The organism is Hydrogenophaga sp. GW101-3F08, assembly GCF_059424585.1.
The window spans coordinates 1-220,057 of sequence record NZ_JBWKZP010000002.1; the positions used below are offsets into that span (position 1 = coordinate 1).

Sequence of the window (220,057 nt, forward strand, 5' to 3'; positions counted from 1 at the left end):
CTGCGCGATGTGGCGACCCAGGCCGGGTTGAGCTGGGAGCAGATCGGCGCGGCGCTCAGGCGCGAGGGGCGGCTGCATCTGGAAACCTATTGAAAGACTGAGCGACGCGGCACCGGGCTTCGGGTTTTCCCTTGCAAAACACGCCCGGGGGTGGGGCGAACCCCGTTGGCCCTCTGGAGCGGCGGGGGATGGCTTACATTGCGGGCTACGTATGACAACTGAACATACCTTGTCCGCCGCTGCGCAGCGCCCCGCCATCGAGGTGGACGTGGTCATGCGCCGCGAACCGGTCAGTGGTCCCATGAGCCGCTGGCAAGCCTGGCGCTGGGTGCTGGCCGACGTGCTGCTGCACAGCAGCCCCGAAGAAGCCGCCGCGAGCACGCCCGCCGCGTCGCACGAGCCGCAGGCGGTGGAGCCGGTCGAGGGCGCGGCGGAGCACCCCGGCACGCACTGGCTGTTCCCGCGCTTTCGTGTGGAGCTGTTCCGCGACGATGCCGAAGGCTATTTCCTGAACCTGAACAGCCCCAGCCCCTGTTTCTGGGTGGTCTGGCGCCCCGACGACGAACGCCTGCTGGACGGCGAACCCATGGCCGTGCCGCAGACCGTCACGCTGAGCTACCACGACGCCGGGCGTTGGCTCGATGCGCAGGAGCGGGTGGAGCAGGTGGCGGCCCCGGACGCCGTGACCGACTGGCTGCGCGGCTTCGTGGACGCGACCTACCAACCCGAGCCCAAGCGCCGCCAGCGGCCGCAGAGCTTCCAGCCCCTGACGGACCGCTTCGGCCAGCCGGTGCGCATCAGCACCGAGAAGCTCCGTGGCGGTGGGCACTCCGGGCAGTGAGCATGGCAGCCGAAGACGACAGCAACTTCTTCTCGCGCTGGTCGCGCCGCAAGGTGCAGGTGCGCAGCGGCATTCCCTTGCCGCCCGAGCCACCGGCGCAGCCCGTGGCCCCGGTGGCGGTGGTGGCTGCGACGCCCGTGGCGGCTCCGGTGGTTCCGGCCGCGCCGGCACCCGAAGATGCGCCCGCCGAACCCCCGCCCACACCCACGCTGGAAGACGTGGCCCGCCTGTCGCTGGACGGTGACTTCAAGCCTTTCGTGGCGCGCGGCGTACCGGCCGAGGTGCGCAACGCCGCGGTGAAAAAGCTCTTCACCGATCCGCGTTACAACGTGATGGACGGGCTCGACATCTACATCGACGACTATTCGAAACCCAGCCCGCTGTCCGCCGCCGAAATGGCCAAGATGGTCGGCGCGCAGTTCCTGAAACTGGTCGACGACCCCAACGAAGTGAAAACCCCGGCGGCGTCTGCTCCCGTTGCCGCCGCCGAAGAACACGCCGCAGCGCCCGAAGAGGCCCAGGCTCCCCAGGCCGATGCGCCCGAACAGGTCGCCCAGCCGGACCAACCAGAACCCCACGATGACCACGCTGATCTGCAACTGCAACCAGACCATGCCGCTGAACCCCAAGGCCCTGGGCGAGGCGCTGGATGAAGACCTGACGCTGCACACCACGCTCTGCCGCCGCGACGCGCCCGCCTTCCAGAAGGCCTGCCGCAGCGGCGACGATCTGGTGGTGGCCTGCACGCAGGAAAGCCGGCTGTTCACCGAACTCTCGGAGCAGACCGAAGGCGCCGTGTCGCTCGACGTGCGGCCGATCCGGTTCGTGAACATCCGCGAAACCGGCGGCTGGGGCCGCGAGGCCGCGCAGTCCACACCGAAGATGGCGGCGCTGCTCACCGCGGCGCGCCTGCCCGACGCCGAGCCCGTGCCCACCGTGACCTACCGCAGCGAAGGGCGGCTGCTGGTGATCGGCGCGCTGGAAGACGCCGAACGCGCCGCGGACCTGGTGGCCGACGCGCTGGACGTGACCATCATGGCCACCGGCGGCGCCGGCATGCAGGCACGCCGCTACCCGGTGATCGCGGGCGAGCTGCCGCAGGTGCGCGGCTGGCTCGGCGCCTTTGAAGTGCAGTGGCGCACCAGCAACCCGATCGACCTGGACCTGTGCACGCGCTGCAACGCCTGCATCGCGGCCTGCCCGGAAGACGCGATCGGCCTGGACTACCAGATCGACATGGACCGCTGCCGCTCGCACCGCGCCTGCGTGAAGGCCTGTGAGGCCGCGGGCGCCATCAACTTCCAGCGCGAACCGCAGAGCCGCAGCGAAAACTTCGACCTGGTGCTGGACCTGCGCAAAGCGCCGGCCTTCACGCAGCACGCCCTGCCGCAGGGCTACACGCACCTGCCCGGTGGTCTGAACGATGCCGCGGCCCTGCAGGCGCTGATTCGCCTGCGCGACCTGGTGGGCGAGTTCGAGAAACCGAAGTTCTTCACCTACAAACAGAAGCTCTGCGCGCACGGCCGCAACGAGCAAGTGGGCTGCAACGCCTGCGTCGACATCTGCTCGGCCTCGGCCATCAGCAGCGACCTGAAAAGAAACCAGATCGTCGTCAACCCCAACCTCTGCGTGGGCTGCGGCACCTGCACCACCGTTTGCCCCACCGGCGCGCTGAGCTACGCCTACCCGCGCGCCAGCGAGCAGGGCGTGAAGCTGCGCACCCTGCTGGCCACCTACGCCAAAGCCGGCGGAAAGGACGCCGCCCTGCTGTTGCACAGCCAGGAAGCCGGCGCGGCGCTGATCGGCGACCTGGGCCGGGCCGCCGCGCTGGACAAGTCGGTGCGCGGCGTGCCCGCGCGCGTGATCCCGCTGCCGCTGTGGCACACCGCGTCCATCGGGCTGGACGTCTGGCTCACCGCCTTGGCCTACGGCGCCTCGCAGGTCTGGGTGCTGATGACGGGCGAAGAAGCGCCGCAGTACCGCGACGCCGTGCGCGAGCAGATGGCGGTGGCGCAGGCCATCGTCAGCGGCCTGGGCTACACGGGACAACACTTCAAGCTGATCGAGGCCCGCGACGCGCGCGACCTGATGGCGCTGGACGCCGAACTTGGCGCGGCACCGGCCCAGGGCGTGACGCGTCGCGCCAGCTTCGCGGTGCAGGCCGAGAAGCGCGCCACGGTGGAACTGGCGCTCGACCACCTGGTGCAGGACAGCAGCACGCGTGCGCGCACCGCCGACGTCATCGAACTGCCCGCGGCCTCGCTGCTGGGCAGCATCACCGTCAACAAGGACAGCTGCACGCTGTGCCTGAGCTGCGTGAGCGCCTGCCCGGCCAGCGCGCTGCAAGACAACGCCGAGCGCCCGCAGCTGCGCTTCATCGAAAAGAACTGCGTGCAGTGCGGCCTGTGCGAAAAGACCTGCCCGGAAAACGCCATCACCCTGCAGCCGCGCCTGCTGCTCACCGAGCAGCGCAAACAGCTGCGCGTGCTCAACGAGGCGCAGCCCTACCAGTGCATCCGCTGCGGCAAACCCTTCGGCACCTTGAAGGGCATCGAAGTCATGCTCACCAAGCTCTCGGGCCACGCCATGTTCCAGGGCCAGGCGCTGGAGCGCCTGAAAATGTGCGGCGACTGCCGCGTGGTGGACATCTATTCGAACCCGGGCGAGACCAAGATCACCGATCTTTGAAGCCCTTTAGCGATTGCCCGAAGCTGCCATGAACGATTCCATTCCCGTCTCCTCCGCCCTCGACGAAGAAACCGCCCGCGCCGAGGTGTACGGCCTGCTGGCCGCGCTGTTCTACGCGCCGCCCACGCCCGAGCTGCTGGCCCAGCTGCGTGTGGCCGTGACCGAAGCGCCCGCGCCCGGCGGCTTTCTGGAAGAACCCTGGCGCCAGTTCGTGGGCAGCGCGCGCGAACTGAGCGACCAGCAGGTGGCCGACGAATACGACGCGCTGTTCGGCGGCGTCGGCAAGCCCGAGGTCTATCTGTTTGGCTCGTACTACCTCAGCGGCTTCCTCAACGAAAAGCCCCTGGCCGCGCTGCGCGGCGACCTGGCCGCCCTGGGCTTGACGCGCGACGAGACCATGAACGAAACCGAGGACCACTTCGCCTGCGTCTGCGAAGTCATGCGCTACCTGATCGCCGGCGACGACATGGAAGTGGCCAACCTCACCCAGCAGCAGAAGTTCTTCGGCGCCCACGTGCAGAGCTGGGCTCCGGCCCTGTGCGACGCCATCGCTGCGCACCCCAAGGCGCGCTTTTACGCCGCGCTGGCGGGGTTTGCGGCGGCGTTCGTCAGTGTGGAGACGCAGGGGTTTGATTTGATGGGGTGATGGACATCGAGGTCGCGAGAGAACGCTAGGAAGTACCTCGCGCGGTAGCAAAGGTACCTTTTGCGATTCGCTTCTTTGCTGAAGGGGTGGTAGGCCGAGCGGTCGCGGCTGGAGAATTTCCCACTCCCGTTGCTCCTTGCCAGATCAGCTTGTTCTTCGCAGATTTCAAGCTCCAAGTTCCCGAGTGCATGCCAACGACGATATTGAGTCTGTATGAAGTCTCCATCGCGGCAATCATCTTGAGGTGTAGCGCCCGGGCTGTGCCACCAACGAACAAGGTGGGCGCGAGGTGCCCTTTGGACGCCGTAGCGACCTCGGTGCCGTTCGGATACCAACTGTGCGCCGTGACCAGCATGCCGACGAAGCTCACCATCAGTTCAGGAAAAGGATTCATCGACTTGCATTCGTGCGCAGCTACCACTCGGTCGCTTTTGACTGAAAAGAGTTTGCGTTTCCCCGCCGCAAAGTCTGCGTTGATGGCTGCGTCGATGGTGGAGTCCTTCAGCAGCACCAAGATGTCAGGGGTGAACCGGATGTCTGATGCCACGTGGGACTCAACGCGGACCTGCTGCCTTACTTCGAATTCACCGTCCTGGCCACTGAGGGATACGTACGAGAAGTTGGCGGGGTTCCCGGAGGGAGAGGTCAGGTATCGGTACTCGTTTTCCTTCAGGTTCTCGAGCGTCAGTGAGTAGCCTTGCCGCTTGTAGAAGCGCAGAAGCGAATGCAGGCACGCGATCTCGAAGGCCGCTGAGAGTTGCCGCTCAGTTTTGCCGAGCAAGAGTTGGTGATTGGCAGCGAACTTCGTCATGAGATTCTCGGCCGTCGCGAGCCAAGCGGGAGCTGCGGGGGATGACTTAGTCGCCAAGACTCAGCCTCGGTCCGTGCGCTCGAATGACGCGATGGCAAACACCACATCCCCACAAGTGTTCGAATGAAGCCAACTGCGTTGCAGCTTGAGCTCATCGACCATCAAGAAAAAGTCCTTCATCGCAACTCTCACGCTGCCAGCCGTCCTTTGACTAAACGACTCAGTGCCATGTCTGACAGGAACGGTGCTGCCGAGTCCCTCGGGACCTTCTTTGGCTGCTGCTTGGACCGGTCCCAAGACCTGCTGGTATACGCTGTTCAGGACGAAGAGGAACTGTAGGCGTTCGTCACTCCATCCATGCCTCCGTATGAAGCTGACGTTCTTGTCATCGCGCTTGTTCAGAAAGTCCAGTTCCCGTTCCATCGCTTCAATGCGGCGTAATACGCTGCGGCGCACTCGTCCATCAAGTGAATGGAGCACGGGGTTTGCAATACGTTGAACTGAAGGCATCATTTTTGTCACTCCTGGTCGTGAATTGGAGACGGAACAAACACAGTTCCGCACTCGTCACGACCGACTTCAAGCAGAAACGGGCTGTACGCCTAACCGAACCCCCAGCGCCCGAGCCACCTTGACCACGGTATCGAAGCGCGGCTTGGCTCCCGGCGTCAGCGCTTTGTAGAGACTCTCGCGACCCAGCCCGGCATCTTTGGCGACCTGGGCCATGCCCCGTGCGCGGGCCACGTCGCCGAGCGCGAGCAGCAGCAGGTCGGTGTCGCCGGTTTCGAGGACGGCGTTCATGTACTCGGCGATCGCCGCGTCATCGCTCAGGTACCGCGCTGCATCGAACGGGACCAGTTTGGATTTCATCTTGGTGGTGCTCATGGTTCCAACTCCAATTGCGTCAGGAGCTTCTTCGCTCTCTTGATGTCCCTGGCCTGTGTTGATTTGTCACCGCCTGCCAGCATGACGATGAGGATGTTCTGTCGTCGTGTGAAGTAGAGGCGGTAGCCTGGGCCAACATCCACACGCATCTCTGACAAGCCTTCACCCACCGATTTCCAGTCGCCCAGGCTGCCCGCTTCGGCCAAGCGCAGGCGGGCCGCGATCCGAACCTGTGCCTTCAGGTCCTTGAGGGCATCGAGCCAGTCGCGGAAGTCTTCGGTCTGGAGAACGGTGAACACGGTACGATCGTATCCAATTGGATACGAAAGTCAAGCTGTTCCGGTCTGCTTACTTGGAGCAAAGTCCCCAACCCCAGGCCGCCCATCCCGCGTGCTCACAGCCTCCGGCGCCTGCGGCTCCGTCAGCAGGCGCACGCTGAACACCGCGCCGCTCTGGCCGTCTTCGCGGTTGGCGGCGGTGATGCTGCCGCCGTAGCGCTCCACCAGCCCCAGGCTGATCCACAGGCCCAGGCCGTTGCCGTCGTTCCGGGTGGTGAAGAAGGGGCGGAACAGGCGTTCGGCCACGCCGGGCGCCAGGCCAGTGCCCGAGTCCTCCACGCGCAGCACGGCGCCGCCGGCGCCGTGTTCGTCGGTCCAGTCTTGTGTGCGCAGGCGCAGCACACCCCCCTCGGGCATGGCCTGGATGGCGTTGATCAGCAGGTTGATGATGACCTGCTGCAGCTCCTGGCGGTTGAAGCCCACGCGCTGCGTGGCCTGTGGTTCGCGCACCACCTCGATGCGGGTTTGCGCCAGCAGGTGCGCCACCAGCACCAGGCAGTCGTCCACCGTGCGGTTGAGGTCCAGGTTTTCCACGTAGCCCGCGTATTCGGTGGGGCGCGCGTATTGCAGCAACTGCGTGACGATGATGCGCATGCGCTCGACCTGTTCGTCGAGCAGCCTGAGCTCGCCGCGCACCGGCAGGCTGGCCTCGCCCAGGGTCTCGCGCATCAGGTCCAGGTTGCCCTGCATCACGGCGATGGGGTTGTTGATCTCGTGCGCGATGCTGGCCGTGAGCTGGCCGATGGCCGCCAGCTTTTCGCTCTTGACGAGTTGCTGCTGCGCCAGTTGCAGCGAGGCGTTGCTCGCTTCGAGCTCGCGCGTGCGCTCGGCCACCTTGCCGTCGAGCTCTTCACCCCAGCGCTGCAGCGCGCGCGTCTTGTCGTCGATCACGTCGAGCAACTGGTCCAGGTGGCCGGCGAGCGCGCCGAGCTCGTCGCGCGCGCGCAGCGGGCCCACGCGCGCGCTGGCCTGGCCGGCTTGCACCCGCTGCATGGTGCGGTTCATGCGCTGGACGGGCCGAAAAATGCTGCGCGCCCAGCGCACGGAGAACAGCGCCGAAAGCGCCATCACCAGCAGGAAGATCAGGCCGATGGCACCGAGCATGGCATAGCGCACCAGCCGGAACGGGGCCTCGAGGTAGCCCACGTAGAGCATGCCGATGCGCTGGCCGCGCACGTCTTGCAGCGGCTCGTAGGCCGAGACGTACCAGTCGTTGACCACGAAGGCGCGGTCCAGCCAGGTCAGGCCCTGGCCCAGCACGGCCTCGCGCACGGTCTGCGAGACCCGTGTGCCGATGGCGCGCTGGTCCTGGAACAGGCGCACGTTGGTGGTGATGCGTACGTCGTCGAGAAACAGCGTGGCCGTGCCCTGGCTGTCGAAGGGCAGCGAGCCGTCGGGGTAGACGATGCGGTTGATGTGGTCGATGAAGCCGAGGTTCTGGTTGAGCAGCAGGCCACCGGTCAGCAGTGCGATGGTGCGGCCCGCGCCGTCGCGCACCGGCAGGGTGGACAGCACCACCATGGCGCGGTCTTCGACCGTGCGTGTGCTCGGCGCGGCGTTGCGCGTGGGCACCACCGGCAGCCGCACGCGCGCCAACAGGTGGGGCGCCAGCGCGGCCAGCGCCTGCGGGTCGAGCAGCAGCAACCGGGCCTGGGCCCGTTGCCGGTTGTCTTGCAGCGAGTCGCGCAGGGCGGCGGGCATGGCCGCCAGGGGCGCGGCGGCATCGCTGGCGCTCAGGCCGGCGGGCAGGGCGCGCGCGAGCGGCTGGCCCTGAGGCTGGTAGAGCACCAGAAAGTCCAGGCCGAGGCGTGCGCGGGCCTGGTCCAGCTGGGCGGGGAGGGCGCTGCGGCCGTCGGGCGCGGGCGCCTGCAGGGCGGCGAAGAGAGCCTGCGAGCTGGCCACCCCTTGCGTGCCCGAGCCCACCTCGATCAGCACCTGATCGAAATAGCCGCGCGCCACGGCCAGGTCGCTGCGCACCTTGGTGATGAGCAGGCGGTCGTAGGCCACGTTGCCCCAGAGGGCGAGTGCCAGCACCAGCAGCGGGAACGCCACCAGCAGCGGCAGCAACGCCATGGCCAGCAGCTTGTTGCGCACCGAGGTGGCGAGCCAGCGGGGCGTGCGCCAGAGCGTCATGCTGCTGGGCGCGCACAGCGCGGCGGGGCTGGGCCATCTCCGGCGCGAAGTGCCCTAACCGGGAACCCGGCGGAACCGGCTTTGCCGGGCCGCACCGCGTTGCCCCCTTGAGGGGGTCGTGCGAAGCGCGGCGGGGGTGCCTTCACAAGTGATTCCATTCGGCCACGCGGCGTTCCAGCGTGCGGCGCGACACGCCCAGCAGCCGGGCCGCGCGCGTCTTGTCGCCTTGCACCGAGTCGAGCACCGAGAGAATGTGCTGCTTCTCCAGCGTGTGCAGGTCGGTGGGCCTGGGGTCGGTGGACGCGTTCTGCCGCGGGGCCTCGCCCGGGTAGAGCGCCGACACGTTGAGCGTGCCCAGGATCAGGGAGCGCTCGATCAGGTTGCGCAGCTCGCGCACGTTGCCGGGCCAGTCGTACTGCCGCAGGAAGTCCATTTCCGCATCGCTGATGCGCAGCGGCGCCACGCCCAGCGAGGGTGCGAGCTGGTCCATGAAGTGGGCGATCAGCGCGGCGATGTCTTCCTTGTGTTCGCGCAGCGGGGGCAGGGTGAGGTCCACCACCTGCAGGCGGAAATACAGGTCTTTGCGGAAGCGGCCGGCGGCCACTTCGTCGGCCAGGCGGCGGTTGGTGGCGGCCATGATGCGCAGGTTCACCGGCATCAACTGTTCGCTGCCCACCGGGCGGATCTTCAGGTCTTCGATGGCGCGCAGCAGCGTGGCCTGGATGGGCAGCGGCAGGTCGGCGATCTCGTCCAGAAACAGGGTGCCGCCCTGCGCGTAGTGGAACAGACCGTCGCGCGCGCGGGTGGCGCCGCTGAAGGCGCCGCGCGCGTGGCCGAACAGCTCGCTCTCGATCAGCTCGGGCGAGACGGCGGCGCAGTTCAGCGGCACGAAGGGGCCGCTGGCGCGTGGGCTGCGGGCGTGCAACTCGCGCGCCACCAGCTCCTTGCCGGTGCCCGACTCGCCCTGCAGCAGCACGGTGCTGTTGAACGGCGCGACCCGGCCGATGGATGCGCGCAGCCCCTGCATGGCGGGCGACTGGCCGATCAGGGCGTGGCCCAGCCCCGGCGCACTGGCGACGGCGCGCCGCAACACGAAGTTCTCGCGGCGCAGGCGCGAGCGCTCGACACAGTGTTTCACCGCGTTGAGAATCTGCGGCACACGAAACGGCTTGAGAATGAAGTCGGACGCGCCGGCGCGCAGCGCCTCGATGGCGGTGTCCAGATCGGCGAAGGCGGTGATCAGGATCACCTCGCCGTTGAAGCCCGATTCGCGCAGTTCCTTGAGCCAGGTCACACCGCTTTTGCCGGGCAGGGAGATGTCGAGAATGATCAGGTCCACGTGGTGGCCGCGCAGCCACTCGGCGCCTTCTTCGGCGCTGCCGGCGCTCATCACGAAGTGACAGCGTGGCGCCAGCGTCTTGACCAGGAAGTTGAGCATGCCCTGTTCGTCGTCGACGATCAGGATCGACCAGTCGGGCCAGCCCTCGAGGCTTTTCTCGGGCATTGACGGAAAGAAGTTGGGTTCCACCCGGCGGCATTCTACGGATGAAGCCTACAAGATCAGTTGGGTATTCACGCGATTCCGACGGTCCCGCGGGGTGACCGCAGAAGCTCCGCTCAACCCAGGTTGCGACAAGTTGTCGCGCCTGTGCATGACAGCCTGACGCAGGCGGCGATGCGGTGGCGTTCGGGGGCATCAGGGTTATCCCGTGCGGCTGTGGTGCCGAAGCCCGGGCACGCAGAAGGATGCGGCCCGCTGTCCCTGTGTTGGAAAATAAGTGAGTACTTATGGCACGCTTTTGGCTATCAAAACGGAAGCGGCACCTCGTGCTGCAACGTGGCAAGAGGGCGAGAGCCCCGGTCCGTTGCAAATCCATGTCGCCAATGGAAAGTCTTTCTTGCACACCCCTGTAACGGGGGGTAAATTCCACGTATGCAAAAAGTCCGCAAGTGATGCCGTGTGGCGTTTGAGGGGCTTTTGTTCAACCAGGAGACATGCATGAGCAAGCCCCTTTCCGACCCTCGCGAGGGCCGCCCCGGCCTGAACCGCCGCACCTTGTTTGCGGGTGCCTCCACCGTCGGGGCCCTGGCCGCCGCGGCCACCCTGATCCCGCGTGCCCAGCCCACCGCTGTGACCCCCGCCGAGCCCCGCCCGGCGCCCGAAAAGGGTGGCGGCTACAGCTTGTCGGACCACGTCAAGCAGTACTACAAGACCACCCAGATCTGAGCCAGCAGGAGAACCCCATGTTGCTGACCAAAAAAACATCCACCACCGGCGCCCAGGGCGGCCGTGCGCACAGCGCCTTCGTCCACAGCCTGCAGCGGGGCCTGTCGGCCGCGCTGCCCACCATGGACCGCCGCGGTTTCCTGCACCGCTCCGGCCTTGGGGTCGGTGTGGGCCTGGCCGCCACGCAGCTCACGCTGGTGAAGAAGGCCAAGGCCGCCGAAGGTGGCTCCACCGACGGCTCGGGCAAGATCGAGGTCAAGCGCACCGTCTGCACCCACTGCTCGGTGGGCTGCGCGACCGACGCCATCGTGGAAAACGGCGTCTGGGTGCGCCAGGAGCCGGTGTTCGACTCCCCCATCAACCTCGGCGCTCACTGCGCCAAGGGGGCCGCCCTGCGCGAACACGGCCACGGCGAGTACCGCCTGCGCTACCCGATGAAGCTGGTCAATGGCAAGTACCAGCGCATCAGCTGGGACACCGCGCTGGAGGAAATCACCGCCAAGATGAAAGAACTGCGCGAGGCCAGCGGCCCCGACTCGGTGTACTTCGTCGGCTCCTCCAAGCACAACAACGAGCAGGCCTACCTGCTGCGCAAGTTCGTGAGCTTCTGGGGCACCAACAACTGCGACCACCAGGCGCGCATCTGCCACTCCACCACGGTGGCCGGCGTCGCGAACACCTGGGGTTACGGTGCGATGACCAACTCGTACAACGACATGCAGAACAGCAAGTGCGCGTTGTACATCGGCTCAAACGCCGCCGAGGCGCACCCGGTGTCCATGTTGCACATGCTGCACGCCAAGGAAAACGGCTGCAAGATGATCGTGGTGGACCCGCGCTTCACCCGCACGGCGGCCAAGGCCGACGAGTACGTGCGCATCCGCTCGGGCACCGACATCCCCTTCCTGTTCGGTCTGCTGCACCACATCTTCAAGAACGGCTGGGAAGATAAAAAGTACATCAACGACCGTGTCTACGGCATGGACAAGGTGCGTGAAGACGTGCTGGCCAAGTGGACGCCGGACAAGGTCGAAGAGGCCTGCGGCGTGCCGGAAGCGCAGATGGCCAAGGTGGCGAAGATGCTGGCCGAGGCCAAGCCCGCCACCATCGTCTGGTGCATGGGCCAGACCCAGCACACCATCGGCAACGCCATGGTGCGTGCCTCGTGCATCCTGCAGCTGGCGCTGGGCAACGTGGGCAAGAGCGGTGGCGGCACCAACATCTTCCGCGGCCACGACAACGTGCAGGGCGCGACCGACGTCGGCCCCAACCCCGATTCGCTGCCGGGCTACTACGGCCTGGCGGCCGGCTCGTGGAAACACTTCGCCAAGGTCTGGGGCGTGGAGTACGACTGGATCAAGGCCAAGTACGCCGAAGGCATGATGGAAAAGCCCGGCATCACGGTCTCGCGCTGGATCGACGGCGTGATGGAAAACAACGAGCTGATCGACCAGGGCCCGAACCTGCGCGGCATCTTCTTCTGGGGCCATGCGCCCAACTCGCAGACGCGGGGCCTGGAGATGAAGCGCGCGATGGACAAGCTCGACCTGCTGGTGGTGGTGGACCCGTACCCCTCGGCCACGGCGTCGATGGCGGCCATGCCCGGCAAGCCCGAAGACCTCAACCCGAACCGCGCGGTGTACCTGCTGCCGGCGGCCACGCAGTTCGAAACCAGCGGCTCGTGCACCGCGTCGAACCGCTCGCTGCAGTGGCGCGAGAAGGTCATCGACCCGCTGTGGGAGAGCCGCAGCGATCACATGATCATGCACCAGTTCGCCGAAAAACTGGGCTTTGGCGCCGAGCTGTCCAAGAACTACAAGATGCAGAAGATCAAGGGCCTGGACGAGCCCGTGCCCGAAGACATCCTGCGTGAGATCAACGCTTCGGTCTGGACCATCGGCTACACCGGCCAGAGCCCGGAGCGCCTGAAGGCGCACATGCGCAACATGGGCGCCTTCGATGTGAAGTCGCTCAAGTGCAAGGGCAAGGTGGTGGACAAGGAAACCGGCTACGACATGAGCGGGGACTACTTCGGTCTGCCCTGGCCGTGTTATGGCAGCGCCGCCATCAAGCACCCGGGCTCGCCCAACCTGTACGACACCTCCAAACACGTGATGGAAGGCGGCGGCAACTTCCGCGCCAACTTCGGCGTGGAACGCGAGGGCGTGAGCCTGCTGGCCGAAGACGGTTCCCACTCGCTGGGCGCCGAGATCACCACCGGCTACCCCGAGTTCGACCACGTGCTGCTCAAGAAGCTGGGCTGGTGGGACGACCTCACCGAGGCCGAGAAGACCGCCGCCGAGGGCAAGAACTGGAAGACCGACCTGTCCGGCGGCATCCAGCGCGTGACCATGGCGCACGGCTGCCACCCGTTCGGCAACGCCAAGGCCCGTGCCGTGGTGTGGAACTTCCCCGACGGGATTCCCCAGCACCGCGAGCCCATCTACGGCACGCGCCCCGATCTGGTGGCCAAGTACCCCAGCCACGACGACCAGAAGAACCGCTGGCGCCTGCCGGTGCTCTACAAGTCGCTGCAGCAGAAGAACGTGGACGACAAGGTCTACGAGAAATTCCCGCTGATCATGACCAGCGGGCGCTTGGTCGAGTACGAGGGCGGTGGCGAGGAAACCCGCTCCAATCCCTGGCTGGCCGAGCTGCAGCAAGAGATGTTCGTGGAACTCAACCCGGCGGCTGCGGCGTCGCGCGGTATCCGCAATGGCGAGCGCGTGTGGGTGAGCACCCCCACCGGCGCACGCATCAACGTGCAGGCCCTGGTGACCGAACGGGTGGGGCCGGACACGGTGTTCCTGCCGTTCCACTTCTCCGGTCGCTGGCAGGGCGAGGACATGAAGCCCTACTACCCGGATGGCGCATTCCCCGTGGTGCGTGGTGAGGCGGTCAACACCGCCACCACCTACGGTTACGACATCGTCACCATGATGCAAGAGACCAAGACGACGGTCTGCAACATCGAGAAAGCATGACCCCCACGCTTTTCACTTCGTGTAATGCGCTGCCCCCCGAGGGGGCGCGTTTTCCCTTGGGGCGGCCCGGCGGGAAAACCACCGTTAAGGAGACACCATGGCAAGAATGAAATTCATCTGTGACGCCGAGCGTTGCATCGAGTGCAACGGCTGCGTCACGGCCTGCAAGAACGAGCACGAGGTGCCCTGGGGTGTGAACCGCCGCCGCGTGGTCACCCTCAACGACGGCGTGCCGGGCGAAAAGTCGATCTCGGTGGCCTGCATGCACTGCAGCGACGCGCCCTGTATGGCGGTCTGCCCGGTCAACTGCTTCTACCGCACCGACGAGGGCGTGGTGCTGCACGACAAGGACGTCTGCATCGGCTGCGGCTACTGCTCCTACGCCTGTCCGTTCGGCGCACCGCAGTTCCCCTCGCAGGGCACGTTTGGCGTGCGCGGCAAGATGGACAAATGCACCTTCTGCGCCGGTGGCCCGGAAGAGCACGGCAGCCAGGACGAGTTCGAGAAGTACGGCCGCAACCGCCTGGCCGAAGGCAAGCTGCCGGCCTGCGCCGAGATGTGCTCGACCAAGGCCCTGATCGCCGGCGACGGCGACGTGGTGGCCGACATCTTCCGCACCCGGGTGCTGCGCCGTGGCAAGGGCGCCGAAGTCTGGGGCTGGGGCACCGCCTACGGTACGGCTCAGGAGACCAAGTCATGATGAACACCACCACGATGATCCGTCTGCTGGCCCTGTCGGGTGTCTTGGCACTGGGTGCCTGCGGCGAAAAACCGCAGGACATGACCGCAAGCGGCGTCAAGCAGGACGACGCGCCCTACCAGGGCGTGGGCGACAGCCAGTACGCCCAGGCCGGCTGGAAGGCCGGCGACAAGGGCAGCTGGGAGCAGCAGCTCAAGGCCCGTGCCCAGTACGGCCAGAACGACTACACCCGCATGGGCGCCAAGCCTTGAAGGGACAGCCATGAACCGGCACCCGATCCTGAACCCCGCGACCTGGCGTGGCTGGGGCGTCGCCGCTCTGCTGGCGCTCGGCACCAGCTGGGCCGCGGCCCAAACCGCCCAGACCCCACCCGTGCCCGACGATCCGGCACCACCCGCTGCGCAGTCCGCGCCCGCGGCCGTGGGCGGCATCAAGAGCGCCAACATCTTCGAGATCGCGCCCGACGCGAGCAAGGACCCGGACTACGCGAACCAGACCAACGCGCAGCGCCGCCAGGTGCAGCCGGGCAACAACGCGCCGATGTGGCGCGATGTGGGCAAGGGCGTCACCGGCTACAGCAGCCTGCCGCTGAGCCAGGCGCCCGAGGCCGGCAACCTGATCCAGTCCTTCGTGCAGTACCCGGGTTCGCGCCTGACCACCGCCGGTGAAGCCTGGCGTCAGGTGCGCAACGACTGGCTGATCCCCTATGGCGGCTCGCTGCTGTTCATCGTGTTGCTGGCCCTGGCCATCTTCTACCTGACCAAGGGGCCGCTGGGCGGCCACCTGAAGGACACCGGGCGCAAGATCGAGCGCTTCACGCCTTTCGAGCGCGCCGCCCACTGGTCGAACGCGATCGCCTTCGTGGTGCTGGCCATCTCCGGCATCGTGATGGCCTTCGGCAAGTTCTTCATCCTGCCGGTGATCGGCAGCACGCTGTTTGGCTGGCTCACGTTCGCGCTGAAGAACGCGCACAACTTCATGGGCCCGCTGTTCGCCGTGTCGCTGCTGATCGTGGTGGTGACCTTCATCAAGGACAACATCGCCAACGCGGCTGACTTCGTCTGGCTGAGCAAGGCGGGGGGCATGCTGGGCGACAAGGAAGTGCCTTCGCACCGCTTCAACGCCGGCGAGAAGGGCCTGTTCTGGTGGGGCGTGACCATTCCCGGCATCGTGGTGGTGGGCTCCGGCCTGTTCCTCGACAAGCTGCTGCCGGGCATGCTGTACCTGCGCGGTGACATGCAGATCGCGCACATGCTGCACATCGTGGGCGCGCTGATCATGATGGCGCTGATCATGGGCCACATCTACATGGGCACGGTCGGCGTGAAGGGCGCGTACGGCGCCATGCGCACCGGCTATGTGGACGAAGCCTGGGCCAAGGAACACCACGAGCTCTGGTACGACGACGTCAAGGCCGGCAAGATACCGGCCCAGCGCAGCCAGCCAACGCCGCCGGCGCCCGCTGCCGACGCGGTGGCCAAGGCCTGAACCCCATCCGAGGACATTTGCCATGAAACGAATCCTGCTGATCTCCCTGCTGCTCGCCGGATCGGCCAGCGTGATGGCCAAGCTGCCCGCACCGGTGCTGGACGACGCGGCCAAAGCCAAGGCCGAGGAAGCCAAGGCCAAGACCGCGCACGCGGGCAAGGTCGACGCCTACAAGCTCTGCCTGTCCATGGACCGTGCCGCGGCCAACTATTTCAAGACCGCGTCCACCGCGGGCAAAACCGTCAAACCGGCCCAGACGGCACCGGCCTGTACCGATCCGGGGCCGTTCGTACCGGCCGCGGGTGCGGCGCCAGCGCCTGCCCCGGCCGCCGCCGCTCCCCAGAAATCCTGATGCCTCACGCCGCTGGGGCCACCGGTACAGAAGAGGCCCGTTGGGCCTTTTTTGTTGGTGCTGCGCGCCCGGGCGGCCCCGGCTGCGCCAGGGCCTTTGCCCGTGGCGTCATACTTTGAACCCCGCCCACCATGCCAACGAGCCTGCTCGAACCCATGTCCCCGCCTGAAGCCCTGCGCGCCGCGTCCACCGATGCGAAGCCGCGTCCCGCGCGCTTGCCGCAGCTCACCCACGCCCGGGCGCCGTTGACGCAGGAGGTGACCGTGCTCAACGAGTACGGGCAGCGCAGCCAGGTGTCGATCCCGGCAGAGCGCGATCTCACGGTGTACGTCGACAAGCGTGAGCTGGTCACGCTCATGACGCTGGGCGCCCACCCGGAGTGGCTGGTGCTCGGTTATCTGTTGAACCAGCGACTGGTCCGCTCGGTGGACGAAGTCGAGTCCATCACGGTGGACTGGGACGTGGGCAGCGCCGCGGTCAAGACACGGCACGGCATCGACCGCATCGAAGAGCGCACCGCCCGGCGCGTCGTCACCACGGGCTGCGGCCAGGGCAGCGTGTTTGGTCACCTGATGGACGAGATCGACAACATCCACCTGCCCGAGGCCGCGGTGCTGCGCCAGTCGCAGCTCTACGGCATCGTGAACGCGATCCGGCTCAAGGAGAGCACCTACAAGTCGGCCGGCTCGGTGCACGCCTGCGCGCTGTTCCGCGGCGAAGAACTGCAGCTGTTCGTGGAAGACGTGGGGCGCCACAACGCGGTGGACACCATCGCGGGCTGGATGTCCCTCGAAGACCCGTCCCTGGCCCGCAGCGCCGACAAGGTGTTCTACACCACCGGTCGTCTCACCAGCGAGATGGTCATCAAGTCGGCGCAGATGGGCGTCGCGGTGGTGGTTTCGCGCAGCGGCATCACGCAGATGGGGCTGGAAGTGGCGCAGCGCGTGGGCCTGTGTGCCATCGGGCGCGCCACCAACAAGCGTTTCCTCTGCTACGCCAACCCCCAGCGCCTGCTGCTCGACGCTGTGCCGCCACCCGCCCCTGTGGCGAGCCCCTCCACAGCGGCCTGACCTCCGCCGTCCCGCCCCCGGGGTGCCCGCGAACGGGCATAAACTTGGCCGGTTCACGGGTCCGCGCGCGCCTTGGCCGGCGGCCTCCCGCCATGTCCCCCTGTTTTCTGAAAGCCCGCAGATGAGCCGAGAAGTCCACGTCATTGACCACCCCCTGGTCCAGCACAAGCTCACGCTGATGCGCCGCAAGGACACCAGTACCAAGAGTTTTCGCGAACTGGTGCACGAGCTGTCGGCCCTGCTGGCGTACGAGATCACGCGCGAGATGCCCATGCAGGAGATCGAGATCGAGACCCCGCTGGAGAAAATGACCTCGCGCGTCATCGATGGCAAGAAGGTCGTGTTGGCCTCCATCCTGCGCGCGGGCAACGGTTTCCTCGACGGCATGCTGCAGGTCATCCCCGGCGCCCGCGTCGGTCACATCGGCCTGTACCGCGACCCGGCCACGCTGCAGGCGGTGGAGTACTACTTCAAGATGCCGCAGGGCATGGAAGAGCGCGACGTGATCGTGCTCGACCCCATGCTGGCCACCGGCAACTCGGCGGTGGCGGCGGTGGACCGGCTCAAGCAGACCCACCCGCGTTCCATCCGTTTTGTCTGCCTCGTGACCTGCCCCCAGGGCATCAAGACCTTCCACGACCACCACCCGGACGTGCCGATCTACACCCCGGCGGTGGACCGCGGCCTGAACGAGCATGGCTACATCGTGCCGGGCCTGGGCGACGCGGGCGACCGGATTTTCGGCACGAAGTAGGACCACCCCCATCGCTGGCTCACTGCGTGTAGCCAGCTCCGCCCCTCAAGGGGCAACGCGAGCGGCCTGGCAAAGCCAGATCCGCCGCGTTCTGGGCTCAGGCCCGCGCGCCGGACATGACTTGCTCTGCCTCGTTCCGGGTTTTGCGCATCGCGCTCCGGTGGCCTCACTCGGCGCGCCGTGGCTCTACTCCCTCTCCCCCGCCCCCTGGGAGAGGGCTGGGGTGAGGGCCGGGAGTGCGAAGCTCTTCGGTCGGCCATTCGTTGCGTTCCATCCCAAACCGCACGACGCTGCGCGGTTGATCGGCTTGCGTTAAGGTCGCGGCATGGCCGTCGCTCCTGCTTCCCTTTCTGTCTCCTTCTGGTCCCTCGGCTGGCGCTCGCTCTGGCGCGACTGGCGCGCGGGTGAGTTGCGGCTCTTGCTGCTGGCCGTGACGCTGGCGGTGGCCGCGCTCACGGCGGTGGGTTTTTTTGCCGACCGGCTGCAGGGCGGCCTGGCGCGCGACGCGCGGGCGTTGATCGGTGGCGACGCGGTGCTCAGCAGCGACAACGCCACGCCGCCGGCGTTTCAGCAGCAGGCGAAAGCGCAGGGGCTGCAGACCACGCAGACCCTGGGCTTCCCCACCATGGGCCGGGCCCGCGACGAAGAGGGCGGCGCGGCGCGCCTGGTGGCGCTCAAGGCCGTGGGTGAGGGTTATCCGCTGCGCGGCAGCCTGCGGGTGGCCGAGGCTCCGCTGGGCCCCGATGCCGCCACCCGCGAGATCCCCGCGCCCGGCACCGCCTGGGTGGACGCGGCGCTGCTGGTGGCGCTGGATCTTTCCGTGGGCCAGCCGCTGCTGCTGGGCGATGCCCAGCTGCGCGTCACCCGCGTGATCGTGGTGGAGCCTGACCGGGGCGCGGGCTTCATGAGCTTTGCACCGCGCGTCATGATCAACACCGCCGATCTGCCGGCCACCGGCCTGGTGCAGCCGGCGAGCCGGCTCACCTACCGCCTGGCCGTGGCCGGCAGCGACCCCGCCGTGAAACGGTTTGTCGATTGGGCGCAGGCCCAGATCGAGCAACCCGGGGTGCGGGGTCTGCGCCTGGAGTCGCTCGAAGGCGGGCGGCCCGAGATGCAGCGCACGCTGGAGCGGGCCGAAAAATTCCTCAACCTGGTGGCCTTGCTGGCCGCGCTGCTGTGCGCGGTGGCGGTGGCGATCGCCGCGCGCGGCTTCGCTCAGCGCCACCTGGACGACTGCGCCATGTTGCGCGTGCTGGGGCTGTCGCAGGGCAGCATGGCCCGCGCCTACACCTTCGAGTTCGCGCTGGTCGGCCTGTTCGCCAGCGCGCTGGGGGTGTTCTTGGGCTATGTCGTTCACCACGGCTTCGTGTTGCTCTTGGCGGGCCTGGTGGACGCCTCCTTGCCCGCGCCCGGTCCCGCCCCGGTGCTGCTGGGCCTGGGCATGGGCCTCACGCTCATGATGGCCTTTGGCCTGCCGCCGGTGCTGCAACTGGCCAAGGTGCCGCCGCTGCGCGTGATCAGGCGCGACGTGGGGCAGCTCAAGCCGGCTTCGTTGGCGGTGCTGGGTCTGGGCGTGGCGGGGTTTGCCGCCTTGCTGCTGGCCGCCAGTCGCGACCTGCTGCTCGGCGCGATCGCGGTGGGCGGCTTTGCCGGGGCCGTGCTGCTGTTCGCGCTGGCCAGCTACGCGGCGGTGCGCCTGCTGCGCGCCAGTGTCAACGAGGCCACCGCGCCGCGCGCCCTGGTCATGGCCACGCGCCAGCTCTCGGCGCGCCCGGCCTACGCGGTGGTGCAGATCAGCGCGCTGGCCGTGGGCCTGCTGGCGCTGGTGCTGCTGGTGCTGCTGCGCACCGACCTCATCGCCAGCTGGCGCAACGCCACGCCGCCCGACGCGCCGAACCGCTTTGTCATCAACGTGCAGCCCGACCAAGGCGAGGCCTTTCAGCAGGCGCTGCGCCAAGCGGGTGTGCGGCGCTTCGATTGGTACCCCATGATCCGGGGCCGGCTGGTCAGCATCAACGGCAAGGCGATCAGCCCCGACGACTTCACCAGCGACCGCGCGCAGCGCCTGGTGGACCGCGAGTTCAACCTGTCCCACTCCGCTACCTTGCCCGAACACAACCCGGTGGTGGCGGGCCGCTGGCAGGAGAACGAAGCCGACGCGCTGAGCGTGGAAGAAGGTCTGGCCGAGGAACTGGGGCTCAAGCTGGGTGATCGGCTGGGCTTCGACATCGCCGGGCAGGTCAGCGAGGGCCGCATCACCAGTCTGCGCAAGGTGGACTGGGGTTCGATGCGGGTCAACTTCTTCGTGGTGTTTCCGGTGGCCCAGGTGCCCGATGCGCCGGTGAGCTTCATCAGCGCCTTCCGCGCACCCGATGCCGATCTCCAGTTCGACAACGCGCTGGTGCGCCAGTTTCCCAACATCACCAACGTCGACATGAGCCAGACCATTGCCCAGGTGCAGCGTGTGCTGGGCCAGGTGATCGGTGCGGTGGAGTTCCTGTTTGCATTCACGCTCGCGGCCGGTCTGGTGGTGCTGCTCGCCGCCATCACCGCTACGCGCGGCGAGCGCGAGCGCGAGTTCGCCATCCTGCGCGCGGTGGGCGCCGGTTCGGCCTTGCTGCGCCAGGTGCAGCGCATCGAGTTGCTCGGCGTGGGCCTGCTCGCGGGCTTCCTGGCCTCGGTGGTGGCGGTGGTGGTGGGCTGGGCGCTGGCCCGGTTCGTGTTCGAGTTCACCTGGACCGCCTCGCTCTGGGTGCCGCTGGCCGGCAGCCTGGCCGGCGCCGTGCTGGCCCTGCTGGCTGGCTGGTGGGGGCTGCGCAGCGTGCTCAAGACGCCGGTGGTGGAGACCCTTCGCCGTGCTGCATCCGTTTGACCAGCCCCACGCTGGCACTTGATCAAACCACTTCCGTTCGCTTCCCATGACGTCATCCGAGACCGCTGTACCACCCTCCACCCCGTTCGAATGGATCGGCGGCGAAACCCGCGTGCGCGCACTGGTGGACCGCTTCTACGACCTGATGGACATCGAGCCCGGCTACCGCGAACTGCGCGCGAGCCATGGCAGCACGCTGGACGATGCGCGCCAGAAGCTGTTCTGGTTTCTCTGCGGCTGGCTGGGCGGCCCCTCGCACTACGAAGACCGCTTCGGCCACCCGCGCCTGCGCCAGCGCCACATGCCGTTTTCCATCGGCGTCGTCGAACGCGACCAGTGGCTGGCCTGCATGGATCAGGCCATGGCCGAGACGGGCGTGCCCGAAGACCTGCGCACCCGATTGAAGGACAGCTTCTTCAAGACCGCCGACTGGATGCGCAACCGCCCCGGGAGTGTTTGATCGGGGGGTGTCGGTTGAGGGCGCCGTTCAGGCGGGCCGCAGCAACACCACCAGCGCCCCGGCGCCACCCTCGGCCGGCCGCGCCTGCACGAAGGCCAGCACCTCGTTCTTCTGCACCAGCCAGCGTTGCACCCGGCCCTTGAGCACCGGCGTGCGGCCCGGCGAGCCCAGGCCCTTGCCGTGCACCACGCGCACGCAGCGCAGACCCTGCTGTTGCGCTTCGCGGATGAAGCGGCCCAGCGCTTCGCGGGCCTCGTCGACGCGCAGGCCGTGCAGGTCGATCTGGCGCTGGATGCTCCAGCGGCCCTCGCGCAGTTTGCGCGTCACGTCCGGCCCCAGGCCGGGGCGGCGAAAGCTCAGCTGGTCGTCGGTGTGCAGCAGGGTTTCGACGTCGAAGTCGTCCGACAGCGCCTCGCGCATCACGGAGGCTTCGTCCAGCTGGCGCTGGCGGGGCGCCGGTTCCACGGGCCTCGGCGGGTGGTGCACGCGCCGGGCGGAAATCAGGGGCCGCACCGGGCCCACCGCCAGTTCAAACAAACGCGTCTCCCGGTCCACCCGCTGCTGCCGCAGGCGCTCGGCCTCGCGCGCCGCGGCCTCGGCAGCCGCCCGCTGGGCGATCAGCTTCTGCAGCGTCTTGAGTTCGGCGAGCGAGCGCAGTTTCATGGTGGCGCGATTTTCGCGCACACCTCAAGTCCGCCGAGGGTCAAGGACATCCTTTCAGATGCCGCAGGCTGGGAGCTGACGCTGCATGGACCATCTTCGGCGACCGTACGCCGCGTTCCAATAGCTGCGCGCCTTCACGGCAGCTTGAGCGGAATTCATGGGCATCGACACCACGGGCATGTTCCAGTAGCTGCACGTTTTCACGGCAGCTTGATCGCTCTGCATCGTGGTGCACAAGTACTTGATGTTCCAGTAGCTGCCCGTTCTTACGGCGGCTTGAGTCACACATCCAGTCGTACTCGGCCCACGCCGGTTCCAGTAGCTGCAAATTCTCACGGCAGCTTGATCCGAGTACTTGCTGATCACCAAGCTCACCCAGTTCCAGTAGCTGCACGTTATCACGGCAGCTTGATCGCCCTTGGCCTTGCTGAAATGCTTGCAGTCGTTCCAGTAGCTGCACGTTTCCACGGCAGCTTGATCCGCGTCGTTTGGCCCGTCCGAGCTTGTGATGTTCCAGTAGCTGCGCGTTCTCACGGCAGCTTGATCCCTTGCGCGCCGAGGCAGTGGCTTCGTCGTGTTCCAGTAGCTGCACGTTCTCACGGCAGCTTGATCAGCGAAGATCGTCACCAGCACGTAGTTGATGTTCCAGTAGCTGCACGTTTTCACGGCAGCCTGATCCCAAATAGCGCAAGTCAACTCGGCTCAAAGCTTTTCCCAGCGTCGAGTGCTTCCAGCGCCTGCATGCGCAGCCGGTGGTGGGCGTCGGCGTGGTGGTTTTTGCACAGCACCACCACCTCGTCCAGCGTGGTGCGGCGTTCGCCTTCGGCCAGCGGGCGGGTGTGGTGCACGTCCAGCAGGTGCAGGGCCGTGACGCTGCAGCCTTCGGCAACGCAGCGGGCGCCGTGGTGCCGCAGCGCGGCGGCCCGCAGGCTCGCGTTGCGTTCGCGGTTGAAATGCGCTTGCAGCACCTGGGCACCTTCTTCGAAGCCATTCCAGTCCACCGTGAAGCGCGCCGGTATGGCGCTGCGGAGGTTGTCGCGACTGCTGCGCGGGTCCAGCAACAGCAGGCGGCAGTGCGCGTCGGGCGTGCGCAGGCCGCGGTGCAGGCCCTGGTTGGTGCGCCGGGTGGCGACGACCTGGCTGTCGATGTAACGGGTGATCTGCCGCCCGTCCACGCTGACCGGTGGGCCGTAGGGCGTTTTGGGAATGACCACGGTCTTCCAGCGCAGGCGCGGCGAGTCCAGCCCGGTCCAGGCGCCGGCGGCCAGCAGGATGCCGTCGTCCGGGCAGCGCGCCACCGCATCGGCCAGCGGTTCGCCTTCGGCCCGCACGGTGGCCATGGGCAGCAGTCGGCCCAGCTCGGCGGTTTGCTGGTGGCTGGTGGTCAGCACCAGCACCGGCCGTTCGGCCTGGGCGATGCGCAGGGCCACTTCGCTCGCGCTCAGTTCGTCGGCCGCGACGTCCACGCTGAGCTGGCCGTGCTGGCGTGGTTCGATGTGCCGGCTTTCTGGCGCGATGCTGGTCAGGCCCAGGGCGCGGCAGAAGTGGTCAAACCGCCCACCCACCTGCAGGGTGCCACTGGTGAAGATGCAGCGCGGCACGCCCTGCAACAAGGGTTTGAGCATGCGGCCCGGCATGCGGTGGCGCAGTACCAGGGCGCCATCGTCGTCATGGCCGACCACCTTCCAACCGGCAGGGTGTTCGCAGGCATAGACGATGGCTTGTGCGCTGGCTCTGACCTCGAGCTCGGTGGACGCTTGCAGCACGCGCTGGGCAGCGGCCTGCGGCGGCAGGCCTTTGGCCCCGCAAGTTGCGAGCGTGTCGGCGTCGATGCGGAAGCTGCTGCGCAGGTCGGCGGCGTCGGCCAGCAGGTCGGCTTCGTCGAACAGAACCACCTCGCGTTGCCGCAGGTCGGCATAGCCGGGGTGCAGGCTGTCGATGAGGGAGGCCGCGTGCGTGATCACCAGCACCTGGGCCGACAGAGCCTGTTGCCGGTGTTCGCGGTACTCGGCGTCGGTGGTGAAGCTGGCGCGGGTCTGCAGGGCGCTGACGGTGCAGGTTTGACCGTCCAGAGCGGAGCGCAGGGCGTCACTGTCCAGGTACTGGGCGATGAGTTGGCGCGTGCTCATGGCGATGGCCACGCGCAGGCCCGAACGCAGCAGCGGGATGCTGTAGCCGTGGGTCTTGCCCAGCCCGGCCGCGGCGCCGGCCAGCAAAGGCGGGCCGGGGCGCAGGGCGGTTTCGATCAGGCGGGCGTATTGCCGCTGTTCTTCGCTGCGAAAGCTCATGCGGCGGCGCTGGCGGCGCTGGCGGTGTTCAGGAAGTTGCGGCCCTCGTCGGTCCATTCCACTTGCGCTGGAGCCCGGCCACCAAAACCGACGACCACCAGCACGCTGCCTTGCGCGTCCTTGAAGGTGGCTCGGCCGCGCACCTCGCCGCAGCCCCGGGCGCGCTGGGCGCCCAGATACGGTTGACGGCTGAAGCTGTCCACGGCCTGCACCAGCATGTTCAGGTCGTGGGCCTGGGCGCCATTCACGGTGAGGCTGCCCAGCAGGGTGATGCCCAGCGGAATCACCTGCAGCTCCAGCAGGTGCTTGGTGTTGTCCGAGGTGTCCTCGCCTTTGCGGGTCTTTTTGAGCTCTTTGAGTTCTTCCAGTTTGGCAGTCAGCTCGGCGAGCCGGGCTTCGTCTTTGGCCTTGCGGGCGGCGCCGAGTTCGCGCATGGTCAGCTTGATCAGGGCTTCGGCCTTGGAGGCCAGACCCTGGCTGTTCTGGCGCTCGTAGAGCCGGTCCTGCTCCGTCTCGTCCAGCAGATCCATCATGTCTTCGTTGCTGTCGAGGTCGCGGCGGATGTGGCTGACGGTGTCGGGCAACACGTTCACCTCGGGCAACATATGCGACACGAACAGGCGGCTGGCCACTTTCCAGGTGCCGAACAGGTCGAGCAGCGGGTTCTGGGCCCGGAAGACCCGCTGTTCGCGCAGGCGGATGGCTTCGGGCTCGGCGTCTTCCTCGGGGCGCAGGTCCTGCCCGAGTGCGAGCAGGTAGGCGTCTTCGAGCTTGGCCTTGCCGGGGCGGGCGCGCAGTTCGGCCAGGGCTGCCTCGTGGCGCAGGCGGCCCCGCAGTTGCGCTGCCGGGATGAACACGGTGCGCTGGTGGCGGCCTTCGGCGTCCACGCCCCGCGTGAGCAGGGGCAGGCCTTCGGTTCCGTGGTGGGTGAATGTGAGGGGCTGGAGGGTGTGCAGTTGCAGTTCTGCGGTGATGAAAGAACGTTGCGTCATGGTGTGACTCCCTGGGGTTATTGGACGATGAGGAGGTTCAGGCCGAAAGCGCTGCCGATGCGGCCGATGCCTTTGACGAGGCAGTTGGCAAAGGCCTGGGGGTCAGTGACCTTGAGCAGGCCTGTGAACTCTGTGGCGTCGATGGAGAAGCGGCGCCCGTTGTGCGTTTCCACCTGCCGCATGCCGGACGACACATGCACGCCGACGATTTCAAAGCCGTGTTTGAGGGCGCGCTTTTCCAGCCATTCGCGCCGACCCCGCCAGTCGCCCAACGGCAGGTAGCGGTTTTTGTGGCCACTGGCGTAGGACACGCAGGCGGTGGTGGTGAAGGCCAGCAGCTTGCCGACCGGGTATTCGGGCGGCACCGCTTCCTCGGGACGGATACGGACCTGGGTGCCTTCGTCAGCCCAAAGGGCAGGTTTGCCATCGCGGAACTGTTCGACGATGCGGTGCAGGGCGTAGCCGCGCACGCGGGCGGGTTTATCGATCACGATGTCCATGTCTTCTCCTGAGTGGCATCAAAGGTCTTGACTTCGCCCTCGCTGCACAGCCGCGCCGCCCGAGGGTCGTGGGTGACGAACAGGTCGCGTGCGGTCATGGTGCGTTTGCCCAGGGCCAGCAGCATGCAGGGTTGACCCGTCTTCAGAGCGTCCTGAATAGCGGTCTTTCGCTCCATGTCGTGGCGAAAGCCGGCCTCTGGCATCGCCTTGAAGCTGGTGGCGGTCCAGTGGGGCGTGATCACCATCCAGCACGAAGACAGGCGTAGCGTCTTTCCCGTGTGCAGGGGCAGGGCGGTGGCAAAGAGCGCGTCGGCATCGTTCACCGGATCGCTGCTCTTGAGTTGCGCGGGCAGCAGACGGTAGCCCGCGTGCTGCATGAAGAATTCGGGGCCGTTCATGTCAGACCCCCACTGGGACGAAGCACCGGTCGCGGTTGCGAACCTCCCAGTACGGCGCCTTCCAGGCGGCCTCGACCGGCACCCAGTCGCCGCCTTCGGTCCAGCGGGCGGTTGGCACCGGGCGCAGGGGTTCGCCGGCATAGCCCACCAGTCCGTCCAGCTCGCCGCCCTCGACCTCCCAACGGGCGACTTCGCCATAGCCTGCGGACCGCTTCTTGCCGATGAAGCGCACGGGTTGCAGCCCCTCCAGCACCGCATCGGCGTGGCCGGTTGCGTACCACTCAATGGCGCGGGCAACCGTGGCCTGGTAGCCATTGATGATGTTGCCCGCTTCGCGCTGCCTGGACAGACCGACGCGCAGGTCGCCGTCCTTGGTGTTGGGGTTTAGAACGTCCAGCCAGTGAGGCGAATGCTCCGGTCGCATGCTGGCGACGAATGAGGCCCGCTGGCTGGCAACGGCATCGACGGCAAAACCAGAACTCGCGAAGTACAGGTCCTGTTCGCATCTGAGCAGGTCTGACACGTCGCCGCGCGACAGGATGGCCATGAGCAAGGCATCCAGCGTGACGAAGCCCCGTCGGATGATGGGGCTGCGCAGATGCGCTCGAAGAACGAATGGTTTCAAGACTCCCTCCTGTTCCTGATGGACGACGGTTGCACGCCCGGCTCCAGGCCTGGGCCTGAAGTCGTGTGCAGAGCTTATGCCAGGCTGTCGACGGGCGGTGTCCGGGAAAAGGCGGGGCCGATTCAGACCATGCCCATTTCGGCCATCGACGCCGCCTGCTCGCGCGTCACGATGAAATGGTCCAGCACGCGCACATCCACCAAAGACAGCGCGGCCTTGAGCGATTGCGTCAGCGTTTCGTCGGCGCGTGAGGGCTGGGCGGTGCCGCTGGGGTGGTTGTGTGCCAGCACCACGGCGGCGGCGTGGTGGTGCAAGGCGCGCAGCACCACTTCGCGCGGGTACACGCTGGTCTGCGTCAGCGTGCCGCGGAACAGCTCTTCGAGCGCGATCAGCCGGTTCTGGCTGTCCAGGAACAGCACGGCAAACACCTCGTGGTTGCGTGCGCCCAGTTGCAGCTGCAGGTATTCGCGCACCGCCTTCGGGCTGTCGAACAGGGCTTTCTGCTGCAGCTCCTGCGCCAGCGCACGGCGCGCGAGTTCGAGCACGGCCACCACCTCGGCGCGTTTGGCCGGCCCCAGGCCCTTGATGACCTTGAGCGCGTCGGCCCCGGTGTGCAGCAGGCCGCCGACACCGCCGAACGTGTTGAGCAGTTCCTGCGCGAGCTGCACCACGTGTTTGCCGGGAATGCCGGTGCGCAGCAGCAGGGCCAGCAGCTCGGCGTCGCTGAGCGCCGATGGCCCGCGCGCGAGCAGTTTTTCGCGCGGGCGCGCGTCGTTGGGCAGGCTTTTCAGCCCGGTACTGGCAAGGCCATTCATGTTTTTCCTCCCTGGATCAGCCTGCTTTTTACAATAGGCGGAGTTGTCGCTCACAAACCCGCTCCCACCCGTGCGTGGCGCGCCGTCGCGATTCACCGTATTCCAACCTCCCCCAAGACCCATGGCTCACGTTCAAGAAGGCTCTTTCCTCACCCTGCACTACCGCATGTCCGGGCCGCAGGGCCAGGTGATCATCGACACCTTCGAAGGCCAGCCCGCCACGCTGAGCCTCGGCTCCGGGCAGCTCTCGCCCGCGATCGAGCAGCGCCTGATCGGCCTGGAGGAGGGTATCCGTACCGTGATTGAGCTCGAAGCCGGCGAAGCTTTTGGCGAGCGCCAGCCGGACATGGTGCAGTGGGTGGCGCGCAAGCTGCTGAGCGAGCTGGGCGACCCGCACGAGCAGTACGCGGCCGGCGACGTGGTGCAGTTCCCCACACCCGACGGCCTGGGCAGCTACGCCGGTTCGGCGGTGGAGGTGCGCAAAGACGGCGCGGTGCTGTTCGACTTCAACCACCCGCTGGCGGGCCAGCCGGTGCGCTTTGAAGTACAGCTGATCGGGGTGCTGTGATGGACGAGCCGAAAGAAGTCATCCTGGCCGAACCGCGCGGCTTCTGCGCGGGCGTGGACCGCGCCATCGAGATCGTCGAGCGCGCGCTGGCCAAGTTCGGTCGGCCCATCTATGTGCGCCACGAGATCGTGCACAACACCTACGTCGTCAACGACCTCAAGGCCAAGGGCGCGATCTTCATCGAAGAGCTGTCCGACGTGCCACCCGGCGCCACGCTGGTGTTTTCCGCCCATGGCGTGAGCAAGGCGGTGCAAGAGGAAGCGCAGGCGCGTGGGTTCAACATTTTTGATGCCACCTGTCCGCTGGTGACCAAGGTGCACGTGGAGGTGGCCAAGCTGCACAAGGAAGGCTTCGAATTCATCATGATCGGCCACAAGGGCCATCCCGAGGTCGAGGGCACCATGGGCCAGCTCGACAGTGGCATCCACCTGGTCGAAGACGCGGACGACGTGGCCCGCGTGACGCCGGCCCAGACCGAGAAACTCGCGGTGGTGACGCAGACCACGCTGAGCGTGGACGACGCCGCCGGCATCCTGGCCGCTGTGAAAGCCCGCTTCCCCAGTGTGCGCGAACCCAAGCAGCAGGACATCTGCTACGCCACGCAAAACCGGCAGGACGCCGTCAAGCTGCTCAGCCCGCAGGTGGACGTGGTGATCGTGGTCGGCAGCCCGACCAGTTCCAACAGCAACCGCCTGCGCGAGGTCGCGCTCAAGCTCGGCACGCCGGCCCACATGGTGGACAGCGCCGAGGAACTGCAGGCCGACTGGTTCGAGGGCCGCTCCCGTGTGGGGCTGACCGCCGGCGCCTCGGCGCCCGAGATCCTGGTGCGCCAGGTGATCGACCGCATCAAGGCGCTGGGCGCGATCTCCGTGCGCACCATGGACGGCCTGACCGAGACGGTCAAGTTCCCGCTGCCCAAGGGCCTGAGGATCGAGGGCGATGGCCCCTCGCTGATCGGACACCTGCACTGAACCCCAAAACTACAATTTCCACATGCTTGACATCGTCCTACTGAGAAAAGACCTCGACGCCGTGATCGCCCGGCTCGAGACCCGCAAACAACCCCAGGCCTTCCTGAACGTGGACGCTTTCCGCGCACTGGAGGCGGAGCGCAAGACGCTGCAGACGCGCACCGAAGAGCTGCAGAGCCAGCGCAACAGCCTGTCCAAGCAGATCGGCATGCTCAAGGGCAAGGGCCAGCACGCCGAGGCCGACGCGGTGATGGCGCAGGTGGGCGCGATGAAGGCCGAGCTGGAAAGCTCCGCCGCGCGGCTGGAGGTCATTCAAGCCGAGCTGCAGAACCTGCTGCTGGCCGTGCCCAACCTGCCGCACGAGAGCGTGCCGGTGGGCACGGGCGAAGAGGGCAACGTGGAAGTGCGCCGATGGGGAACCCCCAGGGCCTTCGACTTCGAAGTCCGCGACCATGTGGACATCGGCGAAAAGCTGGGCCTGGACTTCGACACCGGCGTCAAGCTGGCGGGTTCGCGTTTCACCTTCATGCGCGGCCCCATCGCCCGCCTGCACCGCGCGCTCGCCCAGTTCATGCTCGACGTGCAGACCCAGGAGCACGGTTATACCGAGTGCTACACGCCCTACATCGTCAACGGCGAAACCCTGCGCGGCACGGGTCAGTTGCCCAAGTTCGAAGGCGATCTGTTCGCCGTGAAAAAGGGCGGGCAAGAGGGCGAAGAGATGCCCGACACGCAGGCGCTGTACCTGATCCCCACCAGCGAAGTGACGCTGACCAACGTGGTGCGCGACACCGTGCTGGCCGAGGCCGAGCTGCCGATCAAGATGACCGCGCACACGCCGTGCTTCCGCTCCGAAGCCGGCAGCGCCGGGCGCGACACGCGCGGCATGATCCGCCAACACCAGTTCGACAAGGTCGAGATGGTGCAGATCGTGCACCCCGAGAAGAGCTACGAGGCGCTGGAGGCCATGACCGGCCACGCCGAGGCCATCCTGCAGAAGCTGGGCCTGCCGTACCGCGTGATGAGCCTGTGCACCGGCGACATGGGCTTTGGCGCCAGCAAGACCTACGACCTCGAAGTCTGGGTGCCGGCGCAGGGCACCTACCGCGAGATCAGCTCGGTCTCCAATTGCGAAGCCTTCCAGGCGCGCCGCCTGCAGGCGCGCTTCAAGAACGCCCAGGGCAAGAACGAGCTGGTGCACACGCTCAACGGCTCGGGCCTGGCGGTCGGCCGTGCGCTGGTGGCGGTGTTGGAGAACAACCAGAACGCCGACGGCAGCGTGACCGTGCCCGAGACGCTGCGGCCCTACATGGGTGGCATGGAGCGCCTGGCCGCGGCGTGATGCGCCGACCCCTGCGGCGCGCCCAAGAAAAAGCCCCGCAGTGCGGGGCTTTTGCATTTGGCGGAGAGAGAGGGATTCGAACCCTCGGTACAGGAATACCTGTACGCCGGATTTCGAATCCGGTGCATTCGACCACTCTGCCATCTCTCCTGTGTCGAAGCCCATGATTCTAGCAGGACCTCGGACGGTGCCTTTCCGGTGGTTCACAGAAGGACACCGGGTGCGACAATGTCGCCACACGCACCCTCACCGCCCATGCTCGTCGACACCCAGCCTGCCACCTACCAGCACGTGCCCGCCACCGTCGAGGTGCGCGACCAATGGGTCAATTCCCAGCTGATCTCGGTCCTGATGGACAACATGGTGCCCTCGCTGCTGGCGGCCGGCATGGCGTTGCCCGTGCTGGTGTTCCTGATGGCGGGCGAGGTGGACCTGTGGGTCCTGCTCGCATGGATCGGTCTGCTGGTGGCGATGTTGGTCTACCGCTACCGTCTGATCGGTATCTACCACCTGCGCCACGACAGCAGCGAAGGCCCTCAGCGCCTGGACTTCGTTCGGCGCTACCAGTGGTCCTGGGCCGTTGTGGGGTTCTTGTGGGGCGGTGGCGTTTTGCTGACCTACCAGCAGGTCAGTTCGACGACGCAGTTTGTCTACGGGCTCATGGTGCTCGGTCAGGGGCTATTGGCGCTGACCTCCTACAGCGCGTACCTGCCCATTTTTCGGGCCTACGTGCATGCCCTGCTGCTGTCCGTGATGTTGGGACTGATGGTCAATACCATCCGCGTGCTGGGGGAGACTGGCGCGCTGGAGACCGGCCTGGCGTTGATGGCGCTGCTGATGGTGTTCTGGTGGCTGCTGTTGATTGCGGGCCGGCGGTTGCATCAGGTGTACCGCTCCAGCTTCGAGCTGCAGTTCTCGAATCAGGAACTCATTGATTCGCTGACGCTGCAGACCCGAGCCTCGTTGCGCGCCGTGGCCACCAAGAACCGGTTTCTGGCTTCCGCCGCGCACGACCTGCGCCAACCCGTGCATGCGCTGAGCCTGTATGCCGACTGGCTGGCCACCGAGCCCGAGATGGCGCGCGAGATTTCGCCGCGCATCCTGCAGTCCACCCGGGCCATCAACGAGCTGTTCGACTCGTTGTTCGACCTGACCCGCATCGACGCGGGGAACTACAAGGTGCGCTTGCAGCACGTGGACGTGCGCCAGCTGTTTGCCGATCTGGCCCTGCAGTTCGAGCCCGTCGCGGCGGGCAAGTCGCTCAAGCTCAAGACCCACACGCGTCCCACGACGATCTGGGCCGACCCGGTGGTGTTGCGCCGCATCCTGGGCAATCTGCTCTCCAACGCGTTGCGCCACACCCACCGGGGAGGTGTCCTGCTGGACCTGCGCCACCGAGAGGACATGCTGGTGTTCGAGGTGTGGGACACCGGGGTGGGCATCGCCCGCGAGCACCAGCAGGCGATCTTTCAGGAGTTCTTCCGGGTGTCGCAACACCAGGGCACCGAGGACAGCCTGGGCCTGGGATTGACCATCGTCTCCAAGCTGACCACCCTCATGGGCTACCAACTGGCGCTGACCTCGGTGGAGCACAAGGGCAGCGTGTTTCGCCTGATGCTGCCGGCCTATACCCAGAAGAGTCAGCCGGACGAACTGGTGCCGACGGTGGTGTTGAACTCGGAGTTCATGGACCTGCGCTGAACCGGCAGGGGGTCAGGCGCACGGCCCTCTTCAGGCCGCCGCCGTCTCAGAGGTCCAGCAGGCCTGCGGTACGCGCCAGATGGCTGGCTTGCGAGCGGCTCTTGACGTTGAGGCGCCTGAACAGGCGCCACAGGTGCACCTTGACGGTGTGTTCGCTGATCTGCAGCTGTTCGGCGATGTCGCGGTTGCTCAGGCCCCGGTCGAGCATAACCAGCAGCTGTTTCTGCCGCTTGGACAGTTTTTCGGGAATGGTGGGCGCGTTCTCGTCTTCGACCTCGTCGGCCAGGAACTCGCGCAGCACCTTGCCAATCTGGGCCGCGCCGGCGGATTTTTCCACATAGGCGTCGGCACCTGCTTCACGGGCCAGATCTTCGTAATCGGAGGCGGGGGAGGCCGACAGCACGATGAGCGAGGTGTCGGGCAGCATCTGCCGTATTTCACGCACGCCCGAAACCCCATTGGTGTCGGGCAGCTTGAGGTCCAGGCACACCAGTTCGGGCTCGCCGTGTTCGGTGATCGCCTTGCTCACCGAGGCGAGGCGTTCCAATTCGATCACCTGGGTGGATGCACGCAGGCGGCGCAATAGCATGACGACGGCTTCGCGCATCAGCGGGTGATCGTCAATGACAAAAATACTCATGGCGGGGTGTGCTGTAGATAATTGGTTTCAGTGTGACAGCATATCGGCATTGCAGGGGTTTGGCGATAGCGAATAGTGTCCGGATGCTGCCCTTGTTTTTGGCTTTTTGAGCCCGAGGCGGCGCTAGGCCGAGGCGCAACCGCCGCAGGGGGGCGCATTCGCCACCCACACCTCGCCAGCCTCAGTCCGCGGGGTGGGCGAAATGGTCAAGCGCCTCGCTCACGGCTTGGGTATCGGCGTGCAGGCTCAGGCACGCCTGCAGCTCGGGCAGCACCACGCTGCCACCCTGCTGCAGCCGGGCGATGGTCTGCGCGGCGTCTTTGGGCGAGGCAAATCCGGTGCTCTGCAGCAGCAACAGCCCTTTGGCGTCCAGCAGCTTGAAGTAGAACTGTCCGTCCGCTTCGCGGTATTGCTTGAAGCTGGGGGCAGCGACCTTGCCGGCCTTGGATGCCTTGCCGGTGGCTGGCACGGCGTCCAGCCGGCGCAGGCCCACGGCGTGGCGCAGCCGGGCCGTGAATGGGGTGGCCACGGTGCGGGCCTTCTCGGCACCCGCTTTGAGGGTCTTTTCAATCTGTGCCGGGTTCTGGATCAGTTCGTCGTACACCGCGCGCAAGGGGGCGATCTCCTGGTCCAGCCGTTCGAACAGCATCTGTTTGGCATCGCCCCAGGCAATGCCGTTGGCGTAGGCCTGGGCCAGCGCGGCGGTTTCTTCCGTCGAGGCAAAAGCCTGGTAGAGCTGGAACAGCGCCGAGCCTTCGATGTCCTTGGGTTCGCCGGGCGCGCGCGAGTCGGTCACGATGCCCATGATGAGTTTGCGCAGCTGGTCGCGCGGCACGAACAGCGGGATGGTGTTGTCGTAGCTCTTGCTCATCTTGCGGCCGTCCAGCCCGGGCAGGGTGGCCACATGGTCCTCGATGGCGGCTTCGGGCAGCGTGAAGTGTTCGCCGTACAGGTGGTTGAAGCTGGCCGCCATGTCGCGCGCCATCTCGATGTGTTGGATCTGGTCGCGGCCCACCGGCACCTGGTGGGCATTGAACATCAGGATGTCGGCCGCCATCAGCACCGGGTACATGAAGAGGCCGGCGGTCACACCCGCATCGGGGTCGACGCCGGCGGCGGTGTTCTTGTCCACCGAGGCCTTGTAGGCGTGGGCGCGGTTGAGCACACCTTTGCCGGTCACGCAGGTCAGCAGCCACGTGAGCTCGGGGATTTCGGGAATGTCGGACTGGCGGTAGAAAGTGACCTTCTCCGGGTCCAGGCCGCAGGCCAGCCAGGTGGCGGCGATTTCCAGCGTGGAGCGCTGCACGCGCGCCGGGTCGCCGACCTTGATGAGGGCGTGGTAGTCGGCCAGGAAATAGTAGCTGTGCACATCGGGTTGCAGGCTCATGCGCACGGAGGGACGCACGGAGCCCACGTAGTTGCCCAGGTGGGGCGTGCCCGAGGTGGTGATGCCGGTGAGGACGCGTTGGATGCTCATGGTGGGAGAAGCTCAATCAGGACAGCAAAAGGCTCAGCGGGGTGAGCAGCAGGCGGATGGCGCCATAAGTGAGGTTGATCAGCGGGTAGAGCCAATAGGTCGCCACCAGCCCCGTGATCACCAGGGCCATCACGATGAAGAAGCCCCAGGGCTCTATGCGCGAGACGGCGACGGCCTGCTTCCAGGGCAACAGACCCACCAGAATGCGCCCCCCATCAAGCGGTGGCAGTGGGAAAAGGTTGAAGGCGTACATCACCAGGTTCCACATCACGCCAGCCTGGCAAACGAGGTGGAAATAGGGTTCGACGACTCCCAGGGAGGCAAGCACCAGACCCAGGACAAACCAGGCGATGGCCTGGATCAGGTTGGCGCCCGGACCTGCCAGTGCAACCCAGACCATGTCCCGTTTCGGGTTGCGCAGTTGGCCGAAGTTGACGGGGACCGGTTTGGCATAACCGAACATGAAGGCGCCGGAGGTGGCGAAGTACAGGAGCACCGGCATGAGGATGGTGCCCACCGGATCGATGTGCTTGAGCGGATTGAGGGAGATGCGGCCCTGAACGTAGGCCGTGTTGTCGCCGAAATGGCGTGCCGCGTAGCCGTGCGCTGCTTCATGCAGGGTGATGGCAAACAGCAGAGGCAGCGCGTTGATGGCGATGGCTTGGACGATCTGGGCGAAATCCATGGCGGGTGGCGGGCAAAGCGCTATTGTCCCAGATGGACGTGGCCGGCCTGGGGCCGGGGTCGCTGGCGCGACCGGCTGGCGGCTTTCAGAGGCCCAGGGGGTCGAGGGCGCCCTGGCCGATGCGCACCACCTCGGGCTCGCCGCCGGTGCCCATGGGGGTGAGGTCGATCACGGTGGTCGGTTCAAGCGCGCAGGCGCCTGCGTCGATCACCCCCGCGATGTCGTGTTCGAAGCGTTCGCGGATCTCTTGTGCATCGTTCAGCGGCGCGGTTTCGCCCGGAGGGATCAGGGTCGTGGCGAGCAGCGCGCCGTTGTGCAGTTCGAGCAGCGCCAGCAGGCTGTGGTGCCGCGGCACGCGCAGGCCGATCGTCTTGCGCGACGGATGGCTCAGGCGCCGGGGTACTTCCTTGCTGGCCTCCAGGATGAAGGTGTAGGGACCGGGCGTGGCGAGCTTGAGCAGGCGGTATTGGCGGTTGTCCACCTTGGCATAGCTGGCGAGTTCGCTCAGGTCGCGGCACAGCAGGGTCAGGTGGTGCTTGTCGTCCACCTGGCGGATGCGGCGCAGCCGGTCGGCCGCGGCCTTGTCATCGAGGTGGCAGACCAGGGCGTAGCTCGAATCGGTGGGCACGGCGAGCACGCCGCCGCGCTCCAGCAGTTGCACCGCCTGCTTGAGCAGACGCGGCTGCGGGTTGTCGGGATGGACTTCGAAATACTGGGACATGCCCGTATTGTGACGAGGCTCACCGCGTCGTGCTTCGGTGTCGCCGGGCTGGTGAGGCGCGCTCAGGCCTCGGGCTGTTCCACCGGCAGGCGCTGGTCGCGCGCGGTCAGCCAGCTCGCGCTGGCGCCGCACAAGACGATCATGGCGATGCCGGCGAGTTCGAGCCGGCCAGGGACGTGGTCAAACACCAGCCAGCCGCAGAACATGGCAAAACCGATCTGCGCGTACAGGTAGGGCGTGAGTGTGGAGGCCCGGGTGCGCGCAAAGGCCAGGATCAGCAGGAAATGGCCCACCGTGCCCATCAGGCCGACCAGGCACAGCAGGGCGAAGGTCCGCGCGTCGGGCAGGGCCTGCCAGGCCAGGGGCAGCGCCACGCTGGCCAGCAGCGCGCCGACCCAGCCGGTGTAGAAGTGCATGGTCATGGGGTCTTCGGTGCGCGCCATCTGGCTGGTGAGGATCTGGAACCAGGCGTAGGTGAACACCATCAGCAGCGGCAGCAGGCTGGCCCAGCCGATCACGTCGCCGCCGGGCTGCACCACCAGCAGGGCGCCGACGAATCCACCGGTGACCAGCACCCAGCGCAGGGCGCTCACGCGCTCCTTCAGCAGCAGCGCCGCCAGCAGCGTGACCACCAGGGGGGTGATCATGACGATGGCCGTGAACTCGCCCACCGGCATGTATTGCACGCTGATGAACGACAGCACGCTGACCAGCAGCAACAAGGCCCCTCGCAGCAGCTGAAAGCGCGGGTGTGCCGTGCGCAGCAGCGAGCGCCCACGCATCGGCAGCATGACGGCCGTGACCGCGACCGCCTGGAAGGTGTAGCGGAACCAGACCGCGATCAGCACCGAGACGAAGGCCCCGACGTACTTGACGGCCGTGTCGAGCACGGCGAAGCAGGCCGTGGCGCTGACCAGAAACACGATGCCCAACATCGCGTGCGCGTTCCCGCGCGGGGACGATGGCGCGTCCATCAGTGGATGCGCGACTGCAGCAGCTCCCACACCGGCGTGACGCTGCCGGGCAGGTCGGGCAGCTTGCCCAGATCGGTGTGGCTCTCTTCGGGGCTGTGGAAATCGCTGCCGCGGGAGGCCGCCAGACCGAACTCGTGGCAATAACCGGCGTACTTCACGTAGTCGGCCTGGCCGTGGGCCCCGGTCACCACCTCCACGCCCTGGCCGCCGTGCGACTTGAATTCGGTGAAGAGGGCGAACTCTTCGTTGGCGGTGAGCTTGTAGCGCCCCGGGTGGGCAATCACCGCCATGCCGCCGGCCTGCGTGATCCAGCCCACCGCATCACCCAGCGAGGCCCAGCGGTGTGGCACGAAGCCGGGTTTGCCTTCGGTGATGAACTTGCGGAACACCTCGTTGGTGTCGCGGCACACACCCGCTTCCACCAGGTAGCGCGCGAAGTGGGTGCGTGAGATGAGCTCGGGGTTGTCCACGTATTTCAGGGCGCCTTCGTAGGCGCCGGCTATGCCCACGCGGGCCAGGTCGTCGCTCATGGCGCGGGCGCGCTGCTCGCGTCCCCCGCGCGTGGCGCGCAGACCGTTCACCAGTCCGGGGTGGTCCGGGTCCATGCCCAGCCCAACGATGTGAACCGTGGTGCCGGCGAAGGTGACCGACACCTCGGCACCCGTGATGTAGCGCAGCCCCAACGCCTGGGCGGCGGCCAGGGCGCGGGCCTGGCCGCCGATTTCGTCGTGGTCGGTCAGCGACCAGAGCTCGACCCCGTTGGCCTGGGCGCGCTGCGCGAGCGCCTCGGGCGTGAGGGTGCCATCAGAGACGATGGAATGGCAGTGGAGGTCGGCGTTGAGCATGTGGGTCACCGATCCATTTTAGGGTTGACCAGATCACCGTGCTGGCCTGAGAAGCAAAACCTGAAACGAATGAGGTGACTGCCACCCGGAACATCGCGGAACGGGTTTCGCCCGGCCGCGGGGGGGGGGGGGGGCCCTTGTTGGGGGGCTGGCGTGGGGGGGTTACCCCGTGTTCCGCAGCCCCGCGGCAATGCCGTTGATGGAGATGTGGATGCCGCGGCGCACCTTTTCGTCGCGATCGGCCTGGTTTTCCCCCGCGCGGTAGCGCCGCACCAGCTCCACCTGCAGGTGGTGCAGCGGGTCGATGTAGGGGAAGCGGTGGCGCATGGAGCGCTGCAGCGCCGCGTTGTTCACCAGCCGGTGTTTCTCGCCCGTGATCAGCGAAAGCGCGTCGGCGGTGCGGTGCCATTCGGCTTCGATGGCGGTGAAGACCTTGGTGCGCAGGCGTTTGTCGGGCACCAGTTCGGCATAGCGCGAGGCCAGGGCCAGGTCGCTCTTGGCCAGCACCATGTCCATGTTGGAGAGCAGGGTGCTGAAGAAAGGCCACTGTTTCACCATCTTCTGCAGCAGGGCCTTCTGTTTCGCCACGCCCTGGGGGCCGTCGCGGTGTAGAAAGGTCTGCACGGCCGAACCAAAGCCGTACCAGCCGGGCAGCGTCAGGCGACACTGGCCCCAGCTGAACCCCCAGGGAATGGCGCGCAGGTCTTCGATCTTCTGTGTGGCTTTGCGCGAGGCCGGGCGCGAGCCGATGTTGAGCTCGGCGATCTCTCGGATCGGCGTGGCGGCGAAGAAATACTCGGCGAAACGCGGGGTGTCGTACACCAGCGCGCGGTAGGCCGACATGCTGGCGGTCGAGAGTTCGGCCGCGGCGTCCAGAAAGGCCTTGGGGGCGTTGCGCGTGGGTTGCAGCAGCGTGGCTTCGAGGGTGGCGGCCACCAGGGTTTCCAGGTTGCGCCGGCCGATCTCCGGGTTGGCGTATTTGGAGCCGATCACCTCGCCCTGTTCGGTCAGCCGGATCTGGCCACGCACCGTGCCGGGGGGCTGGGCCAGGATGGCCTGGTAGCTCGGGCCACCGCCGCGCCCCACGGTGCCGCCACGCCCGTGGAACATGCGCAGGCCGATTTTCTGTGGTGCGTCCAGGTTCAGCGCATCGAACAGTTCGACCAGATCGGTCTCGGCGCGGTAGAGCTCCCAGTTGCTGGTGAAGATGCCGCCGTCCTTGTTGCTGTCGGAGTAGCCAAGCATGATGTCTTGCTCGCTGTATCCGTCGGTCGCGCCCCGCTGCACCATGGCGCGCACGCCCGGCAGGGCGTAGTAGTCGCGCATGATGGGCGCGGCGTTGCGCAGGTCTTCGATGGTCTCGAACAGCGGCACCACGATCAGGTCGCAGCGCGCGTCTTCCTGCAGCAGGCCGCGCATCAGGCCGGCTTCTTTCTGCAGCACCAGCACCTCCAGCAGATCGCTCACGGTTTCGGTGTGGCTGATGATGCAGTGGCGGATGGCCTGCGCGCCAAAGCGCTCGCGCCCGCTGCGGGCGTTCTCGAAGATCGCCAGCTCGCCCAGGGTGTGGGCCGAGTAGGCCGCGCCCGGCACGCGCAGCGGCCGCGCGTCGTTGAGCTGGCGCAGCAGCAGGGCGCGTTTGCCGACTTCGTCCAGCTGCCCATAGTGCGGCTCGATGCGCGCCGTGGCCAGCAGCTCGGCCACCACCGCCTCGTGCTGGTCCGAGCTCTGGCGCAGGTCGATGGTGGCCAGATGAAAGCCGAACACCTCGACGGTGCGGATCAGGGGGTGCAGGCGCGCGCGTGCCAGGGCCGCGCCGTGGTTCGCCTCCAGCGAGGCTTCGATGGTGCGCAGGTCGGCCAGGAACTCACCGGCGTTGCCGTAGGGCTGCTGCGGTGCCACGGCGTGGCGTGCGGCCTCGCCGCCGGTCAGCTGTTGCAGCGTGGCGGCCAGGCGGGCGTACATGCCGGTGAGGGCGCGGCGGTAGGGTTCGTCCTGGCGGTGCGCGTTGGTGTCGGGCGATCGTTCGGCCAGCGCCTGCATCTCAGGGCTGACCCGCGCCAGCATGGCCGACACGGACAGCTCGGCGCCCAGGAGGTGCACCTGGGTCAGGTGGTGGCGCAACACCAGTTCGGCCTGGCTGTGCAGGGCGAGCTCCAGCGTCTGGGCCGTGACGTTGGGGTTGCCGTCGCGGTCGCCGCCGATCCACTGGCCCATGCGCAGGAACGGCGCCACGCTGTCGCCCAGGCCCTCTTCCAGGTCGCGGTAGATGCGGGGGATCTGCGTCAGAAAGGTGGCCTGGTAATAGCTGAGGGCGTTTTCGATCTCGTCGGCCACGGTCAGCTTGGTGAAGCGCAGCAGACGGGTTTGCCAGAGCTGGGTCACGTGGGCGCGCAGCTGGGCGTCGAAATCGGCCTGGTCGCGCGGCAGCAGGTGTTCGCGTTCGGCCAGCAGATGGGCGATGGCGCGCTCGGCATCCAGGATGCTCTTGCGCTGCACTTCGGTGGGGTGGGCGGTGAGCACCGGCGAAATGTGGGCCTGCGCGAGCGTCTGCACGATCTGGTCCGGCGCGATGCCGGCTTTTTTCAACCGCTGCAGCGTCATGGCCAGGCTGCCTTCTTGCAGATCGCCGGCCCGCTCGTGCACGGCGCGGCGCCGGATGTGGTGCCGGTCCTCGGCCAGGTTGGCCAGGTGGCTGAAGTAGGTGAAGGCGCGGATTACGCTCACGGTCTGGTCGCCGCTGAGGCCTTTGAGCAGCTTCTTGAGCGACTTGTCGGCCGACTGGTCGGCGTGGCGCCGGAACGCCACCGAGAGCTGGCGGATCTGTTCAATCAGATCGAAGGCGGCCTGTCCTTCCTGTTCGCGGATCACGTCGCCCAGAATGCGCCCGAGCAGGCGGATGTCGTCGATCAGCGGCTGGTCCTTGTCGGCGCGCGATGCACTCCGTGTGGCGGTGGGACGGGTGACGGGGAGTGCGGCGACGGGACGGGCAGGCGATCGGCTCATGGCGGGCGTGTCGGGTGGGGGTTGCTGATATTTTTGGCAGCGGCCATGCTAGCATCCAAAGTTGCCCTTCCCGTTACCAAGCGGGTACGGAAACGCCCCCTACGGGCATGATCTTTTGTGATCCTTCGCCGTGTCGATTTCAAACACCCCCCCCGCGCTGTCCATCACCATCGCCACCCGGGAAAGCCGTCTCGCCTTGTGGCAGGCCGAGCACGTCAAGGCGCTGCTGGAGCAACGGGGGCACCGGGTGAACCTGCTGGGCATGACCACCAAGGGCGACCAGATCCTGGACCGCAGCCTGTCCAAGGTGGGTGGCAAGGGGCTCTTCGTGAAAGAGCTGGAGGTGGCTCTTGAAGAGGGGCGTGCCGACATGGCCGTGCATTCGCTCAAGGACGTCCCGATGGACCTGCCCGAGGGTTTCGTGCTGGCCTGCGTGATGGAGCGCGAGGACCCGCGCGACGCCTGGGTGTCTTCGGCGTGCGCTTCGCTGGCCGAGCTGCCCCAGGGCGCGGTGGTGGGCACCTCCAGCCTGCGCCGTCTGGTGCTGTTGCGTGAAGCGCTCGACGCGCTTGGCCGTGCCGACGTGCGCATCGAGCCGCTGCGCGGCAATCTGGACACCCGCCTGCGCAAGCTCGACGAAGGCCAATACCACGCCATCGTGCTGGCCGCCGCCGGCCTCAAGCGCCTGGGCTTGTCCGGGCGCATCCGCCACGTTTTTGAACCCGCCGATTCCTTGCCCGCCGCCGGGCAGGGCGCGCTGGGCATCGAGGTGCGGGCCGACCGGCCCGATCTCATCGAGGCACTGGCGCCGCTGGTGCACCTGCCCACCTGGTACCGCGTGGCGGCCGAGCGCACGGTGTCGCGTGCCATGGGCGGCAGTTGCTCCATGCCGCTGGCGGCCTATGCCCAGTGGGAAGCGGCCGAGTCGGGCCAGCTGCGGCTCGACGCCGCCTGGGGCGACCCCGACGGCCTGCAAGGTGTGGTGCGGGTGAGCGAGCAGGCTCCGGTGCACGGTCTGGCGCAGGCCGAGGCTCTGGGCCAGCGTGTGGCCGAGGCCCTGCGTGCGGCCGGTGCTCAGCCCCCCGCCGTGGAGGTTTGAAGCCTTGACCGCGGCACCCGTCCAGCGGCCCGAGGCGAGCCCGCTGGAGCGGCTCATCGTCACGCGGCCCGCGTCGGAGGCCGCTGTCTGGGTGGAGGCCCTGAGGGCCCAGGGCTGGCCGGCGCAGGCCCTGCCGCTGATCGAGATCACCGATCCCCACGACCCGGCGCAGCTGGCCACGCTGGCGCACTGGCGGGCCCATTGGTTTGAGGCCGACGCCATCATGTTCGTCAGCGCCGCCGCGGTCGGCCACTTCTGGTCGCCGGCCATGCCCGCGCGAGCGCCCGACGCAATGCACACCCGGTTCTGGGCCCCGGGGCCCGGTACCGCGCGCGTGCTCGCCCAGGCGCTGGCGCCGCTGGGCCTGGGGGCCGCGCAGATCGACGCCCCGCCGGCCGATGCGGCGCAGTTCGATTCCGAGGCCCTGTGGCCGGTGGTCGCGCCGCAGCTGCGTGGCGGCGCCCTGGTGTTGATCGTGCGTGGCGCGTCCCCGGATGCGCCAGCCGAGCCGGGCGCTGGTGCGCTGGCCGGCAACGGCCGTGACTGGCTGATCCGCCGCTGTGAAGCCGCGGGCGCCCGGGTGGACGCCTGCGTGGCTTACGAGCGCCATGCGCCGCTGTGGGACAGTGTCCAACGTGCACAGGTCGACGCCGCCAGCGCCGCCGGCAGCGTCTGGCTGTTCAGCAGTTCGGAGGCGCTGGAGCACCTGCACGCCGCCGCACCCGAACAGGACTGGTCAAGCGCGGCAGCGCTGGCCACGCACCCCCGCATCGCGGCCACCGCGCGCGCGATCGGCTTTGGCCGGGTGATGGAAACCCGCCCGGCCCTGCCCGACGTGCTGCGCACTCTAGAATCGAACTGGAGCCGCCCATGAGCCAGACCCAACCCGATACCCCTCTTTCCGCGCCTTCCGCCGCAGGCGGCGCGGCCCCGGTGATGCCCACCGCGGTACCGGTGGCTGCGGCACCGCGCTCCGGTCGCTGGGCGGCGGTGCTGGCCATGGTGCTGGCGACCCTGGCATTGATCATGAGTGGCCTGTTGTGGGAAAAGCTCGGGTCCACCCAGCAGGAACTTGCGCGGCGCAGCCAGGACAGCGCAACGCAGGCCGCGGACGCGCGCCGATTGGCCGCGCAGGCCGAGGCCCTGACGCAGGAGCTGCAGGCCCGGCTGGCGGTGGCCGAGGTGCGCCTGTCCGAGGTGAGCCTGCAGCGCAGCCAGCTCGAAGAGCTGATGCTCACGCTCTCGCGTTCGCGCGACGACAACCTGGTCCAGGACCTGGAGTCGGCGCTGCGCTTGGCGCAGCAGCAGGCCCAGCTCACCGGCACGGCCCAGCCGCTGATCTCCGCGCTGCAGGCGGCCGACCAGCGCATCGCTCGCGCGGCCCAACCCCGTCTGAACCCGGTGCAGCGCGCCATTGCGCGGGACATCGACCGCATCCAGAAGGCCCCGCTGGCCGACATTCCTGGCTTGGTCCTGCGGCTGGACGAACTGGCGCGCCAAGTGGATGAATGGCCGGTCCTCAACGAGGTGGGGCCTCGCGCCCGTGTGGCGGGGGCAGCCAAAAGCGCCGCGCCCAAGGCGGGCAAAGCGGCGCCAGAGAAGCCAGCGGCTCCCGCGGCAAGCGTGGCGGGCAGCGATGCCACCGCGACCGCATCGACCGAGGTCTTGCCGTCCTCCGATGGCGATGCGCCGAGCCAGGGCTGGGACCGGGTGTCGCTGGCCTGGCAGTCCCTCTGGGCCCGCATCTGGGCCGACGTCACGCGCAGTGGGCGCGAACTGGTGCGCGTCAGTCGCATCGACCGCCCGGAAGCCGCCCTGATGGCGCCCGAACAGGCGTTTTTCCTGCGCGAAAACCTCAAGCTCAAATTGCTCAACGCCCGCCTGGGCCTGCTGGCCCGACACCTCACGTCGAGTCAGGCCGATGTGAAGGCGGTGGAGGTGGCCCTGGCACGCTATTTCGAAACCACCTCGCCGCTGGTGGGGGACGCGCGGAGCGCGCTCGCGCAACTGCGCAAGGACCTCGTGGACAACGAGTTGCCGCGTCCCGACGAAACCCTGGCCGCGCTGGCCGCTGCCGCCGGAGGGCGCTGATGACCGGCAAACGACAGGGCGGGGCCATGCGCAGTGTGTTCTGGCTGCTCGGGTTGGCCACGCTGGCCGTGGCGCTGGCCCTGCTGGTCGGACACAACGCGGCCACGCTCACGCTCTTCTGGCCGCCCTACCGTTTCGACGTTTCCTTCAACTTCGTGTTGTTTGCCTTGGTCGCGGGCTTTGTGCTCTTGCACCTGGCCCTGCGGGCTTTCGGAGCCCTGCGCGACCTGCCCGCGCAGGCGCAGCGCTGGCGCAGCCAGCAGATCGAGCGGGCGGTGGTGGGCGCCGTGATGGACGCCTTGTCGCTCCAGCTGTCGGGCCGGTTCGTGCGGGCTCAGGCGGCGGCCCAGCAGGCGCTGGACCAGCTGAAATCCGCCACATCGGCCTCCTGGCCCCGGCGTGATCAGCTGCAATTGCTGGCGCATCTGTTGTTGGCCGAGAGTGCGCAGTCGCTGCAGAACCGCGAACGGCGCGATACCAACCTGCAGGCCGCACTGCACCCCAGACTGACTCGCAGTGCGCCCGAGGCCGTCGAAGGCGCGCTGTTGCGCGCCGTGCGCTGGGCGGTGGAAGACCGCGACTACGATGCCGCGCGCAGCCGCCTGGCCGAACTGCCGCAGGGCGCGGCGCGTCGCACCCAGGCGCTGCGCCTGAAGCTGCGTGTCGCGCGGCTCGGTGGGGCCACCGCCGAAGCGCTGGAAACAGCGCGCCTGTTGGCCAAGCACCGTGCGTTTTCGCCCGAGGCTTCGCGCAGCATCGTGCGAGGGCTGGTGCTCGATGCCTTGCACGAGGCGCACGACCTGCCGCAGTTGCAGGAGGTCTGGAACGGGCTGGACGCCAGCGAGCACGCTGTGCCCGAACTGGCGCTGGCGGCTGCGCAACGCGCCAACCAACTGGTGACCGATCCGTTGGTCGGCGAGTCCGACCGTGTGCAGGCCGCGGACCTGGCCCGGACCTGGCTGGATCCGGTGTGGCAGGGGTTCGAGGCCCTGGATGCAGGACAGCAGCGCCAGCTGGTGCTGGCACTGGAACCGGGCCTCCCCCAGCTCGACGCCACCTGGTTGGCACGCCTGGAGCAGGCCCAGCGCCAGTTGCCCAACAACGCCTACCTGCAATACCTCGCCGGGCAGGCCTGCATGCAGCGCCAGCTCTGGGGCAAGGCCGCCCAGTTGCTGGGTCAGGCGAGCCACAGCCTGCTTGAGCCCACCCTGCTGCGCCGCACCTGGTGTGCCTTGGCCCTGCTGGCCGAAGAACGGGGCGACGAGGCCACCGCGCAGGGGGCCTGGAAAAAGGCCGCTTTGCTGAACTGATCGATCGCACTGGGCGCACGCCCGGTGCTGAGCACGGTCCGGGCATCCGCGCCGGGTTTTCATGGGGCACAAAAAAACGCCGGTCGATTCGACCGGCGTTTTTTTGTTGAGAGCGGGGCGCCCTGCCGCAGCAGGGCGGGGACTCACTGGGTTTCGAACGGCAGTGGCATGTTGCGCAGGTCCTTGCGCGTCTCCACCAGCACCAGCGGACCGTCGTCGGGCAGCACCACCGGCTTGATCTCGCGCGGCACATGGATCGGCTTGGGTTCGGCGGCAATGGCCGCTTGCACCTGGGCCACCTTGTCGGCGTTGGAGTTGATCCACTCCAGACCGCTGGCATGAGCCACCTGATTCAGCTCGTCGATCGACACCGTGAACGGCTGCACCTTGGGCAGGCCACGGGCCACGGGAGCCGCCGCAGGAGCGGGAGCAGCGCTGCTGCGTGCCACGGGGGCGGGCACCGGGCGGGGCGCCGGCGCGGCGGCCAGCACGGGAACCGGTTCGACCACGGGTTCAACCACCTCCACCACCGGTGCCACGACGGCCTGGGCGGGGTTGGGCTCCACCGGCAGGCTGAAGTAGCTGCTGCGCACCGGAGCCTCGGACACGGCGTCCTCGCTCGGGTTCACCGGGGCGCTCGAAGCGGTGCCGTCGTCGCCTTCCGGCGCGGCGGCATCGCGCGGAGCACGTTCGCGGCGGTCACGGCCATAGCGGTCGCGGCTGCGGCGTTCACGGGGCACGCGCTGGCCACCGTTGTCGGCATCACCGCCTTCGGCAGTGGGTGCCGAAGCTTCGGCATTGGCCTGAGCGTCCTGTTCCACGCGCTGGGCGGCGGCTTCGTTCAGACCTTGCGGCGCCGCATCGGTGCCCTCCTGTGGGCGGCGGCGGTTGTCGTTGCGTGGGCGGCGTTCGCGCCGCTGGGCTTCGGCTGCTTCAGGCGTTTCGGTGCCCGCGGTCGGTGCGGCGTTCAGCAGCTGTTCAGCGCCTTGCACGGCGTCGACCGGCGCGGCCTCGCGGCGGTTGTCCCGGCGGCCACCGTTGCGGCCCTCGCCACGGGATTCACCGCGTGCTTCACCACGGCCTTCGCCGCGACCCTCTACCCGGCCCTCGCCACGGCGTTCGCCGTTGCGGCCACCTTCGCGACCCTCACGGCTTTCCGGGCGGCCTTCCACGCCGCGGCCTTCGCCACCGCGTCCACCGCGGCCACCTTCACGGCCTTCGCGCGGGGTGCGGCCCTCGGCACCGTTGCGACCTCCACGGCCGCGGCCGTCGCGGCCGCCATCACGGCGACCATCGGGGCGCTGTTCGCGGTCTCCGGCCTTGGCGGCCGGTGCCACGGCGGGCTTCTCGGTAACCGCTGGAGTCGGTTCCGAGGCGCCACCAAACAGGCTCTTGAGCCAGCCAAAGAAACCCTTTTCGGCCGGTGCCGGGGCCTTGGCCGCGGGTGCCACAGGCGCTGGGGCCACGGGGGCTGCAGCCACAGGCACTTCCGGCTTGGGGGCTGCCACGGGAGCGGGACCGTCGGGCAGCACGCCCTTGATCACCGGCTCCTGCTTGTTGGTGCGTTCCTGGCTGCGGCGCGTGAAGCTGGCCACGTCGTCCACCTCGTCGGCCAGCTTGTAACTGGCATCCAGGTTGTCCAGACGCGGGTCGTCGTGCTTGAGGCGTTCGAGCTTGTAGTTGGGGGTGTCCAGCGACTTGTTGGGCACCAGCAGCACGTTGATGCGCTGCTTGAGTTCGATCTTGGTGATCTCGGTGCGCTTCTCGTTGAGCAGGAAGCTGGCCACTTCAACCGGCACCTGCACCAGCACGGCGGCCGTGCTGTCCTTGAGCGATTCTTCCTGGATGATGCGCAGGATCTGCAGCGCCGAGCTCTCGGTGTCGCGGATGTGGCCCGAGCCACCGCAGCGCGGGCAGGGGATGGACGAGCCTTCGCTGAGCATGGGCTTCAGACGCTGGCGGCTCATTTCAAGCAGGCCGAACTTGCTGATGGCACCGAACTGCACACGGGCACGGTCCTGGCGCAGCGCGTCGCGCAGGCGGTTTTCCACTTCGCGGCGGTTCTTCGACTCTTCCATGTCGATGAAGTCGATCACGATCAGGCCGCCGAGGTCGCGCAGGCGGGCCTGGCGCGCCACTTCGTCGGCGGCTTCGAGGTTGGTGCGGGTGGCGGTCTCTTCGATGTCGCCGCCCTTGATGGCGCGCGCCGAGTTCACGTCCACCGCCACCAGCGCTTCGGTCTGGTCGATCACGATGGCACCACCCGAAGGCAGATTCACCGTGCGGCTGTAGGCGGTCTCGATCTGGTGTTCGATCTGGAAGCGCGAGAACAGCGGTGCGTCGTCGCGGTAGCGCTTCACACGGTGCCCATGCTCGGGCATCACGTGGCTCATGAACTGGTGCGCCTGCTCGAAGATGTCGTCGGTGTCGATCAGGATCTCACCGATGTCGCTGTTGAAGTAGTCGCGGATGGCACGGATCACCAGGCTGGATTCCTGGTAGATCAGGTAGGCGCCCTTGCCACCCTTGGCAGCGCCGTCGATGGCGTTCCACAGCTTGAGCAGGTAGTTCAGGTCCCACTGCAGCTCGGGCGCTTCACGGCCGATACCGGCGGTGCGCGCGATGATGCTCATGCCGTTGGGGTATTCCAGCTGGTCGAGCGCGGCCTTGAGATCCTGGCGGTCTTCGCCTTCGATGCGACGGCTCACACCGCCCCCGCGCGGGTTGTTGGGCATCAGCACCACATAGCGGCCGGCCAGGCTGACGAAGGTGGTCAGTGCCGCGCCCTTGTTGCCGCGCTCTTCCTTTTCCACCTGGACCAGCAGTTCCTGGCCTTCCTTGATCACGTCGTTGATGCGCGCCTGGTTGACGGGCACACCGGCGGCGAAATACTGGCGCGAAATTTCCTTGAATGGCAGGAAACCGTGGCGCTCTTCGCCGTAGTCGACGAAGCAGGCTTCCAGCGAGGGTTCGACGCGCGTCACCACCGCCTTGTAGATGTTGCCCTTGCGCTGTTCGCGCCCTTCGATTTCGATTTCGTAGTCGAGCAGTTTTTGCCCGTCCACGATCGCCAGGCGGCGCTCTTCGGCCTGCGTGGCGTTGATCAACATCCGTTTCATGATGCGTTTTCCTTTTCACTGACACTGACATGGCACCGGGACAGACCCAGGCACCGACCTGCCGTGAACCAGCGGAAAAGCGCAAACGGGGAGGAATTGCCGGAGAGCCAATGACCCGCTGCCACCTGGCTTCACCAGGGATGCAGGCAGAGCGTTCGAAAGGTCGGGCACGCCGGTGGCGCACCACGTCGAACGCCGGGTCAGGGCGTAGGCGCGTGGACTTGGGTGAACAGGGAGGGCTTGATGGCTGTCTGGGACATGAATCTTGCCGGTGATGTCTCTGGCTTCACTTCATCCTCACCCAGCCGGTTTTTGAAGCGCCTTTTGGCGTCTCTGAAGCGGGGCTGGGCAATTGGGGTATTCCGTATTCGGGTTCGCAGTTTTCTGACGGGTTCGCCCGCAGCTTCCACCTGACCGGCGCGGCACCCGGCCTCTTCAAAAAGTGCTTCGGGGGCGGCAGCCAAGTCCGGGTGCGGCGGGTGGCAACGATTGTCCAATCGGCTCCCAGGTATTCAAAGCGGGGAGGCCTGCTGGCGGTGACTGCCTTAAACTCAAGCAAATCAATCACTTACAGCACACGACTGGCGCAGCACATTATAGTGCGCTCCTTCGGTTCGTGGGGCCCGAATTTCTGGCGACACTTCCTTGAGTTTCAAGTCTTCCACTGTGGCCCCCGTGGCCGTCCAATACCTCACCGTCGACGAAGAGTCGGCAGGTCAGCGGCTCGACAATTTCCTCATCCGGGTTCTCAAAGGGGTGCCCAAGACCCACATCTACCGCATCATCCGATCGGGCGAAGTGCGGCGCAACAAGGGACGGGTGGGCGCGGACGACAGAGTGGTTGCGGGCGACGTGTTGCGCATTCCCCCCATTCGGTTGTCCGAACGCGCTGAAGAAAAGGCCGCCAATCCCGCTCCGGCGCGCGAATTCCCCGTGGTGTACGAAGACGATGCATTCATGGCCATCGACAAACCCGCCGGCGTGGCGGTGCATGGTGGCAGTGGTGTCAGCTTTGGTGTGATCGAACAAATGCGGCAGGCACGACCGCAGGCCCGTCTGCTCGAATTGGTGCACCGGTTGGACCGGGAAACCAGTGGCATCCTGTTGATCGCCAAAAAGAAAAGCGCGCTCAAGGCATTGCAGGATCAGTTTCGTGAACGCGAAACCGGCAAAACCTATCTGGCGCTCGTCAAAGGCAACTGGCCCGCCAACCTCAAGGTGCTGGACCAGCCCCTGCACAAATACCTGCTGGCCGATGGCGAGCGGCGCGTCAAAGTGGTGGGCAAGGACGATCCGGATGGCATGCGATCGCTCACCTTGGTCAAGGTGGCTCGGCATATCCCAGCACCTGCGGGTCTTGAAGCCGCATCGCCCGATGGGTTCAGTCTCCTGGAAGTCACCATCAAGACGGGACGCACGCACCAGATCCGGGTGCACCTGGCCACGGCGGGATATCCGATTGCAGGCGATGACAAGTACGGTGATTTCGAACTCAATCGACTATTGAGCAGATCGGGGCTCAAGCGCATGTTTCTCCACGCCTGGCGGCTCCGGCTGTCGCATCCGGTCTCCGGGGCGCCATTGGAGTTACAAATTGAATTGCCCCCGGAGCTTGAAAAATGGATGCAGGTTGAAAAATAGGCATTACAATGGTGCATAGCATCGTTGGGATGCTGAACTGCAAATAACGGTTAACACAAACAAGGAAACTCAATGGCAAGCTATTCCGAACTCATGGCGCAGGCTCAATCCCTGATGGCGCAAGCCGAACAGGCACGCAAGGATGAACTGTCCGCTGTCATTGCCGACATCAAGGCCAAAATGAAACAATTTGGCATCACGGTGGCCGACCTGGGCGGCGCCACGGGTGGCAAGAAGGCAGGCAAGTCCAAGTCCAGTGCCCCGGCCAAGTACCGCGGTCCCAATGGCGAACTGTGGGCCGGTGGCCCGGGGCGCAAACCCGAATGGGTGCGCGCCGTGCTGGCTTCGGGCAAGAGCATCGAAGATTTTCGTATCTGACGGAACCACCGCCGTCCCCGCCAAGGGCACCTTCGGGTGCCCTTTGTCTTGTGGCTGAGCCGTTGTCGCCCGAGGGGTTTGGGGGGTGGCGCTGATAATGCAGGGCATCCACCGTTCACCCCGAAACCATGCGCCCGCGCCAATTTGATCTCATTGCCTTTGACTGGGATGGCACCCTTTTTGACTCCACCGCCATCATCACGCGCTGCATTCAGGCGGCTGTGCGCGACGTCGGTGGAACCGTGCCCAGTGATCAGGCCGCCAGCTACGTTATCGGCATGGGGCTCATGCAGGCGCTGGCCCATGCGGCGCCCGATGTGCCACGCGAGAAATACGCGCAGCTTGGGGAGCGTTACCGCCACCACTACCTGGCGCGTCAACACGACATCAGTCTCTTTGAAGGTGTGTTGCCTCTGCTGTCCGAACTCAAGAGCCGGCACCACTGGTTGACGGTGGCCACGGGAAAGAGCCGAAGCGGACTCAACGAGGCCTTGCGAGCCGTGGAGCTGCAGGGGCTGTTTGATGGTTCGCGCACGGCCGATGAAACCGCAGGCAAGCCCAGTCCGGTCATGTTGCACGAACTCATGCGCGAGTTTGACGTCGCACCCGAACGCACTTTGATGATTGGCGACACCACCCACGATCTGCAGATGGCGCTCAATGCGGGGTGTGCGAGCATTGGTGTGAGCTATGGGGCTCACGGGTCCGAAGCGTTTGGCGCGCTGGCCCCGTTGCATGTCGCGCATTCGGTGCGCGAGCTGCACGACTGGCTCAGTGCCAACGCCTGAGTCTGGCGACGGCATGCCATCTTTGGACAGCGATCCGGTTTTCCCGCTCTGTGGCAGCGGCGATCTCGTCGACGGAGGCCGGGCGGTTTCCTTTGACGTCGTGTATGCGGGGCAGACCTGTCGCGCGTTTGCCATCCGCTTCAAGGGGCAGGTCCATGCCTACCTCAACCGCTGTGCCCACGTGGCCATGGAAATGGACTGGCAGCCAGAGCGCTTCTTCGATGACAGTGGTCGCTGGCTGCTTTGCGCGACGCATGGTGCCATCTACCAGCCCGATACCGGTGAGTGTCAAGGTGGGCCGTGTCGGGGTGGCCTGATCAAGATCGCGCTGGTCGAGCGCGATGGCGTCGTGCATTGGCGGTCACAATACAACCTCAAACCTGTTGAATTCTGAGAGCCTCTTGAACATGAACGACGACGACATGGGTCTGCCCACGGGCTCCAGTGTGGACCAGGGCAAGGGTGTGGCCTGGGAGCGTGCGACCCTCGAAAAGCTGGTTTTCGCCACCATCCGGGAGCAGCAGGCCGCGCGGCGCTGGAGGCTGTTCTCGCGCCTGCTGTGGCTGGCGTTCTTTGGCTTCATCGCCTGGATGGTTTACAGCGCGAACAGCGTTGGTGCGTCCGTGAGCACGCCCCACACGGCGGTGATCGAGATCCGGGGCGAGATTGCATCGGACGCCGAAGCCAGTGCGGAAAACGTGATCGCGTCCTTGCGCTCCGCCTTCGAAGACCAGGGCGCACAGGCGGTGGTCTTGCTGATCGATTCCCCCGGTGGCAGTCCGGTGCAGGCCGGCATCGTCAACGACGAAATCACACGTCTCAAGGCCTTGCACCAGAAAAAGGTCTATGCCGTTGTGGAAGAGACTTGTGCCTCGGCCGCGTACTACATCGCGGCCGCCGCCGACGGCATCTATGTGGACAAGGCCAGTCTGGTTGGCAGCATTGGCGTTCTCATGGACGGCTTTGGCTTCACTGGCTTGATGGAGAAGCTCGGCATCGAGCGCCGCCTGATGACGGCTGGCACCAACAAGGCCATGCTGGACCCGTTCAGCCCACAGGACGAAGCACAGCGTGCCTATATCCAGGGCATGCTGGCCGAGATTCACGCACAGTTCATTGCCGTGGTGAAAAGCGGCCGGGGGGATCGCCTCAAGGAGTCGCCCGACACCTTCAGTGGTCTGGTCTGGAGTGGTCAGCAGGCGGTGGCCCTGGGCCTGGCCGATGGGCTGGGCAGCCTGGATTCCGTGGCGCGCGAGATTGTCAAGGCGAAAGACATCGTGGACTACACGCAGCGCGAAAATGTCGGTCTGCGTCTGGCCAGGCAGCTCGGCGCCAGCATGGGCCAGGGCATCTTCATGGCGGCGCGTTCCGCCGGGGTGCAACTCAAGTAACCAAATCTCTCGCGCGGAACTGCGCACGGTTCGTGGAGTCCATTGCGCTGGTCAGGGCTTCGCAAGATCGGATGCCGACAGGAAGGCTCTTTGCCTGGATGGGTTGCCCCATTTTTCAAGGGACTGAGCCGGTTTCGCGTCCGCTACGGTGGGCATGGTTGAACACAACAAAGTCTGGAAACGTCAATGAAGATTCAAAAAGCTGTTTTTCCCGTTGGGGGCATGGGTACCCGTTTTTTGCCCGCCACCAAAGCCATTCCCAAAGAGATGCTGCCCGTGGTCGACAAACCGCTGATCCAGTACGCGGTGGAAGAAGCGTATGCGGCGGGTATCCGGGAAATGATCTTCGTGACGGGGCGCCACAAGCGAGCGATCGAAGACCACTTTGACACCGCCTACGAGCTGGAGGCCGAGCTCGAGGCGGGTAACAAGCGTGCGCTGCTGGAACTGGTGCATGCCATCAAACCCGACGACATGGACTGCGTGTACGTGCGTCAACCGCGCGCTTTGGGTCTGGGCCATGCGGTGTTGTGCGCGGAGCGGCTGGTTGGCGACGAGCCGTTTGCCGTGTTGCTGGCGGACGATTTGATGATGGGCAGGGACCAGGCCAGGGGCGGGCCGACCGTGTTGCAGCAGATGGTGCAGGCCTACGACCGCGACCCGGGCACGGTGCTGGCGGTGCAGGACGTGCCTCGCTCGGAGACCCGCCGCTACGGCGTGGTGGATGTGAGGGGCGCCAGCGGAAATGTGGCGGAAGTTTTTGGCATGGTTGAAAAGCCATTGCCAGAAGTCGCACCGTCGACACTGGCGGTGGCCGGACGCTACATCCTCACGCCGGCGGTGTTTGACAGCATTCGCCGCCAGCCACGGGGTGCGGGTGGCGAAATCCAGTTGACCGATGGCATTGCCGCCCTGATCGGAACCGAAAAGGTCTTTGCGTTCCGCTATGACGGTACGCGTTACGACTGCGGTAGCAAGGAAGGTTTCCTGGAGGCCACGATCGACCTGGCGCTGGCCAACAGTGAGTTGAGCACGGCGGTGCGCGCGCACATGCAGAAGGCCCTGGCCTGAACCGGTTCGCAGCCGGCATTCCTCACAGCCGCTGATTCAGCGACCGATCAGAAATACCGCAGGGGCCTCCAGCGGCAGTCCGTCGCCAAGGGCCCGTTTTTTCCAGTCACCCACCAGTGCGCTGCGGGTCACCTCCTGCGGCAGCGTGAGCCCGCAGCACACGGCCAATCGGGTGTGCGGGTGCAAAGTTTGCAAGACGGTTTGGAGCAGAGCGGTGTTGCGGTAGGGGGTCTCGATGAAGATCTGCGTTTGTCCGGTCTTGAGCGCCAAGGCCTCCAGTTCGCGCAAGCGCCTGGCGCGCTCGCTCGCTTCCTGCGGAACGTAACCCACAAACGCGAAACTCTGCCCGTTCAGGCCGCTGCTGGCCAGCGCAAGCACGAGAGAGACCGGGCCAGTCAGCGGTACCACCCTTATGCCCATGGCATGCGCCGCGCGCACGATGGAACTGCCCGGGTCGGCGATGGCTGGCATGCCGGCTTCGCTGACCAGACCGATGTCGTGGCCGCTCAGGGCCGGGGCCAGCAGCGCACGGGCCTGGGCCTCGCCGTCGGCCTGTGGCGCATGGTCCCCCTTTTTATGCGCCACGCGTGGCAGTTCGGTGATCTGCTGTGCCTGCAACGGTGCCCCGAGCCCAACGACGGTATCCACGCGTTTGAGAAAGGCGCGTGTGCTTTTGGCGTTTTCGGTGATCCAGTGGGTGAGTCGGCTGGCGACGGCCAGGGTCTGTGTTGGCAACCACTGGCTGGGCGAGGTCGTGGTTGCTGGTCCGGGGTCGGGGGGCGTCGTTCCAAAGTCCAGCGGCGTGGGCACGAGGTACAGCGTGCCCGGTGGGGTGGTGCCGGTTTTCACAGGACCTGCACCCCGGCAGCGCGGATCATGCGACAGGTGCGGATGAGCGGCAGACCCACCAGTGCGGTGGGGTCGTCGTTGTCGATGCGTTCCAGCAAGGCTATGCCCAGTCCTTCGCTCTTGGCGCTACCGGCGCAGTCGTAGGGCTGCTCCACACGCAGGTAGTGTTCGATCTCGTCGTCATCGAGCTGGCGGAAGACCACGCGCACGGCCGCGATGTCGCTCTGCTCAAAACCGGAGTCCTGGCAGACCACGGCCAACGCGGTCTGAAAAATGACCGTTTCGCCGCGCATGCGCTGCAATTGGGTCACGGCGCGCTCGTGGGTGCCGGGTTTGCCCAGCGGCTCGCCGTGCAGGTCGGCCACCTGATCGCAGCCAATGACCACCGCGTGGGGATGACGCCGCGCCACCTCGCGGGCCTTGGCCAGCGCCAGTCGCATCGCCAGATCGGCGGGCTTTTCGCCGGGCAGGGGCGTTTCGTCGACCAGGGGACTGGCGACATCGAAAGGCAACCCGAGGCGCGCGAGCAACTCGCGCCGGTAGCGGGATGTGGAGCCGAGGACGAGGGGGCGGGAGGCTTGGGCAGGAGGGATGGGGCGATGCGAGGACATGCCGGTATTCTCCCTGCATTCTTTTACACTGCCGGGATGAAAGCGAATCCCAAAATGGCATGGAATGCCGATCGGCTGGACGTGCGTGCCTTTGCCCAGGCGGGCGCCCATCTCCAGATCGATGATCCGCTGACCCGGTTCGAGCGCCTGAGTGACGAGCAACATGGAATGGCAGATCAGGTGCCGGCCCAGCGGGTTCGGTGGCGGGCGCAAGGTGAGCTTCGCCCCCATGCCACGGGTGGTGCGCCGGCTGTCTGGCTGCATCTGCAAGCCGATGCAGCGGTGTCGCTAACCTGTCAACGTTGCCTGGGACCCGTGGATGTGCCATTGACCGTTGACCGCTGGTTTCGTTTTGTGGTGGATGAAGCCACCGCCAGTGCCGAAGACGACGATTGCGATGAAGACGTGCTTGCCCTGGAGCCTCGCCCGAGTCTGTACGAGCTGCTGGAAGACGAATTGCTGATGGAGCTGCCCTTGGTGCCCATGCACGAAACCTGTCCGGTGCCTGTGGTCATGCAAGTGGCGGACCCGGCGGTTGCTGCGACCGATGAGGAGCCGGAGCGGAAAAATCCCTTTGCCGAGCTGGCTCGGCTGAAAAAGTGATGTGCACCCGGGGTGTCGCCGCCTCGACCGGAAGCCGCGCCAAGATCAAGGGCCTTTGACCCCTGGCCGCCTTCGGGCTATAATGCTTGGCTTTGCGCTCACATCCATTTGTACGTTTGTGTACTCGGGTCAGGCGCACGATAGCTGTCTCAGCTGGTTGATTGGGTGTTTTGGCATGTTGGCCACCCCATTTGCCACCCCGTTTGACCCCAACCGATTTCAGGAGCCCACCATGGCCGTTCAGCAAAACAAAAAATCCCCTTCCAAGCGTGGCATGCACCGTTCGCACAATGCGCTGAACGTGCCCGGCATTGCCGTGGAACCCACCACCGGTGAAGTTCATCTGCGCCACCACATCAGCCCCAACGGGTTTTACCGTGGCCGCCAGGTGCTGAAGAACAAGTCCGAAGCCTGATGTGACGGGCTGCTCCAGCCCTCGCCGCGGTGTCGCGATCGGGGGTTGGAAGCCTATCCAGGCGCAGGCCCGCATGCTCCATGCGGGCTTTTTTCATTGTTGTGGTGCCGTGAGTGCCACCACCAGGATGTTGTCATGATCACCGTTGCTGTGGATTGCATGGGTGGGGATGTTGGTCCGGCGGCCACCCTGCCAGCCTGTGCAGCTTTTTTGGCGAGTCATCCGCAGGCACGGTTGCTGTTGGTGGGAAAGCCCGACGACTTTGCACCGTGGCCGCAGGTGTTGGGTGATGCGCGCTGTCGCGTGATTGCCGCCAGCGAGGTGGTGGCCATGGACGATCCGGTGGAGGTGGCGCTGCGCCGCAAAAAAGACTCTTCCATGCGGGTGGCGATCCAGCAGGTGAAGGATGGTGCGGCTCAGGCGGTCGTGTCGGCCGGCAATACGGGGGCGCTCATGGCGATCGCCCGTTATGTGCTCAAGACATTGGATGGCATTGATCGCCCGGCCATTGCCTCCCAGTTGCCCAATGCCCGTGGCGGGGCCACCACCGTGCTCGATCTCGGCGCCAACGTTGACTGCACCCCTGAGCACCTGTTGCAGTTCGCGGTGATGGGCTCGGCCCTGGTGGTGGCGATTACCGGGCGGCCGGAGCCCACCGTGGGGCTGCTCAATGTGGGCGGAGAAATCATCAAAGGCAGTGAAATCATCAAAAAGACCGGCGTTCTGCTGCGTAATGCGGCCAGCATGGGTGATTTGAACTTCTTTGGAAATGTCGAGGGAAACGATATCTTCAAGGGCACGACCGATATCGTGGTGTGCGACGGTTTTGTTGGCAACGTGGCTCTCAAGGCCAGCGAAGGCGTGGCCACCATGCTCGCAGGCTTCATCAAAGACGAGTTCTCTCGCAGCTGGTTGACGAAATTGGCGGCTATCTGTGCTTATCCGGTGTTATCAGCCTTTAAAAAACGTGCTGACTATCGCCGCTACAACGGGGCTGCCCTGTTGGGGTTGCGGGGGTTGGTGTTCAAGAGCCATGGCTCGGCCGACGCCTTCGCGTTTGAGCAGGCTCTGTGCCGGGCTTATGATGCGGCCCACAACAATTTGCTCGACAACGTGCGCGAGCGCATCGCCCATGCTGCCCCTCTGATCGCGGCGGGGTCGGCGTCCGGCGAGTTCAAAAGCATTTCCACCCTCTAATACAGTCCTCACTTCTGCATGACACGCTTCGCCCGCATCACCGGCACCGGCAGCAGCCTGCCACCACAGCGCCTGAGCAATGCCGATATGGTTGAGTTGTTGGCACGGCGCGGGGTCGAGACCAGCGACCAATGGATCGTGGAGCGCACCGGCATCCGGGCGCGCCATTTTGCTGCCGAAGGTGTCTTTGCCAGCGATCTCGCAGCCGACGCGTGCCGTCGGGCCATGTCAGCGGCTGGTGTTGCCTCCGGGGATATTGACCTGATCATCGTGGCGACGTCCACGCCTGACATGGTGTTCCCGTCCACGGCGGCCATCTTGCAGCACAAGCTGGGCATTGCCGGTTGCCCGGTGTTTGACGTGCAGGCGGTGTGCAGCGGTTTCATCTATGCCCTGACGGTTGCGGATGCCTTGATCCGGACCGGGAGCGCCCACAAAGCGCTGGTTGTGGGCGCCGAGGTGTTCAGCCGCATTCTGGATTTCAACGACCGCACCACATGCGTGCTGTTTGGTGATGGTGCCGGGGCGGTGGTGCTGGAAGCCAGCGAGACGCCGGGCATCCTGTCCACCGACATCCATGCCGATGGCAAACACACCGGCATTCTGTGCGTCCCGGGTCATGTGTCGGGTGGCAGTGTGCTCGGCGACCCTTTGCTCAAGATGGATGGTCAGGCGGTTTTCAAGCTGGCTGTTGGCGTGCTTGAAGACACCGCTCGCGCGGTTCTAGACAAAGCCGGCAAGACCGCTGCCGATATCGACTGGCTGGTTCCCCACCAAGCCAACATCCGCATCATGCAGAGCACGGCGAGAAAACTGAAGTTGTCGATGGACAAGGTGGTGGTCACGGTTGACGAGCATGGCAACACCTCGGCGGCCTCCATTCCGCTGGCGTTGGACCACGCGGTGCGCGGCGGACAGGTGAAAAAGGGCGACACCCTCCTGCTCGAGGGCGTGGGCGGCGGGTTCACCTGGGGTGCGGTCTTGCTGGACCTTTGAGCCACGACCATTTTTGCCAACGAGTGATTCCATATTCCATGAAGAAGTTTGCTTTTGTTTTTCCGGGTCAGGGTTCGCAGTCCGTTGGCATGATGGACGCTTGGGGCGAACATCCGGCGGTGCTGGAGACGTTGCGGGAGGCGTCCGATGCCTTGGGTGAAGATGTCGCCCGTTTGATCAAGGAAGGGCCGAAGGACGCGCTGGCCCTGACCACCAATACCCAGCCGGTGATGCTGGTGGCGGGTGTGGCGGCATGGCGCGTCTGGCGTGCCGAGGGCGGGGCATTGCCTTCTGTGATGGCGGGGCATTCGCTGGGTGAGTACTCGGCGCTGGTGGCCTCCGGTGTGCTGACGCTGGCGCAGGCTGCGCCGCTGGTGCGGTTTCGCGCCGCAGCCATGCAGGAAGCCGTGCCGGTCGGCACGGGAGCCATGGCCGCCATCCTGGGGTTGGATTCCGCAAAAGTCATCACCGGTTGTGCCGAGGCTCAGGCGACGTTCGGTGCGGGCAGTGTCGAAGTGGTCGAGGCGGTCAATTTCAACGATCCGGCGCAAACCGTGATCGCAGGCAGTAAGGCAGCGGTCGACAAAGCCTGCGAGGTGCTCAAGGCCCACGGTGCCAAGCGTGCCTTGCTGTTGCCGGTTTCGGCTCCGTTCCATTCCAGTCTGATGAAGCCGGCGGCAGAGAAGTTGCGAGAAAAGCTCGCCGCCACGTCGATGGCTGCACCGCAGATACCGGTGATCAACAACATCGATGTGTCGGTGGTGACCGACGTCGAAGCGATTCGCGACGCCTTGTATCGCCAGGCCTTTGGCCCGGTGCGTTGGGTGGAGTGCGTGCGCGCCATCAAGGATCAAGGCATCACGACTCTGGTGGAGTGCGGGCCGGGCAAGGTGTTGGCCGGTATGGTCAAGCGCATCGACGCCGAGTTGAGCGGTGTCTCTCTCTACGATCCGGCCACGCTGGCCGATGTGCGAACCCTTTTGGCCTGAACCACGGAGCGAAACCATGTCTGAAGTGAACTTTGCGGGCCAGGTGGCCCTGGTGACAGGTGCTTCGCGCGGTATCGGTGCGGCGATTGCCCATGAGCTCGCTGCGCGTGGTCTGATCGTGATCGGGACCGCCACCAGCGACCAGGGGGCGGCCAAGATCACCGCGGCGCTGTCCGGCGTGGCCGGCTCGGCGGCGGGGTGCCGGGGTGCGACACTGGATGTGAACAATGCCGCCGCTGGCGAGGCGCTGGTCGATGAGATCGTCAAGGCCCATGGCGGCGTTCAGGTGCTGGTGAACAATGCCGGCATCACTCGTGACATGCTGGCCATGCGTCTGAAGGACGACGACTGGGATGCGGTGCTCGACACCAACCTCAAGGCCGTGTTTCGCATGAGCCGTACCGTGATCCGCCCGATGATGAAGCAGCGTTACGGCCGCATCATCAGCATCACCAGTGTCGTTGGTGCGTCGGGCAATCCAGGGCAGGCCAACTACGCCGCGGCCAAGGCCGGCGTTGCGGGCATGACGCGTGCTCTGGCGCGCGAGCTTGGCAGTCGCAACATCACGGTCAACTGTGTGGCGCCTGGTTTCATCGAAACCGACATGACCGCTGCGCTGCCCGAGGAGCAGCAAAAGGCGCTGCTGGGCCAGATACCGCTGGGTCATCTGGGCAAGCCCGCCGACATCGCGCACGCGGTGGCGTATCTGGCCAGCCCGCAGGCCGCGTATGTGACCGGGCAGGAATTGCACGTCAATGGCGGCATGTTCATGTCCTGATTCCGGTCTGGCCGCAGCCCCATAGATCTGAAACGCCGCGAAAGCCGTCCGGCGGGCCACCTAGGGATGCCTCCCTAGCCCGGCTAAAATGACGGTCTGTATTTCAACCACCCTCAGAGGGACTTATGAGCGATATCGAAGCACGTGTGAAGAAAATCATTGCCGAACAACTCGGTGTCGAAGAAGGTCAGGTCACCAACGAAAAAGCTTTCGTTGCGGATCTCGGTGCCGACTCGCTGGACACGGTGGAGTTGGTGATGGCACTTGAGGACGAATTCGGTATCGAGATTCCGGACGAAGACGCGGAAAAGATCACCACCGTGCAGAACGCCATCGATTACGCGATGGCCCACCAGAAGGCCTGAGCCATCCATGAGCCACCGCAAGGTCGCCCCAAGGGGTTTCAGCTCCCTGGGGGGGCAATGCATTGCACGCCGTGAAAGGCGTGGGGGTAGTCAATGATCCGACGTCGCGTTGTCGTGACCGGTCTGGGTTGCATCAGTCCTGTGGGTAACACAGTGGCTGACGCCTGGGCCAATCTTCTCGCCGGAAAATCCGGCATCGACCTCATCACAAAGTTTGATGCATCAAGCTTCGCCTGCAAGATCGCGGGCGAGGTCAAGAACTTCGATCTGGAGTCCTACATCAGCGCCAAGGATGCGCGCGCGATGGACACCTTCATCCATTTCGGCATCGCCGCGGCCCAGCAGGCGGTGGAAGATGCGGGTTTGCCCGTGGGCGATGCACTGGACGAGGAATTTGCCAACCGCATCGGTTGCATCATCGGCTCGGGCATTGGTGGTTTGCCAATGATCGAGGCGACCCATGCCGAGTATGCGAATCGCGGTGCGCGCCGGATTTCCCCGTTTTTCGTGCCGGCGTCCATCATCAACATGATCGCTGGACATGTGTCGATGCGGTTCGGTTTCAAGGGGCCGAATCTCGCTGTGGTGACGGCTTGCACCACCGGTCTGCATTGCATTGGCGAGGCGGCTCGCAAGATCGAGTACGGCGACGCCGACGTGATCGTGGCTGGTGGATCTGAGGCGACGGTTTCACCGCTTGGGGTGGGTGGTTTCGCTGCCATGCGTGCTTTGTCCACCCGCAACGACGATCCGAAAACGGCGTCTCGTCCCTGGGACAAGGACCGTGATGGGTTTGTGCTGGGTGAAGGCGCTGGTGTGATGGTGCTTGAAGAATATGAGCACGCCAAAGCCCGGGGCGCAAAGATCTATGCCGAAGTGATTGGTTACGGCATGAGTGCTGACGCGGGTCACATGACGGCGCCGAGCATGGACGGTCCGCGCCGCGCCATGGTCAATGCATTGCGCAACGCCGGGATCAACGCCGATCAGGTGGATTATCTGAATGCGCACGGTACCTCCACTCCGCTGGGCGACGTGAACGAGACGAAGGCGATCAAGGCCGCGCTTGGCGAGCATGCCAAAAAGACGGTGATCAACTCGACCAAGTCCATGACCGGTCACCTGTTGGGTGGGGCGGGGGGGATCGAGAGTGTGTTCAGCGTGCTCGCCGTGCACCACCAAAAGAGTCCTCCGACCATCAACATCTTCAACCAGGATCCCGAGTGCGACCTGGATTACTGCGCCAATACGGCGCGTGACATGAAGATTGATGTGGCCGTGAAGAACAACTTCGGATTTGGTGGCACCAACGGGACCCTGGTTTTCCGCCGCGTCTGATCCGTTCTGGCACATCTTTCTCCAAGCCATGCGCAACGCCCCATCGGTGGTCTATCCGGTGGGGCGTTGTCTTTTTCATGGCCTGTTGCTTGTGCTGCTGGGCATTCTGGGTCTGTTGGTATTGGTCGCGTGGTGGTACGGGGTCGAGGCGCCACCTGCGTCAGGGATGAGCGGTCGCCAGTGGACGGCGCTGACGGGGCTGGGGTTGTGGGTGGGTTGGGTGGGACTCGCCTGGCGCAGCTGGCAGCGCTCACCAGTCGGGCATCTGCATTGGGACGCGCAGGCCAGCCTGGACGAGGAGCCTCCATGCAAGGGGCTCTGGCGCTGGCGCAGCGACGCCTATCGCGAAGGAGCGCCTCTGCGGCGGCTGGAGCTGGCGCTGGACTTGCAGGACCGTGTGCTGCTGCGGCTTCGCAATCCCGATGCAGCCGGCAGTTGGGTGTGGGTGGAGCGTGCGAGCGATCCGCCTCGCTGGGGGGATTTTCGTCGGGCGCTGATGGCGGCTCAGTCGTGATGCGGCGTGTCGCAGGGTGGGGCTCTGCAGACGATTGGGTTATATTTCCGCGCGCATGACTCTCGAAGACCACACCGCTCCGCCGCCGCCCGACAGCGATGTCATGCTTGTGCAGCGCACCTTGGCCGGCGAGCAGCGAGCGTTCGACATGCTGGTCATCAAGTACCAGCGCCGGGTAGAGCGGCTGATCGGTCGCATGGTGCGCGACACCGATCTGGTGCAGGACATCGCTCAGGAGACCTTCATCCGGGCGTACCGTGCCCTGGCCCAGTTCCGGGGGGATGCTCAGTTCTACACCTGGCTTTACCGGATCGCGGTCAACACGGCCAAGAAGCAGCTCATGGAACTCAAGCGCGATCCGCTGGTTTTCCAGTCGCAGATGAAATCGGCCGAAGACGATGAAACTTCCTCGTCGGAACGCGAACTAAATTCCAGTGTGGCCGATACCGAGACGCCCGAAGCGGTGCTGGCCAGCAAGGAGATCGCGCAGGCGGTCAATGCCGCCATGGATGCGTTGCCCGAGGAATTGCGCATGGCGATCACCCTGCGGGAAATCGAGGGTCTGAGCTATGAAGAGATTGCCCAGGCGCTTGATTGCCCCATTGGCACGGTGCGCTCGCGGATTTTCCGGGCGCGAGAGGCGATTTCGAATCGCATCAAGCCGATGCTGGAGCGCCAGACGGGCAAACGCTGGTAGCGCCTTGGCCGATTGCATGGATGTCACGACCCGCAGTTCCAGAAGTCAGGAAGTCAACAATGAATGCCGCAAGAGAAGTCCCGAAGTCGCCCGCATCGTCGGTACGGGCTGTGGAGGCGCCGAGCCAGCCGCAGGCGCTGGATGTCGACGAGTGTGGCCTGTCGGCACTGGTTGACGGCGAGATCGGCGAGGCCGAGCTCGACCGGGTGCTGGCGGGATTCGCTGAGCAGAGCGATGTTCGCGCGAGCTGGCACGCCTACCAGGTGATTGGCGACGTGCTGCGATCTTCCGGGATGGCCGTCTCCAGTCAGGCCCCGCAGGCTTTTCTGGCGGGCATCCACGCGAAGCTGCAGACCGAAACCGGAGCGCAGAGAACGGAGTTATCCACGGTGTCCAAACACCTCGCCCGGATTTCGCCCACGGGCCATCCGCAGGTGTCGGCGGCCAACGATGCCGTCTTTCGCTGGAAGCTGGTGGCAGGGTTTGCTTCGTTGGCGGCGGTCATGGCCGTGAGCTGGACGGTCCTGGGAAACGCAGCCGCGGGTGCGGGAGGTGGCGGCAGCGACGGGGCCCAGCTGGCGTTGACAGCACCCGAGTCTTCCCGCGAGATCGCACCGTCCACCCAAGCCGTGGCAGCAACCACGCCTGCGAGCGGTGCGGCCGTGGTCGTGAACACGACACAGGGTCCGGTGATCCGCGATGCCCAATTGGAGGCACTGATGGCCGAGCACCGGCAGAACGGCGGCATGTCGGCCCTGCAAATGCCCGCAGGATTCCTGCGCAACGCCACTTACGACGAGCCGGGACGCTGAATCACCATGATCTTTGCCTCGAGCTCGTGCTCACCCATGGATTGGCGGCGCTGGAGTGCCGCGGCCCTCGTCGCATTGGCTTCGGGGTTCTTGACGCCCTTGCAGGCGCAGACCACGCCCCAGGCGGCCACGGCGACACGCAATATCAACGAATGGCTCACCCGCATGCATGAAGCGTCGCGCCAGCGTGCCTACATGGGCACGCTCGTGGTGTCGGCGGGATCGGTCATGTCGGTGTCCCGCATCTGGCATGTGTGCGACGGTGCTCAGCAGATGGAACGCGTTGAGACGCTGACCGGCGCTCCCCGTACCACCATTCGCCGCAACAACGACGTCATCACCTTTGTGCCCGAATCCAGGACCGCCTGGGTGGAAAAACGCGAATCGCTGGGCTTGTTTCCAGAACTGTTGCGCACGCCGAGCAACGCGATCCCTGAGCACTATGGTGTGCGTGAGACCGGTGTCGAGCGTGTGGCGGGGCATTTGGCGGATGTGGTGGAAATCGTGCCCAAGGACCATCTGCGGTTTGGCTACCGCATCTGGTCCGAGAAAAAGACGGGCCTGGTGGTGAGGCTGCAGACGCTGGGCGAGCAGGGTGCCGTGCTGGAACAGGTGGCGTTTTCCGAACTCCAGTTGGATGCGCCCGTGCGCATGGACAAACTCAACCGCCTGATGAACGACACCCGGGGCTACGATGTGCACGCGCCGGTGCTCAAGAAGACGACTCCCGAAGCCGAGGGGTGGCGCCTCAAGGAACCGGTGCCCGGTTTCCTTTCCATGAGTTGCTACATCCGGGACGGGGGCGAAGCGCAGGGTGAAAATGCTGCACCGATGCAGTGGGTGTTCTCCGACGGCTTGGCTTCGGTCTCGTTGTTTGTCGAGGCTTTCGACGCGCAGCGTCATGGCCAGGAGAAATCGTCCGTTTCCGGGGCCACGCATTCGGTCACACGCCGCATCGGCGACCACTGGCTCACGGCGCTGGGAGAGGTTCCGCCCGCGACACTTCGTCTTTTCGCCCGGTCTCTGGAGCGAACGCGGTAAAGCCGGACTCGCCCTAACCGGGTTCTGCCGCGATTCACTTCGACAGACTTTGTTGTCTATCCGCCTTTGTGTAGAGGATCACCATGACGCTTCCGATGTTGGCCCGCACGCCTGTGTTGGCCTTCCTGGCCACCGCCGCATTCGTTGCTGGAGGTTCGGCAACCCTGTTGTCGCCCCAGTCCGTCTCGGCGCAGACGCTCCCGTCGGTCGCACCCAGCGTGCGGGGCTTGCCCGACTTCACCGATCTGGTGGACCTGGTGGGGCCGTCGGTGGTCAACATCCGCACGCTGGAGCGCGCCAGCGCGGACACGGGTTCGAGCGCCGACGAGCAGATGCTGGAGTTTTTCAAGCGTTTTGGCATTCCCATCCCCCCAGGCATGACGCCACGCGGACCCCGTCAGGAGCGGGGGCCGTCCGACGAGGTGCAGCCGCGCGGCGTGGGCTCGGGCTTCATCCTGAGTTCGGACGGGCTGATCATGACCAATGCGCATGTGGTCGATGGTGCCGACGAGCTGATCGTCACCTTGACAGACAAGCGTGAGTTCAAGGCCAAGCTGGTCGGAGCCGACAAACGCACCGACGTGGCGGTGGTCAAGATCGAAGCCACGGGGCTGAACGCGGTGAAGATCGGCGACATCAACCGCCTGCGCGTGGGTGAGTGGGTGATGGCCATTGGATCGCCGTTTGGTCTTGAAAACACAGTCACCGCGGGCATCGTCAGTGCGAAGAAGCGCGACACCGGTGATTTCCTTCCTTTCATTCAGACCGACGTGGCAATCAACCCCGGCAATTCCGGGGGGCCATTGATCAACATGCGTGGCGAGGTGGTCGGCATCAACAGCCAGATCTATTCACGCTCGGGTGGTTTTCAGGGCATTTCGTTTGCCATTCCCATCGACGAGGCGGTGCGGGTGTCTGACCAGCTTCGCACCAGCGGCCGGGTGACGCGAGGGCGCATTGGCGTGCAGATCGACCAAGTGAGCAAAGAGGTGGCCGAGTCCATCGGCCTGGGACAGCCCCGTGGCGCGCTGGTGCGCGGCGTGGAGCCCAATTCGCCCGCGGCCAAGGCCGGCGTTGAGCCGGGTGACATCGTGCTGAAATTCGACGGCAAGGAGATCGACAAGTCGGTCGACCTGCCGCGCCTGGTGGGCAACACCAAGCCCGGCAACAAGAGCAGCATGACCGTGTTCCGCCGGGGCGCCCAGCGCGAACTCGCCATCACGGTGGCCGAGCTTGAACCCGACCAGCCACAGCGCCGTGCCGCTGCGCCTGACGCACCCAAGCCTCCTGTTCTGGGGGCCGCGCAATCGCTGGGCCTGACCTTGGCCGAACTCACCCCTGCGCAAAAGAAGGAGCTGAACGTCAAGGGCGGGGTGCGCGTCGAGGCTGCGGAGGGGCCCGCTGCGAAGGCGGGCCTGCGTGAGGGGGACGTGATTGTGGCCATCGCCAACACCGAAGTCGCCAGTGCAAAAGAGCTTGAAGCGGCGGTGGCTCGGCTCGACAAATCCCGTCCGGTCAATGTGCTGTTCCGGCGCGGTGAGTGGGCGCAGTACGCTGTGATCCGCCCGCAGCGCTGAACCCCGCACATCCTCGAAACCACCCCAGCAGTGTCAAATAACCCCCTGTCCCTACTGGGATTTGGGGGCTTGAGGCTCCGGTGGTCGATTCGCCACACACGATCTTTCGGCCCGCCAGACGGTGGAACGTGTTGAAATGTTAGTGATTACTGACAAATATCGTGTTTCTGTTGACCGAATTCGATAAAATCGGACCTGTTCGGGATGGATTCCCGTGCCGTCGAACCCCATCGCTTCACGATGTGGGAACCGCACAGGATGTCCCTAGGTCGTCCACAGCTGCCTCACACGTTGTGCAATTTTCCTGTGACAAAGCTGTGGATAAGTTTGACGTTGCTGCGTTGCAACAATCGGTTTCGCGGCGTTTGGCGGTTTGCTTTCCAGGCTTTTTGCCTACAATGAAACCCCAACTATCGCAGTTGCCATTGATTGTTGGTTACGGGCGCGTCAACAGCTGACGCGCCCTTTTTTATGGTCGCCCGCTGCCGTGTGCACGGGCGGCTTTCTCCGTGTTTGAGCTGTCTTCTTGATGAATCACATCCGCAATTTTTCGATCATCGCGCACATCGATCATGGCAAGTCCACGCTGGCCGACCGCATCATTTCCCTCTGCGGTGGCCTGTCCGACCGCGAGATGAGTGAGCAGGTGCTGGACTCCATGGACATCGAGAAGGAGCGGGGCATCACCATCAAGGCGCAGACCGCGGCGCTCAAGTACAAGGCGCGCGACGGACAGGTTTACAACCTGAACCTGATCGACACGCCCGGGCACGTGGACTTCTCGTATGAAGTGAGCCGCTCGCTCTCGGCCTGCGAAGGTGCGCTCCTGGTGGTGGATGCCAGCCAGGGCGTGGAAGCGCAGACCGTGGCCAACTGCTACACCGCGCTCGACCTTGGTGTGGAAGTGGTGCCGGTGCTCAACAAAATGGACCTGCCCAACGCGGACCCGGACAATGCGAAAGCGGAGATCGAGGACGTGATCGGCATCGATGCCACCGATGCCATTCCGTGCTCGGCCAAGACCGGCATGGGCGTGGAAGACATCCTGGAAGCGGTGGTGGCGCGCATCCCCCCGCCCAAGGGCAAGCCGGATGCCCCGTTGCGCGCCATGATCGTGGACAGCTGGTACGACGCCTATGTGGGCGTGGTGATGCTGGTGCGCGTGGTCGATGGCCACCTGCTCAAGGGCGAGCGCTTCAAGATGATGGCGACCAACACGGTCTACAACGCCGACAGCCTGGGTGTGTTCACGCCGGCCAACGAGCCGCGCGAATCGCTGGAAGCGGGCGAGGTGGGCTACATCATCGCGGGCATCAAGGAACTGCAGGCGGCCAAGGTGGGCGACACCATCACGCTGGAGAAAAAGCTGCCCAACAACGCGGGGCCTGCCACCGAGGCCCTGCCAGGCTTCAAGGAAGTGCAGCCCCAGGTGTTTGCGGGTTTGTACCCGACCGAGGCCAATCAGTACGACGCGCTGCGCGACGCGCTCGAAAAGCTCAAGCTCAACGATGCCTCGCTCCAGTACGAACCCGAGGTCTCGCAGGCACTGGGTTTTGGGTTTCGTTGCGGCTTTCTGGGTCTGCTGCACATGGAGATCGTGCAGGAGCGGCTGGAGCGGGAGTTTGATCAGGACCTGATCACCACCGCGCCCAGCGTGGTCTACCAGGTGGTCAAGCCCGATGGCGAGGTCATCATGGTCGAGAACCCGTCGAAGATGCCCGACCAGGGGCGCATCGAGGAAATCCGCGAACCCATCGTGACGGTGCACCTCTACATGCCGCAGGAATACGTGGGCGCGGTGATGACCTTGGCCAACCAGAAACGCGGGATGCAGCTCAACATGGCTTACCACGGTAAGCAGGTCATGCTGACCTACGATATGCCGCTGGGCGAGATCGTGCTGGATTTCTTCGACAAGCTCAAATCGGTGAGCCGTGGGTACGCGTCCATGGACTACGAATTCAAGGAGTACCGGGCTTCGGACGTGGTGAAAGTCGACATCCTGCTCAACGGCGAGAAGGTGGACGCCTTGTCCATCATCGTGCACCGGAGTCAGTCGCAGTACCGCGGTCGCGCGGTGGCGGCCAAGATGCGCGAGATCATCAGCCGGCAGATGTTTGATGTGGCGATCCAGGCGGCCATCGGTGGCAACGTGATCGCGCGCGAGACCATCAAGGCGCTGCGCAAGAACGTGCTGGCAAAATGCTACGGTGGTGACATCACCCGCAAACGCAAACTCCTCGAAAAACAGAAAGCAGGCAAGAAGCGCATGAAACAGATCGGCTCGGTCGAGGTGCCCCAGGAGGCTTTTCTCGCTATTTTGCAGGTGCAGGACTGATGCAGGCCGCCATGAGTGCGATCACCGCGGTGATCCTGACGGCTTTCGCGGCCTACACAGGGGCCTGGTACACGGGCATGGTCGAAGGCAATTTTGCGCTGTTGTTGATGCTGGCCACGCTGGTCACCGGCGTCTACTGGGTTGCCGAGAAGCTGGTGTTTCTGCCCCAGCGCAAGCGCACCGCGCAGCGGGTGCTCGACGAACACAATGCACGCACGGCGGCTTTGCATCAGCAGGGCTTCCATCAGGGCGAGGCCGCCGACATCGAACCGACACGCCAGAAACTGCTGATGCAGCCCTGGTGGCTGGACTGGACGGCGGGTCTGTTTCCCGTGATCCTGGCCGTGTTCGTGTTGCGATCGTTTCTGTTCGAACCGTTCAAGATTCCATCCGGTTCCATGATCCCCACGCTGCGGGTGGGTGACCTGATCCTGGTCAACAAGTTTCACTACGGTGTGCGCCTGCCGGTCTTCAACACCAAGCTGTTTTCCAACAACGATCCGCAGCGCGGCGACGTGATGGTGTTCCGCTATCCGCCCCAGCCGAGTCTGGACTACATCAAGCGTGTGATCGGGGTGCCCGGTGACGAGGTGGCCTATGTCAACAAGCAGCTGACCGTCAACGGCAAGCCGGTTCCGCGCAGTGTTGAACCCGAGTTCTTCGATTCCGACGCCATGCGCTACGCGCACCAGTTTCGTGAAACCCTGGGGGAGCGCCAGTACAACACCCTCAACGACGATGATCGTCCGGCCTTTGTGCAGGGCACCACGGACTTCCCCTTCAGGGAAAACTGCAACTACACCGTGGAAGGTGTGGTGTGCAAGGTGCCCAAGGGCCACTATTTCATGATGGGTGACAATCGGGACAATTCGCAGGACTCTCGGTACTGGGGGTTCGTGCCGGAAGCGAACATCGTGGGCAAAGCCTTTTTTGTCTGGATGAACTTCGGTGATCTGGGACGCATCGGTTCGTTCGAGTGACCCGTTTATCAAGCTCTGCTGGAGGATGACACACGTGAAACTGAAACAACAACAACGCGGTTTGACCTTTTTCGGTCTGATTGTGGTCGGTATTTTGCTGGCCTTCGCCGGCGTGGTCCTGGCCCAGGTGGTGCCGACCTACATCGAATTCCTCGCCGTGCAGAAGGCGGTGCAGAAGTCTGTTGAGGGCGAGACCGTGGCCGAAGTGCGTACCATTTTCGACAAGGCGGCCCAGATCGACGACATCACGTCGATCACCGGCAAGGACCTTGTGGTGAGCAAAGAGGGTAGCCAGGTCGTGGTTTCTTTCGCCTACAACCGCGACATTCATCTGACAGGGCCGGCCTATTTGGTCATGAAGTACGAAGGCCGTTCGAAGTGATTGTCGTGCAGCAAGCGGGGCGACCAACAGGCTGCCAGTGGCCTTGAATCCGGAGCTTCAGGCGCTGCAGCAACGCCTGAACCACCATTTTTCCAACCCGCGCCTGCTGGAGCGCGCGCTGACCCACCGCAGCTTCACGTCCGACCACAACGAACGGTTGGAGTTTCTGGGGGACTCGGTGCTCAATCTGGCCATCTCGGGCCTGCTGTTCGAGAAGCTCAGCCAGCTGCCCGAAGGCGATCTTTCCCGCGTGCGGGCGAATCTGGTCAAACAAGACACCCTGTTCCAGATCGCCGTCGGTTTGGGATTGGCGACCGGTTTGCGGCTGGGGGATGGCGAAAAGCGTTCGGGGGGGCACAAGCGCCCGTCGATCCTGGCCGACGCGCTCGAAGCCATCATTGGCGCGGTGTACCTCGACGCTGGCTTTGAAGTGGCCGCCGCGCTGGTGCACCGGCTCTACAGCGGCATTGAGCTCAATGCCCAGATGAGCGCCATGGGCAAGGACCCGAAAACCGAATTGCAGGAGTGGCTGCAGGCGCGCAAAATGAAGTTGCCGCTTTACCGTGTGGTGGCCACGCTGGGCGAGGCGCACAAACAGACTTTTGATGTGGAGTGCACCGTGACCGAAACCGGGCGCAGCGAGCGTGGCATTGGCGCTTCGCGCCGTGCCGGTGAGCAGGCTGCCGCTGCGGCCATGTTGCAACACCTCATGGCCGGTTCGCAGAGCAACCGTTCCTGACGCCGTTGCGCGTCCGTTTCTTTCCCTCACCTTTGCGTTGATCCGTCCGCACGAATCCATGTCCCGAAAACCCGCCCCCTCGCCCGTCCCTTCCCAGCCCGTCGCGCCCGCTGCCAATCCCGAGCTCGACGCCATGCTGGCGCGGGCTCTGGGCAAGTCGGGGGCCGATGCACCTGGGTTGGCGCAAACCGATCCCGACGCGTCTGCGGCCCCCGAGGCCAGCGAACCCGAGCCCATCGATCCCGCCACCCAGCGCTGTGGCTTTGTCGCCATCGTGGGCAAGCCCAACGTGGGCAAATCAACCCTGCTCAACGCACTGGTGGGCCAGAAAGTCAGCATCACCTCTCGCAAGGCGCAGACCACGCGCCACCGCATCACCGGCATGCGGACCCTGGGGCTCACCCAGTTCGTGTTCGTGGACACGCCGGGGTTCCAGACCCGGCACGGCAATGCGCTCAATCGGGCGCTGAACAAGACGGTGCTGGGCGCGGTCAGCGATGTGGATCTGATCCTGTTCGTGGTCGAAGCGGGTCACTTCAACCTGGCCGACGCCAAGGTGCTGGATCTGTTGCCGGCCAATGTGCCCGTGATGCTGGTGGCCAACAAGTTCGACCTGGTGCATCGCCGCGGTGATCTCGCGCCCTGGCTGCGTTCCATGCAGGAACGCCACCCGTTTGCCGAGTTTGTGCCGATGTCGGCCAAGCACCCGAAGGACATCCAGCGCCTGTTCGCGATCTGCGAAAAATACCTGCCCCTGCAGCCCTGGATGCACGATCCGGACGATCTGACCGACCGCAGCGAGCGTTTCATGGCCAGCGAGATGGTGCGCGAGAAGCTCTTCCGCCTCACCGGGGACGAGTTGCCCTACACCTCCACCGTGGTGATCGACAAGTTCGAGGAAGAGGGCGCACTCAAGCGCATCGCCGCGACCATCGTGGTCGAGCGCGAGGGCCACAAGGGCATGGTCATTGGCGACAAGGGCGAGAAGCTCAAACGCATTGGCACCGAAGCGCGCCAGGAGCTGGAAAAGCTCTGGGACTGCAAGGTGTATCTGGAGCTGTGGGTCAAGGTGCGCTCGGGCTGGGCGGACGACGACGCGCGGGTCCGATCTTTCGGCTACGAATGATGCGGCTCCCACCGCGGCATCGCTGCGCTGGTCGCTGTCTCCCAAGGAGGCTGGCCGTGTTGCGGGGTGGACCGTTGCGGGCGTGCCGGGCCGCCGGTCCTGTGTTCGACGTGTGATGGCGACGCGCCGGTTTTCCGAAGAACCCGCTTTCATCCTGCACCGCTACGACTGGAGCGAATCCAGTCTGGTGCTGGAGGCCTTCACCCGCCACCATGGCCGCATCGCGCTGGTGGCCAAGGGCGTCAAACGCCCCACCTCCCAGTTCCGTCCGGTGCTGCTGCCGCTGCAGCCGCTGCACCTGAGTTGGGGCGGCGAGGCCGAGGTGCGCACGCTCAAGGCCGCGCAATGGCAGGGCGGGCACGTCATGCCCACGGGCGAGGCGCTGCTCTCGGGGTGTTACCTCAACGAATTGCTCATGCGCCTGCTGGCGCGCGATGACCCGCATCCGGGGCTGTTTGACCACTACGCCTTTGCGGTGCAGTTGCTGGCCGAACGCGCCGACGCCCAGCAGCTCATCCTGCGCGCGTTCGAGTTGCTGCTGCTGCGCGACATCGGTCTGTTGCCCGGTCTGGCGCATGAGGGCAATACCCTGGCCGGGTTGAATGTGGCAGACCCCTATGTGCTGGTGCCGGAAAGTGGCTTGCGTGCAGCGCACGACGACGATGCCCATGCGCTCTCGGGTGAACAATGGCTGGCGCTGCAGACGGCCATGGACGAGGCGGGGCCTTTCGTGGCCACCTTGCGTGCCTGCGCCGGCTGCCAGCAGGCCTTGCAGCCGCAACTGCGGAGTCTGCTGCACTACCATAGCGGCGTGCGGGTGTTCAAGACGCGCCAACTGATGCTGGACGTGCAGGCCATGAGCCGGCCACGCGGTTCTCCGAACGCGGCGGGGCTGGCGGCCGACCCGCTGGCTTGAGTTCCCTTCACTTCATTCCACATTGCCGCCCCATTCGCCATGTCCATGGACCCGCACCTCCATTCCAGCCGCACAGCGCTTTCGGTCAACCTCAACAAGGTGGCCCTGGTGCGCAACACCCGGCACCTGGGCATCCCGTCCGTCACGCGGGCGGCCACGCTGTGCCTGCAGGCCGGAGCGGGTGGGATCACCGTGCATCCGCGACCCGACGAACGGCACATCCGGCTGCACGATGTGTTCGATCTGGCGCAGGTGCTGCAAGCGTGGCCCGGGCGCGAGTACAACATCGAGGGAAATCCGTTTCACAACCTGATGGACGTGGCACGCGAAGTGTGTGCTCGCGGACTGCCGCTGGACCAGTTGACCTTCGTGCCGGACAGCGAGGGCCAGTTCACAAGCGACCACGGCTGGAGCTTTCCGCAAGATGCCGAGCGCCTGCGGCCGCTCATTGCCGAAGCGCAGGCACTGGGCGCGCGCGTGAGCCTGTTCATGGACCCGGAGCCTGCCGCGATGGCCGCGGCCAGGGCCGTGGGCGCCGACCGGGTGGAGCTGTACACCGAGCCCTATGCCGCAGCCTGGCACACGCCGCAGCGGGCCAGCCAGCTGGAGCGCTACCGCGCGGCCGCCCAGGCGGCGCTGGACGCCGGCCTGGGGGTCAACGCGGGCCACGACCTCAACCGCGACAACCTCACGGCTTTCCTGCGCGGTGTGCCGGGTGTGAGCGAAGTCTCGATCGGTCATGCCCTGATCGCCGACGCGCTGGAGTTGGGCTACAGCGCCACCGTGGCCGACTACCGGCGCTGCATCGACGAGGCATTCGGCGGCGCGGATTCATCCGCGGGACTGGGCAACCGCCAGCCCCAGGGCCATGACGAACGTGTCGGCCCATGATCTTCGGCATCGGCACCGACATCTGCGACATCCGGCGCGTGGAAGCCACCTGGCAGCGCCAGGGAGAGCGCTTTGCGCGCAAGGTGCTGAGCGACGCCGAGTTCCTGGTGTGGCAAAAGCGCAGCGCGCGCTGGCCACAGCGGGGCCTGCGCTACCTGGCCACGCGTTTTTCCGCCAAGGAAGCGTTTTCCAAGGCCATCGGCCTGGGCATGCGCATGCCCATGACCTGGCGGCACTGCGAGATCACCAACCTGGCGAGCGGACAGCCCGTGATCGTGTTGCATGGTGAACTCAGAACCTGGTTTGAAGCCCGGGGGCTGCGTGCCCACGTGACCGTCACCGACGAGAGCGACTATGCGGCCAGCTTTGTGGTGGTCGAAACCGATGCACCCGATACCGCGCCAACCGAGAACCTGCCATGCACCAGCACGCCCCCCTGATCATCGACGTCGCCGGCCACAGCCTGACCACCGCCGAGCGCCGGCGCCTGGCACACCCCCTGGTGGGCGGCGTGATCCTGTTCTCCCGCAACTGGCAAGACCGCGCCCAGCTGACGAAACTGTGCCGCCAGATCAAGACCGTGCGGCCCGATCTGCTGATCGCCGTGGACCACGAGGGCGGTCGCGTGCAGCGTTTTCGCAGCGACGGCTTCACCCACCTGCCGCCGATGGCGGCCTTTGGCGCGCTGTGGGGGCAACCCGGGCGCCTGGGCGACATGGAGGGCTCTTCGGCACTGCGGGCCTGCAACGCCGCCACAGCGACGGGCTATGTGCTGGGGGCCGAGTTGCGCGCCTGCGGCGTGGACCTGAGCTTCACGCCGGTGCTGGATCTGGACTACGGCGAGAGCTCGGTCATCGGCGACCGCGCCTTTGCGCGCGATCCGCGCGTGGTGACCCTGTTGGCCCAGGCCCTGATGCTGGGCCTGCAGCAAAGTGGCATGGGCAACTGCGGCAAGCACTTTCCCGGTCACGGTTTCGTGAAGGCGGATTCGCACCTGGCGATCCCGGTGGACCGGCGCAGCCTCAAAGCCATTCTGGCGGAAGACGCCGCGCCCTACGGCTGGCTCTCCAGCGGTCTGCAGGCGGTGATGCCGGCGCATGTGATCTACCCCAAGGTGGACAGCCGGCCTGCCGGTTTTTCGCCGCGCTGGCTGCAGGAGGTGCTGCGCCGTCAGCTCCATTTCACCGGTGCGATCTTCAGCGATGACCTGAGCATGGCCGCAGCGCGCCAGATCGATGGCCGCGAGGTCAGCTTCGCCGAGGCCGCGCTGGCCGCTTTGTCCGCGGGTGGCGATATGGTGGTGTTGTGCAACCAGAGCGTGGTGGAGGCCGGTGCGCCGATCGACGCCGCCATCGACGCCTTGTCCCGGGCCGTGATCGAAGGCCGCTGGCAACCCAACCCAGCGAGCGAGGAGCGGCGCCTGGCCTTGCTGCCCCGTGCGGCCGCACTGGAGTGGGACGCCTTGATGGTGAGCGAGCGCTACATGCAGGCGCTTTCGTTGTTGCCGTAAGTCGGAGCGTGGGGGCTCAGCAATCCGGCGCCGGACCGCCCCCAGCCGGATCAGCCCCCCTGGGGGGCAGCGACCCGCGCAGCGGCGGAGCGTGGGGGTTCACCGCTCAACGCCGATCTTGTCCAGCAGGTCGGAGATCAGTTCCAGGCGCAGCAGCGGGTTGTCCAGCGACATCAGGCGGTGCTTGAGTTCGGCCGGTGCCGGCAGCAGTTCGGCCCAGCGGTTGGCCACCCAGCCGCAGTCGTTCCAATGGTAGGGCGGCTGCAGGGGCACTTCGTTCATGCCCTGGGGGTCGCGCTCCTGCAGGTTGTGCAGCAAACGCTGCAAGGCGTCGCGCGTGGGCACCAGGTGTTCCGGCACCGGAATCACCGGTTCGGCCGGGTCGAGCCGCACGTCGGCCACCCACAGGCCATGCGGCAATTGGTGGCTGTGGGTCACATGGAAGCGTTGCAGGCCGCGGCAGTGGATCATCAGCAGGCCGGGCTGGGGCCGCTCCAGCTGTTCGATCTGGGCCAGCGTGCCCACCGGGTAAAACACTTCCCGGGCGAACGCCGCGCCACCGGGTGCCGCATTCGGGTCGATGCGGCGCACCTCGTCACCTTCGGACAGACACACCACACCAAACGGTGCCCCCGCCTTGTGACAGCGGCTGATCATGTCGAGATAGCGCACCTCGAAAATGCGCAGTGGCATCCAACCGCCCGGAAACAGGACGGTCTGCAGGGGAAACAGGGGCAGCAGCGAGAGGGTGAGCGCTGCGGGTTCGGCATTCAATCGCTGACCACCGCGTCCGCGCTCTGACGCTGCAGCATGGCCAGCGTGTTGGCGACGGTGGTGCGCAATTCCCGGCGGTCGCAGATGAAGTCCACGGCGCCCTTGGTCTGCAGGAATTCGGCGCGCTGGAAGCCTTCGGGCAACTTCACGCGCACGGTGTTTTCAATCACCCGCGGGCCGGCAAAGCCGATCAGGGCCTTGGGTTCTGCGATCACCACGTCGCCCAGGAAGGCGAAGCCGGCGGACACGCCCCCCATGGTGGGGTCGGTGAGCACGCTGATGTAGGGCAGCCCCTTTTTCGCCAGGCGGGTGAGCGAGGCGTTGGTTTTGGCCATCTGCATGAGCGAGAGCAGGCCCTCCTGCATGCGCGCGCCACCGGTCGCGGTGAAGCAGACGAAGGGCACCTTCTGCGCGATGGCTTCTTCCACGCCACGCACAAAGCGCTCGCCCACCACGGAGCCCATGGAACCGCCCATGAAATCGAACTCAAAACAGGCCACCACCAGGCTGACACCCTGCACCGCACCGCCCACCACGATCAGCGCATCGGTTTCGCCGGTGGATTCGAGCGCCTCTTTCAGGCGTTCGGGGTACTTGCGGCTGTCCTTGAATTTCAGCGCATCGACCGGCAGCACCTCCTGCCCGATCTCGTAACGGCCTTCGGCGTCCAGGAAGGCATTGAGCCGTGCCCGGGCCCCGATGCGGTGGTGGTGGCTGCAATGCGGGCAGACGTTCTGGTTTTTCTCCAGATCGTTTTTGTAGAGCACGGCTTCGCAGCTCGGGCACTTGATCCACAAGCCTTCGGGCACGCTGCGGCGCTCGGTCGGGTCGGTGTGGGTGATCTTGGGGGGCAGCAGTTTTTCGAGCCAGGACATCGGGTTCTCCTACGCAGGGGGCCGGGCCGCTCGGGCCCGGCAAGGTCAGCGGATTATGCGTCCAGCGCTTTTCGTATGGTGCGCAGGAAATGGGCCGCCACCGCCACCACTTTTTCGTGTGGTTCGTCCTCGATCAACTGGATGATCTTGCTGCCGATCACCACCGCGTCGGCGCTCTTTCCGATGGCCTTGGCGGTTTCGGCATCGCGGATGCCAAAACCGACCCCCACCGGGATGCTGACGTGCGCCCGGATGCGCGGCAGCATGGCTTCGACCTGCCCCACGTCCAGCGTGCCGGCGCCGGTCACGCCCTTGAGCGAGACGTAGTACACATACCCGCTGGCCACACGCGCCACCTGCGCCATGCGCTCGTCGGTGGAGGTCGGAGCCAGCAGGAAGATCAGGTCCATGTCGGCGGCGCGCAGCGCGGCGGCAAAGTCCTCGCACTCCTCGGGCGGGTAGTCGACCACCAGCACGCCGTCCACCCCAGCCGACCCGGCGTCGCGCACGAAGCTGCCGGCACCGTGTTTCTGGTCGTAGCGTTCAATCGGGTTGGCGTATCCCATCAGCACCACCGGGGTGGCGGTGTTGCGCTCGCGGAAGGTTTTCACCATTGCGATGACCTGGGTCAGGCCAATGCCCAGCGCCAGCGCACGGTCGCCAGCCCGCTGGATCACCGGGCCGTCGGCGGAAGGGTCGGAAAACGGCACGCCGAGTTCGATGACGTCGGCGCCGGCCTCGACCATGCCGTGCATCAGATCGGGCGTGATGTCGGCATAGGGGAAACCGGCGGTGACGAAGGGGATCAAGGCTTTGCGGCCTTGGGCCTTGAGATCGGCGAAGGTTTTTTCGATGCGGCTCATTTGGACACCTTCACGACGGCGGTTTCAGCACCGCCTTTGACGGACTGGCCCCGGCAGCTGGGGCGGCAATAGAAGTCGGCACTGGACAGATCGGCCACGGTGCCGATGTCTTTGTCGCCACGCCCTGAGAGGTTGACCAGGATGGACTGGTCCGGGCGCATGGTCCTGGCGAGCTTCATGGCATGGGCCACGGCGTGGCTCGACTCCAGCGCCGGAATGATGCCCTCGGTGCGGCAGAGGTAGTGAAAGGCCTCCAGTGCCTCGGCGTCGGTGATGCCGACGTATTCGGCGCGGCCGATGTCTTTCAGGAACGCATGCTCCGGACCGACGCCGGGATAGTCCAGCCCGGCGCTCACGCTGTGGGTCTCGGTGACCTGGCCGTTGTCGTCCTGCAATACATAGGTGCGGTTGCCGTGCAGCACGCCGGGGCTGCCTTTCTGCAGCGAGGCCGAGTGCTTGCCACTCTCCAGGCCTTCGCCGGCGGCCTCCACGCCGATCAGGCGCGTTTGCTCGTGATTGATGTAGGGGTAGAAGATGCCCATGGCGTTGCTGCCACCGCCCACACAGGCCACCACCGCGTCGGGTTGTTCGCTGGTGCAGCCCGCGGCTTTGAGCATCTCGGGCATCTGCACCAGGCACTCCTCACCGATCACACTCTGGAAGTCGCGCACCATCATGGGGTAGGGGTGTGGTCCGGCCACGGTGCCGATGATGTAGAAGGTGTTGTCCACGTTGGCGACCCAGTCGCGCATGGCCTCGTTGAGCGCGTCCTTGAGCGTTTTGCTGCCACTCTCCACCGGCACCACAGTGGCGCCCAGCAGCTTCATGCGGTAGACGTTGGGGCTCTGGCGCTTCACGTCTTCGCTGCCCATGTAGACCACGCACTCTAGGCCGTAGCGCGCGCAGATGGTGGCCGTGGCCACGCCGTGTTGTCCGGCGCCGGTCTCGGCGATGATGCGCGGCTTGCCCATGCGCCTGGCAAGCATGGCCTGACCGATGACGTTGTTGATCTTGTGCGCGCCGGTGTGGTTGAGGTCTTCGCGCTTCAGGAAGATCTGGGCGCCGCCCTGCTCACGGCTCATGCGCGCGGCGTGGTAGACCGGGGAAGGACGGCCCACGAAGTGGGCGAGCTCGCTCCTGAATTCGGCGAGGAACTCGGGGTCGTGTTGGTACTGCGCGTAGGCGGCCTTCAGTTCGTTGATGGCGTGCGTGAGGGTTTCGCTCACGAAACTGCCGCCGTAGATGCCGAAGTGGCCGCGGGCGTCGGGTTGCTGGTAGGTGTCCATGGGGTGTTCTCGGTTCGATGGCCCGAGCAGCCCCGTCGGGTGGGGCTCAGCTGGGGCGGGATGACAGCAGGTCGGCCGCGCGCACGGCGGCCACGAAGGCGAGCATCTTGTCGGGGTCTTTGATGCCTTTGGCGACTTCGACCCCGGAGCTCACGTCAACGGCCCAAGGCCGTACGCGGCGAATGCCATCGGTCACGTTTGCAGGCGTGAGTCCACCAGACAAAACGAGGCGAGAGCTGGCGTTTAGAAGCGGATGTGACCAATTGAATGCTGTCCAGTCGAAGGAAAGACCTCCGCCGCCAAAACCCTCGACGTGGGCGTCGAGCAGGATGGCCTGGGCGGCGGCGAAGTCCTGCGTGTATTTTAGAAGATCAAAGCCCGCGCCGTCAGGACCGGCGGGAATGCGCGCCGCGCGCAGAAAAGGCCTGGCGGCGGCGCCACAGTCGGCGGGTGTCTCGTCGCCATGGAACTGCAGCAGGGCGTTGGGCACGGCCGAAAGTCCCTGAGCGATGTATTCGGGGCTGGCGTTGACGAACAGCAGCACCGGGGTGACGAAGGGGGGCAGGTGGCTTGCGAGTTCAGCCGCACGCTCGGGCGGGACGAATCGCGGACTCTGGGGGTACAGCACGAACCCGATTGCATCGGCACCGGCCCGCACGGCGGCGTCCACGTCGGCCTCGCGGGTCAATCCACAGATTTTGATGCGGGTGCGGTGCAGGGGCATGGCGCGTGGCTTTCGCCCTCGCTAGGGCAGCCAGTCGAAAGCGGGTGTGCGGGTCGGCAGGTTCAGCGATTCATCGTACACCGGCCCGAGGAAATACAGGCCATCAGGGGAAAAAGTGGGCGCTGCGGCCTCCCGGCTCTTCGCCGCCAGCACCTCGGCCATCCAGCCCGGGGGGCGTCGGCCGCTGCCGATCATGATCAGGCAACCCATGATGTTGCGAATCATGTGGTGCAGGAAGGCCGAGGCCTCGAATTCGAAGCGCCAATAGGCACCACGCCGGCTGATGTCCACGCGCAGCATCTGCTTGACGGGGCTGTGGGCCTGGCAGGCCGAGGCCCGAAACGAGGTGAAGTCGTGCTCACCGAGCAATGCCTGGGCGGCCTGTTGCATCGCCTCGAGTTGCAGGGGGCGGAACACCCACCCCACCCGGCCGGCATCCACGCTGGGGCGCACCGGAGACTCCAGCAGCACATACGCGTACCGGCGCGAGCGCGCACTCGCGCGGGCATGGAAGCTGTGTGGTACCTGCCGCGCCCACTGCACCGCAATGTCGGGTGGCAGAAAACGGTTGGTTCCGCGGACCCATGCGGTTTCCGGCCGATCCAGCGCACAGTCGAAATGCACCACTTGCATCAGGCCGTGCACACCGGCGTCGGTGCGGCCGGCGCACAAAGTGGAGATGCCGTCCAGGGCGGTGAACTGGGTCAGCGCCAGCTCCAGACGGTCCTGCACGGTGCGACCGCTGGGCTGGCTCTGCCAGCCATCGTAGGCCTCTCCGTGGTAACTGACGCCCAACGCGATCCGCGCAGTACCAGGCACCGTTCCAGACGGTGGGTCCGACGGCGGATGAACGCTGGGCAAACCGGTTGTCAATCGATGGAGGGCTGCGCGCGTCAGGTGAGATCGGCGAGGAAGGTGCTGGCCTTGTTCTTGAGGGTCCCCGATGCTTCGGCCAGCACTTCTTCGGCCAACGACCGGGCCCCCTCCAGATCACCGATGGCACGAAACTCTTCGGCCAGCGAGAGTTTGGTCACCAGGGGGCTTTCTTCGGTCAGGGCGCCCAGTTCGGAAGGCGCCGTGTTGGGCGAATCGTCCAGATCGAGGGTGATTTCGTTGAGATCGAACGACAGCATCTCGGGCACCGCCGAGGCGGTCGCGCCCACGGTGCTCGGTGCCGGTGCAACGGGCTTGTCCGAAGCGAAATCGGGCAGGATTTCGTTGTCGCCGAAGGCGGATACCTCGTTCTTCGACGGCATCAGCGCACTGTTGTTGGCAGAGGGTGCTGGCGCACGGGTGAGCGCGGCAGGTTCCGATGGAAAGTCCAGGTCAAAGTCCATGGACATGGACGAGGGACCGGCCTTTTCTTCCACCGATCGGGTGAGTGCATCGGTTTCGTTGAGATCGTCCAGGGCGGACATGGCAGCGCCGGCCCGGGGTGCCGGTGATTCGGCTTGCAGCATGGCCAGCGCCGAAGGGACGCCTTGAGAAGCGTCCAGATCGAGATCGAGGTCCAGATCGAGGTCGGCATTCAAGTCGGCTCCGGGGCCGTCTTGTTGTGTCAGCGTGCTGCTGGCGAAAGGAATGGTGTTGTTGGACGCACCACCAGCAGAGCCACCACCCTTCACCGCCGGGCTTCCGCCGGGTTGGTACAGCGGGTTGTTGGGGTCCAGTTCCTTGCCCAGTTCGCAGGCATGCTCCCATTCGGAACCCAGGCCCTGGGTGAGGCCATAGGCTTCCGTGGCGACCACTTCAAAAGCCTTGGCGTCGCGCCGTTTGGCGTAGATCTCGAGCAACTTGTTGTGGATCGCCACGCGGGTGGGCGCGCTGCGCATGGCTTCTTTGAGGATTTCCTCGGCCTGCAGGTCGCGGCCATAGGCCAGATAGACATCGGCTTCCGCGACCGGATCCACGTCCCCGGCCGCATCGAGCTGGCTGGGCGAATACACCATGGATGAACCCGACGCCGTGGCTTCGGCGGTGTCAATGCGCTGGCCGCCGCTGGAGCCGAAGAACGAGTCGGGCTGAAGGCGGCTTTCTAGAAACGAGCTGTCGACGCCAACACTTTTTTTGCGTTGCCGAATGCGGTAGAAGCCCAGACCGGCCAGCAGGGCCAGCAGCGCACCAGCACCCGGCAGAACGAAGGGGTTGTCAAGCAACTGATCGACGAACGAGGGTTCTTCAACCGCGGGAGCGGGCGGAGGAGGCGGCTTGCTCACGGCGGGCGCGGGTGCAGGCGCCGGGGCCGGAGGAGCCGGTTCGGTCGTGGCTTCAGGCGCCGGCGGCGGCGAAGGTTCGGCCGCCACGGGGCTGGGGGCCTTGATGGCGGCGGCATCCGGCGTCGCCTGGGCGGGCGCTGCGGGCGGGCTGGCCGCAGCGGCAGGTGTCGCTGGGACAGTGGGTGCAGCGGGGTTCAGTTTCCCCAACTCTTCGATGTTGCGGGAGAGCTCGGCCACGCGGGTCGAGGCCTCCTTGGCTTGACGATCCTGCGCGATCGCATCTTCTTTGGCGGTTTGCGCAGGCGTGGCACCTTTGGACAGGGTCAACTTGTCCTGGGCCGGTGCAACGGGCTTCTTGTCTTCCACCTCGGCCTGTACGCGACCGGTGTCCTGTCGATCCGCGGTGCCCACATCGGCCTCGGGCGCGGCACCCGCCAGGCGACGGCGGAACTCGTTGAAGTCGCGACTTTGAGCCGCGATGATCTGGCGCGCTTCGTTGGCAGGCACTGCACTGGCGGCCGTTTCGGCGGGCATGTCCAGCACGGCGCCGGCCTTGATCCGGTTGATGTTGTTCCCGATGAAGGCCTTGGGGTTGGCGCGCAGCATGGCCACCAGCATCTGATCCAGCGACACATTGGCTGGGCGATGGTCGGCGGCCAGCCGCCCGGCCGTGTCGCCCGCCTGGACGCGAACCTGAGCTTCGCCACTGGCTTCAGGTGCCGGTGTCGAACCCGGTTCCGGGCTTGGGGTGGCGGCCGCAGGCGCCGGGCGCGCGGCCTGAACGGGTGGGGTCGGGGCGGCCGGGGGCTGCACCGCCGGTGAAGCGCCGACGGCTGCGGGCGGCACCACGGGCCGTGCGGATGGGGGAGGCACCGGCGATGGCCGCGGTTGGGCAGAAACGCCCGGAGCGAGCGGCGCCGCAGCAGCCGGGCGCAGGTTGGGCGGGTCAAACAGCAGGGTGTAGTCGCGAACGACGCGACCGGAAGCCCAGTTGGCCTCCAGAATCATGTCCATGAACGGTTCGTTCACCGGCCGGCCGCTGGACAGCCGCAAGAAGGCGCGACCGTCTGGCCGCCGTTCCAGGCTGACCCGCAGATCGCTCAAGGCGGGATTGAACTCCATGCCCGCGGCACGAAAAGCATCGCCCGGGGCCAGGCCGACACGCAGGCTGGACGCCTCTTCGGCGGAGATTTCAGGGACGTCGATTTCGGCCCGCAGAGGTTCCCCGAGGGCCGACTGCACCACGATGCGACCCAGAGCCAAGGCCTGGGCGTCGCCATGTTGCGTCAGGCCGATGCACAACACCGCCGCCGCTGCAACCGCATGTAACCGCGCAAGGCCGCGCTCGCTGGTGTGTCGGGGGTGGGCGGGCGTGGGTTGTAGGGGAGTGTGGCGGGTGTGAATAGGCACATGAACCTCGACGTAAAAAACCGAGAATTGACCATAACATCAACGCATTACGGTGACAAGCTGAGAATTCGCTTGAGTTTCTGAGGCACCGTTCGACGAACCGTGAGATCGTACACGCGTTGCAACCACACAACGGGATTGCGCCGATCCGCGGTCCCGTCGGGGTTGTCTCTTGTCACAGTTTCATGCACTCAACAGGATGCGCAGCATACGGCGCAGCGGTTCGGCTGCGCCCCACAGCAACTGGTCACCAATGGTGAACGCGCCCACGTATTCCGGTCCCATGGCCAGCTTGCGGATGCGGCCGACGGGGATGGTCATGGTGCCCGTCACGGCCACTGGCGTCAGATCCCTGACGGTCGCTTCACGGTTGTTGGGCACGACTTTGACCCAGTCGTTGTCGGCGGCAATCATGGCTTCCAGATCAGCGACTGGGACGTCCTTGCGCAGTTTGAAGGTCAATGCCTGGCTGTGGCAGCGCATGGCGCCCACGCGCACGCAGAAGCCGTCCACGGGAATGGCGGCGGAGCCGAAGCCTTCACCCAGCCCCAGGATCTTGTTGGTCTCGGCCATGCCCTTCCACTCTTCCTTGGACATGCCGTTGCCCAGGTCCTTGTCGATCCAGGGGATCAGCGAGCCGCCCAGCGGCACACCGAAGTTGGCCGTTTCGGCGCCGCTCAGCGCACGTTGCTTGGCGATCACCTTGCGGTCGATTTCCAGGATGGCGCTCTTGGGGTCGTCCAGCAGGGACTTCACTTCGGCGTTGAGCGTGCCGTACTGCGTCAGCAGTTCGCGCATGTGCTGGGCGCCGCCGCCCGACGCCGCCTGGTAGGTCTGGGTGCTCATCCACTCCACCAGTCCGGCCTTGTACAGCGCGCCCACGCCCATGAGCATGCAGCTCACGGTGCAGTTGCCGCCGATCCAGTTCTTGCCGCCATTGGCCAGCGCGTCCTTGATCACCGGCATGTTCACCGGGTCCAGGATGATGACGGCGTCTTTTTCCATGCGCAGCGTGGAGGCGGCGTCGATCCAGTGGCCGTTCCAGCCCGCGGCACGCAGTTTGGGGAACACTTCGCTGGTGTAGTCGCCACCCTGGGCGGTGATGACGATGTCGCAGCGCTTGAGGGCGGCGATGTCGTGCGCATCCTGCAAGGTGGTCTCGTTCTTCGCCATGGCCGGGGCCTTGCCGCCAGCGTTGGAGGTGGAGAAGAACAGGGGCTCGATCAGGTCGAAGTCTTTTTCCTCGACCATGCGATCCATCAACACCGAGCCGACCATGCCGCGCCAGCCGACCAAACCAACCAACTTGCTCATTTCAAACGCCCTTTCAGATTAAAGAAACAGGTCCAGACCAGACTGTTTGCCCCGGCTCGTCTGGCCGGGGAGGGCGCACGACGAACCAGAGCTGTTCAGCCCTTAATGGTCGTGGTTTTGGTGGTGTTTGCGCGCACTGCGACCCCGGCCATGGCGGCGGAGGCGTTGTTCAGCTTGAACGGGCGGTGGGCAAACATGGGCGAGATTGTAGCGGATGCGAGCTTGGGCGCTGCTTACGGCCGCTTGCTGCTCGGATCAAGGCTTCACCGCGGGCTTGTTGCAAGGCCCGAGCCCGGTGGAGAATGGGGCGCAGCTTTGCAATGGTGGTCATTTTTCAGGAGGCATTGAACATGCTCAAGTACGCGTCGTGGGTGCACGGCAATGCACTGGTGGAAGAATTGCCCCAGGGCATCCTCAAGCGGCATTGGGCCTGGGGCACCGAGCTTCAATTTATTTTTGGCCCGGGCGAGTCACCCGTAGGCACCTGGTGCCACCTACCGATTCCGACACCCGTCATCCTCAACGACAGCCGGCTGAAAGTGCAGACGCTGTTTCTGCTGTTCAAGACCGGGCAGCACGCCGCGATCGACAACCTGCATGTCTTTGACGGACCCAACAAGGTCCATGGCTGGGATATCGTTCCGGGCAGCAACATGTCCGCGCGCCGCAGCGGGGACCACTCCCGCTCCATCGATGCGCAAAACACCTTCACCTTGCCCACGCCCCACGAGCTCGCGTTTGGCCTGTCGATCGCCTTCACGTTCCGGCCGGTCGCGGTGAACACCTCTTTGCCTCAGGTCGACCCCGAAGGCACCTTGCTGATCACCACGGCCGGGGCGGATTTCTTCTGATCCGGATCCAGGCCGTCGGCACAAAAAAATCAGCCCGCGGGCTGCTTTTTTTTGTGCCGACGCCGCGCCGCTCAGGCCAGGGCCTTGACCACCGCGTCGCCCATCTGCGAAGTGCCCACCTTGGTCGTGCCCTCGCTCCAGATGTCGGGCGTGCGCAGCCCCTGCGCCAGCACCTTCTGCACGGCGGCCTCAATGCGTTGCGCGGCGGCTTCCTGGTTCAGGCTGAAGCGCAGCATCATGGCCGCGCTCAGGATGGTGGCCAGCGGGTTGGCCACACCCTTGCCAGCGATGTCGGGTGCGCTGCCGTGGCTGGGTTCGTACAGGCCCTGGTTCTTCGCGTTCAGCGAGGCCGAGGGCAGCATGCCGATGGAGCCCGTCAGCATGGACGCCTCGTCGGACAGGATGTCGCCGAACATGTTGCCGGTGACGACCACGTCAAACGCCTTGGGCGCCTTGACCAGCTGCATCGCGGCGTTGTCCACGTACATGTGCTGCAGTTCCACGTCGGGGTACTGGGCGTGCACTTCGGTGACCACGTCTTTCCAGAACTGGAAGGTTTCCAGCACGTTGGCCTTGTCCACGCTGGTGACCTTATTGTTGCGCTTGCGCGCGGCCTGGAAGGCGACGTGGGCGATGCGCTCGATCTCGGGCTTGCTGTAGCGCATGGTGTCGAACGCTTCTTCGGCGCCGGGGAAGTGGCCGTCGGTGGCCACGCGGCGGCCGCGCGGCTGGCCGAAGTAGATGTCGCCGGTGAGCTCGCGGATGATGAGAATGTCCAGACCCGCGATTAGCTCGGGTTTGAGGCTGGATGCCCCCACCAGCTGTTCGTAGCAGATGGCCGGGCGGAAGTTGGCGAACAGGCCCAGGTTCTTGCGCAGGCCCAGGATGGCCTGCTCGGGGCGCAGCGGACGGTCCAGCTTGTCGTATTTCCAGTCACCGACGGCGCCGAACAGCACGGCGTCGGCCGACTTGGCCAGATTCAGCGTGGACTCGGGCAACGGGTGGCCGTGCGCCTCGTAGGCGGCGCCGCCCACCAGGGCGGATTCCATTTCGAAGCTGAGGTCGAGGGCGTTGAGGACCTTGACCGCCTCGGCCACGATTTCGGTGCCGATGCCGTCACCCGGGAGAACTGCGATTTTCATGATTTGGGAGAAGTTAAAGGATAAGGTTTCGGCGCGAAGTGTCTGTGGTCAGGTTGCCGTGGAACCGGCTCTGCCGGGCCACTGGCAACGCCCCCTTGAGGGGGTGACGCCGCAGGCGGCGCGGAGGTGGTCGCTTACATCGTGTGCGCGAGCCACGGTTTGGTGGCCAGACGCTCTTTCTCAAACGCCTCGATCTTGTCCTTGTGGCGCAGGGTCAGGCCGATGTCATCGAGGCCATTGAGCAGGCAGTACTTGCGGAAAGCCTGCACCTCGAATGGGATTTCTTCACCTTGCGGTTTCACGATCACCTGGCGTTCCAGGTCGATCGTCAGCGGGTAGCCCGGGAAGGCGTATACCTCGTCGAACAGCTGGGCCACCGTGGCCTCGGGCAGCACGATGGGCAGCAGACCGTTCTTGAAGCAGTTGTTGAAGAAGATGTCGGCGTAGCTGGGCGCGATGATGGCGCGAAAGCCGTACTGGTCGATGGCCCAGGGCGCGTGTTCACGGCTGGAGCCGCAGCCGAAATTCTTGCGTGTCAGCAGCACCGAGGCGCCCGCGTAGCGCGCCTGGTTGAGAACGAAGTCCGGGTTGGGTTTGCGCGTGGCGGGGTCCTGGCCGGGCTCGCCCTTGTCCAGGTAGCGCCACTCGTCGAACAGGTTGGGGCCAAAGCCGGTCTTGCGAATTGACTTGAGGAACTGCTTGGGGATGATGGCGTCGGTGTCGACGTTCTCACGGTCCATGGGGGCCACGAGGCCCTGGTGAATGGTGAATTTCTGCATGATGGTGTGAGGGGTATGGCGGAGCTGGCCTCAGTGGGCCGCGTCCTTGACGGCGTCGCCAGCCTTCTCCAGCCCGGAACCGACCGACTGGCCGACGGCCTTGCCGCCTTCGACGGTCTTGTCCTTGACTTCGATGGCCTTGTCCACGACCGCGTCCTTGACTTCGATGGCCTTGTCTTTGACCACGGACGCGTCCTGTTTGACGCCTTGCACGGTGTTGCAGGCGGCCAGAGGCATCAGGGCTGCGGCGGCCAGCAGGATGAACAGGGGTTTGATAGAGGACATGATGGGACTCCTTGAAGAGGGTTCGGGACGGCAGGTCAGGCGATGGTGCGCACGTCAATGAAATGGCCGTGGATCGCGGCGGCGGCGGCCATGGCGGGGGACACCAGGTGGGTGCGGCCCCCGGCGCCCTGGCGGCCTTCGAAGTTGCGGTTGCTGGTGGACGCGCAGCGTTCGCCGGGTTCCAGGCGGTCGGCGTTCATGGCCAGACACATCGAGCAGCCCGGTTCGCGCCACTCGAAGCCAGCGGCCTTGAAGATCTCGTGCAGGCCTTCGCGCTCGGCCTGTTCCTTGACCAGGCCCGAGCCGGGAACGACCATCGCCAGCTTGATGTTTCTGGCCACCTTCTGGCCCAGCTTCTTCACCACCGCAGCGGCTTCTCGCATGTCTTCGATGCGGCTGTTGGTGCAGGAGCCGATGAACACCTTGTCCACGAAGATGTCGTTCAGGGCCTTGCCCGGCTCCAGCGCCATGTAGGTGAGCGCACGCTCAATGGCGCCGCGCTTGTTCGGGTCCTTTTCCTTCTCGGGGTCGGGCACGCGGGCGTCCACGCCCAGCACCATCTCGGGCGAAGTGCCCCAGGTGACCTGCGGCACGATGGTGCTGGCGTCCAGCGTCACCACGGTGTCGAACACCGCGTCGGCATCCGAGTGCAGGGTCTTCCAGTAGGCCACGGCCTGCTCCCATTCCACGCCGGTGGGGGAGAGCGGACGACCCTTGACGTATTCGATGGTTTTTTCATCCACCGCCACCAGGCCGGCGCGCGCGCCGCCTTCGATGGCCATGTTGCAGACCGTCATGCGGCCTTCCATGGACAGCGCGCGGATCGCGCTGCCACCGAACTCGATGGTGTAGCCGGTGCCGCCCGCGGTGCCGATCTTGCCGATGATGGCCAGCACGATGTCCTTGGCGGTCACGCCCTTGGGGCACTGCCCGTCCACGCGCACCAGCATGTTCTTGGCCTTCTTGGCCAGCAGGGTCTGCGTGGCCATGACGTGCTCGACCTCGCTGGTGCCGATGCCGTGCGCGAGTGCGCCAAACGCGCCGTGGGTGCTGGTGTGGCTGTCGCCACAGACCACCGTCATGCCGGGCAGGGTGGCGCCGTTTTCCGGACCGATCACGTGCACGATGCCCTGGCGCTGGGACATGAAGGGGAAGAAGGCCGCCGCGCCGAATTCGGCGATGTTGTCGTTCAGCGTGGTGATCTGTTCCTTGCTGATCGGGTCGGTGATGCCGTCGTAACCCTGTTCCCAGCCGGTGGTGGGGGTGTTGTGGTCGGCGGTGGCCACGATCGAGCTCACACGCCAGACCTTGCGGCCCGCCTGACGCAGCCCTTCAAACGCCTGTGGGCTGGTCACTTCGTGCACGAGGTGGCGGTCGATGTAGAGGACGGAGGTGCCATCCTCCTCGGTATGGACGACGTGTTCGTCCCAGATCTTGTCGTAGAGCGTGCGTGCCATGGGGTGGGGTTCCTTTGCTGTTGGAATTTTATGCTTCGGGGTCTGTAACGGTGTGTTGTCCGGACTGCTCGCCCAGGTGCGCGACCAGCAGCCGGGCCGTGACCGGCAGGGTCGAAAAATCGCGGGCCACCAGGTCGATCTGCCGGGTGGCCCAGTCATCGGTGAGCGCCACACAGGTGAGCTCGCCCACGCCGTGCATCAGCTCGAAGGCTCGCCTGGGCATCAGGCCGACGCCCAGGCCGTTGTGGATCATGCGGCACATGGCGTCCAGCCCGGTCACGCGGATGCGCAGCCGGATGCCGCGGCCGGCGCTGGTGGCGGCCTGGTGCATGGCGAGATAGATGGAGCTGTTGGCGTGCAGCCCCACGTGGTCCCAGTCGAGGCTGTCGGCAAAAGCCAGCTGTTCGCGGTCCGCCAAGGGGTGGTCACGCGGAACGATCAGCACCAGCTGGTCTTGCCGGTAGGGGCGGGTCTGCAGGTCGGGCGGGGGGCCGCTCACCCCCGTGTGGCAGATGCCCAGATCGGCCGCACCTTCCTGCACGGCCCGCACCACCTCGGTGGACAGGTGCTCTTCCAGATCGATCTTGACCTGATCGTGCAGGCGGATGAAGCTGCCCAGGTCCTCGGGCAGGAATTGAACGATGGCCGAGATGTTGGCATGCACCCGCACGTGGCCACGCACACCGTCGGCGTATTCGGACAACTCGCCCTGCATCTTGTCCAGACTGAACAGCACCGAGCGCGCATGGTGGAGCAGGCTCTGGCCGGCGGGCGTGGGGCTGGCACCTCGGGCATGGCGGTAGAGCAGCGTGGTGCCCACGGCGCTTTCAAGATCGGAGAGGCGCTTGCTCACGGCCGAGGGGGCTATGAATTCCTGCTCGGCCGCCTTGCCGATGCTGCCGCGCTCACACACCGCCACAAAGAGCTGGAGCGAGGTGAGGTCGAGGCGGCGGGTGAAGCTGCGGTCCGGGGTGTTCATGGGTGACTCGTCGTGAATGACGATGAGTCGTTTATTTTCTCACCTTGGGTGGTATTTTGTCGTCGCATTTGACGATGGGTGTCCCCGCCAAAACAAAACCCGCCGAGGGCGGGTTTTGTGGGCGTGGGGAAGCCGGCTCGGGTCTTTTGAGGGGGCAGTCCACGCAGGGCACCGCGGAACCGGCTCCGCCGGGCCGCCAGTGCCGCCCCCTTGAGGGGTGACGCCGCAGGCGGCGCGGGGGGTGATCCTTTTACCTCGATGCCAGGGGCTTGACGTCGCGGCGGTCGGCACCGGTGAACAACTGGCGCGGGCGGCCGATCTTGTACTCGGGATCGCTGATCATTTCGTTCAGCTGAGCGATCCAGCCGACCGTGCGGGCCAGCGCGAAGATGCCGGTGAACAGGTTGACCGGAATGCCGATGGCGCGCTGCACGATGCCGGAGTAGAAGTCCACGTTCGGGTACAGCTTGCGCGACACGAAGTACTCGTCTTCCAGGGCGATCTTTTCCAGTTCCTTGGCGAGCTTGAACAGCGGATCGTTTTCCAGGCCAAGTTCCTGCAGGACTTCGTTGCAGGTTTCCTGCATCAGCTTGGCGCGCGGGTCGTAGTTCTTGTAGACCCGGTGGCCGAAGCCCATGAGTTTGACGCCGGAGTTCTTGTCCTTGACCTTCTCCATGAACTCGCCGACCTTGGACACGCCGCCCTGGCGCTGGATGTCTTCCAGCATGTTCAGGCAGGCCTCGTTGGCGCCGCCGTGGGCCGGACCCCAGAGGCAGGCCACGCCGGCCGCGATGGCGGCGAACGGGTTGGTGCCCGACGAACCGCACAGGCGCACGGTGGAGGTGGAGGCGTTCTGCTCGTGGTCGGCGTGCAGGATGAAGATGCGATCGAGCGCCTTCTCCAGCACGGGGTTGACTTTGTACTCTTCGCAAGGGGTGCCGAACATCATGCGCAGGAAGTTGCCCGAATAGCTCAGGTCGTTGCGCGGATACATGTAGGGCTGGCCGATGCCGTACTTGTAGGCCATGGCGACCAGTGTGGGCATCTTGGCGATCAGGCGGATGGCCGCGACCTTGCGGTGCTCCGGATTGTTGATGTCGGTGCTGTCGTGATAGAAGGCCGACAGCGCGCCCACCAGACCGGTCAGCACGGCCATGGGGTGGGCGTCACGACGGAAGCCACGCAGGAAGAACTGCATCTGCTCGTTGACCATGGTGTGGTTGATCACGAGCTTGTGGAAGTCGCCGCGCTCTTTCTCATCGGGCAGCTCGCCATTGAGAAGCAGGTAACAGGTGTCGAGGTAGTCGCAGTTGGTGGCGAGCTGCTCGATGGGGTAGCCGCGGTACAGCAACTCACCCTTGTCGCCATCGATGTAGGTGATGGCCGACTGGCAGGAGGCGGTGGACAGGAAGCCGGGGTCGTAGGTGAACATACCGGTCTGCGCGTACAGCTTGCGGATGTCGATCACGTCCGGGCCGATGCTGCCGGCGTACACCGGCAGGTCGACGCTGGGGCTGCCGTTGGAGAACGACAGGGTGGCTTTGTTGTCTACGAGTTTCATGCGGGTTCCTTTTAAGGGGGCTTAAATGGGTTGCCGGGCTGCACGCAGCAGGCCCAGTACGTGCGCGACGTCATCACGGGCCAGCTCGCCCTGGGGAGGTTTTCTGCCAAGCAACAGATCGAGCAGATCGTTGTCGGACAGTTCCATTAGAACCCCCAGGGCTTGAGCCTGGCTGACGGTCAGGCCAGACGCGTGTCTGGCAAAAAAACTGTCGATGAACAGGTCGTTCTCGAGCAGTCCACGGCGGCAGCGCCAGCGCAGCTTGCTCAAGGCGCGTGGATCGAGCAGGGCGTCGGTGGTGCTGGCTTCCATGATGGGTCGGATGGCGTGCTCAGATCGAGCGCATCACCATCATTTCCTTGATCTTGCCGATCGCTTTGGTCGGGTTCAGGTTCTTCGGGCACACGTCCACGCAGTTCATGATGGTGTGGCAGCGGAACAGGCGGTACGGGTCTTCCAGGTTGTCCAGGCGCTCGCTGGTGGCTTCGTCGCGGCTGTCGGCGATGAAGCGGTAGGCTTGCAGCAGCCCGGCCGGGCCGACGAACTTGTCCGGGTTCCACCAGAAGCTGGGGCAACTGGTCGAGCAACTCGCGCACAGGATGCATTCGTACAGGCCGTTGAGCTCTTCGCGCTCTTCCGGGCTTTGCAGGCGCTCGGTCTGGGGCGGCGGCGTGTCGTTGATCAGGTAGGGCTTGATGCTGTTGTACTGCTTGAAGAACAGCGTCATGTCCACGATCAGGTCGCGCACCACCGGAAGGCCGGGCAGGGGCTTCAAGGTGATCACGCCGGGCAGGGTGTTCATGTTGGTCAGGCAGGCCAGACCGTTCTTCCCGTTGATGTTCATCGCGTCCGAACCGCAGACGCCTTCGCGGCAGGAGCGGCGGAAGGAAATCGAGGGGTCCACCGCCTTGAGCTTCATCAGGGCGTCGAGCAGCATGCGCTCGTGGCCGTCGAGTTCGACCTCGATGGTCTGCATGTAAGGCTTGGCGTCCTTTTCCGGGTCGTAGCGGTAGATCTTGAATGTGCGAAGTGCCATGGTGTTTTTCTCCGTGCGACGTGGGTACTCAGAACGTTCTGACTTTGGGCGGAACGGATTCCACGGTCAGCGGCTTCAAGTTGACGGGCTTGTACGACAGGGTGTTGGTGGCGCTGTCCCACAGCGTGTGCTTCATCCACTCGGCGTCGTTGCGGCCCAGCGGGAACTGGGCGTCGTCGGCCGGGCGCTCGTAGTCGTTGACCGTATGGGCGCCGCGGCATTCGTGGCGCGCGGCGGCCGAGGTCATGGTGGCCTGGGCGACTTCCATCAGGTTGTCGACCTCCAGCGCTTCGATGCGCGCGGTGTTGAACACCTTGGACTTGTCTTTCAGCGTGATGTTGGCCACGCGCTCGCGCAGTGCGTTGATCTTGGTGACGCCTTCGTCCATGCTGGCCTGGGTGCGGAACACGCCAGCGTGCTGCTGCATGATGGCGCGCATGTCGCCGGCCACGTCCTGCGCGTATTCGCCGCTGGTGGAGTTGTCCAGGCGGGCCAGGCGGGCCAGGGTCTTGTCGGCGGCGTCGGCCGGCAGGGGTTTGTGGTTCTGGTTCTTGTCGTTGGTCTCGACGATGTGGTTGCCGGCCGCGCGGCCGAACACCAGCAGGTCGAGCAGCGAGTTGGTGCCCAGGCGGTTGGCGCCGTGCACACTGACGCAGGCGCATTCGCCCACCGCGTACAGGCCATTGACGACCTTCTGCGCGCCGTTGCCGTCGGGCGTGACGACCTGGCCGTTGATGTTGGTCGGGATGCCGCCCATCTGGTAGTGGATGGTGGGCACCACCGGAATCGGCTCGCGCGTGATGTCCACGTTGGCGAAGTTCACGCCGATCTCGTACACCGAGGGCAGGCGCTTGTGGATGGTCTCGGCGCCCAGGTGGTCGAGCTTGAGCAGCACGTAGTCCTTGTTGGGACCGCATCCTCGGCCTTCCTTGATCTCCTGGTCCATGCAGCGGGAGACGAAGTCGCGCGGCGCCAGGTCCTTCAGCGTGGGCGCGTAGCGCTCCATGAAGCGCTCGCCGTTGCTGTTGAGCAGGATCGCGCCTTCACCGCGGCAGCCTTCGGTCAGCAGCACGCCCGCGCCGGCCACGCCGGTGGGGTGGAACTGCCAGAACTCCATGTCCTGCAGCGGGATGCCAGCGCGCGCCGCCATGCCCAGGCCGTCGCCGGTGTTGATGAAGGCGTTGGTGGAGGCGGCAAAGATGCGGCCCGCGCCACCCGTGGCCAGCAGGGTCTGCTTGGCTTCGAGGATGTAGGTTTCGCCGGTTTCCATTTCCAGCGCGGTCACACCCACCACGTCGCCGTCGGCGTCGCGGATCAGGTCCAGCGCCATCCATTCGACGAAGAACGTGGTGCGGGCCTGCACGTTCTGCTGGTACAGCGTGTGCAGCATGGCGTGGCCGGTGCGGTCGGCCGCGGCGCAGGCGCGCTGCACCGGCTTCTCGCCGTAGTTGGCGGTGTGGCCGCCAAACGGGCGCTGGTAGATCGTGCCGTCGGGGTTGCGGTCGAACGGCATGCCGAAGTGTTCGAGCTCGTAGACGACCTTGGGTGCTTCACGGCACATGAACTCAATGGCGTCCTGGTCACCCAGCCAGTCGGAGCCCTTGATGGTGTCGTAGAAGTGGTAGTGCCAGTTGTCTTCGCTCATGTTGCCGAGCGAGGCGGACACGCCGCCTTGAGCGGCCACGGTGTGCGAGCGGGTCGGGAACACCTTGGAGAGCACGGCCACCTTCAGGCCGGCGCGGGCGAGTTGCAGCGAGGCACGCATGCCGGAGCCGCCAGCGCCGACGATCACGACGTCAAATTGGCGCTTGGGGAGATTTGCAGTTGCGGTCATGGCTTCAGAGACTCCAGAGAACTTGAACAGCCCAGCCCAGGCAGGCCACGAGCCAGACGATGGTGACGATGTGCAGCACGAGGCGGATGCCGGCGGGCTTGACGTAGTCCATCCAGATGTCGCGCATGCCGATCCATGCGTGGTAGGCCAGGGCCACGAACACGACGAAGGTCAGCGCCTTCATCCACTGGGCAGCGAAGATGCCGGCCCAGGACTCGTAGCCGATGGGGCCGCTGGTGAACAGCACCTGCAGCAACACGATCAGGGTGAACAGCGCCATGAGGGCGGCGGAGACGCGCTGGGCGAGCCAGTCGCGCAGGCCATAGTGGGCGCCGGTGACGACGCGCTTGGAACCGTAGTTGACAGACATGTTGTATTCCTCTCGATGGCGCTCAGTACAGGCCGAACAGTTTGGCGCCGAGCACCAGCGTCAGGCCGATGCTCAGGGCCAGGGTGACGATGGCCGACGATTTGCCGAACTCTTTGCTGACCGCATGGGCCACGTCCATGTACAGGTGGCGCACACCCGCGATCAGGTGGTGCAGGTAGGCCCAGATGAGGGCCAGCACCACCAGCTTGAAGAACCAGCCCGGCACAAAGCCCAGGCCGGCCGAGAAGGCCGAGCTGAAACGATCGAAGGAAATTTCGGACGACACCGAGGTGTCGAACAGCCAGACGATCAGCGGCAGCAGCACAAACATCAGGCCACCGCTGGCGCGGTGCAGGATCGAGACCCAGCCGGCCAGGGGCAGGCGGTAGGTGGTCAGATCCTTGAAGGCGTTGATGTTGCGGAACTCGGGCCGCTTCTTGGTCAACTCGGTCATGGTGGGGCTTTCTTCCGGGGGGCGGACAGGGGATTGGAAGGGGGATGTAACTCGTTGGTAACTCGGACCACGGGCCCGTAAATTCTATTGCAACGCAGCATACGGGTCGCTGACGCGGCACGGATCGCTCGGACTTTCATGGCGGCATGGGGTCCCGCTTTCAACTCAGTTCGTTGCGGTAGTGGCGCGACTCGGTGCGGTACAGGCCGCGGCGCAACTCCATGGGCACGTCGTTGTACGTGTAGGCCAGACGCTCCACGCTGAGCAGCGGGTGGCCTTCGGGCACGCCGAGCAGCCGGGCCGCGTCGGCATCGGCCGCGACCGCCTTGATCTTCTCCACCGCCCGCACCATGCGCACCCCGAACTGGGTTTCAAACAGGGCGTACATCGGTCCCTTGTCGTCGGACAGGGTTTCCACCGTCAGGCCTTTGAACGGGCCGCCGGGCAGCCACAGGTCTTCCAGGATGGCGGGGCTGCCCGCGAAGGCCAGCACGCGCTTGACCTGCAGGATGGGGTCGCCGGTGCGCAGCGCGAGCTGGCGCGCGACATCGGCGCTGGCCCGCAGGCGGCGGCATTCGATGATGCGGCGCTCGGCCGGACCCTGTTGCGCCAGATCACCGGTGTCGGGCAGCAGCCGCAGGAAGCGGTACTGGATGTGCTGCTCGGCATGGGTGGCGACGAAAGTGCCCTTGCCCTGGCGGCGCACCAGCAGGTTGTCGGTGGCGAGTTCGTCAATGGCCTTGCGCACCGTTCCCTGGCTCACGCGAAAGCGCGCGGCCAGATCGAACTCGCTGGGGATCATGTCGCCCGGCTTCCATTCGCCCGCCTGCAGGCTGCGCAGGATCAGTGTCTTGATCTGCTGGTAGAGCGGGCTGAACGCCGGGGCGGTTGGCGCCAGGCCACTCCCACTCGCGTCGCCAGAGCCCTGGGCAGCGGTGTCCGGCCCGTCGGCGGGCGACGGTTCGGGCGGGAATGCGGGATTGATGGCCATGGTTTCTCGGGACCCGGCGGTGCCGCCCGGTTGGTCCAATCATATCTTATATAAGACATAAGACAAATTGACTTCACAGGGTTTGCACGGGTACACTCACCGGCTGCGTCTGAACCATCTCTCACGGGTTTGCCCGCGTCTCTGTGGCTTGTGCCCCGGGGTTCTCCCCGCCGATTTCTTTCACCTATCCACCGTCCTTTTCTGGAGTTTTCACCATGAGCAAGAAGCCCGTTCGTGTTGCCGTCACCGGCGCCGCTGGTCAAATCGGTTACGCCCTGCTGTTCCGCATCGCTTCGGGCGAAATGCTGGGCAAGGACCAGCCCGTGATCCTGCAACTGCTGGAAATCCCCGACGAGAAGGCCCAGAAGGCGCTCAAAGGCGTGATGATGGAACTGGAAGACTGCGCCTTCCCGCTGCTGGCCGGCATGGAAGCCCACAGCGACCCGATGACCGCCTTCAAGGACACCGACTACGCGCTGCTGGTGGGCTCGCGTCCGCGCGGCCCCGGTATGGAGCGCGCCGAGCTGCTGAGCATCAACGGCGCCATCTTCACCGCCCAGGGCAAGGCCCTGAACGCCGTGGCCAGCCGCGACGTCAAGGTGCTGGTGGTCGGCAACCCGGCCAACACCAATGCCTACATCGCGATGAAGGCAGCCCCCGATCTGAAGCCGGGCAACTTCACCGCCATGCTGCGCCTGGACCACAACCGCGCCGCCAGCCAGCTGGCCGCCAAGACCGGCAAGGCTGTGTCCAGCATCAAGAAGCTGGCCGTGTGGGGCAACCACTCGCCCACCATGTACGCCGACTACCGCTTCGCCACCATCGACGGCGCTTCGGTCAAGGACATGATCAACGACCAGGCCTGGAACAAGGACGTGTTCCTGCCCACCGTGGGCAAGCGCGGCGCCGCCATCATTGAAGCGCGTGGCCTGTCTTCCGCCGCTTCGGCCGCCAATGCCGCCATCGACCACATGCGCGACTGGGCCCTGGGCACCAACGGCGAATGGGTCACGATGGGCATCCCGTCGCAAGGCTGGTACGGCATTCCCAAGGACGTGATGTTCGGCTTCCCCGTCACCTGCGCCAACGGCGAATACAAGGTGGTTGAAGGCCTGGAGATCGACGCCTTCTCGCAGGAATGCATCAACAAGACCCTGGCCGAACTGCAGGGCGAGCAGGACGGCGTCAAGCACCTGCTGTAACCCGTTGGTAACCACGGCGTGATCCATCCGCGCGACATTCTTCTGGGTGCACAGGCCGGCGCGTTCGCGCTGCCGGTCTGCGACCACTACAGCGGGGTGGAAGCGCGGATGAAGAAGAGCCTGCAGCTGCAGGCCGAGATGACCGAGGAGTTCGGCACCTGCGTGTTTGACGTCACGCTCGACTGCGAAGACGGCGCCCCCGTGGGCGGCGAAGCGGATCACGCGGCGCTGGTCACCGCGCTCGCGCTGGGCGCGGCGCCCGAAGCCCGGGTGGCCGTTCGCGTCCACCCGGTGGACCACCCGGCTTTCGACGCCGACGTGGCCACCATCGCGGGTCAGGCCGCTTCGAAGCTGGTGCACCTGATGGTGCCCAAGGTCGAGTCGGTGGCCGATGTGCAGCGCGCCGTGGCCGCCATGGACGCCGCCGGCGCGACCGCGCTGCCGCTGCACGTGTTGATCGAGTCGCCCGCCGCGGTGCACCGGGCCTTTGACATCGCGGCTCACCCGCGCGTGCAGAGCCTGAGTTTTGGGCTGATGGACTTCGTGTCGGCGCACGGCGGCGCGATTCCGGCCGCGGGCATGAGCATGGCCGGGCAGTTCAGCCACCCGTTGGTGCTGCGCGCCAAGCTCGAGATCGCCAGCGCCTGCCATGCCCACGGCAAGGTGCCGTCGCATTGCGTGGTCACCGAGTTCAAGGACACCCAGGCATTGGGCCAGGCCGCGCGCACGGCCGCGCGCGAGCTCGGCTACACCCGCATGTGGAGCATCCACCCCGACCAGATACGACCGGTGCTCGAAGCCTTCGCGCCCCGGGCCGACGAGATCGGGGAGGCCGCTGCCATCCTGTTGGCGGCGCAGCGCGCCGACTGGGCGCCGGTGCAGCACGGCGGCCGTCTGCACGACCGCGCGAGCTACCGATTCTTCTGGCAGGTGCTGGTGCGCGCGCACGCGACCGGGCGTCCGATGCCCGAAGAGGTGACCCCCTTTTTTTGCCACAATGAATGTTTTGGCTGATCGACCATGAAGGGGACACTGGCAATGGCACAGACGCAAACCTCCACCACCGCTTGGACCGCACTCGTCCTGGTCTCCGTTCTGGCGCTGTCGAGCGGGCCGGGCATGGCCCAGTCGAAGCCGAAAGCGCTTCTGCGCAAGCCCGCACCCATGGCCATGCCCGCGCCGGTCGACCCGGTGCTGACCGAGCGCGATCTGGATGTGGCCGCCCGGGTGCATGTCGGTACCTTCCCCTGCGATCTGGGCAGCACGGTCCGGCTGGAGTCCGACACGCAGGCCAACGGCTTTTTCCACCTGCACCTGAACAAAGACCGCTACCGCATGCACCCGGTCGAGAGCCGCACCGGCGCGATACGGCTGGAAGACCCGGTTCAGGGCGTGGTGTGGATTCAGCTGGGCAACAAGTCCATGTTGATGAGCCAGAAACTCGGCCGCCGCCTGGCCGACGAATGCATGGGTGAGCAGCAGCGCCAGGTGGCCGAAGCCCTGAAAACCAACCCGGCACCGAGCTTGTTCGAGCCCTTGCCAACCCCTCCCGCCGCGGCAGCCACCACCACCGGCTGCAACCGCAACCCCGAATCCCAACCTTTGACCTCTGGAGTTGAAACATGTTGAAAGCCTACCGAGAACACGTGGCCGAGCGCGCAGCGCTGGGCATCCCGCCCTTGCCGCTGACCGCGCAGCAGGTCGCTGACCTGATCGAGCTCATCAAGGCACCGCCGGCTGGCGAAGACGCCTTCCTGCTCGACCTGCTCACGCACCGCGTGCCACCCGGTGTGGACGATGCCGCCAAGGTCAAGGCCTCGTTCCTGGCCGCCGTGGCCCACGGCGACGTGAAGGTCGGCCTGATTTCCAAGGCCAAGGCCACCGAGCTGCTCGGCACCATGGTGGGCGGCTACAACGTGCACCCGCTGATCGAACTGCTGGACGACGCCGAAGTCGCCGGCGTGGCCGCCGAAGGCCTGAAGAAGACGCTGCTGATGTTCGACTTTTTCAACGACGTGGCCGAAAAGGCCAAGGCCGGCAACGCCAAGGCCAAGGAGGTCGTGCAGTCCTGGGCCGACGCCGAGTGGTTCACCAGCCGCCCCGAAGTGCCCAAGTCCATCACCGTGACCGTGTTCAAGGTGCCGGGCGAAACCAACACCGACGATCTTTCGCCCGCGCCCGACGCCTGGAGCCGCCCGGACATCCCGCTGCACTACCTGGCGATGCTGAAGAACACGCGCGAAGGCGCGGCCTTCAAGCCCGAAGAAGACGGCAAGCGCGGTCCGATGCAGTTCATCGAAGACCTGAAGAAAAAGGGCAACCTCGTGGCCTACGTGGGCGACGTGGTGGGCACCGGTTCCTCGCGCAAGTCCGCCACCAACAGCGTGATCTGGGCCACCGGCCAGGACATCCCCTTTGTGCCGAACAAGCGCTTCGGTGGCGTCACGCTGGGTGGCAAGATCGCTCCCATCTTCTTCAACACGCAGGAAGACTCGGGCTCGCTGCCGATCGAAGTGGACGTGAGCAAGCTGGAAATGGGCGACGTGGTTGACGTCATGCCCTACGACGGCAAGATCGTGCGCAACGGCGAAACCGTGGTCGAGTTCAAGCTCAAGAGCGACGTGCTGTTCGACGAAGTGCGCGCCGGCGGCCGCATCAATCTGATCATCGGCCGTTCGCTCACCGCCAAGGCGCGCGAGTTCCTGGGCCTGCCAGCGAGCACCCTGTTCCGCCTGCCCAGCACCCCCACCGCCACCAAGGCCGGCTTCACGCTGGCGCAGAAGATGGTCGGCCGCGCGGTCGGCCTGCCCGAAGGTCAGGGCGTGCGCCCCGGCACCTACTGCGAGCCCAAGATGACCACCGTGGGTTCGCAGGACACCACCGGCCCGATGACCCGCGACGAGCTGAAAGACCTGGCCTGCCTGGGCTTCAGCGCCGACCTGGTGATGCAGTCCTTCTGCCACACCGCCGCTTACCCGAAGCCGGTGGACGTGAAGACGCACCGCGAACTGCCCAAGTTCATCAGCAGCCGCGGCGGCGTGGCGCTGCGCCCGGGCGACGGCGTGATCCACAGCTGGCTCAACCGCCTGCTGCTGCCCGACACCGTGGGCACCGGCGGCGACTCGCACACCCGCTTCCCGATCGGCATTTCCTTCCCCGCGGGCTCCGGTCTCGTGGCCTTCGGTGCCGCCACCGGCGTGATGCCGCTGGACATGCCCGAGTCCGTGCTGGTGCGCTTCAAAGGCCAGATGCAGCCCGGCATCACGCTGCGCGATCTGGTGCACGCGATCCCGTTGTACGCCATCAAGGCCGGTTTGCTGACCGTGGCCAAGGCCGGCAAGAAGAACGTGTTCTCCGGCCGCATCCTGGAAATCGAAGGCCTGCCCGATCTGAAGGTCGAACAGGCGTTTGAACTGTCCGACGCCTCGGCCGAACGCAGCGCCGCCGGTTGCACCGTGAAGCTCAACCCCGAGCCGATCAAGGAATACCTCACCAGCAACGTCGTGCTGATGAAGAACATGATCGCCGACGGTTACGCCGACGCCCGCACGCTGGCGCGCCGCATTGAAAAGGTCGAAGCCTGGCTGGCCAACCCGAACCTGCTCGAAGCCGACAAGGACGCCGAATACGCGGCCGTGATCGAGATCGACCTGAACGAACTGACCGAGCCCGTGCTGTGCTGCCCGAACGACCCGGACGACGCCAAGCTGCTCTCCGAAGTGGCCGGCGCCAAGATCGACGAAGTGTTCATCGGCTCTTGCATGACCAACATCGGCCACTTCCGCGCCGCCTCCAAGCTGCTCGAAGGCAAGCGCGACATCCCGGTCAAGCTGTGGATCGCCCCGCCGACCAAGATGGACGCTTCGGAGCTGACCAAGGAAGGCCACTACGGCGTGTTCGGCGCGGCCGGTGCCCGCACCGAAATGCCCGGCTGCTCGCTGTGCATGGGCAACCAGGCGCAGGTGCGCGAAGGCGCGACCGTGGTGTCCACCTCGACCCGCAACTTCCCGAACCGCCTGGGCAAGAACACCTTTGTGTACCTGGCCTCGGCCGAACTCGCCGCCATCGCGTCCAAGCTGGGCCGCATCCCGACCGTGGCCGAATACCAGGCCGACATGGGTGTGATCAACAAGGACGGCAGCCAGATCTACAAGTACATGAACTTCGACCAGATCGAAGAGTACGCGGAGGCCGCCAAGGCGGTTGCCTGAGCACCGAGCCGCTGGACGGCTGAATGACAAAGGCCCGGGGAGTGATCCCCGGGCCTTTTTGTATTCGCTGACGCATCGCCATTCCGGTGGACGCAGGCGCCTTGTTATGCTGGGCGCATGCGCACACCACAGGCTGCTTTGGGCATCGCCGCACGGCTGGGCACCCTGCTGTTCAGCGCGGTGTTTGCCCTGGCGTTTGGCGGTGGCGGGCTGTATTTCGGCGTGTTGCCGCTGGCCCGGACGATGAGCGCGGCCTGGGAGGTCCGGTCCTGGCAGGTGGTGGCGGCCGAGGTGCTGTCGAGCCAGCTCACGTCGAACCACGATGGCGACGGCACCACCTATGCGGTCCGGGCCCGCTACCGGTACACCGCCGGTGGCCGCACCCACGAGTCCACCCGCATCGGGCTGGACCCAGAGGCCGGTTCGGACAACATCGGGGACTGGCACCAGCGATGGCACACGCGGCTGAGTTCGGCCCGGGACCGGGGTCAGACGGTCACGGTCTGGGTGGACCCCGAGGACCCGACGCGGTCGGTGCTGGACCCGCACATCCGCTGGGCCAAGGCCATCTTCCACCTGCCGTTTGCGTTGGTGTTCACGGGCGTTGGTTTGGGGGCACTGTGGGTGTTCTGGCGCGCATTGACGGGGCGCGATGCCGGTGCGTTCGATGCCGCCCGTCCGCGCCGGTCCAGGACCACCGCCGATGCGGCGGCGCAACGGGCCGGCGGCGCGCCCCCCCGGAGCTCGGCCAGCCGAGGCCAGGGGTTTCTCTGGTTTTTTGCGCTGTTCTGGTGTGGCATCTCGTTTCCGATGGCGGCGCTGTTCTGGATGAGCGGGTCCCCGTGGTGGGGCAAGGCTTTTGTGTCGGTCTGCGTGGTGATCGGTATCGGCGTGCTCACGCTGGCCTGGCGCCAGTCGGTGCGGGCCTGGCGCTTTGCCGGGACCTCGGTCCGGTTCGAGCCGGCCGGGCCACGGGCCGGGGAGGCCTTCGAGGTGGAACTGGCGCTGTCGTCCCGCGCGCTGCGGAACGCAACGCCTGCGGGCCGGCGGTTGCGGCTTGCACAGTACCGGGTGGACGACGCCGGCTCCGGTACCCAGGAGCGGCGGGTGGAAGCCTTTGAGCGGGCCGCGACGGTGATGCCGGACATGGCCGGCGGCGAGCGGTGGCATGCGCGTTTTGAGCTGCCCGCCGATGCGCCCACCCATGGCGGCCGACGCTCGGGCGAGCGGGTCGACTGGCGGCTGGAGATCCTGGCCGCGGAGGGGGCCGTCGAGGTGTCGTACGACGTGCCGGTTCACGAGACGCCGGTCCGGTCTGCGGGCCACCCGAGGGCCGCGCCCGACCGTTTTGACCACCGGGCGGCCTGGGGGCGCGAGGAAGCGATTCCGCCGCGCCACGAGGGGTGGTCGGTCGGCGACGCTTCCTTGCCGCTGCCGGACTCGGTCCAGGTGGTCGAGCGCCCCGACGTCTGGGAAATGCGGTTCCGTCAGGTCGGGTGGCGCTGGGTGGCCGCGCTGGCGATGGTGCCGGCGGGGATTCTCTCGGTGCTGTGGTGGCGGTCGGCGCCGCGCGCTTCCTGGCTCGATGCGCTGGGCTCCGGCCCCTGGTGGGGCGTGGCGCTCCTGCTGCTGTTGGCCTTGCACGCGGGCACGCGGCAATGGCGCCTGCGGGTGCGCGACGACGGTGTGGAGCGGGAGGTGGTCTCCTGGATGTGGCGCCGCACGCGGGTGGTTTCGCTGGCCTCGCTCGATCACCTGTTCCACAAGCTGCTCTACACGCAGAGCAGCGGACAGGCCATGACGGCGTTTCACGCGCTGCACGCCCGCGAGGCGGCCACCGGGCCCTCGGTCCGGCTGACCCCGGGCCTGCCCGGGGCGGCATCGGTCATCGCGGTGGCTCGGGCGCTGCAGGCGGCCCGGGAGCACCGGGTCGGGCGCTTCACCCCCGGCGCCCTGCGCGCGCGGTCCGGTGCATCGTGGCGGCCTGCCGCGGGCTGGCTGGTCTGGGCTCTGTGGTTGCTGTTGCTGGCCGCAGGGCCTCGCTGGCTGTAAAGGGCCGGTGTCGGGGGCAGGGCAGCCGTCTGGCGGCGGGCTCTGCCCAAGCCGTCCGAGACGCCTGGGGCGGCGAGTCCGTGGGGTCAGGCCAGGCCGGTCAGCGTGCGCCAGCCCGGCCAGCCCTCGCGCGCGATGGCGAACTTGCGCGTGGCTTCGCTCCACGAGGCGCCCTCGGCCATGGCTTCGCTGAAGGCCCAGGGGTCGGTCACCCGCGTGCCACCGAGCAGCGTCACGCCGCGCTCGAACAGGGCGTCCGGCCACAGCCCGGCCGAGGGGCCGATCACCGCGAAGCGCTTCGCGTTTGGCGCTGCGGCGAGCATCGCGTCCAGCGTGTCGTTGAGCAGCATGGTCGAGGTGCCCACGACCACGTTGCAGGGGGCGAGGTCGGCGCGGTCCAGCGTGATGTGCACGTTCGGGAAACGCTCGCGCTGACGCGCCACCATCTCGGCGTTCATCTCCACCACCGAGAGCCGCCCGCCGGTCTCGGCCACGCGCTTCACCAGCGGCGGGAAGAAGCCGATCATGCCCAGGTGGTCCTGCGCACCCAGTTGCACGTCGCCGAGCGAATTGCCCGCGGGCGGTGGCTCGTAGCCCACCCGGCGCCAGACCGAGTCGGTCAGGGCGTTGACGGCGGCCAGCGCGATGGCGCGCTCCACCGCGCTGCCACCGGCCAGGCGCTGCGCAAGGGCCAGCGGGTCCGCGCCCTGCAAGGGCACGTTGCCGCCACCGTGCGTGCGCAGCAGCGCGGCCAGCGTGTCACCGAGCAGCACATAGGACAGGCCAAATCCGCCGTCTTCCAGCTCGATGGCACAGAACTCGGCATCGTGCTCACCGGCGGCGCCGGACCGGCGCGGCACGTGCAGACGGTGCACCCGGGGCGCGGGATGCCGCTGCGCGATGGCCGCGAGCTGCGAGAGGATGGCCGAGGCGATGGAAGGTGTCGGGTTCATGGCGGCTGGAGGATGGCGGGACGGTGGTGCCGGCCCAGTAAGGGGCACCGGTGGCCCGATTCTGGCACCCGGCGGGTGCCGGAGCATGACCCGCAACGCATGAAACGATCCAGCCACAGGGCGCCGCCGGACTGTCATCGGCGGCGAATGAAGTGGTCCAACCGAGGGCACCGCCGGGCCGGCTCTGCCGGACGGCCAGTGCCGCCCCCCTTGGGGGGTAGCGCGAAGCGCTGCGGGGGGCTACTCAGCTTTTGGGGCTACTCCGTCCACGGCCGCACCAGCCGCACCAGCAGTTTGCTGCGCTTGAGCACGTCGCCTTGCGCCTCGGCCGTGGCGGTGTTCACGGCCCAGCCGTGCAGGAACTTCATCTGGTTGATGTTCTGCCCGTTCAGGCCGCGCTGGATGTTGTTGTAGTTGTAGTTGTTGAGGGGCTGGATGTTGATGGTGGTTGTGGCGGTCCAGCACCAGCCATGAGTGGCCGGCGGCAACAGCGGCTGTCCCGTCGCGGTCGGCCGGGCGTTCTGGTAGGCCAGTTGCTGCAGTTCTTTCATATGGGGCAGGCGCCAGGCCACGCCGTCGGCCTTCTGGTGGTCCTTGACCCGCGCCAGCGCTTCGGCGTGGTCGAGCAACAAGGCCTTGCCGGTGCAGCGCTGGCCGTTCCATTGCATGCCTTCCACACAGCGGGGCCAGGCCACGCGGGCGCTGCGGTGGATGATCAGGCTGCCGTCCTTCGAGAAGTCCCAGTCGGGCGGTGCCACCTCGTCGCTGGTGCCGGCGAAGGCTGCGGGCCACACGACACACAGAGCCCCCAGGAGCAGACGGCGGATGGTGCAGGGGGTGTGGGTTTTCATGTGATCACCGAATGTGGTTCGGTTGGGGGTGGGTTCAGTTTCGGGCGTGGGCCACACCCAGCAGCTCGACTTCGGACCGTTCGCCCAACTGCTGGGCCAGCCGGGGCAAGGACCAGCAGCGGCGCCGGTCCACGGCCACGGCCACGAAGTGCCACTGGGCCAGCGCGTTTTCCACATGGATGGCGATGGACCCGGGCGCAAGCTCGTAGCCGCAGTCTTTGAGCCAGCCGGCGAGCTCGGCCTCGGTCGGCGCGCGCGTGGCTCCAAAGCGCAGGGTGATGCCGATGGCGTGGCGCGAGGGCAGGTGCGATTCCAGGCGCGAGCCCCACACCATCAGCACGGTGGACAGAGCGGTCAGCAGGATGGCTGCGCCGTACAGGCCGACACCGACCAGCACGCCGATGGCCGACGAGGCCCAGATGGAGGCCGCCGTGGTCAGGCCGCTGATGCTCAGGCCCTCTTTCATGATGACGCCGGCGCCGAGAAAACCGACGCCGGTGACGATGCCCTGCACCACCCGCGTGGGGTCCAGCGCCACGCCGGTCATGCCGCCATGGCCGCCGTACCAGAAGCCTGGGTAGCCGACGAACACCGTGAGCGCGGCCGAGGCCATGCACACGATGCCGTAGGTGCGCATGCCGGCGGCGCGGCCATGGTAGGAGCGCTCGTAGCCCACCACCAGTCCCAGCAGCAGCGCCCCCGACAGGTTCAGGAACACGACCAGGTTCGCCTCGACGATGGGCGCCGACCAGAACGAAGCCATCCATTGCCACGAAAGCATGATCCAACCCTTCCCATGATTCCTTGACCACCGCCGCGCTGTGCGGGGTGGTCTTGAACCTTTGTATCGACCGGGTCGGGGAAAAGCTGAGCGCCGCTCAGAGGGCAGGGCGGCCGGAGGGCGCTCCCGGGTCTACAGCAACCGGGCTAGCAGCGCGCCTTCGGCCGGTGCGCCCAGCGGCACCCAGACGCGGATCGGGCTGCCCTGCGCGACCTCGATGGGATGGCCCTCCTGGTTGCGCATGGCGCTCAGCTGCACCAGGCGGTTGCCGCCGGGGTGGATCACCTCCAGCCGGTCGCCCACGGCGAAGCGGTTTTTGGTCTCCACCTCGGCCCAGCCGTCTTCGCGCACGCGCAGCACCTCGCCCACGAACTGGCTGCGCTGGCTCTCGGAGCTGCCGCTCTGGTAATTCTGGTAGTCCTGGCTGGGCCGGCGCTCCAGCAGGCCGCCGGTGTAGCCGCGGTTGGACAGGCCTTCGAGCTCGCGCAGCAGATCGGGGTTGAACGGCCGTCCGGCCACCGCGTCGTCGATGGCGCGGCGGTACACCTGGGCGGTGCGCGCCACGTAGTAATGGCTCTTGGTGCGGCCCTCGATCTTGAGCGAGTCCACGCCGATCCGCACCAGCCGGGCCACGTGTTCCACCGCGCGCAGGTCCTTGCTGTTCATGATGTAGGTGCCGTGCTCGTCTTCCATGATGGGCATGAGCTCGCCGGGGCGTTCTTTCTCTTCGAGCAGCCACACGCGGTCGGCCAGCGGGTGGCGCGTGCCGCCGCCGCAGGTGGCGGCGAACTGGCGGGCGGCGTCTTCGTCTTCCTGGGCGAAATTGAAGTCGCTGCCCAGACGCTCGGCGGGCACGGCTTCGCCGGTGTCGCTGTCGGTGTGGGCGCCATGGGTCTTGTATTCCCAGCGGCAGGCGTTGGTGCAGGTGCCCTGGTTGGGGTCGCGGCGGTTGAAGTAGCCGCTGAGCAGGCATCGGCCCGAGTAGGCGATGCACAGCGCGCCGTGCACGAACACCTCGATTTCGACATCGGGGCAGGCGTCGCGGATGGCGGCCACCTCGTCCAGGCTGAGTTCGCGCGAGAGGATCACGCGGGCCACGCCCTGCCGGTGCCAGAACTTCACCGCCGCGCTGTTGGTGGTGTTGGCCTGCACCGAGAGGTGGATCGGCACCTCGGGCCAGCGGCCGCGCTCCATCTCTTCGCGCACCAGCATGATGAGCCCGGCGTCGGCCATGATGAGGGCGTCGGGCTTCAGGGCCACCACCGGCGCCAGATCGCGGATGTAGGTGCGCAGCTTGTCGTTGTGGGCGATCAGGTTGCTGGTGACGAAGAATTTCTTGCCGCGCGCGTGCGCTTCGTCGACGCCTTGCGCGATCTGTTCCATGCGGAACTCGTTGTTGCGCGCGCGCAGGCTGTAGCGCGGCTGGCCAGCGTAGACGGCGTCGGCGCCAAAGTCGTAGGCGGCGCGCATGCGTTGCAGCGTGCCGGCGGGGAGCAGGAGTTCGGGGGCTTTGAGGTTCACCCCCCGGATTGTCCGGCAATCGGAGGTGGGCCAGGCGCATGCCGGCCGCGCAGGCGGCGCGGGCCGCCCCGGAGCCCAAGACAGCTTGTTACGTGTCCGGCGGGCCTGGCTGGGATAATTGCCGGCCCGATACAACCGTGCGCCCGCGGTGCCCGCCACCGGCCACCACCCGCGCAAGAACCCCATGGCATTTTCTTTTGCACCGGTGCTGCTGGCGCTGCGCCAGCACCGCCGCTGGCTGCTTCTGGCCCCGCTGGGCGCGCTGGCCGCCGGCCTGCTGACCCTGGTGGTGAGCGTCGCGGTGCTGTACCCGCAGTTGCCAGACACCAGCGGCCTGGCCAACTACCAGCCCAAACAACCCCTGCGCGTGTACACCGCCGACGGCGTGGAGATCGGCGGCTTCGGCAGCGAGCGGCGGCAGTACCTGCGCATCGGGCAGATCCCCCAGCTCATGCGCGAGAGCCTGCTGGCGGTGGAAGACACACGCTTCTACGAACACGGCGGCATCGACCCCAAGGGCGTGGCGCGCGCGGTGGTGGCCAACCTCAGCGGTGGCCGTTCCCAGGGCGCTTCCACCATCACCCAGCAGGTCGCGCGCACCTTCTTCCTCACCAACGAACGCACCCTCTCGCGCAAGCTCAAGGAGGCCATGCTCTCGCTGAAGATCGAAGGCGAGCTGAGCAAGGACCAGATCCTGGAGCTCTACATGAACCAGATCTACCTGGGCTCGCGCGCCTACGGTTTTGCCGAGGCGGCCCAGACCTACTTCGGCAAACCGCTGGACGCGCTGTCCGCCGCCGAGTGCGCCATGCTGGCCGGCCTGCCGCAAAGCCCGGCCACCGTGAACCCGATCAAGAGTCCCGCGCGGGCGCGGGCGCGCCAGCTGGTGGCGCTCTCGCGCATGCACACCGTGGGCGTGATCGACCAGGCCACCTACGAGGCCGCCAAAAGCGAAGAGCTGGTGGTGCGCAACCCGGACGACACCGAGCTGCACGCCGAGCACGTGGCCGAGGCGGCGCGCCAACAGGTGTTCGCCCAGTACGGGGAAGCCGCCTACACCTCGGGCATGAAGGTCGTGACCACGCTGGACTCGCGCGAGCAGAAAGCGGCCTGGAAGGCGGTGCGCAAGACCCTGATCGACCGCGAGCTCGGCCTGGCCTGGCGCGGCCCCGAGGCGCACGAAGCGCTGGACGCCGACACCCCGCTGGACGACCCGGCCGTGAGCCAGAAGCTGGCTGAGCACAGCGACGACGAGACGCTGCGCGTGGCCCTGGTGGGCAGCGCCAGCCCCAAGGAAGTCACCGCCGTGCTGTCGTCGGGCGAGGTCGTGAGCATCCGCGGCAAGGGGTTGCGCCAGGCGCGCCCCGGGCTGGCCCAGGGTGCGGCCAAGGCGCTGCGCATCGAGCGCGGTTCGGTGGTACGCCTGGTGCTCAAGAGCGACGACTGGGTCATCACCCAGTGGCCGCAGGCCGAGGGCGCGCTGGTGGCGCTGGACCCGCACGACGGCCGGGTGCGCGCCCTGGTGGGGGGCTTTGATTTCCAGCGCAACCAGTTCAACCACGTGACGCAGGGCTGGCGCCAGCCGGGCTCCGCCTACAAGCCCTTTCTGTATTCGGCCGCGCTGGAAAACGGCGTGATGCCGCAGACCCTGGTCAACGATGCGCCGTTGACCGACACCGGCACGTGGGTGCCGGCCAATTCCGATGGCAGCGCCGACGGCCCGATCCCGCTGGACGTGGCGCTGGCCCGTTCCAAGAACCTGGTCAGCATCCGCCTGGTGCAGTTGCTCGGCCCCCAGGCCGCGCGCGAATGGACCGGCCGCTTCGGCTTCGACGTGAACCGCCAGCCCGACAACCTCACCCTGGCCCTGGGCTCGGGCGCCACCACGCCGCTGCAGCTCGCCAGCGCCTACGCGGTGATCGCCAATGGGGGGCTGAAGGTCGAGCCGTTGCTGATCCAGCGCATCACCAACGGCGCCGACGAGGTGGTGTTCGAGGCCCCGGCACCGGTGGTCAACGAGGCCCAGCGCACGCTGCCCGCGCGCAACGCCTTCCTCACCGCCACCCTGCTCAACGGCGTGACGCGCAGCGGCACCGCGGCCCGGGCGCAGGCGCAGCTGCGCCGCAGCGACCTGTACGGCAAGACCGGCACCACCGACAACGTGGTCGACGCCTGGTTCGCGGGCTTCCAGCCCGACCTGGTGGCCGTGGTCTGGCTGGGTTACGACACCCCGCGCAGCCTGGGCAGCCACGCCTCCGGCGCCTCGCTGGCCCTGCCGGCGTGGATCCAGTTCATGGCCACCGCGCTGCGCGGCAAGCCCGAAAAAGCGCTGCTGGCTCCCGAAGGGGTGGTGCAGGTGGCGGACGGCGGCTGGCGCTACACCGAGTGGGCCGACGGGGGCTACATTGAGGAACTGGGCATGGACGATGACCCGATCGACCGCGGCCTGATCCCGGCCCCGCCCGACCCCAACGCACCGCCGCCCGACAGCCTGGAGGACCGGCTCAAGTCCTTCATCGACCGGATGTTCTGAGCGGTTCGACCGGTGGCCGCGGTCACGCGGCCCGCAACTGGCGCGTCACCACCGGCGCGGACTGGCGGTTGTCGCGGCACAGGTGCAGGTGCGGCGCGGCGGGCGCGCTCGACAGGTGGTCGTAGGCGTGCCGGACCACGGCATAACACTCGCAGCTGCGGGCCTCCAGGCCATCGCGGTCCAGGATGGCGATGTGGCCGCGGCTGTAGTGGATCAGCCCCGCCTTCTGCAGTTTCAGAGCGCAGTGGGTCACGCCCTCGCGGCGCACGCCCAGCAGGCCGGCAATGCGCTCCTGCGTCACCAGCATGTCCGGGCTGCTCTGGCGGTCCAGGTGGTGCAGCAGCCAGCGGCACAGCTGCTGGTCCAGCGAATGGTGGCGGTTGCAGGCCGAGGACTGCGCCATGTGGGTGAAGAGCGCCTGCGTGTAGCCCAGCAACTGGTGCATGACGGCTTGCGAGCGCTGGGTGTGCCGCACGATGGCCTGAGTGCTCATGCGGTAGCCGTGGCCGGGGTGTTGCACCACGGCGTCGCTCAGCGCGTGCGGGTGCCCCATGAAGGCGCACACACCGACCATGCCCTCACTGCCGACCACGGCCACCTCGGCCGAGGCGCCGTCCTCCATCGAGGACACCAGCGAGACCGTCGCGGTGGTCGGGAAAAGCACGTGGCGCAGGGCCGCGCCGGTCTGGTGCAGCACGGTCCCCTGCGCCAGCTCAATCCACTCCAGGTCGGGTTGCAGCTGTTGCCACTCGGCCGATGGCAGTGCGGCGAGGAGTTGGTTTTTGTCGCGAATCGACGTGACTGCGGTCATGGATGGGCCCTCCTGTGGTTTGTGACCCGGGCGTTGCGAAAAGTGGGTGGCCTGCACGGAGCAGGCTCGCCGCCACGGCCCGGGCCTGGGTTGAATGCCGATCCTGACCGGCGGTTCCAGCGCCAATGTGTTCAAAGACAGGGATTGGTATCTGAGGGCCACGAGGGCAACACCTGGTTACCACTGCAACACCACGGAAAGGTCCTGGCGCCCTGGATGCACCGGTCGCGCAGCGTGTTCGCCAGCGCACAGAGGCTTTGCGCGCATCGGGCTACGCTGGGCCATGCCGGTTGGACACCTCTGTCGAGCCGGCTGGTCGGTGTGACCCGTGCAACCGCCGAAACCACACCCGTTCACCCCTGAAGGACTCCCCATGAACCGCTCACTCGTGCTGCTGGCACTGATTTCCACCTTCGGCCTTGTGGCCTGCGATCGCGAACCGGTGGTCGTGAACACGCCTCCCGCCACTGTGGTGGTGCCCGGCCCCGCCGGTCCTGCCGGCGAAACCGGCGCCACCGGGTCCAGTGGCGCCACCGGCAGTACCGGCAGCACCGGCGACACGGGTGCCACCGGCAACACAGGCGATACCGGGGCCACCGGCAACACGGGCAACACCGGAGCCACGGGCAGTACCGGTGACACCGGCGAAACGGGCAAGACCGGCGGTACCACCCGCGTGATCGTGGTGCCCCCGCCCCCCGCGCCCACGAACTGATCACCCCTTCGCACGCACCCATCCAAAGGAGAGCACCATGGGACTTGGAACCATCTTGTTGATCGTGTTGATCCTGATGCTGGTCGGCGTCATCCCGACCTGGTCACACAGCAGGAGCTGGGGCTACGGCCCCAGCGGCGTGCTGGGGTTGATCGTCGTCATCCTGCTCGTGATGGTGCTGACGGGGCGCATGTGATGGCCATCGTCAACCACCCCCGGGTGCGCTCGCTGGGCCTGGCCCTGTTGCTGGCGCTGGCTCCGGCCGCGGCGGTGCAGGCCCAGGTCAGCGTGGGCATCCACATCGGGGTGAACCTGCCTGCGTACCCGACGCTGGTCGCCGTGCCCGGGTACCCGGTCTACTACGCCCCCCAGGCCAGCGCCAACTACTTTTTCTATGACGGCCTGTACTGGGTCTATGTCGACGACAACTGGTACGCCAGCAGCTGGTACAACGGCCCCTGGGCGCTGACCAGCCGGGACTACGTGCCCCTGTTCGTGCTGCGCATCCCCGTGCGCTACTACCGGCACCCGCCACCTTATTTCAGCGGCTGGCGCGTGGACGCACCGCCCCGCTGGGACGAACACTGGGGCCCTGACTGGGCGCAGCGCCGACCCGGATGGGACCGCTGGGACCGCAGCAAGACACCCGCGGCCGCCCCGTTGCCGCGCTACCAGCAGAAGTACCCCGGCGATCGCTACCCCACCGCGGTGGAACAGCAACGCGAGATCCTCCAGCAAAACTACCGCCATGCGCCGCGAGAAGCGGTGACGCGCGAGCACTTCAGGACGGGCCCCCCGGAGGCGCCGCGCCGGGTCGAACCGGTGGCGCCGCAGCGCGGCCCGGCACGCGATGACAGGATCGCTCCGGCCCCGCAACGGCCCACGCCGCCGGCACAGGTCGGCCCAAGGCCGCAAAAGCCGGTGCAGCCCAGGCCGCAGGTGGGACCCGCCTGCGAGCCGGGCGAACCGGGTTGTCGGCCCGGAAAACCGGCCCGGGTCGCGCCCTCGCGCCAACAGCGCGACGAAGAGAAGAACAACGGCCCCCGACGCTGAAAGCAGCCAGGGGTAGATGCCAGGGGTGCCCGGGGCACCAGGCCACGCCGGCCCCTCGGAACCTGTTTCCGCGGGGCTTTTTGGGATGTGCCGCAAACCATTACTGCCAGCACGGTAAAGCGCGCTGCTGACAGAATGGCTCGCAACCCACCGATACCGACAGGAGTTTTCCATGGCACAAGGCGCCGCCTTTTCCCACCCTTTTGCGTCCACGGTCAAAACCTTCAAGACGGCATCGGGGAAAACCGGTCGCTTCTACTCCTTGCCCGCGCTGGCCCGCCAGTTTCCCGGCGTGCAGCGCCTGCCGGTGTCGCTGCGCATCGTGCTGGAGAGCGTGCTGCGGCACTGCGACGGCGAGCGCGTGACACCGGAACACGTGGCCCAGCTCGCGCAGTGGCAGCCGAGCGCGGCGCGCACGCAGGAGATCCCGTTCACCGTGGCGCGCGTGGTGCTGCAGGACTTCACCGGCGTGCCGCTGCTGGCCGATCTGGCGGCCATGCGCAGCGTGGCCCAGCGCCTGGGCAAGGACCCCAAGCGCATCGAGCCGCTGGTGCCGGTGGACCTGGTGGTGGACCACTCGGTGATGGTCGACTACTACGGCACGAAGAACGCGCTGGACCTCAACATGAAGCTCGAATTCCAGCGCAACCGCGAGCGCTACGAGTTCATGAAGTGGGGCATGCAGGCCTTTGACACCTTTGGCGTGGTGCCCCCGGGCTTCGGCATCGTGCACCAGGTGAACCTGGAGTACCTGGCGCGCGGCGTGCACCTGAAAGGCGGCCTGTACTACCCCGACACCCTGGTGGGCACCGACAGCCACACCACCATGATCAACGGCATCGGCGTGGTGGGCTGGGGCGTGGGCGGCATCGAGGCCGAGGCCGCCATGCTGGGCCAGCCGGTGTACTTCCTCACGCCCGACGTGGTGGGCTTCGAGCTCACCGGGCGCCTGCGCGAAGGCTGCACCGCCACCGACCTGGTGCTCACCGTGACGGAAATCCTGCGCCAGCACAAGGTGGTGGGCAAGTTCGTCGAGTTCTTCGGTGAGGGTACGGCCTCGCTCTCGCTGCCCGACCGCGCGACGATTGCCAACATGGCGCCCGAATACGGCGCCACCATGGGCTTCTTCCCGGTGGACGACAAGACGCTCGACTACTTCCGCGGCACCGGCCGCAGCAAGGCCGAGATCGAGGCCTTCGAGGCCTACTTCCGCGCCCAGGGCCTGTTCGGCGTGCCCGGCGCCGCGGGGGCCTCGCAGGCCTCGGGCGACATCGACTACTCGCAGGTGGTCCGGCTCGATCTGGGCCAGGTCACCCCCAGCCTGGCCGGCCCCAAGCGCCCGCAGGACCGCATCGAGCTGGGCCAGGTGGCGCAGCAGTTCGCCGATCTGTTCAGCAAACCCAACGCGCAAAACGGCTTCAACCGCCCGGCCGAGTTGCTGCACACGCGCTACCAGCCCGAGCTGGGCCAGCCGGCCGACCCCCCGGCACCCGAGAAGGCCACGCCCACCCCGGCCGGCGCGCCGCGTTTCGAGGCCGAGATGGAGGGCAACAAGCCGGCGCGCGCCACGGCCCATGCCGAGGCCGGGCCGCTGTCGCACGCCGTGCAGAAAACGCTGTCCATCGGCAACGGCGACGTGCTGATCGCCGCCATCACCAGTTGCACCAACACCAGCAACCCCGGTGTGCTGCTGGCCGCCGGCCTGCTGGCGAAGAAGGCGGTGGAGGCGGGTCTGAAGGTGCAGCCGCACATCAAGACCTCGCTGGCCCCGGGCTCGCGCATCGTCACCGAATACCTCACGGCCACCGGTCTGCTGCCCTACCTGGAGAAGCTGGGTTTTTCGCTCGCGGGTTATGGCTGCACCACCTGCATCGGCAACGCGGGCGACCTCACGCCCGAGCTCAACGCCGTGATCACGCAGAACGACCTGGTGTGCGCGGCCGTGCTCTCGGGCAACCGCAACTTCGAGGCCCGCATCCACCCCAACCTCAAGGCCAACTTCCTGGCCAGTCCGCCGCTGGTGGTGGCCTACGCCATCGCGGGCAACGTCATGAAAGACCTCATGACCGAGCCGCTGGGGCTGGGAAAGGGTGGCAAGCCGGTGTACCTGGGCGACGTCTGGCCGAGCAGCGACGAGATCCACAAGCTGATGCGGTTCGCGATGAACGGCAAGGCCTACCGCGAGAACTACGCGCGGGTCGCCAGCGAGCCCGGCAAGCTCTGGGAGCGCATCCACGGCGTGAGCGGCAACGCCTACACCTGGCCGGCCAGCTCCTACATCGCCGAGCCGCCGTTCTTCGAACACTTCGAACTGGCCCCACCGGCCGAGCAGGCCCCGGCCGTGCGCGGCGCGCGCGTCATGGCCCTGTTCGGCGACTCCATCACCACCGACCACATCTCGCCCGCGGGCTCGATCCAGGAGCGTTCGCCCGCCGGCCAGTGGCTGCTGGCGCGCGGCGTGTTGAAGGCCGACTTCAACAGCTACGGCGCGCGCCGCGGCCACCACGAGGTGATGATGCGCGGCACCTTCGCCAACGTGCGCATCAAGAACCTGATGCTCGCGCCCGGCGCGGACGGCTCGCGCGAGGAGGGCGGCTGGACGATCTACCAGAGCGATGGCGTGGGCCAGGGCCAGAAGATGAGCATCTTCGACGCCGCCATGCGCTACCAGGCCGCGGGCGTGCCCACCGTGGTGTTCGCGGGCGAGGAATACGGCACCGGCTCCAGCCGCGACTGGGCGGCCAAGGGCACCCAGCTGCTGGGCATCCGGGCCGTGGTGGCGCGCAGCTTCGAGCGCATCCACCGCAGCAATCTGGTGGGCATGGGCGTGCTGCCGCTGCAGTTCAAGGCCGGCGACAGCTGGGAGCGCCTGGGGCTCACCGGCGAGGAGCAGATCGACGTGTTGCCCCACCCGCAACTGCTGCCGCAGAGCGAGGCCACGATGGTGATCACCCGCCCCGATGGCCAGCGCCGCGAGGTCGCGCTCACGCTGCGCATCGACACGCCGGTGGAGGTGAACTATTACCGGGCTGGCGGAATCCTCCCCTACGTGCTGCGCCAACTGCTCGACGCTTGAGCCCGGCGCCGCAACGCGGCATGATGTGACACACCGCCCCGCCAGGCGTTTCAGGAGTCGTTATGCGAAAGCCCGCCCTGTACAGCCGATCGGTTCGCGCCGCCCCTGCGGCGCCGCGCGCGCCCGGCGTGCGCCCCGACCCGGCCCTGGCGAGCGAAGCGGCGGCGCCAGCGCCCCGTGCGCCGGGCCGCTGGCGCGCCGGGCTGGCCCGCGCGGCGGTGAGCCCCCGTGTGATGTGGGCCGCGCTGGCGCTGCTGGGCGCGCTGCTGCTGGCCAGCCTCTGGGCGCCTGGGCCGATGGGCGCCAAGGCGCTCACCCAGAAAGACGTCGACGCGGCGGTGCTGCGCACCCTGAGCACGCAGAACCTGCCCTCGCCCGCGGCGCGCGCGGCCGAGAAGATCCGGCCCGCCGTGGTGCGGGTGGTGTCCTACATGAAGAACAAGCAGGGCGAAGCGGTCGAACACGGCGTGGGCACCGGGGTGGTGATCGTGGACAAGGGCATCATCCTGACCAATCTGCACGTGGTGCAGGGCGCGGACAAGGTGGCGCTGGTGTTCGCCGACGGCTCGGAGTCCGGCGCCAGCGTCACCGGTGTGCAGGCCGAAAACGACCTGGCCGTGCTGCAGGCCCACACCATCCCCGACGACCTGCACGCGGCCACTATGCGCAGCACCGGCGACCTGTTGCCGGGGGACCAGGTGGTGGCCGTGGGCTTCCCGTTCGGCATCGGCCCGTCCACCTCGGCCGGGGTGATCTCCGGTTTCGGGCGGTCCTTCAAGGCGCCCGAAGGCGAGCAGGAAATCAGCGACCTGATCCAGTTCGACGCGGCGGCCAACCCCGGCAATTCGGGCGGGCCGCTGGTCACCATGGAAGGCGAGGTGATCGGTATCGTCACCGGCATCCTCAACCCCAGCAACCACCGCACCTTCGTCGGCATCGGTTTTGCCGTGCCGATCGAAAGCGCGGCGTCTGCGGCCGGCCTTCCCCCTTTCTGAATCCCAGGAGCGTTTCATGAGCGAGAACAGCAGCCCCGACACCGCCCAGCTCATGGAGCAGATCCTCTACGAAGTGAAGCGCGTGGTGGTCGGGCAGGACCGCTTCCTGGAGCGGGTCATGGTGGCTCTGCTGGCCCAGGGCCACCTGCTGGTCGAGGGCGTGCCCGGGCTGGCCAAGACGCTCACCGTGAAGACGCTGGCCAACGTGGTGCAGGGGCAGTTCAAGCGCATCCAGTTCACGCCCGACCTGGTGCCCGCCGACCTCATGGGCACGCGCATCTACAACCAGAAGACCGGCGAGTTCAGCACCTCGCTCGGGCCCGTGTTCGCCAACCTGCTGCTGGCCGACGAGATCAACCGCGCGCCGGCCAAGGTGCAGAGCGCGCTGCTGGAGGTGATGCAGGAGCGGCAGGTCACCATCGCCGGTGTGTCGCACCCGGTGCCCAGCCCTTTTCTGGTGATGGCGACGCAGAACCCGATCGAGACCGAAGGCACCTACCCGCTGCCCGAGGCGCAGGTGGACCGCTTCATGATGAAGGTGTTGGTGGACTACCCGAGCGACGAAGAAGAGTTCGTGATCGTCGAACGCGTCACCGGACCGGCGGTGCAGGTGCAGGCCGTGGCCACCACCGATCAGCTCGCCGTGCTGCAGGCCTTGTGCCGCGAGGTCTATGTGGACCCGTCGCTGGTGCAGTACGCGGTGCGCCTGGTGTCGGCCACGCGCACGCCCGAGAAACACGGTCTGAAAGACTTCGCGCGCCTCCTCACCTACGGCGCCAGCCCGCGCGCCACCATCGGCCTGGTGGAGGGCGCGCGCGCGCTGGCCATGCTGCGCGGACGCAACTACGCGCTGCCCGAAGACATGAGCGACCTCGTGCCCGACGTGCTGCGGCACCGGCTGGTGTTGTCCTACGAGGGCCTGTCGGAGGGGCTTGATGCCGACGACCTGGTGGCGCGCATCATGGACACCGTGACGCCACCAGCGAAGCCGCTGGAACACGAAAAGCGCGCGGCTTGAACGGGAGCGTCGCATGCTGTTCGGCCTCTTCAAATCCCGCCCGGCGCAGCCGCCGCCTTCGGTCGTGGCGCCGGTCGAAAAGGCGGACGCCCTGCTGCGCCGCCTGGAGTGGACCGTGATCCGCCGGCTCGACGGCCTGCTGCAGGGCGACTACCGCACCCTCATGCGGGGCAGCGGGCTGGATCTGGCCGACTTGCGCGAATACCAGCACCACGACAACGTGCGCCACATCGACTGGAACGTCACCGCCCGCCTGCAGACACCGCATGTGCGTGTGTTCACCGAAGACCGCGAGATGGCCGCTTGGTTTCTGCTGGACCTCAGCCCCTCGGTCGATTTCGGTTCGGGCGATCAGCGCAAGAGCGAGGTGCTGCGCGACGTGGTGGCGGTGCTGGCCCGGCTCATCACGCGCCACGGCAACCGGGTCGGGGCGCTGCTGTACGGATCGCGCGGCCAGCCCGGTGTGGACGAGGTCTTGCCCGCGCGCGGCGGGCGCGTGCACCTGCTGCGCCTGATGCATTTGCTGAACACCCCGGCCGCGCTGCGCACGCCCCCCTCAAGGGGGCGACACCAGCCGTCCGGCAAAGCCGGCCCGGCGGTGTCCCTGGCAAAGTCGGGATCCCGCGCATCGGCATTTGGTGGCCCCACGCGGCTGGCCGATCTGCTGAGCGCGGCGGTGCACACCGTGCGCCAGCGCTCCACGGTGTTCGTGGTGTCCGACTTCATCAGCGAGCCCGGCTGGGAGCAGCCGCTGGGTGAGCTGGCGCGCCGGCACGATGTGGTGGCGGTGCGCCTGCTCGACCCGTTGGAGCTGGAACTGCCCGACCTCGGGCTGATCCCCATCCGCGACGCCGAGACCGGCGAGCAGTTGCTGGTGGACACCCACGACAAGGGCTTTCGCCAGCGCTTCGCGCGCATCGCGGCCCAGCGCGAGGCGCAGCTGCGCGAGAGCCTGGCGCGCGCCGGCGTGGACACGCTGGAGCTCGCCACCGACGACGACCTGGCCGACGCGGTGCTGCGCTTCGTGGAGCTGCGCCGACGCCGCAGCAGCCTGCGCGCCGGCCTGGGCGGACACCTGGGCGCGCGTGCCATGAGCCCCCGCCCGGCCGCTCCGAAGGGGGCTCGCACCGCAGTGCGCAGCACGGAGGTCACCCCATGACCCACCCACCCGTCACCTTCCTCTGGCCCGAACTGCTGTGGCTGTTGCTGGTGCTGCCGCTGCTGGTGATCACCTATGTGTGGCTGCTGCGCCGGCGCAAGCGCGCCGCCCTGCGGTTTGCCAGCCTGTCCATCGTGCGCGAGGCCATGGACCGGGGGCCGGGCTGGCGCCGCCACGTGCCGCCGCTGCTGCTGCTGCTGGCCTTCGCGGCCATGCTGCTGGCGTCCGCGCGCCCCATGGCCGTCGTGCTGCTGCCCTCGCAGCAGCAGACCATCATCCTGGCGATGGACGTCTCGGGCAGCATGCGCGCCACCGACGTGGAGCCCAACCGGCTGGTGGCCTCGCAGAACGCGGCCAAGGCCTTCCTGGCCGAGCTGCCGCGCCATGTGCGCGTGGGCATCGTGGCGTTCGCCGGCTCGGCCCAGGTGGTGCAGCCCATCACGCTCAGCCGCGAAGACCTGGTGGCCGCCATCGACAAGTTCCAGCTGCAACGGGCCACGGCCATCGGCAGTGCGATCGTGGTGGCGCTGTCCGAGCTGTTTCCGGGGCAGGGGATCGACCTGGCGAACATGACCTACGGGCGCCAGAGCGACCCGTTCGCCCCCCAGGGCCGGGCCATCGACCAGCCGCAGACGGAGCAGAAGGCTTTTGAACCGGTGGCGCCGGGCTCCTACACCTCGGCCGCCATCATCCTGCTCACCGACGGCCAGCGCACCACCGGCGTGGACACCGCCGAGGCCGCCAAGCTGGCCGCCGACCGCGGCGTGCGCGTCTACACGGTGGGCGTGGGCACGGTGGACGGCGAGGTGATCGGCTTCGAGGGCTGGTCGATGCGGGTGCGGCTGGACGAAGACACGCTCAAGGACGTGGCGCGCATGACCCAGGCCGAGTACTACTACGCCGGCACCGCGGACAACCTGAAGAAGGTGTACGAAACCCTCAGCACCCGCCTGACGGTGGAGAAGAAGGAAACCGAGATCTCCGCGTTGCTCGCGCTGGCGGCTTCGCTGCTGGTGCTGCTCTCGGCTGGGCTGTCCCTGCTCTGGTTCCAGCGCGTGCTCTGAAAGCCCGGGCGGCTCGCCACGGTGCTGATATGGGTCAAAGCACGGGCCACCGGCCGGAGCACAATCCCGGGCCATGAAACAACAAGTGGTGATAGCCGGTGGTGGCATCGGTGGGTTGGCCTGTGCGCTGGCCCTTTCGCGTGCCGGGGTTTCGGTGCATCTGCTGGAGCAGGCCGGGGCGTTTTCCGAGGTGGGGGCCGGGCTGCAGCTGGGGCCCAACGCGGTGCGCGTGCTGCACGAGTGGGACTTGCTGGACGAGCTCAACGCCTGCGCGGCGTTTCCCGACGCGCTGCAGGTGCGCGACGCCCACAGCGCCCGCACGCTGGGGCGGTTGCGGCTCGGGCCACTGGCGCGCGCGCGCTACGGCGAGCCCTACGCCACGGTGCACCGAGCCGACCTGCACGAGCTGCTGCTGCGCGCCGCCCGGCGCGAGAGCGGTGTGAGTCTGCGGCTGGACACCCGCCTGGTGGCCTACGAGCAGGCGGGGGAGCGGGTGCGCGTGACCTGCGAAGACGACAGCGTGGTCGAGGGCGACGCGCTCATCGGCTGCGACGGCCTGTGGAGCCGTGTGCGGGCGCAGATGCTGGGCGCGCAGCCGGCGCGGGTGAGCGGCCATCTGGCCTACCGCGGCATGGTGCGCGCCACCGATCTGCCCGAGCGCCTGCGCCAGAACCTGGTGACGGCCTGGCTCGGCCCGCGGCTGCACGTGGTGCACTACCCGGTGCGCTGCGGCAACTGGTTCAACGTGGTGGCGGTGGTGGAAGGCATGCTGGGGCTGGGGCATGGGGGGCCGCCCGGCTGCGACCCCCAGAGCTGGAGCCACGAGGCCCAGACCGCCGACCTCAAGTGGGCCCTGGGCCCGGCCTGCGGTGAGCTCATGCGCATGATCGACGCCGTGTCGGCCTGGAAACTCTGGGCCCTGAACGACCGCGCACCCATGGCCGGCCCGAACGAACACGCCCAGGGCCGGGTGGCCTTGCTGGGAGACGCGGCCCACCCCTTGCGCCCCTACCTCGCGCAAGGCGCCGCCATGGCGATCGAAGACGCCTGGACGCTGGGCCGGCTGCTGCAGTCCCAACCCGGCGGCTCCACACCCGACTGGCCAGCGCTGCTGCAGCGCTTTGCGCAGACCCGCTGGCAGCGCAACGCCCGCGTGCAGAGCCGCTCGCAGCGCAACGGCACCATCTTCCATGCCGACGGTCTGCTGCGCTGGGGGCGCAACACCGCCATGGGCCTGCTGGGTGAAAATCTGCTGGACAATCCCTGGCTCTACAGCGGGCCACCGGTGCCTGCATAACTCCCCCCTGCGCCGCTTCGCGTCTTCCCCCCTCAGGGGGGACCACACCAGTGGCCGGGCGAAGCCCGTTCCACGGTGTGTCTTGGTGGAATGCCGGCGTGCGGGCTGCTAACCTGCGGGCCTGTTTGCAACTTCTAGGAATCGCCGCATGCGCCACGCCCAACGCCGTCATGTCATCGCTGCCGCCATCGCCATGGCCTGCGGTGGGTCCTCCGTGTTCGCCCAGACCCCCTGGCCGAGCAAACTGTTGAAGATGCTGGTCGGCTTCCCCGCCGGCTCCTCGCCCGACCTGATGGCGCGCCTGATCGCCGAGCCGCTGTCGCAGGCGCTGGGCCAGCCGGTGGTGGTGGAAAACAAGGTCGGCGCCGGGGGCAACATCGCGGCCAACCAGGTGGCGCGCGCCACCGACGACCACACCATCGGTCTCATGATCAACGGCAATCTGACGATCGCCAAGATCCTCAACCCGGCCACCCCCTACGACCCGCTCACCGACCTGGCGCCGGTCTCGCTGCTCGCCGTGGCGCCCCTGGTGCTCAGCGTGCCGGGCGACACCGCCACCAGCGGCGCCGATTTTTTCGCCGCCGCGCGCGCCTCGGGCGACCGCTGGAACTACGGCACGCCGGGCGTGGGCACGGTGGCGCACCTGGGCATGGAGCTCATCAAATCGCGCGCGGGCATGGCGCCGGTGCACGTGCCATACCCGGGCAACCCGCAGGTCATCACTGCGCTGCTCGGCGGGCAGATCCAGATGTCGCTGCTGCCGCCGGGCCTGGCCATGGCCCAGGTGCGCGCGGGCAAGCTCAAGGCCATTGGGGTCACGTCGAGCGGGCGCAGCAGCGTGGTGCCCGAGGTGCCGAGCCTGGCCGAGGCCGGTGTGAAGGGATTGCAGCTGGAAATCTGGAACGCCGTGGCCGCGCCCAACAGCCTGCCCAAGGCCCATGTGAACCGGCTGGCCGTGCTGCTGGCCGAGATCGTGCGCCGCCCCGAGATACGTCAGAAGATCCTGGCCCAGGGCTGGCAGGTGGCGGGCACCTCGCCCGAGGGCCTGGCCCGGCGCATTGCTTCCGACACCGCCGCCATGGCGGACGTGATTCAGAAGAACAACATCAAAGCGAATTGACCCACCCCCGCGCCGCGCTGCGCGCGTCACCCCCTCAAGGGGGCAACGCGAGCGGCCTGGCAAAGCCAGTTCCGCCGCGTTCCCGGTTCGGACATTTCACGCCGGAGAAGGATCACCCCCGCTCAGCGTTCAAACAAACGGCCATATCCGCAAGTTCTGCTGCCAGCGCTGAGCGATAGCTTGTATCGCTCGGGGCTTGGCCACCGACGTAGCCGATGTCCGCCTGCAGCTGCCCGCCCACCACCGACAGGTTGCCCCAGCCGATGACCTGGTCGTGCCACAGTAGCGGCATGGCGTAGTAGCCGCGCACGCGTTTCGCGGGTGGTGTGTAGGCCTCGAAGCGGTAGGCCCAGGCCCACAGGCGCTCGAAGCGGTCGCGGTCCCAGACCACCGGGTCGAACGGCGCGAGCAGGCGCACACCCTCGGGCGCCCTCCAGCGGCGTGAGTGGGGGTCTTCGCCCTGCGGCCAGTACCACGTGACCCCGTCCACCTCGGCGTGGGGCAGGCGCTGGACGGCGCGCTGCAGCGCAGCGCGCAGCTGGTCCTGCCACTGCGGCACGGCGTGTTTGAGCATGGCCACCAGCTGCCGCAGGCCGGGTAGCGGCAAGGGCGCGTATTTGTTCACCAGCACATCCACCAGCTGGTCCAGGACCTCTGTCACGCTCTCGGGCGCTTCCCGCGGTGTGTGCGCCGCGTAGAGGCGGATGCCGTTGTCCCGCCGCGCCACGCGCAGCAGTCCGCGGTAGTGCATGGCGTCCAGCAACTGGGTGCTGGCCTTGGACCGGCCGCCAAAGCCGTTGGTGGTGTGGCCGTGGGCGAAGTGCGCATCGACCTCGCGTGGGTGGGCTTCGCCCCGCGCCTGCACGTAGTGCCAGACCGCCTGGGCCTGCGCCCATCGCTCGGCCGGCCACTCGCTGCGCGCGGTGCGCGGGTGCATGCGCGCGTGCAGCTCGGGCGTGACGAAACCGTAGTTGACGAAGAAGTCCTCTTCCACCGCCAGCTGCGGGTAGCGCCGCTCCAGATCGCCGGCCCGGTAACCCTTCACGCGCTGGCGCAGCGTCAGGTCCTGCGCGCGGGCGGGCGAACGGATCGGGTCGGCCTGCACAAAGCCCAGCCGTTCGATGGCCTTGGGCAGGGTGGTGGGCGTGAACAGGCTGCGGGCGATGGCGTAGCGGCGCAGATCGGGCAGGGTGATGGTGGCCATGCGCTCATCATGCCGCAGTCGACTTGCGTCTGCACCCATGGGCCGGCAGGGTCCAAGTGGGCACGTCGCGAGGCCGCAGCCTGTCGGCGCCGATCCCGCTGGAATCGCACTTGGCACAGGACAACTTTTGTCTTTGTGGCGATGCGCATGGGCCATGCGTGCGCTGGGTCTCCAGCGCATAAACTCGATCGCATCACTCTCTTGAAGGAAACGAAATGAAAGCGCTCATTGCCCTGTGTGTTGTCGCCGCCGCGGTCGCTGGCTGCGCCGTCTACACCCCGTCTGGTTCGGTGGTCGTCGACCCCGCCGGCCATCCCGGCAAGTTCTGCCCCCCGGGCCAAGCCAAGAAGGGCAACTGCTGAGTCGGGTCCGCCCACCCGCCGCTGACGGCAGCGGTGGACACGGTTTTCAGGGGATCGAGCAGCGGTCCTCGGTCGGGGCCAGCCCGCAGGTGGCCGAGCGCGTCAAAGATCCGTGCGCAAGCGCCAGATCTCGGGAAACAGCACCACGTCCAGCATCTTGCGCAGGTAGCTCACGCCGCCGGTGCCGCCGGTGCCGCGCTTGAAACCGATCACGCGTTCCACCGTGGTCACGTGGCGGAAGCGCCAGAGGCGGAAGGCGTCTTCCAGGTCGGTGAGTTCTTCGCCGAGCTGGTACAGGTCCCAGTGTTCCTTGGGGTTGCGGTAGACCTGCAGCCAGGCCTGTTCCACCGCGTCGCTGGCCTCGTAGGGCTTCGTCCAGTCGCGCTCGGTGTGGCTCGCCGGCACGGCGATGCCGCGGCGCGCCAGCAGGCGCAGCGATTCGTCGTAGAGCGATGGGGCCTCGTACGCGGTCTGCACCATCGCCAGCCGCTCGGGGCTGTGCGCATGGGGCTTGAGCATGGCGGCGTTCTTGTTGCCCATCGCGAACTCGATGCAGCGGTACTGGAAGCTCTGGAAACCGCTGGAATGGCCGAGGTAGGGCCGGATCGCGCTGTATTCGGGCGGTGTCATGGTGGCCAGCACGTCCCAGGCGTGCACCAGCTGTTCCATGATCCTGGAGACGCGGGCCATCTGCTTGAACGCAGGGTTCAGGTCGTCGGCCGCGATGTGGCGGATGGCGGCGTTGAGCTCGTGCAGCATGAGCTTCATCCAGAGTTCGCTGGTCTGGTGCTGCACGATGAACAGCAGCTCGTCGTGCGCGGGCGAGAGCGGTTTCTGCGCGCCCAGGATGGCGTCGAGCTGCAGGTAGTCGCCATAGCTCATGTCGTTGCTGAAGTCGAGCTGGGCCTTTTCTTCGGCGACGATGGCTTCGGTGGCCGAGGTGGGGGCGCTGTCGTGGTGGGGGCAGGTCATGGCGCGTCTCCTTCAGGTCACGGCGTGTTTGCGGTTGAACTCGGGGCGCTTCCATTCCGCCGTTTCGAGCACCTGTCTCAACTGCTCGACGGCGTTCCACACATCGGCGAAGCCGATGTAGAGAGGGGTGAAGCCGAAGCGCAGGATGTCCTTGTGCCGTCCACCGTCGCCGGCGCGGTAGTCGCCGATCACGCCGCGCGCGATCAGGGCCTGCACGATGGCGTAGGCACCTTCGTCTCTTGTCAAACACACTTGCGAACCGCGCTGCGAGTGGCCGCGTGGAGTGGCCAATCCAAGGCCGTGGCCCGCGCAGCGTTCTTCCACCAGTGCGATGAACAGGTCGGTCAGCGCCAGCGACTTGGCGCGCAGCGCCGCCATGCCGCCCAGCGCCTCGGCCGCCAGCACGGTGTCCACCCCGCATTCGAGCGCGGCCAGGCTGATCATGGGCTGGGTGCCGCACTGGTAGCGCGTGATGCCCAGTGCGGGCTTGTAGTCCGGCGTGAATTCGAACGGCGTGGCGTGGCCCCACCAGCCGGCCAGCGGTTGCCAGAAACGGTCGGCGTGCAGCGGGTTGACCCAGACGAAGGCGGGCGCACCCGGGCCGCCATTGAGGTACTTGTAGCCGCAGCCCACGGCGAAGTCGGCCCGGGCCTGTTTCAGGTCCACCGGTACGGCGCCCGCGCTGTGCGCCAGGTCCCACACGGTCAGGATGCCCTCGGCGTGCGCGGCCGCGGTCACGGCCGCCATGTCGTGCATCGCGCCGGTGCGGTAGTTCACGTGCGTGAGCATGAGGATGGCGACCTCGGCGCTGAGCGACGCGGCGATCTCTTCGGGCTCGACCAGCGCCAGCTCCATGCCGTGCTGCCGGCACAGCGCTTCGGCGATGTAGAGGTCGGTCGGGAAGTTGCTGCGTTCGCTCACGATGCGCTTGGCGCTCGGGCGATCAGCGGCCGCAATGTTCATGGCCGCGCTCAGCACCTTGAACAGGTTGACCGAGGTGCTGTCGGTGGCGACCACCTCGCCGGGGCCGGCGCCGATCAGGCGCGCGATCTTGTCGCCCACTTTCTGCGGCATGGCGAACCAGCCGTTCTTGTTCCAGCTCTGGATCAGGTCGGTGCCCCACTCACGGGTCACGACGTCGGCCACGCGGGCCGGGGCTGCGGCGGGCATCACGCCGAGCGAGTTGCCGTCGAGGTAGATGGTGCCGGCGGGGATGTTGAAGAGATCGCGCAACTGGCGCAGCGGGTCTTGCGCGTCGAGGGCGAGGCAGTCTTGTTGGATCGTCATGGGGTTTGTCTCCATCAAACAGTGTGGGTATGCGGTGCGGGGCTTTTCATTCCAGGTCCACCGCGGCACAGCCCTTCGTCAAGCTCAGGACGGGCCGCTGGTGTCGCCCCTGGGGGGGGTGACGCCGCAGGCGGCGCGGGGGTTATTCGAGACTTCGGAGGATGGCGCGCACCGGGCTGGCGTCGGCGGTGGTGAGCTTCAGGGGCAGGGCGATCAGCTCGTAGTCGCCCTCGGGCACGTCGTCGAGCAGCAGGTTTTCCAGCACACGCAGGCCGCGCCGGCGGATCACCTGGTGGCTGTCGAGCGTCTTGCTATCGGCGGGGTCGATGCTGGCGCTGTCGATGCCGATGAGCTTCACGCCGAGGTCGGCGAGTTGTTCCACGGTGTCCGGCGCAAAGGCGGGCAGGGCGTCGTCAAACCGGTCCTGGGGCTGATGCTGGTAGACGCGCACCAGCACGCGAGGGGGCAGAGCGTCCAGGCTCCATGCCCCGCCGCTGGGCGGCTTGCCCAGCGCATGCGCGATGTGTTCGGGCCGCACCAGCGGGCCGCAGCCGATGGCGTGTACCACGCGGCAGGGGCCGAGAAAGGCGTCGAGGTCCACCGCGCCAATGGCCGCGCCCGCTGCGTCGTAGTGCAGCGGCGCGTCGGCGTGCGCGCCCACGTGGGGCGAGAGCGTGATGGCGCTCACGTTGACCGGGCAACCCGGCTCGATGCTCGCCACCCACTGCTGCGTGTAGGCCGTGTCGCCCGGAAAAACCGGTGCACCCGCATGGATCGGAGGGGAAATGTCCCAGAGCTTTTTCATGGTGCGATGAAGGTAGCACCGGAGAAAAAGCCATGGTGTCGGTAATTTCCAACGCTACCGAAATTATTTTAGGTCTAAACCATATGGCCCGGAGCGCGGCAGGGGGTGTTCCTTTTCAGGGGAGGTCCGGCGCGCGGTACACCAGCACCTTGAGCGCGCGTTCGGGCGACGCGTCGGCGAAGCTCGTCGGGTTGGGCAGGCGTTGCTCGAACACGAGTTCGGGTGCGGCCTCGCGCATCTGGTCCTGCAAAAAACCGGTGTCCAGCTCGGGCGCGTTGAGGCACAGCAACACCCGGCCGCCCGGGCGCAGCAGGTCCGGCAGGCGGCGCATGAGGCGCAGGTAGTCTTTGGTCGCGACGAAGCTGCCTTTCTGATAGCTGGGCGGATCGACGATGACCAGGTGGTAGGGCCCTGAGCGTGTGAGCTTGCCCCAGGTCTTGAAGATGTCGTGGGCCAGGAAGCTGGCACCGGCCTGCAGCCCGTTGAGCGCGTGGTTCTGTTGTCCGAGCGCGATGGCGCCCGCGCTCATGTCCACGTTCACCACCTGCTTCGCGCCACCCTGCAGCGCTGCCACCGAGAAGGCGCAGGTGTAGGCAAAGAGGTTGAGCACCTTGGCGCCCGCCGCGTGTTCGCGCACCCACTGGCGGCCATCGGCCATGTCGAGGAACAGGCCGTGGTTCTGGCCTTTGAGCACGTGCACCAGGTAGCGCGCACCGTGCTCGGTCACCACGTGCGGCTCGGGCACGCTGCCGGTCATCAGCCGGGTGTCGCTGCGACCCTCGTGCCGGCTCTGGAACACCCAGTTCAGTGGCTGGTCGGGTGCGAGCTGCTCGTGGCGCGCGGCGAGTGCGGCCGACATCGTGGCCAGTTCGTCGTCGCTGGCTTTGCCAAATCGGGTCAACACCCACACCGGCGGGTAGGCGTCCAGCGTCCAGGCTTCACAGCCCGGGTGCAGGCCACCCCGGCCGTGGAAGAGGCGTTGGGCATCGGAGGGCATGGCCATCGTGGCGATGGTGTCGAGCAGGGCTTGCATATTCAGTGTTCCGGCCGTTCATCCAGCGGCGGCAGGCCATGGCGCTGGCGTGCCTTGTTGCAGGCGTAGGAACCTTCCTGCAGTTCGGTGCAGGGTCGGGGGCGCAGTGCGTAGATGGTGCAGCCCACCGCGGTGCCCACGCTGCCCGACAGCGCCACGCAGCGGATCGGCACCTCGCCGGTACCCCGCATGCGGCAGGTGCTGCCGTTGACGGTTTCGGTCAGGGTCACAGGCACCGCGCCGCCCATGTCGTCCAGCTCGTACACCGAAAACTGGACGCGATAGGCGGCGCAACACGCGCCGCAGGTCTGGCACTGGGACATGGGTTCAGCGCGCGGGCAAGGGGGGCAGGCCGTGGCGGCGGCGCGCCTGGCCGCAGGCATCGCTGCCTTCTTCGAACTCACGGCAGGGGTTGGGCCGCCACTCGTAGATGCCGCAGGTGGCTCTTTCGCCGACCTTGCCGGAAAGCGCCGCACAGCGTGGGCGGCCATGGTCGGTGCCGCGCAGGCGGGCGATGCTGTCGGTCACCGGCACCCACAGCCCGTCGGGCACGCTGCCGCCTTCGGACTGGGTTTCATGCACCGAGAAGTCCACGCGGAAGCTGGCGCAGCAGGCGCCACAGCTGGTGCAGGCGCTCACAGGCCGATTCAGCCCAGGCGGCCCAGCAGCAGGTACTCCATCAGCGCCTTCTGCACATGCATGCGGTTCTCGGCCTCGTCCCACACCACCGATTGCGGGCCATCGATCACCTCGGCGCTCACCTCTTCACCGCGGTGCGCGGGCAGGCAGTGCATGAAGAGCGCGTCGGGTTTGGCCACGGCCATCATGGCCTCGTCCACGCACCATTGTGCGAACGCGGCGCGGCGCACCTCGTTTTCGGCCTCGTAGCCCATGCTGGTCCACACGTCGGTGGTCACCAGATCGGCGCCCTTGCAGGCTTCCTTCGGATCCTTGAACACCTTGTAGCAGGCCGGGTTGGAGACGCCGGCGAGCTTCGGGTCGACCTCGTAGCCGCTGGGCGTGCTCACGTGCACCGTGAAGCCCAGCAGCTCGGCCGCCTGCAGCCAGGTGTTGGCCATGTTGTTGCCATCGCCCACCCAGGTGACGACCTTGCCCTTGAGCGCATCCAGCGGGTTGCCGCTGGCGGCCGGGCGGTACTCGACCATCGTGAACAGGTCGGCCAGGATCTGGCAGGGGTGGAACTCGTTGGTCAGGCCGTTGATGACCGGTACGCGCGAGTGCGCCGCGAAGCGCTCCAGCTTGCTCTGCTCAAAGGTGCGGATCATCACCAGGTCCACCATGCGGCTGATCACCTTGGCGCTGTCCTCGATCGGCTCGGCGCGGCCGAGCTGGCTGTCGCCCGTGGTCAGGTGCACCACCGAGCCGCCGAGCTGGTACATGCCGGCCTCGAAGCTCACACGCGTGCGGGTGCTGGCCTTCTCGAAGATCATGGCCAGGGTGCGGTCCGGGTCGGCGAACGGCTGGTGCTTTTCGACGGCCTTGAACTTGGCCTTGATGAACGCGGCGCGCGTGAGCAGGTAGGCGTACTCGTCGGCGCTCAGGTCCTTGAACTGGAGGTAGTGGCGGATGTTCATGTGTTTTCTGCCAGGAATGCAGCAATGATCGGCAACAGGATGGCGGCGACTTCGTCGGCCTCGGCGGTGGTCATGATCAGCGGCGGCACCAGGCGGATCACGCTGTCGGCCGTGACCGACAGCAGCAGGCCGGCGTCGGCCGCGCGCTGGGTGATCACGCCGCAGGGCTTGTTCAGCTCCACGCCGATCATCAGGCCCTGGCCCCGGATCTCTTTCAGCCCCGGGTTGCCGGCCAGGCCTTTTTCCAGCGCGCTGCGCAGGTGCGCGCCCACGGTGGCCGCGTTCTCCAGCAGGCCGTCTTCTTCCATGATGCGGATGGTCTCGACCCCGGCGCGCATGGCCAGCGGGTTGCCGCCGAAGGTGGTGCCGTGGTTGCCCGGTTGGAAAATGTTCGCGGCCTTGGGGCCGGCCACCACCGCGCCGATCGGCACGCCCGAGCCCAGGCCCTTGGCCAGCGGCATCACGTCGGGTTTGATGCCGGCCCACTGGTGGGCGAACCACTTGCCGGTGCGGCCCATGCCGCACTGCACCTCGTCGATCATCAGCAGCCAGTCCTGCGCGTCGCACAGCGCGCGCACCTCCTGGAGGTACTGCGCGCGCATCGGGTTCACGCCGCCTTCGCCCTGGATGGTTTCAAAAAACACCGCCACCACGTTGGGGTTGCCCACGGTGGCCTTTTTCAGGGCGTCGATGTCGTTGAGCGGCACGCGGATGAAGCCTTCGACCAGCGGGCCGAAGCCGGCCTGCACCTTGGGGTTGCCGGTGGCGCTCAGCGTGGCGATGCTGCGGCCGTGGAAGGCTTTTTCATAGACCACGATCTCCGGGCGTTCGATGCCCTTGTCGTGGCCGTACTTGCGTGCCAGCTTCAGCGCGGCCTCGTTGGCCTCCAGGCCGGTGCTGCAGAAGAACACGTTGGTCATGCCCGAACGTTCCACCAGCATCTGGGCCAGGACCTCCTGGTTGGGCACGTGGTAGTAGTTGCTGGAGTGGATCAGCTTGGCCACCTGGTCCTGCAGCGCGGGCACCAGTTTGGGGTGGGCGTGGCCCAGGGTGTTGACGGCGATGCCGGCCAGCGCGTCCAGGTACTCCTTGCCGTTCACGTCCCAGACGCGGCAGCCTCGTCCGTGTGACATGGCGATCGGCAGGCGGCCGTAGGTGTTCATCACATGGGGCGAGGTGGCGGCGGGCGCAGCGGCATTCATGCGGGGGACTCCGGTTGGGGGACAGACCAAAAGAAAGCGGCTCAACGAAGGTTGAGCCGTTGAAAAGCGATTTTAGGGGCAGCAGCGGGCATCATCATTGCTTGTTGGGCATCGCTGTCATGCCGCCGGGCCGGTGCCCCACCCACTGGCCCGGGGCCGGGTAATCCCTGACTTCAAGTCTTATATAAGATAGAATACCTGCCAGCCATCCCGGCCAGCGATCCTCGGCCTGGCGGTGGCCATGCCTCCCTTCCAGGGCCCTCCATCCGAAGGCTTCCCCGATGGTTTCTCCGACTGCCAAACAAGTGTTCATCCAGGGCGTCACCCAGAGTGGCCGCACCTTTCGCCCCAGCGACTGGGCCGAACGGCTGGCCGGCGTGATGAGCCAGTTCCGCCCGGGTGGCGGCGTGGTCCGGCAGGGCAGCCACATCGCCTATTCGCCCTGGTGCGTGCCCACGGTGATGAACGGGGTGAAAGTCGTCATCGTCCACACCGACCTGCGCGAAGCCGAGCCCATGGCCTGGGACTTCGTCATGCACTTCGCGCGCGACAACGACCTGCAGGTGGTGGAAGGCTGTCTGCTGCCAGACCGGCCCGCCAAGCCCTGAAACCCTGGAAAAACGGCCGATCTCAGCCGCTCAGGCCTGACCGCTGGCCGACGTGGCCACCCGCTCCGGCCCCTTGTGACCCGCCACCGGATGCGCTCGCGCATCGGCCCGTGCCCAGGCAAACACGCCCAGCCCGGCCAGCGCCAGCAGCGCACCCACCCAGCCGGTCGAGGTCCAGCCCAGGCCCGCACTGATGGCCACCCCGCCCAGCCAGGCGCCCAGCGCGTTGGCGACGTTGAAGGCCGAGTGGTTGAGCGCGGCGGCCAGCACCTGGGCCTCGCCCGCCACGTCCATCAGCCGGATCTGCAGGGCCGGGCCGACGGCCACCACGGTGCCGATCAGGAAGATGTTGATCGAACCCGCCACCACGTGCTGGGCGGTGAAGGTGAACGCCACCAGCACCACGACGGACCAGGCCAGCATGCCCCCCACCGTGGGCATGAGCGCGCGGTCGGCCAGGCGCGAACCCAGCACGTTGCCCACCACCATGCCCAGGCCAAAGAGCGCCAGCACCACCGGCACACCGGACAGCGGCAGGCCGGCCATTTCGATCATGGTGGGCTTGACGTAGCTGAACACCGCGAACAGGCCGCCAAAACCGATGGCGCCAATGCCCAGCGTCAGCCAGACCTGCTTGTTGCGCAGCGCGCCCAGCTCGCCCAGCGGGCTGGACCCCGGCGGCGCGGCCATGGCGGGCACCTCGCGGTGGATCATGCCGGCGGCCAGCAGCGCGATGGCGCCCACCAGCACGAATGCCGCGCGCCAGCCGAAGTGCTGCCCCAGCCAGGCCGCCAGCGGCACGCCCAGCAGGGTGGCCAGCGTGAGCCCGGTCATCACCAGGCCCACCGCGCGCGCCCGCTGGCCCGCCGGCGCCAGCGCGGCCGCCACCAGCGCCGCCACGCCGAAATAGGTGCCGTGCGGCATGCCCGCCAGGAAACGCAGCAGGTTGAGCGAGAGGTAGCCCGGCGCCAGTGCGCTGGCGAAGTTGCCCAGGGCGAACACCGCCATCAGCGCCACCAGCAGGGCCCGGCGCCCCCAGCTGGCGGCCAGCACGGCCAGCACCGGCGCGCCGATCACCACGCCCAGCGCGTAGGCGCTGATGACGTGGCCCGCCTGCGGAATGGTGACGCCGATGTCCCGGGCCACCTCGGGCAGCAGGCCCATGATGACGAACTCCCCCGTGCCGATGGCAAAACTGCCGATGCCCAGGGCCAGCATGGCCCGGCCCGGGTGGGCCGCGGTGGGGGTTGTGAGGGACGTTGGCGCGAAACCTGGGGTGGGGGCGTGGGACACGTGAGCGGAGGAGTGAATGGGTGCGGCCCGCTGGGTGGAAATCGGTGGGAATCGGGCCGCGAACCGGCGATCGTGGCATGGCCGGCGTTTGGGCGTGCGAGAGCTTGGTAGAAACCCTGCATCGTGGGGCGGCGCCTGGGGGCTTTGGATATAGTGACGCGGCGTTTTTGTAACAACCGCTTTCCCCAACCCCATTTGAATCTGGAGCTGAACCCCATGGCCATGGACCAAGTTGACTATTTCCTGCACGGCGACGACATGCAGTTCGTCGAAATCGAGCTGGACCCCGGCGAGGCGGCCATCGGCGAGGCGGGCAGCATGATGTACATGGAAGACGGCATCCGGATGGACACCGTCTTCGGCGACGGCTCGGCCGGCTCGGGTGCCGGGGGCCTGTTCGGCAAGCTGCTGGGTGCCGGCAAACGCCTGATCACGGGCGAATCGCTGTTCACCACGGTCTACACCAACGACGGCCAGGGCAAGAAGAAGGTGGCGTTTGCCGCGCCCTACACCGGCAAGATCATTCCGTTTGACCTGAGCCAGCATGGCGGCACCATGATCTGCCAGCGCGACGCCTTCCTGTGCGCGGCCAAGGGCGTGTCGCTGGGCATTGCGTTCCAGCGCAAGCTGGGCACCGGCTTTTTCGGCGGCGAGGGCTTCATCATGCAGAAGCTTGAAGGCGACGGCCTGGCCTTTGTCCACTCCGGGGGCACGGTGCTGGAGCGGCGGTTGCAGCCGGGCGAGGTGCTGCGCGTGGACACCGGCTGCGTGGTGGCCTACACGCCGGGGGTGGACTTCGACATCCAGTTCGTGGGCGGCGTGAAGACGGCGCTGTTTGGTGGCGAGGGCCTGTTCTTCGCCACCTTGCGCGGCCCGGGCACGGTGTGGATACAGTCGCTGCCGTTCGCCCGCCTGGCCTCGCGCATCTTTGCCGCCGCGCCCATGACCAAGGGCGGTGGCGGTTCCGGCGGCGAGCAGGGGGGCTTTTTCACCGGCGGTCTGCTGGGCAGTCTCACCGGCGGCGATGACTGACCGAGGCATCCGGCGCGATCTGTCCGTGTTCCGCCTGGGGCGCGACGACGTCGGCACCCTGCACGCGCTGCTGGACCTGTTCAGCCAGGCCTTTGACGACCTCGACAGCTACAGCGCCGCACGCCCCGAGCGGGACTATCTGGAGCGGCTGCTGGGCAAGACCACCTTCGTGGCCCTGGTGGCCGAGGACGACGAAGGCCAGGTGGTGGGTGGGCTGGTGGCCTACGAGCTGGAAAAGTTCGAGCAGGCCCGCAGCGAGATCTACATCTACGACCTGGCGGTGGACGCCGTGCACCGGCGCCAGGGCATCGCCACGCGGCTGATCGAACACCTCCAGGGCATCGCGGCGGCCTGTGGGGCCTGGGTGATCTTTGTGCAGGCCGACCCGCCCGACGAACCGGCCGTGGCGCTCTACGCCAAGCTGGGGCGGCGCGAGGACGTGCTGCACTTTGACGTGCCGGTACCGCCCCGTCCATGAAAAAACCGCCGGATCTTGCGACACGGCGGTTTTTTGCTTTTTTTTGCTGGCAGCGCACCGGTTTCAAACGGCAGACCCCGAGGGGTCCGGGCTGGTGGCCTGACGGGTCAGGCCGGGTGGGTGTCAGGCGGCGGCGAGAGCCAGGGCCTTGACTTTGCTGGACAGGCGGCTCTTGTCGCGAGCGGCCTTGTTCTTGTGGAAGATGCCCTTGTCGGCAACGATGTCCACCACTTGTTGCATCTTGGCGAACAGTTCGGTCGCCTTGGTCTTGTCGCCGGCCAGAACGGCTTTTTCAACGTTCTTGACGGCGGTGCGGTATTTGGAGCGCAGCGAGGTGTTCGCGGCGTTGATCTTGACGTCCTGGCGGACGCGTTTGCGGCCAGAGGCCAGACGGGGGTTCTTTTTCTTCGGCTTGGTTGCCATGGTGAATTTCCTTCAGATGTTTGGGGATGATGCCAGCAAAGCCTGCAATTTTAGCACGCCGGCCCGCGCTGTGAAGCCTCCCGGGATGGCCGGCCCCGGGGCGTGGTTACACTGAGCGCCGTGTCCCTCTTCAAGTCCGCCTCCCTCGTTTCGCTGCTGACCCTGCTGTCCCGCATCACCGGTCTGGTGCGCGAACTGCTCATGGCGGCCACCTTCGGCGCCAGCGCGCTCACCGACGCGTTCAACGTCGCCTTTCGCATCCCCAATCTGCTGCGCCGCCTGTTTGCCGAAGGCGCGTTCAGCCAGGCGTTTGTGCCGGTGCTCGCCGGCGCGCGCGAAGCGGAGGGCGAAGACGCCACCCGCCAGCTGGTGAACCAGATCGCCACCGTGCTGGCCTGGGCGCTCACGCTCACCTGCGTGTTGGGCGTGGCCGGTGCGCCGGTGCTGGTCTGGGCCATGGCCAGTGGCCTCAAGCAGAGCCCCGACGGTTTCGAGGCCGCCGTCTTCATGACGCGCTGGATGTTCCCCTACATCGCCTTCATGTCGTTCGTGGCGCTCTCGGCCGGCATCCTGAACACCTGGAGGCGGTTTGCCGTGCCCGCGGCCACGCCGGTGCTGCTCAACGTGGCCATGATCGCCGCCGCCTACTGGGGGGCGCCCTGGTTCGGCCGCCTCGGCCTGCCGCCGATCTACGCGATGGCCGGCGGGGTGCTGCTGGGCGGGGCCTTGCAACTGGGGGTCCAGATCCCCGCGCTGCGCCGCCTGGGCATGCTGCCGCACGTTCGCCTGCGCTGGTCGTCCCTGCGCGCCGCCTGGAACCACCCCGGCACGCGGCGCGTCACCACGCTGATGCTGCCAGCCCTGCTGGGGGTCAGCGTGGCGCAGATCTCGCTGCTGATCAACACCCAGATCGCCTCGCACCTGGTCACCGGCAGCGTGAGCTGGCTCACCTACGCCGACCGTCTGATGGAGTTCCCCACCGCCATGCTGGGTGTGGCGCTGGGGGTGGTGTTGCTGCCGCAGCTGGCCGCGGCCCGGGCCGCCAACGACACCCAGCGCTACAGCAACCTGCTCGACTGGGGCCTGCGCCTGGTGGTGCTGCTGGCCGTGCCCTGCGCGGTTGCGCTGCTCACCTTTTCCCGGCCGCTGGTGGCGGTGCTCTACCACTACGGCGCCTTCACCGACGCGGACGTGCGGCAGACCTCGCTGGCCCTGATGGGCTACGGCGCCGGCCTGCTCGGGTTGATCGCCATCAAGGTGCTGGCGCCCGGGTTTTATGCCCGCCAGGACATCCGCACGCCGGTGAAGATCGCCATCGTCGTGCTGCTGCTCACGCAGGGCATGAACCTGCTGTTCGTGCCTTATCTGAAGCATGCCGGGCTGGCGTTGGCGATCGGCCTGGGCGCCATGGTCAATGCCCTGTGGCTGCTGATCGGGCTGATGCGCCGCGGTGCCTACACGCCCACGCCCGGCTGGGCGCGTTTCGGGCTGCAGGTGGTGGCGGCCAGCGCCCTGCTGGCGGTGTTCCTGATGTGGAGCGCCGAACAGGTCAAGTGGCTGGCTTTTGATGGCCATGCCTTGCAAAGGGTGGGCCTGCTGGCGCTGTGCATTGGGGGGGCGGTGGTGGTGTATTTTCTGACCCTGATGCTGGCCGGTTTGCAGTTGCGCCAATTCGTCAGAAAATAGCTTTCATTGCGGCACCTTGGCGCTTTCAGGCGGTGACTTTCATGCCCTTCGTCTTCGACTTCTCCACACCCACTCCGCTGGGTTATTTCGCCGCTCTGGTGGGGGACGACGACAACCTGCCGCTGCTGGAGGCCGCCACCTCCCTGGCCCAGGACGAATACCCCGACCTGGACGTGCAGGAGGTGCTGGGCGATGTTGACCAGCTGCTCGCCCGCCTGCGCCGGCGCTGCGGCAACGACACCGATCCCCTGCAGCGGCTGCGCGCGCTCAACCAGTTCTTCTTTCGCGACATGGGGTTTGGCGGCAACGTCAACAACTACTACGACCCCGACAACAGCTACCTCAACGCGGTGCTGCGCACGCGCCGCGGCATCCCCATCTCGCTGGCGGTGCTGTGGCTCGAACTGGCCCAGGGCCTGGGGCTCAAGGCGCGTGGCGTCAACTTCCCCGGGCACTTCATGGTCAAGGTCAACCTGCCCAACGGGCAGGTGGTGATCGACCCGTTCACCGGCCAATCGCTCAGCCGCGAGGACCTCTCCGAACGGCTCGAACCGTACAAGCGCCGCAATGGCTTGGTGGACGATTTCGACGTGCCGGTGGGCCTGTACCTGCAGGCGTCGCCGTCGCGCGAGATCCTGGCGCGCATGCTGCGCAACCTCAAGGAAATCCACCGCACGCAGGAAGACTGGCTGCGCCTGATCGCGGTGCAGGACCGCCTGCTGGTGCTGCTGCCCGAGGCCTGGGTCGAGTACCGCGACCGCGGGCTGGCCTGGGCCGAAATGGGCGACGCGCGGCTCGCGGTGAGCGATCTGGAAATCTACATCTTGCACACCGAAGACGCGCTCGACCGCGACGCCATGGACCAGCGGCTGCAGGAACTCAAACGCGCGTTGAACTGAGCCTCCTTGCGCTGTCGCGGGTCAGCCCTGCCCGCGCGTGAGCGAGTGTGAGCAGATGCCCTGGCGTGTTTCGCGGTGTAAGTCATGTTGACTACAGCCGGTGCGTTGAACACCATGCGGATTCCCGCAATACCTGAGCCGTTTTCTGGCCGGGTGCCGTTCACGGAGGTGTTCACATGTTCAAAAAAACCTTTCACCGCATGCTGGTCGCCGTCCTGATGCCCTGCATCGCCCTGGGCGGCATGCCCCTGTCGGCCCAGGCCGCCATCGTCACCACCGAGCAGGCCATGGTGACGCCCGCCGGTGATGCCAGCCGCGAACGCGTCACCGCCTTTCTCGCGCGCGACGAAGTGCGCGCCGCGCTGCAGGCCCAGGGGGCCAGCGCCGACGACGCCATCGCCCGCGTGAAGGCCATGTCGGATGCCGAAGTGGCCCAGCTGGCCGACCGGGTGGACCAGGCGCCGGCCGGCGGCGACGTGCTGGGCGTGCTGTTCGCCGTCTTCGTGATTCTGCTGGTGACCGACATCCTGGGCTTCACCCAGGTGTTCCCGTTCACCCGCCCGATCCAGTGAGCGGTCCGTCGAGTCGCCGCAGAACCCCCGCCCTGGCGGGGGTTCTGCTTTGCGCGGTGTTGCTGTTCACCGGCTGCGCCGCGCCACCCCAGCTCGCGGCCCTGCAGGGCGGGTGGCCCACAGCCTGGCCCGATCGGGTGCGGCTGACCACGGTGCCTTTTTTCGCGCAGGACGATCACCTGTGTGGGCCCGCCTCGCTCGCCATGGTGGCGCAGGCGGCCGGTCGCCCGGTGACGCCCGACGAGCTGACCCCGCAGGTCTACCTGCCCGGGCGCCAGGGCGCGCTGCAGGTGGAAATGCTGGCGGCGGCGCGTCGCCAGGGCCTGGTGGCCTATGTGCTGGCGCCCGAGCTGTCGGCGCTGATCGAGGAGGTGGCCGCAGGCCATCCCGTGCTGGTGCTGCAGAACCTCTCGTTGCCGATGGCCCCGCTGTGGCATTACGCCGTGGTGGTGGGTTTCGACCTGCAACAGCAGACGCTGATCCTGCACTCGGGCACCACGGCGAACACGGTCGTGCCCCTGGCCACGTTCGAGCGCACCTGGGCCCGCTCGGACCACTGGGCCGTGCGCGTGACGCCGCCGGCACAACTCCCAGCCACCGCGCGGGCCGACGCCTGGGCCACGGCCGTCGCAGCGCTCGAACGCGTCGACGCCGCAGCCGCCTACACCGGGTGGCACACCGCGCTGCAGCAGTGGCCCGAGCATCGCATCAGCATGCTCGGCCTGGGCAATGCGGCCTACGCCACCGGCCAGCGCGAACGCGCCGAACAGGCCTACGACGCTGCCACGCGCACGCACCCGGACTTCGCCGACGCCTGGAACAACCTGGCCCAGGTCCGGCTGGAGCTGGGCCGGCCGCAGGCCGCGCACGAGGCGGTCTCCCGCGCGGTGGCGCTGGGCGGCCCGCGTCGGGCCGACTACCTGGCCCTGCAACACACCATCGAACAGAGATTGAAGTGAAGTATTTTGTGCGGGGCATTGCAGCTCCGAATCGGCTCGACAATGGGCGTTTCGAGATCGCAGGAACACCCATGACAACCGTGATGCTGGTCGGGGCCACCGGCCTGGTGGGGCAGGCCGTGTTGCAGCAGGCCCTGGCCGACCCTGCCGTGGCCCGGGTGGTCGCACCGACCCGCAAGTCGCTGGTGCCGCACCCCAAGCTGCTCAATCCGCTGGTGGACTTCGAGCGCCTGCCCGAAGACGCCGCATGGTGGGCGGTCGACGCCGTGGTCTGCACCCTGGGCACCACCATCGCCAAGGCCGGTTCGCAGGCCGCGTTCTACAAGGTGGACCACGACCACCCGCTGGAGGTGGCCTACCTCGCGCGGCGTCACGGCGCGCGGGCCTTTGCCTTCAACTCGGCCCTGGGCGCGGACGCGGCCTCGCGCGTGTTCTATGCCCGCACCAAGGGCGAGACCGAGCGCGATCTGCAGGCCGTGGGCTACCCCTCGCTCACGCTGGTGCGTCCGGGCCTGATCGGGGGCGTGCGGCTGGAGAGCCGGCCGGCCGAACAGCTCGCGGTGCGCCTCTCGCAGTGGGTGCAACCCTTGCTGCCGCGGCGTTACCGCGTGGTCCCCGCGCAGCGCATCGCGCACCACCTGCTGCAGGCCGCGCTGGCCGCCACGCCGGGGGTGCATGTGCTGCCGTCGGAGGTGCTGCTGTAGTCGTCAGTGCCCGCGGTGCGCCGGTGAGCCCGCCTTGCCGAGCTGGTGCCAGGTGCGGCGCAGCTGGGTGTCGGAGCTGAAGCCGGCGAGTTCGGCCGCCAGCGTGACGCTGTGGCCCGATCGCAGCGCGGCGTCGGCCAGATCAAGCCGGATGCTGCGAAGGTAGGCCAGCGGGGCGATGCCCGCGTGGGTGATGAACAGGCGCGCGAGGTGGCGCGGCGAGGTGCAGGCCACGTCCGCCATGCGCTGCAGCGACCAGTCGGCCTGCGGCCGCTGGCCGATGGCGTCCTGCACCCGGTGGATGGCCGGATGCAGGTGGGCGCGAAATCGCAGGAAGGGCGAGAGTTCGGGGTCGTTGGGCCCGCGCCGCAGCGCCACCACCATGGTCTGCGCGACCTGGGCCGCCAGGGCCGGCCCGCACAGGTCGGCGATGCGGTGCAGGAACAGGTCGATGCCGGTGGTCACGCCCGCGCTGCTGCACACCGCTCCATCGACCACGAACACCCGGTTCGACACCGTCTCGCAGCGGGGCGCCACGGCGTGCAATTCGTCCAGGTGCTCGTGGTGGGTGGTGGCCCGATGCCCGTCCAGCAGCCCGGCGTGCGCGGCCAGCAGGGCGCCCGCGCACACGGTGAGCAGCTCCAGCCGGTCCGGCGCCAGCTCGAGGTCGCGCAGCCAGCGGATGAGCTGGCGTGCGCTGTCGCTGTCCACATCGACGGTTCGCCCCGGTTGTCCCACCAGCACCACCCAGGCCGGCTCGGGCAGGCCGGGCGGCAAGGGTTCGATCTGGCTGATCGTGGCGCCCACCGAGCTGCTCGTCTGGCTCTCGGGCCCGATGAACCGCAGCTCGAACGCATCGGGCTTGCCGGCCGCGCGCAGGCACTGGTTGGCGATGCGCAGCGCCTCGGCGGGGCCGGCCCAGTCGAGGATGAGGCTGTCCGGCATGAGCACGAACGCCACCTGAATGGGCTCTGGGCCTTGGGTCATGCGCGGGTCCACCGGGGCGCCATCTGCCGGGCCGTGCGCCCGGCGAGCGCCATGCCGGCCAGGTCTGGCGCTGCGAACCTGTCGAGGGCGGGGGCGTTCATGCCGGTTCCAGCGCTTGCGCGGGCGTGCACAGGCGCGCAAAGCGGTCTTTCAGCACCGTGGCCGTGCGGGCCGTGATGTCGGCTGCACTCAGTGGCGTGCCGTCGGGTTGCACCATGTCAAAGGTCAGCGTGGCGTCGGTCACGAAGTCCACCGTGTAACCCAGATCGGAGGCGTGCCGGGTGGTGGTTTCGCAGCACTGTTCGGTGCGGATGCCGCTGACGATCAGGCGCTGGATGGCATTGCGGTTCAGCCACACCTCCAGCCCGGTGCCCACCAGCGCGCTGTGGCGCGACTTGTGGAAGGTCGCCGCGGCCTCGAACGGGGCCAAGCCATCCAGCGGGCGCACGGCGCCGGATTCCAGCGAAAAGGGGTTCTGCGGAACTTGCGGGCCTTCCACGTGGAAGATGCGCACGATGGGCATGCCCGCGGCTTGTGCGCCGGTGATCAGCGCGTTCTGCGCGGCCAGGTAGGCGGGCAGATCCCGTTCGGTGAAGGAGGGGCGGTGGCGGAAGGACTCTTGCACGTCGATGACCAGCAGGGCGGTTTTCATGGGGGGCTCCATCGGGGTTGTTGAAGCCTTGATCATGCCGATGGCCGGCGCTGGCGTCTGCTCGCGGCCAGACAAGAACCGATCATTTCAGGACATGGCCATTGTCCATCAGTTGGCCATGATGATCGCCATACGGCGGGATTTTCCGGACACGTCAGGCCATGGCCCTGGAAGCGCTGGGGGAGACGACCGGATGCGATGCGAGCTGCAGCGAGGACGGCGCCACATCCCCCGCATGGACCTGCGCACGGCTCTGCACCGCCTCGCTGAAATGCGCCCGGGCGCTCTGGCGCAGGGCCGGCGCAACCGCCATCTCGCTGAGCTGCTGGCTCTGGTGCATCACCGCCAGACGCTGGCCGTCCCGGCTCAGGTAAAACTGCTCGGGCGCCCCCATGTGGCCGTGGCGGGTGCAGTGCGTCACCGCCGCGGCACAGACCTGGCCCACCTGCGTGGTGCTCAGGCCCGAGCGCTGCAGGGCGTCCCCGGTCTGGCGATACGCCATCAGGAATTGCGCTTGTTGCTCGGGTCGAAGGCTTTGCGCCGCACCGGTGCCTTGCGCCTCGTCGGCCCGGGCGACGCGCGTCGTGCCGGTGGTTTCTGGCTCGGGAGCCTGTTCGCGCATGGCCACCGTCTCGGTCTTGATGGGCTTGCCCTCGGCGTCGAACTCGGTGACCCGGGCCGGCTGGGCACGGCGACCGTTCATCTCGATCAGCGAACGTTGGCCGTTCCTGTCGTGGTGGTGGATCTCGATGTCACCCGAACGCGGATTCACCGCGATGTGCTCCTGACTGCCATCTTCGTGCCGGACGTGAAACCGGTCGAACGGCGACACGTCGTCGCTGACGGCCACGCAACTGGCTTTGACCACCGGGGATTCGCCGAGCCTGGCAAACAGCTTGCGCGCTTCGGGCGGCACACGGGCGAAGTCGGCATGGCCTTCGGGAATGCGGTAGCGGCCCTGGGCATCGACCGACAGGCCTTGCTGGGCATCAAACAGCGCCTGGTTGGCGTGGTCCTGGCCCATGACCGCACCCGCCACCAGCGTGCCCGAGCCACTGAGCATGAGCGCGGTCTTGAGCACGGTCGGCAGAGACGAGCCCGGCAGTTGCGTCGGGCCCGGGCCGACGTGGCCGCTGAGGTACCGGTTGTTCATCACGCCATCGAAGGTGTAGGTCGCGATGTCGTTGGGTGTGCGCACGTCGTGCACCTGCCGGCCGGCGGCCTTGTAGCGCTCCAGCGCCGCGTCAAAGCCGCCCCCATCCTTGAAGTAGTCGCCGCGCACGGTGTCGCGCGCGATGGGCAGGCTGTTGTAGACGTAGGCGTCGAGCTTGTTCTTCAGTGCAAAGCTCTGCGCCATGCCACCGCCCAGGCTGTGGCCGGTGGCGGCGAAACGGTAGTCTTTGAACCGTTCGTCGTTCTTGAGGGCTTCGTAGGCGGTCTGCGCCTTGGCCTGAACCTTGGCGAACTCGCTGGCGCCGGCGTTGCCCAGGTCGGATTTCCAGTTGCTCCAGGCGTCCGAGCCTTTGAAATCGAAGGTGATTTCGTGGGTCTTGCGGTTAATGGAGACCTTGAACTGGTTCTCCAGTTTGCCCTCGGCGTTGTGCTGGGTGTTCCAGCCTTCCTGGGTCAGTTTGCCGCTGGCGTCGTATTGGGCGGTGGGCCAGTCAGGAGGCAGATCTCTGCCGGGAGTCGCATAGGACCAGGGTTCCGGGTATTCAGCAACTTTTCTGGCCTCTTCCACGTTCTGGTGCGGGTACGCCCAGAACGACAAGGCCATGGCCACTCGCGCGTCCAGGCGGTTGAGAGGCTTGTGGCTTGGACCGGTGGGTTGTGCGCTGGTGTCCATCGCTCACCCTCTTTGGTAGAGGGTGTCCAGCCACTCGTTTTGTGGTCGGTCGCATTTGTCGTCGATGTCTTCCCAGAGTTTCTGGCGTTCGGCGTCCTTGAGCAGCGTTCGCGTTCCGTCGGAGTTGTAGCGGTAGTAGCCGTCCCGAAACTCAGGCCAAACATAGTAGGCGATGGAGTAATAACGAACCCGGGGACGTGCCTCGCCGAGCACTGGCCCGCCAATCACCAGTCGGCGGGCGTAACACTGTTTCTGCAACAGGGGCAGCAACTCTGCCAACCCGGCTTCCCAGGCGAGCAGGTTCCCGCTTGGCCCGTGGGAGGTATCCAATGCTCCGGGTTTGGGATCGCCGCCGGCCCTCTGCAGCGCCAGCAGAATCTTCGCGTCCATCGAACCCCTGGCCGCGGCCTTCTCGAACAGCGCGGTGATCGCCTGGGGATCGCTCACGTCCTGGATCCAGCCGTCCGAGTTGCCCAGCGCGTAGAAATAGTCGCCCAACGGGTCGCCCTTGTCTTGCAGCGTCTGAATGTGTTGCCTCAGGACCGCCATGCCGCCCTTGAGGGCCTTGTCGTTGCCGGACTTCTCCAGTTCCGTGGCGATGTGGGCCGGCGCCATGCAGCCGCCGAGCAGCAGGCTGGCGCAGAGCGACAAGGCCACCGCGGCTGCGCGCGGCCGGGATGCGCGCTCTCGCGGTGTGGCCTGGCCCTGGCCGTTCTTTCGGTGCATATCGTTCATCGTCAATCTCCTCGTTGGCATGCGATGCCCTGTTCATCGCGTAAAAAAACCAGCGCTCAAGGCGCCAAAACCCGTACCTGAAACGTCTGCCCCGTCGGGTGCTGCGCGCTGGGGGTGGACGCCAGCCCATACACGGTCAGTCGCTGGCCGTTGGCACAGAGGGGCTCGGTGATGCCAGGACGGAGCTGCCCCGACATGCGGTGCAAGCTCCTTTCGCCGTGCTCACGCTGAACGGCCAGCCACCATTCGCCCGAGGCGGGGCGGGCGGTCAGCCCCACCCAGAAATCCAGATCGCTCTTCATTTCCGGCGTCAGATAGGCGGCGATCGCGTCGGGGCGGGTCCCGGCCGGGAGCAGGCAGAACACCTGGTGTTGGTTGCCCAGGGTTGCAGAGCCATTTCCCTTCTGGATCACGTGGGCCAACTGCAGCGGCATCAGGCTGTCCGGCCACCAGTGCCACAGCTGCAAGGTGCTGAAAACCCAGGCCAGCGCCGCGAACCCCAAGCAGCAACGTATCCACCACGTTCGCACCGCTTTCCAGGAAGGCCAGCGCCGCCATGCCGTCCCCAGCCACCGCTGCAATGTTTCAGCCAGCATCGCCGTTCAACTGGGCTTGTAGAGCACCGAGGGTGGCGGGAAAAACGGCAGAGGCTTGCTCACGATCGCCTTGCCGGACTTGTCGAACCTAGCGCCCCGGCTGAGCATGCCGCGCTGGGCCTCGGCCTGTTGCACCTCGTACAGCTTCTCGCGGTAGCGGTAGCCTTCCATCACCAGGCGAATCTGGTCGGTGTCGGCCTGCATCAGCGCTTGCAGGCTTTGCAGCTCGAAGTGGTAGCGCTGCATGACGCCGGAGGCGATTTCGTCGCCCGTGACGGTGCGTGATTTCTCGACCAAGTTCCCGATTTGTTTGCGCTTGTCGTAGAGGTTGCGCAGTGCTTGCTGGGTTGATTTGAGGGTTTGAATCCGCAAATTGCGCAGGCCCACGCAGGCTTTGTACATGTTGGGGTTGGTCTGCTCTTCTCCGCAGTCTTCCGCGCTGCCAATGTATTTGGCTTTCTCTTCGGGCGTCAGGTCAGTCAGGTCTTCAAACTTGGTGTCCAGGCCCTTGATCACCGCCTTGTTGGCTCCTTCGCCCAAGGTCAGGTCCTGAGGCTTGTCGGTGGCGGTGCTTAATTCGCTTTTGTAGGTTTTGTCGAGTTTGGTGTGATCGGTTTCAATTTTTCTAACGTTGTTGATTTTATTAAGCTCTTCGTAGACCTTGTGATCATAGACGGCCCACTGGGCCTGCGACGTTACGCAGAAAAGGGAAATTAGAATGCCAAGAAATTGCTTCATGATTTATTGCCCAAGAGCAAGCTCTCTTACAAGAACGGTGTTGCCGGACCACCACTGCACCGCAACAGCGACTGATGAACTGGTGGTTACCAGGAGGTTCTCATTGCCTTCGGTCCAGGAAAAATTGCTTTCGTCGTCCTCATGTCTTCCAACAATTGCCCTAACCTCATCCTTGGTCATCCGGTACTGAATCTTGTCAAAAGCCGCTCGCAGATTGACGGTGGATGTTTCGTTGCCATCACCACCGCCTCCACCGCAGGCAGCCAGTGAAAGGGCGGTGAATCCACCCAGAGCGGTCAATGCAAAGTGTCGACGGTTGAGGTTGATGGTTTTGAATGTCATGGAAAACTCCCTTGCGTGAAAAATTGATGGATAACAGAGTGGCGGGTTTCGCGCCCCGGGCCCGAATTCGCTCCCCTCACGCACGAACCAGTGCGGAGGGTTCTTGCTGCATTGAAGAATCGGCCATTCGGGTGGGCGGATCGACCTCATTCCGGGACAAGGCGTTTGCCTCGCGCCAGTGCGCTTGTTCGCTTTGGCCCAGGGCCTGCGCGACGCTGAACTCGCGCAGCGGTGCCAAGTCCTGGCGCATGGCGATGGTGCTGCCGTCCTTGCTGAGGTAGAAGTCCTGCGCCTCGCCCTGAGCGGCGTACCGGGTTTGCTCCTTGGCCGCCGCGGCCGACAGGGTGTCGATCTGCTGTTCGCTCATGCCCAGTTGCGCCAGCCGGGGGCCAAGCTGGTCTTTGAAGTGCTGGGCCTGGCTGTGTTGTTCGGCGCTGGGGCCCTGGCGCGCTGGCGCCGCCTGCACCTCGATGGGGTCCAGGCGCTGGTCCAGCGAGTCGCGCAGTGCCGTGCCGCTGCCCGCTGGCAGGCGTTTGTCCATCAGCAGCTGGCCTGGGCCGTCGCGGCGCATCAGCACCATGTCCACCCGGTCGTTCTGCGTGCCGGGTGGGTCGCGTTCGACCACCACGGCGCGCAGCGGCACACCCTTGTCTGATGTGTAGTCCTTGCGCCAGACCGCGCCCTGCGCGCCGTGGAAGCGGCTCCAGCCGTCGGCCCTCTGGCGCTCCGGATGGGCCGAAGGGTCCAGCTGGCGCGGGGCATCGAGCCCTTTGCGCGGGTCGTGGGTGACGGGGTAGTCGGCGTTTCGCGCCGCCGCCTCGGCGATCACGCTGGCTTTGGGGAGCAGCGTGCGCATCGCCGGGTGGCGGCTGATCTGGATGGCTTCGTCGGTTTTGGGGATGTCGCGCTCGTGGTAGACGGTGGCGCTGCCATCGTGGCGTTTGGCGGCGGGCACCTCGCTGATGGGCACCCTGGTTTTCCTGAACCACTCGGTGGAGGCTTCGAGCACGTGGGCGCCGATGCCCCGGTCGTAGCCACCACCGATGTTGCAGTGGTTGCCGGTGACGTCAACCGTGTTCACGCCGGGGTGGTGGCTGTGATCCACGCCCTTGAACCAGGTGCGGTATTCGTTCTGGGCGCGCACGACGGTGACGTTTTTCGAGGCTGGCGAGAACGCCGTGTTGCCCTCGTAACCTGTGGTCACCGGGTCGAGGACCATGGCCCCGGCGAGACCCAGTTGCCCGGGCGGAACCAGCATCTTGCCGGTGTTTGGATCGCTCAGGCCACGTTCATAGAGCAACTGGCTGAACACCGCCGCTGTGCCCCCGCCCCGGCTGAAGCCTGTGGCCATGACTTGCAGGGATTCGGTGGGGTTGACATGGGGGTGGCCGTGCAGCCAGGTAAATGCCTCCTGACTGAACTCTCGATACGCCTTTTCCGCTGTGTCCTGCATGTCGGCGGTGGGCCTCAGGACGTCGTGGTAGCCCTTGGCGCCTGGATCGGTGCCCACGCCGGCGTAATAGGCTGTACGGAAGCTCGGATTTCCCTTTTCGTTCGGCTTCATCTGCTCGTACAACTCCGCCACATTGGTGGGTTGCGGGTTGCCCGAGAGCGCCAGGTTGTCCTTGTCGTTGTTGGTGCCGTCAAAGTGCGCCACGAACACGAATTGTTCGCCGCTGCCGAGGGCCAGCTTGGGCGCCGCGCTCTCGGCGATGCCTTGTGCCTGGGCCGACATCCGGGCGCGCTCGGCCTCGTTGAGCTGCTTGACGACCTCGGTCATGGCTTGCTCCGCTCAGCCGCCTCGCGCGCCGCTCTCGCGCTGGGCCAGCCTCCCCGGACCTTGGGTGGGGCGTTGTCCGGGTAGAGGGTCTTGACGTCCAGATACTCTCGTCCATCCGGGCCGTTGGCGGGTTTGTCGGCCGGTCTGTGGTTGCGTTTGGTATCCCAATCAGAGTCAGGAATCAAATACACATACAACTGGTTGTTGTCGATCAGGAAGTAGATATCCTGCTTGTGCATTTCCTTGGGCGAGGGCAATCGGCTCCGGAGGTCCACCCGGTCTTCGTAGACCTTCTGCGTGTTTTTGTCGCGCCATTTGACATACAGGGAATCTCCCAGGAGGATTTTTCCGGCGCCGTTGAAACACTCGCCCCGGCGGGCCTGACCCGTCTGCACTTCGTGGGCCGTGTGCGTTCCCAGGGTTTCTCCATACAGGCAATCGAGCAATTCGATGTCCGGGCTGTCGACCGCCGGGTTGTATGAGAAGCCGTGAAAAACAATGCGGTCTTCGCTGCAGGCGTTTTGTGTGCTCATGAGCACTCCCAGAAAACAGGCGACAAGCCAGGGCCGAAAAAAGGGCTTTTTGAAACCGGGCATCTTGGGATGCATGGAAACCATCCTTTCAATCGTTGAGTGGGTTCTGTAGACCGTGGGCCGTTCAGCGGCCGGAGGGCCGGTTGCCGAAGGGCAATGCAACGTGCTCTCGCAATCCTTGCGTGCGGGGCGGGTTGTGGGTTCGTGAGTGATTCAACACAGCCTGTGCGACCGTTTGCCCGCTGCTGTGGCCATGCTCTTTGATCACCCTGGCGTCGGAAACCATGTCCCGGGCATGGGCGGGTTCTCCCGCGCCGGGGGTGCCGTTCGATGTGTTTTCTGCGCGGCTACCGGAAAGCCTGGGGGCATCCAGGTTGGCCGCCGTGGCCTGGCCTGTGTTGCCGACTTCATTCGCCAACGGGTTTGAGTGGCGGCCCATCGCTCCAGCGGGAATGCTTGCCATGCCCGGGTTGCCGCTGACGTTTTCAGCGGACAAATGGCCTCGTGTGCCATGAGTCGACAGGGTGGGCAATGTGGCCGCCTCGGTGCCACCGTTTCGGTTCGACCCGTTCGCGTGGTTGAGGAGTTGGCGGGTCATGGTGCCCGAGAAACTGTGGTCGGACTCGCTGGCGTGGTTCTGGTTGCCGGAGGTCGCTGCCGCCCCCTGGTGGCCCAGTGCGGCGGGGCTGTAGCCGGGCTGCTGGCCCGCGCTGGCGCCCGCTCCCGCTCCCGCGTAGCCACCGCCCAGGCCCGCGCGTGGCATGCCCATAGCCCCGGTGAGGTTGGCGGCGTAGCCCATGGACGCATTGAAGAGCTGCATGATCAGCGGGGGGGTGGCCACGATGAGCAGGGCGAAGAGGGCACCCATGCCGGCGAGGTTGGTGGCCGCGCCGCCCAGGTCCACCCGGGCGGCGGTGCCCAGTGTGAGGTTGCCCGTGAGGAAGCGGATGGCGACTTCCGCGATGGTCCCCAGTGTTCCCCCCGCATCGGCCGCGCTGTTGAGCACCGACGACAAGGCGATCATGAGCCCGTAGCTGACGGTCGATGACATGGCGATCGTGGACACGATGGACAGGAAGGCCAGCGCGAGAAACGTCGAGAACAGAAACTTGAGCCAACCCCAGAACAGCGATGTGGTGCCTTTGAACAGCAGGAAAAACAGGAACAGGGGCGCGAGCATCAGGGCAAAGCAGATCGCGATCTGCGAGAGCATCACCAGCATGGACGTCAGGATGGCCGGACCCGTCTGCCCCAGCGCGCCGGCGAACACCGTGAACGAACCGCGCCGGCTGCTCTGGTCGGCCACCGAATTGGTCACGTCTTCCACCACCATGTTCATGAACTGCCCGATGGCCAGGTTCATGTCGATGAGGCGGTCCACCGTGAGGCTCGAACCCGTGACGATCTGGGTGATTGACCGTTCCAGCCCCAGAACCGTGTGGATCACGGTGTCGGTGTTTTTGGTCAGGGCCGAAATGAGCGACATCACCAGGACGATCTTGGCCCCGCGCAACAGCAGCTGGACGATGGGTTCGCGCTGGCTTCCGGTCATGATCCGCAGGCCGGCCAGCAGCACCCAGACGGTGACGAAGGCGACGGACGCGGCCATGATCACCTTGGCCAGGTTGTTCACCACGAAGAACATCCACTTGTCCAGGATGGCGTCGTAGAGGATGAACTTCTTCAGATTGCAGAAGAAGGTGGCGTCCTGCAGGGCGTTCACATAGCGCTCGGGCAGGATGGCCGTGAGAGCGTCCGACACCACCGAATTGATGGCGAAGTTGGTGAAGTAGTCGTCGCCCAGATTGAATGGGCTGCAGGTCGGGGGCGATGACAGGAACCCCAGATCGGACGATGGCATGTATGTTTCCCTGAGCGTTTTTTGTTGGATTGACCGAATCGCCTTGGTTGGCATTTTTGTTTTAAACCAAGGCCAATTAAGTCCCAATTCTGATTCTAATAATAAATCTTTAGATGTATTTTTCTTGTTCTGTTGACATGCCCTCGCACGCTGTCAGCCGTGGGGTGCGCGCGCCGAATGTAGATCGAAAGCGTGCATGCGGCCGAGCCGGCCCCTGTCAGACCTGACAGCGCTGGAAACAGAGGCGGGGATTGGGGCCCGGAAACGGCGAAGGCCCGTTGCCGGGCCTTCCTGAATGCGAAGCGGCGGGGCTTCAGTTGACCGTGACGGCCGCGCCCTCGCCCTTGGCGGCGATCACGCCGATCTGATACACCGTCTCACCCAGCTCGCGCAGCGTGGCCGCGCAGGCGGCGGCTTCCTCGGCGGCGATCACCACCACCATGCCGATGCCGTTGTTGAAGGTGCGGTTCATCTCGATGTCGTCGATGCCGGCGGTTTTCTGCAGCCAGGCGAACAGCTCGGTCTGCGGCCAGCTGCCCTTCTTCAGGTGGGCGGCCGTGCCTTCGGGCAGCACGCGGGGGATGTTCTCCAGCAGGCCGCCGCCAGTGATGTGGGCCAGCGCCTTCACCGGGTGTTTGGCCAGCGTGGCCAGCACGTTTTTCACGTACAGACGGGTGGGGGCCATGATGGCCTGTTTGAAGGGCTGGCCGTCCAGCGTGGCGGGCAGCTCGCTGCCGGCGCGTTCGATGCACTTGCGCACCAGCGAGAAACCGTTGGAATGCACGCCGTGCGAGGCCAGGCCCAGCACCACGTCGCCGGGCTTCACGTTCTGGCCGGTGAGGATCTTGCTTTTCTCGACTGCGCCGACGCAGAAGCCGGCCAGGTCGTATTCGCCGGCCGGGTACATGCCGGGCATTTCCGCGGTTTCGCCGCCGATCAGCGCGCAGCCCGAGAGTTCGCAGCCCTTGGCGATGCCGCCGACCACGGCCGCGGCGGTGTCCACGTCGAGCTTGCCGCAGGCGAAGTAGTCCAGGAAGAACAGCGGCTCGGCGCCCTGCACCAGCACGTCGTTCACGCTCATGCCCACCAGGTCGATGCCCACCGTGTCGTGCATGTTCCATTCGAAGGCCAGCTTGAGCTTGGTGCCCACGCCATCGGTGCCGGAGACCAGCACCGGCTCCTGATAGCGCTTGGGCACTTCGAACAGCGCGCCAAAGCCGCCGATGCCGGCGAGCACGCCTTCGCGCATGGTCTTCTTCGCGAGGGGTTTGATGCGTTCAACGAGCGCGTCGCCCGCGTCGATGTCAACGCCGGCGTCTTTGTAGGAGAGGGGGGTGGTGCTGGAGGTCATGGGGTGCGGGTGCCGGCGGTGAGGCCGGTAGTGTCGTGTGAGCGGTCGGATCGGGCGGTGGGCGCCCCGCCAGATGGAATGGGCGGCGGTGTCTGGCGGGCGGTTGCGGTGCCGCAAGAGGCGGCGGACTAGAATTTGCCCCAGATTTTAAGGGTTTGCCTCCGCGGCCCGGTCGTTCACCCCGACGTTGCTGTCCATGACCTTCACACCGAACCAGATCCGCGCCGCCACTTGGGGCCTTATTGCGCTCGTGATCTGGCTGCTGCTGTCGCTGCTGGCGCCGGTGCTCATGCCATTTCTGCTGGCCGCCGTGCTGGCCTATGCGCTGCACCCGCTGGTGGAGCGGCTGAAAGCGCGGCGCATTCCGCGCTGGCTGGGTGCGGGCCTGGCGATCTCGCTGCTCTCGCTGGTGCTGGTGGCGGTGCTGCTGCTGATCGTGCCGGTGATCACCAAGCAGGTGCCGCTGCTGCGCGAGCAGGTGCCCGCCTTGTTCGATAGCGTCAACACCCGGCTGGTGCCGCTGCTGGCGCGCTTCGGCATCGAGCTGCAGGTGGACGTGACGCTGGTGCGCGGGTGGATGCAAAAGCTCATCAGCGGCCACGAGGGCGAACTCATCGACGGCTTGCTGTCGTCGCTGCGCATCGGCGGCAGCGCGCTGGCGGCGGTGTTCGGCAACCTGATCCTGGCGCCCATCGTGGCCTACTACCTGCTGCTGGACTGGACGAATCTGGTGGAGCGCAGCAAAGGGCTGATCCCGCCGCGCTGGCGCGCCAGCGTGCAGAGCTTTCTGGACGAGACCGACGGCGTGCTGGGTCAGTACCTGCGTGGCCAGTTGCTGGTCATGGGCGTGCTCGCGGTGTTCTACACCGTGGGGCTGGCGCTGGTGGGCCTGAAACTCGCGCTGCCGATCGGTGTGTTCACCGGGCTGGCGGTGTTCGTGCCCTACCTGGGCTTTGGTCTGGGCTTGGTGCTGGGGCTGCTGGCCGCGGTGCTGCAGTTCCAGACGCTCACGGGCGTGGCCCTGGTGGCTCTGGTCTACACGGTGGGGCAGGTGGTCGAGAGCATGTACGTCACGCCCCGACTGCTGGGCGAGCGCATCGGCCTGCACCCCATCGCCGTGATCTTCGCGCTGATGGCCTTTGGCCACCTGTTCGGCTTCGTGGGCATTCTGGTGGCGCTGCCGGTCAGCGCGGTGCTGCTGGTGGCCATGCGGCGCGCCAAAGGCGGCTACATGAGCAGTGGTCTGTATCTGGAAGGCTCGCGCCCGGCGTCGCCCGCGCAAGCCGCCCCCGCGCAGGACGACCCGGCATGAGCACAGGCAAGCAGCCGCCCATGAAACAGATGGCGCTGGACATCGGCCTGGCGCCGGTGTCCACGCTGAGCAATTTCGTGGCCGCGGGCAACGAGGCTGCGCTGGAGCATTTGCGGCTGTGGGCCGGCAACCCCATGCGCTCGCCCGTGCCCACCTTCCTGTGGGGCGAGGGCGGCAGCGGCAAGTCGCACTTGCTGCGCGCGGTGCGCGAGGCCTTGCGCGACCACGGCAGCCGGGTGGGCTGGATCGACGCGACGACGCTGCACCCCGTCGAATACGACGAACACTGGGACGCCGTGCTGTTCGACGATTGCCAGCTCTACACCGCCGAGCAGCAGGCCGCGGCGTTCAACTGGTTCGTCAATGCGCAGAGCCCGGCCCATGGCCCCGCGCGCTGGGTGCTGGCGGCGGCGGACCGGCCCCCGGCCGATCTGCAGTTGCGCGAGGACCTGCGCACCCGCCTGGGCTGGGGCCACGTGTTCCAGCTGCACGCGCTGGGCGAAACCGAGCGCCGCGCCGTGTTGCGCCGCGCCGCCGACGAACGCGGCGTGTTCCTGGGTGACGAGGTGATGGACTTCATGCTCACCCGTTTCTCGCGCGATCTCTCCAGCCTGATGATGCTGCTCGACCAGCTCGACGCTTATGCCTTGCGCACCCAGCGCGCCATCACCATTCCGCTGATCAAGTCCATGCTGGAAAACGAATGACCGACACGACGACCGCCGGGCGGACGCCCGGCGAGCCATCCTCCGCAGGGCTGCGGCTCGCGCTGTTTGACCTGGACCACACGTTGCTTCCGCTCGACTCCGACCACGCCTGGGGCCAGTTCACGGTTTCCCTGGGCTGGCGCGACGCCGAAAGCCACACCCGCGCCAACGACGCTTTCTACGAGCAGTACAAGGCCGGCACGCTGGACATTGCCGAATACATCCGCTTTGCCACCGGGGCCCTGCGTGAGCACGGCATGGCGCGTGCCCATGCCGCGCACCAGCGTTTCATGCAGGAGGTGATCCGGCCAGCGATGAGCGAGCCGGCGCTGGCCCTGCTGCGCGCGCACCAGGCGGCGGGCGACGCGGTTGTGATCGTCACCGCGACCAACGAATTCGTCACCCGCCCCATCGCCCAGGCCTTTGGCGTGGACGAACTGATCGCGATCGACCTGGAGCGCGACCCCCAGGGCGAGCCCACCGGTGAGATCCGGGGTGTGCCCTCGTTTCGCGAGGGCAAGGTGGCGCGTGTGGAACAATGGCTGTCCGCGCGAGGCTTTTCCTGGGCCAGCGTGGCGCACAGCACTTTCTACAGCGACTCCATCAACGACCTGCCGCTGCTGGAAAAAGTGCACGAGCCCGTGGCCACCAACCCGGACGCCCGGCTCCAGGCCATCGCCCTTGAACGGGGTTGGCGCATATTGAACCTATTCGAATGATCAAGAAATTCATCAACAGGCTGCTGGGCAAGACCGACAGCACCTCCGCGCGCCGCGCCAACCCCTTTGGCAAACGCGAAGACGTGCCGGTGGCGGTGCACGGCATCGACCGAAGCCTGGTCGACCAGCGCGCGCTGGACGTGGTGCACACCCTCAAGCAGGCCGGTTTCGAGGCCTACCTCGTGGGGGGCGCCGTGCGCGACCTGCTGCTGGGCCTGCGCCCGAAAGACTTCGACGTGGCCACCAGCGCCACGCCCGAGCAGGTCAAGGGCCTGTTCCGCCGCGCCTTCATCATCGGCCGGCGCTTTCGCATCGTGCACGTGATCTACGGCCGCGGTCGTGAACACGAAATGATCGAGGTCTCGACCTTTCGCGCCTACCTCGACAGCGCGGATGCCGAGCAGGTCAAGGGCAACGAGCGCACCAGCAAGGGTGAACTCGCCGGCATGAAGCACGCGGTGGACGCCAGCGGGCGCGTGCTGCGCGACAACGTCTGGGGCCCGATCGAGCACGACGCGGCCCGGCGCGACTTCAGCATCAACGCCATGTACTACGATCCGGAAACGCAGACCGTGGTCGATTTTCACCATGGCATCCGCGATGCGAAGAAGAAGACCCTGCGCATGATCGGCGACGCCGCCACGCGCTACCGCGAAGACCCGGTGCGCATCATCCGCGCCGTGCGTTTCGCGGCCAAGCTCAGCGGTCTGGGTTTCAAGTTCGACGCCAAGACCCTGGAGCCGCTGGCCTCGTCGCGCAATCTGCTGGCCGATGTGCCGCAAAGCCGTTTGTTCGACGAAATGCTCAAGCTGCTGCAGACCGGCCACTCGCTGGCCAGCGTGGAGCAGCTCAAGGCCACTGGCCTGGGCACCGGCATCTACCCGCTGCTTGACGTGGTGGTGCAGCGCGCCGACGAACCGTTCGTCAAGCTGGCGCTGCAGGACACCGACCGCCGCGTGGGCGAGGGCAAACCGGTGGCGCCCAGTTTCCTGCTGGCCTGCGTGTTGTGGGCCGACGTGCGCAAAGGCTGGAGCCAGCGCCTGCAGACCCGCCCGGGCCAGCGCCCCATGGCGCCGGTGGCGGCCTTGCAGGACGCGGTGGACGACGCCTTCGAGGCGCGCATCGGCGACGTCTCCGGCCGCGGCAAGCTCGGCGCGGACATGCGCGAGATCTGGATGATGCAGCCGCGTTTTGACAAGCGCGTGGGCACCTCGCCGTTCAGCCTGGTGGACCAGCCGCGTTTTCGCGCCGGTTTCGATTTTCTGCGCCTGCGCGCGCAGGTGGGCGAGGTGGAGGAAGAGCTGGCCCACTGGTGGGAAACTTTCAGCATGGCCAGCGACGAGGTGCGCGAAGACATGGTGGACGCACAGCGCCGCGAGAACCTGGCCAAACCCGGTCCGGGCAAGGCCCGGCGCGTGAAGCGCAGCGACGGGGACCACCCGGCCAACGCCCCGGCACCCGACCCCCGTTTTCGCGCCGCCGATGGTGGCGAGGACGGGGACGGCGTTGAAGAAGACGGCTCGGCCTCCGATGCTACCGACGGCGCGGCGCCTGCCGATGGCACGGCCCCGGCCAAGAAGCGGCGCCGGCGGCGTCGCAAGCCCGGTGGCGCAGGCCGTGCCGATGGTGGGCAAGGCGGCGAAGGCCCGGACGGTGGCGGCGCCATCATCGACTGAAGCCGGGCCGCACCGGCCCGCCCACAGCCATGCCGCGCGACACCCCGCTCCGTGAACCCGTCACGGCCTACGTGGCCCTGGGTGCCAATCTGGGGGACGCCGCGCGGACGGTGCGCGACGCGCTGAACGCGCTGGCGCACACCCCGGCCGTGCGTCTCGTCCAGGCCTCCAGCCTCTACCGCACCGCGCCCATCGAATCGAGCGGGCCCGATTACATCAACGCGGTGGCCGAAGTGAGCACCCCGCTTACCGCGCCCGCGCTGCTGGCGGCACTGCAAGCCATCGAAGACGCTGCGGGCCGCGAACGCCCCTACCGCAACGCGCCGCGCACGCTGGACCTGGACCTGCTGCTGTACGGCAGCGCACACATCGACTCGCCGGCGCTGACCGTGCCACACCCGCGCATGATGCAGCGCGCGTTTGTGCTGGTGCCGCTGCACGAGATCGCGCCGGGCCGGGTGACGCCAGAGGCGCTGGCGGGCGTGTCGGGGCAGGCGATCCAGCGCTTCTGAGGGCGCCACGCCGACACGCTGGCCTCAAGGCGCCAGCCGCTCCCTCAGCCAGCTTCCATCGGACTGCGCCGTGTAGCGCAGCCGGTCGTGCAGCCGGCTTTTGCGGCCTTGCCAGAACTGCCAGTTGTCGGGCTTGAGCCGGTAGCCGCCCCAGTGCGGCGGGCGCGGCGGATTCAGCAGGAACTGCGCGCCGTATTTCGCCGCATTCGCCACCAGCACCGTGCGGCTTTCGATCACCTCGCTTTGTGGACTGGCCCAGGCGCCGATGCGGCTGTCCAGCGGGCGGCTGCGGAAGTATTCGTCGCTCTCTTCGGCGCTGACCTTTTCCACCACGCCCTCGATGCGCACCACCCGCTCCAGCTCGACCCAGTGGAACTGCAGCGCGGCGAACGGGTTGCCCGCCAGCTCCTGGCCTTTGCGGCTGGCGTAGTTGGTGTACCAGACGATGCCCTGTGCGTCGTAGCCCTTGATCAGCACCACGCGCGTGCTCGGCCGCAGGTCCGAACCCACGGTGGCCAGCGTCATGGCGTTGGGTTCGGGCACTTCGCTGTGGATGGCCTCGGTGAGCCATTGGTCGAACTGCTCGAGCGGGTCGGCGTGCGAGGCCGACTCGCTGAGTTCGGCCTTTTCATAGCTTTTGCGGAGATCGGCGATGTTCATGCGGCCAGTATAGGAGTTGGGTCAGGGTACAGCGACCCGCGCAGCGGTGGAGCGTGGGGGTGAAGAATCATCGTCCACCAGCCGCAGCAGTTTTTCCAGTGCGCGGTCTTCGATGCCGTGCGCGCGCAGGCCGTGCCATGTCTGGCGCGCGTAGTCCAGCGTGCTGCCGTAGCGACCCACCGAGTGGGTGAAGATCTCGCGGTAGCGCTCGGCGCCGAGCGCGCCGGTGTAGTTGGGGCTGTGGCGCGAGAGGGTGAACGCCAGCGCGTGCACCGGGCCCTGCGCGGTCTGGCACCGCAGCCACTTCGGGTCGTACACCGGGTTGGGCATTTCACGGGCCCAGAGCGTGGGCATGAGCGCCTCCACCCGCTCGTGGGGCACGCGCAGCGCCAGCCCGCTGCAACTGCCGCCGGCCATCAGCGCGAACACCAGCCCCGGGCGCTCGGGTGTGCCGCGGTTCACGCGACTCCACATCTGCAGGCTGCGGTGGTAGCCGTGCACCCGGGCCAGGCGCTGTTCGGCGGCGTCGAACTCGGGCCGCCACACCAGCGAGGCATAGCCAAACACCCACAGATCGGGCCGCGGTCCCTGGGCGCGCCACTGCGCCAGCGTGTCGCGCATCATCTGCGCGCCATCGCGCTGGGCAGGGTCCCAGGTGGGTGGGCGGGCGTGGCGGGGACGAAAGGTGGCGGGGTGGGTTTCGAGGGCAGCCATCTACAATCCGGGGTTGTTTGCGTCGGTCGTTTTCAGTCACTTTTCGGACCGGTCGCCTGCGGGTTGTCCGTTGTTCGTCGCCCATTATTCTTCACGGAGTGTTGCCCATGTCTTCCCAGGATAACGATCAGGACGCCCTCGTGGTGGCCGCGGTGCTGATTGTCGCCATGGTGATGGCGCTGGGGGTGGCGGTTGGCGTGGCCATCCACCAGGTGCGCGGTGCCAGCGCGGCGACCGTGGCCGCCGCCGCTGCGCCGGTGGCATCCCCTGGGGCCGGTACCACCGCAGTGGCGGCCGCCCCCGTGGCCACGGCGCCCGTCGCGGCTACCGCCCCCGCGCCCGTCATGAGCCGCAACGATGACGCCAGCGTGGTGGTGGAAAACGGCGTGGTCAGTTTCTACTTTGCCTCCGGTCAGGCCGATCTGGCCCCGGGCGCACTGGACGCGCTGGAAGACGCGATCGCTGCGGCCAAGTCCGGCAAGCGCCTGGTGCTGTCGGGCTTCCACGATGCCACCGGCAACCCCGTCACGAACGCCGCCCTGGCCAAGCGCCGCGCGCTGGCGGTGCGCGACGCGCTGGTCGGTGCGGGCGTGTCCTCGATGGCGCTGGAACTCAGGAAGCCCGAAGAAAGCACCGGTTCGGGCAACGACGCGGAAGCGCGCCGGGTGGACGTGACGATCGCCGACTGAACGTCGGGCGCTCGGCCCCCCATCAAAGGCCCGGCATTGCCGGGTTTTTGACTTTCTGGGTTTTTCAGTTCAGCGCAAGCCCTGGCCGCTGGCGTGCTCCGCCCGCTGGATCAGTTCAATCTTGTAGCCATCGGGGTCCGTCACGAAGGCAATGACGGTGCTGCCGCCCTTGACCGGGCCGGCCTCGCGCGTCACGTTGCCGCCCGCGGCCTTGATCTTTTCGCAGGCCGCGTAGGCATCGGGCACACCCAGAGCGATGTGGCCATACGCCGTGCCGAGTTCGTAACTCTCGGTGCCCCAGTTGTAGGTGAGTTCGATCTCGGCCTGCGCCGGGTTGCCCTCGTAGCCCACGAAGGCCAGCGAGTATTGGTACTCGGGGTTTTCCGACGTGCGCAGCAGCTGCATGCCGAGCACCTGGGTGTAGAAGTCGATCGAGCGCTGGAGGTTGCCCACGCGCAGCATGGTGTGGAGTAGTCGCATGAGGGCTATTTTGACGGCATGTCGAAGACCAGGCAGGTCGTCGTGGCATGGGCGTAGAGCGTGCCGTCCGGGCCGATCAGTTGCGCGTCGGCGGTGGCGAGCTGGCGCCCGCAGTGGATCACGCGGCCGATGGCGCGCACACGGGGCACTTTGGGCGTGAGCGCGCGCACGATGTTCACGCTGAGCTCGGCCGTGGTGTAGCCGCGCCCGGCGGGCATGCGGGTGTGCACCGAGCAGCCCAGCGCCGAGTCGAGCAGGGTGGCGAACCAGCCACCGTGCACCGTGCCCATGGGGTTGAGATGCTGCGGGCCGGGCGTCCCCTGAAAGATGGCGCTGCCGTCGCCGACGTCGATCACCAGGAAGTCCAGCGTTTTCGCGATGGCGGCATAGGGGAGGTCGCCGCGCAGCATGGCGTGCATCAGGTCCATGCCGCTCATGCCGGCCACCTGGTCCGGGCGTGCCACGCCAGGGCCGGGCCCGGCGTCCAGGCGCCGCAGCACCTCCTGTTCTTCGGCCAGCCAGGTTTCCAGCATGTCGGGCTTGTTCATGGGGATTTCCTCAAGAAAGTTGTATATGCAACGATTGTAGATACAATCAGAACCATGTCACCTGTCGCCACCGCGTCATACCCTGTTGCTTCCGAGGTCAAGCCCCTGGGTTGCACCAACCTCAAGCTGCGCCAGCTCACGCGCCGTGTCACGCAGCACTACGACCAGCACCTGGCGCGGGCCGGCCTCAAGATCACACAGTATTCGCTGCTGGCCCATGTGGACAAGCTCGGGCCACTGGCGCCGGGCGAACTGGCGCGCCGCATGGAGATGGGCGCCTCTACGCTCACGCGCAACCTGCGGCCTCTGGTGGCCGCGGGCTGGGTGGAAATGGGCGAGGGCGCCGACGCGCGCGGCCGCCTCATCCACATCACCGACGCCGGGCGTGAGGTCCGCCGTCTGGCGCAGCGCCAGTGGAAGGCCGCTCAGCTGGCGCTGAATCAGAAACTCGGCCTGGCCACCGTGGTCGCGCTGCACGCCTTGCTGGACCAGGGGCTGGCCGCGTTCCACGCCCAGCCGGGCGAAGAGGACTGAAGGCGCCGACCGCTCTGAAATGGCACTTTGGTGCGAAACCGCACGGTTCGCGCCAAGGGCTCGTTTTTTTCGTGAATATCTCACCAAAAACAGCACCGCGCTTGATGCACAGTGCGGGCCATGGCCCCGGTGCGATGAAGCCTTTCCGGTTATCGAAGCCCCTGGACGGATATTCTTCCCTTCGATGCCCAAGCACCCCGTCATCACCGTCAACGCCCCTGCCGATGAATGGTCCCGCCTGCAGGCCCTGCGCTCGCTGGCCGAACTGGACACCGCGTCGGACACCACACTCGACGACCTCGTGCGCATGGCCGCGCGTGCCTTCCGTTGTCCGATCTCGGCCATCAGCCTGGTGAGCGAAGACCGCCAGTGGCTCAAGGCCGCGTTTGGTCTGGAACTGCGCCAGACCACCGACTTCCTGGTCTTTTGCGGCCAGACCCTCCGGCACAACGGCGTGTTCGTGGTGTCCGATGCGGCCCTGGACCCGGACTGCGCCGAACACCCCCTGGTGACCGGGCACCACCGGGTGCGTTTCTACGCCGGCGTGCCGATCCGGGTCGACGCGCACGTGGTGGGTACCCTGTTCGTGGTTGATCGCCAGCCGCGGACCCTGAACGAGGACGAGCGCGCGCTGCTGGTGGATCTGGCGCTGGCGGTCGAGCACCGTCTGGCCACCCTGCGTCAGCGCATGTACGCGCGCGAGCGCGAGAACGACTTCCGCGAACTGGCCGAGCAGATGCCCGGCATCGTCTACCGCGCCGCGCTCGACGAAGCCAGTTCCACGCTGTACGTCAGCTCGCGCATCCGGGAGCTGGGCTACACCGCCGAAGAGTGGATCGCCCGGCCCGACGCCTGGCTGCAGGCCCTGCACCCGGACGACCGCGAGCGTGTGCTCGGCGAACACGCCCGAGGTGTGGCGCGGGGCCAGCCGTTTGAACTGCGGTACCGCCTGCGCGACGCCGCGGGCCGCTGGCGGCACATCGAAGACGCGATCCGCATCGTGCGGCTCTCGGGCGACGCAGGCGTTCCGCTGATCCAGGGCGTGATGCTCGACGTCACCGACCGTGCGCAGACACAGGGCCTGGACGATCTGCTGTTCCGGCACCTGCCCGACGGTGTGCTGCTGGTCGATGCCGGGCACCGGGTGCTGGAGGCCAACCCGCGGGCCGAACAGCTGCTGGGCCTGTCGCGCAGCGCCTTGGTCCACCGGCCCATGGCCGAGCTGTTCAACCTCGCCGTGTCGGAAGAGACCGCGCGCCACCTGCTGGCCGGCGACGCCCAGGGCCTTGAATGGGATTACCTGCACCCGGACGGGAGCCTGCGCTATTTGGAAGACACCGCCCGCACGCTGGCCGATGGCCGGCAGATCCGCGTGTTGCGTGACGCGGGCCGCCGGCGCGAAGAATCGGCCCGGCTGCGGCGCCTCTCGCTGGCCGCCGAACAGGCGTCCGAGGCCATCGTCATCACCGATCTGGCGGCCAACATCGAATACGTCAACCAGGCCGCGATCACGTCCTCGGGCTACTCGCGCGAGGAGCTGATCGGGCGCAACTCACGCATGTTGCAGTCGGGCCTCACACCCATGACGCGCCACCGCAAGCTGTGGGCCCACCTCATCGCCGGCCGCTCCTGGCGGGGGTTTCTGAACAACCGGCGCAAGGACGGCAGCCTCTACATCGAGTTCGCCACCATCTCGCCGGTGCGCGCGCCCGACGGCCGGGTCACCCACTACCTGGCGGTGAAGGAAGACATCACCGAGAAGCGGCGCATGGGCGAAGACCTCAACCGCTACCGACACCACCTGGAGGATCTGGTGGCGCAGCGCACCGACGAGCTGGAGCGGGCCCGGCGCGCGGCGGAAGCGGCGAGCACCGCCAAGAGCGATTTCCTGGCCACCATGAGCCACGAGATCCGCACCCCCATGAACGGGGTGATCGGCGTGGCCGACGTGTTGATGCGCTCCAGCCTGAACCCGCACCAGATGGAGCTCACCGGCACCATCCGCGAGTCGGCCTTCGCGCTGCTGTCCATCATCGACGACATCCTCAACTACTCCAAGATCGAGGCGGGCCGCATGGTGCTGGAGCAGGCCCCGATGAACCTGCTGCGCCTGGCCGAGGGGGCCTGCGACGTGGTGCACCCGATGGCGCTGGTGCAGGGTGTGCGGCTGCATGTGTTCGCCGACCCGGCCCTGCCCGCGGCACTGATCGGGGACGCGGCCCGGGTGCGCCAGGTCATCATCAACCTGGTGGGCAACGCCATCAAGTTCTCCGCCGGACAGGACCGCCCAGGCCGCGTGGCGCTGCGCCTGCTGCCGCTGGCCGGTGGCGGCCTGCGGCTGGACGTGTCGGACAACGGCATCGGCATGTCGCCCGAGGTGCAGGCGCGCATCTTCCAGCCTTTCGAGCAAGGGGAAAGCTCCACCTCGCGCACCTACGGTGGCACCGGCCTGGGGCTGGTGATCTGCCAGCGGCTGGTGGACGCTATGGGTGGACGCATCCGGGTGGCGAGCACCCCCGGTGTGGGCAGCAGCTTCAGTGTGGAGCTGCCCCTGCCTGCCCACGGGGTCGAACGCCCGGCGCCCGTGCCGCACGATCTGGACGGGCTGGAATGCGTGCTGGTGCTTGACGACGAGGCGCTGGTGCAGGACTGGGCCACCTACCTGAGCGCGGCCGGTGCGGTGGTCAGTCGGGGCGAGGCGCTGCCGGTGACGAACGCACCGGTGGAGCCCAGCGCTGGCACCACGGTGCTGATCCTGTCGGTGGAGCGCCAGCGCCTGCTGCAGAGCCAGGGGCAGAGTCTGCCGCAGGGGCTGCGCACGGTGCTCGTGCGCCACGCCGAGCGGGGCGCGCCGCGTTTCGTGCAGCCCACCGTGGTGGAACTCGAAGTCGGCGGCGTGCACCGCGACGAACTGCTGCTGGCCGTGGCCATGGCCGCCGGACGGGCCAGCGCCCTGCCCATGGACGCCGAACCCCCACAGAACGCCCAGGCGCCCGCGGTGCCCGACCCGGCGCAGGCGGCCGCGCAGGGGTGCCTGATTCTGGTGGCCGAAGACAATGCGATCAACCGCAAAGTGATCCGGCACCAGCTCGAATTGCTCGGGCTCGCTTCGGAGCTGGTGGCCAGTGGCCAGGAAGCGCTGGACTGCTGGCGCGCCGCTCCCGGGCGCTACGGGCTGCTGCTGACCGACCTGCACATGCCAGGCCTGGACGGGTTTGCGCTCGCTGCGGCGATCCGGCGCGAAGAGCCCACCGGCCAGCGCCTGCCGATCATCGCCTCCACGGCCAACGTGCTGGGGATGGACGCGGCGCGCTGCCGCGAGGTGGGCATGGACGCCTGCATGAGCAAGCCGGTTGCGCTGGACGTCTTGAACGACACCCTGCGGCATTGGCTGGGGCGTGGGAAAACCGGGGCCGGGCCGGTCGCCATGACCACACCGCCTCCGCCCGAAGCGGCTGCGGTGCCGGCCCCCCGGGGCGATGCGGCGCTGCACGAGTTCGACGACAGCGCGTTGACGCGCCTGGTGGGGCCGGACGATGCCTTCCAGCTGGACCTGTGCCAGCGCTACCTCGACAGCCTGGACCAGGCCCTGGAGGACATCGGCCGCGCCATCGCCTCCGAAGACTGGCGCGCCGCCGGTCTGGTGGCCCACCGGCTCAGGACCTCCACGCTCGCCCTGGGCGCCGTCGGACTGGGGCGGGTCTTCGAGGCCATGGAGATCGCCGGTCGCGAGAACGACGCGGATGCCCTGCGCCAGCAGGCGCGGTGGCTGGAGCCGGCCGCGGACACGGTTCGCCGCCACCTGCGGCGCCAATAGCTCGCGACCCCGGTCACGGCCGTGGCGGGTGGGCCGCGGCCTTTCGCCCGGTCACACCGGAACCGTGTAGTTCAGCGTCATGCGCCCTCCGTCCACCGTCACGATTTCGCCGGTGACGTAGCTGGCCGCGTCGCTGGCGAGCCAGGCCACCACGTCGGCAACCTCCGACGGTTCGCCCAGGCGTTTCATGGGCGTGCGGCTCATGATCTTGTGCTTGGCCTCGTCGCTGGTGAGCACGGCGCGCGCCGCCAGTTCGGTGGCAATGGTGCCCGGGGCCACGGCGTTCACGCGGATGCCCCGCTCGGCCAGCGCCAGCGCCATCACACGGGTGAGCTGGTTGATGCCGCCCTTGCTGACGTTGTAGCTGGCGATGTTGGGGATGGCGAGCACGCCGTTGACCGAGCTCATGTTGACGATGCAGCCGCCGCCGGTGGCCACCATCTCGCGCGCCACCGCCTGACCCATGAGGAAGGCACCCTTGAGGTTGACGCGCAGCACGGCGTCGAAGTCCTCCTCGGTCACGTCCAGGAAGTCGGCCGCCTTGAAGATGCCGGCGTTGTTGACCAGCACGTCGATGCGGCCGTGCCGGGCCAGGGTCTGCGCCACGCACGCCTTCACGTCGGCGGCGCTGCCCACGTCGCAGTGCACATAGAGCGCGCCGAGCTGGTCCGCCAGGGCCTGGCCGCGCGGGCCGTCCACGTCGGCGATGACCACGTTGGCGCCCTCGCTGGCGAAGCGCCGGGCGCAGGCCTCGCCAATGCCCTGCGCGCCACCGGTGACGATGGCGACGCGGCCCTGGTGGCCAAAGTGAACGGGATGAAGGGCGGTGGGCAGTGGCTGGGTGTTCATGCCCTGCATGGTAGCCAATCGGAGGCTGCGGCCGGATGCGCGGCGGTGGCGGGACGGGAGGCGGCTCAACCGACCTTCACGCCCTTCCAGAAGGCCACGCGCCCGCGGATGTGTTCGGCCTCGGGCTTGGGGTCCGGGTAGTACCAGGCCGCATCGGTGTTGAGCTCACCGTTGACCAGCAGCGAGTAGTAGTGCGCCTGGCCCTTCCAGGGGCAACTGGTGCGGTGGTTGCTGAAGGTGACGTGGTCGCGGTTGAGCGCGCTTTCGGGGAAGTAGTGGTTGCCTTCCACCAGCACCGTGTCGTCGCTTTCGGCGATCACGGCGCCGTTCCAGGTGGCTTTCATGCGCGGTTCGCCGGGGTCACTTGTTCTTGTCTTTGCCGCGCGGCAGCACCGCCGTGACCGGCGGGGTGGGGCGGTCGGACGTGGCCGGGCCCTTGGGGACCGAGCTGTCCTTTTTCGGTTTCTTCGACATCTTTTCGTTGCGCTGTTCTTTGCCCATGTTGCTCTCCGATGGCGGCCGCGGGGTGCGGCCATTGGTGCGTCAATGGTAAGCCACAAGTGGCGCGGTTCAGGGCGCGGCAAGGCCCAGGAGTTCGGCCAGGGCCCGGGTGTCAAGGGCACCGGCCTTCGTCACCGACTGGCCGCTGCGCGCGTGTTTGGCCACGATGAAGGGCACGGAGTCCGCGCCCAGGTTGTCGAGCAACTGGGTGTTGGCCTTGATGCTGGCGAGCACCTCATCGGGCACGCTGGCCGAGGCCGACATGCCCCCCTGGCCCGCGAGCACCGAGGCCTCGTGCGCCGTCATGGCTTCCAGCGGGTTGGCCGCCTGCATCAGCGCGGCACCCTGCGGCGCGCTCTTGGGCCCCAGGATGGCTACCGGCAGCCAGACGAATTTCACCTTGCCCTGCAGGGGCAGGGAGGCGTTCCACAGGTGGCCGCAGTGCGGGCACTGCGGGTCGAACAGCACATACACCGGGTTCGCGCTCATGAGCGCGCCCACGGTGAACCCCTTGCCTTGTGCGGCAACGGCCTCGTAAGCCTGCGCCGGGGCGATCGCGGTGGCCGGGGTGGCCGTCTGGGTGGCGGCGTCTTCTTTGGAGCAGGCCGACAGCAGCAGGGCCATCGATGCGATCAGCGGGAGGGTCAGATGCCGGATGTTCATGGGTGTGGCGGGCAGAAGGCCGGAGGTGTTTGAAAGCACCGGATCATCGCAGACTGCGCCGCGTCACGCCCCGTGGGAGTCCGGGAGGCCCCCCACGGGGAGGGGCGTCAATGGTTCAGGATGATGTGCGCGATCAGCCCGGTGGCGACGGCGATCAGCACGTAGTCCGTGCCCACCTGCACCCACTGGTGGCCGCGCGGGGGCGCGTACAGGTGGTGCACGCGGTGGTTGACCACCACGTATTGGCGGTGGCGGTATTCGCGCGGAATGTAGTGGCCGCGGCGGAACTCGGGCCCACGCGCGCTGTAGTAGTAGCGGTGGCCGTCGCGGTAGTGGTAGTAGTGGTTGCGCGCATCGCGGCGGTCGTCACGGCGGTCGAAGCGGTCGTCGCGCCGATCGAAGCGGTCATCCCGGCGGTCGTCCCGTCGGTCCCAGCGATCATCGCGGCGGTCTTCGCGCCGATCGGCCTGGCGCTCGTGTTTCTGGATGAGTTCTTCGCGGTTGTTGTCACGGCGGTCGTTGTGCTGCGCGAAAGACGGGAGGGCGCTGAGGGCCAGCGTGGCGGCCAGGGCGGCCGCGATGACGGAACGGGTCTTCATGGAAACACTCCTGTGGTTGTGGGGTGTCTGCATGGTGCGCGCCGCTTGTGTCGTGGCGGTAAACCTGTGTGTCTGCGGGCGCAAAGCCACGTAGCCAGGTGTACGCGCCCTTTTTGCGATCTCAGCCCGGCTGGGCGGCTTCCTTGGCGCGCATCTTGGCCGCGATGTACTCGCCGTGGGTCACGTGCAGCAGCCCGGCCACCTTGCTGATGACGTGGTTCTCGTGCGCGTCCAGGTGGGCATCGGCGTAGGCCACCTGCCACATCGCTTCCACCACGCGCACCTTCTGTTCCTGCGTGAAGTGTTCGTTCATCTGGCCGGTGAAGCGCTGGTAGTCGTAGGCGGTGCGTGCGGTGTCGTGGGCCAACTCCAGCAGCCGTTGCAGCTCGTCCTCGGCCAATGCGAATTTGACGCGCAGCGCGCGCAGCACCGCGTCGCGCTCGCTGTCGGCCATCTTGGGTTCGGCGCGCATCACCTCCACCAGCAGCACCGCCGTGGCCAGTTGCAGCGTGTGTTCCTGCTCGGGGCGCGTCTGTCCACCGGCCGGGGTGGCGAGGCTGGCGCTGAGGTTGTCAAACAGGTCTTTGAGGGTTCTGAGCATGTGGTGTGTCCGTTGAGCGGGAGGGTGGCGTTGCGGGATGGAGCCGCGCAGCGGCCAGGGGTTCCCGTGCCCACACCAGCAGCAGGTTGTTGGCCGGCATGCCGTGCCGCGTGCGCAGCACCAGGCCGGCGGCTTGCGCCTCTTGCGCCACGTCGGCCAGCCGGCGCAGGCCCCAGCCGGGGTCGCGGGCGCGCAGGCTGGCGTCGAAATCGAGGTTGCCCGGCGAGGTGGGCACGCCGTCTTCCAGATAGGGGCCGTAGGTGATCAGCACACCGCCCGGCGCCAGGTGCCGCGCAGCGCCCCGCATGAGGGCCGCGCAGGTGGCCCAGGGCGCGATGTGCAGCATGTTCGCGCAGTACACCGCGTCGAAGACCCGGGCCGGCGCGTCGTCAAACGCCGTGCCGTCGGCGGGCCAGCGCGGCGCCAGCACGTCCAGCCGCAAGGGCGGCTGGACCCGGGCGAGGCCCGCCGCGGCGGCCCGCGCCGCGATGGCCGGCAGGGCGAGCGCATCGAAGTCGGTGGGTTGCCAGGTCCAGCCCGGCAGCCCGGCGGTGAACCAGACCGCGTGTTGCCCGGTGCCCGAGGCGATCTCCAGCGCGGCGCCCCGCGCTGGCAACACCTGGCGCAACACCTCCAGGATGGGCTGCTGGTTGCGCTCGGCGGCGGGGCTGAAGGGCAGGGTGTTCATGGCGTGGCGGGTCCGGTGGCCGTCAGGCCTTGGCCCGCCACCCTTGCACCAGCGCGCCCAGCGCGATGCCGGCCAGCGCCCACAGCAGGGCCCAGTTGCCCGTACCCAGGCCGGCGATGGCCGGCCCCGGGCACACGCCGCACAGGCCCCAGCCCACGCCGAACAGCGCTGAGCCCTGCAGGGTGTCGCGGTTCCAGTGGGCCACGTGCTGGTGGAAATAACCCCCCAGCAAGGGCTGGCCCAGCAGGCGGGGCAGCAGCAGGTAGGCCAGCAGCGTCACCGCCACCGCGCCACCCATCACCAGCATCAGCCCAAAGTCCTGGAAGCGCAGAAAACTCAGCACCACCTCGGGCCGCACCATGGTGGACAGCGCCAGGCCAAAGCCGAACAGCGCACCGCCCGCGAGCACGGCGAGGAATTTCATGGGGCTCATGTCAGCCCCCAGGCAACGAGGTTGGCGGTGATGAAGGCCGTGGCCATGAAGGTCAGCACCGCCAGCAGCGAGGGCCACTGCAGCGAACCCAGGCCGCAGATGCCGTGGCCCGAGGTGCAGCCGTTGCCCAGCCGCGCGCCGTAGCCCACGAAAAAGCCGCCCAGCAGCAGCATCCACACCGGCACGCCGGTGGTCAGCGGTGCGCCGTCCGAAAAGACCAGCCACCAGACCAGCGCCCCCAGCACCAGACCGGCCGCGTAGACCAGGCGCCAGCCGCGCGAATCGGTGAAGCGCGCCTGTTGGAAAAACGGCCGCTGCACCACGAACGACCAGGTGCTGGAGAACACCGTGCTCATGCCACCCACCAGGCCGGTGAACAGGTACAGCAGCGCCACGCCGGCGCCAATGAAAAGGCCGCCCAGCAGGTAGTGCTGCCAGCCCAGCGGGAAGAGGGAAAGTGTGGCATCCATGGGCGCCGATTATCCGTGGCGCCCTGCGGCGTGTCGGACGCTGGCGGCAAGACCCTGGCGGCGTTGCGCGTGGCCCGGTTCAGGCCGTCGCGGTGCGTGTTGCGGGATGCTCGCTGGGGCTCAGCGCTGTTGCGCCGCCTGACGCAGGTGCTCCGGCGTGCCGGACCAGACCTCGAAAAAGCCCTCGCTCTGGCGCACCTGCAGCCAGGTGTCCCAGCGCGTGCGGGACAGCGCGGGGTCGGTGACGGCCAGGTCTTTCTGTTCCACGCCCAGCGCCAGCGTGCCGCCGCGCTGGTAGCCCGGTTGCGCCTGGGCCTGTTTCACCATCGCCTGAACCTTCCGCAGTTCGGCCTGCGTGGTCGGCGGCAGGCTGTAGACCAGCCAGCGGCGGCCCGGCCCGGGGGCGTCCAGCCCCAGCGTGGCGCTGGTGGCGGTGGTCATCGCCAGTGGCAGTTTGCGGTCGACCGGCGCGAAGGCCCCTTCCACCTTGGGCTTGAGCTGGATGTGCAACAGCGGCACCGCGCCCGGCGGTGGCACCACGTGCGCGTCCACCTGCAGCGCGACCGTGAACTGTGCGGGATCGGCCTCCAGCAGTTGCCCCGACAGCTGCACCAGGCGGGGCAGGGAGCGCAGGGGAATGCCGCCGCAGCCGACCAGCGCCGCAGACAAGACCAGGCAGGTGAAAAATCGCTTCATGGGGCTTGACAGAGTTTGTTAAACGAGAATAAATTATCTTAAAACAATAATTAAATGTCAAACACACGCTCCATGGCACGGTCAGCCATCTGCACAATCGACCGTGTTTTGAGCGCCCATTGATCCACCTGCACAGCCGCGAGGACCCACCATGACCAGACCCATCACCGCCCATCGCCCGACCGATCCGTTGCGGCACGTCCGCCGCACCAGCCGCCTCATGGTCTGGGCCTGCTGGGGTCTGATCGTGTTGCTGCCGGCGGCGCTGGTGGCGTACTGGGCCGTGGCGGGCGGCGAGCAACTGGCCGGCCACGCCAACCTGCCGGCTTCGGCCATCGGTGCGCCGCTGTTGCCCTGGCAGCGGCTGGCGGGTGCGCTGGTCATGGGGCTGCCGCTGGCCCTGCTGCTGGTGGGCCTGTGGCAGGCCAAGCGCTGCTTTGAGCAGTTTGCGCAGGGCCGGGTGTTCACCGAGCAGGCCACCGATCTGCTGCGCCGCTTCGCGGGCTGGGTGGCCGCGGCCGCGCTGGCCGCCATCGTCGCGTCCGCCGCCACCTCGGTGCTGCTCACCTTGCACAACCCGCCGGGCATGCGCCACCTGGCGCTGGGCATCGGTTCCAACCACCTGTTCACCTTCTTCTTCGCTGGCCTGGTGTGGCTCATGGCGGCGGTCATCGGCCAGGGGCAGGCGCTGGCGGAAGAAAACGAGCGTTTCGTCTGATGGCCATCGTCGTTCAACTCGACGTCATGCTCGCGCGGCGCAAGGTCAAGTCCAAAGACCTGGCCGAATTCGTCGGCATCACCGAAGCCAACATGTCCCTGCTCAAGCAGGGCAAGGTCAAGGGCGTGCGCTTCGAGACGCTGGAGAAGATCTGCGAGTACTTGCAGTGCCAGCCCGGTGAGCTGCTGGTCTACCAGCCCGACGGCGATGCGCCGTGAGCCCCGCCCGGCTCCGATAATCGGGCGACTGGCCCGGCCCACCCGGGCGGCCCACTACCTTCTACCTGCATGCACACCCTGGAACAACTGCGCAGCGGCGCGCTCGCCGGCACGCGCCGGCTCGACCTGAGCTGCGGCCTGACCGAACTGCCGCCCGAGGTGTTCGACCTCGTCGACACGCTGGAGGTGCTCAACCTCACCGGCAACCGCCTGCGCGAGCTGCCGCCCGACCTGGGCCGGCTGCACCGGCTGAAAATCGTTTTCTGTTCCAGCAATGACTTCACCCACCTGCCCGAAGTGCTGGGCGACTGCCCGGCGCTGGAGATGGTGGGCTTCAAGGCCAACCGCATTCAGCACGTGCCCGCAGCGGCGCTGCCGCCGAAGCTGCGCTGGCTCATCCTGACCGACAACGCCATCGAACAGCTGCCCGCCGAACTGGGCCAGCGCCCGGCGCTGCAAAAACTCATGCTCGCGGGCAACCGGCTGGATGCGCTGCCGCCCGGTCTGGCGAACGCGCAGCGGCTGGAGCTGCTGCGACTGTCGGCCAACCGCTTCACCACGCTGCCCGGCTGGCTCACCGAGCTGCCGCGCCTGGCTTGGCTGGCGCTGGCGGGCAACCCGCTGGGCTGGCACCGCACAGCGCCCGTGCCGCTGCCCCGCGTGGCCTGGGACCGGCTGCACCTGGCCGAGCGGCTGGGCGAGGGCGCTTCCGGCCACATCCACCGCGTGCATCTCGAAGACGCGGCGGGCGACGCGCTGGCGCTCAAGCTGTTCAAGGGCGCGGTCACCAGCGACGGCCTGCCCGAACACGAACTCGCTGCTTGTCAGGCCGCCGGGCAACACCCGGCGCTGTGCACCCCCAGCGCCGAGCTGGGCGGGCACCCCGAAGGCGCGCGCGGCATGCTGCTGCCGCTGCTGCCGCCCGAGCTGGTGAACCTCGCCGGCCCGCCCAGTTTCGACAGCTGCACGCGCGACGTCTACGCGCCCGGCTTCGCCCTGTCCGCCAGCGCCGCGCTGCGCGTGGCCCGCACCATGGCCGGCGCGCTGGCCCACCTGCACCAGCGCGGCGTGATGCACGGCGACTTCTACGCCCACAACATCCTCTGGAACCCGGCCAGCGGCGACGCCATGCTCAGCGACTTGGGCGGCGCCACCCTGCTGCCCGACGACCAGCCCGCGCTGCGCTGCGCCCTGCTGGCGCTGGACGTGCGCGCCTTCGGCTGTCTGTTGGAGGAGCTGGTGGCCCACGCGCAGGGCGCCGGCACCATGGTATTGCCCGAGCTGGACAGCCTGGCCGGTCTCGCCGCAGCGTGTCTGGACACGAACCCCGCGGCCCGCCCCGACATGGGCGATGTCAGCGCCGGGCTCGGTTGACCGTTTGAGGTGCCGCCCTAGGCGCTTTTTTCACCGCCTTTTTCAGAGCCCGGTCCAATGTGCGTTGATGCACAGACGCGGTGTGGTGCGACCGCTACTTTGGGGGAGCCGTGGTGGCCTGCCGCCGCGTTGTTGTTCCCTTTCGAAGGAGTTCTCATGCCCATCCTGTCCCTTCCCTTTGCCCGCGGCCTGCTCGCCGCCGCCGCGCTGATCGCGCTGGCGCCCGCCGTGCTGGCCCAGGGGAAACCTTCCCGGGCCTCCATCGACGAGACCTACCGGCAGGACCGCGCGGCCTGTCTGGACAGCGCTTCGCAGCACGAACGCAGCGCCTGCCTGCGCGAGGCCGGTGCGGCGCGGGCCGAGGCGCTGCGCGGTCGCCCGCTGACCGGGGCGTCGCCGGAAGAGCTGACGCGCAACGCCTTGCAGCGCTGCCAGCGCCTGCCCCCCGAGAACAAGATGCTGTGCGAACGCATGGCGCGTGGTGAAGGCACCGCGTCGGGCTCGGTGGCCGCGGGCGGTCTGATCAAGGAGCTGGAGATTCAGGTGCCCGCGCCCGCACCCATGGCCGCTCCGCCGCCGATGATGGCCCCGCCATCCCCTGCCGCCCCGACACCGATGGAGCCGCCGCCGCTGCCCAAATGAAGGCCCGCGGCGCGCAGGAAGGCGTCGTTTTCCTGCACGCTGCCCACGGTGACGCGCAGGCAGCCCTGCAGGCCATGCAGGCTGTCCTGCCGGCGCACCAGCACGCCCTGCGCCAGCAGGTCGGCGTGCGCGCGCGCCGCGTCCGGGGTGCGCACCAGCAGGAAGTTGGCGTGTGAGGGCGCGACCTGCCAGGTCGGGTGCTGCCGCAGCGCGTTGAACAGGCGCTCGCGCTCGCTGCGGGTGTGGGCCACGCGCTCGCGCAGGTAGTCCGGGTGTTCCAGCGCCACCAGGGCGCTCACCGTCTGCAGCACCGACACGCCAAACGGCGGCACCAGCTTGCGCAGCTGGCGCGCCACCTCGTCCGAGGCCAGCGCATAGCCCAGGCGCAGGCCCGCGAGCCCCCAGGCCTTGGAGAAGGTGCGCAGCAGCACCACGTGCGGGTGCCGGCGCGCCAGGGCACGCGCGTCGGTGTCGGTGAAGTGGTGGTAGGCCTCGTCGATCACCAGCAGCCAGCCCGGGCAGGCCCGGGCCAGGCGGTCGAGTTCGTCCAGATCGCAGAGCGAGCCGGTGGGCGCATGCGGGCGCGGGAGGTAGATCACGCCGCGCGGCTGCGCCGGTGTGCCGGCGTCCGCGTCCGTTTCGAGCGCCGCGATGAGCGCGTCCATGTCCAGCGAGTGGTCCGGCCGCAGCGGCACCTCGGTGAGCGCGGCGCCGAGCAGGCTGGCGTCGAGCGCGTAGAGCGCGAAGTTGGGTTTGACCGTGAGCACGCGCCCGCCCAGCGCGGCGAGCTGGACCAGCAGGGCGATCAGCACATTGCTGCCGGTGGTGGCCACGGTGCCCGAGGCGCTCCAGCCGTCGTGGCGGGCGATCGCCGCGGTCAGTTCCTCGGCGTGCAGGTCGGTGTAGCGGTGCCAGGGCAACTGCTGCATGCGCTCCAGCGCCAGGGCCTTCAGATGGGCCGGAAAATCGGCGAAAGACTCGTTCTGGTCGAGCTTGACCGGGGCGTTGATGGGGGAGAAGGGGTAGTCCGGGCTGGCGAGCACCGCGGCGCGGACCGGTGGGGGCAGGGGCTGGTTCATGCCCTGCAGTTTATGGGCTCAGCCCGGGCTGGCCGCTTCGGCAGGCTCGGTCAGGGTGAGCAGGATGTCGGCGTACCAGGCGCAGTTCAGGCCCAGCGATTCGTCGAGCACCAGGTCGCGGTTGCCCATGTCCATGCGCGAGGAATGCACGCCCAGCAGCCGCCAGGGCAGCAGGGCGGTCTCCACGGTGGGTGCCGTGTCGCGCATCACCACGGCCGCGCCGCTGGTGCCGCGGTGGGTGCGCGCGTCGGTCAGGAAATAGCCCTGGCCCTGGAAGCGGATGCCGTAGGGCGATGCGATCGCGGCGTGGCGCACCACCGGCAGGTGGTGCAGGGCGTCGTGAAAGCCCAGCGGGAAGCCCACCACCATCAGCGGCGCGTCCACCGGCACCGAGGTGAACGAGGTCTGCAGGTGCGCCGGGGAGAAGGCGCGGATGATGGCCGTGGCGGGCAACTGGCTGCGGTCGAGCTCCAGCACCGCCACATCGATCTCGCCGCCGCTGTCGCGCCCCTGGCGCCACGTCGCCACGCCCTCGTGGTACAGCAGCACGGACAAGCCGGTGGAGCGGGTGAGGTCGGTGGCGTCCAGGTGCAGTTCGATCTCCAGCCGGTCGGGCAGGTGCTGCGTGGCCTCGTCGATCACCACGTGGCGGCTGGTCACCAGGTACAGGCGCCCGTCGCGTTCGAAGAAGAAACCGCTGGCGTTCGTCAGTCCCTGGGTGCCGAGAAAGGTGGACACGTGGGGCGCGGCCAGGAACAGCGGGTCCACGGTGGCCGGGGGCACGCGGGGCGGGGTGGGGTTCGGGGTGTTCGGTGTCACGCGGCAAGTGTCGCAGCTTTCCCCAGGGCGAGGGACCCTTCCCCCGGGTGCGGGACGCGGGGGCTCAGCCCGGTTTGCCGAGCGTCTGCACCATCTGCGCGAACAGGGCGTCCACCGCGGGCAGGTGCCTGGACGCTTGGCTGCGGTAGGCCGCCACGGCCATCGAGCCGAGCGCGGGCAGGCCCTGCCGCTCGCCCAGCACCGTCAGGTGCGGCGGCGCGCTGCAGCGCGTGAGCACGGCCACGGCCAGCCCGCTCTCCACCGCGGCGAGCTGCCCCGCCAGGCTGGAGCTGTTGTAGACCACGCGGTAGGCCCGGCGCTGGGCGTTGAGGGCCGCGATGGTGGAGCGGCGCGCCTGGCTGGTCTGCTCGTAGACGGCGATCGGCAGGGGTGAGCGCCGCCACACCTCGAACTGCGCCGCGCCCACCCACACCAGCGGCTCGTGGAACAGCAGGCTGCCCCGCGTGGGGCGGTCCTGCGAGACCAGGGCCAGGTCGAGCTCGCCGCGCTGCACCTTGGGGATCAGGGCGGTGGACTGCTCGCAGTCGAGTTCGATCTCCACCCCGGCGTGGCGCGCGGCGTAGCTGCGCAGCACCGGCGTGAGGTAGCTCACCGCGTAGTCGTCGGGCACCCCCAGGCGCACGCGCCCAGACAGCACCGGCCCGTTCAGCGCCGTCAGCGCCTCGCCGTGCAGGGTCAGCAGGCGCCGCGCGTAGCCCAGCAGTTCGGCGCCCAGCGGGGTGAGCTCCAGGTGGCGCGGGCCGCGCAGCAACACGGTGCCGCCCACCGCGTCTTCCAGCTTGCGCAGCTGCATGCTGATGGCGGACTGCGAGCGGTGCACCAACGGCGCGGCGGCGGAGAGCGAGCCGGCGTCCACCACCGCCACGAAGGCACGCAGCCAGTCGATCTGCAGGTCGGTTCGGGCCATGGTTGTCTTTGAATTCGTTTATCGAATGAATGCCATTCAAATTATGCGCTTTACGGGATGTTTGATGCCGCCGAACATCGGCGCATGAACACTTCCACTACCCTCCACCCAACCCCCGGAACCCCCGATGCCAGCCGCTCGGCGCGCGAGCGCGGCGGCCAGTGGCTCATGGTGGGTGGCGGCCTGCTGCTCGGCACGCTGGGCGTGTTTCTGGAAGAGGCGGGCCAGTCGCCGCTGACGGCGGTGTGGTTCCGCTGCGCCTTCGGTGGCCTGGCCCTGAGCGCCTGGTTCAGCGCGTCGCGCCGCTGGGGCGAGGTGCGCCTGGCGCGCCGCGACGGGCTGCTCGCCGTGGCCGCGGGTTTGTCGATGGTGACGAGCTGGGTGCTGTTCTTCGAGGCGATCACCCGCACCTCGATGGCGGTGGCCACGCTGGTGGTGCACGTGCAGCCTTTTCTGGTGATGGCGTTCGGCGCCTGGTGGCTGCGCGAGCGCGTCAGCCGCCGCCAGGGCTGGGCCGCCGTGGCCGCGCTGCTCGGCCTGGGCCTGGCCACCGGCTGGCTGGACGGCGCCCTGGGTGCGGTCTCGCACAGCCCGCAGTACTTCGCTGGCATCGCGTTGGCACTGGGCGCGGCGCTGGCCTACGCTGCGGCGCCGCTCATGGTGCGCAGCGCGCGCGGCGCCACGCCGCTGGCCCTGGCCTGGTGGCAGTGTGTGGCGGGCAGCGTGGTGTTGCTGTGGTGGCCGTTGATCCAGGGCTGGCCGGCGCCGGGGCCGGCGTGGGGCTGGCTGGCGGGCATGGGCGTGGTGCACACCGGCCTGGCCTATGTGCTGCTGTACGCGGGCGTGGCCCGCCTGCCGGCGGCCCGCATGGCGGTGCTGCAATTCGTCTACCCGGCCAGCGCGATCGCGGTGGACGCGCTGGTGTACGGCCGCGTGCTCAGCGCCAGCCAGATGGTGGGCGTGGTGGTGATGCTGGCCGCGTTGATGGTGGTGGGGCTGGAGCGGGCGCGCAGCAGCGGCTGAGCGTTCAGGGCACAGAGGCCGCAAGCTCGCGCAGGATGCGGGCCGTGGCCTCGTCGGCCGGCAGGAAGGTTTCCAGCGCCAGTTCTTGCAGCGTGATGTCCACCGGCGAGCCGAACACCGTGGTGGTGCTCACGAGGTTGAGCACGCCCTGGGGCGTGTGGAACAGGAAGGGCATGAGCACGCCCGGGTGCTCGCCGTCGAGCCGCAGCGCCGCGCTGGCGGCCTGTGCCGGGTAGGTCTGCAACTCCGCCAGCAGGGTGGCCAGGGCGGCGTCGCCGCTGGCCGCGATCTGGTGGCGCAGCCGCTCGAACAGGTGGTGGCGCCACTGGTTCAGGTTGGCGATGCGCGGCGCCAGGCCCTCGGGGTGCAGGCTCAGGCGCAACACGTTCACCGGCCCTGCCAGCAAAGCCGGCGCCACGCCCGCGAGCAGCGGCGGCACCATGCGGTTGCCCAGCACCAGGTTCCAGTGCCGGTCCATCGCCAGCGCGGGCCAGGGTTCGTGGCAATGCAGGATGCGCTCCACCGCCGCGCGGGCCTCGGCCATCTCGGGGTCGTTCAGCGCCCGCTCGCGGTACATCGGCGCGAAGCCGGCCGCCACCAGCAGCGCGTTGCGCTCGCGCAGCGGCACGTCCAGCCGCTCGCCCAGGCGCAACACCATCTCGCGGCTCGGGCTGGCGCGCCCGGTTTCCACAAAGCTCAGGTGCCGCGTGGAAATGTCGGCCACCTGCGCGAGGTCGAGCTGGCTCAGGTGGCGGCGCTGGCGCCACTGGCGCAGGTGGTCGCCGAACGAGGGCGGCGCCGCGCGGCGCGGCGGGGACGGGAGTGGGGCGGCGGGGTTCATGGCGGCGATGTTAGAGCGGCCCGCGCGCAGTGGCCATTACCTCGCAGGTCATCGACGCACGGCCCCGGCAGGGCCAGCATGCCGACCTGTCGATCCCGACGTTTTTTCCTCACAGGAGTGAACCATGTCCATGCTGTCTCTCTCTCTTCTCCCTCGTTCCTGCGCCGCGTGCTGTGGGCCGATGCCATCACCGGCCTGGGTTGCGCGGCGCTGCACCTGGCGTTCACCGATGCCTTGGTGCTGTGGCTGGGCCTGCCCGCGGCCCTGCTGATCGAATCGGGGCTGGTGGTGGTGCTCTTCGTGCTGCTCGCGGGAGCCCTGGCGCTGCAGCGCACGCCATCGCGCGCGGGGCTCATGCTGCTGGTGGCGGGCAACCTGACCTGGGTCGCCGGCTGCGTGTGGCTGCTGCTGGCCGGCCCGATCCATCCCACCCCGCTGGGCCAGGCCTGGCTGGCGGTGCAGGCCGTGACCGTGCTGCTGCTGGCCGACCTGCAATGGTGGTCGGGTTTGCGGCGCGGCCAGGCGGCCATGGCTATGGCCTGAGTTTTGTGAGGCGTTGCCATGGCGTTCGTTGCACCTCGCGTGCCAAGGCGTGCGCGGGCAGGCCGCAGCGCTTCAGTGAGGCGGTCGGCGCGATGCGCCGACTTCCCTGCGATGCTCGCGGCCGTGGCCCGTCGCACAACTCGCTGCGTTCGCTGGCGCTCTCTCCGCTCAGACAAGTGCGACGAGTCAGACAACGAAGCGCGCTGCGCGCGCGGCCACGGCCACTGTGCTTCTCGGCGCCTCACGAGGCGCGCTGCGGCCTGCCCACGCACGCCTTGGCAGAAGAGGTGTTGGCGCACTACCGGTGGAATACCCAGACGCTTCTTTGCTGCGGCAGGTGCTGTCCGGTGGGGGCGATTTCTGGGGAGGCTGTGACCGCCAGCCTGGGGCCGGGCGCGCCAGTGCGCGCATCGTTTCTGACTCGCGGCCATTGTTTGAGCGGAGAGAGCGCAGCGAACGCAGCGAGTTTGGCCGCGCCGGCCCCAGGCTGGTGGGCACAGCGAAGTCGGCGCAAGGCGCCGACCGTCCCAGTATGAGCCCCCACAGGACAGTGCCTGCCGCAGCACGCGAGGTACTGTGCTGCCCATCGTGGCGACTGCCGAAGCGAGCCCGCGCAGCCGGTGCGATAGCATGGCCGCATGACTGTTCATTACGAGAGCGTGCAGCTCGACGCGCTGTACCCCGATGCCTTTGACGTGGCGGCCCCTGCGGCGGGCAGCGTGGGGCGCGACGTGTGGCCGCGCAAACCGGCCGTGTTCATCCGCAAGCGGGGGGCGGTGGCCGCGGACGCCACGCCAGCGGAGCCAGCGGCGGACCCGGTCGCCGAAGAAGGGGCCAAACCCGAACACGCGCGAGAGCTGGTGGCGGGCCAGTTTGGTCTGGTGCCGCCGTGGGTGAAGTCCGCGTCCGACGCCAAGCTGCGCTCACCCAAGCTGGTCAACGCGCGCTCGGAAACCGTGACCACGTCCAACAACCTGCGCGGCGCCTGGCTGGGTGCGCAGCGCTGCATCGTGCCGATGATGGCGTTTTTCGAAGACGACTTTCGCAGCGGCAAGGCCGTGTCCACGCGCATCGCGCGCGTGGACGGCAAACCCATGGGGGTGGCGGGGCTGTGGGAGCGCTGGAGCGGTGCCGATGGCGAGCTCATCATCAGCTTCACCTTGCTCACGGTGAACGCCAACAGCCACGCCCTGATGCACCGCTACCAGCAGCCCGGCGCCGAAAAGCGCATGCCGGCGGTGCTGAACGAGGGCGCCTACGACGCCTGGTTGACGGCCCACCCGGAAAAGGCCCGCGAGTTCATGCGGGCCTACCCGGCCAACTGGCTCACCGCCAACCCGGTCCAGAAATAACCGGCTCAGGCCGACTTGGTCAGCTTGCCCGCCAGCTGTTCAGAGGCCCAGCCGAAGGCCGCGCCCACGGCGATGGACAGGATGGTGGGCAGGATGGCCGCGGTCGGCGTCATGTCCTTGCCCAGCAGGATCAGGCCGGCCACGCTGGCGAAGCCGTACACGCTGGACGGGATGGTGGACAGGAACGGCACGTGAGCCGCGAGCACGATCACTGCCGCGCCCAGACCCACGGCCACCGGCGCGGCCAGGCCGCCCAGCGCGCCCAGCGGGCCGATCAGCAGCACCGACGCCATGCCCACCAGCGCGCCGAACGACATGCACACCACGGTCTTGACCAGGCCGTCGGTCTTGCCGCCGTTGTGGAAGAAGCTGGCCCAGGCCACGAAGGCCTGCCACACCTGCATCTGGAAGGCGGCCAACGGCCCGAAAAACAGCCAGGTCGCGACGACGGCGAGCAGCCCGATGGCAACGGCCAGTGCAAACAACAAAGTCATGTATGTCTCCTCATGGTTGGAATGAACAAAAAAACACCCAGCCCGCAAGGGTTGGGTGTCAGTTTCGTGTCAATTTCCGTGCCGGCACGGGGCCGGAGCGTCTCAATGTGAGAACGCGCCTGATTTGATTGGACTTTTCCGCCTGGGGCCGCGGGGGCCGACCGCTGCCGAAGGTGTGCCAGGGCATCTCCGCTGTCCGTGAACGGAACACAAGCCAGTGCCACTTTGGCACCCGGGCCCCAGGCCCCGTGCCGGCTCAGCCCAGCGGTGCGGGCGCGGTGGCGATGTCGTGTTCGCGGGCCCGCTCGGGCCCGCGCACCTTGGCCAGGGCCTGGCGTTCGGCCTCGTTGAGCACGTCCATCGGCTTGGCGTTGCTGGGGTCGAGGGTGACGACGCCGATGCCCAGGTGGGGCAGGAACGCGTGGTGGGACAGCTTCTCGCTCTGCACCGTGAGCGGCTGGGCCACCATCGAGCGCAGCCGCGCCACCACCTCACCCACGGGCGGCTGGTGCCGGTCGGCCGAGATCACCACCACGAAGCAGCGCGGGTGGTACAGCCCCACCACGCAGCGGAAGCCGGCCGCGCGGTGGATGCGCGCGGCCACCGTCACCAGGATCTGGTGCTCCACGCCGGCCCCGGCGGACTCGGCCAGTTCGTACAGGTTGCTCAGGTACAGGCAGACCACGGAGCATTCGTTCTGCTGGCGCGCCGTGCGCCAGAAGGCATGCTCCACATGGGAGAGCAGGGCCGAGCCGGTGGGCAGGGCGGTGGCCGGGTCGGCGCCGGCCTGCAGGCGCGAGAGCCGGGCCAGCAGCCGGTTCTGCCGGTTGCGCAGCAGGCCCAGCACCGAGGCGATCAGGAAGAAGGCCACGGTGACGGTGGCCGTGAACAGCTGGGTGCCCAGGCCCAGGCCCGGTACCTTGAGGCCGTGCAGGTAGTGGCTGCTGACCATGGCGCCCAGGCAGACGATGGCCAGCGCCATCCAGCGTGCCATCGGGTCACCCAACTGGGCCGCCCGTATCACCGCCACCATGGCCATCAGCACCGGCACCATGTTGACGGCCGCCGCGGCGATCAGCAGGGGGCGGAAGTGTTCGCGGTCGGTCTGGCTCGCCAGCAGGGCCAGCGCCAGCGCGACCACGGCGAGCACCACCCCCCAGAAGGTGGTGAGGCGGTGCACCAGGCCGTCTTCGCGCACACCGCCCAGCCAGGTGCCCACGAAATACAGGCCCATGGCCCCCGCCAGCGGCCCCAGGCCGGCCTTGAGCACGCGCAGCAACTGCTCGGGCAGTGCGGGGAAGAACACCTCGGGCAGGCCCGTCATCACCACGCAGGCGGAGCCCGTGACCACGACGAACATCAGATTGCGCGCCGAGCCGATGCTGCGATTGCCCAGCACATCGGCCAGCGCCAGCCCGGCGAGCGTCAGCAAGCCCCCGAGCATGGCGGACCAGACAGCGATTTCAGACACAGGCATGCGGGCGATTATCAGCGCCTTGTGTCCACGGGCGCGTGGGGTATTTCACGCTGCGGTCCCGGGCATCAGGGCCGCGGCCGCCTTCGTCATGGGCAGCGTGCGGCGGCAGCGCGGAAAACTGGCGCAGCCCCAGAACGGGGCACCGCCGCCGACGGACTGGCGCGCTTTCATCTTCACCCCGCAACTGGCGCAGGTGGGGCGCCAGTATTCACCTTCGTGGGCCACGGCCAGCAGGGCGTTTTGTTGCTCGGGTGTGCGCCGGGCGATCAGGTCCAGCAGACCCGCGCCGTCCAGCGCGCTGATGCCATTGGCCTGGGCAAACGCCCGCGCATCCGCGGTGTAGGTGGACGTGGTGGCGTAGGTGCCGCGCTTGAGCCCGTGCGAGGCCATCACGCCGAAGAACTCGCGCAGTTCCTTCACGCCCACCGGCTTGCCCTGCCAGTGTTTGCACTGCACCACCGACACCGGCCCGGTGGCGTTCTTCGAATGCAGCCAGATGTCGACGCCGCCATCCGCGCCGTGCGATTGCGAGCGTGCCTCGAAGCCCGCCTGCGCGAACAGCGCTTCGCACACGGCCTCAAAGCGCCGCCATTCGATGGCCGCGAACACCGCCGGGCTCCAGGCCGTGGCCGTGTCGCGGACCCCTTGGGCTTCCCCTGCCACCGAGGCCGTGGCCGGTTCGGGCGGCTTTGCACTGCGTGGATTCTGTGGCTGAGCCGTGGGCTGGGTGGCGTTGGGGGAGGCTTTGCCGCGCCCGTCTTTTCGGTGGCTCAGCAGCGCATGCACACACAGCAGCAGCGCGCCGATCCCGATGGCCCACCACGCGGGCGTTCGCGCCGCCGTGGCCACCGCATTGAGCACCGGGCTGCCACCCAGCACCGCGGACATCGTCAACAGGCCCAGGCCCAGCACGGTGGCCGCCAGGCCTTTGTCCAGAAACGGCGATGCGCCCTTGCGGCCACGCCTTCGGTTCGATGGTCTTGCCATGCGTTTTTCCTCCCTTTTTGAACCCGCAGCATCTTGCCGCAGGCCGGCGCGGGGAAGGAAAAACGACTGCCGAACTATGCCATGTGGCCCGCTGCGGCGCGCTTGCGCCTACAAAGTCTGCCGGTACCGCTCCAGCATCTGCTCCTGCGTCTCCACCGGCGCGCCTGCGCTCAGGCGCTCGCCGATCTGGTCGCGCAGCATCTCGCCCATGCTCGGCAGCACCGAGCGCGCCACGTGGCGGCTGGCATCCCAGAGGGACGAACGCATCAGCGCCTTGGCGCAGTGCAGGTAAGACGCCTGCACCGTCACGCGGATCACGAGCTTGGGCACGCGGCGCGCGTCGGTGCAGAGCGCGCGGTCGGCTTCGTCGGTGCTCAGCAGCGCGCTGCCGTTCACGCGCAGCGTTTCGTCCACGCCCGGCAGCAGAAACAGCAGGCCGAGCTGGCCGGTCTGCACGATGTTTTCCAGCGTGTCGAGCCGGTTGTTGCCCGGCGCGTCGGGGATCAGCAGCGTGTGCGCGTCCAGCACCTTCACGAAACCCGGCTCACCGCCGCGCGGCGACGCGTCCTGCGCGCCGCTGGCGCCCGCGCTGGAGAGCACCACCAGCGGCGACAGGCCGATGAAGCGCGTGGCGTGCGCGTCCAGCTGCGGCAGTTCCTTCTTGGCCGAGCGTTCGCGCACCGGGTCGTAGAGGGCGCGCAGGGATTCGAGGGTGGTGATGTGCATGGGCGACTCGCTCACAGGTCGTAGGTCACCGAACGCTCGGGCAACACGCTCAGGTCCAGCGGCCGCACCGCGCCCATCCACAGGGCGCGGTCGCGGTGGTCCACCAGGTCGTTGCCGGTGATCGGGTGGATGAAGATCACCAGGCCGCCACGGTTCAGCGTGAGCCACGGGACCACCTCGGCAAACAGCGCGGCCTTGAACGCCAGCTGGCAGCTCCAGTCTGGGTGCGGGCCCACGGGCTGCTCGTGCACCCGGCCCATCTTCAGCGGAAACCTGGCCGCAGCGGCTTCGCACAGCGCGCGCGCCTGCGCCAGCGTGTCGGCGTTGAAATACACATGGGCATGCCAGCCGTGGATGGCGGGGGTGGAAGGGGTGAGGGCGGGGGGCTGGGTCATGCAAAAGATGATGGCAGATTTCAGCGCCGGCCGGCAACCCGCCCATGTCTCGCGGCTGCGCATACATTTCCCGGATGCCTTCCACTTCCATCACGTCGGCCAGTTCCAACGCGGACCACGCCGTCTCCCGTCTGCGCAGCGCGCGCCTGGCCGCCAGCAGCAAACCCTATGTGGCCCGCGGCTCGGGCGGCGGGCGCTGCGCCGGCTGCCGCCTGATCGCCAGCCACTGCATCTGCGCCCTGCGCCCGGCGGTGCCCACGCGCGCGGGCGTTTGCCTGATCATGGGTGACATCGAAGCGCTCAAGCCCAGCAACACCGGCTGGCTCATCGCCGACGTGGTGGCCGACACCTGGGCCTTCGGCTGGTCCCGCACGGCGGTGGACCCGGCCCTGGTTGCGCTGCTGGCCGACCCGCAGTGGCAGCCCTACGTGGTGTTTCCGGCCGAATACGCGTCGCCGCAGCGCGTGGTCTCGGATCTGCAAATGACCGCGGGCAACGAAGCCGAGGCCGGCGGCAAACGCCCGCTGTTCGTGCTGCTCGACGGCACCTGGGCCGAGGCACGCAAGATGTTTCGCAAGAGCCCCTACCTCGACCGCCTGCCCGTGCTCAGCCTGCACCCCGAGCAGGTCTCCGGCTACCGCCTGCGCCGCTCGGCGCACCAGCACCATTTCTGCACCTCCGAGGTGGCGGCGCTGTGCCTGGCGCTGGCCGGTGAAACCCACGCGGCCGACACCCTCGCGGCCTGGCTCGACGTGTTCAGCGCCCACTACCTCAGCGTCAAACGGCACCAGCCGCTGGACCGCGAGAGCGAGGCCCACCAGCGGCTGCGGGCGCTGGGGCTTACGCCTGCGGAATCTCCGCCTCCACCAGCAGCGCCAGCAGCTGCAGCGACTGCTGCCAGCCCAGATAACAGCCTTCCACGGGAATCGCGGCCGGGATGCCTTCCTGCACCGCCGTCAGCTCCGTGCCCACCGACACCGCCTTGAGCGTGATGGTGGTGATCATCTGACCGGGCAGGTTCGGGTCGTCGAACACATCGGTGTTCACGATGCGCTCGTTGGGCACCAGCTCCAGGTACTTGCCGCCAAAGGCGTGCACCTGGCCGTTGCCGAGGTTGGTGAACTGCATGCGGTAGAGGCCGCCCACCTTCGCGTCCATCTCCAGCACCCGGCCGGTGAAGCCATGCGGCGGCAGCCACTTGGCCATGGCGTCGGGGTCGAGGAAGGCGCGGTAGACGCGCTCGGGCGGTGCGGCGAAGACGCGGTGCAGATTGACGGTGCCGGTGCTCATGGTGGGTGTCCTTTCAAACTTGAACGGTGGGTCGGTGATCGTGACGCGGACGGTTCTGACGCGTCCACCTGGGTACGACGAAGCAGTGGCCCCGATTTCGACAGGACCTGTACCGGACGTCGAACTTTCTACGCGCTCTTCCCCCGGGCGCCATGTTGCAGTGCGTGAAAGTCGTGTCGTGCGGCGGGGCATGCGTTGCGTGATGGGCCTGCCCGCTCCTATCATGGGCCGCGCATCCGGGTGGTGCCGCGCGGCGGTGCCGCCGCCGTCGTGCGTGTTCTGCGGGGGCGGCGACATGAAAGACGTTGACCAACTTCCAGCCGTCAAACACGGTCTGTGGTTCTTCGCGGGCGTGACCACCTGCCACGTGCACATCGTGCGCCACCACACCCTCTATGGCACGGGCGACGCCGACGATCCGCCCGAACTCGCCCGCGACCGCGAGGTGGAGTGTTACTACATCCGCTTCGACAAACCCCACACACCCGTGCCCTGGCAAGACGGCGGCGCCGCCCTCTCGCTGCGCGAGGCCGTGTTCCTGGCCGAACGCCGGCTCGGCCCCGTGGTCTGCTGGGCGGACTGACCGCGCACGCTTTTTTTTGTTCAACCGACCACCGCGGGCACCGCCCGCACCGCATAGCTCGCCGAGCCCTGTGCCCAGGCCAGCAGGCGGTCGATGTTCGGGTGCTTGCCCGGGTGGGCGCGCGCGTCGGCCGTGTGTTCGGCGTACCAGTCCAGCCCCAGCGCCGCCGCCTCGGGTGTGATGCGGCCGCCGTGCTGCGCGGCCAGCGCCGCGTACACCGCCAGCGAACCGGTCTGGCCCGGTCGGTTTTCGATGGTGGCCAGCACCGCGCCGTGCGCGTCCAGCAGTTGCAGCGCGGCGAGGTGGTGGGTGGCGGGCAGGGTCTTGAGTCGATCGGTGAAGTTCATGGGGGTTCGAGGTGTGCGCAGCGCTTGGCGCTGCGGGCAGGGCTTGGGCGAGAAAAAACCGCAGTGTAGGATGGGCAGCCTCCCAACCCCCTTTCGAGGTGTTCCAGGTGACGAGGCCATGAACCGACAGACTTCCCGGCGACCCATCCTCATCGCTGCCCTGGTCGCGCTCGCCGTGGCGGGCTACTTCGGCTGGCGGTATTTCCAGCCCGCGCCCGCACCGGTGGCCCCGGCCGCTGCACCCTCGGCGACCGCGCCAGAGGCGCCGCCCGCGCCGGCGGCCCCCGAGCCCACACCGCCTGCCATTCAACACCCCGTCGAAGCCCCGGTGGCCGACACCGCCGGCGAGCCCGCGCCACTGCCCGCGCTGGCCGAGTCCGACGAACACGTCAGCACCTTGCTCTCGGGTTTGCTCGGCCGCAAGAACGTGCTCACCTTTCTGCAGCTCGACGGCTTCGTGCGGCGCGCGGTGGCCACGGTGGACAACCTCGCGCGCTCGCAGGCGCCGGTGATGGTGTGGCCCGTGAACCCCACGCCCCAGCGCTTCACCACGCTGCGCGGGGAAAACGGTGTGGAAACCATCCACCCCGACAACAGCCAGCGCTATGCGCCGCTGGTGCTGATGATCGAATCGGTGGACACCGCCCGGGCCGTGAACCTGTACCGCGGCCTTTATCCGCTGTTTCAGCAGGCCTACGAAGAGCTGGGTTTTCCGGGCCGCTACTTCAACGACCGGCTGGTCGAGGTGCTGGACCACCTGATCGCCACACCGGTGCCCACCGGGCCGCTGACCGTCACCCTGGTGGAGGTCAAGGGCTCGGTACCGTCCACGCGCCCCTGGGTGCGCTACGAGCTGGCAGACCCGGCACTGGAGTCGCAGTCGGCCGGGCGAAAGATGCTGCTGCGCACCGGCCCGGACCACCAGCGGCGCCTGCAGGCCAAACTCAAAGACATCCGCCAGCGCCTGGCCAAGCCCTGAGCCTGGTCCCTACAGGCTGGTCTCCAGCACCTGCGCCTCCACCTCGATCACGCCCTCGAACAGGTCGATCGCCGTGGCCGCCACCTGCGCCGTGTCGACATACGCATAAGCGCCCACGCCCACCGCGCCCACGATCGGCAGCCAGCGCGCCGCGCTCTTGCCCGCCACCCGTTGCGCCAGCTTCGCGCCAATGCGCCGGGTGAGGGTGCGGATCAGCAGCGGCGAAGCGCGCCGCACCAGCGTGCGCTGGCCCACGCGCACCACCAGGTCGCGCACGCCCTGCGCGGCCGTGTGCTGAAACAGGCAATACACCACCTGTTCGGGCGTCAGCGTGGACTGCTTGCCGTACAGGGCGGCCATGTCGGCCACCAACTGCCTCTGGATCTTCCACACGCCCACCATCTCGGGGAGGATGGTCAGCCAGCCCACGAAACCCGGCGGCAGCGCCAGCGCGCCCGCCGTCAGCGCCGCCTTGGCCGCCGCCGCGTTGGCCTTCTTGCGCGCGTCGTCCGCCGGGTTCTTGCTCTTGCGCTCTTTCGAGGCGGGCACCCTGCCCACCACGGACAGGATCGCCTGCCCGACGAGGTGCGAGCCTGCGGCCGCGGGTTGATCGGGCTCGACGGTCTTCTGCTTTCGAGGTGGCATGGGGGCTCCTTCTCGCGTCGGGTCGGCGTCCGGCCCAAGGGCCTGCGCCGAAGGTTGTCGCGGGCGAATCGCCCGCGTCGCGTCAGAATACCGCGCATGTCCACGAACCACCACCCGCCCGACGCCCGCGCGCTGCAGCCCAGGCCCCGCGTGCTGCTCACGGGCTTTGACCCCTTCGGCGGTGCCACGCTCAACCCCAGCTGGCTCGCGGTGCAGGCACTGCACGGGCGGCGGTTGCTGGGCCACACCCTCGTGGCGGCACGGCTGCCCACTGTGTTTGGCGACTCGCTGCGCACCCTGCAGGCGTTGCTGGCGCAGCACCGGCCGGCCCTGGTGGTGTGCGTGGGGCAGGCCGGTGGCCGCAGTGCCTTCTCGCTGGAGCGCATCGCCATCAACGTGGACGACGCCCCCATCGCCGACAACGCCGGCGCCCAGCCCATCGACACCCCCGTGGCGCCCGGCGCACCCGCCGCCTACTTCAGCACCCTGCCCATCAAGGCCATGCGCGCCGCGCTGCGGCGCGAAGGCCTGCCCGCCGAGGTGTCGCAGACCGCCGGCACCTTCGTCTGCAACCACGTGTTCTACGGCCTCATGCACACCCTGGCCACCCAGCCCGAGCTGCGCCACACGCGCGGCGGCTTCGTGCACGTGCCCTGGCTGCCCGAGCAGGGCACACCGAGCATGGCGCTCGACGACGTGGTGCGTGGCCTGCGCGTGGCGCTGCGTTGCGCCCTGGAAAACCGTCCACAGACCCCCGAGTTGGGCGCGGGCGCGATGCATTGACGGGGGCCGCTGGCCGGCACCTCACCGTCCCGTGCGTCCAGCGCATGTGCGATACGCCGGTGGTCCCTAACGCGTCACCGCCGGTGCTTCCATCGACCGCTCCGCCGCCGGCTGGATTGCCTGCTGCGGCGCATTCTGCGCAGGCGTCGCAGTGCGGGAGAGCGCATCCGACACTGTCATTTCGGAGATCGCGCCGCCGTGCTTCAGCGCGATGGTTTGGCCGTCCTTGCTCAGCAGATAGCGCTCAACGGGTCCGCGCTGCGCGTGGGCCGTTTCGAGGCCCAGCGTGGATTCGCTGATGGTCCTGATCTGCTCGTCGGAATAGCCGCGAGCCTTCAGTCCTGAACCGATCTGATCGGCCACCCGGTGCCAGGCTTCGTTGCCCGGGTTGGGCGCTGCCTTGTTGCCATCGGTTTTCTCGACCCGTGGTTCGAAGGGGGTTTCGTGGTCGCCAAACTTCTTCACATACGACGAGATCGGCGTGCCATTGCCGTCCTTGCCGTCGATCTTGCCGTTGGACGTGACATAGTCTTTCAGTCCCCCCACGCCCAGAAGGTGGGCCCCGGCGAGCAGGCCGCTTTCCGTGATCTTCACGCCATCCGACAGGGTTTGCCCGACATGCTTGTCGAGACCGTAGTGCCGGATGTAGCCCCACTGGACCTTCATGTAGTCACCGATGGCATGCTCCTGGGCGGTGGGAGATCCCAGGAAGTCGTCCTTGCTGCGAACGCCATCCTTGCCGGTCCAGGTGCCGGCCCAGTCGTTCTTGCGGGTGCCGTCCTTCTGGTAGTAGCCGCTGTCGATCAGTGCGGGCTCTCCCATCTGGTACTTGCCCAGGTAGCCAAGGGAGTTGGTGACGTCATATCGACCGCCCGATTCCTTGGCCGCCACCTTTTCCAGAAACTCGTCGTATGTCGGCATGTTGTCGTTCCTCCCCGTGGTGTTTCCAGATCAGGGGCAGCGCTTGCCAATGTCGTACCGGCTGCCTTGCCAGCGCCAGACCGGCGAGCAGGACCCACCGCTGACCGAGACGTCCGCGAGTCCGAGGGTCCGGGAAGGCAGGGCCCGAATCTCCCCCTCGCTCAAGGAGAACTGCCGGACCCAGCGTCCCTCCGACTTGACCCACAGCTCGGACAACTGACCGGTCCGGCCCAGGCAGCTGGAGCCGCTCCGGGTGATCGTCATCGCTGGCGTCTGCCCGGCAGCGTCCAGGGCCAGCGCCTTGACCTCGTAGTCCAACTTCTGGTTTGCGCATCCGGGATCCGTCACCGACCCCTTCTCAGCCGTCAGCAGTCCGCCCGTGGCTTCCTTTGCCCAAGTCGCTGCGGACGATGCAGAGGCGGATGTGTTGGAGGCGGACGGCGCGGCGCAGGCCGTCAACCACGCGACCAAGCAGAGGGCCGCAACAGAGCGAATCTGAATCATGAAATCTCCCTGAAAACACCGGTGCTGATTATTCTAGGGGGCGGTTCTGGACGTGCCGGCTCTGGCTGGCGTCAAACTCTTCGCGGCTGAGGCCTGCGTCGCCGTTGGTGTCGATGTCTTTGAAATCCAGCGCCTGACTCAAACCGCGCATGGCGCGGCCTTCGGTGGCGCGCTCGGCGATGCGCTTGCTGCGGGCGTCGGTGAACTCCGGCTCGGTGATGCGGCCGTCACCGTTGCCATCGAAATCGGCGAAGACGGGCATACTGCCCGGCCCCATGGCGCGCGCCGGTGGCTGGGCAGCGGCGGGCAGGGCAATGAACAAGGCGGCCAGGCTGGCCATGCAAGACAGTTTCATGGTGTGCTCCTGAAGGGGGGAACCTGCAGGATGGCCCTCTGGCGTTCCACGCACCTTGCGAACCGTCAAGCGAGAGAACGGCAACCATGCCTTTGGTGCATGTAGAGATGGGGGCATGTGTGGAGCTCAGACCTGCCACACCCCAAACCCCGCCGAGCGCAGGTCGATGCCGATCTCCACCTCGCGCGCCTGCGCGGCGTTTGTACGGAAGCCTTCGTACAGGTCGAGGTGCAGCTCGATCACGTAGACGTGGTGGTGAGGGCCGGGCATGTACTGCCCCCTCCCATCAGTTGCCGAGTTCGTCCAGCAAAGCCTGAACGGCCGACAGCAAACCTGGCAGAGCGTTCTGGGCGATGTTCCAGACCGTGTCCGGATTGATGGTCGCGTAGCCGTGGATCAGCTGGTTTCTGAAGGCGACGACCTGTGGCACGTCCGGGATGCGAGCTGCCAAGGGGGCATCAAGCTTGGTGAGTTGTTTGAGCGCCTCGCCAATCACTTCGAACTTGCGCTCCACCGCAGCCTGCACCAGCTCGTTGCCCACATAGGCTGTGGCGTCCAGACCTGTCGTGAAAGATTGGATCGCCTGCGCAGCCTCGCGCACATCCCACAGAAAAGCACGTGGGTCACGCTGCATACACAGGCTCGCGGTGGCGGTTGATGCTGGCCAGCACAAAGGGATTGCGCACCGCGCCCGGTTCCACCAAGTCCACACCGCGGCCCAGCAACTTTTCGAGCTCGGCCTTGGCGCCGTAAAAGCTGTTCAGGTCGGGCCGTGCGTCCGACTCAAACTCGACCAGAAAGTCCGCGTCGCTGCGGGCGGGGTCAAAGTCATCGCCTCGCGCCGCCGAGCCAAACACCTCCAGCCGGCTGATGCGGTAGCGCTGGCAAATGGCAGAGATGCCGGAGCGGTGTTGAGCGATGGCGGGGTGCATGTGGGCGAGTGTAGCCACAGGGTGCCAGCGGGGACAAGCCGGGTTGGGCGGTTGTGGAACAACCACCCATCTCAGGCCTGCCACACCCCAAACCCCGCCGAGCGCAGGTCGATACCGATCTCCACCTCGCGCGCCTGCGCGGCCTTGTACGCCATCGGGTTGAAGCCTTCGTACAGGTCGGGCAGCAGCCGCAAGCCGTACTTCTGCACATAGGCGTTGGATTGAATCCCGGCCTTGTGCTTGTCAAAGCGAACGTCCGGGTCCAGCCCGGTCATGCCCACATAGACACAGGGTTTGCCGTCCACGTAGCCGGGGTTGCACCGGCGGAACTTGGGCTCCAGCAGCACGTCGGGGTGCAGCTCGATCACGTAGACGTGGTGGTGTGGGCGGGGCATGGATGCATCACACAATGGATAAACGGATTGTCGCCCTGCTGATGTACCTTGGCTAAAACCCGAACTGCGCAGCCTTTGCAGGGCACTTGTGCGCTTAGGCAAACGGCTTCGGCACATATCCTGTGGGAATCCAAAACAGGAGGATTCCCACATGACCACCGCGTTGCACGACATCGAAGAGCGCACCAACCTCACAGGCAACAACAAGTTTGAATTGCTGTTGTTTCGCCTGGGCGAAGCGCCGGGGACGGACCGCCGCGAACTGTTTGGCATCAACGTCTTCAAGGTGCGCGAAATACTGGTCATGCCCATCATCACCGCCATCGCCAACGCACCGGCCAACGTGATCGGCGTGGCCAACATCCGCGGGCAGATCATCCCCGTGATCGACCTGCCCGCCGTGGTGGGCTGCGTGCCCAAACGCGGGCTCACCATTCTGATGGTGACCGAATTCGCCCGCACCACCCAGGCCTTTGCCGTGGAAGAGGTGGACGAAATCGTGCGGCTGGAGTGGAACAACGTGCTGGCCGCAGAAGGCAACGGCGGCGGCCTGGTGACCAGCATCGCCAAGCTCGACGGCGATGGTGAAAAAGGCCGGCTGGCCCAGGTGCTGGACGTGGAGCAGATCCTGCGCAACGTCATGCCCACCGCGCAGGACGCCATCACCCCGCAGACGGTGGGCGCTGCGGTGAATCTGCCCAAGGGCTCCATCATCCTCGCCGCGGACGACTCGCCGGTGGCGCGCATGATGATCGAACAAGGGCTCAAAGCCATGGGCACGCCCTACGTCATGGCCAAGACCGGCCAGGAAGCCTGGGACCGCCTGCAAGCCTTTGAAGACGAAGCCCATGCCGAAGGCAAAACGGCACACGACAAAGTGGCGCTGGTGCTGACCGATCTGGAAATGCCGGTGATGGACGGCTTCACGCTCACGCGCAACATTAAGCAGGACCAGCGCTTCAAATCGATCCCGGTGGTGATCCATTCGTCCCTGACGGGATCGGCCAACGAAGCGCACGTGAGCTCCGTGGGGGCCGACGCCTACGTGGCCAAATTCGTGGCCTCCGAACTGGCCGCCACCATCCGGCAGGTGCTGAAGCACTGAGCGGTACGGGGGCGCGGCTTCAATGCGGTGGGGTTGGGCCACCAGCCCTGAACGATATTTCCGCCACGTCGGAAGGCACCCCCCCCAGTCGCGTAGCCGGGGATCGGCTTGTCGTTCCTAGAATGGGATGGTCCGCAGCTTACGGGACCAGGGAGCCACATGAAAGAAACAGCCACCACCAGTGGGGCAACCAGCGAAACCATTTCGCCAGACCAACCAGCAGACAAACTGACCATCGACCATGTGGCGCGCACGGGCAACCGGGCACTGGCCTTCGTGCGCGAGTTCCCCTGGGTGGGGCTGGGTGTGCTCAGCGCCGGCCTTGGCGTGTTGATCCTGTACGCCTACTTCCGTGGCATGGGCCATGTCCCCACCGACTTCGCGACCGTGCTCGGTGCTGGGGTGGGCATTGCCGGAGTGACGTTTGCCTACCTGTTGGCGGTGGTGTTGGCCTTGATCGTTCCTCATGCCGTCTTCACGCAGATGGAGTCCCTCAAAGCCACGCCCTGGCACCCATGGTCAGGACCGCTGAAGGGCGCCAACAACCTGCTCATCGGCGCCCAATGGCTCAGCGTCGGGCTTCTGTTCTCTTCTGTTGCTTGGGGGCTGTGGCGCGACTGTGTGCCCGGACTTGCGTATGTGTTGATCCCGGCCGTCGTCTTGGTTGTTGCAGGCGGTGCCATCGTTTTGCACGCGGGCCCGAGGCGCGCTATTTGGCGTTGGACGACGACATGGAGCTTTGTGCAGTTGTTGCTGCTTTCGTCGCTGCCGCTGCTGGTTCTCAGCGACCTGTTGATGCCCACCGGCACCACGTCTGAATGGGACTACCTGCTTTGGTTGCTGGTTTGGCTGGGGCTTACCTTCCTCATGGGTCTGCTGCCCAAAACGGCTCCGTTCTGGGCAATCGCATTGTTTGTTCCCCTCGTTTTGCCACTTGCCCTTTGGTTGTTACCGGCCATGCGGGGGCACGGCGATCTGTTCCCGCAGCGCGTCATGGAGGTAGCGGGCATCCGAACGAGCAAGGCTGTTGAACTGAAGGTGCCCCAAGCCACCTGCGAACTGATTGCCGCCACTGCCCGTTTTGGCCCAGCGGACCAAACCGCGACACCTTGCGGAACTGGCACGCCATGGGTCACTGTGCGTGCCCAGGTGCTCTCCAACCTGGGCGCCAGGTGGTGGATCGAAGTCCAGCAGGTGGGCGTCTTGGCCGTTGATCCGGCCGAAGTGCTTCGCATGAGCATCCCCGCCGATGGCGCCCAGCTTGTGCAGCGGAGGTCTGCCTCCATGCCCGAGCGGCGCAGCCAGTGCAAATCCAAATCCTGAATGCCAGCACCAACGATTCGCTGGCCACACACGCCCCGCACAACCCACATCACCCATGAACACCGTCGCAACCCGATTCAACGGCACGCTCAAGAAATGGAACACTGAGCGGGGCTTTGGCTTCGTGGTGGCTGACCATGGCGAACAGGAACTCTTTGTGCATGTGTCCGCTTTCCCACGCGATGGGCGGGCACCCGCCATCGGCGAGCCGCTGTCGTTTGAGATGGAGCTGGATAAGGAAGGCCGCAAACGGGCGGTGAGGGTGCGTCGGCCGGGCGATCCGCAGCCGAGGACCTCGCGCCACCATACGCAGGCACCAACCCATGATCCGTCGCGCCGGGTACCCGAGCGAACCGGATCGGGTTCGTTCGGTTCGGTCCTTGTCGCGTTGCTGCTGGCCGCTGGCATTGGGTGGTTTGGCTACACCCGCTACACGGAGCGCGCTGAGACAATGCAAACCGCACCCCAAAGCGTGATGAGTCCGGCGCAAACCGCGGCCCCCGAGATCCCGTCACCAGCCTTTCAGTGCGACGGCCGCAAACACTGCTCGCAGATGAGTTCGTGCAGCGAGGCGAAGCTGTTTCTGCAGAACTGCCCCGGCATGGAAATGGACGGGGACAACGATGGCATTCCGTGCGAGCAGCAGTTGTGTACTGGGCCTTTTGGTGGGTGACTCACGCTGAGGTCGTGCGCCTCCCTCCCGTATCAGCAGCGAGTTGCTGATGGTTTGCTTGGAGGCATAAGGGAAGCCAAGCTGTTTTACGTGGGTGCTACACGGGCCACGCAGCGGCTGATCATTGGCATGGGTGGGAAAGGGCGGTTTGGGCAGCGCTTGGCTGCCTGAATCTCCACTGCTCAGCCCGCCGGGAGCCTGTGCAGTGATCAGCGCCTCACGGAGTCAGTGACGCCAACTGGGTCTTCATTCCAGGCAAGTCACCCGTCACGGTCGCCCACACGATATCCAGGTCCACCTTGAAGCTGGCGGCATCCATGCCCCCCGTGTAGCTCTGGATGTTGTCAATCGCTTGCGCCATGTGCTGCAAGTAGTCCGCCGTGCGCAGCGGATGCTGGCGGCTCACAGACGCACCGCCTCGCGCAGCACCTGCTCGCGAAAGCTGTCGGGCAGGCCATTGGGGGTCAACACGTCCACCTCCATGCCCAGCAGCGCTTTCAGCTCGTAGCGGATGGCGCCAATGTCCAGCAGCGTGGTCGCGGGCGTCGGGTCCACCAGCACATCCAGATCGCTGCCCTCGACGTCGTCCCCATGGATCGCCGAGCCGAACACGCTCACACCCGCCACGCGGTGGCGCATCGCGATCTCGCGGATTTGCGAGCGGTGCAGGTTGAGGGCTTGGGAAGGGCGCATGGGGCCGAGTGTAGCTACAGGGTGACGGCGTGGACAAGACGGGCAAGGGTGCGCCCACTTGGCTAGCACGCCACTTTCTTGGTCGAAAGCTTGACCGCGTAGCCCAACTGCGCTGCCGCGTTCATCACCGTTTGGTGCATCATCCGCCCCAGGGAAGCAAATACTTACAACTCCATGGCCACACTGATACCCGCCCTGGGCGCCTGCGTTTCGCGCATGACCGCCGGCGAGCGCCGCACCGCCGAACGGCTTGAAGACAAGCTCGATGCCGACTACCTGCTCTGGTACGACGTGGCCGTGGGGCCGAAGCATCAGCACCCCGACTTCGTCGTCATGCACCCGCGCCGGGGCATCCTGATCCTGGAGGTCAAGGACTTCCGGCTCTCCACCCTCATCCAGGCCAACAAGCAGACCTGGGACATCCACGGCGACAACGGCCCCAAGACCATCGCCAACCCGCTGGAGCAGGCGCGGCAGTATGCGCAGTGCTCTCGTGAGCGGCGAACATCCGACTGAAAGGAGATACGACGATGAAAGAGCAGACGGGGCGCTACAAGGGTGGATTGCTTGGTTTTCTTGGGGAGTTCCGCTGGATATTTGGTGGAGCAGTGGGGCTGATAGTCGTTGTTATGACTGAGCCTGAAACGAACTCAGTAGAGCTGGGTTTTCTTGGGTTGTTGCTATGGATGCATTTCTTTCTAGGTGCGGCATCGGCGATCCTTGTGGTGATGTTTCTCAAATCCATCGGAATGCATCCGGACGATGAGTCTGATGGAAATGACTGAGTCCTCAGGGGAGTGGCCCGTGAGCTGCGGGCGCGACGGCGAAGCGCCGCTCATCATCCGCCTGCCCAGCCTGCGGGCCGAAGCCACGCGCGTGGCCGAGCTGCTGGGTGCCGCCCACCAGGAAGGCCACGCCTGGGGCGACATGGCCATCATCTGCCGGCACTACAGCGAGATGGACGAATGCGCTGGCGTGCTGCGCCAGCGCGGCCTGCCGCACCAGGTGCGCAAAGGCGCGGGCAGCTTCGACCCGGCCGCCGACACCATCAAGGTGCTCACCATGCACGCCAGCAAAGGGCTGGAGTTCCCGGTGGTGGCGCTGGTGGGCGCGGGCCACATGCCCACTCCCGGCGAGGACGAGCGCGAAGAAGCCAAGTTGTTTTACGTGGGGGCTACGCGGGCTACGCAGCGGCTGATCATCGGGTTGGGTGGGGACGGGCGGTTTGGGCAACGGTTGGCCGCGTGAGAAACAGACCGGGTACCTGACTAGCAATCGATCAACGCTGAAGGGAAATTCATATGTATGTGATCGTTGAAACGTTTCGTGCAGGAGGCGAGTCGTCATCAGCCAAGATTCGAGTTCGCCCGGTTGCTGGTCAGGGGTTTCCCACAACGATGCGCGTCGAATGCTCTCGCGCGATGCGTGAGTCGGCGCCTGTGGGCTCGCAGTTTCGACTTCGGGTAAAGGAAATCAGCCGTGAAGGCGGTGTACCGTTCCTGTACAGCAATCCAAACGACAAATGGGAGATGGTTGGATGAGCGTGCTTTTTGATCAAGCTATCGATTCGATGGCTAAACTCTGCAATTTCTCATAGGATTCGCTGACCAAAGTTCGGTTTTAATTTTCGATCCGTATCAATCACAACGCTGGGTAGGATTTTGAATGGCAAATAAAAGAGATATCTATAGTGACGAAGAGCACAGCATTCTCTACGCGGAGACAAAAGGAGCGTGCCCACTCTGCATGATGCCTATTTTGTTCAAAAAGCCCGGGTCGAATAAGCCGAAGAAGGGATATGAGGTTGCCCACATTTACCCATTGAATCCAACAGCGGCGCAGGCGCAAGCTCTGACGGGTTACCCGGTGCCCACTGATTTGAATTCCTTGGAGAATGTTATTGCGCTTTGTCCTACATGTCACACTAGGTACGACAAGGACTTTAAGCTTGCTGAGTTAATTAAGTTGCGAAAAATAAAAGACGACTTCTTGGATGTCAGTAAAGCAAAGCTAACTGCATCTCAATATGTCATTCAATCAGAGGTGTGTGAAATTCTGGATGCGATAGTTGGATTTGATTTTGATGATTTGAACTTAGGGCCTCCGAGCTTTGATGTGGCGACTGTTGATAAGAAGCTGAAGACCGGAATGAGTCCACTACAAAAACACGAGATCAAACAGAATGCCATCAATTTTTACGTGAGAATTCGAGATCACTTGCGTTTTCTTGAACAGCAAGACCAAGTCGCTGTTAGGATTCTGCAGAATCAAATAAAGACTTTTTACTTGGAAATGAGTAAGCAAAATCCAGGAAATAAAGATTTAGTCTTTAACTATGTTGCTCAATGGATAAGTGACAGGGCGGGTAAGCCAATACTTGCTGCAAAGGTGTTGACATCATTCTTTGTCCAAAACTGCGAGGTCTTTGATGTTGATCCCAACTAAATTTACCCGACTTGAAGAGTCCACTATTTTCAAGATGAAGAACATCTTGCTCAACAGGAACGACGGAGAGACGGTCTTAGATATATTTCTCCGAACGAAAGATGAGTTTTACGACGCAGCCGAATTTTTGCATGCAATGGATGTTTTGTATGTTTTAGACGTTCTTGATGTTGAGGTTGATTCTGGAGTGGTTGTGTATGCTTAAAGAAATAGCTTGCTCATTTTTTCGACAATCGAAGATCTCATTCCATGAGGGTCTAAATGTTGTATTAGGTGATGACGATGCAAAGAATTCGATCGGAAAATCTACGGCGTTAATGGTCATTGATTTTTCATTTGGAGGAGACAGCCTTACGGATGACAAGGCAGGTGTAATAAAAGCTCTGGGACATCACCACTATGACTTTGCCTTTCAGTTTGCTGGTGTTGTATATCACTTTTCACGATCTACAGACCAATCAAGTTTGGTGTTCAGATGTGATAAACATTATGCCCGGCAAGGTGAACAATCAATCAAAGAGTTTCGCGAATGGCTAAAGAATTCCTATGGACTTGAAGGGTCCGAGGGCTCGTTTCGCTCGCTGGTCAGTCCGTTCGCTCGAATCTGGGGTAAGGGGGAATTGGAGCCGGATCACCCGTTTGATGGGGATGTTCAAGAGTCAATGGGTATGGCGGTTGGTCGACTAATTGACCTTTTTGGGCGGAGCGATGAAATTAGCGCTGAGAAAAAGACGCTGGAAAAACAGCGGGATAGAAGAAAGCTGGTTTCTGACTCAATGAAGGCCGAACTCATTCCTAGTGTCAACAAGACTCAATACAAGGAGAATGGTGGAACTATTGCTGATGGAGTAGTTCAAATTGAAAGGTTAAAACAAGGCTTTGGCGGAGCCCTCTCTGTATATGAAACGCTGTTTGATGAAAATCTGAAAAAACTTCAGCTACGCAAGAATGAGCTTGGCGTTTTGAGGACTGATCTTCAAAATAAAATCAGAAGACTCCAGAGAGAAATTTCAGGCATCACGCCGAGATTGTCTGCCAACATTGCACTCGTGAAGGAGTTTTTCCCTGGCGTCAATGTTGAAAGAATTGAAAGGGTTGAGGCATTTCATCATCAAATTGGCGGCATTGTTAAGAGAGAACTAAAAGAAGAATTGATCTCCGCGGTAGATCGTGAAAAAACTGTTGGCAAAGAGTTGTCTGCATTGGATGATGAAGTTCAAATTGCTTTGCGCTCTAAAGGTGTGCCGGATGATCTGTTTCAAAAAGTCCTTGACTTGAAAGAGAAGACTGATAGAGCTGCGTTGGAGAATGGATACTATGATCATAAGGCGCAGTTGGATGCTGAAATAAAGAGTTCGAATCAAAGATTGGACTCAATATTTGAAAACATATTTTTAGGCATTGAGGGTGGCATTAATTCAAAACTTGCGGCATTTAATAAAGTTGTATATGGGCCGCGACGGAATAGTTCAGAATTGCGACTCAAGAGTCCAAGCTCATATAGTTTTATATCTCCCGATGATACTGGGACCGGGAAGACGTATGCTGGACTAGTAGGGTTTGATGTTGCTATGCTTTCTCTGACAAAATTACCATTCTTTATTCATGACTCGATAATCTACAAGAACATTGAAGTTCCTGCCACTATTCGAATTCTAAGAATTTTGGCGTCTGTAAAACGAAGGCAAATATTTTTGTCTTTCGATGAGGCGAAAAAATACGGTTCTCTGACTGAGCGGCTGCTGGCTAAATTTATGGTGATTCGTTTGAGTCATAATAATTTGCTGTACACCAAGGATTGGAGAAGTAAAGATTAATATTCTCCTCATTGGTTAATTTTAATTTTTGAAGGATGTTGGGTATTCGGCAGAGGTTTTATGCTTTAGCAACTGTTATTCAATAAAAAAACCCGGTGTTGCTAATAGCAACACCGGGTTTTTAGTTGAGAAAAAGCTGTTTTATTACTTCGCCCACGAATCCTTCAACCCCGACACCCGGTTAAACACCGGCTTCGCTCCCGCCGCATGATCCACCCGATCCGCCACAAAGTACCCAAACCGCTCGAACTGGAATTTCTGGTCCGGCTGGGCGGCGGCCAGTGAGGGCTCCACGTAGGCAGTCACCACTTTCAGGCTGTTGGGGTTCAGGGCTTCGATGAAGTCTTTGCCGCCGGCGCCGGGGTCGCTGAAGAGGCGGTCATACAGGCGCACTTAGGCGTTCACGCCGCTGGCCACGCTCACCCAGGTGATAGCGGCTTTGGCTTTCACATCCGGAGTCATGAGGTTAGGGAGGTCACATGAGGTCAGGAGGGTCTTGTCTCTTGCCTAAAGTAGGGTGAGGGCAAAAGGCAAGACCTCGATGCACGTTGCTGGCTGCGTTGCTGACGAAATCCTGGCAGATAATTGGAATACAACCACAGATATCGAGTCTGACACCAAGCGCACTATTTAATTAGACCGCTTCTGACTAATGCATTTGCGAACGAAGCGGCAGACTCGCATGCGAATGCTGTCCAAGCCCGATCGCGTTTCAATCCGATAATATCGCTTATGCCTCGAATCGTAAACACATTAGTCTTTCGATATCGAGCAGCTTTCATTATCCCTCCAATTTCCATTTCCACAGCTGAAGCGTGACGGGCGCTAGCGCTCATGTCAGACGCGACTCTCGTATCTTTAATAAGAGAATTTGTCGTTATTACTGGAGTGGTGGCAAAAATTGGTTTGCGAGATGCTGAGCCTTCTGGAAAATAATTTTGAATATTTTTCAACACTCCCTTTTTCCAATCATCTGCTCCGTAAAGTCGTTGGTCATCAATGGAGTGCATTGGCGAAATAGTTGGGCAGGAAAGGCCCAACGATTTTGGTTCGTTCCAGTTAGAAAACCTTTGGGAGAATGTCCGAAGACTACTTAGCAACTTTTCAACAGGAACCGTCACGGGACTTCCCATATCTTGATACGTTGTGGGCCCTTCCTCACTTATTGCGTTCACGGAAAGATCGTGTACTCTGCTAGAAATAAGAACGTCTCCAAGTGTGGAGTCCGCGTTGGGAATACTGCCACCGATGCCCACAGCTATCAACCAAGTTGGATCAAAATCATTTATAAAGTTTGTAGCGATCGCTTGTGCAGAAGACTCACCCTGCTCGAGGCATCTGACAATAGCGACGTTAATACTTAATCCTCCCTCGATGGGTACGCTGCAGACGCTGTAATAGGCCGAGTCAGATTCTACTATGAATGTACTCGGAAGCCGTTTAGAAATTGCCTCGTATTCATCCTCCCTAATGGTGATTATTCCAACTTCTACTGTTCTTGTGGAGTTCTTGAATTCACTTAGAGAAATGGTCGATGACGTCATAGTTAAAGAACTTTGAAAAGTGGTGTGTGCGGTAAATTTTGCAATATGCAGATTTAGATCTGGTAATTCACTGCTGTGTGATACTGCAGTTTCAATAGTGGTTGGGAGCGTGCGTGATGCGTCAGAATATTTCTGATATTCCGGTGTACCGTCACCGCGGTTTTCAGAAATAATGAAAACCGAGCAATCTTCCTGAGTTGATTGAAACATTGCATTGATGTTGGAAATACGAGAAAAAAAGTTTCCATCGGCAAATTTCTCACTGTTCTTCATTTCTCTGATGCATTCAGAGTACGGCAATTGTCCGATAAGAACGGCGCGATATTTTGTACCGCTCTTTCTGCAATTTTCAAGAAGTTTCATCAACATTTCTGCTGCCAACGTGGAGTTGACGTTGCCCTTCAGAACAATCCAAGCACCTCTCCTCCAAGGGTTGTGTTCCGAATCAATTATCTTTGAATCGGAAAGACAAAATTGGTATAATAATTTTCGAGAGGAGTTCTGGCAATAGTAACCTGTATTTGGGTCGAATACCTCAAAATTGATTGCGTATGGATAGGCCTGAAGCTCTTCAATAGATCCATATCGCTCAGTGAAAACCCTCGAATCCGATAGCAGGCTTGAATATTCCGATACGCGGAGGGATTCAACTAAATCAGTGCTACTCTTGCAAAGTCGAGCTAGCGATTCTCTATCTTCTATTTCCTTGGAAAACACTTTTCCTAGAAGAATTTGACTAAATGCATCCCCCCCAGTATTTCCGTTCATGCTATTCAGTTCGGAAAAATATTTTAGACATTCATTATGAAGATTTGATCTCTTTCTTTTTGTCTTTTGATTGGCTTCTTCTGCTCGACTAAAAATCCAAAGATCAAGCAGTGCAAGAGTTAGCCGAGCGAGAAGCATTTGATACCCAATCTTGTGGATATGCGTACTTAATGCCTGAGGAACATTCGCTCTCATTGAGTGAATGCTATCTGGCCATAATGATTGCCAATCGTCTAAGAGTGCTCCAGAAGGGTCCTGGGAGGTCGCATATTGCTTCGTCTTTGCAAGTACCTCATGTATCCTGTCCTTCACGAACCATTTGTATTTCATGCAGCCGCTATGTACGGCTGTGTATAACTGGTTAACTTCTCGAAGAACCTCTTGTGCGGTGGAGTAGTCCTTCTTTCGAACCAAGTCGCGAACCTGATCAATCGACGTAATCCATCGCTCTTTCACAATGGCAAGCTCTCCACTTAATGCTCGCACTTGATAGTCGGCATCCGTACATGTGCTAAGCAGCACTAGATCCTTTTCGTTGTTTAGCGGCTTGCTACCGGTACCAACAAGAGAGCCCAATGTTCGTCCGATTCTCCTAGCTGCAGCCTCTTTTCGGTTCCCGATCGCAAGAGACGGCAACGTCCCAAGTCGGTATTTCTCCCCTCCATGGCTGTGATGAAAGTGTTGCGGATATGCATCTTCAATAATTAATCTATTTGAAAGAATGTAGCTCGCATTTCGCACACTCTTTTTTATCGCCGTTTTTGTAATTGACCTGAATTTTGTTGATCGAAAGGCTTTGCTGATCGCTAGGTTTTCGTTGGCCAAAGCGGAGTTAATTCCAGAAATTAGAATCTCTTCAATGTCCTCTTGTGTAATATCAAAATCAGTCTCTTCAGAGGGCTGCACTGAGGTTTTCCATTGAATTCTGCTTCGCAAAGCCTTAGATTTTTCAGTGTTATCAGAGAAAATGTACTTGAAGAATTTGAGTGGATCTTTGATGTCTGATTTGGAAAAATAATGCTCACTCGAACTAGGATTTATTAAGAATCCGCGTTTTACCCAGTTGAGGGATACCCACTCGAATGGGTAATCATTACCCGTTATATAGGGTGTACCTACATTTCCCGACTTATCTAAAGCGAAGGTTGTTGGAACTGGACCGTGAAGATGTCCTTTTATACTGATAATTCGACACCCTACGTCTATGCCCTGTGATGTGTCTAGTCTTTCAATTAGGTCTTCCTGTTGAAGTGCAATTTGAACGAAAAGAACAATAAATTTTTGTAATTCCAAGCCGTATATTTCATCGATCCCCCGCTTCTCCATGTAGGCTCGCAAAGCCTGTGTGCAAAGGCGTTCTTCTGCCTCTCCAAAGACTGCATCCTCCCCATGTCGAAAGGCCCGATATAGAACGTTGTTGTCTTCTACGATTGTTGGAACTGCTACTCCTTGATCTATAAGCTGATCAAGAAAGAATGAAACATATCGCCGGACATTAATTGATTCGCAAGTTAATCGTTCTATTAGAGCTTTCGATGAAAAGCCTCTGCCTAACCTAGTTACTTCCTTGCATTCACTATCTGTAACGTTCTTTAAACCATGCGTTTTGACTAACTCCCTTGCTGGTATTTCTAACTCACGGTACAGCCAAAGGAAGGGCGCAATGCATTCTTGTGCAAGTGAGTAGAAATCTTCGATCTCGATCGTTTCAACCGGAAATCCAACGAGTGCATGGGCCTTAGGCTCCAAGGTGGAACCAGGTAAAAGGGCGTGAGATAGATGGTTCTTTAGAGTGTCAATATTGCCATAAAGTTTCGGGCCAAATGTCATCTCAGCTAAGTCATCTCGAATGTCTGGAGGAATTGAGACGCCTTTAGTGCGCATTAATACAGTGCAAAAGTTTTCTAAAATTCTAAGGGCCAATAGATACTGGAGCAATCGATATCTGGATTTTGCTGAGATAAAGCCTAATTCGCTTAGCAGAACCTCTGATTCGCGCCAAATTTCCGCTTTTGGCTTGATATCAGATTCTCTTATTGCATTCAATACGGCCATTGGCACTAATCGAACGCTCCATGTTTCATTTGATATCTTCCTGCAATATATTCTTATTTTTGCAATGGATATTAGATCGATTTTATTAAGCGTTGATGAAAAAACTTCTTCTAAATTTGGCTCTTCTGAAATTAACGTGAATACTCTTACCCCATTTTTTAGTTGATAGTCGGTCGATATTTCGCCAGTGCTCCATCCCGGAACTTCGAGTAGATCCTTGAGGTCTCTAGACGATATCTTTGCATTCTTCGTGTGTGGGAAGTCAACGTCATAAGGGCGAGGAAATAATGAAATGGCTCTTACGATGTCGTAACACTGCTGCACTGATTGTGCATCGTCAAGCAAAATTATTGGTTCTTGAAGGCAAAGATCTTCAGACTCAATGTTTCCAGGCAGAAGCTCTGATCTCAACCAGTCTTTGTTAATTGCAAGCGAGATGGTATTGCATTCTTTTGCACCAGCTTGCATGACTGCATTTCTAGCGTTGTATATTGATGTCCCGGTGAATATGCAGTCATCAACCAGAGTAACCCTTTTCCCCTTGAGGAATTTGGTATCCATATCTAGTACTCTGTCGCTTACGGCAAGCCCTCTGACATCTGCTAATTTTAGTTCTCGCAAGGCTTCAAAAAAGCAAGCCGCCTTTCTAGCCATAAAGATGAATACATCAGCTTCTTGTTCCCAGAGTCGTTTGCCGAACTCTATTACACTTGTTTGGGTTTCTCCTCTAAATGTTGATAGAAATCGTTTTGTGTTAGATTGTTCGTTTCCGATCGTCATTTTTGCGCCCCCTGATGGTTTTTAGATGCGAATGCACATGAAGAATGATTTATATTTTGCTCTGGGCAAATGTTCTCTAATTCATGGGTCTATTTACTTGCCCCAACTGTCCTTCAACCCTGTAACTCGATTGAACACCGGCTTAACTCCCGCCACGTGATCCACCCGGTCCGCCACAAAGTAGCCAAACCGCTCAAACTGGAATTTCTGATCCGGCTGGGCGGCGGCCAGTGAGGGCTCCACGTAGGCGGTCACCACCTTCAGGCTGTTGGGGTTCAGGGCTTCGATGAAGTCTTTGCCGCCGGCGTCGGGGTTGGGGTCGCTGAACAGGCGGTCGTACAGGCGCACTTCGGCACTCACGCCGCTGGCCACGCTCACCCAGGTGATGGCGGCTTTGGCTTTCACGCTGTCGGCGCCGGGGGTGCCGCTCTTGGTGCCGGGGATCACTTTGGCGTGCACTTCGGTCACGGTGCCGTTCGCGTCTTTGGCGCAGCCGGTGCATTCGATGACGTAGCCACCTTTGAGGCGCACGACGTTGCCTGGGAACAGGCGCTTGTAGCCTTTGGGCGGCACTTCTTCAAAGTCTTCGCGTTCGATCCACACCTCTTTGCCGATCTTGAACACGCGGTCGGGCGGCGGGGTCTGGCCCTCGGCAATCGCGCTGTGGGGCAGGGCGGGCTGGGTGCAGTCTTCGGTGTACTCGTCAGCGCCGAAGGCCTCTGCCCAGTTAGTCAGCACCAACTTGACCGGGTCGAGCACGGCCATGCCGCGGTGGGCCTTGTTTTCCAGGTCTTCGCGCAGGCAGCCTTCGAGCGTGCTGTAGTCGATCCAGGAATCGCTCTTGGTGACGCCGATGCGTTCGGCAAAGAGCTGGATGCTCTCGGGCGTGTAGCCGCGGCGGCGCAGGCCGACGATGGTGGGCATGCGCGGGTCGTCCCAGCCGCTGACTTTGTGGTCGTACACGAGCTGCGCGAGCTTGCGCTTGCTGGTGATCACATACGTGAGGTTGAGGCGGGCGAATTCGTACTGGTGCGGCGCGGGGTGGGCGAGCAGGCCGCCTTCGCACAGGCGGTCCATCAGCCAGTCGTAAAACGGGCGCTGGTCTTCAAATTCCAGCGTGCAGATGCTGTGGGTGATCTGCTCCAGCGCGTCCTCGATGGGGTGCGCAAAGGTGTACATGGGGTAGATGCACCATTTGTCGCCGGTGTTGTGGTGCGTGGCGCGGCGGATGCGGTAGATGGCAGGGTCGCGCAGGTTGATGTTGGGCGAGGCCATGTCGATTTTGGCGCGCAGCACCATGCTGCCGTCTTCGTGCGCGCCGTCGCGCATTTCGCGGAAGCGGGCCAGGTTCTCAGTGGGCGTGCGGCTGCGGAACGGGCTGTCCACGCCGGGCTTGCCGAAGTCGCCACGGGCGGCGCGCATCTGCTCGGCGGTCTGTTCGTCCACATAGGCGTGGCCGGCGGTGATGAGGTACTCCGCCGCGCGGTACATGAAGTCGAAATAGTCGCTGGCCTGGAAGAGGTGGCTCTGGCCGTTGGCTTCCCAGTTGAAGCCGAGCCACTGCACCGCGTCCAAGATGGAGTTGACGTATTCGGTGTCTTCCTTCTCGGGGTTGGTGTCGTCAAAGCGCATGTGGCACACGCCGCCGTAGTCGCGCGCCAGGCCAAAGTTGAGGCAGATGCTCTTGGCGTGGCCCACGTGCAGGTAGCCGTTGGGCTCGGGCGGGAAGCGGGTGCGGATCTTGGCCGGGTCCAGCGGGCCGGCGGCGTGGTGCGCGGCGTCGCCCGGGGTGCCGGCCCAGTGGCGGCTGGCGTAGGTGCCTTTGTCCAGATCGTTTTCGATGATCTGTCGCAGGAAGTTGCTGACCTTGTGCTCACCGGCGGCCTCGGGGGCCGCGGCAGCGTTGTTTTTAGTGGAGGAAGGGGGGGTATTGGGGCTCATTCGAACATTCTAGGGCTGCGTCTTCGGCGCTATCATGGCTTTCGCTTTTTCAGACGAATCTGTATGAAACCCTCCACGGCCCTCCACGCCCATCGATCTGCGGTACGCCGTGTGGTTGAGGCGCATCGCGCGTGCAATGCGCGGGTGTTCGGCTCGGTGGTGGCCGGCAAAGACACGGACGGCAGCGATCTGGACTTGCTGATCGACCCAACGCCGGAAACCAGTTTGATGGATGTGGCCGCGATTCAGGTGGAGCTGGAGAAGCTGCTGGGCGTGCCGGTGGATGTGTTGACGCCCAATGGCCTGCCGGCGAGCTTCAGGCAGGCTGTGCTCGCGCAAGCTGTGCCGGTATGAGCTACGACGCGGTTGATCTGAATGTGGTCTGGAAAACCGTTCAGCGCGATCTTCCGGTGTTGCGTCGCCAGATTGAATCGGTCCGTTCCTGAGTTTCCGCATCCTCGCATGGGCTTGAAGCGGGGGAGGTGTAATTTCTGTCTTGACAGAAATTTCTGATGGCGCCTAACATCCACCCCATGGAACTCACCGAAACCTCCCGCCGTTTTGTGCTGCACTGGGGCGAAATGGGCACAGCCTGGGGCGTGAACCGCACCGTGGCGCAGATCCATGCCCTGCTGTTTTTCCACGGCCGCCCGCTGCACGCCGAAGAGATCGCCAACACCCTGGTGGTGGCCCGCTCCAACGTGAGCAACAGCCTCAAGGAGCTGCAGGGTTGGGGGCTGATCCGGCCGACGCAGGTGCTGGGCGACCGGCGCGATTATTTTGAAACCTCGTCCGACGTGTGGGAGCTGTTTCGCACCATCGTGCGCCAGCGCAAGGAGCGCGAATTTCAGCCCACGGTGCAGATGCTGCAGGCGCTGGTGAACACACCGGAATTCGAGGCCGAATCGGCCGACGCGCAAGACCGCGTGCGCGAGACGCTGCGCTTCATGCAGACCCTGGGCGTGTGGACGGACGAGATGCTTCGCCTGTCGCCCGCCACGCTGGAAAAGGTGATGCGCCTTGGCGCCTCGGTGCAGAAGTTCGTGCGCTCGGACGGCTGAACCGCCGCTCGGGCTTTTTTTGACTGTGAATTTCTGTTTTGACAGAAATAACAGAATCAACGGAGTCGACCGAATCAACGGAATCCAAGGAATCCACAAAGGAAGGCGCGATGCGATGAACCACAACCTCTACCCCCTGACCCTGTACTACGACGGCGCCTGCCCGCTGTGCATGGCCGAGATGAGCAACCTGATGCTGCGCAATGAGCGTGCGCAGCGCCTGCGCTTCGTGGACATCGCGGCGCCGGGCTTTGTGGCGCCGGCCGGCGTGACGCGGGACGACCTGGCGCGGCTGCTGCACGCGCAGGCGCCCGACGGCTCCTGGCTGCGCGGGGTGGACACCTTTGTGGGCATGTACGAGGCGGTGGGCATTTCTTGGGTGGCACGCTCGCTGAGCGCGCCCTGGCTGCGGCCGCTGGCCGACCGGCTGTACCCCTGGGTGGCGGGCCACCGGCATCTGTTTCCGCGCTGGCTGGCGCACGCGGTCTTTGAGACGGCCCTGCGGCGCGCGGCGCGCCAATCGGTGCCGGCCTGTGCCGATGGTGTCTGCCGGAGGGACGGATCATGAACGTCTGGTTGCTGGGTGCCTCGGGGTTTGTGGGGCGGCATGTGGCGCAGGCGCTGCAGGCGGCGGGGCACACGCTGGTGAGCCGCCCGCGGGTGGACATGGCGCGGGCCACGGCGGCCGACGACTGGGTGCCCTACCTCTCGGGCGTGGACGCGGTGGTGAACACGGTGGGCGTGTTGCGCGACTCGCGCCGGCGCCCGATCTGGCCGACACACGCCAGCGGGCCGCAGGCGGTGTTCGACGCCTGTGCCAGGGTTGGCGTGCGGCGGGTGGTGCAGGTCTCGGCCCTGGGCATCGAGGGCAACCCCACCGCCTACGCCCGCAGCAAGCGAGCGGCGGACGAGCACCTGCTGGCGTTGGCCGCTCGCGGCGCGCTGGAGGCGGTGGTGTTGAGGCCGAGCATCGTGGTGGGCGAGGGCGGCGCGTCGAGTGGGCTGTTCCGCGCGCTGGCGCGGCTGCCGTTGCTGCTGCTGCCGGCGCCGGTCGCGCGCGGGCTGGCGCAGCCGCTGCATGTGGACGACCTGGCGGCGGCGGTGGTGGCCAGCCTGCGGTCCGACGCGCAGGGCAGGCTCGAACTGGCGGGCCCCGAGGTGTTCACGCTGCAGGCCCTGATCGCGCACTGGCGCGAGGCCATGGGGCACGGGCCGGCCGGCGTCGCGCTGCTGCCCGATGCGCCGAGCCGCTGGAGCGCGCGGCTGGGGGACGCCGTGCCGCTGACGCCCTGGTGCAGCGAAACGCTGGCTCTGCTGGCCCAGCCCAACACGGCCGACGCGGCACCGCTGGAGCGGCTGCTGGGGCGACCACCGGTGTCGGTGCGGCAGTGGCCGCAGGAGGCGCTGTGATGCACGAACACGAAGCCAATGCAAGCCTGAGCGCGGTCGAGCGCTGGAGCCTGGTGGCCCTGTGGTGGGGCACGGCGGGGGTGTCGTGGCTGGGCTGGGGCGGCATCAGCCACGAGCTGGTGCGCCAGCCCGGCTGGGTGCCCGAGGCCTGGGTGTCGGCCCTGGTGGCCGGCGGCATCGGGCTGGACCTGGCCATGGGCCTGTGGCTGGCGCTGCGGCCCGGGGTGTGGGCTTGCCGCGCTGGCGTGGCCGTGGTGCTGGTGTTCAGCGTGCTGGCCACAGCCATGGTGCCGCAGCTGTGGCTGCATCCCTTGGGGCCCTTGCTCAAGAACCTGCCGATTCTGGCCCTGCTGTGGCGCGGCAGCCGATGGAACCTTCTGGAGGTTGGATCGTGATGAACCTGTACTTGTGGATCAAGACCCTGCACGTGCTCTCCAGCGTGGTGCTGGTGGGCACCGGCTTTGGCACCGCTTTCTACCTGTTCATGGCCAACCGCAGCGGCTCGGTGCCGGCGCAGGCGGTGGTCTCGCGCCTGGTGGTCAAGGCCGACCTGTGGATGACCACGCCGACGGTGATCATCCAGCCGCTCAGTGGCTTCGCGATGGCGGCGATGGCCGGCTGGCCGCTGAGCACCCCGTGGATCGCGCTGGCGCTCGCGCTCTATGCGCTGGCCGGCGCCTGCTGGCTGCCGGTGGTGGCGCTGCAGGTTCGCATGGCGCGCCTGGCTTCGGCTGCACAGGCGCGTGGCGACACCGCGTTGCCCGAGGTCTACTGGCGCATGGCGCGCTGGTGGGAAGGGCTGGGCTACCCGGCCTTCGTGGCGATGATGGCGGTGTTCGCGCTGATGGTGTTCAAGCCACCGCTGTGGGGCTGACGCAGTCTCACATGGACATCGCGGGCGATGCCATGGATTGGGTGGGGGCCTGGGCGGGCGCTGCGTCGCGGGCCTGGACTTGGTTCTGGTCCGGTGCCTGGTCGGCCTGCGCCATCCGGGCAATGGACTGGTGGGTTTCGGTGTTGGCGGCGGCGCGGGCGTCGAGCGCGCCGTCTTTGAGGGTCAGGCCGTCGTACTGGGCAAAGCGGATCTGCCCGTCGGCGACCTTCAGGTGGGTGATGCCGGTCAGCCCCTGTTCACGCGCCTGCCGGGCCAGCGCGTACACGGTGTTGTCCATGCCGGGGTTCCAGGGCAATTGGTGTTTGTCGGCGAGGGCCCGGACGTGTTGCCCGCTGTCCTGGATCAGGCGCAGGCTTTGGGGCGAGAGCTGGTGGTCGGGCTTGAGTTGCAGGGGCTGGTTGAGGGCCTCCGGGGCGGCGGGGCGTTGGGCCGCCAGCTCGTCGGGCGCCAGGGGATGGCGCGCCAGGGCCTCTTGCAAGTAGCCCTTGTTGAGTGCGGTTTCCCAGGCGGCGGCGTTGGCCTGGCGGTCGGGGAGGCCTTTGACGGCTCTCCCGACCCTGCCGGTGTTGATGATCGAGCCCGCGTCGGTGACGCTGGCTCGATCGCTGGTCTTTGGCTGGACCTTGTCCTTCCAGTATTGAACAGCCAGTGTTTCGGCGTTGCCCGGGTTCGCCGCAAGCTCGGGCCGGTTGACCAAGTCCAGCCCGGTTTTTCGGTGGTAGTCGGCGTAGTTGTCTCGCCCGGTCAACTGGATATAGCCACGGCCTCGGTACTCGTAGCCATCATTTGGTTCGGTATTCCCAAGGGCCGCGTCTCCCCATTCACCGCCATATATCTTGTTCGCAATGGCCTTGTGTCGCTGCTGAGGGTCTTCGATGGCCGCAAGCTCTCCTGCTTCCTTTTCGGTCAACCCATTGCGGGGCAGCACCTTGCCGCCGCCTTTGAAGGTGTCCCACAGGACGGAACCTCGGTAGTTCAGGTTCTCTTCCAGGCGGGTGAAGTTCTGGCTCTCGTGCTGCGTCTGCCCCATGAAATTCGCCAGCTCTTTGGTATCGGTGATACCGCTGCGGTAGGCCGTCACCAACAGGGACTCGGCCCGCTCTCGCTGCCGGGCCGTGGCAAGCCCTGGAATGGCCGAGGCGTTGGTACTCATGGTTGCTTGGCCTTAGTTTTCTCGGCTTCGCGTCGCTCCCGCTCTTTGTCCCTCCAAACTGAAGCGTGCGTGACCCCCTTTGCGAAGTAGTTGTCGAACTCCAGCACACGGGCACATGCGCGTTGCTTGTCTTTTTCGCTGATCGACCAGCCGTCGGGCAAATTCTCCGGCGTCCATTGGCCGGCCCCAAGCGGGTCGGAGGCGTCCTGTTCGGCCAGGAAGAAGAACTCCCCCTTTTCGGACGTGACAAACATGTACGGAATGCCGTTGGTGGGCACGTCTTTGAAGAAGTGTTGTTTGTAGTCGTAGGGATTGGGGGGGTAGCTGTACTGCACCACCCCTTCCGGTGTGCCGACGACCAGATAGGCATAGCCCGGGTTGTCCTTGGGCACGCCTTTGAACGTTGCGAAGCCCGGCGACGCGCACATGGACAACAGCCGGTGATCGTGCAGTTCGCAGGAGAAGCGGACCGATTCTTGCGGTCTGCAGAGGTGGGTGACCTGAGCCGCGCGGTTGGCTGGCGGGGATGCGGTCGGGCCTGCGGCACAGGCGCTGAGCGAAACCGCGGTGACGGCGCCCAGCAGCGCGGTTGCCGCAGCGAGGCCGCGAAAGCGTGGTGATTTGTTCATGTTGGTTTGCATCCGCCGATGTGCTCGGGCGGTGTGTGTGACAGGTGGCCGATTGTGCCGTCTGCGGTGTGCGCTGCAATCCCTCAAACGCGGCAGCGATAGGTGTGGTCAGAGCCCGGCCACGAGCGCGGCGTTGGCCTGGGCCATCGCCCGGAACCCGGCGCTGATGCGCGCATCGTCCGCCACGCGCTGCCAGAACCCGGTGGCCAGTTCGCGCGCCTGCGGCCACACGGCCAGGGTGTGCACGCTGGGGCGCGGCGGTTGGGCGGCGAAGTCGCGCGGCACCAGTTCACCGGCCACGGGGGCGTAGAGCATGGGCAGCATGTCGTAGGCGGGGGCGAGCTGCCAGCGGTGGTCGCGCAGCAGCAGCGAGATGTTGCCGTGGTGGCGGTCGGTGTTGGCGATCAGCGCACCAAAGGCGTCGAGCAGGCAGAGGGTGGTCACATCGGCCGCGCTCAGGCGCTCGGGGCCGGCCTGGTCGGAGCGGCGGGCGGTGTCGACCCAGTTGGTGCCCTGGCCGATGTACTGGCGGTCGTAGACCTCGAGCGAGACCATGCCCACACGGCCTTGCGGCGTGCGGTCGAAACGGCGGCTTTCGAGGAAGACGCGGCCCTCGGCCTCGATGAGTTCGGTGTGGGCGGCGCTGATGCCGGCGTCCGCCAGGGTGTGCAGGGCCAGGGCTTCGCAGACCAGCAGGTCGCGCCAGCGCTGGTCGGTGGCGCTCTCGCTGGCCGGGGAGAACTTCACCAGCACCGGGTGCCCTTCGCGCAGCGCGCTGAACTTGGGCTGCTCGCCGCCGGCGCTGGAACCGGCCAGGGTCTGGCCCAGCGCCTGTGCGGCCAGGGCAGGGTATTGCACGGCGGGCGCGTTCACCACGGGCGCGCGGCTGCGCTGCGGCGCGGGCAGGCTCAGGTAGCGGTCGAACGCGGCGGTGCCGACAACGAGGTTGCCGGGCAGGTCTTCGCCGGCGTTGACCAGCGCTTTCAAGATGTGGTCGTCGCTCCAGTGCTGCAGGTTGGCGGGCAGTTGAAGGGCCGGGTGCGTGTCGACAAAGCCCCGACCGAGAAAGCCCTGGGGCCGCATGTCGTAGAGAAACCAGGGCAGGCTGGGGTGGTAGGCGCTGCTGCCGTGCGCCTTGTCGGCTTCGTCCATCCAGAAGCCGCCGCCGGCCAGCGGGTAGAGCGTGCCGAACGGGCGCAGCTCGCCTGGCGGCGTGACTTCATGGATGGGCACCTGGCGGCCCACGCCCTCCACCTCGCGCGGCAGCAGGTAGCGCCGCGCCCGCGCCGCGCCCACCGCCACCACCTGGCCGCCGGCCACCAACGGCGCCAGCAGGCGCGACAGGGTGGGCTGGCTGATGCCCAGGCCTTGCTGCAACTGGGCGCCGCCGGCTTGGCCGCCCAGGCTGCGCAGGGCCTGCAGCAGCCCGCTCTCGGTGGGATTTTGGGGGCTCATGAATGAATTTTTGAATGAATACTTGAATTGAATTTTCAACGAAAACCCATTGTTTATCAATGGATTTCAAGAAAAAATGCCGTTTCAAGCCCATTCAACCGAATGCATTTAGAGCGTGTTGTGCCCCCAGCCCGTGAGCTGCACCAGCCGCTCCAGCGCGAAGGCGCCGAGCACCGAATTGCCTTTGGCGTCCAGCTCGGGCGCCCACACCGCCACCGTGCCCACGCCGGGCACGATGGCCACGATGCCGCCGCCCACGCCGGTTTTCACCGGCAGGCCGATGCGGTAGGCGAAGTCGCCCGCAGCATCGTAGGCGCCGCAGGTGAGCAGCAGGGCGTTGACGCGGCGGGTGTCGTCGGCGCTCAGAAACTGCTCGTCGGGCTGGCCCTGGTGGCCAAGATCGCGGCCGCCGTTGGCGAGGAACATGGTGGCCTGCGCGAGCTGGGCGCAGCTCATTTCGGTGGCGCACTGGCGGCAGTAGTTGTCCAGCACCAGCTCGGGCGGGTTGTGGAAGTTGCCGTGGCTCTTCATGAAGTAGGCCATGGCCATGTTGCGGTGGGCGGTGTCGCGCTCGCTTTTGGCGATGCGGGCGTTCCAGTGCAGCCCGGGGTCGTCGGCCAGGCGGCGCAGGGCGCCGAGCAGGGCGTAGTCGAGGTGGGCGTAGCGGGTGGTGAGGATGTCGGTGATGACGAGCGCGCCCGCGTTGATGAAGGGGTTGCGCGGGATGCCGTTTTCCGTTTCCAGCTGCACGATGGAGTTGAACGCGGCGCCCGAGGGCTCGCGGCCCACGCGTTGCCAGAGTTCGTCGCCCACGAGCTTGAGCGCCAGCACGAAGGTGAAGAGCTTGGTGATGCTCTGCAGGGAAAAGGGCGTGTGGGCGTCGCCGACGGCGTGGGTCTCGCCGCTGCACAGCGCCACCGCCATGCCGAACTGGCGCGGCGGCACCTCACCCAGAGCGGGGATGTAGTCGGCCACGTGGCCCTGGCCAAACAGGGGCTGGGCTTCGGTGTGGATCTGGTCCAGGATGGCGGGCAGGTGGCGGCTGGGCATGGCGCGCATTCTAGGGGCGGTGTGCGGCCCGCAAAGGCCCGTATGCCGGGCTGCGAGGGTGGGTATGCAAGATGAACATCGGGCCGGGCTGGCTCCGGCCCGAGCCGGGTGCACCGCAGGGTGTGCGTTTGTACCGGCCGCCGCGGGCCGGGCGACGAGGGGCGGGGCCAGGGGGCTCAGCGGTTCGCGCTTTCGTATATGGTGGGATGAACCGTTCCCTGCCATCCGACCTTACGCCATGATCACCGACGACCCCGACACCATGCCCGACGCCGAGGACACGCGCTGGCTCGAGACCCACGCCGACGACGTGTTCCTGCCCTCGGTGCGGGTGCAGCTGGCGTGGCGCGATGTGGAAGCCGCTGTGGAGCGGGGTGCCATCGTGCCGTCGGAGGCGCATGCGCTGTGGGCCAGCTGGGCCATGCCCGGCAGCCCCACGCGCGTGGTCGCGCCGAGCACCGCCCCGGCGCCAAAACCCCGCCCGGAGCCGGCCGAGCTGCCGCTGGAGTCCACCTTGATCAGCCCCATGCCGCGCATGGTCGAGGCGGCGCCGCCGGTCGAGCCTTCTTTCCAGGCCGCCGGCCAGGATGGGCCGGGCCTGGCGCGCCGGCTGGTCACGGCCCTGGGCCTGGTCGCCGCGGGCGCTGTGCTGTCGGCGCTGGTGCTGCGCACCTGGTCCTGAGGCCTGGTGCCGTCACTGCCCGAAGCGCGGGCCGTTCGTCAGGAAGGCTTCTTCGGCCGAGGTGTTGGCGCGGCCCAGCGCCGCGTTGCGGTGGGGGAAGCGCCCGTAGGTGGCGATGATGTCGCGGTGCAGGTGGGCAAAGCGCAGGTTGCCCGCCAGGGTGTCGCGCAGCTCGGGCGTGGCGCCTTCGAGCAGTGCGCTGAAGCGCGAGACGCATTCGTCTTGCAGGTCCAGGTGTTCGGCGTGCATGAGCGGCATGTAGAGAAACACCCGGCCCACGCGGGGCAAGGCGGCGTCCTGCCCCAGCGCCAGGGTCCGCAACACCAGCTGCTGCGCCCGGGCATCGCCCGCGAACGCGCGTGGTTGGCCGCGAAACACGTTGCGGGGGAACTGGTCCAGCACCACGATGAGCGCCAGCCGCGTTTCCGGGCTGGCTTCCCAGGCCTGGCAGCCGCCGTCCAGCGCAGCGTTCACCAGCGGGCCGAAGCGCTCGGTGATCTGCTGGTCCAGCGCGCTGTCGCCGCCAAACCACAGGGCGTTGCGATCGTCGGCGGGCCAGTCGCTTTGCAGGGCGTCGCCGAACCAGAAGTCCAGCACCTCCAGCGCCATGGACACGGGAGTCGGGGTGGTCGGTGGGGTGTTGGCGTTCATGGCGGTCTTTTTCTGGGGGCTCGGCGGCGGCTGGTTACGTCTGGCAACGTCTTTGACCGTGCATGCGGTACAGGTTACAGGGGATTTGTTTGTAATACGCGTACGGGGCCACAATAGCTCTGCAACCAGGAGATAACCATGAACACGATGTCTTTGAGCACCCACTGGAGCCGCAGCTCCGCCTGGGCCCGCGGTCTCGCGATCGCCGCACTGGCCGCTGGGGGCTGGGCCATGTCTGGCGTGGCCACCCAGGCTCACGCCAGGGGAGACGTCTACTGGTCCGTTGGCGTGAATTCACCCGGCGTGTCCGTGGGCGTGTCGAACGCGCCGCCGGTGGTGTATTACCCGCCGCCGGTGTATTCCTACGGCCGCCCGGTGGTGGTCTATGAAGAACCGGTGGTGGTGCACCGCCCGTACCGCTACGTGCGCCCCGTGGTGGTGGCACCAGCGCCGGTGTATTACCACCCCGGCCGGGGCCACGGCCACCGTTGGGGTCACCGCCACGGCCACGGCCGCGATTGGGACGATGACCGCCGCGACAACCGCTGGGACGATGACGACCGCCGCGATTACTACCGCCGCTGAGTGAAACCTCAGGCGCGGCTGCGCGCAATGCGCGCCGCCAGCCGCGCCGCCACCCGGGCTGTCAGGCCATCACGGTCCAGCGCCGGGTTGAGTTCGGCAATGTCGGCCGCCACCAGGCGGCCCGACGCCAGCACCTGATCGATCAGCCGCTCCACCTGCGCCAGCGGCACACCCAGCGGGGCGGGTGCCGATACCCCCGGGGCCTGCGCCCCGGGCAGCACATCCAGACACACCGTGAGATACACCGCATCGCAGCGCGCGAGGTCGGTGGCCAGCGCCTGCTGCGCATCGCGCAGGCCCGCGGCGTCCTGCAGGCCATCGTCGAGCCAGTAGCGCACGCCCATGGCATGGGCGCGGTCGAACAGGGCCTGGGTGTTGGCGAATCGGCTGATGCCGAACACGCGGTACTGGAAGGCTTGGCCGCGTTCGGCGCACCAGTCGTGCATCTGGCGAAACGGCGTGCCCGAATTGCCCTGGGCGGCCACGCGCAGGTCGAAGTGGGCGTCGAGGTTGACCACCAGCAGGCGGCTGGCGTCGGGCCGGGCCTGCACGATGCCTTGAAAAGTGCCCCAGGCCATTTCGTGGCCACCACCGAGCACGAGCGGCAGGCTGCCGCGCGCCAGGGCCCCGGCCACGCGCTCGCCCAGTTGCGCCTGCGCGGTTTCGAGCGCGCCGTCGGCGCAGCTCACATCCCCCGCGTCCCACAGCGCCGGTTCGCCCAGCACCGGCAGGTTGGCCAGCGCGCCACGCAGTGCCAGCGGCCCGAGGGCGGCGCCGGTGCGCCCGGCGTTGCGGCGCACGCCTTCGTCCACGCCAAAGCCGATCAGCGTGACGCCGCCGGTGCTGTCGGCGGCGGCGGGCCGAACGCGATGGTGCCAGCGGGTGCTGACGCCGGTTTCTTCGGCGTCTTCACGGCCGCGCCATTCAAAGGGTTCTGTCGGGTTCATGGGTGCTCCAGACCCGCCGCGATCACGCGGCGGCAGGGGTTGCGGCCAAACCAGTAGGCCAGTTCGTTCGGGTGCTCCAGCTCCCAGGCCACGAAGTCGGCGCGCTGGCCGGCGGTGAGCTGGCCGCGGTCGTGCAGGCCCAGCGCACGCGCGGCGTGCAGCGTGATGCCCTGCACCGCTTCCAGCGGCGTGAGGCGGAACAGCGTGCAGGCCATGCTGGCCATGAGCAGCAGCGAGAGGCCTGGCGAGGTGCCGGGGTTGTGGTCGGTGGACACGGCCATGGGCACGCCGGCCGCGCGCAGCGCCGCGATCGGCGGCAGCTTGGTTTCGCGCAGGAAGTAATACGCGCCGGGCAGCAGCACGGCCACGGTGCCGGCGGCTTGCATGGCGGCGATGCCGTCGTCGCTCAGGTGTTCGAGGTGGTCGCACGAGAGCGCGCCGAACGAGGCCGCGAGCGCCGCGCCGCCCTGGTCGGAGAGTTGCTCGGCGTGCAGCTTGACGGGCAGGCCCAGGGCTTTTGCCGCTTCAAAGACGCGGCGCGTTTGTGCGGGGCTGAAGCCGATATTTTCACAGAAGGCATCGACCGCGTCCACCAGGCCCTGGGCGTGCAGCTCGGGCAGCCAGGCACAGACGGCGTCGATGTAGTCGTCGGGCCGGCCGTCGAATTCGGGCGGCAGGGCGTGGGCGCCGAGGAAGGTGGTTCGCACATCCAGGCGTTGCTCGGTGCCGAGCCGGCGCGCCACGCGCAGGCAGCGCGCTTCGGTCTCCAGCGAGAGCCCGTAGCCCGATTTGATTTCCAGCGTGGTCACGCCTTCGGCCATGAGGCAGCGGGCGCGCTGCGTGGCGCTGGCCAGCAGCGCGTCTTCGCTGGCGGCGCGGGTGGCCGCGACGCTGGAGCGGATGCCGCCACCGGCTCGCGCGATGGCTTCGTAGCTCGCGCCCTGCAGGCGCTGCTCGAACTCGGCCGCGCGTTGGCCGCCGTAGACCAGGTGGGTGTGGCAGTCCACCAGGCCGGGGGTGAGCAGTGCGCCGCCGAGGTCCACCTCGTGCGCCGGTCGGGCGTGGGCCGGCAGGCCGCGGTTCGGGCCGACCCAGGTGATGCGCTCGCCTTCGGTGAGCAGAGCGCCGTCTTCGACCAGGCCCCAGCCGTCGGCGCCGTGGCTGGGGTCCAGCGTGGCGATGCGGGCGTTGTGCCAGAGGGTGGTGGTCATGGTCTTGTGCCTTCGGGGATGTGGTGCAGCCACCAGCCGACGGCTGGTGCGGGGACGTCCGGTTCGAAGCGCCAGCCGCCCGGCGGCGGTGCATCGAACCAGAGCAGGCTGAGGGCGGGCAGGGGGCGCTGCTGGTCGCCGTTGCGCCAGCGGCCGGGCACCCGCGCGAACAGGCCGGCCTGGGCGCTGGCGGGGGCTGACCATGCAGCGCCGGGCGATACGGCGGCCATGCCGCCCGTGCCGCCGCGAACCATGAGGTTGAGGTCGCGCACCGGGCCGCCGGTCAGGCGGCAGCCGGGCGTGGCGGCACCGTCGAAGGCCAGCGGCGCATCGCCGGGGCGCAGCGTCAGCGGGTGGTCGGCGAAGTCCAGCGCCACGCCCTCGCCCGACAACAGCGTGAACCAGCGCCGCACGCCGGGGAAGGCCGAGAAAGGGCCGTCAACGGCGATGTCGGCCACGCTGATGCGCAGCCGCCAGTCCGCCGGGCCGGGCCAGGCCAACAGCTCGCGCGTGACACCACCACCGTTGCGCCACGGCGTGGCCGGGGTGCTGTCGACGGTGACGATGGAGGCGGTGTTCACGGCGCGCTCAGTGTGACCAGACTTCGGCGAACAGGTCTTGGTGCTCCGCACCGGCCGCACCCTCCAGCACCAGCCGGCGCGCGGCTTCGATGTCCGGCGCGAACAGGCGGTCCTTGTCGTAGAACGGCACCTGGGCGCGCAGCGTGGCGTGGGCCTGGGCCAGGCGCGGCGAGGTGGCGAGCGGGCGGTGGAAGTCCACGCCCTGCGCGGCGGCCAGCCACTCGATGCCGAGGATGGTGGCGGTGTTGTCGGCCATCTCGGCCAGGCGGCGCCCGGCGTAGGTGGCCATGCTCACGTGGTCTTCCTGGTTGGCGCTGGTGGGCAGGCTGTCCACGCTGGCCGGGTGCGCGTGCGACTTGTTTTCCGAGGCCAGCGCGGCGGCGGTGACGTGGGCGATCATGAAGCCGCTGTTGAGGCCCGGGTTGTCCACCAGGAAGGGCGGCAGTCCCGAGAGCGTGCTGTCGATCAGCAGCGCGATACGGCGCTCGGAGATGGCGCCGATCTCGGCGATGGCCAGCGCCAGCGTGTCGGCCGCGAAGGCCACCGGCTCGGCGTGGAAGTTGCCGCCCGAGAGCACCTCGTTGGTGTCGGTGAAGACCAGCGGGTTGTCGGTGACGGCGTTGGCCTCGGTGAGCAGGGTGCGCGCGGCGTTGGCGATGAGGTCGCGGCAGGCGCCCATGACCTGCGGCTGGCAGCGCAGGCTGTAGGGGTCCTGCACGCGCTCGTCGTCCACCACGTGCGAGAGGCGGATCTGGCTGCCCGCGAGCAGGGCGCGCGTGGCGGCGGCCACGGCGATCTGGCCGGGCTGGCCACGCACGGCGTGGATGCGCGGGTCGAACGGCGCGTCGCTGCCCTTGGCCGCGTCCACGCTGAGCGCGCCGGTCACCGTGCCGGCTTCGAGCAGGCGCTCGGCCATGAAGAGGCCGTGCAGCGCGAGCGCGGTGGAGACCTGGGTGCCGTTGATCAGCGCCAGGCCTTCCTTGGCCGCGAGCGTGAGCGGCGCAATGCCGGCGGCCTTGAGCGCGGCGGCGGCGGGCCGCCATTCGCCGTTCACGCGCACCTCGCCTTCGCCCATCAGGGCCAGCGTCATGTGCGAGAGCGGCGCGAGGTCGCCCGAAGCGCCGACCGAGCCCTTGACCGGGATGCGGGGCGTGATGCCGGCGTTGAGCAGCGCGAGCAGGGTGTGAATGACCACCGGGCGCACGCCCGAATAACCGCGCGCGAGGCTCGCCGCCTTCATCAGCACCACGAGGCGCACCGTGGCGTCGCTCATGGGCTCGCCGGTACCCACCGAGTGCGACAGGATCAGGTTGCGCTGCAGCAGCTCCAACTGGTCGTCGGGGATGCGCGTCTTGGCGAGCTTGCCAAAGCCGGTGTTGATGCCGTAGGCCGCATCGCCTTTGTGCACGATGGCGTGGATCGCCGCGGCCGAGGCCGCGATGCCGGCGTGCGCGTCGCTACTGAGTTGCACCTGCACGGCCTGTTGCCAGACGGTGCGCAGGTCGGCCAGCGTCATCTGGCCGGGTTGCAGGGTGAGAGAAGAGTTCATGTTGACCAGTATGTCGGTGAGAGGTGTCTTGGGTCCAGAACGCCGTGGAACCGGCTTTGCCGGGCCACAGGCGTTGCCCCCTGGGGGGTGACGCCGCAGGCGGCGCGGGGGGGTCAAAGCATCGGGAGTTTCAAGCCTTGCTTCTTTGCGGTGGCAATCGCCAGTTCATAGCCCGCATCCGCATGGCGCATCACGCCCGATCCGCAGTCGTTCACCAGCACGCGCGCCAGGCGTTCGGCGGCGGCGTCCGTGCCGTCGGCCACGATCACCATGCCCGCGTGCTGCGAGTAACCCATGCCCACGCCGCCACCGTGGTGCAGGCTGACCCAGCTGGCGCCGCCGGCGGTGTTGAGCAGGGCGTTGAGCAGCGGCCAGTCGCTCACGGCATCGGTGCCGTCCTTCATGGCCTCGGTTTCGCGGTTGGGGCTGGCGACCGAGCCGGTGTCCAGGTGGTCGCGGCCGATCACGATCGGCGCCTTCAACTCGCCGTTCTTGACCATCTCGTTGAAGGCCAGGCCGGCGATGTGGCGCTCGCCCAGGCCCAGCCAGCAGATGCGCGCGGGCAGGCCCTGGAAGGCGATGCGCTCACGCGCCATGTCGAGCCAGCGGTGCGTGTGGTGGTTGTTCGGGAACAGTTCCTTGATCTTCGCGTCGGTCTTGTAGATGTCTTCCG

The 220,057-nt window shown here is 66.3% G+C and carries 229 protein-coding genes, 1 tRNA gene and 3 pseudogenes (1 of these 233 cut by a window edge); 113 read left to right on the plus strand and 120 right to left on the minus strand.

Annotated features, from left to right (window positions below):
* The first annotated feature begins 211 nt into the window (after positions 1-211).
* Genes AC07YZ_RS05535 through AC07YZ_RS05550 form a run of 4 tightly spaced genes read left to right on the plus strand, consistent with a single transcriptional unit; the run spans position 212 to position 4,175 of the window.
* Complete coding sequence (locus AC07YZ_RS05535; protein WP_494794042.1) at positions 212-841, plus strand: DUF3305 domain-containing protein; 630 nt, start codon at positions 212-214, stop codon at positions 839-841.
* 2 nt (positions 842-843) lie between these two features.
* Complete coding sequence (locus tag AC07YZ_RS05540) at positions 844-1,494, plus strand: DUF3306 domain-containing protein (protein ID WP_494794043.1); 651 nt, start codon at positions 844-846, stop codon at positions 1,492-1,494.
* Complete coding sequence (locus AC07YZ_RS05545) at positions 1,454-3,529, plus strand: 4Fe-4S binding protein (protein WP_494794554.1); 2,076 nt, start codon at positions 1,454-1,456, stop codon at positions 3,527-3,529. The genes AC07YZ_RS05540 and AC07YZ_RS05545 overlap by 41 nt, the downstream gene beginning before the upstream one ends.
* Positions 3,530-3,557: 28 nt before the next feature.
* Positions 3,558-4,175, plus strand: a complete 618-nt coding sequence (locus AC07YZ_RS05550) for a TorD/DmsD family molecular chaperone (protein ID WP_494794044.1) — start codon at positions 3,558-3,560, stop codon at positions 4,173-4,175.
* A 25-nt stretch (positions 4,176-4,200) separates the two neighbouring features.
* On the opposite strand, the gene AC07YZ_RS05555 is transcribed toward AC07YZ_RS05550, so the two are convergent.
* The 6 genes from AC07YZ_RS05555 to AC07YZ_RS05580 form a co-directional block, all read right to left on the minus strand.
* A complete protein-coding gene (locus AC07YZ_RS05555; protein ID WP_494794045.1) occupies positions 4,201-4,986 on the minus strand; it encodes a hypothetical protein in 786 nt (261 codons plus the stop codon).
* 60 nt (positions 4,987-5,046) lie between these two features.
* Positions 5,047-5,499, minus strand: a complete 453-nt coding sequence (locus AC07YZ_RS05560) for a hypothetical protein (RefSeq protein ID WP_494794046.1) — start codon at positions 5,497-5,499, stop codon at positions 5,047-5,049.
* A 66-nt stretch (positions 5,500-5,565) separates the two neighbouring features.
* The gene (locus AC07YZ_RS05565) at positions 5,566-5,871 is read right to left on the minus strand and encodes an addiction module antidote protein (RefSeq protein WP_291189538.1); all 306 of its coding nucleotides are present in this window, start codon (positions 5,869-5,871) and stop codon (positions 5,566-5,568) included.
* The gene (locus tag AC07YZ_RS05570) at positions 5,868-6,170 is read right to left on the minus strand and encodes a type II toxin-antitoxin system RelE/ParE family toxin (RefSeq protein ID WP_494794047.1); all 303 of its coding nucleotides are present in this window, start codon (positions 6,168-6,170) and stop codon (positions 5,868-5,870) included. Before AC07YZ_RS05570 ends, AC07YZ_RS05565 begins: the two co-directional genes overlap by 4 nt.
* 30 nt (positions 6,171-6,200) lie before the next feature.
* A complete protein-coding gene (locus AC07YZ_RS05575) occupies positions 6,201-8,342 on the minus strand; it encodes a sensor histidine kinase (RefSeq protein WP_494794048.1) in 2,142 nt (713 codons plus the stop codon).
* A gap of 142 nt (positions 8,343-8,484) precedes the next feature.
* Positions 8,485-9,846, minus strand: coding sequence for a sigma-54-dependent transcriptional regulator (locus AC07YZ_RS05580; protein ID WP_494794049.1), 1,362 nt, complete (start codon positions 9,844-9,846; stop codon positions 8,485-8,487).
* A 495-nt stretch (positions 9,847-10,341) separates the two neighbouring features.
* Between AC07YZ_RS05580 and AC07YZ_RS05585 the strand changes: the two genes are divergently transcribed.
* The 10 genes from AC07YZ_RS05585 to AC07YZ_RS05630 all read left to right on the plus strand — a co-directional run bounded on the left by AC07YZ_RS05585 (position 10,342) and on the right by AC07YZ_RS05630 (position 21,249).
* Entirely contained in the window at positions 10,342-10,569 is a 228-nt protein-coding gene (locus AC07YZ_RS05585) for a formate dehydrogenase (RefSeq protein ID WP_494794050.1), read from the plus strand.
* A 17-nt stretch (positions 10,570-10,586) separates the two neighbouring features.
* A complete protein-coding gene (locus AC07YZ_RS05590; protein WP_494794051.1) occupies positions 10,587-13,553 on the plus strand; it encodes a formate dehydrogenase subunit alpha in 2,967 nt (988 codons plus the stop codon).
* 97 nt (positions 13,554-13,650) lie between these two features.
* The gene (gene fdh3B, locus AC07YZ_RS05595; protein WP_068173913.1) at positions 13,651-14,253 is read left to right on the plus strand and encodes a formate dehydrogenase FDH3 subunit beta; all 603 of its coding nucleotides are present in this window, start codon (positions 13,651-13,653) and stop codon (positions 14,251-14,253) included.
* Positions 14,250-14,504, plus strand: coding sequence for a hypothetical protein (locus AC07YZ_RS05600; RefSeq protein ID WP_494794052.1), 255 nt, complete (start codon positions 14,250-14,252; stop codon positions 14,502-14,504). The genes fdh3B and AC07YZ_RS05600 overlap by 4 nt, the downstream gene beginning before the upstream one ends.
* A 10-nt stretch (positions 14,505-14,514) precedes the next feature.
* Positions 14,515-15,741: a formate dehydrogenase subunit gamma gene (locus tag AC07YZ_RS05605; protein WP_494794053.1), complete on the plus strand. Its 1,227-nt coding sequence runs from the start codon at positions 14,515-14,517 to the stop codon at positions 15,739-15,741.
* Positions 15,742-15,763: 22 nt separating this feature from the next.
* Positions 15,764-16,093, plus strand: a complete 330-nt coding sequence (locus AC07YZ_RS05610; RefSeq protein WP_494794054.1) for a hypothetical protein — start codon at positions 15,764-15,766, stop codon at positions 16,091-16,093.
* Between the two features lie 155 nt (positions 16,094-16,248).
* Entirely contained in the window at positions 16,249-17,163 is a 915-nt protein-coding gene (locus AC07YZ_RS05615; RefSeq protein WP_494794055.1) for a formate dehydrogenase accessory sulfurtransferase FdhD, read from the plus strand.
* A gap of 121 nt (positions 17,164-17,284) precedes the next feature.
* Positions 17,285-17,917: a uracil phosphoribosyltransferase gene (gene upp, locus AC07YZ_RS05620; RefSeq protein WP_068173916.1), complete on the plus strand. Its 633-nt coding sequence runs from the start codon at positions 17,285-17,287 to the stop codon at positions 17,915-17,917.
* A gap of 325 nt (positions 17,918-18,242) precedes the next feature.
* Positions 18,243-20,789 carry an ABC transporter permease gene (locus tag AC07YZ_RS05625; protein ID WP_494794056.1) on the plus strand — a complete coding sequence of 849 codons (2,547 nt, stop codon included), beginning with the start codon at positions 18,243-18,245 and terminating at the stop codon, positions 20,787-20,789.
* A gap of 46 nt (positions 20,790-20,835) precedes the next feature.
* A complete protein-coding gene (locus tag AC07YZ_RS05630) occupies positions 20,836-21,249 on the plus strand; it encodes a group II truncated hemoglobin (protein WP_226494113.1) in 414 nt (137 codons plus the stop codon).
* Positions 21,250-21,276: 27 nt separating this feature from the next.
* Here AC07YZ_RS05630 and AC07YZ_RS05635 read toward each other — a convergent pair whose 3' ends face one another.
* From AC07YZ_RS05635 to radC, 8 genes are all read right to left on the minus strand, one after another.
* Positions 21,277-21,912: a Smr/MutS family protein gene (locus AC07YZ_RS05635; RefSeq protein ID WP_494794057.1), complete on the minus strand. Its 636-nt coding sequence runs from the start codon at positions 21,910-21,912 to the stop codon at positions 21,277-21,279.
* 54 nt (positions 21,913-21,966) lie between these two features.
* Positions 21,967-22,578 carry a hypothetical protein gene (locus AC07YZ_RS05640; RefSeq protein ID WP_494794058.1) on the minus strand — a complete coding sequence of 204 codons (612 nt, stop codon included), beginning with the start codon at positions 22,576-22,578 and terminating at the stop codon, positions 21,967-21,969.
* A gap of 26 nt (positions 22,579-22,604) precedes the next feature.
* Positions 22,605-24,200: a DEAD/DEAH box helicase gene (locus AC07YZ_RS05645; RefSeq protein WP_494794059.1), complete on the minus strand. Its 1,596-nt coding sequence runs from the start codon at positions 24,198-24,200 to the stop codon at positions 22,605-22,607.
* Positions 24,197-25,192 (minus strand): RAMP superfamily CRISPR-associated protein, encoded by a 996-nt coding sequence (locus AC07YZ_RS05650; RefSeq protein WP_494794060.1) that lies wholly within the window; start codon positions 25,190-25,192, stop codon positions 24,197-24,199. The genes AC07YZ_RS05645 and AC07YZ_RS05650 overlap by 4 nt, the downstream gene beginning before the upstream one ends.
* 17 nt (positions 25,193-25,209) lie before the next feature.
* Positions 25,210-25,692, minus strand: a complete 483-nt coding sequence (locus tag AC07YZ_RS05655) for a type I-E CRISPR-associated protein Cas6/Cse3/CasE (RefSeq protein ID WP_494794061.1) — start codon at positions 25,690-25,692, stop codon at positions 25,210-25,212.
* A complete protein-coding gene (locus AC07YZ_RS05660; RefSeq protein ID WP_494794062.1) occupies positions 25,680-26,090 on the minus strand; it encodes a hypothetical protein in 411 nt (136 codons plus the stop codon). Before AC07YZ_RS05660 ends, AC07YZ_RS05655 begins: the two co-directional genes overlap by 13 nt.
* A 1-nt stretch (position 26,091) precedes the next feature.
* On the minus strand, positions 26,092-26,715 hold the full coding sequence (locus AC07YZ_RS05665) for a Csf3-related protein (RefSeq protein WP_494794063.1): 624 nt from the start codon (positions 26,713-26,715) through the stop codon (positions 26,092-26,094).
* A 122-nt stretch (positions 26,716-26,837) separates the two neighbouring features.
* On the minus strand, positions 26,838-27,530 hold the full coding sequence (radC, locus tag AC07YZ_RS05670) for a RadC family protein (RefSeq protein ID WP_494794064.1): 693 nt from the start codon (positions 27,528-27,530) through the stop codon (positions 26,838-26,840).
* Positions 27,531-27,651: 121 nt separating this feature from the next.
* Here radC and AC07YZ_RS05675 point away from each other — a divergent pair, with 121 nt between their 5' ends.
* The 3 genes from AC07YZ_RS05675 to serS are packed head-to-tail and all read left to right on the plus strand — an operon-like array spanning position 27,652 to position 30,411.
* A complete protein-coding gene (locus tag AC07YZ_RS05675) occupies positions 27,652-28,098 on the plus strand; it encodes an FKBP-type peptidyl-prolyl cis-trans isomerase (protein WP_226494110.1) in 447 nt (148 codons plus the stop codon).
* Positions 28,098-29,069, plus strand: a complete 972-nt coding sequence (ispH, locus tag AC07YZ_RS05680; protein WP_494794065.1) for a 4-hydroxy-3-methylbut-2-enyl diphosphate reductase — start codon at positions 28,098-28,100, stop codon at positions 29,067-29,069. The genes AC07YZ_RS05675 and ispH overlap by 1 nt, the downstream gene beginning before the upstream one ends.
* 22 nt (positions 29,070-29,091) lie before the next feature.
* Positions 29,092-30,411: a serine--tRNA ligase gene (gene serS / locus AC07YZ_RS05685; protein ID WP_494794066.1), complete on the plus strand. Its 1,320-nt coding sequence runs from the start codon at positions 29,092-29,094 to the stop codon at positions 30,409-30,411.
* 58 nt (positions 30,412-30,469) lie between these two features.
* Here serS and AC07YZ_RS05690 read toward each other — a convergent pair.
* Positions 30,470-30,561 (minus strand) — tRNA-Ser (locus AC07YZ_RS05690).
* Positions 30,562-30,666: 105 nt separating this feature from the next.
* Here AC07YZ_RS05690 and AC07YZ_RS05695 point away from each other — a divergent pair.
* On the plus strand, positions 30,667-32,112 hold the full coding sequence (locus AC07YZ_RS05695) for a sensor histidine kinase (RefSeq protein ID WP_226494107.1): 1,446 nt from the start codon (positions 30,667-30,669) through the stop codon (positions 32,110-32,112).
* A 46-nt stretch (positions 32,113-32,158) separates the two neighbouring features.
* On the opposite strand, the gene AC07YZ_RS05700 is transcribed toward AC07YZ_RS05695, so the two are convergent.
* From AC07YZ_RS05700 to ppc, 7 genes are all read right to left on the minus strand, one after another.
* Complete coding sequence (locus tag AC07YZ_RS05700) at positions 32,159-32,752, minus strand: LuxR C-terminal-related transcriptional regulator (protein ID WP_226494106.1); 594 nt, start codon at positions 32,750-32,752, stop codon at positions 32,159-32,161.
* A 181-nt stretch (positions 32,753-32,933) separates the two neighbouring features.
* Complete coding sequence (locus tag AC07YZ_RS05705; RefSeq protein WP_226494105.1) at positions 32,934-34,229, minus strand: tryptophan--tRNA ligase; 1,296 nt, start codon at positions 34,227-34,229, stop codon at positions 32,934-32,936.
* Between the two features lie 16 nt (positions 34,230-34,245).
* Positions 34,246-34,914: a site-2 protease family protein gene (locus AC07YZ_RS05710; protein ID WP_494794067.1), complete on the minus strand. Its 669-nt coding sequence runs from the start codon at positions 34,912-34,914 to the stop codon at positions 34,246-34,248.
* 85 nt (positions 34,915-34,999) lie between these two features.
* Entirely contained in the window at positions 35,000-35,635 is a 636-nt protein-coding gene (locus tag AC07YZ_RS05715) for an L-threonylcarbamoyladenylate synthase (protein ID WP_226494103.1), read from the minus strand.
* 62 nt (positions 35,636-35,697) lie between these two features.
* Positions 35,698-36,570 (minus strand): DMT family transporter, encoded by an 873-nt coding sequence (locus tag AC07YZ_RS05720; protein WP_494794068.1) that lies wholly within the window; start codon positions 36,568-36,570, stop codon positions 35,698-35,700.
* A gap of 38 nt (positions 36,571-36,608) precedes the next feature.
* A complete protein-coding gene (locus tag AC07YZ_RS05725; protein WP_226494101.1) occupies positions 36,609-37,454 on the minus strand; it encodes a 3',5'-nucleoside bisphosphate phosphatase in 846 nt (281 codons plus the stop codon).
* Between the two features lie 162 nt (positions 37,455-37,616).
* Positions 37,617-40,460: a phosphoenolpyruvate carboxylase gene (gene ppc / locus AC07YZ_RS05730; protein WP_494794069.1), complete on the minus strand. Its 2,844-nt coding sequence runs from the start codon at positions 40,458-40,460 to the stop codon at positions 37,617-37,619.
* A gap of 136 nt (positions 40,461-40,596) precedes the next feature.
* Between ppc and hemC the strand changes: the two genes are divergently transcribed.
* From hemC to AC07YZ_RS05750, 4 genes are read left to right on the plus strand one after another with little or no spacing between them, the layout of a single operon-like run.
* Positions 40,597-41,559 carry a hydroxymethylbilane synthase gene (gene hemC, locus AC07YZ_RS05735; RefSeq protein WP_494794555.1) on the plus strand — a complete coding sequence of 321 codons (963 nt, stop codon included), beginning with the start codon at positions 40,597-40,599 and terminating at the stop codon, positions 41,557-41,559.
* Between the two features lie 4 nt (positions 41,560-41,563).
* A complete protein-coding gene (locus AC07YZ_RS05740) occupies positions 41,564-42,433 on the plus strand; it encodes a uroporphyrinogen-III synthase (RefSeq protein ID WP_494794070.1) in 870 nt (289 codons plus the stop codon).
* Positions 42,430-43,650, plus strand: a complete 1,221-nt coding sequence (locus AC07YZ_RS05745) for a uroporphyrinogen-III C-methyltransferase (RefSeq protein WP_494794071.1) — start codon at positions 42,430-42,432, stop codon at positions 43,648-43,650. The genes AC07YZ_RS05740 and AC07YZ_RS05745 overlap by 4 nt, the downstream gene beginning before the upstream one ends.
* 26 nt (positions 43,651-43,676) lie before the next feature.
* Positions 43,677-44,960 carry a heme biosynthesis HemY N-terminal domain-containing protein gene (locus tag AC07YZ_RS05750; protein WP_494794556.1) on the plus strand — a complete coding sequence of 428 codons (1,284 nt, stop codon included), beginning with the start codon at positions 43,677-43,679 and terminating at the stop codon, positions 44,958-44,960.
* A gap of 143 nt (positions 44,961-45,103) precedes the next feature.
* Here the strand turns inward: AC07YZ_RS05750 and AC07YZ_RS05755 are convergent, their stop codons facing one another.
* Positions 45,104-48,079 (minus strand): Rne/Rng family ribonuclease, encoded by a 2,976-nt coding sequence (locus AC07YZ_RS05755; RefSeq protein WP_494794072.1) that lies wholly within the window; start codon positions 48,077-48,079, stop codon positions 45,104-45,106.
* A 645-nt stretch (positions 48,080-48,724) separates the two neighbouring features.
* Between AC07YZ_RS05755 and AC07YZ_RS05760 the strand changes: the two genes are divergently transcribed.
* The 6 genes from AC07YZ_RS05760 (at position 48,725) to galU (ending at position 53,348) form a co-directional block, all read left to right on the plus strand.
* Complete coding sequence (locus AC07YZ_RS05760; RefSeq protein ID WP_226494096.1) at positions 48,725-49,720, plus strand: RluA family pseudouridine synthase; 996 nt, start codon at positions 48,725-48,727, stop codon at positions 49,718-49,720.
* A 72-nt stretch (positions 49,721-49,792) separates the two neighbouring features.
* Positions 49,793-50,098: an H-NS histone family protein gene (locus AC07YZ_RS05765; protein WP_226494095.1), complete on the plus strand. Its 306-nt coding sequence runs from the start codon at positions 49,793-49,795 to the stop codon at positions 50,096-50,098.
* 128 nt (positions 50,099-50,226) lie between these two features.
* The gene (locus AC07YZ_RS05770) at positions 50,227-50,886 is read left to right on the plus strand and encodes an HAD family hydrolase (protein WP_226494094.1); all 660 of its coding nucleotides are present in this window, start codon (positions 50,227-50,229) and stop codon (positions 50,884-50,886) included.
* Between the two features lie 13 nt (positions 50,887-50,899).
* The gene (locus AC07YZ_RS05775; RefSeq protein WP_226494093.1) at positions 50,900-51,280 is read left to right on the plus strand and encodes a Rieske (2Fe-2S) protein; all 381 of its coding nucleotides are present in this window, start codon (positions 50,900-50,902) and stop codon (positions 51,278-51,280) included.
* Between the two features lie 13 nt (positions 51,281-51,293).
* Positions 51,294-52,277, plus strand: a complete 984-nt coding sequence (locus AC07YZ_RS05780; protein WP_494794073.1) for a S49 family peptidase — start codon at positions 51,294-51,296, stop codon at positions 52,275-52,277.
* A 186-nt stretch (positions 52,278-52,463) separates the two neighbouring features.
* Positions 52,464-53,348 carry a UTP--glucose-1-phosphate uridylyltransferase GalU gene (galU, locus tag AC07YZ_RS05785; RefSeq protein WP_226494092.1) on the plus strand — a complete coding sequence of 295 codons (885 nt, stop codon included), beginning with the start codon at positions 52,464-52,466 and terminating at the stop codon, positions 53,346-53,348.
* A 36-nt stretch (positions 53,349-53,384) separates the two neighbouring features.
* On the opposite strand, the gene AC07YZ_RS05790 is transcribed toward galU, so the two are convergent.
* On the minus strand, positions 53,385-54,197 hold the full coding sequence (locus AC07YZ_RS05790; protein WP_494794074.1) for an SAM-dependent methyltransferase: 813 nt from the start codon (positions 54,195-54,197) through the stop codon (positions 53,385-53,387).
* Positions 54,194-54,808 carry a Maf family protein gene (locus AC07YZ_RS05795; protein ID WP_226494091.1) on the minus strand — a complete coding sequence of 205 codons (615 nt, stop codon included), beginning with the start codon at positions 54,806-54,808 and terminating at the stop codon, positions 54,194-54,196. The genes AC07YZ_RS05790 and AC07YZ_RS05795 overlap by 4 nt, the downstream gene beginning before the upstream one ends.
* A gap of 36 nt (positions 54,809-54,844) precedes the next feature.
* Between AC07YZ_RS05795 and AC07YZ_RS05800 the strand changes: the two genes are divergently transcribed.
* The 22 genes from AC07YZ_RS05800 (at position 54,845) to nagZ (ending at position 75,012) form a co-directional block, all read left to right on the plus strand.
* Positions 54,845-55,411, plus strand: coding sequence for a YceD family protein (locus AC07YZ_RS05800; protein ID WP_226494090.1), 567 nt, complete (start codon positions 54,845-54,847; stop codon positions 55,409-55,411).
* Positions 55,412-55,643: 232 nt separating this feature from the next.
* Positions 55,644-55,826: a 50S ribosomal protein L32 gene (gene rpmF, locus AC07YZ_RS05805; RefSeq protein WP_066086119.1), complete on the plus strand. Its 183-nt coding sequence runs from the start codon at positions 55,644-55,646 to the stop codon at positions 55,824-55,826.
* A 135-nt stretch (positions 55,827-55,961) separates the two neighbouring features.
* The gene (gene plsX, locus AC07YZ_RS05810) at positions 55,962-57,023 is read left to right on the plus strand and encodes a phosphate acyltransferase PlsX (RefSeq protein ID WP_226494089.1); all 1,062 of its coding nucleotides are present in this window, start codon (positions 55,962-55,964) and stop codon (positions 57,021-57,023) included.
* Positions 57,024-57,041: 18 nt separating this feature from the next.
* Entirely contained in the window at positions 57,042-58,019 is a 978-nt protein-coding gene (locus AC07YZ_RS05815) for a beta-ketoacyl-ACP synthase III (RefSeq protein ID WP_226494088.1), read from the plus strand.
* A 38-nt stretch (positions 58,020-58,057) separates the two neighbouring features.
* Complete coding sequence (fabD, locus tag AC07YZ_RS05820) at positions 58,058-59,008, plus strand: ACP S-malonyltransferase (RefSeq protein WP_494794075.1); 951 nt, start codon at positions 58,058-58,060, stop codon at positions 59,006-59,008.
* A 16-nt stretch (positions 59,009-59,024) separates the two neighbouring features.
* A complete protein-coding gene (gene fabG / locus AC07YZ_RS05825) occupies positions 59,025-59,786 on the plus strand; it encodes a 3-oxoacyl-ACP reductase FabG (RefSeq protein WP_226494086.1) in 762 nt (253 codons plus the stop codon).
* 125 nt (positions 59,787-59,911) lie between these two features.
* On the plus strand, positions 59,912-60,151 hold the full coding sequence (gene acpP / locus AC07YZ_RS05830) for an acyl carrier protein (RefSeq protein ID WP_068173947.1): 240 nt from the start codon (positions 59,912-59,914) through the stop codon (positions 60,149-60,151).
* A gap of 93 nt (positions 60,152-60,244) precedes the next feature.
* Positions 60,245-61,489: a beta-ketoacyl-ACP synthase II gene (fabF, locus tag AC07YZ_RS05835; RefSeq protein WP_226494085.1), complete on the plus strand. Its 1,245-nt coding sequence runs from the start codon at positions 60,245-60,247 to the stop codon at positions 61,487-61,489.
* A gap of 28 nt (positions 61,490-61,517) precedes the next feature.
* Positions 61,518-62,003 carry a hypothetical protein gene (locus AC07YZ_RS05840; RefSeq protein WP_226494084.1) on the plus strand — a complete coding sequence of 162 codons (486 nt, stop codon included), beginning with the start codon at positions 61,518-61,520 and terminating at the stop codon, positions 62,001-62,003.
* A gap of 55 nt (positions 62,004-62,058) precedes the next feature.
* Complete coding sequence (rpoE, locus tag AC07YZ_RS05845) at positions 62,059-62,700, plus strand: RNA polymerase sigma factor RpoE (protein ID WP_226494083.1); 642 nt, start codon at positions 62,059-62,061, stop codon at positions 62,698-62,700.
* 59 nt (positions 62,701-62,759) lie between these two features.
* Positions 62,760-63,512 (plus strand): sigma-E factor negative regulatory protein, encoded by a 753-nt coding sequence (locus AC07YZ_RS05850; protein WP_226494082.1) that lies wholly within the window; start codon positions 62,760-62,762, stop codon positions 63,510-63,512.
* A gap of 6 nt (positions 63,513-63,518) precedes the next feature.
* A complete protein-coding gene (locus tag AC07YZ_RS05855) occupies positions 63,519-64,553 on the plus strand; it encodes a MucB/RseB C-terminal domain-containing protein (protein WP_226494081.1) in 1,035 nt (344 codons plus the stop codon).
* A gap of 83 nt (positions 64,554-64,636) precedes the next feature.
* Positions 64,637-66,130: a DegQ family serine endoprotease gene (locus AC07YZ_RS05860; RefSeq protein WP_226494080.1), complete on the plus strand. Its 1,494-nt coding sequence runs from the start codon at positions 64,637-64,639 to the stop codon at positions 66,128-66,130.
* Positions 66,131-66,659: 529 nt separating this feature from the next.
* On the plus strand, positions 66,660-68,468 hold the full coding sequence (gene lepA / locus AC07YZ_RS05865) for a translation elongation factor 4 (protein WP_494794076.1): 1,809 nt from the start codon (positions 66,660-66,662) through the stop codon (positions 68,466-68,468).
* Positions 68,469-68,479: 11 nt separating this feature from the next.
* A complete protein-coding gene (lepB, locus tag AC07YZ_RS05870) occupies positions 68,480-69,448 on the plus strand; it encodes a signal peptidase I (protein WP_226494078.1) in 969 nt (322 codons plus the stop codon).
* A 25-nt stretch (positions 69,449-69,473) separates the two neighbouring features.
* Positions 69,474-69,830 (plus strand): DUF4845 domain-containing protein, encoded by a 357-nt coding sequence (locus AC07YZ_RS05875; RefSeq protein WP_494794077.1) that lies wholly within the window; start codon positions 69,474-69,476, stop codon positions 69,828-69,830.
* A gap of 43 nt (positions 69,831-69,873) precedes the next feature.
* Positions 69,874-70,569 carry a ribonuclease III gene (gene rnc / locus AC07YZ_RS05880; protein WP_494794078.1) on the plus strand — a complete coding sequence of 232 codons (696 nt, stop codon included), beginning with the start codon at positions 69,874-69,876 and terminating at the stop codon, positions 70,567-70,569.
* A gap of 58 nt (positions 70,570-70,627) precedes the next feature.
* Positions 70,628-71,695: a GTPase Era gene (gene era / locus AC07YZ_RS05885; protein WP_494794079.1), complete on the plus strand. Its 1,068-nt coding sequence runs from the start codon at positions 70,628-70,630 to the stop codon at positions 71,693-71,695.
* A gap of 115 nt (positions 71,696-71,810) precedes the next feature.
* Positions 71,811-72,611, plus strand: coding sequence for a DNA repair protein RecO (gene recO, locus AC07YZ_RS05890; protein WP_494794080.1), 801 nt, complete (start codon positions 71,811-71,813; stop codon positions 72,609-72,611).
* A 45-nt stretch (positions 72,612-72,656) separates the two neighbouring features.
* Positions 72,657-73,502 carry a pyridoxine 5'-phosphate synthase gene (locus AC07YZ_RS05895; protein ID WP_494794081.1) on the plus strand — a complete coding sequence of 282 codons (846 nt, stop codon included), beginning with the start codon at positions 72,657-72,659 and terminating at the stop codon, positions 73,500-73,502.
* Entirely contained in the window at positions 73,499-73,942 is a 444-nt protein-coding gene (acpS, locus tag AC07YZ_RS05900) for a holo-ACP synthase (protein ID WP_494794082.1), read from the plus strand. The genes AC07YZ_RS05895 and acpS overlap by 4 nt, the downstream gene beginning before the upstream one ends.
* A complete protein-coding gene (gene nagZ, locus AC07YZ_RS05905; protein WP_226494072.1) occupies positions 73,921-75,012 on the plus strand; it encodes a beta-N-acetylhexosaminidase in 1,092 nt (363 codons plus the stop codon). The genes acpS and nagZ overlap by 22 nt, the downstream gene beginning before the upstream one ends.
* A 99-nt stretch (positions 75,013-75,111) precedes the next feature.
* Here the strand turns inward: nagZ and AC07YZ_RS05910 are convergent, their stop codons facing one another.
* The 8 genes from AC07YZ_RS05910 to asd form a co-directional block, all read right to left on the minus strand.
* The gene (locus tag AC07YZ_RS05910; RefSeq protein WP_226494071.1) at positions 75,112-75,786 is read right to left on the minus strand and encodes an LON peptidase substrate-binding domain-containing protein; all 675 of its coding nucleotides are present in this window, start codon (positions 75,784-75,786) and stop codon (positions 75,112-75,114) included.
* Positions 75,783-76,661, minus strand: a complete 879-nt coding sequence (accD, locus tag AC07YZ_RS05915; RefSeq protein ID WP_068173964.1) for an acetyl-CoA carboxylase, carboxyltransferase subunit beta — start codon at positions 76,659-76,661, stop codon at positions 75,783-75,785. The genes AC07YZ_RS05910 and accD overlap by 4 nt, the downstream gene beginning before the upstream one ends.
* A 53-nt stretch (positions 76,662-76,714) precedes the next feature.
* Entirely contained in the window at positions 76,715-77,524 is an 810-nt protein-coding gene (trpA, locus tag AC07YZ_RS05920) for a tryptophan synthase subunit alpha (protein ID WP_226494070.1), read from the minus strand.
* On the minus strand, positions 77,521-78,810 hold the full coding sequence (trpB, locus tag AC07YZ_RS05925) for a tryptophan synthase subunit beta (RefSeq protein WP_226494069.1): 1,290 nt from the start codon (positions 78,808-78,810) through the stop codon (positions 77,521-77,523). Before trpB ends, trpA begins: the two co-directional genes overlap by 4 nt.
* A 46-nt stretch (positions 78,811-78,856) precedes the next feature.
* A complete protein-coding gene (locus AC07YZ_RS05930; RefSeq protein WP_226494068.1) occupies positions 78,857-79,534 on the minus strand; it encodes a phosphoribosylanthranilate isomerase in 678 nt (225 codons plus the stop codon).
* 21 nt (positions 79,535-79,555) lie between these two features.
* Positions 79,556-80,335, minus strand: a complete 780-nt coding sequence (gene truA, locus AC07YZ_RS05935) for a tRNA pseudouridine(38-40) synthase TruA (protein WP_413465811.1) — start codon at positions 80,333-80,335, stop codon at positions 79,556-79,558.
* Between the two features lie 92 nt (positions 80,336-80,427).
* Positions 80,428-83,055: a FimV/HubP family polar landmark protein gene (locus tag AC07YZ_RS05940; protein WP_494794083.1), complete on the minus strand. Its 2,628-nt coding sequence runs from the start codon at positions 83,053-83,055 to the stop codon at positions 80,428-80,430.
* 288 nt (positions 83,056-83,343) lie between these two features.
* On the minus strand, positions 83,344-84,474 hold the full coding sequence (asd, locus tag AC07YZ_RS05945; protein ID WP_226494065.1) for an aspartate-semialdehyde dehydrogenase: 1,131 nt from the start codon (positions 84,472-84,474) through the stop codon (positions 83,344-83,346).
* A gap of 302 nt (positions 84,475-84,776) precedes the next feature.
* Here asd and AC07YZ_RS05950 point away from each other — a divergent pair, with 302 nt between their 5' ends.
* The gene (locus tag AC07YZ_RS05950) at positions 84,777-85,325 is read left to right on the plus strand and encodes a DUF6623 family protein (protein WP_226494064.1); all 549 of its coding nucleotides are present in this window, start codon (positions 84,777-84,779) and stop codon (positions 85,323-85,325) included.
* Positions 85,326-85,396: 71 nt separating this feature from the next.
* Here AC07YZ_RS05950 and leuB read toward each other — a convergent pair whose 3' ends face one another.
* The 12 genes from leuB to AC07YZ_RS06010 form a co-directional block, all read right to left on the minus strand.
* On the minus strand, positions 85,397-86,467 hold the full coding sequence (gene leuB / locus AC07YZ_RS05955; RefSeq protein WP_494794084.1) for a 3-isopropylmalate dehydrogenase: 1,071 nt from the start codon (positions 86,465-86,467) through the stop codon (positions 85,397-85,399).
* A gap of 134 nt (positions 86,468-86,601) precedes the next feature.
* Positions 86,602-87,246, minus strand: a complete 645-nt coding sequence (gene leuD, locus AC07YZ_RS05960) for a 3-isopropylmalate dehydratase small subunit (RefSeq protein ID WP_226494062.1) — start codon at positions 87,244-87,246, stop codon at positions 86,602-86,604.
* A 30-nt stretch (positions 87,247-87,276) separates the two neighbouring features.
* Entirely contained in the window at positions 87,277-87,531 is a 255-nt protein-coding gene (locus tag AC07YZ_RS05965; protein ID WP_226494061.1) for a hypothetical protein, read from the minus strand.
* A gap of 35 nt (positions 87,532-87,566) precedes the next feature.
* Positions 87,567-88,988 carry a 3-isopropylmalate dehydratase large subunit gene (gene leuC, locus AC07YZ_RS05970; protein WP_494794085.1) on the minus strand — a complete coding sequence of 474 codons (1,422 nt, stop codon included), beginning with the start codon at positions 88,986-88,988 and terminating at the stop codon, positions 87,567-87,569.
* Between the two features lie 28 nt (positions 88,989-89,016).
* Positions 89,017-89,967 carry a LysR family transcriptional regulator gene (locus AC07YZ_RS05975; RefSeq protein WP_494794086.1) on the minus strand — a complete coding sequence of 317 codons (951 nt, stop codon included), beginning with the start codon at positions 89,965-89,967 and terminating at the stop codon, positions 89,017-89,019.
* A 250-nt stretch (positions 89,968-90,217) separates the two neighbouring features.
* Positions 90,218-91,528 carry a citrate synthase gene (locus AC07YZ_RS05980; RefSeq protein ID WP_226494058.1) on the minus strand — a complete coding sequence of 437 codons (1,311 nt, stop codon included), beginning with the start codon at positions 91,526-91,528 and terminating at the stop codon, positions 90,218-90,220.
* 21 nt (positions 91,529-91,549) lie between these two features.
* Entirely contained in the window at positions 91,550-91,840 is a 291-nt protein-coding gene (locus AC07YZ_RS05985) for an FAD assembly factor SdhE (protein ID WP_226494057.1), read from the minus strand.
* Positions 91,841-91,859: 19 nt separating this feature from the next.
* Positions 91,860-92,564, minus strand: coding sequence for a succinate dehydrogenase iron-sulfur subunit (locus AC07YZ_RS05990; protein ID WP_068173976.1), 705 nt, complete (start codon positions 92,562-92,564; stop codon positions 91,860-91,862).
* A gap of 28 nt (positions 92,565-92,592) precedes the next feature.
* Entirely contained in the window at positions 92,593-94,398 is a 1,806-nt protein-coding gene (sdhA, locus tag AC07YZ_RS05995) for a succinate dehydrogenase flavoprotein subunit (protein WP_226494056.1), read from the minus strand.
* Between the two features lie 4 nt (positions 94,399-94,402).
* Complete coding sequence (sdhD, locus tag AC07YZ_RS06000; protein ID WP_068173978.1) at positions 94,403-94,768, minus strand: succinate dehydrogenase, hydrophobic membrane anchor protein; 366 nt, start codon at positions 94,766-94,768, stop codon at positions 94,403-94,405.
* A gap of 22 nt (positions 94,769-94,790) precedes the next feature.
* Complete coding sequence (sdhC, locus tag AC07YZ_RS06005) at positions 94,791-95,222, minus strand: succinate dehydrogenase, cytochrome b556 subunit (RefSeq protein WP_068173979.1); 432 nt, start codon at positions 95,220-95,222, stop codon at positions 94,791-94,793.
* Between the two features lie 160 nt (positions 95,223-95,382).
* Entirely contained in the window at positions 95,383-96,213 is an 831-nt protein-coding gene (locus AC07YZ_RS06010; protein ID WP_226494055.1) for a GntR family transcriptional regulator, read from the minus strand.
* 215 nt (positions 96,214-96,428) lie between these two features.
* On the opposite strand from AC07YZ_RS06010, the gene AC07YZ_RS06015 reads away from it, so the two are divergent.
* The 5 genes from AC07YZ_RS06015 to AC07YZ_RS06035 all read left to right on the plus strand — a co-directional run bounded on the left by AC07YZ_RS06015 (position 96,429) and on the right by AC07YZ_RS06035 (position 103,678).
* Complete coding sequence (locus AC07YZ_RS06015; RefSeq protein WP_226494054.1) at positions 96,429-97,415, plus strand: malate dehydrogenase; 987 nt, start codon at positions 96,429-96,431, stop codon at positions 97,413-97,415.
* Between the two features lie 18 nt (positions 97,416-97,433).
* On the plus strand, positions 97,434-98,429 hold the full coding sequence (locus AC07YZ_RS06020; RefSeq protein WP_494794087.1) for an HpcH/HpaI aldolase/citrate lyase family protein: 996 nt from the start codon (positions 97,434-97,436) through the stop codon (positions 98,427-98,429).
* Positions 98,430-98,453: 24 nt separating this feature from the next.
* Positions 98,454-99,044, plus strand: coding sequence for a hypothetical protein (locus AC07YZ_RS06025; RefSeq protein ID WP_494794088.1), 591 nt, complete (start codon positions 98,454-98,456; stop codon positions 99,042-99,044).
* On the plus strand, positions 99,038-101,626 hold the full coding sequence (gene acnB, locus AC07YZ_RS06030) for a bifunctional aconitate hydratase 2/2-methylisocitrate dehydratase (protein WP_494794089.1): 2,589 nt from the start codon (positions 99,038-99,040) through the stop codon (positions 101,624-101,626). The genes AC07YZ_RS06025 and acnB overlap by 7 nt, the downstream gene beginning before the upstream one ends.
* 117 nt (positions 101,627-101,743) lie before the next feature.
* Complete coding sequence (locus AC07YZ_RS06035; RefSeq protein WP_494794090.1) at positions 101,744-103,678, plus strand: DUF3592 domain-containing protein; 1,935 nt, start codon at positions 101,744-101,746, stop codon at positions 103,676-103,678.
* An 86-nt stretch (positions 103,679-103,764) separates the two neighbouring features.
* Here the strand turns inward: AC07YZ_RS06035 and AC07YZ_RS06040 are convergent, their stop codons facing one another.
* The 4 genes from AC07YZ_RS06040 to trhP all read right to left on the minus strand — a co-directional run bounded on the left by AC07YZ_RS06040 (position 103,765) and on the right by trhP (position 107,784).
* Positions 103,765-104,631, minus strand: a complete 867-nt coding sequence (locus AC07YZ_RS06040) for a Rossmann-like domain-containing protein (RefSeq protein ID WP_494794091.1) — start codon at positions 104,629-104,631, stop codon at positions 103,765-103,767.
* Between the two features lie 257 nt (positions 104,632-104,888).
* The gene (locus AC07YZ_RS06045) at positions 104,889-105,482 is read right to left on the minus strand and encodes an Lcl domain-containing protein (RefSeq protein WP_494794092.1); all 594 of its coding nucleotides are present in this window, start codon (positions 105,480-105,482) and stop codon (positions 104,889-104,891) included.
* Between the two features lie 34 nt (positions 105,483-105,516).
* Complete coding sequence (locus AC07YZ_RS06050) at positions 105,517-106,263, minus strand: MgtC/SapB family protein (protein WP_226494047.1); 747 nt, start codon at positions 106,261-106,263, stop codon at positions 105,517-105,519.
* A gap of 132 nt (positions 106,264-106,395) precedes the next feature.
* The gene (gene trhP, locus AC07YZ_RS06055; RefSeq protein ID WP_494794093.1) at positions 106,396-107,784 is read right to left on the minus strand and encodes a prephenate-dependent tRNA uridine(34) hydroxylase TrhP; all 1,389 of its coding nucleotides are present in this window, start codon (positions 107,782-107,784) and stop codon (positions 106,396-106,398) included.
* Positions 107,785-107,968: 184 nt separating this feature from the next.
* Here trhP and AC07YZ_RS06060 point away from each other — a divergent pair, with 184 nt between their 5' ends.
* Positions 107,969-110,317, plus strand: a complete 2,349-nt coding sequence (locus AC07YZ_RS06060) for a penicillin-binding protein 1A (protein ID WP_494794094.1) — start codon at positions 107,969-107,971, stop codon at positions 110,315-110,317.
* Between the two features lie 22 nt (positions 110,318-110,339).
* Here AC07YZ_RS06060 and AC07YZ_RS06065 read toward each other — a convergent pair whose 3' ends face one another.
* Positions 110,340-111,128 carry a Crp/Fnr family transcriptional regulator gene (locus AC07YZ_RS06065; protein ID WP_494794095.1) on the minus strand — a complete coding sequence of 263 codons (789 nt, stop codon included), beginning with the start codon at positions 111,126-111,128 and terminating at the stop codon, positions 110,340-110,342.
* Between the two features lie 373 nt (positions 111,129-111,501).
* Between AC07YZ_RS06065 and AC07YZ_RS06070 the strand changes: the two genes are divergently transcribed.
* The 10 genes from AC07YZ_RS06070 (at position 111,502) to AC07YZ_RS06115 (ending at position 122,628) form a co-directional block, all read left to right on the plus strand.
* Entirely contained in the window at positions 111,502-111,843 is a 342-nt protein-coding gene (locus tag AC07YZ_RS06070; RefSeq protein ID WP_494794096.1) for a collagen-like protein, read from the plus strand.
* 37 nt (positions 111,844-111,880) lie between these two features.
* Positions 111,881-112,039 carry a DUF3309 family protein gene (locus AC07YZ_RS06075; RefSeq protein ID WP_226494042.1) on the plus strand — a complete coding sequence of 53 codons (159 nt, stop codon included), beginning with the start codon at positions 111,881-111,883 and terminating at the stop codon, positions 112,037-112,039.
* Positions 112,039-112,896 (plus strand): hypothetical protein, encoded by an 858-nt coding sequence (locus AC07YZ_RS06080; protein ID WP_494794097.1) that lies wholly within the window; start codon positions 112,039-112,041, stop codon positions 112,894-112,896. The genes AC07YZ_RS06075 and AC07YZ_RS06080 overlap by 1 nt, the downstream gene beginning before the upstream one ends.
* 172 nt (positions 112,897-113,068) lie before the next feature.
* The gene (gene acnA / locus AC07YZ_RS06085) at positions 113,069-115,972 is read left to right on the plus strand and encodes an aconitate hydratase AcnA (RefSeq protein ID WP_494794098.1); all 2,904 of its coding nucleotides are present in this window, start codon (positions 113,069-113,071) and stop codon (positions 115,970-115,972) included.
* A 62-nt stretch (positions 115,973-116,034) separates the two neighbouring features.
* Positions 116,035-116,967 carry a S1C family serine protease gene (locus tag AC07YZ_RS06090; protein WP_494794099.1) on the plus strand — a complete coding sequence of 311 codons (933 nt, stop codon included), beginning with the start codon at positions 116,035-116,037 and terminating at the stop codon, positions 116,965-116,967.
* 16 nt (positions 116,968-116,983) lie between these two features.
* Entirely contained in the window at positions 116,984-117,985 is a 1,002-nt protein-coding gene (locus AC07YZ_RS06095; protein WP_494794100.1) for an AAA family ATPase, read from the plus strand.
* A gap of 13 nt (positions 117,986-117,998) precedes the next feature.
* Positions 117,999-119,144 (plus strand): DUF58 domain-containing protein, encoded by a 1,146-nt coding sequence (locus AC07YZ_RS06100; protein ID WP_494794101.1) that lies wholly within the window; start codon positions 117,999-118,001, stop codon positions 119,142-119,144.
* Complete coding sequence (locus AC07YZ_RS06105) at positions 119,141-120,208, plus strand: VWA domain-containing protein (RefSeq protein WP_226494036.1); 1,068 nt, start codon at positions 119,141-119,143, stop codon at positions 120,206-120,208. Before AC07YZ_RS06100 ends, AC07YZ_RS06105 begins: the two co-directional genes overlap by 4 nt.
* 73 nt (positions 120,209-120,281) lie before the next feature.
* The gene (locus AC07YZ_RS06110) at positions 120,282-121,505 is read left to right on the plus strand and encodes an FAD-dependent monooxygenase (protein WP_494794102.1); all 1,224 of its coding nucleotides are present in this window, start codon (positions 120,282-120,284) and stop codon (positions 121,503-121,505) included.
* Between the two features lie 148 nt (positions 121,506-121,653).
* Complete coding sequence (locus AC07YZ_RS06115; RefSeq protein ID WP_494794103.1) at positions 121,654-122,628, plus strand: Bug family tripartite tricarboxylate transporter substrate binding protein; 975 nt, start codon at positions 121,654-121,656, stop codon at positions 122,626-122,628.
* A 112-nt stretch (positions 122,629-122,740) separates the two neighbouring features.
* Here AC07YZ_RS06115 and AC07YZ_RS06120 read toward each other — a convergent pair whose 3' ends face one another.
* Complete coding sequence (locus AC07YZ_RS06120) at positions 122,741-123,832, minus strand: DNA glycosylase AlkZ-like family protein (protein ID WP_494794104.1); 1,092 nt, start codon at positions 123,830-123,832, stop codon at positions 122,741-122,743.
* Between the two features lie 215 nt (positions 123,833-124,047).
* On the opposite strand from AC07YZ_RS06120, the gene AC07YZ_RS06125 reads away from it, so the two are divergent.
* The gene (locus tag AC07YZ_RS06125) at positions 124,048-124,194 is read left to right on the plus strand and encodes a hypothetical protein (RefSeq protein WP_226494032.1); all 147 of its coding nucleotides are present in this window, start codon (positions 124,048-124,050) and stop codon (positions 124,192-124,194) included.
* 102 nt (positions 124,195-124,296) lie between these two features.
* On the opposite strand, the gene kynA is transcribed toward AC07YZ_RS06125, so the two are convergent.
* The 8 genes from kynA to AC07YZ_RS06165 form a co-directional block, all read right to left on the minus strand.
* Positions 124,297-125,166: a tryptophan 2,3-dioxygenase gene (gene kynA / locus AC07YZ_RS06130; protein WP_494794105.1), complete on the minus strand. Its 870-nt coding sequence runs from the start codon at positions 125,164-125,166 to the stop codon at positions 124,297-124,299.
* A 12-nt stretch (positions 125,167-125,178) separates the two neighbouring features.
* Positions 125,179-126,453 (minus strand): kynureninase, encoded by a 1,275-nt coding sequence (gene kynU / locus AC07YZ_RS06135; RefSeq protein ID WP_494794106.1) that lies wholly within the window; start codon positions 126,451-126,453, stop codon positions 125,179-125,181.
* Between the two features lie 142 nt (positions 126,454-126,595).
* Positions 126,596-127,258, minus strand: coding sequence for an arylformamidase (gene kynB / locus AC07YZ_RS06140; RefSeq protein ID WP_226494029.1), 663 nt, complete (start codon positions 127,256-127,258; stop codon positions 126,596-126,598).
* A gap of 115 nt (positions 127,259-127,373) precedes the next feature.
* The gene (locus tag AC07YZ_RS06145) at positions 127,374-128,291 is read right to left on the minus strand and encodes a class I SAM-dependent methyltransferase (RefSeq protein WP_494794107.1); all 918 of its coding nucleotides are present in this window, start codon (positions 128,289-128,291) and stop codon (positions 127,374-127,376) included.
* Between the two features lie 2 nt (positions 128,292-128,293).
* A complete protein-coding gene (locus AC07YZ_RS06150) occupies positions 128,294-128,614 on the minus strand; it encodes a YkgJ family cysteine cluster protein (protein WP_226494027.1) in 321 nt (106 codons plus the stop codon).
* A gap of 4 nt (positions 128,615-128,618) precedes the next feature.
* Positions 128,619-128,930: a YkgJ family cysteine cluster protein gene (locus AC07YZ_RS06155; protein WP_494794108.1), complete on the minus strand. Its 312-nt coding sequence runs from the start codon at positions 128,928-128,930 to the stop codon at positions 128,619-128,621.
* An 8-nt stretch (positions 128,931-128,938) separates the two neighbouring features.
* The gene (argF, locus tag AC07YZ_RS06160) at positions 128,939-129,886 is read right to left on the minus strand and encodes an ornithine carbamoyltransferase (RefSeq protein ID WP_494794109.1); all 948 of its coding nucleotides are present in this window, start codon (positions 129,884-129,886) and stop codon (positions 128,939-128,941) included.
* Positions 129,883-131,088, minus strand: a complete 1,206-nt coding sequence (locus AC07YZ_RS06165) for an aspartate aminotransferase family protein (protein WP_494794110.1) — start codon at positions 131,086-131,088, stop codon at positions 129,883-129,885. Before AC07YZ_RS06165 ends, argF begins: the two co-directional genes overlap by 4 nt.
* A gap of 281 nt (positions 131,089-131,369) precedes the next feature.
* On the opposite strand from AC07YZ_RS06165, the gene AC07YZ_RS06170 reads away from it, so the two are divergent.
* Positions 131,370-131,696 (plus strand): DUF3579 domain-containing protein, encoded by a 327-nt coding sequence (locus AC07YZ_RS06170; protein WP_068174010.1) that lies wholly within the window; start codon positions 131,370-131,372, stop codon positions 131,694-131,696.
* Positions 131,697-131,726: 30 nt separating this feature from the next.
* Here AC07YZ_RS06170 and AC07YZ_RS06175 read toward each other — a convergent pair whose 3' ends face one another.
* Positions 131,727-132,914 (minus strand): MFS transporter, encoded by a 1,188-nt coding sequence (locus tag AC07YZ_RS06175; RefSeq protein WP_413465784.1) that lies wholly within the window; start codon positions 132,912-132,914, stop codon positions 131,727-131,729.
* Between the two features lie 291 nt (positions 132,915-133,205).
* Here AC07YZ_RS06175 and AC07YZ_RS06180 point away from each other — a divergent pair, with 291 nt between their 5' ends.
* Together AC07YZ_RS06180 and AC07YZ_RS06185 are read left to right on the plus strand one after the other, a co-directional pair.
* A complete protein-coding gene (locus AC07YZ_RS06180; protein WP_226494023.1) occupies positions 133,206-134,021 on the plus strand; it encodes a TIGR00266 family protein in 816 nt (271 codons plus the stop codon).
* Positions 134,014-134,499: an AAC(3)-I family aminoglycoside N-acetyltransferase gene (locus tag AC07YZ_RS06185; RefSeq protein ID WP_494794111.1), complete on the plus strand. Its 486-nt coding sequence runs from the start codon at positions 134,014-134,016 to the stop codon at positions 134,497-134,499. The genes AC07YZ_RS06180 and AC07YZ_RS06185 overlap by 8 nt, the downstream gene beginning before the upstream one ends.
* Before the next feature lie 123 nt (positions 134,500-134,622).
* Here AC07YZ_RS06185 and rpsT read toward each other — a convergent pair whose 3' ends face one another.
* The gene (gene rpsT / locus AC07YZ_RS06190; protein ID WP_226494021.1) at positions 134,623-134,922 is read right to left on the minus strand and encodes a 30S ribosomal protein S20; all 300 of its coding nucleotides are present in this window, start codon (positions 134,920-134,922) and stop codon (positions 134,623-134,625) included.
* Positions 134,923-135,042: 120 nt separating this feature from the next.
* Between rpsT and murJ the strand changes: the two genes are divergently transcribed.
* The 5 genes from murJ (at position 135,043) to AC07YZ_RS06215 (ending at position 139,742) form a co-directional block, all read left to right on the plus strand.
* Complete coding sequence (gene murJ / locus AC07YZ_RS06195; protein WP_494794112.1) at positions 135,043-136,608, plus strand: murein biosynthesis integral membrane protein MurJ; 1,566 nt, start codon at positions 135,043-135,045, stop codon at positions 136,606-136,608.
* A gap of 41 nt (positions 136,609-136,649) precedes the next feature.
* Positions 136,650-137,507 carry a SirB1 family protein gene (locus AC07YZ_RS06200; protein ID WP_226494020.1) on the plus strand — a complete coding sequence of 286 codons (858 nt, stop codon included), beginning with the start codon at positions 136,650-136,652 and terminating at the stop codon, positions 137,505-137,507.
* A gap of 176 nt (positions 137,508-137,683) precedes the next feature.
* Positions 137,684-138,079, plus strand: a complete 396-nt coding sequence (locus AC07YZ_RS06205) for a PA2779 family protein (protein ID WP_494794113.1) — start codon at positions 137,684-137,686, stop codon at positions 138,077-138,079.
* Between the two features lie 56 nt (positions 138,080-138,135).
* Positions 138,136-139,038: a PA2778 family cysteine peptidase gene (locus AC07YZ_RS06210; RefSeq protein WP_226494018.1), complete on the plus strand. Its 903-nt coding sequence runs from the start codon at positions 138,136-138,138 to the stop codon at positions 139,036-139,038.
* A gap of 71 nt (positions 139,039-139,109) precedes the next feature.
* Positions 139,110-139,742, plus strand: coding sequence for a Rossmann-fold NAD(P)-binding domain-containing protein (locus AC07YZ_RS06215; protein ID WP_226494017.1), 633 nt, complete (start codon positions 139,110-139,112; stop codon positions 139,740-139,742).
* A 3-nt stretch (positions 139,743-139,745) separates the two neighbouring features.
* Here the strand turns inward: AC07YZ_RS06215 and AC07YZ_RS06220 are convergent, their stop codons facing one another.
* The 11 genes from AC07YZ_RS06220 to purM all read right to left on the minus strand — a co-directional run bounded on the left by AC07YZ_RS06220 (position 139,746) and on the right by purM (position 151,163).
* The gene (locus AC07YZ_RS06220) at positions 139,746-140,729 is read right to left on the minus strand and encodes a GlxA family transcriptional regulator (RefSeq protein WP_494794114.1); all 984 of its coding nucleotides are present in this window, start codon (positions 140,727-140,729) and stop codon (positions 139,746-139,748) included.
* 97 nt (positions 140,730-140,826) lie between these two features.
* A complete protein-coding gene (locus tag AC07YZ_RS06225; RefSeq protein ID WP_494794115.1) occupies positions 140,827-141,381 on the minus strand; it encodes an isochorismatase family protein in 555 nt (184 codons plus the stop codon).
* Between the two features lie 154 nt (positions 141,382-141,535).
* Positions 141,536-143,227 (minus strand): Tle-like phospholipase domain-containing protein, encoded by a 1,692-nt coding sequence (locus tag AC07YZ_RS06230; RefSeq protein ID WP_494794116.1) that lies wholly within the window; start codon positions 143,225-143,227, stop codon positions 141,536-141,538.
* A 3-nt stretch (positions 143,228-143,230) separates the two neighbouring features.
* Positions 143,231-143,962, minus strand: a complete 732-nt coding sequence (locus AC07YZ_RS06235; RefSeq protein ID WP_494794117.1) for a hypothetical protein — start codon at positions 143,960-143,962, stop codon at positions 143,231-143,233.
* Positions 143,963-144,018: 56 nt separating this feature from the next.
* Positions 144,019-144,558, minus strand: a complete 540-nt coding sequence (locus AC07YZ_RS06240) for a hypothetical protein (RefSeq protein ID WP_494794118.1) — start codon at positions 144,556-144,558, stop codon at positions 144,019-144,021.
* Positions 144,559-144,564: 6 nt separating this feature from the next.
* Positions 144,565-145,296, minus strand: a complete 732-nt coding sequence (locus tag AC07YZ_RS06245) for a hypothetical protein (protein WP_494794119.1) — start codon at positions 145,294-145,296, stop codon at positions 144,565-144,567.
* A gap of 3 nt (positions 145,297-145,299) precedes the next feature.
* Positions 145,300-145,638, minus strand: a complete 339-nt coding sequence (locus tag AC07YZ_RS06250; RefSeq protein WP_494794120.1) for a hypothetical protein — start codon at positions 145,636-145,638, stop codon at positions 145,300-145,302.
* Positions 145,639-145,714: 76 nt separating this feature from the next.
* Positions 145,715-147,418, minus strand: coding sequence for a phospholipase effector Tle1 domain-containing protein (locus AC07YZ_RS06255; RefSeq protein WP_494794121.1), 1,704 nt, complete (start codon positions 147,416-147,418; stop codon positions 145,715-145,717).
* Positions 147,415-148,026, minus strand: coding sequence for a hypothetical protein (locus tag AC07YZ_RS06260; RefSeq protein WP_494794122.1), 612 nt, complete (start codon positions 148,024-148,026; stop codon positions 147,415-147,417). Before AC07YZ_RS06260 ends, AC07YZ_RS06255 begins: the two co-directional genes overlap by 4 nt.
* Positions 148,027-148,075: 49 nt before the next feature.
* Complete coding sequence (locus AC07YZ_RS06265) at positions 148,076-149,812, minus strand: TrbL/VirB6 family protein (RefSeq protein ID WP_494794123.1); 1,737 nt, start codon at positions 149,810-149,812, stop codon at positions 148,076-148,078.
* Positions 149,813-150,125: 313 nt separating this feature from the next.
* The gene (gene purM / locus AC07YZ_RS06270) at positions 150,126-151,163 is read right to left on the minus strand and encodes a phosphoribosylformylglycinamidine cyclo-ligase (protein ID WP_226494006.1); all 1,038 of its coding nucleotides are present in this window, start codon (positions 151,161-151,163) and stop codon (positions 150,126-150,128) included.
* 196 nt (positions 151,164-151,359) lie between these two features.
* Between purM and AC07YZ_RS06275 the strand changes: the two genes are divergently transcribed.
* The 5 genes from AC07YZ_RS06275 to folK are packed head-to-tail and all read left to right on the plus strand — an operon-like array spanning position 151,360 to position 156,089.
* Entirely contained in the window at positions 151,360-152,475 is a 1,116-nt protein-coding gene (locus tag AC07YZ_RS06275; RefSeq protein ID WP_494794124.1) for an AI-2E family transporter, read from the plus strand.
* 20 nt (positions 152,476-152,495) lie between these two features.
* A complete protein-coding gene (gene hda, locus AC07YZ_RS06280; RefSeq protein WP_494794557.1) occupies positions 152,496-153,182 on the plus strand; it encodes a DnaA regulatory inactivator Hda in 687 nt (228 codons plus the stop codon).
* Complete coding sequence (locus tag AC07YZ_RS06285) at positions 153,179-153,901, plus strand: histidinol-phosphatase (RefSeq protein WP_494794125.1); 723 nt, start codon at positions 153,179-153,181, stop codon at positions 153,899-153,901. Before hda ends, AC07YZ_RS06285 begins: the two co-directional genes overlap by 4 nt.
* A complete protein-coding gene (gene pcnB / locus AC07YZ_RS06290; protein WP_226494003.1) occupies positions 153,898-155,577 on the plus strand; it encodes a polynucleotide adenylyltransferase PcnB in 1,680 nt (559 codons plus the stop codon). The genes AC07YZ_RS06285 and pcnB overlap by 4 nt, the downstream gene beginning before the upstream one ends.
* A gap of 29 nt (positions 155,578-155,606) precedes the next feature.
* Entirely contained in the window at positions 155,607-156,089 is a 483-nt protein-coding gene (folK, locus tag AC07YZ_RS06295) for a 2-amino-4-hydroxy-6-hydroxymethyldihydropteridine diphosphokinase (RefSeq protein ID WP_494794126.1), read from the plus strand.
* A 24-nt stretch (positions 156,090-156,113) separates the two neighbouring features.
* On the opposite strand, the gene pdxH is transcribed toward folK, so the two are convergent.
* Both pdxH and AC07YZ_RS06305 read right to left on the minus strand, forming a co-directional pair.
* Positions 156,114-156,749, minus strand: coding sequence for a pyridoxamine 5'-phosphate oxidase (pdxH, locus tag AC07YZ_RS06300; RefSeq protein WP_494794127.1), 636 nt, complete (start codon positions 156,747-156,749; stop codon positions 156,114-156,116).
* A 21-nt stretch (positions 156,750-156,770) separates the two neighbouring features.
* Positions 156,771-157,463 (minus strand): gamma-glutamylcyclotransferase, encoded by a 693-nt coding sequence (locus AC07YZ_RS06305; protein WP_494794128.1) that lies wholly within the window; start codon positions 157,461-157,463, stop codon positions 156,771-156,773.
* 107 nt (positions 157,464-157,570) lie between these two features.
* Here AC07YZ_RS06305 and AC07YZ_RS06310 point away from each other — a divergent pair, with 107 nt between their 5' ends.
* The gene (locus AC07YZ_RS06310) at positions 157,571-158,152 is read left to right on the plus strand and encodes an OmpA family protein (protein ID WP_494794129.1); all 582 of its coding nucleotides are present in this window, start codon (positions 157,571-157,573) and stop codon (positions 158,150-158,152) included.
* Between the two features lie 69 nt (positions 158,153-158,221).
* Here AC07YZ_RS06310 and gloA read toward each other — a convergent pair whose 3' ends face one another.
* Both gloA and AC07YZ_RS06320 read right to left on the minus strand, forming a co-directional pair.
* Positions 158,222-158,632, minus strand: a complete 411-nt coding sequence (gene gloA, locus AC07YZ_RS06315) for a lactoylglutathione lyase (protein WP_226493998.1) — start codon at positions 158,630-158,632, stop codon at positions 158,222-158,224.
* A 5-nt stretch (positions 158,633-158,637) separates the two neighbouring features.
* On the minus strand, positions 158,638-159,180 hold the full coding sequence (locus tag AC07YZ_RS06320; RefSeq protein WP_226493997.1) for a PaaI family thioesterase: 543 nt from the start codon (positions 159,178-159,180) through the stop codon (positions 158,638-158,640).
* 54 nt (positions 159,181-159,234) lie between these two features.
* Here AC07YZ_RS06320 and AC07YZ_RS06325 point away from each other — a divergent pair, with 54 nt between their 5' ends.
* Both AC07YZ_RS06325 and AC07YZ_RS06330 read left to right on the plus strand, forming a co-directional pair.
* Positions 159,235-159,714 carry a MarR family winged helix-turn-helix transcriptional regulator gene (locus AC07YZ_RS06325; protein WP_494794130.1) on the plus strand — a complete coding sequence of 160 codons (480 nt, stop codon included), beginning with the start codon at positions 159,235-159,237 and terminating at the stop codon, positions 159,712-159,714.
* Positions 159,715-159,898: 184 nt separating this feature from the next.
* Positions 159,899-163,531 (plus strand): PAS domain S-box protein, encoded by a 3,633-nt coding sequence (locus tag AC07YZ_RS06330; protein WP_494794131.1) that lies wholly within the window; start codon positions 159,899-159,901, stop codon positions 163,529-163,531.
* A gap of 51 nt (positions 163,532-163,582) precedes the next feature.
* On the opposite strand, the gene AC07YZ_RS06335 is transcribed toward AC07YZ_RS06330, so the two are convergent.
* The 10 genes from AC07YZ_RS06335 to AC07YZ_RS06380 form a co-directional block, all read right to left on the minus strand.
* Complete coding sequence (locus AC07YZ_RS06335) at positions 163,583-164,380, minus strand: SDR family NAD(P)-dependent oxidoreductase (RefSeq protein WP_494794132.1); 798 nt, start codon at positions 164,378-164,380, stop codon at positions 163,583-163,585.
* A 65-nt stretch (positions 164,381-164,445) separates the two neighbouring features.
* On the minus strand, positions 164,446-164,724 hold the full coding sequence (locus AC07YZ_RS06340) for a DUF427 domain-containing protein (protein WP_494794133.1): 279 nt from the start codon (positions 164,722-164,724) through the stop codon (positions 164,446-164,448).
* A gap of 16 nt (positions 164,725-164,740) precedes the next feature.
* On the minus strand, positions 164,741-164,881 hold the full coding sequence (locus tag AC07YZ_RS06345) for a hypothetical protein (RefSeq protein WP_494794134.1): 141 nt from the start codon (positions 164,879-164,881) through the stop codon (positions 164,741-164,743).
* A gap of 69 nt (positions 164,882-164,950) precedes the next feature.
* On the minus strand, positions 164,951-165,544 hold the full coding sequence (locus tag AC07YZ_RS06350) for a DsbC family protein (RefSeq protein ID WP_226493992.1): 594 nt from the start codon (positions 165,542-165,544) through the stop codon (positions 164,951-164,953).
* A 107-nt stretch (positions 165,545-165,651) separates the two neighbouring features.
* A complete protein-coding gene (locus tag AC07YZ_RS06355; protein WP_494794135.1) occupies positions 165,652-166,143 on the minus strand; it encodes an RcnB family protein in 492 nt (163 codons plus the stop codon).
* Positions 166,144-166,264: 121 nt separating this feature from the next.
* A complete protein-coding gene (locus AC07YZ_RS06360; RefSeq protein WP_494794136.1) occupies positions 166,265-166,744 on the minus strand; it encodes a tellurite resistance TerB family protein in 480 nt (159 codons plus the stop codon).
* Positions 166,716-167,432, minus strand: coding sequence for a DUF938 domain-containing protein (locus AC07YZ_RS06365; protein ID WP_494794137.1), 717 nt, complete (start codon positions 167,430-167,432; stop codon positions 166,716-166,718). The genes AC07YZ_RS06360 and AC07YZ_RS06365 overlap by 29 nt, the downstream gene beginning before the upstream one ends.
* A 22-nt stretch (positions 167,433-167,454) precedes the next feature.
* Positions 167,455-167,856, minus strand: coding sequence for a DUF6691 family protein (locus AC07YZ_RS06370; RefSeq protein WP_226493988.1), 402 nt, complete (start codon positions 167,854-167,856; stop codon positions 167,455-167,457).
* Between the two features lie 5 nt (positions 167,857-167,861).
* Entirely contained in the window at positions 167,862-168,335 is a 474-nt protein-coding gene (locus tag AC07YZ_RS06375; RefSeq protein ID WP_494794138.1) for a YeeE/YedE family protein, read from the minus strand.
* A gap of 120 nt (positions 168,336-168,455) precedes the next feature.
* Positions 168,456-169,031, minus strand: a complete 576-nt coding sequence (locus AC07YZ_RS06380; protein WP_494794139.1) for a hypothetical protein — start codon at positions 169,029-169,031, stop codon at positions 168,456-168,458.
* A 151-nt stretch (positions 169,032-169,182) separates the two neighbouring features.
* On the opposite strand from AC07YZ_RS06380, the gene AC07YZ_RS06385 reads away from it, so the two are divergent.
* The 4 genes from AC07YZ_RS06385 (at position 169,183) to AC07YZ_RS06400 (ending at position 171,983) form a co-directional block, all read left to right on the plus strand.
* Positions 169,183-169,749 (plus strand): DUF2975 domain-containing protein, encoded by a 567-nt coding sequence (locus AC07YZ_RS06385; RefSeq protein WP_494794140.1) that lies wholly within the window; start codon positions 169,183-169,185, stop codon positions 169,747-169,749.
* Positions 169,749-169,967 (plus strand): helix-turn-helix domain-containing protein, encoded by a 219-nt coding sequence (locus tag AC07YZ_RS06390; protein WP_226493984.1) that lies wholly within the window; start codon positions 169,749-169,751, stop codon positions 169,965-169,967. Before AC07YZ_RS06385 ends, AC07YZ_RS06390 begins: the two co-directional genes overlap by 1 nt.
* A gap of 69 nt (positions 169,968-170,036) precedes the next feature.
* Positions 170,037-171,341 (plus strand): leucine-rich repeat-containing protein kinase family protein, encoded by a 1,305-nt coding sequence (locus AC07YZ_RS06395; RefSeq protein WP_494794141.1) that lies wholly within the window; start codon positions 170,037-170,039, stop codon positions 171,339-171,341.
* A gap of 156 nt (positions 171,342-171,497) precedes the next feature.
* Positions 171,498-171,983, plus strand: a complete 486-nt coding sequence (locus tag AC07YZ_RS06400; protein ID WP_226493982.1) for a hypothetical protein — start codon at positions 171,498-171,500, stop codon at positions 171,981-171,983.
* On the opposite strand, the gene AC07YZ_RS06405 is transcribed toward AC07YZ_RS06400, so the two are convergent.
* The 3 genes from AC07YZ_RS06405 to AC07YZ_RS06415 all read right to left on the minus strand — a co-directional run bounded on the left by AC07YZ_RS06405 (position 171,881) and on the right by AC07YZ_RS06415 (position 174,809).
* Positions 171,881-173,062 carry a pyridoxal phosphate-dependent aminotransferase gene (locus AC07YZ_RS06405; protein WP_494794142.1) on the minus strand — a complete coding sequence of 394 codons (1,182 nt, stop codon included), beginning with the start codon at positions 173,060-173,062 and terminating at the stop codon, positions 171,881-171,883. The genes AC07YZ_RS06400 and AC07YZ_RS06405 overlap by 103 nt on opposite strands.
* An 18-nt stretch (positions 173,063-173,080) precedes the next feature.
* Positions 173,081-173,881: a S1 family peptidase gene (locus AC07YZ_RS06410; RefSeq protein ID WP_226493980.1), complete on the minus strand. Its 801-nt coding sequence runs from the start codon at positions 173,879-173,881 to the stop codon at positions 173,081-173,083.
* 64 nt (positions 173,882-173,945) lie between these two features.
* Positions 173,946-174,809 carry a LysR family transcriptional regulator gene (locus AC07YZ_RS06415; protein ID WP_494794143.1) on the minus strand — a complete coding sequence of 288 codons (864 nt, stop codon included), beginning with the start codon at positions 174,807-174,809 and terminating at the stop codon, positions 173,946-173,948.
* An 84-nt stretch (positions 174,810-174,893) separates the two neighbouring features.
* Between AC07YZ_RS06415 and AC07YZ_RS06420 the strand changes: the two genes are divergently transcribed.
* Entirely contained in the window at positions 174,894-175,832 is a 939-nt protein-coding gene (locus AC07YZ_RS06420) for a DMT family transporter (RefSeq protein WP_494794144.1), read from the plus strand.
* Between the two features lie 4 nt (positions 175,833-175,836).
* Here the strand turns inward: AC07YZ_RS06420 and AC07YZ_RS06425 are convergent, their stop codons facing one another.
* A complete protein-coding gene (locus AC07YZ_RS06425; protein ID WP_494794145.1) occupies positions 175,837-176,673 on the minus strand; it encodes a helix-turn-helix domain-containing protein in 837 nt (278 codons plus the stop codon).
* Between the two features lie 117 nt (positions 176,674-176,790).
* On the opposite strand from AC07YZ_RS06425, the gene AC07YZ_RS06430 reads away from it, so the two are divergent.
* Entirely contained in the window at positions 176,791-177,216 is a 426-nt protein-coding gene (locus AC07YZ_RS06430) for a hypothetical protein (RefSeq protein WP_494794146.1), read from the plus strand.
* Positions 177,217-177,854: 638 nt separating this feature from the next.
* Positions 177,855-178,568: an SOS response-associated peptidase gene (locus AC07YZ_RS06435; protein ID WP_494794147.1), complete on the plus strand. Its 714-nt coding sequence runs from the start codon at positions 177,855-177,857 to the stop codon at positions 178,566-178,568.
* 5 nt (positions 178,569-178,573) lie between these two features.
* On the opposite strand, the gene AC07YZ_RS06440 is transcribed toward AC07YZ_RS06435, so the two are convergent.
* The 5 genes from AC07YZ_RS06440 to AC07YZ_RS06460 all read right to left on the minus strand — a co-directional run bounded on the left by AC07YZ_RS06440 (position 178,574) and on the right by AC07YZ_RS06460 (position 182,647).
* Complete coding sequence (locus AC07YZ_RS06440; protein ID WP_226493974.1) at positions 178,574-179,062, minus strand: DUF1097 domain-containing protein; 489 nt, start codon at positions 179,060-179,062, stop codon at positions 178,574-178,576.
* A gap of 256 nt (positions 179,063-179,318) precedes the next feature.
* Positions 179,319-180,539: a diguanylate cyclase domain-containing protein gene (locus AC07YZ_RS06445; RefSeq protein WP_494794148.1), complete on the minus strand. Its 1,221-nt coding sequence runs from the start codon at positions 180,537-180,539 to the stop codon at positions 179,319-179,321.
* Between the two features lie 45 nt (positions 180,540-180,584).
* The gene (locus AC07YZ_RS06450) at positions 180,585-181,526 is read right to left on the minus strand and encodes a restriction endonuclease (RefSeq protein ID WP_494794149.1); all 942 of its coding nucleotides are present in this window, start codon (positions 181,524-181,526) and stop codon (positions 180,585-180,587) included.
* A 108-nt stretch (positions 181,527-181,634) separates the two neighbouring features.
* Complete coding sequence (locus AC07YZ_RS06455) at positions 181,635-182,252, minus strand: MSMEG_1061 family FMN-dependent PPOX-type flavoprotein (protein ID WP_494794150.1); 618 nt, start codon at positions 182,250-182,252, stop codon at positions 181,635-181,637.
* Between the two features lie 11 nt (positions 182,253-182,263).
* Positions 182,264-182,647, minus strand: a complete 384-nt coding sequence (locus AC07YZ_RS06460; RefSeq protein WP_226493970.1) for a DOPA 4,5-dioxygenase family protein — start codon at positions 182,645-182,647, stop codon at positions 182,264-182,266.
* 74 nt (positions 182,648-182,721) lie between these two features.
* Here AC07YZ_RS06460 and AC07YZ_RS06465 point away from each other — a divergent pair.
* Positions 182,722-183,483: pseudogene (locus AC07YZ_RS06465) on the plus strand (tRNA-uridine aminocarboxypropyltransferase); the annotation flags it as partial.
* A 4-nt stretch (positions 183,484-183,487) separates the two neighbouring features.
* Here AC07YZ_RS06465 and AC07YZ_RS06470 read toward each other — a convergent pair.
* Positions 183,488-183,937: an SRPBCC family protein gene (locus AC07YZ_RS06470; protein WP_494794151.1), complete on the minus strand. Its 450-nt coding sequence runs from the start codon at positions 183,935-183,937 to the stop codon at positions 183,488-183,490.
* Positions 183,938-184,232: 295 nt separating this feature from the next.
* On the opposite strand from AC07YZ_RS06470, the gene AC07YZ_RS06475 reads away from it, so the two are divergent.
* A complete protein-coding gene (locus AC07YZ_RS06475) occupies positions 184,233-184,520 on the plus strand; it encodes a hypothetical protein (protein ID WP_226493968.1) in 288 nt (95 codons plus the stop codon).
* A 20-nt stretch (positions 184,521-184,540) separates the two neighbouring features.
* On the opposite strand, the gene AC07YZ_RS06480 is transcribed toward AC07YZ_RS06475, so the two are convergent.
* Positions 184,541-184,867 carry a DUF2322 family protein gene (locus AC07YZ_RS06480; protein ID WP_494794152.1) on the minus strand — a complete coding sequence of 109 codons (327 nt, stop codon included), beginning with the start codon at positions 184,865-184,867 and terminating at the stop codon, positions 184,541-184,543.
* 118 nt (positions 184,868-184,985) lie between these two features.
* Here AC07YZ_RS06480 and AC07YZ_RS06485 point away from each other — a divergent pair, with 118 nt between their 5' ends.
* Complete coding sequence (locus AC07YZ_RS06485) at positions 184,986-185,846, plus strand: DUF3014 domain-containing protein (protein WP_494794153.1); 861 nt, start codon at positions 184,986-184,988, stop codon at positions 185,844-185,846.
* A 9-nt stretch (positions 185,847-185,855) separates the two neighbouring features.
* Here AC07YZ_RS06485 and AC07YZ_RS06490 read toward each other — a convergent pair whose 3' ends face one another.
* Positions 185,856-186,491: a hypothetical protein gene (locus tag AC07YZ_RS06490; protein ID WP_494794154.1), complete on the minus strand. Its 636-nt coding sequence runs from the start codon at positions 186,489-186,491 to the stop codon at positions 185,856-185,858.
* Between the two features lie 96 nt (positions 186,492-186,587).
* Between AC07YZ_RS06490 and pcp the strand changes: the two genes are divergently transcribed.
* Positions 186,588-187,274 (plus strand): pyroglutamyl-peptidase I, encoded by a 687-nt coding sequence (pcp, locus tag AC07YZ_RS06495; RefSeq protein ID WP_494794155.1) that lies wholly within the window; start codon positions 186,588-186,590, stop codon positions 187,272-187,274.
* A gap of 66 nt (positions 187,275-187,340) precedes the next feature.
* On the opposite strand, the gene AC07YZ_RS06500 is transcribed toward pcp, so the two are convergent.
* The 7 genes from AC07YZ_RS06500 to AC07YZ_RS06530 form a co-directional block, all read right to left on the minus strand.
* Complete coding sequence (locus AC07YZ_RS06500) at positions 187,341-188,195, minus strand: hypothetical protein (RefSeq protein WP_494794156.1); 855 nt, start codon at positions 188,193-188,195, stop codon at positions 187,341-187,343.
* Positions 188,196-188,225: 30 nt separating this feature from the next.
* A complete protein-coding gene (locus AC07YZ_RS06505) occupies positions 188,226-188,699 on the minus strand; it encodes a hypothetical protein (RefSeq protein WP_494794157.1) in 474 nt (157 codons plus the stop codon).
* Between the two features lie 28 nt (positions 188,700-188,727).
* Complete coding sequence (locus AC07YZ_RS06510) at positions 188,728-189,054, minus strand: EF-hand domain-containing protein (RefSeq protein WP_494794158.1); 327 nt, start codon at positions 189,052-189,054, stop codon at positions 188,728-188,730.
* Positions 189,055-189,180: 126 nt separating this feature from the next.
* A complete protein-coding gene (locus tag AC07YZ_RS06515; protein ID WP_226493962.1) occupies positions 189,181-189,324 on the minus strand; it encodes a hypothetical protein in 144 nt (47 codons plus the stop codon).
* Between the two features lie 16 nt (positions 189,325-189,340).
* Positions 189,341-189,688 (minus strand): HepT-like ribonuclease domain-containing protein, encoded by a 348-nt coding sequence (locus AC07YZ_RS06520; RefSeq protein ID WP_494794159.1) that lies wholly within the window; start codon positions 189,686-189,688, stop codon positions 189,341-189,343.
* A complete protein-coding gene (locus tag AC07YZ_RS06525) occupies positions 189,678-189,986 on the minus strand; it encodes a nucleotidyltransferase family protein (protein WP_226493960.1) in 309 nt (102 codons plus the stop codon). The genes AC07YZ_RS06520 and AC07YZ_RS06525 overlap by 11 nt, the downstream gene beginning before the upstream one ends.
* A gap of 71 nt (positions 189,987-190,057) precedes the next feature.
* A complete protein-coding gene (locus AC07YZ_RS06530; RefSeq protein ID WP_494794160.1) occupies positions 190,058-190,381 on the minus strand; it encodes a hypothetical protein in 324 nt (107 codons plus the stop codon).
* Positions 190,382-190,532: 151 nt separating this feature from the next.
* On the opposite strand from AC07YZ_RS06530, the gene AC07YZ_RS06535 reads away from it, so the two are divergent.
* The 3 genes from AC07YZ_RS06535 (at position 190,533) to AC07YZ_RS06545 (ending at position 193,482) form a co-directional block, all read left to right on the plus strand.
* On the plus strand, positions 190,533-191,486 hold the full coding sequence (locus AC07YZ_RS06535) for a chemotaxis protein (protein WP_494794161.1): 954 nt from the start codon (positions 190,533-190,535) through the stop codon (positions 191,484-191,486).
* Positions 191,487-191,645: 159 nt separating this feature from the next.
* Positions 191,646-192,809, plus strand: a complete 1,164-nt coding sequence (locus AC07YZ_RS06540) for a hypothetical protein (protein WP_494794162.1) — start codon at positions 191,646-191,648, stop codon at positions 192,807-192,809.
* 55 nt (positions 192,810-192,864) lie between these two features.
* Positions 192,865-193,482 (plus strand): cold shock domain-containing protein, encoded by a 618-nt coding sequence (locus AC07YZ_RS06545; RefSeq protein WP_494794163.1) that lies wholly within the window; start codon positions 192,865-192,867, stop codon positions 193,480-193,482.
* Positions 193,483-193,699: 217 nt separating this feature from the next.
* Here AC07YZ_RS06545 and AC07YZ_RS06550 read toward each other — a convergent pair whose 3' ends face one another.
* Both AC07YZ_RS06550 and AC07YZ_RS06555 read right to left on the minus strand, forming a co-directional pair.
* Positions 193,700-193,888 carry a ribonuclease HepT family protein gene (locus AC07YZ_RS06550; RefSeq protein WP_494794164.1) on the minus strand — a complete coding sequence of 63 codons (189 nt, stop codon included), beginning with the start codon at positions 193,886-193,888 and terminating at the stop codon, positions 193,700-193,702.
* Positions 193,885-194,175: a nucleotidyltransferase family protein gene (locus AC07YZ_RS06555; protein ID WP_472903138.1), complete on the minus strand. Its 291-nt coding sequence runs from the start codon at positions 194,173-194,175 to the stop codon at positions 193,885-193,887. Before AC07YZ_RS06555 ends, AC07YZ_RS06550 begins: the two co-directional genes overlap by 4 nt.
* A 174-nt stretch (positions 194,176-194,349) precedes the next feature.
* Between AC07YZ_RS06555 and AC07YZ_RS06560 the strand changes: the two are divergent.
* From AC07YZ_RS06560 to AC07YZ_RS06590, 7 genes and pseudogenes are all read left to right on the plus strand, one after another.
* Positions 194,350-194,658: pseudogene (locus AC07YZ_RS06560) on the plus strand (nuclease-related domain-containing protein); the annotation flags it as partial.
* A 47-nt stretch (positions 194,659-194,705) separates the two neighbouring features.
* On the plus strand, positions 194,706-194,960 hold the full coding sequence (locus tag AC07YZ_RS06565; RefSeq protein ID WP_494794165.1) for a hypothetical protein: 255 nt from the start codon (positions 194,706-194,708) through the stop codon (positions 194,958-194,960).
* A complete protein-coding gene (locus AC07YZ_RS06570) occupies positions 194,953-195,423 on the plus strand; it encodes a 3'-5' exonuclease (protein WP_494794166.1) in 471 nt (156 codons plus the stop codon). The genes AC07YZ_RS06565 and AC07YZ_RS06570 overlap by 8 nt, the downstream gene beginning before the upstream one ends.
* Positions 195,424-195,476: 53 nt before the next feature.
* On the plus strand, positions 195,477-195,716 hold the full coding sequence (locus AC07YZ_RS06575) for a hypothetical protein (protein ID WP_494794167.1): 240 nt from the start codon (positions 195,477-195,479) through the stop codon (positions 195,714-195,716).
* A 124-nt stretch (positions 195,717-195,840) separates the two neighbouring features.
* Positions 195,841-196,620 (plus strand): ABC-three component system protein, encoded by a 780-nt coding sequence (locus AC07YZ_RS06580; protein ID WP_494794168.1) that lies wholly within the window; start codon positions 195,841-195,843, stop codon positions 196,618-196,620.
* Positions 196,621-196,654: 34 nt separating this feature from the next.
* Complete coding sequence (locus AC07YZ_RS06585; protein WP_425485580.1) at positions 196,655-196,825, plus strand: ABC-three component system middle component 7; 171 nt, start codon at positions 196,655-196,657, stop codon at positions 196,823-196,825.
* Positions 196,818-198,437, plus strand: coding sequence for a DUF2326 domain-containing protein (locus AC07YZ_RS06590; protein WP_494794169.1), 1,620 nt, complete (start codon positions 196,818-196,820; stop codon positions 198,435-198,437). The genes AC07YZ_RS06585 and AC07YZ_RS06590 overlap by 8 nt, the downstream gene beginning before the upstream one ends.
* Positions 198,438-198,581: 144 nt before the next feature.
* On the opposite strand, the pseudogene AC07YZ_RS06595 reads toward AC07YZ_RS06590, so the two are convergent.
* The 3 genes and pseudogenes from AC07YZ_RS06595 to AC07YZ_RS06605 form a co-directional block, all read right to left on the minus strand.
* Positions 198,582-198,887: pseudogene (locus tag AC07YZ_RS06595) on the minus strand (glutamine--tRNA ligase); the annotation flags it as partial.
* A 176-nt stretch (positions 198,888-199,063) separates the two neighbouring features.
* Complete coding sequence (locus AC07YZ_RS06600) at positions 199,064-203,584, minus strand: phosphorylase family protein (RefSeq protein ID WP_494794170.1); 4,521 nt, start codon at positions 203,582-203,584, stop codon at positions 199,064-199,066.
* Between the two features lie 93 nt (positions 203,585-203,677).
* Entirely contained in the window at positions 203,678-205,525 is a 1,848-nt protein-coding gene (locus AC07YZ_RS06605) for a glutamine--tRNA ligase/YqeY domain fusion protein (protein WP_494794171.1), read from the minus strand.
* Between the two features lie 63 nt (positions 205,526-205,588).
* Here AC07YZ_RS06605 and AC07YZ_RS06610 point away from each other — a divergent pair, with 63 nt between their 5' ends.
* From AC07YZ_RS06610 to AC07YZ_RS06635, 6 genes are all read left to right on the plus strand, one after another.
* Complete coding sequence (locus AC07YZ_RS06610; protein WP_494794172.1) at positions 205,589-205,879, plus strand: nucleotidyltransferase family protein; 291 nt, start codon at positions 205,589-205,591, stop codon at positions 205,877-205,879.
* A gap of 179 nt (positions 205,880-206,058) precedes the next feature.
* The gene (locus AC07YZ_RS06615; RefSeq protein ID WP_068174079.1) at positions 206,059-206,586 is read left to right on the plus strand and encodes a GbsR/MarR family transcriptional regulator; all 528 of its coding nucleotides are present in this window, start codon (positions 206,059-206,061) and stop codon (positions 206,584-206,586) included.
* Between the two features lie 115 nt (positions 206,587-206,701).
* Entirely contained in the window at positions 206,702-207,154 is a 453-nt protein-coding gene (locus AC07YZ_RS06620) for a thiol-disulfide oxidoreductase DCC family protein (RefSeq protein WP_494794173.1), read from the plus strand.
* Positions 207,151-207,996 carry an NAD-dependent epimerase/dehydratase family protein gene (locus AC07YZ_RS06625; protein ID WP_494794174.1) on the plus strand — a complete coding sequence of 282 codons (846 nt, stop codon included), beginning with the start codon at positions 207,151-207,153 and terminating at the stop codon, positions 207,994-207,996. The genes AC07YZ_RS06620 and AC07YZ_RS06625 overlap by 4 nt, the downstream gene beginning before the upstream one ends.
* A complete protein-coding gene (locus AC07YZ_RS06630) occupies positions 207,996-208,391 on the plus strand; it encodes a DoxX-like family protein (RefSeq protein ID WP_494794175.1) in 396 nt (131 codons plus the stop codon). Before AC07YZ_RS06625 ends, AC07YZ_RS06630 begins: the two co-directional genes overlap by 1 nt.
* A complete protein-coding gene (locus AC07YZ_RS06635) occupies positions 208,391-208,870 on the plus strand; it encodes a DUF2269 family protein (protein WP_494794176.1) in 480 nt (159 codons plus the stop codon). The genes AC07YZ_RS06630 and AC07YZ_RS06635 overlap by 1 nt, the downstream gene beginning before the upstream one ends.
* 7 nt (positions 208,871-208,877) lie before the next feature.
* Here the strand turns inward: AC07YZ_RS06635 and AC07YZ_RS06640 are convergent, their stop codons facing one another.
* From AC07YZ_RS06640 to AC07YZ_RS06655, 4 genes are all read right to left on the minus strand, one after another.
* Positions 208,878-210,044, minus strand: a complete 1,167-nt coding sequence (locus tag AC07YZ_RS06640) for a glycoside hydrolase family 19 protein (protein ID WP_494794177.1) — start codon at positions 210,042-210,044, stop codon at positions 208,878-208,880.
* Positions 210,041-210,685: a hypothetical protein gene (locus AC07YZ_RS06645; RefSeq protein ID WP_494794178.1), complete on the minus strand. Its 645-nt coding sequence runs from the start codon at positions 210,683-210,685 to the stop codon at positions 210,041-210,043. Before AC07YZ_RS06645 ends, AC07YZ_RS06640 begins: the two co-directional genes overlap by 4 nt.
* A 96-nt stretch (positions 210,686-210,781) precedes the next feature.
* Entirely contained in the window at positions 210,782-212,128 is a 1,347-nt protein-coding gene (yjjJ, locus tag AC07YZ_RS06650; RefSeq protein ID WP_494794179.1) for a type II toxin-antitoxin system HipA family toxin YjjJ, read from the minus strand.
* Positions 212,129-212,236: 108 nt separating this feature from the next.
* Positions 212,237-213,178 (minus strand): glutaminase, encoded by a 942-nt coding sequence (locus tag AC07YZ_RS06655; RefSeq protein WP_494794180.1) that lies wholly within the window; start codon positions 213,176-213,178, stop codon positions 212,237-212,239.
* Positions 213,179-213,416: 238 nt separating this feature from the next.
* Between AC07YZ_RS06655 and AC07YZ_RS06660 the strand changes: the two genes are divergently transcribed.
* Entirely contained in the window at positions 213,417-213,860 is a 444-nt protein-coding gene (locus AC07YZ_RS06660) for a hypothetical protein (RefSeq protein WP_494794181.1), read from the plus strand.
* 12 nt (positions 213,861-213,872) lie between these two features.
* Here the strand turns inward: AC07YZ_RS06660 and AC07YZ_RS06665 are convergent, their stop codons facing one another.
* On the minus strand, positions 213,873-214,511 hold the full coding sequence (locus tag AC07YZ_RS06665; RefSeq protein WP_494794182.1) for a DUF924 family protein: 639 nt from the start codon (positions 214,509-214,511) through the stop codon (positions 213,873-213,875).
* Between the two features lie 138 nt (positions 214,512-214,649).
* Between AC07YZ_RS06665 and AC07YZ_RS06670 the strand changes: the two genes are divergently transcribed.
* Positions 214,650-215,096, plus strand: coding sequence for a hypothetical protein (locus AC07YZ_RS06670; RefSeq protein ID WP_226493938.1), 447 nt, complete (start codon positions 214,650-214,652; stop codon positions 215,094-215,096).
* An 8-nt stretch (positions 215,097-215,104) separates the two neighbouring features.
* Here the strand turns inward: AC07YZ_RS06670 and hutG are convergent, their stop codons facing one another.
* The 5 genes from hutG to hutU form a co-directional block, all read right to left on the minus strand.
* Positions 215,105-216,043: a formimidoylglutamase gene (gene hutG / locus AC07YZ_RS06675; RefSeq protein ID WP_494794183.1), complete on the minus strand. Its 939-nt coding sequence runs from the start codon at positions 216,041-216,043 to the stop codon at positions 215,105-215,107.
* Entirely contained in the window at positions 216,040-217,254 is a 1,215-nt protein-coding gene (hutI, locus tag AC07YZ_RS06680) for an imidazolonepropionase (RefSeq protein ID WP_494794184.1), read from the minus strand. Before hutI ends, hutG begins: the two co-directional genes overlap by 4 nt.
* Complete coding sequence (locus AC07YZ_RS06685) at positions 217,251-217,835, minus strand: HutD/Ves family protein (protein ID WP_494794185.1); 585 nt, start codon at positions 217,833-217,835, stop codon at positions 217,251-217,253. The genes hutI and AC07YZ_RS06685 overlap by 4 nt, the downstream gene beginning before the upstream one ends.
* A gap of 7 nt (positions 217,836-217,842) precedes the next feature.
* Positions 217,843-219,384, minus strand: a complete 1,542-nt coding sequence (gene hutH, locus AC07YZ_RS06690) for a histidine ammonia-lyase (RefSeq protein WP_494794186.1) — start codon at positions 219,382-219,384, stop codon at positions 217,843-217,845.
* Between the two features lie 113 nt (positions 219,385-219,497).
* A protein-coding gene (gene hutU, locus AC07YZ_RS06695; RefSeq protein ID WP_494794187.1) for a urocanate hydratase crosses the window boundary here: on the minus strand, positions 219,498-220,057 show its 3' end. Its footprint extends 1,135 nt past the window's final position; the window shows 560 of its 1,695 coding nt (coding positions 1,136-1,695); its start codon lies beyond the right edge, outside the window; its stop codon occupies positions 219,498-219,500.

Coding starts and splice junctions, on each gene's coding strand:
- AC07YZ_RS06170 (WP_068174010.1), top strand. CDS start 131,370: ATGGTTTCTCCGACTGCCAAACAAGTGTTCATCCAGGGCGTCACCCAG.
- AC07YZ_RS05700 (WP_226494106.1), bottom strand. CDS start 32,752: ATGAGTATTTTTGTCATTGACGATCACCCGCTGATGCGCGAAGCCGTC.
- hutI (WP_494794184.1), bottom strand. CDS start 217,254: ATGACCACCACCCTCTGGCACAACGCCCGCATCGCCACGCTGGACCCC.
- AC07YZ_RS06515 (WP_226493962.1), bottom strand. CDS start 189,324: ATGCCCGGCCCTCACCACCACGTCTACGTGATCGAGCTGCACCTCGAC.
- AC07YZ_RS05610 (WP_494794054.1), top strand. CDS start 15,764: ATGAAACGAATCCTGCTGATCTCCCTGCTGCTCGCCGGATCGGCCAGC.
- AC07YZ_RS06330 (WP_494794131.1), top strand. CDS start 159,899: ATGCCCAAGCACCCCGTCATCACCGTCAACGCCCCTGCCGATGAATGG.
- AC07YZ_RS06450 (WP_494794149.1), bottom strand. CDS start 181,526: ATGGCAAGACCATCGAACCGAAGGCGTGGCCGCAAGGGCGCATCGCCG.
- AC07YZ_RS06255 (WP_494794121.1), bottom strand. CDS start 147,418: ATGACCGAGGTCGTCAAGCAGCTCAACGAGGCCGAGCGCGCCCGGATG.
- AC07YZ_RS06080 (WP_494794097.1), top strand. CDS start 112,039: ATGGCCATCGTCAACCACCCCCGGGTGCGCTCGCTGGGCCTGGCCCTG.
- AC07YZ_RS06235 (WP_494794117.1), bottom strand. CDS start 143,962: ATGAACGATATGCACCGAAAGAACGGCCAGGGCCAGGCCACACCGCGA.
- acnB (WP_494794089.1), top strand. CDS start 99,038: ATGTTGAAAGCCTACCGAGAACACGTGGCCGAGCGCGCAGCGCTGGGC.
- AC07YZ_RS06400 (WP_226493982.1), top strand. CDS start 171,498: ATGCCCATCCTGTCCCTTCCCTTTGCCCGCGGCCTGCTCGCCGCCGCC.
- AC07YZ_RS06185 (WP_494794111.1), top strand. CDS start 134,014: ATGACTGACCGAGGCATCCGGCGCGATCTGTCCGTGTTCCGCCTGGGG.
- AC07YZ_RS05715 (WP_226494103.1), bottom strand. CDS start 35,635: ATGTCCCAGTATTTCGAAGTCCATCCCGACAACCCGCAGCCGCGTCTG.
- rpmF (WP_066086119.1), top strand. CDS start 55,644: ATGGCCGTTCAGCAAAACAAAAAATCCCCTTCCAAGCGTGGCATGCAC.
- AC07YZ_RS06600 (WP_494794170.1), bottom strand. CDS start 203,584: ATGACGATCGGAAACGAACAATCTAACACAAAACGATTTCTATCAACA.
- AC07YZ_RS06575 (WP_494794167.1), top strand. CDS start 195,477: ATGTATGTGATCGTTGAAACGTTTCGTGCAGGAGGCGAGTCGTCATCA.
- pdxH (WP_494794127.1), bottom strand. CDS start 156,749: ATGAACATCGCCGATCTCCGCAAAAGCTATGAAAAGGCCGAACTCAGC.
- AC07YZ_RS05625 (WP_494794056.1), top strand. CDS start 18,243: ATGGCCGTCGCTCCTGCTTCCCTTTCTGTCTCCTTCTGGTCCCTCGGC.
- AC07YZ_RS05755 (WP_494794072.1), bottom strand. CDS start 48,079: ATGAAACGGATGTTGATCAACGCCACGCAGGCCGAAGAGCGCCGCCTG.
- AC07YZ_RS06275 (WP_494794124.1), top strand. CDS start 151,360: ATGACCTTCACACCGAACCAGATCCGCGCCGCCACTTGGGGCCTTATT.
- hda (WP_494794557.1), top strand. CDS start 152,496: ATGAAACAGATGGCGCTGGACATCGGCCTGGCGCCGGTGTCCACGCTG.
- AC07YZ_RS05720 (WP_494794068.1), bottom strand. CDS start 36,570: ATGTTGGGCATCGTGTTTCTGGTCAGCGCCACGGCCTGCTTCGCCGTG.
- AC07YZ_RS05635 (WP_494794057.1), bottom strand. CDS start 21,912: ATGAAACTGCGCTCGCTCGCCGAACTCAAGACGCTGCAGAAGCTGATC.
- AC07YZ_RS05930 (WP_226494068.1), bottom strand. CDS start 79,534: ATGCCCCTGCACCGCACCCGCATCAAAATCTGTGGATTGACCCGCGAG.
- AC07YZ_RS06340 (WP_494794133.1), bottom strand. CDS start 164,724: ATGAAAGCCACCTGGAACGGCGCCGTGATCGCCGAAAGCGACGACACG.
- AC07YZ_RS06240 (WP_494794118.1), bottom strand. CDS start 144,558: ATGCTGGCTGAAACATTGCAGCGGTGGCTGGGGACGGCATGGCGGCGC.
- plsX (WP_226494089.1), top strand. CDS start 55,962: ATGATCACCGTTGCTGTGGATTGCATGGGTGGGGATGTTGGTCCGGCG.
- AC07YZ_RS06530 (WP_494794160.1), bottom strand. CDS start 190,381: ATGCCCCGCCCACACCACCACGTCTACGTGATCGAGCTGCACCCCGAC.
- AC07YZ_RS05800 (WP_226494090.1), top strand. CDS start 54,845: ATGAAAGCGAATCCCAAAATGGCATGGAATGCCGATCGGCTGGACGTG.
- AC07YZ_RS06010 (WP_226494055.1), bottom strand. CDS start 96,213: ATGGCCATCAATCCCGCATTCCCGCCCGAACCGTCGCCCGCCGACGGG.
- fabG (WP_226494086.1), top strand. CDS start 59,025: ATGTCTGAAGTGAACTTTGCGGGCCAGGTGGCCCTGGTGACAGGTGCT.
- AC07YZ_RS06540 (WP_494794162.1), top strand. CDS start 191,646: ATGAAAGAAACAGCCACCACCAGTGGGGCAACCAGCGAAACCATTTCG.
- AC07YZ_RS05710 (WP_494794067.1), bottom strand. CDS start 34,914: ATGGATTTCGCCCAGATCGTCCAAGCCATCGCCATCAACGCGCTGCCT.
- AC07YZ_RS06250 (WP_494794120.1), bottom strand. CDS start 145,638: ATGACATTCAAAACCATCAACCTCAACCGTCGACACTTTGCATTGACC.
- AC07YZ_RS05565 (WP_291189538.1), bottom strand. CDS start 5,871: ATGAGCACCACCAAGATGAAATCCAAACTGGTCCCGTTCGATGCAGCG.
- AC07YZ_RS06040 (WP_494794091.1), bottom strand. CDS start 104,631: ATGAACCCGACACCTTCCATCGCCTCGGCCATCCTCTCGCAGCTCGCG.
- AC07YZ_RS05765 (WP_226494095.1), top strand. CDS start 49,793: ATGGCAAGCTATTCCGAACTCATGGCGCAGGCTCAATCCCTGATGGCG.
- AC07YZ_RS05605 (WP_494794053.1), top strand. CDS start 14,515: ATGAACCGGCACCCGATCCTGAACCCCGCGACCTGGCGTGGCTGGGGC.
- AC07YZ_RS06435 (WP_494794147.1), top strand. CDS start 177,855: ATGACTGTTCATTACGAGAGCGTGCAGCTCGACGCGCTGTACCCCGAT.
- purM (WP_226494006.1), bottom strand. CDS start 151,163: ATGACCTCCAGCACCACCCCCCTCTCCTACAAAGACGCCGGCGTTGAC.
- AC07YZ_RS05895 (WP_494794081.1), top strand. CDS start 72,657: ATGGACCCGCACCTCCATTCCAGCCGCACAGCGCTTTCGGTCAACCTC.
- fdh3B (WP_068173913.1), top strand. CDS start 13,651: ATGGCAAGAATGAAATTCATCTGTGACGCCGAGCGTTGCATCGAGTGC.
- AC07YZ_RS06445 (WP_494794148.1), bottom strand. CDS start 180,539: ATGCCTGTGTCTGAAATCGCTGTCTGGTCCGCCATGCTCGGGGGCTTG.
- AC07YZ_RS06200 (WP_226494020.1), top strand. CDS start 136,650: ATGCCCTTCGTCTTCGACTTCTCCACACCCACTCCGCTGGGTTATTTC.
- AC07YZ_RS06205 (WP_494794113.1), top strand. CDS start 137,684: ATGTTCAAAAAAACCTTTCACCGCATGCTGGTCGCCGTCCTGATGCCC.
- AC07YZ_RS05780 (WP_494794073.1), top strand. CDS start 51,294: ATGAACGACGACGACATGGGTCTGCCCACGGGCTCCAGTGTGGACCAG.
- ispH (WP_494794065.1), top strand. CDS start 28,098: ATGGACGAGCCGAAAGAAGTCATCCTGGCCGAACCGCGCGGCTTCTGC.
- AC07YZ_RS06120 (WP_494794104.1), bottom strand. CDS start 123,832: ATGGCCACCATCACCCTGCCCGATCTGCGCCGCTACGCCATCGCCCGC.
- AC07YZ_RS05860 (WP_226494080.1), top strand. CDS start 64,637: ATGACGCTTCCGATGTTGGCCCGCACGCCTGTGTTGGCCTTCCTGGCC.
- AC07YZ_RS06510 (WP_494794158.1), bottom strand. CDS start 189,054: ATGAAACTGTCTTGCATGGCCAGCCTGGCCGCCTTGTTCATTGCCCTG.
- rpoE (WP_226494083.1), top strand. CDS start 62,059: ATGACTCTCGAAGACCACACCGCTCCGCCGCCGCCCGACAGCGATGTC.
- AC07YZ_RS05650 (WP_494794060.1), bottom strand. CDS start 25,192: ATGACGCAACGTTCTTTCATCACCGCAGAACTGCAACTGCACACCCTC.
- AC07YZ_RS06605 (WP_494794171.1), bottom strand. CDS start 205,525: ATGAGCCCCAATACCCCCCCTTCCTCCACTAAAAACAACGCTGCCGCG.
- sdhC (WP_068173979.1), bottom strand. CDS start 95,222: ATGACCGAGTTGACCAAGAAGCGGCCCGAGTTCCGCAACATCAACGCC.
- AC07YZ_RS06660 (WP_494794181.1), top strand. CDS start 213,417: ATGATCACCGACGACCCCGACACCATGCCCGACGCCGAGGACACGCGC.
- AC07YZ_RS06645 (WP_494794178.1), bottom strand. CDS start 210,685: ATGCAAACCAACATGAACAAATCACCACGCTTTCGCGGCCTCGCTGCG.
- upp (WP_068173916.1), top strand. CDS start 17,285: ATGAGCCGAGAAGTCCACGTCATTGACCACCCCCTGGTCCAGCACAAG.
- AC07YZ_RS05630 (WP_226494113.1), top strand. CDS start 20,836: ATGACGTCATCCGAGACCGCTGTACCACCCTCCACCCCGTTCGAATGG.
- AC07YZ_RS06125 (WP_226494032.1), top strand. CDS start 124,048: ATGAAAGCGCTCATTGCCCTGTGTGTTGTCGCCGCCGCGGTCGCTGGC.
- AC07YZ_RS06475 (WP_226493968.1), top strand. CDS start 184,233: ATGAAAGACGTTGACCAACTTCCAGCCGTCAAACACGGTCTGTGGTTC.
- AC07YZ_RS06520 (WP_494794159.1), bottom strand. CDS start 189,688: ATGCAGCGTGACCCACGTGCTTTTCTGTGGGATGTGCGCGAGGCTGCG.
- AC07YZ_RS06325 (WP_494794130.1), top strand. CDS start 159,235: ATGTCACCTGTCGCCACCGCGTCATACCCTGTTGCTTCCGAGGTCAAG.
- AC07YZ_RS06245 (WP_494794119.1), bottom strand. CDS start 145,296: ATGAAGCAATTTCTTGGCATTCTAATTTCCCTTTTCTGCGTAACGTCG.
- AC07YZ_RS06505 (WP_494794157.1), bottom strand. CDS start 188,699: ATGATTCAGATTCGCTCTGTTGCGGCCCTCTGCTTGGTCGCGTGGTTG.
- AC07YZ_RS05585 (WP_494794050.1), top strand. CDS start 10,342: ATGAGCAAGCCCCTTTCCGACCCTCGCGAGGGCCGCCCCGGCCTGAAC.
- fabD (WP_494794075.1), top strand. CDS start 58,058: ATGAAGAAGTTTGCTTTTGTTTTTCCGGGTCAGGGTTCGCAGTCCGTT.
- AC07YZ_RS05535 (WP_494794042.1), top strand. CDS start 212: ATGACAACTGAACATACCTTGTCCGCCGCTGCGCAGCGCCCCGCCATC.
- AC07YZ_RS06485 (WP_494794153.1), top strand. CDS start 184,986: ATGAACCGACAGACTTCCCGGCGACCCATCCTCATCGCTGCCCTGGTC.
- AC07YZ_RS06385 (WP_494794140.1), top strand. CDS start 169,183: ATGACCAGACCCATCACCGCCCATCGCCCGACCGATCCGTTGCGGCAC.
- trpA (WP_226494070.1), bottom strand. CDS start 77,524: ATGAGCCGCATCGAAAAAACCTTCGCCGATCTCAAGGCCCAAGGCCGC.
- AC07YZ_RS06225 (WP_494794115.1), bottom strand. CDS start 141,381: ATGAAAACCGCCCTGCTGGTCATCGACGTGCAAGAGTCCTTCCGCCAC.
- argF (WP_494794109.1), bottom strand. CDS start 129,886: ATGAACATCCGCCACTACCTCCAGTTCAAGGACCTGAGCGCCGACGAG.
- AC07YZ_RS06640 (WP_494794177.1), bottom strand. CDS start 210,044: ATGAGTACCAACGCCTCGGCCATTCCAGGGCTTGCCACGGCCCGGCAG.
- AC07YZ_RS05875 (WP_494794077.1), top strand. CDS start 69,474: ATGACACACGTGAAACTGAAACAACAACAACGCGGTTTGACCTTTTTC.
- AC07YZ_RS06480 (WP_494794152.1), bottom strand. CDS start 184,867: ATGAACTTCACCGATCGACTCAAGACCCTGCCCGCCACCCACCACCTC.
- AC07YZ_RS05655 (WP_494794061.1), bottom strand. CDS start 25,692: ATGGACATCGTGATCGATAAACCCGCCCGCGTGCGCGGCTACGCCCTG.
- AC07YZ_RS05795 (WP_226494091.1), bottom strand. CDS start 54,808: ATGTCCTCGCATCGCCCCATCCCTCCTGCCCAAGCCTCCCGCCCCCTC.
- AC07YZ_RS06320 (WP_226493997.1), bottom strand. CDS start 159,180: ATGAACAAGCCCGACATGCTGGAAACCTGGCTGGCCGAAGAACAGGAG.
- ppc (WP_494794069.1), bottom strand. CDS start 40,460: ATGAGCCGATCGCCTGCCCGTCCCGTCGCCGCACTCCCCGTCACCCGT.
- AC07YZ_RS06360 (WP_494794136.1), bottom strand. CDS start 166,744: ATGCTCAGAACCCTCAAAGACCTGTTTGACAACCTCAGCGCCAGCCTC.
- asd (WP_226494065.1), bottom strand. CDS start 84,474: ATGAGCAAGTTGGTTGGTTTGGTCGGCTGGCGCGGCATGGTCGGCTCG.
- AC07YZ_RS06470 (WP_494794151.1), bottom strand. CDS start 183,937: ATGAGCACCGGCACCGTCAATCTGCACCGCGTCTTCGCCGCACCGCCC.
- AC07YZ_RS05770 (WP_226494094.1), top strand. CDS start 50,227: ATGCGCCCGCGCCAATTTGATCTCATTGCCTTTGACTGGGATGGCACC.
- recO (WP_494794080.1), top strand. CDS start 71,811: ATGGCGACGCGCCGGTTTTCCGAAGAACCCGCTTTCATCCTGCACCGC.
- AC07YZ_RS05750 (WP_494794556.1), top strand. CDS start 43,677: ATGCGCAGTGTGTTCTGGCTGCTCGGGTTGGCCACGCTGGCCGTGGCG.
- AC07YZ_RS06265 (WP_494794123.1), bottom strand. CDS start 149,812: ATGCCATCGTCCGATCTGGGGTTCCTGTCATCGCCCCCGACCTGCAGC.
- yjjJ (WP_494794179.1), bottom strand. CDS start 212,128: ATGAGCCCCCAAAATCCCACCGAGAGCGGGCTGCTGCAGGCCCTGCGC.
- AC07YZ_RS06110 (WP_494794102.1), top strand. CDS start 120,282: ATGAAACAACAAGTGGTGATAGCCGGTGGTGGCATCGGTGGGTTGGCC.
- AC07YZ_RS06335 (WP_494794132.1), bottom strand. CDS start 164,380: ATGAACACCCAGCCACTGCCCACCGCCCTTCATCCCGTTCACTTTGGC.
- AC07YZ_RS05975 (WP_494794086.1), bottom strand. CDS start 89,967: ATGAACACCCCGGACCGCAGCTTCACCCGCCGCCTCGACCTCACCTCG.
- AC07YZ_RS06305 (WP_494794128.1), bottom strand. CDS start 157,463: ATGGCTGCCCTCGAAACCCACCCCGCCACCTTTCGTCCCCGCCACGCC.
- radC (WP_494794064.1), bottom strand. CDS start 27,530: ATGAATGGCCTTGCCAGTACCGGGCTGAAAAGCCTGCCCAACGACGCG.
- AC07YZ_RS05725 (WP_226494101.1), bottom strand. CDS start 37,454: ATGCTCAACGCCGACCTCCACTGCCATTCCATCGTCTCTGATGGCACC.
- AC07YZ_RS05580 (WP_494794049.1), bottom strand. CDS start 9,846: ATGCCCGAGAAAAGCCTCGAGGGCTGGCCCGACTGGTCGATCCTGATC.
- AC07YZ_RS06115 (WP_494794103.1), top strand. CDS start 121,654: ATGCGCCACGCCCAACGCCGTCATGTCATCGCTGCCGCCATCGCCATG.
- AC07YZ_RS05660 (WP_494794062.1), bottom strand. CDS start 26,090: ATGAACGGCCCCGAATTCTTCATGCAGCACGCGGGCTACCGTCTGCTG.
- AC07YZ_RS05850 (WP_226494082.1), top strand. CDS start 62,760: ATGAATGCCGCAAGAGAAGTCCCGAAGTCGCCCGCATCGTCGGTACGG.
- AC07YZ_RS06655 (WP_494794180.1), bottom strand. CDS start 213,178: ATGCCCAGCCGCCACCTGCCCGCCATCCTGGACCAGATCCACACCGAA.
- kynU (WP_494794106.1), bottom strand. CDS start 126,453: ATGACGATCCAACAAGACTGCCTCGCCCTCGACGCGCAAGACCCGCTG.
- AC07YZ_RS06230 (WP_494794116.1), bottom strand. CDS start 143,227: ATGGACACCAGCGCACAACCCACCGGTCCAAGCCACAAGCCTCTCAAC.
- AC07YZ_RS06455 (WP_494794150.1), bottom strand. CDS start 182,252: ATGCACATCACCACCCTCGAATCCCTGCGCGCCCTCTACGACCCGGTG.
- galU (WP_226494092.1), top strand. CDS start 52,464: ATGAAGATTCAAAAAGCTGTTTTTCCCGTTGGGGGCATGGGTACCCGT.
- folK (WP_494794126.1), top strand. CDS start 155,607: ATGCCGCGCGACACCCCGCTCCGTGAACCCGTCACGGCCTACGTGGCC.
- AC07YZ_RS06535 (WP_494794161.1), top strand. CDS start 190,533: ATGACCACCGCGTTGCACGACATCGAAGAGCGCACCAACCTCACAGGC.
- AC07YZ_RS05950 (WP_226494064.1), top strand. CDS start 84,777: ATGGGGCGCAGCTTTGCAATGGTGGTCATTTTTCAGGAGGCATTGAAC.
- AC07YZ_RS06440 (WP_226493974.1), bottom strand. CDS start 179,062: ATGACTTTGTTGTTTGCACTGGCCGTTGCCATCGGGCTGCTCGCCGTC.
- AC07YZ_RS05545 (WP_494794554.1), top strand. CDS start 1,454: ATGCCGCTGAACCCCAAGGCCCTGGGCGAGGCGCTGGATGAAGACCTG.
- AC07YZ_RS06630 (WP_494794175.1), top strand. CDS start 207,996: ATGCACGAACACGAAGCCAATGCAAGCCTGAGCGCGGTCGAGCGCTGG.
- AC07YZ_RS06095 (WP_494794100.1), top strand. CDS start 116,984: ATGAGCGAGAACAGCAGCCCCGACACCGCCCAGCTCATGGAGCAGATC.
- era (WP_494794079.1), top strand. CDS start 70,628: ATGTCCCGAAAACCCGCCCCCTCGCCCGTCCCTTCCCAGCCCGTCGCG.
- AC07YZ_RS05815 (WP_226494088.1), top strand. CDS start 57,042: ATGACACGCTTCGCCCGCATCACCGGCACCGGCAGCAGCCTGCCACCA.
- leuD (WP_226494062.1), bottom strand. CDS start 87,246: ATGCAGAAATTCACCATTCACCAGGGCCTCGTGGCCCCCATGGACCGT.
- AC07YZ_RS05855 (WP_226494081.1), top strand. CDS start 63,519: ATGATCTTTGCCTCGAGCTCGTGCTCACCCATGGATTGGCGGCGCTGG.
- nagZ (WP_226494072.1), top strand. CDS start 73,921: ATGCACCAGCACGCCCCCCTGATCATCGACGTCGCCGGCCACAGCCTG.
- AC07YZ_RS05985 (WP_226494057.1), bottom strand. CDS start 91,840: ATGGAAGCCAGCACCACCGACGCCCTGCTCGATCCACGCGCCTTGAGC.
- AC07YZ_RS05590 (WP_494794051.1), top strand. CDS start 10,587: ATGTTGCTGACCAAAAAAACATCCACCACCGGCGCCCAGGGCGGCCGT.
- AC07YZ_RS05600 (WP_494794052.1), top strand. CDS start 14,250: ATGATGAACACCACCACGATGATCCGTCTGCTGGCCCTGTCGGGTGTC.
- kynB (WP_226494029.1), bottom strand. CDS start 127,258: ATGAAAAAGCTCTGGGACATTTCCCCTCCGATCCATGCGGGTGCACCG.
- AC07YZ_RS06285 (WP_494794125.1), top strand. CDS start 153,179: ATGACCGACACGACGACCGCCGGGCGGACGCCCGGCGAGCCATCCTCC.
- AC07YZ_RS06635 (WP_494794176.1), top strand. CDS start 208,391: ATGAACCTGTACTTGTGGATCAAGACCCTGCACGTGCTCTCCAGCGTG.
- AC07YZ_RS06175 (WP_413465784.1), bottom strand. CDS start 132,914: ATGCTGGCCCTGGGCATCGGCAGTTTTGCCATCGGCACGGGGGAGTTC.
- AC07YZ_RS05550 (WP_494794044.1), top strand. CDS start 3,558: ATGAACGATTCCATTCCCGTCTCCTCCGCCCTCGACGAAGAAACCGCC.
- AC07YZ_RS06365 (WP_494794137.1), bottom strand. CDS start 167,432: ATGAACACCCTGCCCTTCAGCCCCGCCGCCGAGCGCAACCAGCAGCCC.
- AC07YZ_RS06375 (WP_494794138.1), bottom strand. CDS start 168,335: ATGGATGCCACACTTTCCCTCTTCCCGCTGGGCTGGCAGCACTACCTG.
- AC07YZ_RS05965 (WP_226494061.1), bottom strand. CDS start 87,531: ATGTCCTCTATCAAACCCCTGTTCATCCTGCTGGCCGCCGCAGCCCTG.
- hutG (WP_494794183.1), bottom strand. CDS start 216,043: ATGAACCCGACAGAACCCTTTGAATGGCGCGGCCGTGAAGACGCCGAA.
- leuC (WP_494794085.1), bottom strand. CDS start 88,988: ATGGCACGCACGCTCTACGACAAGATCTGGGACGAACACGTCGTCCAT.
- AC07YZ_RS06145 (WP_494794107.1), bottom strand. CDS start 128,291: ATGCAAGCCCTGCTCGACACCATCGCCACGATGGCCATGCCCTCCGAT.
- AC07YZ_RS06395 (WP_494794141.1), top strand. CDS start 170,037: ATGCACACCCTGGAACAACTGCGCAGCGGCGCGCTCGCCGGCACGCGC.
- AC07YZ_RS06625 (WP_494794174.1), top strand. CDS start 207,151: ATGAACGTCTGGTTGCTGGGTGCCTCGGGGTTTGTGGGGCGGCATGTG.
- trpB (WP_226494069.1), bottom strand. CDS start 78,810: ATGGACACCTACCAGCAACCCGACGCCCGCGGCCACTTCGGCATCTAC.
- AC07YZ_RS06090 (WP_494794099.1), top strand. CDS start 116,035: ATGCGAAAGCCCGCCCTGTACAGCCGATCGGTTCGCGCCGCCCCTGCG.
- AC07YZ_RS06555 (WP_472903138.1), bottom strand. CDS start 194,175: ATGCGCCCTTCCCAAGCCCTCAACCTGCACCGCTCGCAAATCCGCGAG.
- AC07YZ_RS06490 (WP_494794154.1), bottom strand. CDS start 186,491: ATGCCACCTCGAAAGCAGAAGACCGTCGAGCCCGATCAACCCGCGGCC.
- AC07YZ_RS06070 (WP_494794096.1), top strand. CDS start 111,502: ATGAACCGCTCACTCGTGCTGCTGGCACTGATTTCCACCTTCGGCCTT.
- AC07YZ_RS05990 (WP_068173976.1), bottom strand. CDS start 92,564: ATGGCACTTCGCACATTCAAGATCTACCGCTACGACCCGGAAAAGGAC.
- AC07YZ_RS06100 (WP_494794101.1), top strand. CDS start 117,999: ATGCTGTTCGGCCTCTTCAAATCCCGCCCGGCGCAGCCGCCGCCTTCG.
- rpsT (WP_226494021.1), bottom strand. CDS start 134,922: ATGGCAACCAAGCCGAAGAAAAAGAACCCCCGTCTGGCCTCTGGCCGC.
- AC07YZ_RS06460 (WP_226493970.1), bottom strand. CDS start 182,647: ATGACCCAGCCCCCCGCCCTCACCCCTTCCACCCCCGCCATCCACGGC.
- AC07YZ_RS06180 (WP_226494023.1), top strand. CDS start 133,206: ATGGCCATGGACCAAGTTGACTATTTCCTGCACGGCGACGACATGCAG.
- AC07YZ_RS06075 (WP_226494042.1), top strand. CDS start 111,881: ATGGGACTTGGAACCATCTTGTTGATCGTGTTGATCCTGATGCTGGTC.
- AC07YZ_RS06390 (WP_226493984.1), top strand. CDS start 169,749: ATGGCCATCGTCGTTCAACTCGACGTCATGCTCGCGCGGCGCAAGGTC.
- AC07YZ_RS06570 (WP_494794166.1), top strand. CDS start 194,953: ATGACTGAGTCCTCAGGGGAGTGGCCCGTGAGCTGCGGGCGCGACGGC.
- pcnB (WP_226494003.1), top strand. CDS start 153,898: ATGATCAAGAAATTCATCAACAGGCTGCTGGGCAAGACCGACAGCACC.
- AC07YZ_RS05645 (WP_494794059.1), bottom strand. CDS start 24,200: ATGAGCTTTCGCAGCGAAGAACAGCGGCAATACGCCCGCCTGATCGAA.
- AC07YZ_RS06025 (WP_494794088.1), top strand. CDS start 98,454: ATGGCACAGACGCAAACCTCCACCACCGCTTGGACCGCACTCGTCCTG.
- pcp (WP_494794155.1), top strand. CDS start 186,588: ATGTCCACGAACCACCACCCGCCCGACGCCCGCGCGCTGCAGCCCAGG.
- gloA (WP_226493998.1), bottom strand. CDS start 158,632: ATGCGACTACTCCACACCATGCTGCGCGTGGGCAACCTCCAGCGCTCG.
- AC07YZ_RS06615 (WP_068174079.1), top strand. CDS start 206,059: ATGGAACTCACCGAAACCTCCCGCCGTTTTGTGCTGCACTGGGGCGAA.
- AC07YZ_RS06035 (WP_494794090.1), top strand. CDS start 101,744: ATGCGCACACCACAGGCTGCTTTGGGCATCGCCGCACGGCTGGGCACC.
- serS (WP_494794066.1), top strand. CDS start 29,092: ATGCTTGACATCGTCCTACTGAGAAAAGACCTCGACGCCGTGATCGCC.
- AC07YZ_RS05695 (WP_226494107.1), top strand. CDS start 30,667: ATGCTCGTCGACACCCAGCCTGCCACCTACCAGCACGTGCCCGCCACC.
- AC07YZ_RS06420 (WP_494794144.1), top strand. CDS start 174,894: ATGAACACTTCCACTACCCTCCACCCAACCCCCGGAACCCCCGATGCC.
- AC07YZ_RS06045 (WP_494794092.1), bottom strand. CDS start 105,482: ATGAAAACCCACACCCCCTGCACCATCCGCCGTCTGCTCCTGGGGGCT.
- AC07YZ_RS06065 (WP_494794095.1), bottom strand. CDS start 111,128: ATGACCGCAGTCACGTCGATTCGCGACAAAAACCAACTCCTCGCCGCA.
- AC07YZ_RS05745 (WP_494794071.1), top strand. CDS start 42,430: ATGAGCCAGACCCAACCCGATACCCCTCTTTCCGCGCCTTCCGCCGCA.
- AC07YZ_RS06380 (WP_494794139.1), bottom strand. CDS start 169,031: ATGAAGCGATTTTTCACCTGCCTGGTCTTGTCTGCGGCGCTGGTCGGC.
- AC07YZ_RS06310 (WP_494794129.1), top strand. CDS start 157,571: ATGTCTTCCCAGGATAACGATCAGGACGCCCTCGTGGTGGCCGCGGTG.
- AC07YZ_RS06060 (WP_494794094.1), top strand. CDS start 107,969: ATGGCATTTTCTTTTGCACCGGTGCTGCTGGCGCTGCGCCAGCACCGC.
- AC07YZ_RS06355 (WP_494794135.1), bottom strand. CDS start 166,143: ATGAAGACCCGTTCCGTCATCGCGGCCGCCCTGGCCGCCACGCTGGCC.
- AC07YZ_RS06050 (WP_226494047.1), bottom strand. CDS start 106,263: ATGCTTTCGTGGCAATGGATGGCTTCGTTCTGGTCGGCGCCCATCGTC.
- AC07YZ_RS05675 (WP_226494110.1), top strand. CDS start 27,652: ATGGCTCACGTTCAAGAAGGCTCTTTCCTCACCCTGCACTACCGCATG.
- kynA (WP_494794105.1), bottom strand. CDS start 125,166: ATGACCTGCCCCCACCACGACAGCGCCCCCACCTCGGCCACCGAAGCC.
- AC07YZ_RS05615 (WP_494794055.1), top strand. CDS start 16,249: ATGTCCCCGCCTGAAGCCCTGCGCGCCGCGTCCACCGATGCGAAGCCG.
- AC07YZ_RS06105 (WP_226494036.1), top strand. CDS start 119,141: ATGACCCACCCACCCGTCACCTTCCTCTGGCCCGAACTGCTGTGGCTG.
- AC07YZ_RS06425 (WP_494794145.1), bottom strand. CDS start 176,673: ATGAACCCCGCCGCCCCACTCCCGTCCCCGCCGCGCCGCGCGGCGCCG.
- leuB (WP_494794084.1), bottom strand. CDS start 86,467: ATGAAAATCGCAGTTCTCCCGGGTGACGGCATCGGCACCGAAATCGTG.
- acnA (WP_494794098.1), top strand. CDS start 113,069: ATGGCACAAGGCGCCGCCTTTTCCCACCCTTTTGCGTCCACGGTCAAA.
- AC07YZ_RS06565 (WP_494794165.1), top strand. CDS start 194,706: ATGAAAGAGCAGACGGGGCGCTACAAGGGTGGATTGCTTGGTTTTCTT.
- lepB (WP_226494078.1), top strand. CDS start 68,480: ATGAGTGCGATCACCGCGGTGATCCTGACGGCTTTCGCGGCCTACACA.
- AC07YZ_RS05980 (WP_226494058.1), bottom strand. CDS start 91,528: ATGAAACTCGTAGACAACAAAGCCACCCTGTCGTTCTCCAACGGCAGC.
- AC07YZ_RS06345 (WP_494794134.1), bottom strand. CDS start 164,881: ATGGGCAAAGAACAGCGCAACGAAAAGATGTCGAAGAAACCGAAAAAG.
- acpP (WP_068173947.1), top strand. CDS start 59,912: ATGAGCGATATCGAAGCACGTGTGAAGAAAATCATTGCCGAACAACTC.
- AC07YZ_RS06525 (WP_226493960.1), bottom strand. CDS start 189,986: ATGCACCCCGCCATCGCTCAACACCGCTCCGGCATCTCTGCCATTTGC.
- AC07YZ_RS06585 (WP_425485580.1), top strand. CDS start 196,655: ATGAAGAACATCTTGCTCAACAGGAACGACGGAGAGACGGTCTTAGAT.
- AC07YZ_RS06165 (WP_494794110.1), bottom strand. CDS start 131,088: ATGAATGCCGCTGCGCCCGCCGCCACCTCGCCCCATGTGATGAACACC.
- AC07YZ_RS06220 (WP_494794114.1), bottom strand. CDS start 140,729: ATGACCCAAGGCCCAGAGCCCATTCAGGTGGCGTTCGTGCTCATGCCG.
- sdhA (WP_226494056.1), bottom strand. CDS start 94,398: ATGACCGCAACTGCAAATCTCCCCAAGCGCCAATTTGACGTCGTGATC.
- AC07YZ_RS06670 (WP_226493938.1), top strand. CDS start 214,650: ATGAACACGATGTCTTTGAGCACCCACTGGAGCCGCAGCTCCGCCTGG.
- AC07YZ_RS06350 (WP_226493992.1), bottom strand. CDS start 165,544: ATGAACATCCGGCATCTGACCCTCCCGCTGATCGCATCGATGGCCCTG.
- AC07YZ_RS05555 (WP_494794045.1), bottom strand. CDS start 4,986: ATGACGAAGTTCGCTGCCAATCACCAACTCTTGCTCGGCAAAACTGAG.
- AC07YZ_RS05540 (WP_494794043.1), top strand. CDS start 844: ATGGCAGCCGAAGACGACAGCAACTTCTTCTCGCGCTGGTCGCGCCGC.
- AC07YZ_RS06015 (WP_226494054.1), top strand. CDS start 96,429: ATGAGCAAGAAGCCCGTTCGTGTTGCCGTCACCGGCGCCGCTGGTCAA.
- AC07YZ_RS06150 (WP_226494027.1), bottom strand. CDS start 128,614: ATGTCCCAGTGCCAGACCTGCGGCGCGTGTTGCGCCGCCTATCGCGTC.
- fabF (WP_226494085.1), top strand. CDS start 60,245: ATGATCCGACGTCGCGTTGTCGTGACCGGTCTGGGTTGCATCAGTCCT.
- AC07YZ_RS06610 (WP_494794172.1), top strand. CDS start 205,589: ATGAAACCCTCCACGGCCCTCCACGCCCATCGATCTGCGGTACGCCGT.
- sdhD (WP_068173978.1), bottom strand. CDS start 94,768: ATGTCTGTCAACTACGGTTCCAAGCGCGTCGTCACCGGCGCCCACTAT.
- accD (WP_068173964.1), bottom strand. CDS start 76,661: ATGTCCTGGCTCGAAAAACTGCTGCCCCCCAAGATCACCCACACCGAC.
- hutH (WP_494794186.1), bottom strand. CDS start 219,384: ATGAACTCTTCTCTCACCCTGCAACCCGGCCAGATGACGCTGGCCGAC.
- AC07YZ_RS05775 (WP_226494093.1), top strand. CDS start 50,900: ATGCCATCTTTGGACAGCGATCCGGTTTTCCCGCTCTGTGGCAGCGGC.
- AC07YZ_RS06580 (WP_494794168.1), top strand. CDS start 195,841: ATGGCAAATAAAAGAGATATCTATAGTGACGAAGAGCACAGCATTCTC.
- lepA (WP_494794076.1), top strand. CDS start 66,660: ATGAATCACATCCGCAATTTTTCGATCATCGCGCACATCGATCATGGC.
- acpS (WP_494794082.1), top strand. CDS start 73,499: ATGATCTTCGGCATCGGCACCGACATCTGCGACATCCGGCGCGTGGAA.
- AC07YZ_RS06590 (WP_494794169.1), top strand. CDS start 196,818: ATGCTTAAAGAAATAGCTTGCTCATTTTTTCGACAATCGAAGATCTCA.
- AC07YZ_RS05560 (WP_494794046.1), bottom strand. CDS start 5,499: ATGATGCCTTCAGTTCAACGTATTGCAAACCCCGTGCTCCATTCACTT.
- AC07YZ_RS06500 (WP_494794156.1), bottom strand. CDS start 188,195: ATGCCGACATACGACGAGTTTCTGGAAAAGGTGGCGGCCAAGGAATCG.
- AC07YZ_RS06545 (WP_494794163.1), top strand. CDS start 192,865: ATGAACACCGTCGCAACCCGATTCAACGGCACGCTCAAGAAATGGAAC.
- AC07YZ_RS05575 (WP_494794048.1), bottom strand. CDS start 8,342: ATGACGCTCTGGCGCACGCCCCGCTGGCTCGCCACCTCGGTGCGCAAC.
- AC07YZ_RS05840 (WP_226494084.1), top strand. CDS start 61,518: ATGCGCAACGCCCCATCGGTGGTCTATCCGGTGGGGCGTTGTCTTTTT.
- AC07YZ_RS05705 (WP_226494105.1), bottom strand. CDS start 34,229: ATGAGCATCCAACGCGTCCTCACCGGCATCACCACCTCGGGCACGCCC.
- AC07YZ_RS06620 (WP_494794173.1), top strand. CDS start 206,702: ATGAACCACAACCTCTACCCCCTGACCCTGTACTACGACGGCGCCTGC.
- AC07YZ_RS06415 (WP_494794143.1), bottom strand. CDS start 174,809: ATGGCCCGAACCGACCTGCAGATCGACTGGCTGCGTGCCTTCGTGGCG.
- AC07YZ_RS06215 (WP_226494017.1), top strand. CDS start 139,110: ATGACAACCGTGATGCTGGTCGGGGCCACCGGCCTGGTGGGGCAGGCC.
- AC07YZ_RS06260 (WP_494794122.1), bottom strand. CDS start 148,026: ATGCATCCCAAGATGCCCGGTTTCAAAAAGCCCTTTTTTCGGCCCTGG.
- AC07YZ_RS06405 (WP_494794142.1), bottom strand. CDS start 173,062: ATGAACCAGCCCCTGCCCCCACCGGTCCGCGCCGCGGTGCTCGCCAGC.
- AC07YZ_RS06370 (WP_226493988.1), bottom strand. CDS start 167,856: ATGAAATTCCTCGCCGTGCTCGCGGGCGGTGCGCTGTTCGGCTTTGGC.
- AC07YZ_RS06665 (WP_494794182.1), bottom strand. CDS start 214,511: ATGAACGCCAACACCCCACCGACCACCCCGACTCCCGTGTCCATGGCG.